The following is a 217,389-nucleotide window of genomic DNA, read 5'->3' as shown; positions in this document are numbered from 1 at the left end:
ACGCCATCCTTGACGTCCACTTGATCCATAACGGTCATCTCAGCACCTCGCTCACGCGGCCAACCGCGCCTTTTGTCCTTTGGCAATCCACGTCTCCGCGAACTGCACGATATCCTCTTGCCGGGTTTCCAACCCCAAAGAGACGCGCACAGCGCACCCCGCATCGGCCGCCTCAACCCCCAGCGCCGGCAAAACGCCACTGGCTTTGACCTTGCCCGATGAACAGGCCGATCCAGCCGAGACGGCAAAGCCCGCCAGATCCATCGCCATCACCTGCGTCTCACCCTTCCAGCTGGGCGCAATGATGCAGGCCGTGTTGGGCAAACGGTCAAACCCCTTGCCAACCGAAGTAGTTTCAAACGGCGCGGCCTCAATGGCCTTTTCTAGAATATTTCTAAGTTCTGCAACCCGATCCCACCGCCCATCCGCCAGATCACGTTGCGCCGCCGTCGCAGCCGCCGCCATTCCCGCAATCCCAATGATGTTTTCGGTCCCCGACCGGCGGCCCATTTCCTGCCCGCCACCCTTGATCTGTACCGCCAGATCATGCCCGCGCGGGATGATCAGCGCACCCACACCCTTGGGGCCACCAAACTTATGGGCAGACAGAAACACCATCTCAACCCCTGACCAGGCATAGGAAAACGGCACCCGGCCAAAGCCTTGCGTGATATCGCTGACGGCCAGCCCCTCGGGCAAGCTTTGCACCAGGCCGGTCTCGGAATTGGCCAGTTGCACCACTGATGTTGCCGGATCAGCCACCTGCACCGCACCATCCACCACCGGCAAAACAGGATCGACCCAGGCCGCAACCGCTGCATGCTCCAACCCGCTGGCCTTCAGGCCACGCCCCGACAACGCCAAAGCCGCCGCTTCAGTCGCGCCTGACACAAACACAACATCCGCCTCACCGGCCCCCGTGGCCTCAGCCAAAGCCTGCCGCGCCTCTTCCACAACCCGCTTGGCTCCGCGCCCCTCGGCATGCACCGACGATGGATTGCCCACCACATCCATCGCCGCCAACATCGCTGTGCGCGCCTCAGCACGCAGCGGCGTCGTGGCGTTATGATCCAGATAGACCCGGCTCACCGCACAGCTCTTTCTTTTGAACAGAAATATGCCAGGGGGTTTGGGGGACAGCGTCCCCCATTCTCTAAATCAAATGTCGTGCGGCGCAGCCGCGCCTTTGGATCAGTCATCGACAACCTCGAACAGCGCAGGGACCGCAGGACACGGCGCCATTTCATTGCCCACCACATCCGACAGACGGGTCTGGTGCAGAAACACATAGACATGGGCACTCAGCCCCTCCCACAACCGGTTGGTCAGCGACTGCGCCCGGCTGCCCGATGCCGCACCAGAGGCACCTGCCCCCTTGTGCATCGCACTGACCGTCTCATCCACCGCACCCAGAATATCCGCCACGCGGATGTCAGAGGCAGGCCGCGCCAGACGATACCCACCCCCCGGGCCGCGCACCGATTCCACCAGGGCTGCGCGCCGCAGCTTCACAAACAACTGCTCCAGATAGGGCAGCGATATATCCTGCCGCTTGGAAATCTCTGTCAGGTTGACCAAACGTCCATCCGGTTCCAGCGCCAGATCGGCAAGGGCGACCATCGCATAACGGCCTTTCGTGCTCAGTTTCATCGCGCTATCCCCCCATTCTCATTGACGATTGCCCCGTTGCTGATTAGGTCAAATCAACCCCGACGCCGCTGACCAGCGTCGATTTAGAACTCTTCTAAGGTGCCTGAGTTTTTCTGTCAAGAATGCGTGGCCCGCAACCAAAGTTGGAACGACATGCCCGAAGTCATCTTTCCCGGACCCGAAGGCCGCCTCGAAGGCCGCTATCATCCTCAAAAGGACCGGGACGCGCCGATCGCCATCATCCTGCACCCGCACCCGCAGTTTGGCGGCACGATGAACAACCGCGTGGTCTACAACCTGCACTACGCCTTCCTGAACATGGGCTTCACGGTGCTGCGCTTCAACTTCCGTGGCGTGGGCCGCAGCCAGGGCGAATATGATCAGGGCGTGGGTGAGCTTTCCGATGCGGCCTCGGCCCTCGACTACTTGCAATCCATGAACAACAACGCCAAACACTGCTGGGTCGCAGGCTTCTCCTTTGGCGCATGGATCGGAATGCAGCTTTTGATGCGGCGGCCAGAGATTACCGGCTTCATCTCGGTCAGCCCACCCGCCAATATGTACGACTTCAGCTTTCTGGCCCCCTGCCCCTCGTCGGGGCTGATTATCAACGGCAACAACGACCGCGTGGCCCCGCCTGCCGATACCGTCAGCCTTGTGAACAAGCTGCACGAGCAAAAGGGCATCACGATCACCCATACCGAAATGGACGGTGCCGGGCACTTCTTTGAAGACCCGCACATGGACCCGATGATCGACCACGTCAAAACCTACGTCCGGCGCCGCCTGACCGAAAACACACGCTAGGCCCGCCCATGTCCTACGTCGACGACACAGCCCTTGAACTTGCGCAAAAGGCGATGGCGGAATCGCGCGCCTCGGGTGATGAAAAGATCGTCGACCAGATCGGTGAGATTCTCGGCGCGTCGTCACAGTCCCTGCAAGAAAGCTATCTGACCTTCGTGCGCGTGCTGCGCGCCGAGGCGCGGGCGCGCAAACTGCTGGCGGATGCAGCGGCCAAGCGCGAAACGGAATGATCTACGCGCAGGCGGACTTCTTTCGCGTCCCGCTGCTCAGCGGGGCCTACGCCATCGGTCAGGTGTTCGAGGTCAAAGGCACCCCTGATGCCTCCGTCTTTTGCGGCCTCTCGAACCGGACCACAGACGATGTCGCCACTGTCCGGCCACTCGTGCCAGTTGATATCATCGCCTTTTGCCTTGTCGGTGATGCGCATCTGCGCGATCAGACTTGGCCGCTGGCCGGGTTCGACCAAATCCCCAACTTCGATCTGTTCTTTGACTTTGAACAACATCGCGCGCGCGATTTCCCCGACACGCCCGTGCATGACCCTGCCGTGATCGAGGCTTTCCTGAACGCCTGGCACGGCCACTATCCTTGGGACGCTTTTGGCGATCTCTTTAATCAAATCGCCGCCAATGGCGTCGACCGCTCGCGACCCGGCACCCCATGACGTCGCCCCGCGCGCAGCAACACATCGCCTTTCTCACGGCGGCGGATGCGCTCAAGGGTGTGACCCGCGCCAATGTGCTGATGGATGGCTCGCGGCACGAAAACACTGCCGAACACAGCTGGCACATCGCCCTTTGGGCGCTTGTGATGGCCGATACCCCCCCTGCGGGCTGTGATCTTGACCGCGCGCTGCGCATAGCATTGGTGCATGATCTGGTCGAGGTTTACGCCGGCGATCACCCGATCCACCTGCCGCAAGACGCCGACCTGATCGCCACCAAGGAAACCGCTGCCGCGGATCGGATATTTGGCCTGCTGCCCGCACCGCAAGGTGCTGAGCTGCGCGCCCTCTGGACAGATTTTTAGGCGGGCACATCGCCAGAGGCACAGTTCATCCGCCGCCTCGATATGACCCAGCCGCTGTTTCAGGAACTGGCAAACCCCAGCCAGTCGCAAACCGACCGCGACGTGGTGCGGGCCATCCTGACCACCGGACGCGCTGCAGCACTTGCCGATACATGGCCCGATATCTACCGCTATGCGGTGGGCCTGCTGGATCGGGCCCCGCCCGCATTGCCCGCCCCAATGGCGGCGCGCCTTCGGTTTCTGGCAGAGGCGGATCGCCTCAAATCCACCCTGCGCGCCACCCGGCTTTGCGACAACTCCCGGCCTGAGAATTCCGCCGAACACAGCTGGCACATCGCCCTTTATGCGCTGGTACTGGCCGAATACGCCGCAAAGCCTGTGCAAATCAATCGCGTCATCCAGATGCTGCTGATCCATGATCTGGTCGAGATCGATGCAGGCGACGTCCCGATCCACTCTGCTGCCGCACGCGATACCGCGGCACAGGCGCAGATCGAACAAAAGGCCGCTGATCGCCTCTTTGGGCTCTTGCCCGCCGACCAGTGCGCAAAGCTGCGCGCGCACTGGGACGAATTTGAAGCGTCTGAGACCGACGATGCGGTCTTTGCCAAATCCATCGACCGGGTGCAGCCGTTGATCAGCAATCTGGAAACCGGCGGCACCTCATGGGTCGACTACAACGTCACCCGCGCGCAGGTCGACACGCGCGTCGGTACCAAGGTCCGGCGCGGCGCGCCCGGCCTCTGGGATGCCATCGCCCCGCGCATTGACGCGTGGTTTGCCGCCCATACGTGATGCCGCTGCACCCACCTTTGTTGACAAGCCCGCCCGCATCGGCGCATCTCCGGCCATGACCCGCTTGCGCGCCCTTGCCAACGCCAGACCCCGCCTGACCGCGCTGATTGTGCTGGCACTCTTTGCTGCGATGTTCGCGCTTCCGGTGCTAATCCATGGGCCTGTCGACCTCAGCAATGCGCAGGGCCTGATTGATCTGCCGCTCCTTCTGGCGAACCTGCCCGCCCAAGCGCTGACCTGCCTGCTTGTACTGGCCATTGTCGCAGCCCTCGGCTGGTGGCGGCAAACCGGACTTAACGCACCCTTTGACCGGCGCGGATTGCGCCTGTCGATCTATATCACCGCCATCCCACTGGTGCTGTTTGCTGTGATCGCCGCACTGTTGCTGAGCGAAGAGGCCGGGCGCGGCCACCTGGCAATGTTGTTGGTCATCCTCCTCTTCAACCTGCTGGTGGGCCTTTTCGAGGAAACGCTGTTTCGCGGCATCGTCTTTCACGGGCTGCGACAGGCGCATGGGCTATGGTTCGCGATCCTCGCCAGCGCACTGCTCTTTGGGCTTTTTCATCTGGTCAACCTCGCCATCGGGCAGGACTGGCACATCACGCTTTTTCAGGTGGTCAATGCCACCGCCCTTGGCATGTTCTTCTGTGCCATCGTGCTGCAATCCGGCAATCTTTGGCCCGCGATCATTCTGCACGCGATATGGAACAGCTACGCAATGGCCGGGCAATTGGCCGTCACCGAACTGCCGCTGGGCGACCTGCAACCAGAGGCGCTGACGATCCGGCCCGCCAACTATATCCTTCCGCTGCTGATCGCGCTGGCCGCGGTTTGGATCGTGATACTCTGGCAACGACGCAAGCCCCCGCCCATCCCGCAAACCGGCGATTCCCCCTAGACACCACGGCGCAACAGGCATAGGCGGCACGCTTATCCCAAACGGACCAGACCCCATGATCACCACCCTTGCCGATGCCCTTGCCAAACAGGGCTATGACACCCTGACCCCCGTGCAAGAGGCGGTGACCAATCCCGATCTTGACGGCCGCGACCTGCTGGTCTCGGCGCAAACCGGATCGGGCAAGACCGTGGGCTTTGGCCTTGCAATCGGACCGACCATTCTGGCAGAGGACGGCACCTTTGGCCCCGCCACCACACCGCTGGCACTGGTCATCGCACCAACCCGCGAACTGGCCATGCAGGTCAAACGAGAGCTGTCGTGGCTCTACCGCCCCGCCGGTGTTGTCATGGCCTCCACCGTGGGCGGTATGGACATGCGCGACGAACGCCGCGCGCTTGATCGCGGCGCGCACATCGTGGTCGCCACACCGGGTCGCTTGAAGGATCACATCCTGCGCGGCTCCCTCGACCTGTCAGCCATCCGTGCCATTGTGCTGGATGAGGCGGACGAGATGCTTGATTTAGGCTTCCGCGAAGACCTCGAATTCATCCTTGGCGAAGCCCCCGCCGAACGCCGCACCCTGATGTTCTCGGCCACCGTGCCGCCGATGATCGCCAAACTCGCCAAAAGCTACCAGACCGACAGCCACCGCGTGACCACCGTCACCAAGGAAACCCAGCACAGCGACATCACCTATCGCGCCCTGCAAGTGGCCAATCATGACGTCGACAACGCGATCATCAACGCCTTGCGCTTCTATGATGCGCCCAACGCCATTGTTTTCGCCAACACCCGCGCGATGGTCACCCGCCTGACCACGCGTCTGTCTAACCGTGGCTTTGCCTGCGTCGCACTCTCGGGCGAGCTTTCTCAGCAAGAACGTAGCCACGCCCTGCAAGCCATGCGCGATGGCCGCGCCCGTGTCTGTGTCGCCACCGATGTGGCCGCACGTGGCATTGATCTGCCCAATCTGGAACTGGTGATTCACGCCGAACTGCCCACCAACGCCGAAATCCTGCTGCACCGCTCGGGCCGCACCGGCCGCGCAGGCCGCAAGGGCATCTCGGCAATGATCGTGCCGCCCAAGATGAAGCGCCGCGCGCAGAACCTGCTCAAGTGGGGCAAGCTGAACGCCGAATGGGCCGTGCCACCGACCGCCGACGAAATCCTTGCCGCCGACGAAGATCGGCTGATGAATGATCCGGTCTGGGCGGAAGACTTCACCGAAGCTGAAGCCGCCTTTGCCGCCCGTTTGCTGGAAAAGCACGACGCCACCAAAATCGCCGCTGCATACCTACGGCTCTATCAGAACCGCCAATCCGCGCCAGAGGATCTGTCGCCCTACGTCGATATGCCCGACCGCCACGACAAACCCAAGCGCGAGAAAGCCGCCTTTGGCCCATCCAAATGGTTCTCAGTCGATGTCGGCCGTGAAGGCAAGGCAGAGGCCCGGTGGCTGTTGCCAATGATCTGCAAGGCCGGTGGCATCACCAAGAATGAAATTGGCGCGATCCGCATCCAGCCCCATGAAACCTATGTGGAAATCAGCGAGCCGGCTGTGGCGGGCTTCCTGAAAACCATCGGCAGCGACATGCGCCTTGAAAATCAGGCCTCGCTGAAAGCACTCGACGGCGCGCCCCAGATCAGCGAACGCCGTGGCCCCCGACCTGACAAGCGCGACTATCAATCGCGCGACGACCGCGGCACGCGCCCCCCACGGGACGACCGTGGCCCGCGTCCCTCACGGGACGACCGTGGTCCGCGCAAACCGCGCGACACCACGCCACCACCGCCCTCTCGGCAGGACGACGTGCCCGCAATCATCCCCGGTGCCGCCGACGATAGCGCCCCCCGCAAGCCACGCAAACCGCGTGCTGAAAAGCGCGACCATGATGGCGCCGTCAGCGCCAAACGCGGCTTTGACAAGCCCAAGGGCGACAAAAAGCCTTTCAAGGGCAAATCAGACGGCAAACCCTATAAGGGCAAGGGCGATGACCGCCCCCGTGGCGAAGGCAAACCGTTCAAGGGCAAGCCCGGTGGCAAACCCGGTGGCAAGCCTTTCTCCAAGGGCAAGCCGGGTGACAAACCCGCCGGAAAGCCCCGCGCCAGCGCCGCTGACACCTCCAAACGGTTCACGCCGCCGGGCGGCAAACCGGGCGGGCGCAAGGGCCCGGGCAAGGGCGGCAGCGCGCCGCCAAAGCGTCAAAAGCGCTGAAAACCCGAACAGAGCGCCACATTTCCGCCACATTTCTGCCGCCGCAGCGGCAGATTTTCATGGTTCCTTAACCTTATCGCCCGGCAAGAGGCGTGGGGATGACCCCCATCAACAGGCAACCCAAGGACAAGATCATGGCCACTGCTCCGCAAGCCCCAAAACCCGCCCCGGCAGCGCCAAACCCCGCGCCTGCCCCGGTCAAGACCAGCGCGCCGAAGCCGCCCGTCTTCAGGGACTACGCCAGCATCTGATTGCTGGTGATGCACGCCCCCGGTGCGCTTCTCCCTGCGCGCCGGTCACGCTCGGCCAGCGGCGACAGCTGCGTATCAGCCCGCCGCCTGCTGGCCCTTTTTTCCCGTCGTTGTTAGGGTGCGCCCATGACGGCAATCTCCACTATCCGCAATCTCGGCCCTGCAATGGAACAGGCCTTTGAAAAGGTCGGAATTACCACGGCTGAAGAATTGCGCGCACTCGGCGCAGATGCCGCCTATGCCAAACTGCTGGCCGCCGGCACCAAACCCCATTTCATCGGCTATTACGTGCTGCACATGGCGCTGCAAGGGCGGCCCTGGAATGACTGCAAGGGTGATGAGAAGAAGGCCTTGCGCAAATCCTTCGACGCGCTCAAGGCGCAGTCCTTTGATCAGGATCGCTCCGAGCTCGAGGATTTTCTGAACCGCATCGGCGTTGTCCCCGCGCGCGACTAGGCGCGCGGGAAATGTATATTTTTCAGTAATTTAAGGCGCGATCTTTATGCGATCTGGTTCAGCGGATCACCCGACGGCCAAGTCCCCGTTAGATCATTGGGATCATTGATATCGTCAAAGATCGTGTCATATCCCATGTCTTCCAACGCGGCCAAAGTCATCTCTGACAGGAAGTTGCTGCCGTCGATGTAGCCGGTCATGATTTCGCCGTTGAACGCGTCCTCGTCCCAATGGCCGCCTGCAGTTCCGCTGCCGCCATGGGTTTCAATCGGAACACCAAAGACAAAACCGTCCGCCGCATCCACCGATGGGAACTCAGTCTCATAGACCGCATTGGCATTATCACCGGTAAAGCGCAGATCGCCGCCGTTGATCGACCCTTCGGTCAGACCCATATAGCTCCAAAGCGTGCCAAATCCCATCGCATGCAGCATCTCGTGGAACACGATATCGTCCCACAAACCGCGATCATTGTAGCGCTCTGCATCGGCAATATCGAAGTCCATGTCGCCTTTACTGGGCAAATACCCCGGGAACCGCACCGACCTCGGCCCGGCAGAGCCTAAGGTACCACCTGCCCCGTCGATGTCTTCCAGCGACGCTGAAATGGTGATGTCATCCACGCCATAGTGATCGGGCAGATCGCCCAGAATGATGCTGCTGAAATAGTCAGCCGCATCCACAAAGGCCTGTTGCAGCGCAATCGTCCACGTGCCGGTAAAGTCGATCGTGACGTTATAGGACGTGTCCGCCGGACCGCCACTTGTATAAGTCGTCAACAGCACAGGATCAGGGTCCGGTACGGGATCGGGGTCGGGATCCGGCACTGGATCAGGGTCCGGCACGGGGTCGGGATCGGGCTCAGGATCAGGGTCCGGCACGGGATCGGGGTCGGGATCGGGCACAGGATCAGGGTCCGGCACAGGATCGGGGTCGGGGTCCGGCACAGGATCAGGGTCCGGCACAGGATCGGGATCGGGCACAGGATCAGGGTCCGGCACGGGATCGGGTTCCGGTTCGGGGTCGGGTTGATCCTTCGGCTTGCCCTTTTCGGGCTTTGGATCAAAACACTTGTTCACGCCTTTCTTCGAAGGGTGTTCTGTGGATTTCCCGGCACTGTCCTGTGGCGTGAATTCAAATTCGTCCGGTGCGTCGCTTTCTTCACCGGCCGGTGTGCCGTCGGGCTCAATCAGGCCGGCCTGTAGTGCCGTATTGTAGTCAACAAACGTGACCCGGTCATGGGTCCAAGTCTCAATCACCAGCGAGTGATCCGCGTGCGGCAGATGTCCCGCCCCATGATCATGGTCATGGTCATGGTCGTGGTCATGGTCAACGCAGCACAACTCACAGCCTTCGCAGTCATCACTGTGGTTCTGCCAATCCACGCGACTGTGATCATGATTACCCATCATCTCAGACATCATCGCGGATTTCTCGCGGTGCATCGCCCAACGGTCTTGATCCTCTGGCGCCTGCGCACCCAGGATTTCAATTTCAAAGTTGTCACGTTCCAGCGTCATTTCTTGCTCCTGCAACTGACCAGATCAAAGTCAGAATGTGTCCGGCACCGCAGCAAACACGCGGCGCACGACCCAATACACGAGCCAAATGAACAATTACTTTGCGCCCCTTTACCGACGAAAACGTGGCAGATCGCGTTAAAAAAGTGGCAAGCGCGTGGCATTTGGCGAGATTTTGCCCCGCCCTCGGCAAAGATCTGCGCGAAAATGTGAAACTTCTTTACATTGGAACTGCTGACCGGTATGTTAATGCCATGAACATCGAACAGGATCTTGACTTCGAACTGGCCCGTCTGCGCAAGACCGCGCGGCGGATGGATGCGTTGTTCTATATCCCGCGCACCCGTATTTCGATTGGCTTTGACAACCTGCTGGGGCTGATCCCGGTGGTCGGTGACCTCATGGCTCTGATCCCGGGTTTGTGGATGGTCTGGAAGGCACGAAAACTTGGCGCCACCCCCGGCGCGCTGGCCTATATGCTGTCAAACCTCGCCGTCGACTTCTTCGTCGGGATGATCCCGATCTTCGGCGACATCTTTGACGTGCTCTACAACGCCAACATCCGCAACTACCGCGCGCTGGAACGTAACCTCAATCACCGCGCCGCCGGTGCCCGCATGGTCCATGACCCGGCCACCCTTGCGACCGAACCAAAAGGGCCGCCCCTGCATGGGACGGCCCTGATTGCGTAAGGGGGCAACCTGCCCACCACGTGGCGCTTAGCCGACCAGCTCAAGACCGGAAAAGAAGAACGCGATCTCTTCGGCAGCCGTCTCAGGTGCATCAGACCCGTGGACAGAGTTTTCGCCGATCGACAATGCAAACTCCTTGCGGATCGTGCCCTCTGCGGCATCAGCCGGGTTGGTGGCGCCCATCACTTCGCGGTTCTTCATGATCGCATCTTCGCCTTCCAGAACCTGCACGACAATCGGCTCCGAAATCATGAATTCACACAGCTCGTCAAAGAACGGGCGGTCCTTGTGAACACCGTAAAACTGCTGTGCCTGCGCCAGCGTCAGCTGGATGCGCTTGGATGCCACGATCCGCAGACCTGCTTCCTCGAACTTCGCGGCGATCTGGCCGGTCAGGTTGCGCTTGGTTGCGTCGGGTTTGATGATCGAAAAAGTGCGTTGGATAGCCATGATATGCCTCTGATAACAAAGGGGCCCGCGGCCCCGGGGAATTGAGATTGCCGCGCCCTACCATGCCGCCCGCCCCTTGAAAACCCCGTGAATGGGCTGTCAGCGCGGCATCCAAACGCCTCAGCCCGGACAGGTCGCGACCCTGCGCGTCGCGTGGCAGATTTCAGGACCGGGAATGCGCGGTAGCGCGCCTTTGTTTCACCGCTTCCCTCCCTGCCCGCGCTCTGCTAACCCGCGCCTATGCTCAAGATGACAGACATCACCTACGGCGTCGAAGGCCGTCACCTGATCGAACACGCATCCGTGACGATCCCCACCGGCCACAAGGTTGGCCTTGTGGGTCGCAACGGCACCGGCAAGACAACGCTCTTTCGGGTGATCCGGGGCGAGATGGTGCTGGATACCGGCACCATCGACCTGCCCCGCGGCTGGAAAATCGGTGGTGTCAGCCAAGAGGTGCCCGGTAATGAGGTCTCTCTGATCGACACCGTGCTGGCCGCTGACGTCGAACGCACTGCCCTGATGGCAGAGGCGGAAACCGCGACTGACCCGAACCGCATTGCCGAAGTCCAGACCCGGCTGACAGATATCGACGCATGGTCAGCAGAGGCGCGCGCCGCCACGATCCTGCGTGGTCTGGGTTTCACCAATGACGAACAAAAACAGCCCTGCTCGGCCTTCTCGGGGGGATGGCGTATGCGCGTGGCCTTGGCCGCGGTGCTGTTCTCCGAACCCGACCTGCTGCTTCTGGACGAACCCACCAACTACCTCGACCTCGAAGGCGCGCTTTGGCTTGAAAACTACCTGACCCGCTATCCGCATACGGTCATCATCGTCAGCCACGACCGCGAGCTTCTGAATCGCTCCGTGGGCGGCATTCTGCACCTCGAAGACAAGAACCTGACCTACTACACCGGCAACTACGACAGTTTCGTCAAGCAACGCATGGCCAAACGCGCGGTGCAGGCGGCTGCGGCCAAGAAACAGGCCGCTCAACGTGCGCACCTGCAAAGCTTCGTGGACCGCTTCAAGGCCAAGGCGTCGAAGGCCAAACAGGCCCAGTCCCGCGTCAAGATGCTGGAAAAGATGGAAACCATCCGCACGCCCGAAGACGCCGCGCGCACCGTTTTCACCTTTCCCAAGCCCGAAGAACTCAGCCCGCCGATCATCGCAACCGAAGGCGCCGCTGTCGGCTATGGCAACCACATCGTGCTGCACGATCTGAACCTGCGCATTGACCAGGATGATCGCATCGCTTTGCTGGGCCGCAACGGCGAAGGCAAATCAACCCTGTCCAAGATGCTGTCTAACCGGCTAGACATCGCACGCGGCCAGATGGTCACCTCCAACAAACTGCGTATCGGCTTCTTCGCCCAGCATCAGGTCGATGAACTCCGCGTGGATGAAACCCCGCTGGAACACCTGATCCGCGAACGCGCCGCCGAAGGCCAATCCAAACTGCGCGCCCGTCTGGCGGGATTCGGTCTTGGCCCCGATCAGGCAGATACCGAAGTGGGCCGTCTCTCTGGCGGGCAAAAGGCGCGCCTGTCGCTGTTGCTCGCCACCCTGCCCGCGCCGCACCTGCTGATCCTCGACGAACCCACCAACCACCTCGACATCGAAAGCCGCGAGGCGCTGGTCGAGGCGCTGACCGCCTATACAGGTGCGGTGATTCTTGTCAGCCATGACATGCACCTTTTGTCGATGGTCGCGGATCGTCTGTGGCTGGTCAAAGACGGCCACGTCAAACCCTACGAGGATGACCTGCCGTCCTACCGCAAGATGCTGCTGACCCCGGACAAACCCGCCCCCAAGGACAAGCCCAAACCGGTCAAGCCCAAGGCCACCCGCGATCAGATCCTTGCGCTGAAATCAGACGTCCGCAAAGCCGAAGAGCGGGTCACCAAAATCTCGGACATGCGCGACAAGCTGGCCAAGAAACTCGCCGATCCCGTGCTTTACGAAGACGCTCGCAAGGGCGAGCTTGCCACCTGGAACCAGAAATACGCCGAAATCATGAATGGACTGGACCGCGCCGAAGCCCTCTGGATGGCAGCACTGGAAAAACTGGAAAAAGCGCAAACCTAAGCCTGTGCTTCCAAGGTCGACTTCGCGCGACAAAGTGCCAGTTCGCTGCATTTGCGCCAAATCTGCTTGGGTGCAAGCAGGCAGGTCTTTGATTGATCGAGGTGTCACTCACACCTACATCTTAACGGCACTTAATCGATAATACGTCAGCGAAAAGAAGAAGCGCCCCTTTTCCGAGAGTTCCAGCTGTTCATCAAACCAAGCAGTTGCCTCTGCCTCAGGCATATGGCCATTTTCAGCCGCATAGCGCGACATCAGATGCATCAACATAAAAGCGATGCCATCACGCCGCAAAGTCACATCACAAAAAGTAAACGGTTCGACTTCCACAGCTGAAAATCCAGCATCTTTTGTCAATCTGGGCCAAAGTGCAGCCACGCGGGCTTCAGTGTAGTGGTGATCCCATGCTTCTTGGACACGCCGCATTCGGTCGGTGTCTTCCGAAAACCAGTCAAGTGTTTTGCAGCCCGTGTCCACAGCAATGAATCTGCCGCCAACGCGCAAAACGCGGTGAGCTTCGCGAATAGCCGAAGGAATATCTGGCAAATACTCGAGCACTTGCACAGCCACTGCCTTGTCGGCTTCACCGTCTCGCAAAGGAAGCTGGTCAGCAACACCATCCTTGATTTGAGCCGACGGAAATGAGGCACAGCGGCCTGATGCCAGTGCGCGCATATCTTCACTGGGATCAATACCAATGACCTGGCCTGTTGTGCCAACAGCGCGCGCAGTTTCTTCGGTCAGCAGTCCATTCCCACAGCCAATATCAATGACCGTATCACCCTCGGCAAGGTGGAGGGCATCATAGGCTTTGCGTCTTCGCCGCGTGACGTCACCTCCTTGATACGCGATTTCAAGCAGTTTTGCCGTCTCTTCATCAAACTTGAGCATGACCAACCTCTGATATGCGTACACGAGAGAATATATTGTGGATTGATATTAGCTGATTTTCACGCGCTTCGCAGCATCATGCACTTTGGTCTCTCTGCCGCCTCAGGCTCACACCCGCAATAATGCAAGGCCAGCCCAAGCCCGCGTACCAGATAAGGCAAATCCGCTCTGGCAATTGGCGGGCCGCTACAGCATCTTGCGCCCGACACCTCCGCCAAAGGCCCGGGCCATGACCGAACTCGCGACCCTTATCACCGTCTTTTCCACGCTCTTCATCATCATTGACCCGCCGGGTCTTGCGCCGATCTTTGTGGCCCTGACCCAAGGCATGTCTCCGGCAGAGCGTCGGACAATCGCACTGCGATCCTGCATCATCTCGGCCGTGCTGATGTTGATGTTCCTCTTTGTGGGCGAGGCTGTGCTGAATTTCATCGGCATCTCGATGCCCGCGTTTCGCATCGCAGGCGGTGTCCTTTTGTTCCTGACCGCGCTCGAGATGTTGTTCCAACGCCGTCAGGCACGGCGCGAGGACAACGCCGAAGAGGGTGCAGCCGAACATAACGACGACCCGTCCGTCTTTCCCCTAGCCCTGCCGCTGATTGTGGGACCGGGCGCGATCACGACGATCATCCTTTTTGCGGGTCAAACCCAGACTGCGCTGGACATGGCAACACTGGCGGCCGTGATGCTTTCGGTGCTGGTGATCGTGTTTCTGGCGTTTCTGTCGTCATCCGCGATCGAGCGGGCGCTGGGAAAAACCGGCCTGAATATCCTGACCCGCGTGCTAGGCATGTTGCTCGCGGCATTGGCAATTCAGTTTATTCTCGATGGCATCCGCCAGTCTTTTGGTCTTGGCGGCTGATGCCTATATCAATGCGATGAACAGTGACCAACTTCTGAATCTGACCTATCTGGGCCTGCTGGGCCTTGTAATTGGCGGCAGCTATCTGATCGCCAACCGGCACAACATGGGTCAAATGGCGCAATACGGGGCGATCTGGGGCCTGATCTTTGTGGGTGTCGTGGCCGCCTATGGTCTTTGGGGCGATGTCAGCCGTGATCTCAGCGGCGTGCAAAGCACCTCTGACGCCGGTGTCATCACCGTGCCACAGGCGCGTGACGGGCACTATTACCTGACGCTCGATATCAACGACACGCCGGTCAATTTCGTCGTGGATACAGGGGCTTCCATGATGGTCCTCACCCAACGGGATGCCGCCCGCATCGGCATTGATCCCACCGAACTGCGCTATCTGGGCAGCGCCAATACCGCCAACGGTGTCGTGCGCACAGCCGATGTTTGGCTGGACACCGTCGCCCTTGGCCCGATCATCGACACTGATTTCCGCGCCACCGTAAACCAGGGCCAGATGGAAGGCTCGCTTTTGGGCATGTCCTATCTTGACGGCTTTTCCGCGATCCAGTTCTCTGACGGCCAACTGACCCTTCGGAGATAGCCATGATCCGCGTTCTTCTACTTTGCCTGTCACTGGCCGCTTGCGCAGGCTCAAACGCGCTGCCAGAGGATTTCGACTCAAGCTTTGCGTTCTAGCAATCTGAATTTTCGACAAAAATTCATGAGCCAGCTTCGGCCTTCTTGATCCAGCGACCATCGTCCTGCGCCCAGTATTGTGCTGTGCAGCCCTCTGCTGTCAGCGCCTTCCATTGCCCCCTTGCGGTGTCCAGTGCCGCCCCGTCGGCCCCGTCAAAAATCACGCAAACCCGCTGCGACAGGCCTACCTCGCTGGCGGTCACGTCCGCACCGCCCACGCTCATCACGCAATCAAATCCATCCGCAGGCTCATTGCCCAGCAGAATCGGTTGATCCGCGTCATGCGGTCCCCCTGACAGCCCATGCGGTAAAAACCCATCCGGGTCGCCGCCCCACAGCACCTGATCCAAGCGTTCCAACAGCGGCGCAGGCCCGCGCACCAGCACCCGCCAACCCGCCTCGCGCGATTTGCCCAGCAGCATCGGCAATGTCGCCTCAAGCGGGCTTTCGGTCAGATGGTAAAAGAACGCAGCGCCCATGCTAGCCCTCGAACTGATCCGCGATCAACCTGTTCAGCGCCGCCACGCCCCAGCCCGTCGCCCCACCGGGGGCCAGCGCCGTGCCGCTTTTGATATGCGCCACACCGGCAATATCCAGATGACACCACGGCATGTCGTCATTCACGAATCGTTGCAGGAATTGTGCCGCCGTGATCGACCCCGCAGGCCGCCCACCTGTGTTCTTGATATCGGCAATCCTGCTCTTGATCAGCTTGTCATAGCCCGCGCCCAAAGGCAGCCGCCACGCGCCCTCACCCTCGGCCTCTGCGGCCTTCAGGAACTGACCCGCAAGCGCGTCATCGTTGCTGAAAACCCCTGCGTTTTCATGGCCCAGCGCGATGATGACTGCCCCCGTCAGCGTCGCAAGGTTGATCATGCCCTTGGGCTTGAACCGCTCTTGCGCGTACCACAGCACGTCCGCCAGCACCAAACGCCCCTCGGCGTCGGTGTTGATGATCTCGATCGTGGTGCCCGACATCGCAGTCACCACATCACCGGGACGTGTTGCGGTACCGCTTGGCATGTTCTCGACCAGCCCCACCAGCCCGACCACATTGGCGCGGGCTTTGCGCAGTGCCAGCGTGCGCATCACCCCTGCCACCACACCGGCCCCGCCCATATCCATCGTCATATCTTCCATGCCAGCGGCGGGCTTCAGGCTGATGCCACCGGTGTCAAAGACCACCCCCTTGCCGACAAGCGCGAACGGGTCCTCGTCCCCGCCACCATTCCACTGCATCACCACAACCTTTGACGGGCTGGCAGAGCCCTGCCCGACACTCAGCAGCGACCGCATCCCTAACTTTTGCAGGTCAGGCTCCTCAAGGATTTCGACCTCCAGCCCCAATTCCTGCATCGCGGCCAGCCGGGCAGCAAAGTCATCGGTGGTCAACACATTGGCTGGCTCGTTGGTCAGATCGCGGGTGAAAAACACACCCTCAGCGACGGCCATGCCGGTGCGCGCTGCCACGGCCACGCCTTCGGGTTTGGACACCATCAGCGTCACCCGCCCCTTTGGATCACTGTCTTTCGATTTGTGAACGTCAAAGTCATAAGCGCGTAACGCGATGCCCAGCGCCAACTCTTCGGCGCGGCCCAAGGCACCTGCAACAACACACAGCCCCGCCTGTCCCAGCGCTTTGCCCAAGGCCGCCCCGGCCTTGCGTGCTGCGGCCACATCCGGGCGCTTGGCCAGCTTGACCACCAGCACCGCCTCTGCCGCCATGCCCGCAGGAAAACCCATGCGCAGCACGTCACCTGTGCCTGCCTTCTCGAACCGCTCGCTTTCAACCAACCGGGCCAATGCCTTGCGGGTCAATGTGTTCACCTTGCGCGCACCGGCATCCAGCTTGCCGTCGGGGGTCACAAAGACCGCCACCAGCCCGGACAGATCGCCCAGCGCATCCAGATCAACGGCCTCAATGCGGATATCGACAGGTGTGGTCATGGATGCAGCCTCTTGATTGGTTCGGTCTGCCCCAATCCCTAGCGGTCCCCCGCCGCAATGACCAGTTTGCAGTTTTGTCCGGCACTCGCATGCGCTAGTTTGCGGGCAAAAGAATGGGGTGCGGGCGTTTGCCGCGATTTGACCGATACTTGCTGGCGCAACTGATGATGCTGTTTGGCTTCTTCAGCCTTGTGCTTGTGATGGTCTACTGGATCAATCAGGCGGTGCGGCTCTTTGACCAACTAATCGCTGATGGCCAGTCCTTTGGCGTGTTTCTGGAATTCTCCGCCCTGTCCCTACCCGGTGTGATCCGCCTTGCTCTGCCGCTCGCAGCCTTTGCCGCCTCCGTCTACGTCACCAACCGGATGAGCACCGAATCCGAGCTGGTTGTCGTGCAAGCCACCGGCTATTCACCGTGGCGCATGGCCCGTCCGGTTTTGGTCTTCGGGCTGATCGTGGCGGCGCTGATGTCGGTTCTGATGCATCTGCTGGTGCCGCTCTCCAGCGGGCAACTCAATGACCGCCGGGCCGAAATCGCCCAGAATGTGACGGCCCGCATCCTGACAGAGGGGCAGTTTCTTGAACCCGCCCCCGGCATCACCGTCTATATCCGCGAGATCACCCCGGCGGGCGAGCTGCGTGATGTGTTCCTGTCCGACCTGCGCGACCCCGCGGCAGAGGTGACCTATACCGCCGCACAGGCCTATCTGGTCCGCGCCGCCGATGACGCCCAGCTTGTGATGGTCGACGGGCTGACCCAAACCCTGCGCACTGGCACCGGTCGGCTCTTTACCACCTCGTTTGACGACTTTGCCTACAACATCGGCGAGATGATCGCCGTCACCCCCAATGACAACCGCACCGCGCGCGAGCTGATGACATGGGAACTGCTGTCCCCCACCCCCGCGCTTGAGGCGGAAACGGGCCGCACCGCAGCGCAGCTTGTGGCCGACGCCCATGACCGTATCTCTCAATCGCTCTTGGGCACCGTCGCGGCCCTTCTGGGATTTGCTTCACTCATCGTCGGCGGGTTCAGCCGCTTTGGGGTCTGGCGGCAGATCGTCGGTGCGATCTTTCTGATCATCGTCATCAAGGCGCTGGAAACCACGGGTCTGAACATCGCACGCACCAATCCATCGCTGTGGTTCGCCAGCTATCTCGCGGTGGCCGCCGGGGCTGCGATCATCGCCGTTCTGCTGTTCCTCGCCACGCGCCCGTTTCTGTTCAAACGCAAACCGGGGGCGGTCGCATGATCCTTGATCGCTACTTTGCCCGCCGCTTCCTGCTGATCTTTGCAGGCGTGTTCTTCATCTTTCTGCTGATCTCGGGCTTTGTCGGTCTTGTCGATCAACTGCGCCGCTTTTCGGGGGCTGATGCCACGTTCGGACAAATCTTCCGTTTGTCGCTTCTGGCCGTGCCACAATCCATCTACGGCATCCTGCCGCTGATTATGATCATCTCGGCGATCTCGCTCTTTCTGGGGCTGGCGCGCAGCTCTGAAATGGTGGTCACGCGGGCCGCCGGGCGCTCTGCCCTGCGCGCTCTTGTACCGCCGGCGACCATGGCGCTGATGATCGGCCTTGTGGCCGTGGCCGTGCTGAACCCCATCGTGGCCGCCACCTCGCGGCAATACGACATCCGCGCCAATCTGCTGCAAGGCGAAAGTCCGATCCTGTCCTTGGGCGAAACCGGGCTTTGGCTGCGGCAGGGCGATGACACCGGCCAGACCGTGATCCGCGCCGCTGGGGCCAATCTCGGCGGCACGGTGCTGCAGGACGCGAGCTTTATCACCTTTGCCCCCTCTGGCGGCCCAATCGCGCGGATCGACGCCGCAACTGCCACACTGGCTGATGGCGCTTGGCAATTGCGCGACGCCAAGCGCTGGCCACTTGCCCCCGACACCACGCCAGAGGCGCAGGCCACCACCGCCGCCACGCTCAGCATCCCTTCGACCCTGACCCCTGACCAGATCCGCAACAGCTTTGGCACGCCCTCGTCCATTTCGATCTGGGATCTGCCTGCGTTCATCGACCGTCTGCGCAGTGCGGGCTTTTCTGCCCAACGCCACACTGTCTGGTTCCAGATGGAGGCAGCACTGCCGCTCTTTCTGGTCTCGATGGTGATGATCGGCGCCGCATTTACCCTGCGCCACCAACGCGGCGGACGCACCGGGCTTGCCGTGCTTCTGGCGATCCTGCTCAGCTTCGCGCTCTACTTTCTGCGCAACTTCGCGCAGATCCTGGGTGAGAATGGCGATGTCCCCGTAACACTGGCCGCATGGGCCCCGCCACTGATTGCTATGGGCCTCGCCATGGGCCTCTTGCTGCACCGGGAAGAAGGCTGATGCGCTGGCGCTTTCTGACCCTGATCCTGTTCCTGCTTTTGCCGTTCGCAGCACAGGCGCAAGTCCCTGCGACCCTGATCGCGGACAGCGTCACGGTCGAAGGCGGCAACCGTCTGGTGGCCAGCGGCAATATTGAGGTTTTCGCAGATGGCACCCGGCTGACCGCCAGCCAGATCACCTATGACCGCGCCGCTGACCGCCTGATCATAGCAGGTCCGATCCTGATCACTGCCCCTGATGGCACCATCCTGACCGCCGACCGTGCAACGCTCGACCCACGGTTGGAAAACGGCATGCTGCTGGGCGCGCGTCTGGTGCTGAACCAACAGCTGCAACTGGCCGCAAACCAGATCGACCGGACCGAGGGGCGGTTCTCGCAGCTTTACAAAACCGCCGTCACCTCCTGCAACGTTTGCGAAGGCCGTGCCCCATTGTGGGAAATTCGGGCCGAGCGGATCGTGCACGACGAAGACGCAGGCCAGCTTTACTTTACCGGCGCGCAATTCCGCGTGGCCGGGGTGCCGCTGGTCTACCTGCCACGTGTGCGCCTGCCTGACCCCAGCGTCGACCGCGCCACCGGGCTTTTGATCCCCCGCATCCGGTCCACCGACCGGTTGGGTGTCGGGCTCAAGCTGCCGTACTTTGTGACACTGGGCGATCACCGCGACCTGCTGATCACCCCCTATCTCTCTGTCGAAACCCGCACGCTCGAAGCGCGCTATCGGCAGGCCTTTGCACGTGGCGACATCGCGGTCTCTGCCGCCATCAGTGACGACACCCTGCGCCCCGACGAACGGCGCGGCTATGTCTTTGCCGAAGGTCTTTTTGATCTGGGCCGCGGTTACCGGCTGGCCTTTGACGCCGAAGCGACAACCGACGATGCCTATCTGCTGGACTATGGCTATTCGTCCAAGGATCGGCTGGACACCGCCGTGTCCTTGACGCGGATCACCGATAACGCGCTGCTGGATGCCAGCTTTACCTACTACCAGACCCTCCGCGATGATGAGCTCAACCGTTCTCTGCCGCCGATCGTGGCGGATGTGCGCTATGACCAACGCTTTGCCGCCGCAGGCGGAACGCTGACCCTTGGGGCCTCGGGCAATGCGATTGTGCGCTACGGCGCGGGCACCGGGGATGACGGGCGCGACGTGACCCGTATCGGCGGTGCGGCCACATGGGACCGCACATGGGTTGCGGACGCCGGGCTATTGACAACGGCCACCGCTGATCTGCGCGCCGATTGGTTTCTGGTCAACGATGACCGCAGCTTTGACCAACACCTGCACCGGGTCGTGCCGACGCTGGGACTGACCTTGCGCTACCCGCTGTCCAAGCAAACCGCCAACGCCGCGCATCTGATTACACCTGCGCTGGCGCTGGCCTGGTCAGAGCATTATGGCGACACCCCACCGAACGAAAGCAGCACCCGGCCCGAATTTGACCCCGCCAACCTGCTGTCCCTCACCCGGTTCCCCGGTGATGACGCGGTCGAGGTGGGCGGACGCGGCGCGCTGGGGCTGACCTATACCCGCGTGGGACGCGGCGGCAGCCACACCGCCCTGACCTTTGGCCGCATCTTCCGGTCCGAGACTTCAGATGCCTTCACCATCACATCCGGCCAGCGTGATACCCGGTCTGACTGGCTGGTCGCGGGCCATGTCCTTTTGCCGCAAGGGCTGCGCGTCGCAGGCCGCAGCCTGTGGTCGGATGACTTTCGCCCCGTGCTGGCGCAGGCGCTGGTAGATTGGGACACCGAAACGTTGAACCTTGGGGCGGCCTACATCTATCAGATCGCCGATGGCGAGGTCGGGCGCTCTGCCACCGTGTCGGAATGGTCCGTCGATGGGGCGGTGCGCCTGTCGCCCAGCTGGGCCGTCAGCTTTGACGCCCGCTATGACATCATCGCCGACGCACCGGCCACCGCTGGCCTCGGTGTGGAATGGCGCAACGAATGCGTGACTGTCGATCTTTCGGTCTCGCGCCGCTATACGTCTTCCACTACGGTGGACCCATCTACGGATTACGGGTTATCGGTGACCCTGGCGGGCTTTTCCGCCGCCAGCATCACCGGCAGACCTGTCGCCCGCTGTACGCATAACTGACGACCCAAAGGACCTTGACGATGCGCCTTGTGACCCTCCTGCTCTCGCTGCTGCTGGCCCTGCCAGCTGCCTTGGCCTCTGCCCAGAATTTTGCGCCTGCCATCACGGTCGACGACAAGGTGATCACGGTCTTCGAACTGGAACAGCGCCGCAAACTGCTGGAACTCTTCCGCACCCCCGGTGATCTGGACAAACTGGCGCGCGAACAATTGATCGAGGACCGCCTCAAGCAAATCGCCTTCGACCGGCGCGGCCTTGCCATCACCCCCGAAGCCCTGGCAACCGAGGTCGAGGCCTTTGCCGGTCGTGCCAACCTCAGCACCGAACAATTCACCGCTATTCTGGCGCAAAACGGCGTGGCCTATGAAACGCTCGAGGAATTCGTGCGCATCGGTGCCAGCTGGCGGGACTACATCCGCTCGCGCTTTGGCAATGCGGTGAACATCACCGCCGCTGACATCGACCGCGCGCTGGGGCAATCCGGTGCCGGGGCCGACGGGATCGAAGTGCTCTTGTCCGAAATCATCATCCCCGCACCACCGCCACGGGCAGCGCAGGCCAACGCGCTGGCGCAACAAATCTCGCAGACCACGTCGCAAGCGCAGTTTTCCAGCTTTGCGCGCCAGTATTCAGCGCTGCCCTCGCGCAATAACGGTGGGCGTCTCGGCTGGCTGCCAATCTCGAACTACCCGCCACAACTGCAAAACCTGATTTTGGGCCTGTCCCCGGGCGAGGTCACAGCCCCCATTGGCATCACCAATGGCGTCGCACTCTTTCAGATGCGCGGCGTGCGCGAAGTGGCGTTTTCCGCACCGGCCCCCGCCAGCATCGAATATGCCGCCTACTACATGCCCGGTGCCGGCACCGACGCAGGCCGTGCGGCAGCGGCCCGGCTGGCGCTGAATGTGGACGTATGCGACGATCTTTACGGGGCCGCTCAAGGCCAGCCGTCCGAGGTGCTGGAACGCAATACCCTGACACCTGCCGAGATCCCGCAGGACATCGCGCTGGAACTGGCCCGGCTCGACCGGGGCGAGGTCAGCTATAACGTCACCCGTGGCGACAACATCGTCTTTGTGATGCTCTGCAACCGCTTGACCACCGGTGGTGGTGGCGACCGCGAGGCTGTGGCCAACCAATTGCGCAGCCAACGCCTTGCCGGTTTTGCAGCCGCCCTTCTGGAAGACCTGCGCGCCTCTGTTGTCATCAACGGCTGATGTCCCGGCCTCCCATCGTCATCAGTTGCGGTGAACCCGCTGGCATCGGGCCAGAGGTGGCTGTGGCCGCTTGGGCCGCGCTGAAATCAGAGATCCCGCTTGCATGGATCGGTGACCCGTCGCATCTGCCGCCTGGCACACCCAGTGATTTCCCGGTGATCGCGCGCGACTTTGGCGCACCGCGCACCCCCGGCGTCGCCAATCCCGCCCATGCGCAAGGGGTGATCGACGCCATCGCTGATGGGGTCGCAATGGTGCAATCCGGTCAGGCCCGTGCGATCTGTACCGCACCCATCCACAAGGCCGCCCTGCAGGACGGCGCGGGCTTTGCCTATCCCGGCCATACCGAATACCTTGCCGCCCTTGCAGGCGACGTGCCGGTTGTGATGATGCTGGCCTGTAACGCGCTGCGCGTTGTGCCTGCGACCATTCACATTCCCCTTGCCGCTGTCCCTGCGCAACTGACCGCCCGGCTGTTGACCGACACCGTGCTGATCACCGCGCGCGCCTTGCAGCGGGACTTTGGCATCGCAGCCCCCCGGATCGCCATCGCAGGCCTGAACCCGCATGCCGGTGAAGACGGCAAGATGGGGCTGGAAGAGATTGAGATGATCACCCCCGTCCTGACCGCCCTGCGTGCGCAGGGGCTTGATCTGCGCGGGCCAATGTCAGCCGATACGATGTTTCATACGGGCGCACGTGCGGGCTATGACGCGGCGATCTGCATGTACCATGATCAGGCCCTGATCCCGATCAAGACGCTGGATTTTGCAGGCGGGGTGAATGTGACCCTTGGCCTGCCCTTTATCCGCACATCCCCCGATCACGGCACCGCCTTTGACATTGCAGGCACCGGTCAGGCGGATGCGACGTCAATGATTGCCGCTTTGCGCATGGCCGCGCAAATGGCCGAAACGCAGGGGCGGTAGTGCGATTTTTCGTCGAAAAATCGGCGCCTCCGGCGGGCATATTTGTTTTCAAAAGAAAGACCACGCCCCGTGATTGATGACCTGCCTCCACTGCGCCACGTGATTGATGAACACGGGATCGCAGCCAAGAAATCGCTGGGTCAGAATTTTCTGCTGGACCTCAACCTCACAGCCAAAATCGCGCGGCTGGCCGGTGATCTGACCGGGACAGACGTGCTTGAAGTGGGGCCCGGTCCCGGTGGGCTGACACGTGGGTTGCTAGCCGAAGGCGCGCGCCGGGTGCTGGCGATTGAAAAGGACCCGCGCTGTCTGCCTGCGCTCGATCAGATCGCGCAGCGCTATCCGGGCCGGTTGCGCGTGATTGGTGGCGATGCGCTTGACGTGGATGTGGCGCAACACCTGACACCGCCTTACAAGATCGCCGCGAACCTGCCCTATAACGTCGGCACCGAATTGCTGGTGCGCTGGCTGTCGCCGCCTGATTGGCCGCCGCAATGGTCGTCACTGACGCTGATGTTCCAGCGCGAAGTGGCGCAGCGGATCACCGCACAACCGGGCAGCAAGGCCTACGGCCGCCTTGCGATCCTTGCACAATGGCGCAGCGATCCCCGGATCGTGCTTGATCTGCCGCCCGAGGCGTTCAGCCCGGCCCCCAAGGTATCATCAGCCGTGGTGCATTTGACCGCCCTGCCCGCACCGCGCTTTCCCGCAGATGCCGCTACCTTGTCACGGGTTGTGGCCGCGGCGTTCAACCAGCGCCGCAAGATGCTGCGCTCTGCGCTCAAATCCGTCTCTCCTCAGATCGAGGATCATTTGATCGCCGCAGGCATCAAACCGACCGAACGCGCCGAGCAGGTCGGGCTAGAGGCGTTCTGCGCCCTCGCCCGTAGCCTCGCCGGATGAGGGACGTGCGCGTGCGACAATCATGCAGTTCCGGCTGTGGCGCGGCACCATATCGCAACTGACAACTTCGAACCCGGCGGTGCGCACCATCCGTTCCAGCGCCGCGCTTGTCACCATCGACATATGCGGTTTGCGGCCCATCATCCGGCGCAAAAGATCGGGTAGCTTCAGCGCCTGCGTCGGGCCAGCCACCGTTACCGTCCGTGTGATCAACAGGCCACCGGGGCGCAGCAGCCAGTGCATCCGCTGCAAAGCGCGTGGCACGTCATCCAACAGGTGCAGCAGATCAATCCCCAGCACGATGTCCTGATTGCGCGGCAGGCTCGCGTCTTCGGTGCCAAGGCTGACACAGCGCACATTGCCAAGGCTGCGGGTCCGTGCGGCTGCCACGGACACCAGATCTTCGGCGGCATCGCTGCAGATATAGCTGTCCACATGCGGCGCGATGTCCATCGCCAGCCGCCCGTCGCCACCCCCCAGTTCAAGCACCTGATCGCCCGGTTTCACAAAACTCAGAATACGCTCTGCCGTCGCATGTTGTGTCGGACACACCGCATCATGCGTATCCGCCCGCTGGCCCAATTGGGCCAGTGAAACCTTGTCTGGCATTCAGTCTCTCTCCCTGTCGGCCACACACACGGCCAGTCTCCCACGTTTGACTTACCCAAGGGTAAGCCATGTGAAAACCTGACTTTCGGACAGGTCAAAGCAAAACCCCGCCAATTGGCGGGGCTTGCGGTTATTCTGCAGCTTCGGGGGTGTTGCCGGAATCCTGCGGCGGCGCACCGCCGTCATTCTTGGGCGGGCGCGGCTTGCGTTGGCGCGGTTTGCGCTGTGGCTTGCCGCCCTCCGGGTTCGGCTGATCCTCTGACCGCGCCTCGGGTGTCTCGACCAATCCGCTATCTGGTTGATCGCCGCCACCGGCTGCGGCCTCTTCCTGCGCGCGCAGACGTTCGTTGCGCTCGCGGTCACGCTCAGCCTGGCGCTGGCGGTTCTGTTCTTCCTGCTCTTCGCGCTTGGCCTCAACCTCGCGCTGCGCCTCTGCCAGCAGGCGAGTGTAATGCTCTGCGTGCTGGGCGTAGTTTTCCGCATCCACCCGGTCGCCTGACAAGACGGCATCCCGGTGCATCTGGTTGTATTTCTCGATGATCTGCTGCGGCGTGCCGCGCACCTTTCCATCAGGGCCCGAGCTATCGAAAACCCGGTTGATGATATTCCCGCCTGAGGGACGGTTGTTGCGGTTCTTGTTCCGCGACCGCGACTTCGAAGATCTCATGATGTGCTTTCGTCAAGCCTGTGGCAAATGTTGCGCTTTGAAGGGCGTGTCGCAGCAGTGCGATCCAAGGGCCCAAGCGTTTTTGGCGACTTGCCGCGGTGAGCCGATGCTCAACCTGCGACGCCCTTCAAAAAGCATGAAGTCTGACGCAACACAAGCCCAAATCCCTTAAGATGTCGCTAAAACACCCTGACTGCGCGGTTTTTCACCGCTTACGACCCGGTCACGCCCGTCTAGATCGGGTGTCACGGCGATGTTTGCGAATCCCGCATCCGCCAACATCTCGCGGACGGCATCGCCCTGCGTCGGGCCGATTTCCAGCAATAACCGCCCGCCTCGCGTCAAATGTGCCTGCGCCTGTGCGGTCAGAATACGGTAGGCCCCCAGCCCGTCACCCTCGTCGGTCAGCGCCATGCGCGGTTCAAAGTCGCGCACCTCGGGTGCCAACCCCGGCATTTCGTCGGCGGCGATGTAAGGCGGGTTGCTGACAATCAGGTCGAAATCCGCGCCCTCCGGCAGGGCGGCAAACCAGTCGCCTGCGTGAAACTGCACCCGGTCCGCCACGCCCAATCGCGCCGCGTTGCGCCCCGCAACCGCCAGTGCAGCGGGCGATGCATCGGTGCCAACACCAAAACTCGCCACACCAGATTCCGCCAGCAGCGTGGCCAGAATGGCACCCGATCCGGTGCCCAGATCCAGCACCCGCAGGAACGGACGTTTCAGCGCCTCGGCCACCAGAATTTCGGTTTCAGGCCTTGGGTCCAACACGTCGCCGTTGACCTCGAACTGGCGGCCGTAGAACGCGCGCAGGCCCGTCAGATGTGACACCGGCACACGACGCGCCCGCGCCGCCACCATGTCCATGAACGCCGCTTCCTGCGCCACACCCAAAGCGTCCGGCAACACCAGCGTCACCCGGCTGGCGTCGATGTCCAGCGCGTGGGCCAATATGCGGCGCGCATCGCGGGCGGCATCGTCAATGCCCGCATCCTTGAGCGTCGCAATCGCCGCGGCCAACGCCTCTTGTGCGGTCATGCCTCGCCCATCTCGGCCAGCAATTGCGCCTGCGCATCCGCCTGCAGCGCGTCAATCGTTTCATCCAGATCGCCCTGCATCACCTGCCCCAGCGAATAAAGCGTCAGGTTGATCCGGTGATCCGTCATGCGGCCTTGCGGGAAATTATAAGTCCTGATCCGCTCTGACCGGTCGCCCGACCCGACCTGAGACTTCCTGTCCGCCGACCGTTCCGCGTCCACCTTCTGGCGTTCGAGATCAAACAGTCGGGTTTTCAACACCTGCATCGCAATCTCGCGGTTGCGGTGCTGTGATTTTTCGGAACTGACCACAATGATCCCTGTGGGTTCGTGCAGGATACGGACGGCGGAATCGGTGGTGTTCACATGCTGCCCACCTGACCCGCTGGCGCGCATGGTATCAATCCGAATGTCGCCAGGGTTGATCTCGATATCCACGTCCTCGGCCTCGGGCAGCACGGCCACCGTCGCGGCAGAGGTATGGATACGCCCCCCGCTTTCGGTCTCAGGCACCCGCTGCACGCGGTGCACACCGCTTTCATACTTCAACCGGGCAAAGACCCCCTCGCCCGCGACCCGCGCCGTCACCTCTTTGACGCCGCCCAACTCGCTTAAGGATTGTTCGATGATCTCAAACGACCAGCCCTGCTTTTCGGCATAGCGCTGATACATGCGCAGCAGATCTGCTGCAAAAAGCCCCGCCTCATCCCCGCCCGTTCCGGGCCGGATTTCCAGCAGCGCAGGCCGCCCATCAGCGGCATCTTTCGGCAAAAGCGCCAGTTGCACGTCGCTTTCGGATTGCTCTAACGCAGCGCGCAGGTCCGGCAGCTCCATCTCTGCCAACTCTTTCATCTCGGGATCGTCCAGCATCGCCTCGGCATCCGCAATCTGGCTCACCAGCCCCTGATAATGCTGCACCGTCTCAACCACAGGCTTCAACTCGCTGTATTCCTTGGCGAGCGCTGCGATATCGCCCCCATCCACGCCGCCCGACATCTTCGCCTCCAGAAACTGGAAACGGTCGATGATCTGGTGCATGCGGTCGGTGGGTATCATCCCTTGCAGATGCCGCCTGCGCCCGGTTTCGTCAAGACGGCGTCACAACCAGCGGGCCAAGCTGGGACAGCCAACCAATGATCCGATTGCGGTTCACCGCCAAATCCGCAGCACCAAACTTTGACCGGCCATAGATGACCAACAGCCCATCCTGAAACGCCACCGTGGTAAAATCAGGAAAACCCCAGATCAGGCTGCGGGTCTGAAACACCAGCATATTCTGATCGACGCCGCCCGCGATCAACTGCGTCCGTGGCGCTGCAATTGCGGCGCTTTCCAACGCGCGCAACACGCCCTCTTGGGTGGTCTGCACCTCACGCGCCGCCAGATAGCTGCGCGGTCCGGTGATGCTTTGCACGCCATCAACAGGCGGGATGTCCACCCAATTTGCAGGATCAATCGGCGCAAACCGCACCCAAAACGCGGCGCAAATCAGAAAAACGCCGAGAAGCGCAAAGATCTTAGGAAACAAAGCCGTCCGCCCTTTTACTGCTGGCTACCGATATTGCACGCCGGGCAGGATCGACAAGAGTTCAAACATCAGGTTCGCCCCCGTCAGCGCGGTGTTCCCGCTGGTGTCGTAAGGCGGCGACACCTCCACCAGATCGCAGCCCACAATGTTCAATCCTTTCAACCCCCGGATTAGCTCCATCGCTTGAGGCGTGGTCAGCCCGCCGATCTCTGGTGTGCCAGTGCCGGGGGCATAGGCCGGATCAAGTGAATCGATGTCGTAAGTGATATACGTCGGGTGATTCCCGATCTGCGCGCGGATACTTTCCCCCAATGGCGTCAAAGACTTATGCCACAAGGTTGGTGCCAGATACTGATTGAACCCCCAGCCCGCAGCCTCGGTGAAATCATCCGCAGTGTAGCCCGTGCCGCGCAACCCAATCTGATGCACCTTGTCGGCCACGATAATCCCTTCTTCATAGGCGCGGCGGAAGACCGTGCCGTGGGTCTCGCGCTCGCCGAACATCTCGTCGTTGACATCCGCATGGGCATCCACATGCACCAGCGCGACAGGTCCGTGTTTCTTGGCAATCGACCGCAGGATCGGCAGCGTCATCGTGTGATCCCCGCCAAGGCCCATCGGAATCACATCATGAGTGAGGTGTGCATCGTAAGTCTCTGTAATAATGCGAATTGTGTCGCTCAGGCTAAACGTATTCACCGCCACATCACCCAGGTCCGCACAGTTCAGCGCATCAAAAGGCGCGGCCCCGGTCTGAATGTTATAGGGCCGGATCATCGCGCTTTCCTGCCGCAGCTGTTTCGGCCCGAACCGTGTGCCGGATCGCCAGCTTGTGCCAATATCCATCGGCACCCCGATAAACCCCACATCCAGCCCCTCAGCTGTCACCGCTTCTGGCAGCCGCATAAAGGTCTGCGGCCCGGAAAACCGCGCCAGATCGTTCCCCGAAATCGGCATCGCTGGCATCATTTTTTCCTTTTGTTCCAAAGGTTCAGGCAAATCAGTTCCATCGCCACATGCGCCCCTGCGATCGCCGTGGCCCCCGTGGTGTCATAGGGTGGAGAGACTTCAACCACGTCGCCCCCCACCATGTTGATCCCCGCCAGATCGCGCAGCATCGCCGCCGCCTGCCAACTGGCCAGCCCGCCCCAGACCGGCGTGCCCGTGCCGGGCGCAAAGGCCGGGTCCAGCGCATCAATGTCAAAGGTCAGATAGGTGGGGTGCTGACCGACAATTTCCTTAATCCGATCAACAACATACGCGCTGCCCTTCTCGTGACAGGTCCGCGCGTCAATATAGGGCATCCCGCAGTAATCCTCGCACTCGGTCCGGATGCCGACCTGCACCGACCGCGTCACATCCACCAGCCCCAGTTTCACGGCCTTGTACATGAACGTCCCGTGATCAATCCGTTCCATGTCGTCATCCGCCCACAGATCACTGTGCGCATCAAACTGGATCACCGACATCGGCCCGAATTTCGCCGCGTAAGCCTTAAGAATCGGGAGCGTTATGAAATGATCGCCCCCCAGCGTGATCGACCCGACCCCGGCCTCCAGAATGCCCGCGATATGCGCCTCCAGCAGGCCAGGAAAGCTGGGTGTATGGGCATAATCAAAGGCCACATCGCCGTAGTCCACGACAGCAAACTCGCTCAGCGGGTCAAATCCGTCCCAACCATAGGGCGGATCATAGGGTTGCAGGCATGATGCCTCTCGGATCGCGCGCGGGCCGAACCGCGTGCCGGTCCGGTGCGTCACCGCCTGATCAAACGGCACCCCGGTGATCGCCAGATCAGCCCCGCTCAGGTCTTTGGAATAGGTCCGCCGCAGGAACGACACCGCCCCGCCAAAAGCGTTTTCATACCCCAACCCCGAAAGCCCCTTGCGGGTGAAGGCCAGATCAATCTGCTTTTTTGCATTATCCAGCGTCACAAAGTTACCCCTTCACCGGCTGCGCCCGTTCAACCAATCGCGCAAAGAAGGACGCGCCATAAGCGGCTGTTTCATCGTCAAAATCATAACCCGGGTGATGTAGCCCGGCAGTATCCCCATTGCCCACGAACAAATAGGCTCCGGGCCGCGCGTTCAGCAGATAGGAAAAATCCTCGGCGCCCATCTCGGCAGCGGCGCCCGTCTCTACGCCCGCGTCGCCCGCAATCTCGCGCGCGACCTCTGCGGCAAAGGCCGCGCGGTCTGGGTCATTCACCGTCGCGGGATAACCGACCTCATAGGAGAATTCTGCCTCCACCCCATAGGACGCCGCCTGCCCGGCAATCACCTCTGGCAGGCGCTTTTGCACCATCTCTTGCGTCCCCTTATCAAAGGTTCGCACCGTGCCGTTGATATAGGCCGTCTCGGGGATCACGTTGTTGACCGTGCCCGCGTGAATTTGCGTCACCGAAATCACGATCTCCTTTCGGCCATCGTGGTTGCGGCTGACAATCGTCTGGATCGCCTGCACCATGCCCACCGCGGCAACAATCGGGTCAATGCATTCCTGCGGATAGGCGCCATGTCCGCCCTTGCCGGTGATGTGGACATCAAACGTGTCCACCGCCGCCATGATCGGCCCCAGCGTGGTATAAAACTGCCCCACCGGCGTGCCGGGCGCATTGTGCAGCGCATAAACCTCGCCCACGTCAAACCGGTCAAGAACCCCTTCCTGCACCATCACATTGCCACCGCCGCCCTCTTCCTCGGCTGGCTGAAAGATCAGCGCCACACGGCCACTGAAATTGCGCGTCTCTGCCAAATATTGCGCGGCCCCCAGCAGCATCGTGGTATGCCCGTCATGGCCGCAGGCATGCATCATGCCGTCCACTTGACTGGCGTAGTCCAGCCCGGTCTGTTCCGCCATCGGCAGCGCATCCATATCCGCGCGCAACCCAATGGTCGGCCCCTCACCCTGCCCGTTGATGATCGCCACAATCCCGCTTTCCGCGATACCTTCGTGGATTTCATCGACCCCAAAGGCGCGCAGCTTTTCGGCCACAAAACCCGCCGTCTTGTGACAGTCAAACATCAGCTCTGGCATGGTGTGCAGATGCCGCCGCCAGGTCTTCATCTCTTCGGCATATCCCGCAATCCGGTTCACAACTGGCATGGCCTTCACTCCCCTGGCTCGTTAGCCTCAGACAACACCAGCAAGGACGCTTTCGCAATGCCCGACAATGACCCCCTGATCCATGATCCCAACGGCGGGATGCCGCGCCTTTTGGAAATCATGCGCCGGCTGCGCGACCCTGACACCGGCTGCCCCTGGGATATTGAACAGGATTTCGACACCATCACCCCCTACACGATTGAAGAGGCTTACGAGGTCGCAGACGCCATCCAGCGCCGCGACTGGGCAGAGCTTGAAGGGGAGCTGGGCGATCTGCTTTTGCAATCCGTCTACCACACCCAAATGGGGGCCGAGGCCGGGCATTTCACCTTCGATACCGTTGTACGCAACATCTCTGACAAGATGGTCGCCCGTCACCCGCATGTCTTTGGCGACGAATCGCGCGACAAATCCGCCGATCAACAGACCGCCGACTGGGAGGCGATCAAAGCGCAAGAGCGCGCGGGCAAAAAGGAAACCCGCACGCTTGACGGCGTAGCCCTTGGCCTGCCTGCCCTGATGCGCGCCGTGAAACTGCAAAAACGCGCCGCCCGCGTCGGCTTTGACTGGCCCGATGTGCGGCACGTCGTCGACAAAATCACCGAAGAGGCCGCCGAACTGGTCGAAGCACGCGATACCCTTACCCATGAGGCTATGACCGAAGAATACGGCGATATGCTCTTTGTGATGGCCAACCTCGCCCGCCACCTCAAGATCGACCCAGAGGAAGCCCTGCGCGCCGCCAACGCCAAATTCACCCGTCGTTTCGAAGCCATCGAAGACGCGCTCGCCGCCCAGGGCCGGAAACCTGCCGACAGCGATCTGGCTGAAATGGACGCGCTCTGGGACGCCGCGAAAGCGGTAGAGAAACGCAACTGACGCAGGGGATCAGCACATGGACATCACAACGACCCGCGCCATCGTCACCGGCGGCGCCTCCGGCCTTGGGGCTGCCACCGCCAAGGCACTGATCGACGCCGGCGCACAGGTCACGATCTTTGATCTGGCCGCCCGTGGCGCCGATTATGCCGCCCAGATCGGCGCTTTCTTTGCCGCGGTGGACGTTACCGACGAAACCAGCGTTGCCAAAGGCTTGAACAACGCAATTGATGCCATGGGCGGGCTGAATGCAGCCGTCAATTGTGCAGGCATAGCCACCACCGAAAAGACCCTCGGCCGTGATGGCCCGCACGCGCAATCCAGCTTTGACCGCACGCTCAAGATTAATCTCTCTGGCACCTTCAACATCTGCCGTCTCGCTGCCGCGCGCATGGATCAAGGTGGTGTGCTGGTCAACACTGCCTCGGTCGCAGCCTTTGACGGGCAAAAGGGTCAGGCCGCCTATGCCGCCTCGAAATCCGGCATCGCGGGCCTGTCCCTGCCAATGGCCCGCGATCTGGCGCGGGGCGGCATCCGCGTGCTGGCCATCGCGCCGGGCATCTTCCGTACCCCGATGCTCGAAGGTCTGGGGCAAGAGGTCATGGATGGCCTCGCCGCTGACGTGATCTATCCGCCCCGCCTTGGCGACCCATCCGAATTTGCCGCCCTCGTGCGCCACATCATCGAAAACGACTACCTCAACGGCACCACCATCCGCCTCGATGGTGCGCTGCGGATGCCATAGGCGATGTCCTTCGTCGTCAGACCGCTTTCTGACCCCGGCGTTGCGCGAGCGCTTTGCGACAGCATCCTTGCTACCCTGCCCGACTGGTTCGGTCCCCGTGACATTTATCAGGACTACCTTGAAGACGTGCAGGACCGCCCGGCCTTTGCTGCATCGCTCGATGGCAGTGATCAAGGCATCATGGCCCTAACACAAACATCCGCCGCCGCGGTTGATATCCACCTGATGGCTGTCGCGCCTGCGGCCCACGGCAAAGGCCTAGGCCATGCGATGGTGGGGGAAGCCCAGACCTTTGCGCGCGACCGTGGTGCCGCATTCCTGACCGTCAAAACCCTCGGCCCCTCACGCGACAATGCGGCCTACGCGCTAACGCGGGCGTTCTACCGCCGTCAAGGGTTTGAACCGGTTGAAGAATTTATCGACTTCTGGGGCGAAGGCTATCCAATGCTGCTGCTCTGTCAGTCGACGCGCTGACCCTCAGCCTTCGCCTGCCGCTTTGTCTTCCAGCTCCAGCCACTCGTCTTCCGCCGCGGCAAGCGCCGCTTGCCGTTCCACCAATGCCTCTGTCGCCTTCTGGAATTTCACAGGGGCCTCTGCGAACAGCTTTGGATCAGCCAACAAGACCTCCAGCTTGCCAATTTCGGCGGTCAGCCGGTCGATCACATCCGGCAACTCCGCCAATCGGTGCTTTTCGGTGAACGACATCTTTGCCTTGGGCGCGGCCACCTCAACCTGCTTTTCCTTCTTGGCCAAGGGCTTGGTCGCCACCTTGGCCTCTGCAAAATCGCCGCCGCGCTGGCTGCGATAGTCGCTCCATCCGCCCGCATAAACCACCGCTTGCCCGCGTCCCTCCATCGCGACCGTGGTCGTGGCGACCCGGTCCAGAAAATCGCGGTCGTGGCTGACCAGCAGCACCGTGCCGTCGTAATCGCCCAGAATGTCCTGCAACAAATCCAGCGTTTCGATATCCAGATCGTTGGTCGGCTCGTCCAACACGATCAGATTGGCGCTTTGCGCCATCAACCGCGCCAGCAACAGCCGCGCCTTTTCGCCACCAGAAAGCGATTTCACCTGCGCGCGGGCCTGCGCGTCATCAAACAGAAAATCCTTGAGATAGCTAACCACATGGCGCGGCTTGCCCTGCACCATCACCTGATCGGACTTGCCAGCCCCCCCAAGGGCCGGATCATTGACCAGCGAATCCCAGAGCGTCGCCTCAGGATCCAACTGCGCGCGCGCCTGATCGAAAACCACCACATCCAGATTGGTGCCGTGCTTGACCGTGCCCGCATCCGGTTGAACGTCGCCCAGCAACATCTTGATCAACGTGGTTTTTCCAACGCCATTGGGTCCGACAAAGGCGACCCGGTCACCGCGCTGCACCGTCAGATCAAAGCCCGTCACGATGGATTTACCGTCAAAGGATTTCGCCAGCCCCTTGGCCTCGATCACCTTGCGACCCGATTGCTGGCCTGCCTCAAACGTCAACGCCGCATTGCCCTGCCGCTTGATCTGCGCGGCGCGCTCGGCGCGCAAATCCTGCAACGCCCGCACCCGCCCCATGTTGCGCTTGCGCCGGGCCGAGATACCCTCAACTGCCCAACGCGCCTCGGCCTTGATCTTGCGGTTCAGCTTGTGGCGCTGCTGATCCTCTTCATCCCACAGCTTGTCGCGCCAGGCCTCAAACCGGTCAAAGCCTTCTTCTGCCCGCCGCACCTGCCCGCGATCAATCCACAGTGTCGCGCGGGTCAGTGCGGACAGAAACGCGCGGTCGTGACTGATCAGCACGAAACCAGCCCGCGTCTGCGCCAGCTCCGCCTCCAGCCATTGCACCGCTTCGATGTCCAGATGATTGGTCGGCTCGTCCAGCAACATTAACCCCGGCGCTTCCGCCATCAACTTGGCCAGTGCGGCGCGCCGCCGCTCGCCACCCGATGCGGTGGCCACATCGCCTGCGGGGTCAAATTTCAGGCCCTCTGCCACCATTTCGACCTTGTAGGCGTCGGCTTCTTCCATGCCGCTGACCGCATAATCGCCCAAGGTCGCAAACCCTGCCATATCAGGGTCTTGCTCCATGTAGCCCACCGTCACACCGGGGGCTGCCACAACACTTCCGGTGTCGGCCTCTACCAACCCGGCCATCACCTTCATCAAGGTCGACTTGCCTGACCCGTTGCGCCCCACCAGCGCCACCCGGTCGCCCGGCTGCACAACCAATGACAGGTCTTCAAACACGGGATCGCCGCCAAAGGTCAGGGCGATGTCGGACAATTGCAAAAGCGGAGTACGGGCCATGCCGCCCAGCTAGAACGCGCGCAAGATCAGCGCAAGTCCTTCACGTCTTCTGGCTAAAATAATCCCCGTGCTGCAGGCCCAATTTTTCGTCGAAAAATTCCTATGCCAACATCGCACGCAGCGCCGCCGCCCGCCGCGCAGGCACTTTGGCCATCTCAAGCCCGGTGAACACATGCAGCGTCTGCATCTCCCGGTCGATCACCGCGTGATCGCTGACCCATCCGCCCATGCCCAGATAACTGCGCAACAGGGGCGGCATCGGCTCCCGATCAGGACCGCCAGTGACCGCATCCAGCCGCACAACCTCGCGCGCCCTGATCCCCGGCGCGATCTCTGGCGGGGCCAGATGCCGGTCTGCCAGCCGCTGAAACACCGCCCTGTAAGGCCCCGGATCGACCCCTTCAAAGCTCGCACAGCCAAAGATCAGGCCAATCCGCCGCGCATCCACCACCTGTGTCAGCACACCCCACAAAAGCCGCAGCACATCGCCGTCTTGCGCGCCCGGCGCGATACAGAACCGCCCCAGCTCCAGCATCGGCGCGCCAAAATCGGCCAAACGGCGCAGATCATAGCGCGCCCCGCCATAGGTCTGGGCCAAATCACCCCCTTCAACCACCCGGATGCGGCAGGTCGCCACCAACCGCCCGCCATCGGCGATCATCAGATGATCGCATGTCTGATCATAGCTTTCCGCATCCAGCCCTTCGCAACCAAAGAAGCACCGATAGCGCAATTGCTGGCAGGCCACGATATCCGCGTCACTTCCAGCCTGGCGGACCCCATATCGGCCCATGCGAAACGCAATCGTCATAGCAACTCACCTTGCGGGTTGATCCGCGCTGACTAGATTAAGGCCACGGGCTGAAAAAGGAATATGACAGTGGTTGAAAAAGTGACCAAAACAGATGCCGAATGGCGCGCGGACCTTTCGGACATGGCCTATAAGGTGCTGCGCAAACATGGCACCGAACGCGCCGGCACCCATGACAACTTTCCCAAAGACCCCGGCACATTTGCCTGCGCGGGCTGTGGGACGCCGCTTTTTGCGCAAGACACAAAATTCGAAAGCGGCACCGGTTGGCCGTCGTTCTACGCGCCCCTTGATGCTGAAATGGTTGGCGAAAAAGAGGATCGCAGCTTTTTCATGCGCCGCACAGAGGTGCATTGTAACCGCTGTGACGGACATCTGGGCCATGTCTTTCCCGACGGGCCACAACCCACCGGCCTGCGCTATTGCATCAATGGCGCGGCGCTGTCGTTTGAACCCGACAACACCGACTAAGCAACCCAGCACACCGGCCCCTTGGGCCGGGTGCACCTAGTTTTCACCGATGAAGTCAGCGGCGTTCACACGCCCGATGTTGCCCAAAAGCTGCCGGATGAACGTGGTATCGGCAATGTTATCGTCGGTGACGCGCCGCGACAGCACGATCACGCGCCCATCTTCCAGCCCGAACCGCTCGATATTGCGGACCACTCCGGCGCTATCAAAACGAATGGCCAGCACCTCGCGCGAAATCTCAACGGGGGCTACGGCACCGTAATGGCGGAATTTGCTGGCGACATAGTAATAGTCACCGCCCGCCGGCACACCACCCGCACTGGGCGGTCCCACCAGTTGCGCCACAGCCTCGCGGCTGTCCTGTCCGATCACGATCCGGTCCAGATCTTCCTGAAACGGGATAAAGCCGTGATTGCGGATGACCGGGTTGCAAGCCACCGCCAGGATCAGCACACCCAACGCCATCACAGACCGCATCCGCGCACTCAAGCCAAGTTTCATTCCGGTCTGCCCTCTTGCCTCGGCCGATATGGCCTTTTATCCCCCCTACAACATCGCAGTGCCCCAATTCAAGAATGGAACCATTCCCTTGGTGACCTTGCCCAGCACGATCCTGCGCCTCGCAGACCTCACAAACCGCCGCGCAACGACCTTTGCGCTGGTGCCTTCGGGTGATGAAATGCGCGCAATTGCGGCACATCTTGACCTGCGTGGCCTGCGCAAACTGCGTTTTGCCGGTGAAATTGCCCCGCTGGGTGACACCGACTGGACCCTGACCGCGCAACTGGGCGCCACCGTGACACAAGATTGTGTTGTGACACTTGATGCGGTGAACACCCGCATTGATACCCCCGTGACCCGGACCTATGCCGCCGATCTGGTGGAACCCGACGCAGCAGAGGTCGAAATGCCCGAAGACGACACGGTCGAACCTTTGCCCGCAACCGTGGATGTCGCCGCGGTGATGATCGAGGCGCTCTCGCTCGCCCTGCCCGATTTCCCCCGCGCCGAAGGTGCCAACCTTGGTCAGGCGCAGTTCACCGAACCGGGATCCACCGCGATGTCGGACGATGATGCCAAGCCTTTTGCGGGCCTTGCCGCCCTGCGTGACAGCCTTGCGGATGACGCCCCGAATGACGCCGGCGAAGAGGGTGAAAAATAGCCCCGAAAAAGGGTTGCGCTGAAAAGGAATCGCAGTATGTTCCGCCAACTTCTAACACCCCCACTCGACAGGGCCGCCCCAGTGGCATAAGACCCCGCAGAGTTCTTGAAAATCCGGGCCGCTATGGCCCCCCAGACGATAGGTGGCGATATGGCCGTCCAGCAGAATAAAGTCTCCAAGTCACGCCGCAACAATCGCCGCGCGCATGATGCATTGGTGGCTGCAAACCCCAACGAATGCGACAACTGTGGCGAGCTGAAGCGCCCGCACCACGTTTGCCCCTCTTGCGGTCACTACGCCACGCGCGAAGTTGTGGCACAGGCAAACGAGATTGATCTGGACGACGACGCAGCCTAAGGGCTGAGACAGGCAGCATCCCATGACCAACGGCCAGACGGACCACAATCCGACGCCTGCGTCAGCTGCCCACGTCCTCTCTGTTGACGCCATGGGTGGCGATTCCGGGCCTGCAACGGTGGTTGCGGGCCTTGCGCGTTTTCTGTCCAAGAACCCGCGCGCACAGGCGATTTTGCACGGGTCCGAAACCAAGCTGCAAAAGCACGTCACCAAACACCGGATCGCGGACCGGGTGACGATCCGCAACACCACCGATGTGGTCAAAATGACCGACAAGCCAAGCCAGGCGCTGCGCTCGGGCAAGCAGACCTCCATGTGGTCCGCGATCGAGGCGGTGCGCAATGGCGAAGCGGGCGTGGTGATCTCTTGCGGCAACACCGGCGCGCTGATGGCGATGTCGATGCTGCGCCTGCGCAAGGCCGAAGGCGTGAACCGCCCCGCCATCGCCTGTCTCTGGCCCAGCCGTAATGCCCAAGGCTACAACGTCATGCTTGACGCGGGTGCCGACATCCGCGCCGATCAGGACGACCTTTTGACCTATGCGCTGATGGGCGCATCCTATGCCCGCAACGCCTTTGATCTGGCCCGCCCGCGCATCGGCCTGCTGAACGTGGGCGTCGAAGAACATAAAGGCCGCGCCGAACTCAAAGTCGCACATGAAATGATCGGCTCTGCCGCGCCCAAGGGCGAATTTGAATATATCGGCTTTGTCGAAGGCGGCGATCTCCCGTCCGAGCGTGTAGACGTCATCGTCACCGATGGGTTCACCGGCAACGTGGCGCTGAAAACCGGCGAAGGCACCGCCAACCTGATCTCTGAATCGCTGCGCTCCGCGTTCAAGCGTAACCCCCTGTCGATGCTGGGGGCGCTGATGGCCCGTGGCTCGCTGAACTGGCTGCGCAAACGGATCGACCCGCGCCGTGTGAACGGCGGCGTGTTCCTGGGCCTCAACAAGACCGTGATCAAAAGCCACGGCTCTGCGGATGCCACTGGCGTTGCCGCCGCACTTGCCCTTGGCTACCGCCTCGCACAATCGGGCTTTTCGGACAAACTGGCCGCACGGGTTGCCACAGCCGCCGCCCTCGCCCAAGATACGATCCAAACAGGTGCACAAGACACCGCAAAGGATACAGGCAAATGACAAGACGCGCTGTGGTCAAAGGTGTCGGGCACTACCTGCCCGAACGCGTGGTGCCAAATGCCGAGTTTGAAAAATCGCTCGACACGTCCAATGAATGGATCATCAGCCGTTCCGGCATAGAACGCCGTCACTTCGCAGCCGAAGGCGAAACCACCTCAGACCTGGCCACCCACGCCGCCAAAGCGGCCCTTGCCGACGCTGGCATTGACGGCGCAGACATCGACGCCATCGTGTTGGCGACCTCCACCGCCGATATGACCTTTCCCTCTGCGGCCACGATGGTGCAGGCCAATATCGGCAACACCAAAGGGTTTGCCTTTGATGTGCAAGCCGTTTGCGCGGGCTTTGTCTTTGCGCTGACCAACGCCAATGCGCTGATCGCCTCCGGTCAGGCCGACCGCGTGCTGGTCATTGGCGCCGAAACCTTCAGCCGCATCATGGACTGGACAGACCGGTCCACCTGCGTGCTCTTTGGCGACGGCGCTGGCGCGCTGGTACTCGCGGCGGAAACCGGTGATGGCACCGCCGCCGACCGCGGCGTGCTGTCAACCGACCTCAATTCGGACGGACGCTTCCGCGACCTGCTCTATGTGGACGGCGGCGTTGCCACTCAAAACACCGGTGTCCTCCGCATGGAAGGCAAAGAGGTGTTCCGCCACGCCGTTGAAAAGCTTGCACAAACCGCACACACCGCCCTTGATAAAGTAGGCCTGGGTGCGGATGACGTCGACTGGGTCGTTCCGCATCAGGCCAATATCCGCATCATCCAATCCACCGCCAAAAAGCTGGGCGTCGGCATGGATCGCGTCGTTGTCACCGTGCAGGATCACGGCAATACCTCTGCCGCATCCATCCCCTTGGCCCTGTCCGTGGGCAAGGCCAACGGCCAGATCAAACCCGGTGATTTGATCGTGACAGAGGCGATCGGCGGCGGTCTGGCTTGGGGTGCCGTGGTTCTGCGCTGGTAAATTGAGCAAAAGCCCACCTTTAACGCCGCCATCCAAGCCCTTGTTATTGACTCTGAAAATCCCCTCCGCCTAAGGTCTTTCGAAACCGCAGGGGGAAATTATGGCCGATAAGACTTTGACACGTATGGATCTCGCAGATGCCGTCCACAGCCAGGTGGGCCTGTCGCGCAACGAAAGCGCTGATCTTGTTGAACGTGTGCTGACCCATGTCTCTGATGCGCTGGTGCGTGGCGAGCAGGTCAAAATCTCGTCCTTCGGCACCTTCTCGGTCCGTGAAAAAGCCGCCCGCGTGGGCCGCAACCCCAAGACCGGGGAAGAGGTGCCGATCCACCCCCGCCGCGTTCTGACCTTCCGTCCAAGCCACCTGATGAAAGATCGGGTTGCGGCAGGCAACAAGAAATAACGACAGGAGCCGCCCGTGGCCAAAGCCCGCGACGCCTTCCGCACCATCTCTGAAGTCTCTGACTGGCTGGATACGCCCGCCCATGTGCTGCGTTTCTGGGAAAGCAAGTTCGCACAGGTGAAACCCGTCAAACGCGCAGGTGGCCGCCGGTACTACCGGCCAGAGGATATGCAGCTTCTGGGTGGCATCAAGATCCTGCTGCACGAACAGGGCATGACGATCAAAGGCGCGCAGAAACTGCTGCGCGAACAGGGCGTCAAACATGTGGCGGCCCTGTCACCCGATCCCACCGCATCTGCGCCAGAGGTGAAGGCGGCGATGCCGCCACCGGCACAGGCCCCGGCGGCTGAACCGGCACCCGTCGTTCCGGCAGATGTTGAACCACCGGCCCCCGCCCCTGTCACCGCAGCACCTGCGGCAGCACCGGACCCAACGCCTGTGGCCGACAATGTCACACCGCTGACCGCCATGCCGCCGCCCACAGCCCCTGCAGAACCGGTCAATACGCCCGCAGCCCCTGCAGCAACGGCCCCTGAACCGGCCCTCCCGCGCGAGGCGAAAACGCCCGCAGAACCGCGCATTTTTGCAGCCCTCCGCGACGCCAGCGACGACCGCTTGCGCGCCAAGGCTGCCCAGATCGCACCGCTTGTCGCACGGCTTCAGGATGTGCGCGACCGGATGCGGCAAAGCTGACACTTCGGGCTTGCCCTGCCGCGATTTTCGGGTAAACACGCGCTCAGTCGGGCTATAGCGCAGCCTGGTAGCGCGTCCGTCTGGGGGACGGAAGGTCGCAGGTTCGAGTCCTGCTAGCCCGACCAATCAAACCGCCCGCGTCCGTCGCGGGCGTTTTGCTATCGTGGGGGACGACATGGATCAGGGCGTTTTAGCCGATCACCAGATCACAGACCTGATCACCGCAGGCGCGATCACTGCGACCGCCCCCATTGCCGATGGCCAGGTGCAACCCGCCTCGCTTGATCTGCGCCTTGGGCCCGTAGCCTACCGCGTTCGCGCCTCGTTTCTGGCGGGGCAAAGCCGCACAGTGACCGACCGGCTGGCCGACTTTCAGATGCACGAGATTCCGCTGACTGATGGCGCCGTGCTCGAAAAAGGCTGCGTCTATGTGGTGCCCCTGCTGGAATCGCTTGATCTGCCGCAGGCCATGACCGCCGCCGCCTCTGCCAAATCTTCTATCGGGCGGCTTGATCTTCTGACCCGGATCATCACCGACCACGGGACCGAATTTGACCGCGTGCCTGCGGGCTACTCCGGCCCACTTTATGTTGAGATTTGTCCGCGCAGTTTTTCTGTCGTCGCTCAAACCGGGCAGATGCTCAACCAGATCATCTTTCGCAACGGCGACACCCGCATGTCGGACGCCGCCCTGCGCGCCCTGCACGCCGATACCCCCATCGTGGACGGTGATCCGGTCATTTCCGACGGTCTTGGCTTTTCGGTCGACCTCAAACCCGACAGCGGCACGCTTGTCGGTTACCGTGCCAAACCGCACACCGGCGTTGTCGATCTGGGCAAACTCAACCACTACGACCCCGCCGATTATTGGGAACCGGTCCATGCGACCGACGGCTGGATCATCCTTGACCCCGGTGCCTTCTACATCCTCGTCAGCCGCGAAAGCATCGCGATCCCGCCGATGCAAGCGGCTGAAATGGCCCCCTATCTGGCCATGGTCGGAGAGTTCCGCGTGCACTACGCCGGGTTCTTTGATCCCGGCTTTGGCTGGGCTGGGGCCGGTGGCACCGGCTCACGCGGCGTGCTCGAAGTGCGCTGCCACGAAGCCCCCTTTGTGCTGGAACATGGTCAGGTTGTCGGGCGGTTGATCTACGAACAGATGGCCGCCCTGCCCGCCGCACTTTATGGTGTTGATATCAAATCGAATTATCAGGGTCAGGGGTTGAAGCTGTCAAAGCACTTCAAATCCCCCTGACCCGATCGGTGCACGCGCTGGGGGAGGATCAGCTGCGCACCAGATAAAGCCGCCGTGCCGGTTTAGGTGTCGGGACTGGCACATTGATCCACATCTGCCAGCACTGCGATTTGCCGCATAAGGCCGTGACAATCATGATGCCCTCCGCACCGGGCGCAGCCGGTCGTAAATCAGGAAAAAGCCATAGGCGTAGGCCACGTAGAACAGCGTCAGCCAAATGTTCAGCCCAATGGCCTGACCGAATGTCAGCCCGCCAATCGCCATCGCCAGCGGCAGCGTGACGCTGACGGCAGTCAACTCGTACAGAACCGCGTGCAGAACCCGCACCGCGTTGGGTCGGTCGCTTGCGACACGCCCGGTGCGGCGGCCCTCGATCCGGTCAAAGATGAACCCGTAAAGCGGGGCCCAGATCATCACCGCCAGTGATATGGCGATCATCAGCGCCAGGCTTTCGCTGGCGTGCCCGCCGTAGAACGCCATGAACAATGGGGTGACGCAGGCAATGCCAATCGCCTCAAAGGCGCAGGTCTGTAGAATGCGCTCGCGCAGGGTACGTGTGGCCAGCATGGTGAAAATCCCAATCTTTTCGGTATCTTGCAGCGCCGCTTGGGACTGCATCTCTTGGGATTTAACTTAACGCCCCCCTGCCTGCGCAACAGTGGGGGTTTCCATACTCTGGCCTGCTTCGGGGTCAGGAATACCCGACCAAACCCGTGCCACCTGCGCGATCAGGCGGCCGCTGTCAGTTTTTTGTGGTCCAGAAACGCTTGATTGCGACCGGCGTCCTTGGCCCGATACAGCGCCAGATCGGCGCGCTTGATCACCTGATTGGGGCTGTCGTCGCTGACCAGCATCGCGGCAACCCCAAAGGATGCTGTGACCGGTCCCAGATGCGTAGGGTAGCCCGCAGCGCCCGCGACTTTCGCCGCAATCGTGCTGCGCAACCGTTCGGCCAGCGTCGTGGCCTGCGCCTCGGTGTCAGCGCCGGTGACCACCAGAAACTCCTCTCCGCCCCAGCGGCCCACGGCGTCACCATTGCGTAACTGCGCCTTTGTCAGGCGGCCCACTGTCGCTAACACCCGGTCGCCCGCATCATGGCCCAACCTGTCGTTGATCTGCTTGAAATGGTCCAGATCAAACAGGATCACATGGCATGGCTTGTTCTCGGTTTGAAACCGGGTCCACTGGGCCTGCAAGGCGGCCTTGATCCCATTGCGGTTCAACACCCCTGTCAGTTGGTCCATCGTCGCCATGCGGTGCAACTCCGCGCTCAGCATCCGGCGTGCGCGTTCGGCGCGCTCTTGCTGAAACCCCGATGCCAGCGCCACTGTGCAAGTGCTTAGCAGGATCACCCCGATCACAAGGGCCTCAGCCGGGATCAGCCTGTCCGGCACACCGACCATCCGGTGCAGTACGATCCCCCCCAACAGCGGCACAAAAAACCCAACCACCAACATCACACGGGTCCGAAGCCCCACCGGCCCGGCCAGCAGCAGCACCCGCGCAAAAGGCCGATGCGCGTAAAGTGTCAACACCGCCAAGGCCGCCGGCACCAGGGCGATCAGCGTCGACACCGCCATCTGCCCTTCAAACAAATCCGCCCCAAAGCTCAGCGCCAGCACGTCGCAAACCAAAACCGCCACGCCCATCAGCGCCAACGCCAGCCCGGCGCGGCCCGCGTGGCGGCGGGTGATGGCAGAGGCAAAGAACAAGGCCAGAACCAATGCAGTGTCTGATCCCATGCCAGAGAATGACGCCAAGATCGGCGCAATAATGGCCCCCGCCTCGCCGCCTGACGCCACGAAAAGCCGCATGGCCAAAAGCACCACCAGCCCGCACAGCATCGTGCCAGACATCGCATAGCGCCACACCGGCGTCGGGCGTTGCGGGCGATAGCTTATCAACCCACCGGCCAGAAAAAGCAGGCCCACAGCGGTGGCCGGATGGGTCACCGCGTCGCCCATGATCGCGCGCACAACATCTTCTGGCGCCACAAAGGGCAACAGCAACCCGGCCAACCCCAGCAAGACTGACATCGCCGCCAACGGCCGCCGCAGCCGTTGCGCTAACAGAATGAACCGATAGCGACTGTGAAAATCGCCCGCGGGGTCAACATACATATCCAACACACTTCCCGTTTTGGCAGGAGTGCTAGGTCGTTATGAATGACGAAACGTTAAGATCAGGCAATCGACTAAAATGCGATCTTTAATCTTCTTCGAACATATCCACCTGATCGGTGTCGTCCTCGGATGCCTCTTCGGGGTCCGGTAAGGCACCGGGTGGCGGGCGGTTTTCCAACAATCCCGCAGAGCGTAGTTCCTTCAGCCCCGGCAGGTCGCGGGCGTTTTCCAGCCCAAAGTGATCAAGGAACCCTTGGGTCACCACAAAGGTCACAGGTCGGCCCGGCGTCATCCGTCTGCGGCCAAAGCGGATCCACTCCAGCTCGATCAATTGATCAATCGTACCGCGGCTGACGCTCACGCCGCGAATTTCCTCGATCTCGGCCCGTGTCACAGGCTGATGATAGGCCACAATCGCCAGCGTTTCGATCGCCGCGCGGCTCAGCTTGCGGGTCTCAACCGTTTCCTTTTGCATCAGGAACCCAAGGTCAGATGCCGTGCGAATAGCCCAGGCATCCCCGACCTTGACCACGTTCACCCCGCGCCCCTCATAGCGTTTGCGCAGATGCGCCAGCGCCTCTGCCGGGTCCGACCCATGCGGCATCCGCCCGGTCAGTTCCGTCACCGTCACCGGATCAGCCGTGGCAAACAGGATCGCCTCGACCATGCGTTCCTGTTCGCCCATGGGCGGGGCCTCGAACAGGCTGTCGTTTTGGGGGGCGTCAGTCATCTTGAGGCGCTCTTTTTCGAATTTGAATGGGGGCAAAAGTGTCGGACTGGCGGATGTCGATCTTGCCTTCTTTCGCCAGTTCCAGACTGGCGGCAAAGGTGGCGGCGGTCGATGACCGGCGCTTGGCGGGGTCCATTTCCCACCCTTCGGGCAGATAGCTGGAAATGTCGGTCCATTCGCCCGCAAAACCGATCAACTGGCGCATCCGGTCCAGCGCCTGTTCCATCGTCATCACCGCCTCGCGGTCCAACACGAAGGGGCGGAATTCATCCTTGGTGCGAATGCGTGCATAGCCCTGCATCAGGTCCAGCAACGTTGCGGTATAGGTCACGCGCCGCACGCGTTGCACGTCTTCGGTGATACCTCGGGCAAAGAAATCACGCCCCAATTGATCCCGCGCCATCAGCTTGGCCGCCGCCCCGCGCATCGCCTCAAGCCGTTCCAGCTGGAACGCAAGGTGCGCGGCAAGTTCCTCGCCTGATGGTCCCTCTTCAGTCGGGTCAGGCGGCAACAACAGGCGCGATTTGAGGAACGCCAGCCAGGCGGCCATCACCAGATAATCGGCGGCCAGTTCCAGCCGCAATTCCTTGGCCTGTTCGACAAAGGCCAGATATTGCTCGGCCAGCGCCAGAATCGAAATTTCGCGCAGGTCCACCTTTTGCGTGCGGCTCAGCGTCAGCAGCAGGTCCAGCGGGCCCTCAAACGCGCCCACGTCCACGATCAGCGCCTCGGCGGCAAGCCGTTCGGTCACGCTGACTGCGTCTTCCTGAAACTCCGATGGCACTGCCCGATACCCTTACGCCAAAAGCGCTTCAAGTTCGGCAATGGCGGCGGGAATGTCAATCGGAACCGGGGGTTTGCGCTGCGCTAATGCCCGCTCTGCGCGGGCCATCGCCGCATCACTCATCTGCCCCGCTGTGGCGGCAACCGCTTCCACCTCGGTCCGGTCGCCATTGCAGTGCAACACAAGATCACACCCCGCGGCCAGTGACGCCTGCGCGCGGTCTGGCACTGTGCCGCGCAGCGCGTCCATCCCAATATCATCGGTCATAATCAACCCGTCAAAGCCGATGTCAGCCCGGATAACTTGCATCATCTTGGTACTTGTGGTCGCCGGCTGGCCCGGATCAATCGCGTCAAAGACGATATGCGCGGTCATCCCCATCGCCATGTCATTCAGCGCCACAAATGGCGCAAAATCCCGTTCTTCCAGCGCCTTACGCGATACTCTTACAGTGGGCAATTCCTTGTGGCTGTCGACCGTCGCGCGACCATAGCCCGGAATATGCTTCAGGATCGGCAGCACCCCACCGGCCAGATGCGCCTCTGCACAGGTGCGCGCGGCCTGCACCACCGTGTCCACGTCGCGCCCATACAGCCGGTTGCGCATCACCGGGTGTGCTGCGTCTTCCAGCAGGTCGGCAAGTGGCGCGCAATTGGCGTCAATGCCCACGTCATGCAGTTCCGCAGCGATCAGCCGGTTGCGCAGCCACATCGCCCGGATCGGGTCGCGCGCGCGCTCCATCTGATCCAATGCAGGCAGATATTCGCGCCAATGAGGCGCGCGCATTCGCTGCACCCGCCCGCCCTCTTGGTCGATCATGATCGGGGCGTCACGCCCCACGGCCTCGCGCAGATCGCCGGTCAGGCGGCGCAGCTGGTCAGGCTCAACCACATTGCGCGCAAACAGGATGAACCCCCAAGGGTCCGCATCGCGGAAATGCGCCTTTTCCCAATCGGCAATCTCGGGCGCTTGCGGCCCGACGATAACAGCGCCATGCGCCACTTAGCGCACGACCACAGGGATACAATCGGCATTGCCAGCCTCGAGGGCGGCACAGAACCGGCGCGCGTCGCTGAGGTCAGCAAAACCCTTGGCCCGCAGGCGATAGAACGCCTTGCCGTTGCGTTCGGCCTCTTGGATTAATTGTTCCTTGCCGCCCAGATAGGCGCTGAAGCGGCCTTCCAGCCCAACCCAGGCTTGTGCGGCGGCTTCAGGTGTCGGGAAAGCGCCCAATTGCACCAGCTTGGTGCCCGTGGGCAAGGCGGCGGTGGTCACTTCGGCCTGCGGTGCAACGGCCTCTGCCACGGCGGCGGCCACGGCACTTTCCGGGGTCACAGCCAAGGCGGCCGGGCGCAATGGCGGCCGCAAAGAGGTCGTGACACCGGGAATGCTGCGGTCGATGATCGTCACCACCGGCGCACCATCCAGCGTCACCGTGGGTTCCACAACTGCGGCGTCATCCAGCGGGGCCATCGGCTCAACCCCTGCGGCCAGCTGATCCACAAGGGCCAGAATGTCGTCCGTCTCAAGCGGGTCCGCAGGCGCATCAGGCTCCGCATCGGTCAGCGCGGCGGGCACCTCAGCGACTTCAACGGCGGGATCAGTTGGGACCACCTCGTCAGCTTCGGCCATCGGCTGCACGGTCAGGTCTTCCTCGGCCAGATCGGTGACCGCAGGGGCCAGCACCAGCCGATCCTCGGGCGCTGCAGCCGCCCCTTCGGCGGCCACCGCGTTTACGGCCAACCCGGTGTGCAATGCGACTTCTCCACCGGGGTTCTCCGGGGCCACACGCATGGCACCCTCCATTGCGCGCACCACCGGGATGCCGGTCACGTCGCGCATGATCAACTGATAGCCCCAGACGCCGATCCCGGCCATCAGGCCAAGCGACACTGCCGCGCCTGCATAATTCGCGAAAACACCCGCCTTGCGGGTCAGGGGCACGTGTTCTGCGCCCTCTTCATAAACTGCCATGTCCGCCTCACTGCACGGGGCGTTTGCCGCCCTCGATTGGTTACCTCAGCTCACCCGGACACGTGCGCTTTAGCGCATCTCTTCCGCCGGGGTCACACCAAGAATACCAAGGCCGGAGGCCAAAACAACCTGAACCGCGCGGATCAGGGCGATTTTCGCCTGTGTTGTGGCAATGTCACCCTCCTGCAGGAACCGCAGGCTGGTGTCGTCATTGCCCCGGTTCCACAGCCCGTGGAAATCCGACGCCAGATCATACAGGTAAAAGGCGATCCTGTGCGGCTCATGCCCCTTTGCGGCAATCTCAACCAGCCTTGGCCATTCCGCCACCCGCTTGGCGACCTTCAGCTCGGCCTCATGCGCGGCGCGCGTCATATCAGCGCCCGCCAAAGTCGCGTCATCCACGTCCACCTCTGCCTTGCGCAACACCGAATTGATCCGCGCATGGGCGTATTGCACGTAGAACACCGGGTTGTCCTTGGACTGCTCGGTCACCTTGTCGAAATCGAAATCCAGCGGCGCGTCGTTCTTGCGCGTCAGCATGTGGAACCGGGTTACATCCGACCCCACCTGATCGACCACATCGCGCAGGGTCACGAACGTCCCTGCCCGCTTGGACATCTTGAACGGCTCCCCGTTCTTGTACAGCTTCACCAGCTGGGTCAGCTTGATATCGAAATCGACCTTTTCATCCGACAGCGCCGCGACAGCCGCCTTCATCCGCTTCACGTAACCGCCGTGATCGGCACCGAAGACATCAATCATCGCGTCAAAGCCGCGCACAACCTTGTCATAGTGATAGGCAATGTCGGGCGCGAAATAGGTCCAGGCCCCGTCCGATTTCTTCACCGGCCGGTCCACATCATCCCCGTAAGCGGTTGACTTGAACAAGGTCTGCTCGCGCGGTTCCCAATCCTCTGGCAGCTTGCCCTTGGGCGGCTCAAGCGTGCCGCGATAGATCAGACCCTTGTGGTCCAGCGACTGGATCGCATCCTCAATCCGACCGGTGCCATAAAGCCCCTTCTCGGAAAAGAAGTTGTCCATCTTGATGCCAAGCGACGCCAGATCGCTGCGGATCAGATCCATCATCGCCTCTGTGGCATAGGCCCGCACGTCTTCCAGCCAGAACTGCTCGCCCTTGCCAACATAGGCGTCACCCACCTTGGCCTTCAGCGCCTCGCCCACCGGGATCAGATAGTCGCCGGGGTAAGTGCCATCCTCAAACGCGACCTCTTGGCCATGCGCCTCAAGATACCGCAGGTACACCGACCGGGCGAGCACATCGACCTGCGCGCCACCGTCGTTGATGTAGTATTCGCGGGTGACGTCAAAACCTGCGTAATCCAGCAGGCTCGCCAATGCGTCACCAAAGACCGCACCCCGTGTGTGACCCACATGCAGCGGGCCGGTGGGGTTGGCACTGACATATTCCACCATCATCTTCTTGCCCTGACCCATCTCGGACCGGCCGTAACCAGCCGAAGAGGTCAGAACATGACCGATGAGGCCACCCCAGACGCCCGGCTCCAACCGCATGTTCAGAAACCCCGGCCCGGCAACCTCTGCCACGGTGATCCGGTCATCCTTGGACAATTCACCGGCCAGCGCCTCTGCAATGGCGCGCGGGTTCATCTTGGCAGGCTTGGCCAGCACCATCGCCGCATTGGTCGCCATATCGCCGTGGGCGGCATCGCGCGGCGGCTCAACCGTTATGGCGGCGCGGTTCAACCCGGCAGGCAATACGCCCGCGCCCTCCAGCGTATCAAGGCAGGTCATCACAAGCGCACGGATATCGGCAAAGACGTTCATCAGGGTGGTTCCTTGGGGATTGAAGGGCCGGTTTACCACGCGCGGCACACGCGTCAATCAGCGCGGCACCGGAATCAGGTGGAAAAGTGGGCCAAACTGTGTTAAGAATAAGGCATTGATTAACCTTTGTTCGGTGACAGTAATGTACAAAACGATTGCGTCCGGCCTTTTGGCGGGCATGTTTCTAGCAACTTCCGCAGCACAAGCAGCAGATGTGAACCTCAACGATTGGGTGGCAGAGAATTACCCCCCAGTCAGCGGATTCTCGGGTGCCAACTGGATGGTGAATGGGCCGGGCGGTGAATCCGTCACCCAAACCATCAACGGCCAACCCACAATTTTTTATGCGGATACGCAGGCGCAAGGGACGCAAGTCACCGGCAAGGCCAGCGTGATCACCAACAGCGACAACGACTTCTTTGGCTTCGTGCTGGGCTTCAATCCCGGCGACACCATGAACAGCGCCGCGGATTATCTTCTGGTGGATTGGAAACAAGCCGACCAGAATTTCAACTTTACGGGCGGTACAGCCAATCTGACCCCCGGTTCGACCGCAACAGCTGGCCTTGCGGTGTCGCGCGTGTCCGGCATTCCAACAGCGGATGAACTTTGGGGCCACTTCGACGGCGCAGGCAATGCGAATGGCGGGGTTCAGGAACTGGCCCGCGCCTCGACCTCTTTGGGCAGCACCGGCTGGAACAACTTTGAAGAATACGAATTCTCATTCGACTTCGGCCCGAACAATCTGGTCATCAAGGTCAACGGGGTGGAGCAATTCAATCTGGCTGGCAGTTTCTCGAATGGCCGGATTGGCTTTTACAACTTCAGTCAGGACACAGTGAAGTATTCCGCTTTCACCACCGATCCCGGCTCTTTTGCTGTGCCACTACCCGCCTCTGCATGGCTGCTCATCGCGGCCTTTGGCGGGCTTGGTCTGGCGAAACGACGCAAGGCCTGACGGTCTTCGATCCCGCCTGCTCACGGGCACTTTAATGGAACGTTAAAAACGCCCCGGTTTCTTACCGGGGCGTTCATCATTTTATCCAACTGATTCAACGCGACAGCCTAGGTGTTAACGTAAATTCAGGGTTAGAGGCTGCATGGTTTGTGCATGGGATGTGCATACTATGTGCATCACCCAAAATCACCGTGCGGTGGGGTCAACCGTCCAGCGTGATGCCCTGTCGGCCTGCCAGATCGGTGAAATATTGCCAGGCCACTCGGCCCGACCGTGACCCACGTGTGGCCTGCCATTCGATCGCTTCGGCGCGCATTGTCTCGGCGTCGATCTTGACCCCGTGCGCCGCGCAATACCCTGAAATCATGTCCAAATATTCATCCTGGGTACAAGGATGAAAGCCCAGCCAAAGCCCAAACCGATCACTGAGCGACACCTTCTCTTCCACCGCTTCCGATGGGTTAATGCCTGATTGACGTTCATTCTCTATCATATCGCGTGGCATCAGATGCCGCCGGTTCGACGTGGCATACAGCACCACATTCTCTGGCCGCCCCTCAATCCCGCCGTCCAGAACCGCCTTCAGCGATTTGTAGTGGGCATCGTCATGCGAAAACGAAAGATCGTCACAGAACAGAATGAACCGCTCCTGCGCGTGGCGCAGCAAGCCTAACAAACGGTTAATGCTGGGCAGGTCTTCGCGTTGGATCTCGATGATCTTGAGGTCTTTGAAATCCGCCTGAACCGCGCCATGTATCGCCTTGACAAGGCTCGATTTTCCCATGCCACGCGCGCCCCACAGCAGGGCGTTGTTTGCAGGCATGCCACCGGCAAATTGGCGGGTATTGGCAAGCAGCGTGTCGCGTGACCGATCAATACCCACCAGAAGGTCCACATCGACGCGATTCACCTTTGGCACCGGCACCAGCATGTCAGGATCGGCCTGCCAGACAAAGGCCGTCGCCATCCCGAACTCAGGTGCCTTCGCCGGTGGCGGCCTCAGCCGTTCCAGCGCCGCTGCGATCCGCTCCATCGGATCACTCACGCCTTGGGCTCCTCGTCCTCGATGTCGCCATAAAGGTCTTCATCTTCGTCCAAAATCCCCTCTGCGCGCATCTTGGCAACCTTCTGCCGTTCAACCCTTGCAACCAGTTGGATCGAGACCTCATAGAGGCCATAAACCACAACGAAAAGAATGACTTGGCTGATCATATCGGGCGGTGTGGCAAGGGCGGCAAGCATCAGAATACCGACCACTGCGTACTTGCGTGTGTTGCGCAATCCCCGCGCCGACACCAAACCGGCCTTGCCCATCAGGGTCAGCAAAACCGGCAGTTGAAAGCATAAACCAAATGCCACGATGAATTTGATCGTCAGGCTCAGATAGGCCTGCGCTGATCCTTGAAACACGGTGCCCGCCGCCTGGGTATCAGACGGAACACCATCAATCAGGCTCTCAGTGCTTTGAAAACCAAGGAAAAAGTCAAAGGCCAACGGGGTGATGACGTAGAACGCGAAGGACGCGCCCAACAGGAACATGAAGGGCGAGGCAATCAGAAATGGCAGAAACGCGCCCTTTTCCGATTTGTACAGGCCCGGCGCGATGAACCGCCACAACTGGAAAGAAATGATCGGAAATGACAGCACCAATCCCCCCAGCAAAGAGATTGATATTGCTGTGAAAAATCCCTCTTCGAGCTTGATGAAGATCAACGCGCAATTGGCCCCGTCACGCTCCAGCGCGTCGCACAGGGGCCGCGTCAGAAACTCGAAAATCGGACGCCAGACCGTAAAACAGATCACCATGCCAACGATAAACGCCAGCACCGACCGGATCAGCCGGGTCCGCAACTCGGCCAGGTGTTCGATCAGTGGTGCTGCGCTGTCATCCATGTCTTCGCTGGAACTCATTGCGCATCACCTTTTTCTGGCGTCGCAGCAGGGATTTCAGCCGGTTTTGCGGGTCGATCGACCGTCACCTCGGGTGCCGCAGCAGCAGCCTCTTTGGCCTTGCGCGCCTCAACTGCCTTGGCGCTGGCGTCCAGCATCCGGTCCTTGGCAGCTTGGCGTTCTTCCGACAGCTTCGCCGTTTCGCTGCCGGGCTTAAAGGCTGACCCGGTGGCCTCGCGCACTTTATCCAAACCGAATTTCTGTGGGTTTGCAGCGGCTTGCACTGTCTTGCTTATGTCCTTCACGCCACTTTCATCAGCGGCGGCTTCCATCGCGCGGGAAAACTCGCGCGCCATGCCCTTTGCCTTGCCCGTGAACTGTCCAAGCGCACGGAACATGTTGGGCAAGTCCTTTGGACCAATCACAATCAGGGCGACGATGCTCAACAGCACCATCTCGCTCCAGCCAAGGCCGAACATCGCAGTTCCCTCCGGGGCTGTGGCTTAGGCTTTGTCTTTTTCGCTCTCGGGCGTCACGTCGCGTGCTTCAGCCATGCTGTCTTCCAGCTCGGCCTTGCCATCGTCGACACCTTTCTTGAAGGCGGTGATCCCTTTGCCGACTTCTCCCATCAGCGACGAGATCTTGCCGCGACCAAAAAGCACCAGCACCACAACAGCGATCAGCAGAAGGCCGGGCAATCCAATGTTATTGAGCATGATATTCTCCTCAAGCAGGCCACACAGCCCGCATTTGCATCAATCCTTGGGTTCTAAATAGGGATGCAACATCCAGTTGGAAAGCCGGAAAACCGGGAAATCACCCCTCACAACCCCCTTTTTTTCTTGGCTTTTCGCAATTTTGCGCCAATAAACTGTCAACTGACAAAAATATGTCACAAGACGAAGGAATCGCAATGCGACGTGCCGACCGGCTGATGCAGATTGTGCAGCTTCTGCGCGATGGTGACCTGCACAAGGCCGGTGACATCGCCGCTGCGACCGGTGCATCGCTCCGCACAATATATCGGGATATGGAAACGCTCGCGGCCTCTGGCGTCCCGATCGAAGGCGCGCGCGGGATCGGCTACCGGGTCACTGCCGCCGTTACCCTGCCCCCGTTGAACCTGACAATCACAGAGGTGGAGGCCCTGCATCTTGGCCTCGCCTCTGTCGGGCAATCAAACGACGGAGAGTTGGCGGCAGCGGCCCAGACCCTGAGCGCCAAGATCGACGCGGTGATGCCAGAAGACCGCAGTCGCGCGCCCGCCACGACCAACTTTGCCATCTACCCTTTTGCCGATGCTGCAAAGGGTTTCCAGCACCTTCCGACGATCCGCGCCGCGATCCGGGCGCGGCAAAAGCTGCAACTGACGCTTGCAGATCGCCACCGGACCGTGCGGCCATTGCAGCTGGACTATTGGGGGCGGCTATGGACCTGCGTGGTTTGGTGTGAAACGACACGCGGCTTTGATGAATTGCGCGTTGATCAGATCACAGCGCTGCGCACCTTGCCGGGATTGTTTGTGGATGAGCAAGGTAAATCCCTCAAGGATTTCAACCAGATCAAGTCTGCGCGTTAAGGGTCAAAGCCAATCTTGCGGCGCAATCAACGGTCGGAAATAGGCAATCGGTCGCGGTGCTGCGCCATCCCCCCAAGGGGCCACGCCGTGGATCAGATGCCGGTGCAGCAGCGTCGCTTCGCCCATACGGGCGGGCAGCGCGACCCGCGCGCAGGTTTTAAAAACTTCGCGCCGCGCGTCTTGATAGATCTCGGTCACATCCACGTCGCCCCAGCTCGCCGGGTCAATCCCGTCAAAGGCGCGGGCGAAAGCCGCTTGCATGATCTTGTGCGACCCGCGCCAGACCACCAGCGGGCTATCCGCCGTGTCAGCCAGCGGTAGCCCAAGGATAAACCCATGCGGCTCTCGCAGATGTCTGCGACGCGCTGATCCCTCGGGCAGTAACCCATCCATGTGTGCAGCGTCGCGATTGCGTCGGAACCGGTGCGCGGTCTCGCTTTCATCAGTGTCTTTCTGCGGGTAGCCCGGATAGACGATGGACAGTTGGGCGCGGTGCCATTCGGCCGGCGGGGTGACCAAAGAGGACCATGGCCCGTCCAATGGCACACCGTCTATTGCGCCATCCTTGGTGTTGGGCAGCGCGTCAACGCCGACAAACCACGTCCCTCCGTGGCGCTTCTCGCTTCGATCAACCCGGTGCGCAGCCTTGGCAGCAGCCCTTGCCCACTGGTCGACGCGCGGGTCTTGCCCGAAGTGAACACACCCGTCCGCCGCCCAATCTACCACCCTACTGCCTTGCGCAGCATATTCAGCGCGACAAAGATCAGGAACACACCAAACACCCGCTTGAGCGGCCCCGCGTCCAAGCGGTGCGCCAATGCCGCCCCCCACGGCGCTGTGACCAGAGTCATCGCGATCACCAACACGAATGCCACAAGGTTGACTGATCCAAATGTCAGCGGCGGGGCCACGGCGATCGGCGTCATCAGAAACCCGATGACTGCAGGCACAGCGATGATCACACCAAACCCTGCTGCTGTTGCCACAGCACGGTGAATCGGCACGCTGTAAAGGCTCATCACCGGCACTCCAAAGGACCCGCCGCCTATGCCCATCAGCACTGACAGAAACCCCAGGACGGGCGACAGGACCAACCGCATGACCCCTTGCGGCATGGCCGCGCCCAAGCGCCAGCCCGCTTTGCCGAAAGTCATATACAGCCCAACGATCACAGCGAGCATCCCAAAAATCGCCTGAAGCGCGCCAGACCGAAGCGCCGCCGCCGTCACCACCCCCAAAACAGCGCCGACCACAATCCCCGGTGCCCAGCTTTTCAGGATGTCCCAGTCCACCGCGCCCTTTTTGTTGTGCGACAGGACCGAACGGATTGAGGTGACGATGATCGTCGCCAGCGAGGTGGCAAGGCAAAGCTGCATCAGTTGCGGGCTGTCAAAGCCCAGCACACTAAAGGCATAGAAAAACGCAGGCACCAACACGATACCGCCACCGACACCCAAAAGCCCTGCCAGCACGCCCGCAAAGGCCCCAATCAGCAGGATCAGCGCGGCCATGCCGGCCAGCAAGCCAAGGTCTTCCATCAAGCGGCCTTTTCTGTGACGTGACCCAGTGCTTGCAGCACAACATCCGTTCCTGCACCGTCACGATGCGATTCCTCTGACAGCGTCCGCCGCCATCCACGCGCTCCGGGACGGCCTTGAAAAAGACCCAGCATGTGACGGGTGACATGATGCAAGCGGCCGCCGCTGGCGATATGGTCCGCGATATAGGGCAGCATCAGGTGCACCACGTCTTCCGCGGACCGGTCCAGACCGCCGCCAAAGATACGACGATCTGCGTCCAGCAACACGCTGGCCGGGTTGTGATAAGCCGCGCGCCCGATCATCACGCCATCGAGGCCGCCGTCCAAGAATTCTTCTGCAACCTCAAGAGTTTCGACACCGCCGTTAATGCTGATATGCAGGTGTGGAAAGGTCGCCTTCATCTGTCGCACAAGGTCATAATCCAAGGGCGGGATATCGCGGTTTTCCTTGGGGCTAAGGCCCTGAAGCCAGGCCTTGCGCGCATGGATCGCAAAGCGATCAACCCCAGCGGCACTGACCCGCGCGATAAAGTCCGGCAGCACGTCTTGCGGATTCTGATCGTCCACACCGATCCGGCATTTGACCGTCACGGGCACCGAAACTGCCGCGCGTATCGCCGCGACACAATCTGCCACCAGCACCGGGCTTTCCAACAAGACCGCACCAAAGGACCCCGATTGCACCCGATCAGATGGACAGCCGCAGTTGAGATTGACCTCATCATAGCCGAACCCTTCGCAAATCCGCGCAGCCTCGGCCAGTTGTGCCGGGTTTGATCCGCCCAGCTGTACAGCAACGGGGTGTTCGGTGGCATCAAAGCCCAGCAACCTGTCGCGGTCGCCGTGGATCACTGCAGGTGCGGTGACCATTTCGGTATAAAGCAACGCGTGCCGGGTCATGGACCGATGCAGCACCCGGCAGTGCCGGTCTGTCCAATCCATCATCGGGGCCACCGAAAGGCGCGCGTTATGTGCCACAGCATCGTTCATGCGCAGCGATATAGGCGATGCATAGCGCCCTGACCAGCCACGCAAGCGTCTGAGCTTGCGATCAAGACCTAAAGCAACACCGCCTGCCCCGTCGCCGCGCTTTCTTGCGCCGCAAGGCCCATCGCTACCGCGCGCGCACCGTCGTCCACCGTCACTTCCACGGTACCCTCCCCCCGGATCACAGCGTTAAAGCGCTGATGCTGGTAAAAGGTCGACCCGTTGTGATCGCCAGCTTCCAAAAGGGCGGGATCAACCGGGACTTCGCTGACAATCGGCCCTTTGGGTGCACGCGGGCTGATCACCAATTGCGGCACAGGTGCGGGGCCAAGCAATTGCGGCCAGAACCTGCCCGGCCCCGGCACTAACGCCTCAATCTTACCCTTTGGACCCACGGCGCTGATTTCTTCCTGATACTTTGAGCCTTCCGCAAACATGCACAATTCCAGCATTGCGCGTTTGCCGCCTTCGAAATCCAGAATGACATAGCCATTGTCCCAGATATCCGGTACCCGACCGCCATAATCCTCGTCCTTGTGGTTCAGTGTCTGCCCCGCACTGGCCATGACCCGCACAGGCTCTGCCTTGAGGATCAGCCGCATCAGATCAAAGAAATGGCAGCACTTTTCCACCAGCGTCCCGCCGGTATTGGCGTTAAACCGGTTCCAGTCGCCAATCTTGGGCAGAAACGGAAAGCGATGCTCGCGCACTGTCAGCATCGAAATGCCGCCTGTTGCCGCCTCGACCTGATTGATCAGCGCCTGGATCGGCGGCATATAGCGGTATTCCATCGCGACCCAGACCGGCGCGTCATAGCTATTGGCAAAATCCGCCACCTTCGCGGCATCCGCCGGATCGGTATAAAGAGGCTTTTCGCATAAGATTGGCAATGTTCTTTTGGCGGCAATCTGGTGCAATTGGCCCACATGCAGAAAATTGGGGCTGACGATGACAACTGCGTCCAGCTCGGGGTGATCCATCAACGCATCGACGCTTTCGGCCACGGTGGCGTTCTGCGCCAGCACCGCCGCTGATTGCGCCAGTTCATCCACCGGATCATAGACAACGCTGACCCGCCCCTGCGGCAACAGGTTGATATTCTGGATGTGCTCGCGGCCCATCATACCACAGCCGATCAGGCCATAGTTCACCATCTTCATCGGTCGTTACCCTTTTCCCATGCGCGACACATAGCGCGCCTTCGTGTTGTCAAACCATGTGCGCGAAAATTCAACTGGCGTGCCATCTGCTGTCCAGCCAATCCGCTCGATATATCCGACGGCAAAGCCTGCGCGTAAGTGAAAGCTGTCAGGTGTCCAGCGCGGCAGTTGCGCGACACCAATCCGATCCTCAACGCTGGCGATCACAACACCCAGTTCATCGCGGTAAAATTCGTACAGGGAATCGGATAAATCTCCAACCGTGACCGCCGCACGTTGCGCACCGTCCAGCCAGATTTCTTCCAGTGCAATCAGGTCGCCATCGAGGCGTCGCAAGCGACGTATGCGGTGCCCTTCGCTGTCCGGCCCAAAGGCCGGTGCATCCTTGGGCTTGGGCATCCGTTCGACCGACAAGACGTCTGCGGTCGGCAAACCACCACCGCGCACCTTTTCGAGCCGGAAAAACGCATAGACGCTTTTGACATCCGGTTTATGCCTGACATAGTTGCCTGAACCTTGCACCCGATCCAAAAGCCCCTTGGATTCGAGATCAGCAAGGGATTTGCGCAGCGTTCCAACAGAGATGCCAAGCTCTGCCGCCATCTCGCGCTCGGGCGGCAATCGCGCGCCGTCGGCAAGATGCCCAGCTGCGATTTCACGGATCAGCATCTCGCTGACGGCGACGTATTTGGGCAGCGCCGAAGCCGTTGCCATCCCGCTGACCTCCCTGACTGCGGAAAATTGATACACTATTGTTTCACTCAAAAACCCGTGCTAGGCAAGTCCCAAGTTGAGATTCTTTTGGGGGAAGCCGACACCATGGATCAAGTGGTCCCAGTCACAAGCGCAGACCTAGACGCCGCAGAGGTATCATGGTTTTCCGCTTTGTGCTCAGATGATTACCAGTTCCTCGGCGTGCCAGACGGCGCGCTGCGATCATCCTGGGAGCACTGCCGCGACATCGCACTTGAGGCCGAAAGGCAAGGCTTTCGCAATATCCTTGCGCCGTCTTCTTATCAGGTTGGTCAGGACACCTTGTCCTTTGTGGCCGGCATGGCCCCACTGACCGAAAGGATGAATTTTCTGGCGGCAATTCGCTGCGGCGAAGTGCAACCAATCATGCTCGCGCGGACCATCGCCACGCTTGACCACATGCTCAAGGGGCGGCTGACGCTGAACGTGATCTCGTCAGATTTTCCGGGCGAGGTGGCAGACAGCGCCTACCGCTACAAGCGCAGCCATGAGGTGGTCGAGATCCTGCGCAAGTGCTGGACTCAGGATGAGGTCAGCTATGACGGCGAGATCTACCAGATCTCCAAGCTCAGCACCGATCCTGCACGCCCCTATCAGCAAAACGGTGGCCCGCTACTGTACTTTGGTGGCTACTCACCCGCCGCGATGGAGCTTTGCGGGGCGCAATGTGACGTCTATCTGATGTGGCCCGAGACGCAGGAGCAGCTGGCCCAGCGCATGAAGGACGTGCACGCATGCGCGGCCGCGCATGGCCGAACGCTGGATTACGGTCTGCGGGTGCACATGATCGTGCGCGACACGGAACAAGAAGCCAAGGAATACGCCGATTACATCGCCTCCAAGCTGGATGATGAATACGGCAAGCTGATCCGCGACCGCGCCCATGACAGCATCAGCCTTGGCGTGGCCCATCAGGCCCGCGCGCGCGAGCTGGCGGACAAATACGGCTACACCGAACCCGGCCTGTGGACCGGTGTCGGGCGCGCCCGCTCTGGCTGTGGTGCCGCACTTGTCGGGTCGACCGATCAGATCCTGTCGAAAATTGAGGCTTACAAAAAGATGGGCATCCGTGCTTTCATCTTCTCAGGCTACCCGCACATCGACGAGGCCAAGCATTTTGGCCAACGCGTCATGCCCGAACTGAAAACCTGTTCTTTGCCGCACGCTCATGGGCGTGTCCCGGCAGAAACACCCGCTACGCCTTTGGGCACAGGAGAGCGTCGCTAAATGGATCGCGTCCAGATTACACCAAACCTTGATTTCAGCCGCATCGTCTATGGCATGTGGCGACTGGCAGAGGCAGATGACACGTCAGCCGCCCACGTGCAGGCCAAGGTCGAGGCCTGCCTAGCCCAAGGCATCACGACGATGGATCAAGCCGACATCTATGGCGGCTATGAAGCGGAAGAAGTGTTTGGGGCAGCCCTGAAAGCCGCCCCTGCCCTGCGCGACCAAATCGAGATCGTGACAAAATGCGATATCGTGGCCCCTGCAGGTCGCTATGCTGATGCGCGGGTCAAATACTACGACACGTCTGCGGCACACATCCGTGCCTCGGTCGATCATTCGCTGCGGCTGATGAACATCGACCACATCGACATGCTGCTGGTGCACCGCCCCGATCCTTTCATGGATCATCTCGAAACCGGCGCTGTTCTGGACGAAGTTGTGGCCGCGGGCAAGGTCCGCGCCGTTGGCGTGTCGAATTTCAAATTACACGATTGGACCCTGTTGCAATCGGGTATGAAAACACAGCTTGCGACCAACCAGATCGAACTCAGCGTCACCGCGCATCAGGGCTTTACGAACGGTGATGTGGCCTACTTGCAGGAACGCGCCAAGCCGATCATGGCGTGGTCACCCTTGGGGGGCGGCAGCCTTGTCACCGGTGAAGGCGATGCCGCAGTGCGCACCACCATGACCAAGGTTGCACAAGACAACGGCGTCGATCTTGGTGCGGTGGCAGTTGCGTGGCTGCTGGCGCACCCAGCCAATATCATGCCAGTGATGGGGACCAATAACCTCAAGCGCATCAATGCCTTGTCAGACGCAATGAAGGTCCGAATGGATCGCCAGACCTGGTACGAAATCTACACCGCAGCGCTCGGTCAGGAGGTCCCATAATGGACGCAGGCACAATCGCCACATTTGACCCATCAACCGATGCAAGTAGTTTTCGCGGCGCGCTCGGGACTTTTGTGACCGGCGTCACCGTGGTCACAACGGACAGTCCCGAAGGCCCCGTGGCGATTGTCGCCAACAGCTTTGCCTCAGTCTCGCTTGATCCGCCGCTGGTGCTTTGGTCGCCTGCGAAGTCGTCCAAACGGTTCGAACATTTCGCAGGCTCGCGCCGCTTTGCAATCCATGTCCTTTCTGCTGATCAGCGCGACATTTGCGCCGCCATCGTCAAATCCAAGACAGCGATCTCAGAGGTGCCAACACAGCTTAGCCACTGTGGCATGCCGCTGATCGACGGCGCGCTTGCTACGTTTGAATGCAATTTGCACACGACGCACGACGCAGGCGATCATGTCATCATCGTGGGCCTCGTCACCAAGGCCCATCACACCGACGGGGAGCCGCTCGTGTTCCATGCCGGCAAATACGGAACGTTCAACACCACTCCCTAAGCCTTTCTTTTGAATAGAAATATGCCCGGGGGTTTTGGGGGCTGGCCCCCAAGATAAAACGGAGCGTTTGGGGGCTAGCCCCCACCAAAAAATGAAGCGACCGCGCTAGCGGTCACCATATAACAGGGGAGGAGCCGCAATGTCGGTCCTGTTTGGGGTCCTTTGGCCCTTAGAGCGGTTCAATACCGCAATACTCGCCATTGGGCGGTTCATCTCGGTTGCGGCCCTCGCGATCATGGTCTGCTTTATTCTGGGGCAGGTTTTCTTCCGTTACGTGCTCAACGACGCGCCCAACTGGACCGAAGAAGGGGCGCGCTTTGGGATGCTGTGGATGACCGGGCTGATGGCACCTGTTGCCTACCGCATGGGCGGCTTTGTTGCGATCGACATGCTTGAACGCGCCCTGCCCCGCCTGCTGGCGGGCATCCTGTCGCTTGTCCTGATGGCGATCACCATGTGGGTGCTCTTCATTTTTTGGGAACGCGGGTTGAACAACCACCTCGACACGCTCTCGGGCCGTGGTTGTTCGTCCACACTGCGCTGGCCCTTCGGGATCGAGATCGGCAAATGCGGCGAGAAATTTCAGAACCGGTTCCAATACGCATCGCTTTGGGTGGGTGTGAACCTGCTGATCCTGGTCAATCTCGAGCTCATCATCCGACAACTCATTACGCTGGGGGGCCGTGGCGATGGCCTGACCTCCTTTACCTCTGACGAAGAAATTGCGGGGTCGTCCTGATGCTTCTTTGGTTCCTTCCGCTTTTCCTTGTCTTGATCATGGTCGGCCTGCCGGTGGTCTTTGCGCTGCTGGCATCCCCAATCGCACTGATCCTGATGGAAGGCGACACACGTAATGTTGTCGCCGGGCTTTATCGCAACCTTTACAACGGCATGGACAGCTTTCCGCTGATGGCCTTGCCGTTCTTCATGCTCGCAGGCGAAGTCATGAACCGGGGCGGCATCACTGTCCGCCTCGTTGAATTCTCCCAAGCCTTCATGGGCCACCTGAGGGGGGGATTGGCGCACGTCAACATCCTCTCCTCCATTCTCTTTGCGGGGCTTTCGGGTTCTGCCGTAGCGGACACCTCCGCGCTGGGATCAACCCTGATCCCCGCGATGGAAAAGAACGGCTACACACGCCGGTTTGCCGCCGCGATTACCGCCGCATCATCCGTCATCGGCCCGATCATCCCGCCCTCGGGCATCATGATCATTTACGCTTATGTTATGGGCGAAAGCGTCGCGGCCCTGTTCCTTGCGGGCATCGTCCCCGGCATCATGGTCGGCGTCGGCCTAATGGTCATGGTCCGGTTGTTGGCGGACCGCTATGACCTGCCCAAAGCCGAACGGATCGTCACCAAGAACCAGTCAATCACACCGGTGGAATACTGGGTCAGCTTTGCGCTCTTGCGCCTGAACCTGGCGTTCATCCTTTATGCGCTGGGTGCACTGGTAATCCGGCTGACCGGGGCAGAGACCTCCCTGCCCGCTGGCTGGACCACCTTGATCATGCTGATACCCGCGCACTTTATCCTGATGGGATATCGCAAACGGTGCAGCCATGATTTCCGCATGGTGGCGAAAAAGGCCGTGGCCCCACTGCAGACGCCCATCATCATTCTGGGCGGTATCCTCGTGGGCATCATGACCCCGACAGAGGCCTCGGCCATGGCGGTGTTCTACGCGCTGATCGTGTCTTTCTTTGTGTTGCGCTCGATGAATGGCCGTGACCTGTGGCAGGTGCTGACCAAATCTGCACTTTCCACCTCTGCGGTCCTGCTGCTGGTGGGGGCCGCCGTCAGCTTCAAAACCGTGGTCTCGCTGTCCTATGCGCCGCAGATCATGTCGGACTACATCCTGTCGCTTTCCGAGAACCCGCTGATCCTGTTGTTCCTGATCAACATCCTGCTCTTCATTGTGGGCATGTTCTTGGATGCAGGGCCTGCGATCATCATTCTGGGGCCAATCCTGGGGCCGATCTTTGTCGACCTTGGCGTGCACCCCGTCCACTTTGCCATCATCATGTCGGTCAACCTGACCGTCGGTCTGGCAACCCCGCCCATGGGCTTGGTCTTATTCGTGGCGAGTACCGTCTCGGGCGAAAAGGTCGAAACGATTGCCAAGGCGATCCTGCCCTTCCTTGCGGTCGAGATTTTCGTGATCTTCCTGATTACCTACGTCCCGGCCATCTCAATGACGATTCCGCGCTTGACGGGGTTCGTTCAATAAAGGGACAGTCGTCCCCATAACCGACCAATGAACAGGGAGAGAATAATGCTCAAAGGTCTACTGAAAGGCGCGCTTGCCGCCACGCTGTTTGCCGGGGCCTCTGCGGCCTATGCCGATGGCCATCAAGAGTTCACGATCCGCGCGACCGCGAACTCGAACGAAAACGACGAGGACTATGACGGTCTGGTCGTCTTCAAGAACTACGTCGAAGCTGCCTCAAACGGCCGCATCGGTGTGGAGCTTTTCATCGGCACGCAACTGTGCGCCACAGGTGCGGAATGCATCGAAGGTGTCTCTGAGGGTTCGATCGACGTTTACGTGTCCACCTCTGGTGGTGCGGCTGGCATCTTCCCTTATGTGCAGGTGCTTGACCTGCCCTACCTGATGGCTGACGACCGGATCGCCGAAGAAGTGCTGACCAGCGACTTTGTCCGCACCATGCGCGACATGGCCCTGGCTGACAGTGGCGATTCCGTACGCCTGATGACCATCGGTAACACCGGTGGCTGGCGTAACTTTGCCAACACGCAGCGTCGTGTGGCGATGCCATCCGATATGGAAGGCCTGAAGATCCGGACTGTTGTGGCAGACCTGCCGCAGGAATTGGTGCGCGCATTGGGTGCCTCTCCGACTCCAATCCCGTGGCCCGAACTGTTCACATCGTTCCAGACCGGCGTTGTTGAAGGGTCCAAGAACGGCATCACCGACATCATGGGCATGAAATTCCCGGATGCGGGCCTGCAGTACGTGACCCTCGACGGTCACGCCTACATGGGTGCGCTTTGGTGGATGAGCAACGAAAACTTCATGGCGATGCCAGAGGACCTGCGCCGCGTTGTGGTCGACGGTTTCTCTCAGCTGCAGCAGGCCACTTTCGCCTCGCCCAAGCGCAAGTCGATTGAAGCCTATGAGGCCTTCGTCGCGGGTGGTGGTGACCTTTACGTCCCAACCCCCGAAGAGAAAGCCGCATTCGCAGAAGCCGCTGCCCCTGTGCAGGACTGGTTCCGCGCAAATGTTGACGGTGGTGACGCGATCCTTGACGCGCTGATCGCCGCTGTGGCCGATGCCGAAGCCGCACTGGCTGATGACTACGCCAAAGACCTAAACTAAGGATCATCTGATCCTCAAGACAGGGCCGTCCTTCGGGGCGGCCCTTTTTTGTGCAAGGGGTGGCCTTGCGCACCATGTTTTTGCTCAAGCATCCCCTTGTTCGCCGCCATCGCCTTGCGTCACGCTCTGCGTGTGCTAGCTCTTTGTCACCACACAACAGGAGAGCCGCCATGACCACCTATACCCCGCCCAAAGTCTGGACATGGGATGCCGAGAATGGCGGCGAATGGGCCAAGCTGAACCGCCCAATCGCAGGTGCAACACACGACAAAGATTTGCCCGTTGGTGACCACCCGCTGCAGCTCCATTCCCTGGCGACCCCCAATGGCGTCAAAGTCACGCTGATGCTGGAAGAGTTGTTGGCCGCAGGCCATGCCGCCGAATATGACGCTTGGATTATCAAGATCACCGAAGGCGATCAGTTCGGATCGGGTTTTGTCGACATCAACCCCAATTCCAAGATCCCCGCCCTACTGGATCGGGACACCGGCCAGCGCGTGTTTGAAAGCGGTGCGATCCTGCTTTATCTGGCCGAGAAGTTTGACGCGTTCCTGCCCGCAAGTGGTGCGGCCCGGACCGAGGCGCTGAACTGGCTCTTTTGGCTGCAAGGCTCTGCCCCCTATCTGGGTGGCGGCTTTGGTCACTTCTACGCTTATGCACCCGAGAAATTCGAATACCCGATCAACCGCTTCGCAATGGAGGCCAAGCGCCAGTTGGATGTGCTGGACAGGCATCTGGCCGACAACCGCTATCTGGCTGGTGACGACTATACCATCGCCGACATGGCAACCGCCCCTTGGTATGGGCGCACGGTCATGGGTGCCAGCTATGACGCCGGTGACTTCCTGTCTGTGCATGAATACACCCACGTGATCCGCTGGATGGATGAGATCTATAACCGCCCGGCCTATCAGCGTGGCATGATCGTCAATCGGTCCTGGGGTGAAGATTGGGAACAATGCCCCAATCGCCACGCGGCCGCTGACATCGACGCGGTGCTGGCGAAAAAGCCCGACTAACGCGGGACCAAATAGTCGGCGGCAGCGTATCCTGTGACACCGGATGCGCCCGCAAGCGAGACTTTGCACCAGCGCTGACCTTCTTCAGTTACGCAATCAAAGCGCTGCAAGCTTGTTCCATCCGGCAAGCCCAGCAAGACCCTGAACCCCAGTCCGGGGCCAGCGCGTAGCTTTAGCATGTCCACGCCTGTGCCGCTGACCTCCACCTCGTCACCCGTCACAGCAGCGCAAGCGCCAAGCCACAAAACGACGCCCAGAACTGTTAAGCTGCGCACCTGCATCACCTCTTCCGTGTTTTTCTTCATGCTCACCCTGACAGATACACCGTCATTAGGCACGTGTTGGTTGGGGCAAGGGTTAAGAAAAGAACGGCCAGCGAAAATGGATACGATCACCGTTGAACTCACGGCCGCCATTGCAAGAACAACTGCCAATACGGTCACTGTTGATGTGAAAACAATAAATGATCCTGCAAATGGCATGATCCCGCAACCAATGGTGATAAAGCCACCCCGGCATAGTTACGACAATGGAAAGCGCGAGATCGCGATACCACTGAGAAAGAAGCGCCCCCTCGCACCCCGACCAACGGATAGAAGTATACCGCAAAATCACCCTCTGAAAGAAAGTTGCGAAAAATCGCCCCTTGGCGACATTTTCTCCACGCGGGCAGTTGACCCCTGCCGCACTGCCGCATAGGGTCCGCTCCATGATACAGATTGTACTAGTCGTAGGAAGTATGCGCATGGGCCGGTAACGGTTGACCCATTCAGGTTCCCATGCGCCCCCGAAACTTCGGGGGCTTTTTTATGACTGGCGCTCAAAAGGACAAAGAAGATGAGCAAACAGATGACCGGCGCGAAAATGGTGGTGCAGGCCCTGATCGACCAAGGTGTCGACACGGTCTTTGGATACCCCGGTGGCGCAGTCCTGCCGATCTATGATGAGATCTTTCAGCAGAACCACATCCAGCACATCCTTGTCCGCCACGAACAAGGGGCCGTCCATGCCGCTGAAGGCTATGCGCGGTCGACCGGCAAACCGGGCGTGGCGCTTGTGACCTCTGGCCCCGGTGCTACCAATGCGGTGACCGGCCTGACGGACGCGCTGATGGACAGCATCCCGATCATCGTGCTCACCGGTCAGGTGCCGACGTTCATGATCGGCTCTGACGCATTCCAAGAGGCCGATACCGTGGGCATCACCCGCCCTTGTACGAAACACAACTGGCTGGTGAAAGAGACCGACAACTTGGCCGGTGTCTTGCACGAAGCGTTCCACGTCGCCACCTCTGGCCGTCCCGGCCCTGTCCTGATCGACATCCCCAAGGACGTGCAGTTTGCCAGCGGGACCTACACCGAAAAGGCCAAACGCAAATCGCACTACGCCCCGCAGGTGAAGGGCGATATCGATATGATCACCGAACTTGCCAAAGCGATGGAGAAAGCAAAACGCCCAGTGTTCTACACAGGCGGCGGTGTCATCAACTCCGGCCCCGCCGCGACGCAGCTTTTGCGTGAACTCGTGGCGGCCACAAACTTTCCGATCACGTCAACCCTGATGGGGCTGGGCTGTTACCCGGCCTCTGGCGACAATTGGATCGGAATGCTGGGCATGCATGGCCTCTACGAGGCCAATATGGCAATGCACGACTGTGATCTGATGATCAACATCGGTGCGCGCTTTGACGACCGCATCACTGGCCGGATCGACGCCTTCAGCCCGGGTTCGAAGAAAGCGCACATCGACATTGACGCATCGTCCATCAACAAGGTGATCCACGTTGATATGCCGATCCTTGGCGACTGCGCCCATGTGTTGGAGGATCTGCTGAACGTTTGGAAATCCCGCGGTCGTAAAACAGAAAAGGAAGGGCTCGCCAAATGGTGGGGCCAGATCAACGAATGGCGCAGGGTCGATTGTCTGGCCTTTAAACAGGAAGGCAAAGTCATCAAGCCGCAGTACGCGCTCGCCCGGCTCGAAGCGCTGACCAAGGACCACGACCGCTACATCACCACCGAAGTCGGTCAGCATCAGATGTGGGCCGCACAGTATCTGGGGTTCGAAGACCCCAACCGCTGGATGACCTCCGGGGGTTTGGGCACGATGGGCTACGGTTTTCCCGCGTCAATCGGTGTGCAACTGGCCCACCGCGACAGCCTTGTGATCAATGTCGCGGGTGAGGCTTCTTGGCTGATGAACATGCAGGAACTCGGCACCGCAGCCCAGTATCAGCTGCCCGTGAAACAATTCATCCTCAACAACGAACGCCTTGGCATGGTGCGCCAATGGCAGGAACTCTTGCACGGCGAACGCTATAGCCAGTCCTGGTCAGAGGCCCTGCCCGATTTTGTGAAACTCGCGGATGCCTTCGGTGCCAAGGGCATTCTGTGTTCGGACCCTGACGATCTCGACGATGCGATCATGGAGATGATCAACCACAACGGCCCGGTTGTGTTCGACTGTCTGGTGGAAAAGCACGAAAACTGCTTCCCGATGATCCCATCAGGCAAGCCGCATAATGAGATGCTTTTGGGCGAGAACGCTGATACGGCGAATGCGATTCAGGGTGCTGGGCAGGCGTTGGTGTAAATCCGTGGAACTCAATAGAGAAGACTACTTGAGAATCTTCAACCCGATCCTCGCGGAAAGATATCAAACGCTGGCAAATGAAAAATTCGATCTGGTGCACTATACAAGCGCGTCGAATGCTCTGCGCATTTTGAACGACCAACGGGTTTCATTGCGAAATGCTAGCTTGATGAATGATTTCTCAGAAATCGACCACGGGGAAAAATGTATTGTTGAAGCATGGAAGAGTGTGCATGGGCGCGGCAACGGTCAGATTCCTAACGGTGAGCTTTTTAATCTATTGCACGATATTTCCCCAGTCATTTTCCCGGCTGTTGAGCAAACATTCGACAAGGTCTTGCACCAACGGCGGATTGACTCCTTCCTCTTGAGCCTCGCTGAACATGATGAAAAATCGGAAGGGACACTTGGACGATTGTCAATGTGGAGGGCGTATGGCGGACGGACGAATGTGGCTCTCGTCCTGAACAACTTCTCCGAAACGCCCGATGAAGCTTCAGGGGCTTTCACCGTTCCCGTTACTTATTCAAATTTTGAACAGTTCTCAACTGATCACTTTCCAAAATTGGTGGCTGCTCTGAGAGACAACATCGAGACGCTAAAATGTATGTCTCCAGACCAGATCGCCAGGGCGGTCTCTTGGACCCTCCACACACTTTCAATTTCAATCAAGCATCCTGGTTTCTCTGAAGAACGTGAATGGAGAATACTCTATGCTCCGTGGCTAATTTCCGATGACGAGATCGAAAGTCGAGTTGTCGATATTGGCGGCATACCCCAAAAAGTATTTGACCTAGACCTATCACCTAATAGGAACACAGATCGTCCGTGGCGCCAGATTCCAAACCTACTAAAAAAGGTAATCATTGGCCCGACCGAGCATCCGTGGGTTCTCTATGAAGCTTTCGTAATTGAGCTGGAAAACCTAGGGATCTCCGATGCAGGATCGAAAGTCATCGTGTCAGAGATACCGATCAGGAGAAGATGATTGAACAATTCGCAAACAGCTACCCCCACCGCACGGTTAACGCCGGTTAGGACTTTCATGCATACGGTTTGTGCATGTTTTGTGCATCGGTTGTGGTTACCGGTTTAGGACAAGAAAAGGGACGAAATAGATGTCACCGCTCAAGATCAAAAAAGGCTCCACCAGCCACTCCGCCTATGACCTCCGCTCGACCTTCGGGGACGAGGTTGAGCGTCACACATTGGCGGTCATCGTCGAAAACGAACCGGGGGTTCTAGCAAGGGTCATCGGGTTATTCTCGGGCCGTGGCTACAATATCGAAAGCCTGACCGTGGCCGAGATCGATCACACAGGTCATCTCTCACGCATCACGATTGTCACCTCTGGCACGCCGCAGGTGATCAACCAGATCAAGGCGCAGCTTGGCCGGATTGTGCCGGTGCACGAGGTGCATGATCTGACCGTTGAAGGCGCTTCGGTGGAACGTGAACTGGCGCTGTTCAAAGTCGCAGGCAAAGGCGATCACCGGATCGAGGCGATCCGTCTGGCCGATATCTTCCGCGCCAATGTGGTCGATAGCACATTGGAATCATTCGTCTTTGAGATTACGGGCACACCTGAAAAGATTGACGCTTTTGCAGACCTGATGCGCCCTCTGGGCCTGCAAGAGGTCGCGCGCACTGGCGTTGCCGCCTTGTCGCGTGGTGTGGAGTAGCACCCCCATAAACGCGCAACTGCCCGGCAGGGAGGCTCCGGGCAGTTGGCAGTTTTGACGGCCCTAAACGTGCGATTGGGGCGACACGTAAAGGGCCTGGGCCGATCAGCTACATAGGCCCGATCAGCCGTCCATTGCAGGCAGGATGCCCGCTTCTGTGGCCGCGGCAATTTCGTCCGCGTCCAGCAGGCCATCGCCCGAGACATCAAGTGTTGTGAAGTCTTCTTCGGTCATCTCAGGCATGGCCGCCTGAAGCTCTGGGAAACTGTACATACCGTCGGCATCCACGTCGATCGCCGCATCCTGCGCAATGGCAGGCAGAGCCATAAGAACAAGGGCTACGGGGAGTGTCAGGATTGTCTTGGCAGTCATGTTGGATTTCTCCTTTGGACATCGCACCAGACGTCATGTCGGTGCTGCAGCGAACATGGATATGGCATCGGTCGGGTGCCAGATGATGGCCCCCAATGCCCTTAGAACCGGCAGCACTGCGCCAAATCTTAGCCCAACACTCGGCATCCTCGTGCCGGGTGTGGAGCGGGATTTGCCAACCGGCAATTCTTGACCGACGCATTGGGTCTGCATGGGCATCTCCTCGCGCAAGAGGTCGCTGTGAAGAAAGTGAAAGTCGCCTACAAACATCTCAAACAAGGGGTGATCTGCTATTGTGATTCCACGCAATCTGCATTGAAGGACCCTCAAGATGGCCAAAGACCTGCCTCTGTCCGACCTGTCAGCTGTTCGCCGCGATGTGGCGACCGCCCAAGGGTTGCCCAACGCGCATTACGTCGATCCAACTGTTTTTGAAGAAGAAAAACACGCCGTCCTGTTTGCAAACTGGACAGGATTGGCGGTGACATCTGACGTACCAGAGAATGGCGATGCCAAGCCGATCGAGTTTCTGGGCATCCCGCTGTTGTTGATCCGCGACAAGACTGGCCAGGTCCGTGTCTTTCAAAACATCTGTCGCCACCGGGGCATGGTCTTGGTGTCAGAGCCGCGCAAGATCGAAGGGGCAATCCGCTGCCCCTATCATTCTTGGTGCTACTCGACCGAGGGCAAATTGGTCAGCACGCCGCACGTCGGCGGCCCCGGTTACAACACGCACGAGGCCATCGTCAAAGACGACCTTGGTCTGATCGAAGTGCGCAGCCACATCTGGTTCAACACCGTTTTTGTCAACATCGACGGCAACGCAGCCGCGTTTGAAACCGTACACGCCGACCTCTTGGACCGCTGGGCCGAATTTGACGTCCCGATGCATGCAGGTGGTGCCGAAAGCAGCATTGATCTTGAGGTTCAGACCAACTGGAAGCTCGCGGTTGAAAACTATTGTGAAAGCTATCACTTGCCTTGGGTTCATCCCGGCCTGAACAGCTATTCGCGCCTTGAGGACCATTATAATATCGTTGAATCGGGGCGTTACGCTGGTCAGGGCACGTTGGTCTATCGCCAGCTCAAAGGCCCTGACGACGCCGTATTTCCCGACTTTGAAGGCTTGGCCGAGAAGTGGGATGAGGGTGCGGAATACATCAGCGTCTTTCCCAATGTCCTGTTGGGCGCGCAACGCGACCATACCTTTGTCATCATCCTCCAGCCCAATGATCTGAACAGCACAACAGAACATGTTCATTTGTTCTATGCAAAAGATCAGGTGAACGAGGATATGCGGCACCGCAACGCCCATCTTTGGAAAACCGTGTTCGAAGAAGACATTTTTGTTGTTGAAGGCATGCAGAAAGGCCGCCGGGCGCCAGGGTTTGACGGCGGGCGATTCAGCCCGGCGATGGACAGCCCCACCCATACGTTCCACGATTGGGTCGCAGGCCAATTGCAGGTGCACCGCGCCAACGCGGGCTGATGACGTCACTGGATGACAGCCTGCTCGCCGCGCATGCGTCGGGCGATCATTGGGCGTTGGTCAATCTATATCTGCAGGCCGCGGATCAGGCCAATGATCTGGACGCCTCATGCTTCTATCTGACCCACGCATATGTTTTTGCACTGGAACAAAACCATCCGGCACAAAATGACATTCGCGCCCGGTTGCGGCGTCATGGACGCATCTGACCCCTTGCCCCCGACAGCGCCAGACGACACACTGCGCCCCTGAAGACAAGGAAGACCCATGGCGCCCCGCAAGATTATTATCGACACAGACCCCGGACAGGACGATGCAGTCGCGATCCTGTTGGCGCTGGCGTCTCCAGAAGACATCACAGTGCTGGGCATAACCGCCGTGGCCGGAAACGTCCCCCTGCCCTTGACCGAAAGGAATGCCCGGATCGTTTGCGAACTTGCTGGCAAGACCGACACCAAGGTGTTTGCTGGCTGTGATCGACCACTGGTGCGCACTCTGGTTACGGCAGAGCATGTGCATGGCAAGACCGGCCTTGACGGTCCACAGATGGATGATCCAACCATGCCGCTGCAGGATCAGCACGCTGTCGACTTCATCATCGAGACGTTGCGCACCGAACCGGCTGGCAGTGTCACGCTTTGCCCGCTTGGCCCCCTTACGAATATTGCGACAGCCTTTGAGCGTGCGCCGGATATCATCAAAAAGGTGCAGGAAATCGTGCTGATGGGGGGCGCCTATTTTGAGGTGGGCAACATTACACCGGCAGCCGAATTCAACATCTACGTGGACCCCGAAGCTGCCAAAGCGGTATTTGCGTCAGGCGTGCCAATTGTGGTGATGCCGCTCGATGTGACCCATAAGGCGCTGACAACCCGCGAACGCGTTGATGCCTTTCGCGCAATGGGAACCCGCGTCGGTGACATGGTGGCAGCCTGGACCGACTTTTTCGAACGGTTCGACAAGGAAAAGTACGGCTCTGAAGGTGCGCCGCTGCATGACCCTTGCGTGATCGCCTATCTGATCGCACCTGCGCTGTTCTCTGGCCGCACCGTGAATGTCGAGATTGAAACGTCATCGGATCTGACCCTAGGCATGACCGTTGCCGACTGGTGGCGCGTCACGGACCGCCCGGCCAATGCGCTGTTCATGGGGGATATGGATGCCGCCGGGTTCTTTGATTTGCTGACCGAACGGTTGGCGCGGCTATGACCACGGCATTGATCCTTGCGGGTCCACAGGACGCGCCGCGCGCTTTGGACCTGATGGCGCGGCATCATGAAGAGACGCAGCAACCCTATGATGATGCCCATCGCGAGGCTGTCGTTACCCCAATCCTCGAAGGTTCTCCTCTTGGAGCGATCTGGCTGATCGGGCCACAACGCGCCCCGCTGGGCTATGTGATGGTGACATTCGGTTGGTCTGTGCCCTTGGGCGGGATGATCGGTTGGCTGACAGAGGTTTATATCCGACCGTCCGTCAGGCGGCGCGGGATTGGGACTGAGGTGGTTCATTCTGTTGCTGTCTCGCTGCGCGAGGCCGGCATGAAGGCGCTTCACGCCCACGCCGCCGGACCTGACGACATCGCCAGCCGCTTTTGCCGCAGAGTTGGATTTACGGGATCAGAGACGGTCATCTTGATGACCGACCGGTTGTGATCGCGATCCCTTTTGACAATTCATTTGCGCGCTTGCCTGCGCAGATGTTCACAACATTGCCACCAACCCCTGTCAAAGCGCCTGCCTGGATTGCGCGGAATGATGATCTGGCGGCCCTTCTTGGCATTGACGGTGCTTGGTTCGGCGCTGATGCAGCGCGGGATGTCTTTGCAGGCAATGCAGTCGCAGACGGCAGCACCCCGCTTGCACAGCTTTATGCGGCGCATCAGTTCGGCCAGTGGAACCCGCAGCTGGGTGACGGCCGCGCGATCCTGTTGGGGGAAGTTGTCGGCACCGATGGGGTGCGGCGCGATATTCAATTGAAAGGGTCTGGTCGCACGCCCTATTCGCGCAGCGGTGATGGCCGATCATGGCTGGGGCCGGTGCTGCGCGAATATCTGGTGTCAGAGGCGATGCACGCCCTTGGTGTGCCCACGACGCGCGCGCTTGCAGCTGTTACGACAGGCGAGGACGTCTATCGCGAAACCCGCCTGCCCGGCGCGATCCTGACCCGCGTTGCGCAAAGCCATATCCGTGTCGGCACATTTCAGGTGCATGCAGCGCGTGGTGATCTGGAAGCGCTCGAAGCGCTTTATCAACACACCACCGCGCGACATTATCCTGACGCCACATCACCCGATGCGTTTCTGCGCGCAGTCGTCGCCCGGCAAGCCACGCTTGTCGCGCAATGGATGGGGCTGGGGTTCATTCATGGGGTGATGAACACCGACAATTGCAGTGTCGCAGGCGAGACCATTGATTATGGTCCCTGCGCCTTTGTGGATGCCTATCACCCCAGTAAGGTCTTTAGCTCTATCGACCAGATGGGCCGCTATGCCTATGGTAACCAGCCGGGCATTGCCGCGTGGAATTGCGCGCAATTGGCAACGGCGCTGATCCCGCTTATGCCGGATAAGGATGAGGCGATTGAGGTGTTTACCGCCAGCGTGAACACTTTTCCCGACCTTTACGAGGCGGCCCACCTTGAGGTTTTCGCTGGTAAGTTGGGGCTGACCAATCCGACGCCCGACGACAAAACACTGATCGAAGATCTGCTGGCGCTGATGGCCACAGATGGCTCGGATTTCACCAATACCTTTGCCGGGCTGGCCGGGGCGAATGCACAAGATCAATTTGCCGATCGCGATGCCTTCGCAGACTGGCAGGCCCGCTGGTCAGCCCGGCGCGCACCGGATTACGCGGCAATCATGGCGCGTTGCAATCCGCAGGTTATCCCTCGCAATCACCAGATAGAGGCGGTGATCGCCGCTGGCGTCGCAGGCGGCTTTGATCCCTTCCACGAAATGTTGGCTGTCATCACACAACCATTCGCCCTGCTTGATGGCACCCGCCAACCTTATGCTGTCCCACCGACAGAGACCGAGGTCGTCACGCGCACCTTTTGCGGCACCTAAGCAGCGCTACCGCACGATCAAACGGGCTCAGATCACCGAAGCACCATGATGTCGTGCGGGCTTTGCCCGCTCAATTTGGCAACATCCACGTGCCGTCCGGCCAGAAAGCGTGAAAGGCAAAGGCAAACATTACGTCGTGGGCCACGTCAGCACCACTGGCATCGCGCACCCGTACATTGCCAACATCGCGACCTGCCGCAATCCGCTGGCTGTCAAGCGCCGATGCCTGTCCGGCAGTCCAGCTGAGTGTGACACCCGCCTCTTCGACTTTGCCCTCTTCGGCCAACCGGGTCATCGGCCAAGCGCGATTACCGACGCGGACCACGCGCGCCAAGGCGGGGATGTCGTGCGGCGGCATCTCTCCGGAATATAGGAACGGCCGTTGCGAGCTGTCATATTGCACATATGGATTGGCCCCATACCGACGCGGAAAATTGGGTTCCTGCATTACCAGACCATCTGGGTTGCGGGCGGCAAAAAGCTCCCAACTTTCCATCCAACTGGGCAGCGTGTCCAATTCGACACCAGTCAATTCACCGACGATGCCGGTGCCAACAGCCTGCTGCCACCAGCTTTCGGTTTGGCGGTCATACATGACCATATCGGAATTGCGGAGTTTGCCAGAGACGCCAAATTCCAGCACCTGCCCTTGCACCCGGCGATCAAAGGTGATGCCAGAGTTGCACAAAGGGCAGAACGTCACCGCGACCGGCAGGCCACCCACACTATCGTTCACGATTTCATGCCATGTCAGGTAGCGGATCGGATAGGCGCGCGGTACTTCGCCCTCAATCTCGAGCGTGATGACCGGCTCCAGCGGTTGCAGACGGTTTTCCTCTGCCACGGCAATAAAATCCGGCCCGGTCAGTGCCGGGATGCCATCCTTGGGCGGGCCGCCAGATAGGATTTCGACCCAGTTTTCAACGGTGGTTTTTTCGAAGTCCGTGTTCGGCCATTCATGCACCCAGAAATCGGGATTGGCATGGGCCGGTGTCATCCACAGCAGCGTGGCGGTCATCAGGGAAATCAAGCGCATCAAAGGTCTCCGGGTCGTGGTTGTCTTACCCTGACCTTTCAAGCGCTTGCGGCATAGCCCCCTCGCGCGAACGTGAGGGGGCTATGAATAAGAAGTGTTAGTCCGTGACCCGGACTGCAGACATCATGTCGGGCTCGCCGATCACAGCCCCGTTTGGACCGTCGCCGCGTTTGATTGCGTCAACCACATCCATGCCCGACGTCACCTCGCCCACGATCGTGTACTGACCGTTCAAGAAGAGACCCGGTTCAAACATGATGAAGAATTGGCTGTTGGCCGAATTCGGATTTTGCGCCCGCGCCATGCCCACTACACCACGCTCAAAGCTAAGTTCAGAGAATTCGGCCGGAATGTCAGGCAGGCTGGACCCGCCGGTGCCAGCACGCCGCATGTCGCCGCCGGCCTTGCCAAACTCAACATCGCCGGTCTGGGCCATGAAGCCATCAATAACCCGGTGAAAGACCACACCATCATATGCCCCATCCGCGGCGATCGCGGTGATCTGGGCCACGTGCAAAGGTGCAACATCTTCGAACAGATCAACGACGATTGTGCCGTTCGCCTCGCCCGCGATGTCGATCTCAAGCCCGGTTGCCTGCGCTGTCCCGGCGCACAGCGCCAGTGGGATGATCCACTTAAACATCGGCGGCAACCTTGACGCTGACCATCCGGTCAGGGTTCGCAGGCGGCTCGCCCTTGGCGATGGCGTCAACGTGTTCCATGCCTGAAATCACCTGCCCATAGACCGTGTATTGACCGTTCAAGAAGTCATTGTCTTTGAAGTTGATAAAGAACTGGCTGTTGGCAGAATTCGGGTTGGCCGAACGTGCCGCACCCAGCGAACCGCGTGCGTGCGGGATTTTAGAGAATTCAGCGGGCAGATCAGGCATGTCCGACCCGCCGGTTCCGGCACGGCCCGGGTTATAGTTGTTTTCCATATTGGCATGTTCGACATCGCCCGTCTGGGCCATGAACCCATCAATAACCCGGTGAAAGGCCACGTTGTCATATTTGCCAGCGCGGGCCAGTTCCTTCATCCGTTCAACGTGCTTGGGCGCCACATCGGGCAGCAGTTGAATGGTCACATCACCATCCTTGAGGGTCATGATGATTGTGTTTTCGGGGTCTTTGATGTCGGCCATGCCGTTCTCCTACACTTGTTTGTTGGGGCCAGACATATGGCCCAACGGCGCAATTGCCAAGCACACGCTGTTGACGTTCACGCATCCTTGCCGCATCTGAGCGTCACGTTGACCCAAAGGAGCGTGAAATGGCTTGGAAAACCCTTGATGAGATGGATCTGAACAAGAAACGGGTCCTTGTGCGGGTCGATATCAATGTTCCGATGGAAAACGGCGAAGTGACGGATGCCACACGGATCGAGCGCATTGTGCCGACGGTGGACCATATCCAGCACGCTGGTGGCACAGTGATCCTGATGGCGCATTTTGGTCGCCCCAAGGGCAAGGTCGTGCCAGAGATGTCGCTAGAGCATATTGCGGGAACAGTTGCTGAGGTGCTTGGCTGGCCTGTGGTTTGGGCGAATGCGGATTACCGCGATGCGGTCAAAGAACTGGAAGGTGACGAGGTTTTGCTGCTGGAAAACCTGCGATTCAATCCCGGCGAAGAAGCCAATGACCCGGCCTTTACCAAGCGCCTTGCCTCACTCGCCGATATCTACGTCAATGACGCCTTTTCAGCGGCACACCGCGCCCATGCCAGCACAGAGGCGATTGCCCACCTGTTGCCCGCCTGCGCTGGCAGACTGATGGAAGAGGAGTTGCGCGCGCTGGAAAACGCGCTGGAGACACCAAAGCGCCCTGTCACGGCAGTGGTTGGCGGCGCAAAGGTGTCAACCAAGCTGGATCTGCTAGGCAATCTGGTCGCCAAGGTCGACAACCTTGTGATCGGTGGCGGCATGGCCAACACCTTTCTTGCCGCGCAAGGCATCGACGTTGGCAAGTCGCTCTGCGAACACGATCTGGCAGAGACCGCCCGCGACATCCTTGCCAAGGCAGAGGCAGCCGGATGCAAGATCATGTTGCCCGAAGACGTTGTTGTCGCCCGTGAATTCAAGGCTGGAGCCGCCCATGAAACGGTCAACGCGGATGCTTGTCCTGCAGATGCAATGATCCTGGATGCGGGTCCCAACGCCGTTGGCGCGATTGCAGCCGCTTTGGAGGCAAGCGAAACGCTTGTCTGGAACGGCCCACTTGGTGCGTTCGAGATCGAGCCGTTCGATGCGGCCACCAATGCTGCCGCGAAAAAGGCGGCGGAACTGTCGAAAGCAGGCAAGCTGACCTCTGTTGCCGGTGGTGGTGACACGGTGGCTGCGCTGAACAAGGCCGGTGCGGCGGACGACTTCACCTACATCTCGACTGCTGGTGGTGCCTTTCTGGAGTGGCTGGAAGGCAAAGAGCTGCCCGGTGTTGCCGCCCTGCAAGGCTAATCGCACCTGATAGCGCCAGCGTTAGCGCCACCAGAATTGTAAGCCTGCCAGCCCTGCCCTAAGCACAAGCCAAGGGACATCACCCTTGGAAATTGAAGGCGGAGATTGAAAGTGCATCAGGACATGGCAGCGCAAGTGCGCAACGGGAACGGGTTTATTGCGGCACTGGATCAAAGCGGCGGCTCAACCCCCAAGGCGTTGCGGCTTTATGGCGTTAATGAAAATGCCTATGCCAACGATGCCGAAATGTTCGATCAGATCCATGCGATGCGCGCGCGCATTGCCGACGCCCCCGCTTTTACTGGTGCCAAGGTAGTTGGTGCCATTTTGTTTGAGATGACGATGGACCGCGAATTTGGCGGCCAACCCGCGGCCAAATACCTGTGGAACGAACGTCGCGTGGTGCCTTTCTTGAAGATCGACAAGGGGTTAGAGGCTGACGATAACGGCGTTCAATTGCTCAAGCCGATGCCGGGGCTTGATGCCCTTTTGGCGCGCGCCAAGGACAAGGGCATTTTTGGCACCAAGGAACGGTCTGTCATCAATGCAGCATCCGAAAGCGGGATCGAAGCCATCGTCACGCAGCAGTTCGATGTGGGGTTTCGCGTGCTGGAGCGTGGGCTGATGCCAATCCTTGAGCCTGAAATCAATATCAACATGGCCGACAAAGAGACGGCAGAAAAGATGTTGTGCGACGCGATCCTGCGGCATCTGGCACGGATTCCCGACGGGCAAGAGATCATGTTGAAGCTGACTTTGCCGGAACAGGCTAACGTCTATCAGCCGCTGGTGAACCACCCCAAGGTGATGCGGGTCGTGGCCTTGTCAGGTGGCTATGATCGGGCCGAGGCCAATGCTCGTTTGTCACAGAACAAAGGTGTCATTGCCAGCTTTTCGCGCGCGCTGACCGAAGGCTTATCAGCACAGCAAAGCGACGCAGATTTCAACCAAATGCTGAGCGAAACGATTGAGGACATCTTTGCCGCCTCTGTCGCCGGATAAAATCTGCGCATCGCACCATTAAAGGGATTCACAAGGCGATTCGTTTGTGCGATTCTACCGAAACGCAGCCAACAAGAGCTGCAGGAGAGGCAGATGAACCGGCGTACCTTGCCCCCGATGGGCCCCCTTTTGTATTTTCTTGGTGCGCTGATGTTGTGCCTCTATTTCACCTTTGCCGCCGTGCAAGGTGACTACGGCGTGTTCAAGCGCGCCGAAGTGAATGCAGAAGCGCGCGATTTGCAGGCAGAGCTTGTAACACTGCGCGCCGAGGTCTCGCGGATGGAAAACCTGACGACCCGTCTGTCGGACACTTTTCTGGACCTCGATCTGCTGGATGAGCAGGCCCGCGACGTGCTGGGCCTGATCCGCGCAGACGAGCTTGTTATCCGCTAAACGCAACACGGGGTTGTCCTGAGGTGTTGACCTAGGGGCGCATTGCGTCTCGCTTTGGTCCCGGCTATGCTGTAGCGATAGTTTAACGCTAAACTATTCTGTCGCCACCAGGGAGGACACCTATGCCACCGAAGAAAGCGGCCAAGAAGCCGAATGTTTCTGCCGAGGAATTGCTGGGCCATTATCGTGAAATGTTGTTGATCCGCCGGTTCGAGGAAAAGGCCGGTCAGCTCTACGGAATGGGCCTGATTGGTGGCTTCTGCCACCTCTACATCGGACAAGAGGCCGTTGTTGTTGGCCTGGAGGCTGCTGCAGAAGACGGCGACAAGCGCATTACATCGTACCGCGACCACGGCCATATGCTGGCCTGCGGCATGGACCCCAAAGGTGTCATGGCAGAGCTGACCGGACGTGAGGGCGGCTATTCCAAAGGCAAGGGCGGCTCTATGCATATGTTCAGCAAAGAGAAGCATTTCTACGGCGGTCACGGAATTGTCGCCGCACAGGTGCCACTGGGTGCCGGTCTGGCCTTTGCTGACAAATATCTCGACAACGGCCGGGTGACCTTCACCTATTTCGGTGACGGGGCTGCAAACCAGGGCCAAGTCTATGAAACTTACAACATGGCCGAGCTGTGGGATCTGCCGGTCGTATTCGTTATCGAAAATAACCAATACGCCATGGGCACAAGCGTCCAGCGCTCAACCAAGTCGCCCAGCCTGTGGGAGCGTGGTGCCGCCTACGGCATCCCCGGCGAAGAGGTGGACGGCATGAGCGTTCTGGCCGTCAAAGAGGCCGGTGAACGTGCCGTTGCCCACTGCCGCGCGGGCAAAGGCCCCTACATTCTGGAAGTGAAGACCTACCGGTATCGTGGACATTCCATGTCGGACCCCGCGAAATACCGGACCCGCGAAGAAGTGCAAAAGATGCGCGACGAGCGTGACCCGATTGAGCAGGTCCGTGACATGCTGCTGACCGGCAAGCACGCCACAGAGGATGATCTCAAGGCCATCGACAAAGAGATCAAAGGCATCGTCAACGACGCTGCTGAATTCTCCAAGGAAAGCCCAGAGCCTGCATTGGAAGAACTTTGGACCGACATTTACGCGAAAGAAGAGGTGTAAATCATGGCAACCGAGATCCTGATGCCCGCCCTGTCGCCGACAATGGAAGAAGGTACGCTGGCCAAATGGTTGGTCAAAGAAGGTGACACCGTATCAAGCGGTGACATCATGGCCGAGATTGAAACCGACAAGGCCACGATGGAGTTCGAAGCCGTCGATGAAGGCATTGTCGGCAAAATCCTGATCGCCGAAGGCACCGAAGGCGTCAAAGTGAACACTGCGATTGCGATCCTTGTCGAAGAAGGCGAAGACGTACCTGCCGAAGGTGCCGCCCCTGCCCCCGCAGCGGCAGCAGCCCCAGCCGAGGCCGCACCGGCACCGGCTGAAGCAGCGGCGCCAGTCGCCGCACCGGCAGATCAATCGCCTGATTGGCCTGAAGGGACAGACGTCAAATCGACAACTGTGCGTGAAGCATTGCGTGACGCCATGGCCGAAGAGATGCGCCGTGACGACCACGTTTTCCTGATGGGTGAAGAGGTTGCAGAGTACCAAGGTGCCTACAAAATCTCTCAGGGTCTGCTGGACGAATTCGGCGCGAAACGCGTCATCGACACGCCGATCACAGAGCATGGTTTTGCAGGGATTGGGGTCGGTGCGGCCTTTGGTGGCCTGCGCCCGATTGTCGAGTTCATGACGTTTAACTTCGCCATGCAAGCCATTGACCATATTATAAACTCCGCCGCCAAGACACTGTATATGTCGGGCGGTCAGATGGGCGCGCCGATGGTGTTTCGCGGGCCAAATGGTGCGGCTGCACGGGTTGGCGCACAGCACAGCCAGGACTATGCCGCATGGTACATGCAGATCCCGGGACTGAAAGTTGTGATGCCTTATTCGGCCTCAGATGCCAAAGGCCTGATGAAGACGGCGATCCGCGACAACAATCCCGTCATTTTCCTTGAGAATGAGATTCTGTACGGGCGGTCGTTTGATGTGCCGGTCATGGATGACTTCACGATCCCATTCGGCAAGGCCAAGATTGAACGCGCCGGTGATGACGTCACGATCGTATCGTTCGGGATCGGTATGACATATGCACTCGAGGCCGCAGAAAAGCTGGCAGAAGAGGGTGTGAATGCGGAAGTGATCAACTTGCGCAGCCTGCGCCCGATGGACATGCCCGCCATTCTGGAATCGGTGCGCAAGACAAACCGGCTGGTCACCGTCGAAGAAGGCTGGCCGCAAGGCAGCGTTGGCGGCTATATCGCCAGCACCGTGATGCAAGAGGCGTTCGACTATCTAGATGCCCCGGTCATCACCTGCACCGGCAAGGACGTGCCTATGCCTTATGCTGCCAATCTTGAAAAGCACGCGCTTGTAACGACCGCAGAGGTCATCGAAGCCGTCAAAAAAGTCACCTACCGTTAAGGAGAACGCGCGATGCCGACAGAAATTCTGATGCCCGCACTGTCCCCGACAATGGAAGAAGGGACCTTGGCGAAATGGCTGGTCAAAGAAGGTGACACCGTATCCAGCGGTGACGTCATGGCCGAGATTGAAACCGACAAAGCCACGATGGAATTTGAAGCCGTCGATGAAGGCGTGATTGGCAAGATCGTCGTGGCTGAGGGCACCGAAGGTGTGAAGGTCAACGATGTGATCGCCTTGCTTCTTGAAGACGGTGAAAGTGCTGACGACATCGAAGACACGACCGCAGCAGCAGCAGCGGCCCCTGCCCCTGCAGCCGCACCAGAAGCGGCACCCGCTGCGCCATCGTCCGCGCCTGCGCCTGCAGCATCTGCAAAAGATGGCAACCGGGTCTTCGCATCTCCGCTTGCGCGGCGTATCGCGGCTGACAAAGGTTTGGACCTTACTGCGATCAAGGGCTCTGGCCCGCATGGCCGCATCGTCAAAGCCGACGTCGAAAACGCGCAACCCGGTACCAAACCTGCAGCGGCACCTGCGGCCAAAGCGGACGCCGCACCGGCGGCACTTGCGGCTGGTCCATCGACCGATGTCGTAATCAAGACCTACGAAGGTCGCCCGTTTGAAGAGGTCAAACTGGATGGCATGCGCAAGACCATCGCAGCCCGTCTGACAGAGGCTAAGCAGTCGGTGCCGCATTTCTACCTGCGGCGTGACATTCAGCTTGATGCGCTGATGAAGTTCCGCAGCCAGCTGAACAAACAGCTTGAACCACGCGGCGTGAAATTGTCGGTCAACGACTTCATCATCAAGGCCTGCGCGCTTGCTTTGCAGCAAGTCCCAGAGGCGAATGCTGTCTGGGCCGGTGATCGGACGCTGAAATTCGAAAAGTCGGATGTGGCCGTTGCCGTTGCCATCGAAGGTGGGTTGTTTACTCCGGTGTTGAAGGACGCCGAGATGAAGTCTCTGTCCGCCCTGTCCGCTGAGATGAAGGACCTTGCAGGCCGCGCCCGTGACCGCAAATTGGCGCCGCATGAGTATCAAGGCGGCAGCTTTGCGATTTCCAACCTTGGGATGTTCGGGATCGACAACTTTGATGCCATCATCAATCCGCCCCATGCTGCCATTCTGGCCGTTGGTGCGGGCGTCAAAAAGCCGATTGTCGGGACCGATGGCGAATTGACAGTAGGGATTGTGATGTCTGTCACGTTGTCCGTCGATCACCGTGTGATCGACGGGGCTTTGGGTGCAAATCTGCTGCAGGTAATCAAGGACAACCTTGAAAATCCTATGACGATGCTCGCCTGATACCTCTTTGAAAACAAAAGATAACGCCGGGCGATGCCCGGCGTTTCTGATTCTTAAGCTTAGTCCAGAATGCCGAGACCCTGATCCATCGTAATCGATGGTTGGGCGCATCCCGCCTCTCCCACGATCTTGGCTGGAACACCTGCCACGGTCTTCATCGGTGGCACGTCCTGCAATACCACAGACCCAGCCGCGATCCGGCTGCAGTGGCCCACCGAGATATTGCCAAGCACTTTTGCACCAGCCCCGATCAGAACGCCGTCACCAATGGTCGGATGACGAATCTCTTCTTCTTTGCCGGTCCCGCCCAATGTCACCGAATGCAGCATTGAGACATTGTCGCCTACGACAGCCGTTTCGCCGATCACGATGGAATGGGCATGGTCAATCATGATGCCTTTGCCGATGCGCGCGGCGGGGTGAATATCGACGCCAAACACCTCTGACACGCGCATTTGCACGAAATAGGCCAGATCGTGTTGCCCGTTTATGAACAGATGGTGCCCAAGGCGATATGCCTGCACAGCCTGATACCCTTTGAAGAACATCAGCGGCTGCATCAGCCGGTGGCAGGCAGGATCACGATCATAAGTCGCCACCAGATCAGCGCGCGCGTCCTGCACGATGTCTTCGTTTGCGGTATAGGCCATACGCGCAATTTCGCTGATTGTCTGCGCTGACATCTCGGTCGAAGCGAGTTTCATCGCGAGCCGATAGCCCAATGCAACCTTGAATTCGGAATGCTGCAAGATGCCATCATGCACCAAGGACCCGACCAAAGGTTCGCGTGTAACGCTATCCTGCGCGTCCTGACAGATGCGTTGCCAAACAGGATCAATTTCGCGCAGATGTGTACGAGCTTCGGCCATAACGCCACTCCTTTGTTCAGCTTTTGCTTATCCCAGATAGGCAACGTTCGCAAAGAACAAAGGTTTGATGGGCGAAATCACGTGGTGTGATGTGGGGATTTGACCAATTGCGCCTCCAGTACAATCGACAGGCAGTGCAGGTAGTCTGCATCACAATGTCGAGGCAATTTTCCACGTGGAAAACTGCGCGCCGCATCACCCAGCGACCCTTGTCCATATTCGGGGTGAGGTCGGTGATGGTGCTTGCTATAGCGGTCCGCGATATCTGCGCGCCAGAGTATGGCGCGCGCAAGTTGTCGTCGTTCGGCATCGGGCGCGGGCATCAAGGCCCTTGCTGTGTCCTGCAAGTCACTTGGATAGACTGGGCGCATCAGGGTTGCTCGATCAAGACGCTGCGGAATGGTCCCGGCCCGTACCTGTCTGATACCTGGGCAACATGAATGGTAAAATCATTGCCGTTTGTATCGGACGTCATGTTGGCGGTGCTATAGCTCCAATTGGGGGCCAACCGTGTCACTTCGCGCAAGATCGCGTTACCCTGTCGCACCTGCACCACATAGGCCTCACTGTTCTCGCCGAGTGGCACGTCCCCCGCACCCCACATATCGCCGTCAATCCGGGTCCGCCTGATCCAGTTCACATCCAGACCGCTGCCGACTGGCAATGCCTGAAGGTGGGAGACTGGATAGGGTCGATAGCCATTGCCTTTGAACGTCAGCTCAAGATGGCGATAGCTGCGGTCACTGACGGGCCGTTTTACCGGTCCATAGCGGTAGTGACGGGGATTGCCGCGTGACGCGGTCGGGATCGTGATTTGTTCAGGCCGCCCGTTCAGCAGCACAACCTTGGAACCAACAGGCCAGACGTTGGGCATTATGCCATCTGACCCGGATTGGCCGCGCAGAAGGCCTGTCAATTCGTAGGTCCTGGGCTCGACAAGGGTGGCATCTGAAAACTGCAGGACTTCCCAGTTGTCGGTCGTGCCATCGCCTATTGCAAGGGTATTGGCGCCCGAGAACAGCACCTCAGGCGTGACGGATTGCAGCGAACCGCTGACCAATTTCACCCGAAACCTGCGACGATCCCAGATCCCCAACGGGCCGTCATGCAGGGCTGTCTGCGTGATCCCTACGGTACTGCGATACCGCATGATATCTTGCAGGATATAGTTGCTGTCCTGCGGTGACGAATAAAGCGCCACCCCGCCCGACCAGGGGCTCGCTGTCAGCGCCAGATGCGGCTCGTGCGGCACCTCATTTCCTGTCAAAAGTGGGAGATCAAGAAAGATCGCCTCGACCGGGGTAGGCGCGACAAAGGGTTTCAGTCGTGCGCCCTCTTCGATCTGCGGCTGCGGGAGATAGACCTCATGGTCCACGCGTGTCGCCTCTGCCAGCACCATTCCGGCGTCATCGGTGCGGTCGATACGGTAGTGCCCTTGATGGCCGGTATCGCGTAGGTCGACGATGTCACCCGCACCCAAGCCGGACTGCGACAGGGGTAAAGCAAAGGTTACGCTATCTTTTGCCACCCGCGCCTCGTGGGTCCAGCGCGCTGCAATTCGCGCGCCTTCGGCCCGCGTCAGGACCAGCGGGAATTCTGACCGCGCGATCGTTGTGGTCTGTTCGTCTGGATGGATCGTTTCGCTCACGGCAACGTCGTAGTCGGCTTCGGCATCCAGAAACCCGATCTGAACCCGTCCAGCGACTTCAACCGACGGCGCCCGTGTATGAACGGCTGCGGCGTCTTTTTCAGGATCAAGTGCCAGATCATCCTGCGTCAGCACCGCATCGGAAAGACCATCGCGGTTGAAGAAGACCAGCATGCCTTCGCGTTCCACTGCATCAAACCCATACGCCAGCATCAAAGGTTGCAGGGCGGCCCGCGCACTTCCCACATCCGACACCGCATAGCCCCGCACCAGTCCGTAAAGCTTGCTGACATCGTAGTCCGCCAGCCCAGCCCGTTCACAGATTTCCGCAACAACGCTTGCCAAAGTCCGAGATGAGCTTCGGCCATTCAACCAATGCCCGCGCGCGTAGTTGTCGCCGTCCGACCAAAGCGCGGCGTTTGACGGAAAGAACGGAAATGGCCGCGCGTCCCAGGCCCAAACATGGGCGCGGGACATGTCCAGCATGCGACCGGTATATTCCACGTCCGTATAAGGGTTGTTGGCACCATTGGCATAGTGACCATAAAACGCACGCAGATATTGCATCTGCATGAAGTCGTCCCGCATCCCGTTCGAGAAATACGGCAACAGGGATTCCGACGATTTCGGATCAAGAAACTTGTTGGGCTGGTTTGTGCCCTTATCAATTGCTGCACATCCAAATTCGGTGAACCAAAACGGTTTAGACTTGGGGACCCAGCATGTCGGCGTCGCCTGCCGCTGCCCGTTTATCCGATTGTGGTGGGTGTGCGACCACCACCCCGGCAAATCCTTGTAGCGCCAGACCCAGGGTTCACCATCACCGTCGGTGATGGGTGTTCTGATCTGCGCCGCCCGTGCCTCGGGAGAGTGATAGAACCAGTCATACCCTTCCCCGCCGGTGACATTAGACTGCAAGTAGGACAGATTGTAGATTGATCCCCAATCAGCGTCCGAATGGTCAGAGCCATCCCGCCAATCTGACAGCGGCATATAATTGTCGATACCAATGAAGTCGATATTCGGATCAGACCACAACGGATCAAGGTGGAACAGCTTGTCGCTTGTCCCGACCGGTTGATAGCCATGGTACTCCGACCAATCGGCGGCATAGCTGATTTTGCAATCCGGACCCAAAATCGCGCGACATTCAGATGCCAACTGGCACAGCGCCGCGACGGCCGGAAATTGACCCCCGGTGGCACGGATCTGGGTGAGCGCCACCATTTCCGAGCCGATACAGAACGCGGATACGCCACCAGCCGCTGCACACAGATGCGCATAATGCAGAATGAAACGGCGATATTTCCATTCCTCAGGCCCGGTATATCGCACTACCTCACCATCTATCTGAAAGTCAGACGGTTGCGCGGTCCCGAAGAAGTCTGCGACCTCCGCAGCAGCGCCTGCGGTTTGGTCAGGAGTGCCTTGCTGATCCGGCGCTTTTGAGGTCGTGATACGCCCACGCCACGGCAGTTTGGGTTGACCGACCTCACCCGTCCACGGGTCGGGCAGCGTATTTCCCCCCATCTGCTCCATCAAGATGAACGGATAAAACATTGGGCGCTGGCTGCGTGCCCGCAACGCCTTGATCGCATCTACAACAGAGGCATCGGACGGTGTGCCACCATAGACGGGCCGCCCATCCAATTGGGGAACGACACCCGCACTTGACCGCGTCGCGCCTGCAACGCCCCAGACCATCGGTTCGCCTTCGGCAGTCTTCTGCTCGACTTTAGGGGCCACTTCGCAGTCTGCACAGCGCAAATCAGACCCGAACCACGAGACGACAAGCGACACCGACCGACAGGCAGGCAATTCTTCAGTCAGTGCAGTGGTCGATGTGATGAAATCGCTTTGCCCCGAAGGCGTGTTTTCGTTGATCGCAACTTGCTCACCAAAATCACCGCTCAAATAGACCGGGTCTTTGGCCAACGAAAACTCCCCGGTGCCGGGGATCATCGCGACCCCTTTGACTTGCCGCGCTATGTCCGCGCGCGGACGTGGCTCATCTGGTTCTGACGGGCGCATGACTTCAAACGTAAGCTGCGGCACGCGGTTGCCAAACTGGTCCAACTGCAAGTCTTCAAGCACCACATACGCGACACCGCGATATGCCGGCGCATTTCCGTTCCCCTCAACCGCGACAATTTTAGGATCAGGTTGCTGTAGTCGGTCGCCCTTGTAGACCCGCATGTTCAGCGCCTGCGGCGAAATCTCTGTTCCATCCGCCCAGATACGGCCAACACGGGTAATCTCGCCCTCGCACAACGCGATGGCAAGGCTCACCGAATAGCTGAATTCTGTGACGGTGGGCTGCGGGCCTGCGCCCTTTCCCCCACCAGAGGTGGTTTCTGTTTCGACAAACTGCGTGGCCCAGATGACCTGACCGGGCACGCGCATGCGGCCAAACACTGACTGAACAGCCATGCCCTCGCTTGCGCCGGTCAGGCGAAAACGATCAACACGACCGACCTCGACCGGTTCAGATCCTGCGCCCAGGATGCGTTGGTCGATCGCACGGCCAAGAACAGCGCCCGCCGCGCGCCCAATCGTTGCCATCGACAACCCAAGTACTGAACCGCCAATAGATCCGCCGAGTGCCATTCCGGCTGCAGATAGGACAATCGTTGCCATGTGCGGTTACCTCTTCTGAAATTCAAAACGCGCCGCGATACGGCGGCGCCATGGGTCTGTCAGCGGGCTTTCAACCACACCATGTCGCGCATAGGCGTGCACAAAACATGGGTCGGGTTCAGCTTGACTGAGAATGCCCAGATGCTTGGCAATACTGCCTTCGCGCATCCGAAACAGCAGGATCTGGCCTGGGGTCCAATCGTCTACATCGGCACATTGCGCCATATGTCGCGACGCGGCTTGCAACAGTAGCTCTTCGCCCTGCGGCTCGCCCCAATCGGGGGAATAATGCGGCGCCTGTTCAGGCTCGGCACCGTGAACTTGCCGCCAGACACCCCGGATCAGGCCAAGGCAATCGCACCCTGCCCCCCGGACAGAGGCCTGATGCACATAGGGCGTTCCAATCCAACGATAGGCTTCGGCGACGATCTCGCTCAACGAACAAGGCTCCCGCCATCGCTGTCATCAGAAGACCGCGGCACCGACATCAGCCAGTCTTCACCGGGCATGTCCGGAAAGCCCTGAAAGTTGATAAAATTGTCGAATTTGACCCTACAAGTCTCTGCGCGCTTGTCGCATCCGGCGTCGATCCGCAGTGTATCCCCGACCGCAACCTCTGCGCGGATTGGATGCCACAGTGTGATCCTGTGGCGGTTCCCCTCCTTGCGGTCGTGCTTGATGGCACCGGTCAGGTCGGATGCCTCGCCCGTCATCACTGTCAAGATGCCTTGCTCAAACCAACGGTCCACATAAGGTCCGGCGTTCACAAGGAATGTGCGATTTTCCACTACGTCAAGAACATCAGCCGTCAACCGATAAGTGGCAGAGTTGAGGTTAAAACCACAGGCCGCATCACCCAACACCGCCGAACAGCTGCGTAGATAAGACCGCCCTTGTGGCTGGTTTAGCGCCTCGGTCAGCCCGCGCAGCTCTGCTTCGAATTGGCCTGATTTGCGTGTGATCTCGCCAATCGTGCCTGCAAAGCGAATCTGCCGGTTGTCCACCGCATCCCATTGCACAAGCCACGTCTTGACAGCCGCCCCATCGAAACGACCCGCGACAATATCGGCCTCTTTGATGACATCCGACTGCAAAAGCCCCATCGCGTCCGTGTTGTTCACAGACAATCCGGTGCTGGCAGCAAGCGCCTTGGCGCTCATACCGCTGTCGGCCAGAAAGGTGATGCCATCAAACTTCAGCGGATTATCATGGTCGGTGAAGCCAAACGTCACACCGTCCTTACGGGTGATGGCCCAACACTGACACACATGGGTCTGCCCGGTTTTGAGATGATCCAGAAGCCCCTGCACGCTCATATCCGCACCTCGACAACTGGAACGGATGGCGCCTGGCCGGCCTGAAAACTGGCAACCGCAGTGGCGATCCGATCGGAATCAAATCGGACGGGTACGTCAAATTCATAACCTGCACGCACTATTGCCCCTAGATCAGGCGGATGCGTGAATGTCACAATCCCGGTTTTGACATCTACTGTGTAGTCAATTCCGTCCTGCTTCTCGTCACCGCCGACCGAAATTCGTACAGTGCCTTCCACCGGCTTGCGAATGGGGCGTTCATAGCTTTGACTGCCCGACACATAGGTCTTGATCAGCTGCACCTTTCGGGTCGTCTCATCGCCGGTAAAGATGATCTGATCCTGTGAAGACGCGTCCTCTGACGGGCATGACGATTTGTAGTCGCCCCAGTCTTTCCAGCGAAATGCAAAAAGCTGACCTTGGCGAGCTTCAAAGAACGACACCAACTGCTCTACATCATCTAGCGACCGCAAACCCATTCCGGCGTCATAGCGCCTGCGGGAATGGGCCCAAGGTGTGTTGCGCTCTTCAAAGCCATTGGCAAGGGTGACAACCTCGGTCCGGCGCTCAGGCCCGCCAATCGCGCCAAAGCTGAGGTTTGCCGGAAATCGGACTTCGTGGAATGACATGTTTGTCCCCTTCAGCGGTTACGTTGACCACGTCCGAGGACGCGCGCCATTTGTGCAGCGATTTGCCCCTGTGAACGCTGAAACGATTGCGCATCCGGGGTTGAGATGTTCATGGTGACATTGACCGAGCCGCCCGCGCCGCCACGTACACCCAGCTTTCCGTCAGAGCCGCGTGCGAGCGGCATGATTGCCTCTGGCCCGGCTTCACCCATCAGCCCGGTGCCGCCACGCATTGGAAACGTCGTGGCGCTGGACACCACACCACCATTGGCAAAGGGCATCACCCTGCCCTGACTGAATGGCGCACCGTTCGCATAAGGCATCAGCCCCGAAACAGCGGAATTGATACCGTCAGATAGCATGCCGCCCAAATGATCCGTGATCGGGGAAATCGCCGCCGAATAGGCCGTATCAATCATCGATTGCGCGACCGAGTTCAGGGCGTCCGTCAACTTCATGCCATCAAACACCAAACCATCAAAGGCCTTGCGCAACCCGCCGGCGAACCCGCGCTCCAGGTTTCCCAGATCGCGCGTTGTTTCGCCCAACGTCACCTGAACAGCGCGCAGTTCACTATCAAAGCTCGCCGTCAAGGCAGAAGCATCGCCTAACGTTTGCTCAAGTGCGCTCACATTGGCCTCTAGGTCGTCGAACCGTTCGAAATCATCCATGTGTTTCATCCTTCTTGCCCGGCGTGTCGGGATAGCTTTGCAACAGCGCGTTCAGGCGTTCCCGGTTCAACGGTTGGTGACGCGCACCACCGCCCAGCATCATCGACAGTTCAGCCGGGCTTAGCCGCCAGAACGCATCGGGATGCAGGTGCAAATGGTGCAGGCCTGCGTGCATCAAGGCTTGCCAATCCATCCGTCATCCCATCGGCGCAAATGCACGCGCGAGAAGCGTCGCTGCCAAGCGCGCGGCTTCAATCGGCCCACCGCCAATATCTGCTGACAACAAATCCTCGGACCGGCCAGACCAGCCACCACCACGCAGCCCAGCCACGATCAGCGCCATGACATCCCGGCTTGCATAGCGCTGCTGCTCAAACCGTTGGACAAGCGCTACGAGGCTCTCTTCGTCCAACGCGTCCTCAAGTTCAGCCAGTGCGCCCAATGTCAGCTTTGCGACATGAGGCACACCATCAATGGTGATCGACACCTCCCCTGCCAATGGGTTCACCATCAGACCAGCGCAACAAACGTTAGTTCGCCGGCAGACGCCAATGACATCTCAAACGTGGCCTCTCCGTCATGCGTTCCCGCATACTCGAGGGATGAGATCTGGAACGCCCCCTCGACCGTGCCAAAGTCCGGGATGACGACCTGAAAGTCTGGCGTCTCGCCATCAAAAAAGACCTGACGCACCCGCTCATCCGTCGTGGCGTCCTTGAAAATTCCGGACCCGGAAATTGATGCCGTCTTGACACCGGCACCTGCCAAAAGCTCGCGCCAGCCGCCCGCGCTTTCCAGACTGGTCACGTCCACGCTCTCTGCGTTGAAACTGATGCGCGATGCCCGCAACCCCGCGGCGCTTTCAAACAGGCCGTCACCCGTCATATCAATCTTGATCAAAAGGTCTTTGCCGTTTTGCGCAGCCATAATGTCACTCCTTGACTGTAAGAATTGGCGCTACGTGTCGGAAACACGAGCGCGGAAAACCATATCGATACGGCGCATGTCGCCTGTTCCTACCCGCGCAGCCGTAGCGCGGCGAAAGCGCAACCCGATCAGCGTGCCGCGTGTCAGCACCAGGTCGGCATCCACGAGGGCGTCGGAAATAATACCCGCAGCCTCTTTCGCTTGCGCAAAACCGGGGCTTTCGCTCACGACAGAGATGGTAAACTCATGCCATGCGCCATGGGCCAGATTGTCGGATGCATCCCGCACCTTCTCTGGCCCAAGGGCCACATAGATGGCTGGGACCGACCCACTTGGGATCGCATCAAAGATGTTGCCGCTGACAAGGGCCACCAACGCAGCATCATTCGAAAGGCGCTGAAACACCGCCGCCTGCAACGCCGAAGAAATCGCATAGCTCATACTGCCACCTCTTCCTGCGCCTGACACAGCAGGTACCGGCCTTCGCTGTCTTGTTCCGTGACTGCATTGATTGAGAAGATGCGCGAACCTTCGCGAAACCGCTGCCCCGCATGGGGCCGCGAGGGCGCACCAACGGGTGCTGCACGCACGGTCACCTTGTATGGTACACGTGACAAGGGCAATGCGTTCACTGCCTGCTCGCGACCGGTACCTGCAATGACTTGTGCCCAAAGCTGCCCCAGCGGCTGCCATTCGGTGGTAAAACCACCAGCGTTATCTGGCACGCGGTAACTGTCTTCCAGCGTCAGCTGGCGATTTAGAACCGGGGCTTTCATTGGCCGCTTCCCATGAACAGCCGCACCGTGCGGTACCGATCAATCAGGGCAGATACGCCAAACGGCATTGTTCCTCCGTGCAGCGCCGCCTCATGCCGATATTCGTAGAAGTGCGCTGCCAACATCATCACAGCCTGCCGCAGATCAATCGGCAGATCCGTCCAATCAGCGCCATAGCCTGCAACAACCTCGACCTTCAGGCTTCCGCCCGTGGGGATACTCGGCAAACAGCTTGACGTTGCCAGAACAGAGGGGCGCTGGTCGTCCTTTTCCAATTGATACCGGTGGTCGGGGATCAGGATCTCGCTCCCGTCGCGCGCAATCAGCACCATTCGGATGATCGCGTGCACCGGTGCCAGCGGCAGCGGCTGGCGTTGTTCGTCGCGCCAACCTGTGATGGTCCAGGAAAAGTCGCGCGTCACCAAAATCTTGCCGGTCCGGGCTTCAATAGCCGCGAGCGCTGCGCGCAGGAAACCTTCAAGCATCTCGTCCTGCAGCCCATCGTCAGAAAAGCCAGAGCCCAAGCGCAGGTGGTTCTTGAATTGGGACACCGGCAACACAGTTGGTGGCACGGTCGTCAGCTCGGTTAACATCATCGAAACGTCTCCGCAGGGTGCTATTTCATCGGACGGTGGTCCCGAAGGCGCGGCGACTCCCGACGTTGCTCGGACGGATCAGAGCAGTGGGACAACGCCGGGTGATACAACGCCTCCGGGGTAAGTCGCGGACAGCTCTGCCCGCGACTTATGCTTGCGGTTTAGCTGGTGCCAAACTTCAACAACTTGATGGCCGCGTAGTCGCTCACGGCTCCACCAACGCGCTTGGTGGCATAAAACAGCACATGTGGCTTGGCCGAGAACGGATCGCGTAGAACGCGCAGGTCCGGACGCTCTGCAACGGTGTAGCCGGCGGCAAAGTCACCAAAGGCGATAGGTGTGGCATCAGACCCTGCATCAGGCATGTCTTCCGCAATCAGCACCGGATAGCCCAGCAATCGCGCAGGTTCACCCGCAGCAAGACCGTCAGACCACAAGAACCGCCCATCCGCGTCTTTCAACTTGCGAACCAGACCAGCAGTGCGGCTGTTCATCACAAAAGCAGCCCCGGCGCGATATTCGGCACCCAATGCATAGACCAGATCAATAACCGCATCCGCATCGCCAATGCCACCGTCAACGCCAGTTGGCACATAGCCAAGATTGCCCCAGGCCCAGACGCCATTGTCGACAGTTGGATAAGTCATGATGCCCATTGGCTTGTCGACACCGTCACCGTTCACGAATGCATCGGCTTCGGACCGGGCAAACTTGTCTGCAATCCGACCGGCCAGCCATCCCTCAATATCAAAGGCGCTGTCATCAAGCAGGCGCTGGCTCGCCTTTGGCAAAGCGGACAATTCATGCAGTGGAATTGTGATCCGGTCGATCTGCGGGCTGTCTGTCTCAGCCGTCGGGTCGGTCTCGGTGGCCCAACCTGCACCCAGTTCGGTGTGATCAATCAGCACATCGTAAGATGTCGCATCAACGTTCACGACGCTGGCGATGGACCGGATCGACGCCGTACTGCTCAGCGTGCTTTGAATGGCGTCTGCTGTCTGCGGATCAACCAGATAACCGCCGTCTGCTGCCACGGCAGAGCTCATCGCCTTGCCTTCTAGGCTTAGCCCGCGCAGGCCTTCGTCGTCGCCGGACCGCAAGTAGGCTGCAAAAGCCTTCTGGTGCGGTGCTTCCTCTGCAGCAGCCATCGCCAAAGCGGGGCGGCCTGCCATCATCGTCTTACGGTCAAGCTTGTTCATGCGGTCTTCCTGTTTTTGCATCTTGGCGTCAATGCCGGTTGAGAATGTCTTGAATTCGCTGACAAACCCGCTGATCGCGGTACGCAGCTCCTCGGCCGGAGACAGATCTTCCCCGGTCCGAGACTTGGTCTCGGTCTGTGTCATCTTGGTCCTCTTGTCGTGGGTGGCGCTAATCAGGTGTCGGTGCTGATCAGCTCGGATCGGGCGGCACTAAAAACGGCCGCCAATTCGCGCAATGTGGCATCAGCGGGATCATCCGCCTTGGCCGCCACCCGCGCATCGGGCAACATGGGAAACGTCACAAGTGAGACCTCCCACAATTCAAGCTCTGACAGCACGCGGCCGCCATTGGTGTCTTTGGTGGCGCGCACCGTGCGGTATCCGATGGACAATCCGTCAATTGCGCCTGCCGTGATAAGTGCTGCAGCCTCTCGTCCTTTCGCCACATCCTGCAGGATGCGTCCTTTGACCCACAGCCCCTTGCCGTCCTCGCGGATTTCGTCCCAAACGCCGATGGGTTGCGCCGGGTCGTGCTGCCACAGCATTTTGACCGTGCGGCCCTTGTCCTTCAGCGCCTTGAGCGCTGCGACATAGGCCCCTTTGCTCACGACATCACCACCTTGGTCTGTTTTTCCAAACAGCGAGGCGTAACCCGAAATTTCGGCACCATCGGTGACAGTCAGGCCGGCATCCATCTGACAGAACTTGTGCTCAAGTGTCATGTCGTCTCCTTTTTCGCGTTAGCTCTGCGGTGAAAATGTTTGAATGATTTCAAAAAGAAGCAGCGCAGCGGTGCCGCAAACCAGCATCAAGATCTGCCATTCCAGCTTCTGAATGATGCTCTCGATCCGCGTCAGACGTGCATCAACCTGGGCGAACCAGAAGTCTGTAACAGGCAGCGGTGTAGACCTGCGGCCTTTGGCTGAAATCTCGACAATATTATCCTTCATTGCCCACCTCCTGCACCGGCAGCCCAAGAAGTGCGCGCTTCTCCGATGCGGTCAGAAAACTCGCCTCTGCAATGCGCCGCCATTGCGCATCGCGCTCAATCGACAGGGCTGGAATTTGGTCCAGATCAGGGCGTAGCTCGACGACCTCTGCAGTATAATCCGAAAGCCAGTCAGCAATCGCACCACTGACCCGCGTCACCAGCGGCAAGACCGTCAGACGATAGAATGCCCGGTTGGCTTCCTGGTAGTTGGCGTAGGTGGCGTCGCCCGTAATCCCCAGCAGCATCGGTGGCACACCAAAGGCAACAGCAATCTCGCGGGCGGCCGCCTCTTTGGTCTTTTGGAACTCCATGTCCGAAGGCGAAAAGCCCATCGGCTTCCAGTCCAACCCACCTTCAAGCAACATCGGTCGACCAGCATTGCGCGCGCCCTGATGGTGGCTCTCCATCTCGCTCAGCAAGCGGTCATATTGATCAGATGATAGCTGTGCCTGCCCTTCGGCCCCTTTGTAGACAATCGCACCGGATGGTCGCGCGGCATTGTCCAAAAGGGCTTTGGACCAGCTGGAAGCCGCATTGTGGACGTCAATCGCGCCCGCAGCGGCCTGCATGGCTGACAAGCCGTAGTGGTCGTCTTGTGGATGGAACGATTTGATATGACACACCGGGCTCGCACCACCTTGCAAGGTAAAGCGATGCTTACGACCGTTGACGTTGTATTCATATGCAACCGGCCAGCCATCCGCACCAGGGACAAGGCTCATCCGGTCAGAGCGCAGCACATGCAACTCACCGGGCAAACCTTCATCACCAACGGCCTCGATATAGGCGTTGCCAGTCAAAAGGAGCTGCCCAAACAGGTTCTCCAGCAATTCGGCGCGCCCTTGCCCCGCATTCGGACGCGAAAGAAGCTCTAGAATGGGGTGAACATCATAGCGCTGTTTTTGATCTTGCAGGACCAACGGTACTGCGGCGGCAGCTTCTGCAATCAGCTTCACGGCGCGGAACCCAATCGGGTTGGACGCAAAACCGGTCTTGGTCAGTGACCCGGTGTCGCGTGCCGACCAAGCAACGCGGCCTTGCGTCGACCATGCGATCACACGGCCCGCAGCCGAGGCTTTTGTTTCCGCAACCGCCGCAGCCGTCGCGTCGCCCTTGCCAAAAAACTGGAACATCCACTTCTCCTTGCTGGCACCACATCCTGGCGCGCCGTCTTGTTCGTTCGAGCAATCTGCCCGTAAAGTATTGAAAGTTTCGATGAGCACCGCACGGTGCCCGGCACTCCAGAGAATCCAGCTACAATCCACGCACTTGCGGTGCCGCCCATGACTTGGCGGGGATCAGCATCAGCTCTGTTAACGCCCAGACAAGCGCGTCAACACGGTCGGGCGATCCTTTTCCCTCAAATCCCAGCAGCGTCATCTGGCCCATCTCAGCCTCAAGGTCTTGCAGCCCTCTGACATGGGCTACCCTGCCCTGCGCGTACAGCGCCGCCACAGGTTCTGCGCGTGCGGCTTTCCCGCGCGAGGCGTGCAAGCCTTTCACAGGTACCAATGGATCAACGCTGCGGATGACTGTCTCAACCAAATCACCGCCTTGGTTCACCTCTGCGACCAAGCGGTCTGCCTGGTGCCGGTGCAAGGCGGCTACGGCCGCTTTGGCCCAAGTCAGCGGCGCTGCCGCCGCAACACTTGCGTCCTCCAGCACATAAGCTCGCCATTCATATGGCGGCCCTTTCATCACGACACCCGCTACAATGATTCCGCAGGCATCCGACCGGGCATGTCCGCTGACCGGCGGATCAACTGCCACGACAATGCGATCCATCTCAGGTGCTGTGCTGACAACCTGCCGCGCGACATCATCCATGTCCCACAGGCCCCCTTGCACATCCGTCAACAAAGCACCGTCCAGTTCTTGCCGACCCAGCCGTGTCCCAGCATAGCGGCCCTGCACTTCCTTTAGAAAACTGGGCGCAAGGTTCGCGGCATTGTCGAATGTCGTCGCACGTGTCATCCGCGTGCTGTCAGTTTCCAACAACCTCCGCAACAACGGAACGTTGCGCGGCGTCGTCGTGACCGTCGCGCGCGGCGCCTCACCCAACCGCAACCCAAATTGCAACATATCCCAGGCTTCGTCGGGATGCGGCCATTTTGCCAATTCATCCACCCATGCCCCATCAAACTGCGGTCCGCGCAGGCTTTCTGGATCAAAAGCAGAGAATAACTGCGCTGTTGCCCCGTTCTCCCATTGCAGCATTTTGCGGCCGGCGACCCAATCAGGACGAAATGCAGGTGGCGACATCGCAAGAATCCCGCTTTCACCAAAGATCATGACCTCGCGGGCCTGCTCAATCGTCTCGCCCACCAGTGCGATGCGCTGTGCCTGTCCTTGCAAGGTCTGCGTTGGCCCTTCGACCATCGTGCGCACCCATTCGGCCCCGGCGCGGGTCTTACCCGCGCCGCGCCCACCCAAGATGACCCAGGTCCGCCAATCCCCCTCCGGTGCCAGTTGATGCGGCATCGCCCAAAAGGCAAAGAGGTAGGGCAGCATTTCCAGTTCAGCTGGCGTCAGGGTCTTCAGAAACCGCCTTTGCACCGAGCGTGGCGCGGAGGCGATCAAGCCTGCGCCCAATTTGATCCCGGATTGTTTCAAGATCGATGGGCTCATCAGTTTCTGCGTTTTTGATTTGGTCATAAAGGGCCTCTTCGGCTTTGAGCAGAAGAGCCTGCAACCTTTGCAGCTCATTCAACTTGCGTTTGACAACCTGCCCGGTCAGCACTTCTTTGCGACTGGTATGGGTGCCGTAAAAGGCCATCATCCGCCTAATTTCGCGGAACATCTCGCGATATTCCGCAAAGCGTCTGTGCACCTGCGCGTGCTTAACGCGCGGTGGGTCTGTCGTTGATGTCATTGGTCGCGCCTGTACTGGTTCCCGTCCGATACAGTCCGCAAAACGATGCCTTCCCCGCACCTTTTTGCAATCCCGACGCTACAGCAATCGCAGTCACATGGCAAAAAGGCGGGCAACACTACCGTGCGCCCGCCTCAGCATTTCGTTTACCAAGATTGCAATTTAGCCGTCGTTGTTGGCAGCCCGATCAGCCTCAATCTCACGCCACCGCGCGACATTGCGGTTGTGGTCTTCCAGATTGGTTGCAAAGGCATGACCTCCGGTTCCGTCGGCCACAAAGAAGATGAAATCTGTCGTATCAGGATCAAGTGCGGCCAGAATGCTCTCGCGGCCCGGGTTTGCGATCGGCGTCGGCGGAAGCGCTGGAATAACATAGGTATTCCAAGGGGTTTCGCGCCGCAACTCAGACTGCCGCAAGCCACGCCCCAACACACCTTCACCCTTGGTAACACCATAAATGACTGTCGGGTCAGTCTGTAGTTTCATCCCTTGGTTCAAACGGTTCACAAACACGCTCGCAACCTGCCGTCGTTCTTCCGGTACGCCCGTTTCTTTCTCAACGATGCTGGCAAGGATCAATGCTTCTTCAGGTGATTGCAGCGGCAACCCATCCGTCCGGCCTGCCCATGCCTCGGCCAAGAACGCCGTCTGCGCAGCGGTCATTTGCGCAATCAGGTCATTGGGGTTGTCGCCCGGCCGAAACTCATAGCTGTCGGGAGCCAAGCTTCCCTCAGGCGGAATGTCGTCAATCGTACCTTCCAGCACATTCAGATTATTCAGCGCCTCGCGTACCTGCCAACTTGTGACGCCTTCGGCCAAAACCACGTTATAGCTGGTGTCGCTATCCTCGCGCGCGGCCTGATACGCCTCAGGCTCTGCCTCACTTGGATCAAAGCGCGCCAGATCAACAAACCGATTGCTGGCCGGGTCAAGCTCTCGAACCTGCACCTGCTGCGAATTCACACCGACACGGTAAATGATCTCTGTCCCGCAGGTGTTTTGCCCACCACGCGTGATGATATCGGCGATCTCTTCCATCGAGGCACCCTCGGCCACGCGGAAACTCCCTGCTTTCAGATCACCGGACTTGCCTGCATAATCCACACCCATCCGAAAAATGGCGGGCGAAGAGACAGCACCTTGCGCCTCAAGCGTCTCAGCGACGCGGCGCATGTTGCTCCCGCTTTCAACCCGCAGACACATCGCTTGTGCCAAAGGTCCCGGTGCCGTGTACTGACTGCTACCCCAAGCAATCACGCCACCCGCAAGGAACAGCGCAACCACAAAGAACGTCAGTGCATTAGACGCGATATGTCGCCACATCAGGTGACTTTCCCCAAGACAAGGCTTGCGTTGGTGCCGCCAAATCCAAAGGAGTTTGACAGAGCCACATCAATCCGGCGCGGACGCTTTTCGTTTGCACAAAGATCAACTTTGGTATCCGCCGCAATCGTATCGAGGTTGATGGTCGGCGGGGCGACTTGATCGCGGATTGCCAACATTGAGAAAATCGCCTCAATCGCTCCTGCTGCACCTAACAAGTGACCCGTCATCGACTTGGTTGATGACATTGTCAACTTTGCCGCTGCAGCCTCTCCAACCAAACGTTCAACAGCGCCAAGTTCAATGGTATCGGCCATGGTCGACGTCCCATGAGCGTTTACGTAGTCGATCTTCTCTGGTGCAATGCCCGCATTGCGGCAAGCCGCGCGCATAGCGCGTTCCGCGCCCTCGTGATCTGGCGGCGGGGCGGTAATGTGATGGGCATCGCCTGACAGGCCATAGCCCAAAATCTCGGCATAAATCTTGGCGCCGCGGGCTTTGGCGTGCTCGTAGTCTTCCAGCACAACAATCCCCGCACCTTCACCCATCACAAACCCATCGCGGTCTGCGTCCCATGGACGGCTGGCCTTGGTTGGATCTTCAGCATGCGCTGTGCTCAATGCCTTACAAGCGTTGAAACCCGCGATGCCCAAACGGCAGATTGCTGCCTCTGCACCACCGGCAATCATCACATCGGCATCGCCATGCTGGATCAAACGGCTTGCATCGCCGATTGCATGAGCACCGGTCGAACAAGCCGTTACCACCGAATGGTTCGGCCCCTTGAACCCATACCGGATCGAGACTTGACCAGAGATCAGGTTGATCAACGCGCCCGGTACAAAGAACGGCGACACACGACGTGGACCTTTTTCTTCCATCATCACAGCGGTGTCCGCGATAGAGTTCAGACCACCTATGCCTGACCCGATCAGAACGCCGGTCCGCTCAAGGCTTTCAGAGTCGTCTGGCATCCAGCCCGCATCTTCAATGGCTTGCTGGGCGGCAGCCATCCCGAACAGAATAAAGGTATCGACCTTTCTCTGTTCCTTGGGCTCCATGTATTTGGCAGCGTCGAATGTACCATCTGTACCGTCACCAAACGGGACTTCGCAGGCATAGGTCGTGGTCAGACCCGTGGTATCAAAACGGCTGATCGCTCCAGCTCCGGACTGACCGTCCAAGATCCTGCTCCAGCTGGCCTCGACCCCGTCAGCCAATGGCGTGACCAGACCCAGTCCCGTGACAACTACGCGGCGCATGTTTTGCCCTCACCTCTGATTTATTGGCCCCTGATACCGCAGCCCTTTGGGCGGGGGCAAGGGCCGAGGATATAAACCGCAACTTCATGCTTAAACGCCCTTTAACCATACTCGAGTTAACACAGCACATGTTCAACAAAACGCCATTCAAATCTTCTGTCCTTGCCCTCGTTGCAGCACTGGCCATGCCACATGCCGCAAAAGCCGCGGTGGACTGTGACGCAATCAACGCGTTGTCCCGTATTTCGGACACGGTGACGTCCCATAACAACTGGCCCGTAGATCAGGTGCTTCCAAACGGATTGCGTCGCGATTTTGCGCGCTTCAACCAATCCAACATCCGGCATCTGTTTGAAGAATATCCGGATGCGCAGGCCATTCAAACCCTTGAAAATTTTGGACAAACAGCGCAAAGGATCGCGCAGCTTGCGCGCAGCAATCGTGGTGCGGACATCCATCTTTTGCTGCAATCACCTGCGATTGTTACGCTTTTTGATGACGCCAAAGATGTGCTTGATCAACTGGGCTGCAATGGCCCTCGGGCCGCGGCAAAAACGCAGCCAGAAACCGTGTCAAATGCCTCGGCCCAAGGGGGCGCATCAGATGGTTTGACAGAAGTCTCAACAGGCTTGGGGCTCGTGGTTTCGTCACGACCGATTCTGCTGATAATTTGCTTTTTGGTACTGGTCGCCGTCTGTTTTGCCAGCATTCTGATACGTCAGCGCAGCGTGGCAGTGCGGCGCAAAAGACGCCGCTTTGTGCTGAACCAATCGGTGGAGTTTTGCTGTGACGGGCCGCCGTTGAATGGCAGGATTTTGGATATCAGTTGCTTTGGCACCAAACTGCACCATTACGGCCAATTGCCGACCGACGACCAGTTCGCGATTCAAATCCTGCTCAACAACAAATGGCGGGATGGAACGGTCAAATGGGCCAACGATCACTATGCGGGGCTGGCATTTGACACGCCACTTTCCCGGGCCAGTGTGTTCCAAATTCTTAAGTCAAAACAAAAGGATAAAGCTCCACCCGCAAAAAAAACGACGCCCGCTCGGGCGCCGTCTTTAGAAAGCACTGATCTTTGACTTACTTGGAGTCAGAGATGAACTTCACCGCGTCACCAAACGATTGAATCGTTTCGGCGGCGTCATCAGGAATTTCGATGCCAAATTCTTCTTCGAACGCCATCACCAGTTCGACCGTATCAAGGCTGTCTGCGCCCAGATCATCAATAAAAGATGCACCCTCGACAACTTTGTCTTCTTCCACACCAAGATGCTCTACAACAATCTTGCGTACGCGGTCTGCGACGTCGCTCATGGCTATTCCTCACGTTCTGCTGGGCATTTGCCCGGTTTTTGGGGCCCTTGGCGGGTCGCCCGTCTCAATCTTCGTGGCCTATAGCAGAGATTTTGTTTAGCGCAAACGCTTTCCGGCATCCCCGCCACAGCATCGTCAGAACATGGCCATTCCGCCGTTCACATGCAAGGTGGCCCCGGTGACATAGCCTGCTTCGGCACTGGACAGGTAGGCGACCGCCCCCGCAATCTCGGCCGCGCTGCCCATCCGACCTGCAGGGATTTGTCCAAGGATTCCAGACTTTTGATCGTCGTTCAGCTTGTCCGTCATCGCGGTTTCAATAAAGCCAGGCGCGACACAGTTCACGGTAATGCCACGGCTTGCAACCTCGTAGGCGATCGACTTTGACAGGCCGACCATCCCTGCCTTGGAGGCAGCATAATTCGCCTGCCCGGGATTGCCGGTGGCGCCTACCACACTGGAAATATTGATAATTCTGCCCCAACGGCTTTTCATCATCCCACGAATGACGCCCTTGCAAAGCCGCATGGTCGAGGTCAGGTTCACCTCAAGCACGCTGGCCCATTCCTCATCTGACATGCGCATAAAGATGTTGTCGCGGGTGATACCGGCGTTGTTGACCAGAATGTCGACGCTTCCCATCGCCTCAACCGCTTGTTTTGGCAGGTTATTTACAGCATCTGCATCTGACAGATTGCAGGGCAGCACATGCACCCGATCCCCCATCTCTGCGGCCAAAGCCGTCAAAGGATCGACCCGGGTGCCAGAGATACCAACGGTGGCGCCTGCGGCATGCAATGCCTTTGCAATCTCGCCGCCGATACCGCCGGACGCGCCGGTGACCAGCGCATTTTTTCCTGTCAGATCAAACATCTGTGCTTCCTTCCTCAAGTATTTATTCTGTGCTGTTCATCACGGCATTGACGTCATCAGGCGTGCCAATATTGCGGGTCGCGACGTCGCGATTGATCCGCCGGATCATGCCCGACAAGGCCTTGCCAGAGCCGATTTCCCACATTTCGGTCACACCTTGCGCAGCCATCCAGTCAACGGAAGCCCGCCAACGCACGCGACCTGTGACCTGTTTGACCAGTAAGTCCCTGATTTCATTGGGGTCTGACACACTTTGCGCGGTGACGTTCGCCACCAGCGGGACGGCAGGTACGGTGATGTCGACCGCAGCCAGCGCCTCTTGCATGCGGGTGGCTGCGGGCGACATGAGGGAACAATGGAATGGGGCTGAGACCGGCAGCATCACCGCACGTTTTGCGCCGGCTTCCTTGGCCAGGTCCACCGCCCGTTCGACGGCGTTTTTATCACCAGAAACAACGGTTTGCGCAGGATCGTTTTCATTCGCGACCTCGCAGACATCGCCCTGTGCGGCAGCCTCGGCCACGGCGGCTACGGCCTCAATATCCAAGCCCAGAATGGCGGCCATGGCACCCTGACCTGCAGGGACGGCGGCTTGCATGGCGTCGCCACGGATGCGCAAGAGCCGCGCGGTGTCGGCGATGCTGATGGACCCAGCGGCGGCGAGGGCGGCATATTCGCCCAACGAATGGCCCGCGACGAACCCGGCGTCGGTGATGCTAAGCCCTTCTGATTGCAAGGCTTTCATGGCTGCAAGCGATGTTGCCATCAGGGCGGGCTGCGCATTGGCCGTCAGCGTCAGCGTCTCAATCTCGCCTTCCCAGATCAGGGTTGAAAGCGCCTGCCCGAGGGCATCGTCGACTTCTTGAAAAACTGCTTTCGCATCAGGGTATTGGGCGGCGAGCGCCTGTCCCATTCCGATGGTTTGTGCCCCCTGCCCGGGAAAAATGAATGCCCGCATTGTGCCGTCCTTTTCTTGATCGCGTTTTTACGACTAGCCGTTCATCCGCTTATGCACAATCCATACACATCGCGGCAACAACCCATGTGTATCGCGCACAGAATCTGAGCGCTGGTGCTGAATTGCGCCGCCAAGGCTGCGTGTTAGTGTGCCCTTGCACAGAACTGGAGCGCCACATGACTGCCACCCCCCCTGCTGTTTATGGATCTTTAACCAAGGTTTTTCACTGGCTGACGACCGCACTGATTTTGGCGATTATTCCGCTAGGTTTGGTTGCCAATAAGTTACCGTTTGAGACGAGCGCAGAGCTGGCGTTCAAGGCCCAGGTCTTTTCCTGGCACAAGACTTTGGGGGTGGCGGTTTTCCTTGTCGCGCTGCTGCGAATCCTTTGGGCGATCACGCAAGCCAAGCCCGGTCCCCTGCATCCGGAACGCAAGGCGGAGACGTTCCTGGCCGAGACCGTGCATTGGCTGCTTTATGGGTCGCTGGTGATCGCGCCGCTGACGGGGTGGATTCACCATGCGGCGACCGCGGGGTTTGCGCCGATCTGGTGGCCGTTCGGGCAGAACCTGCCGCTGGTGCCCAAGGATGAGGGGATCGCACATGTGTTTGGCAGCCTGCATTGGGTGCTGACCAAGGTGATGGCGGCTTCGATCCTTTTGCATATTGCGGGCGCCCTGAAGCATCAGTTTGTAGACCGCGATGCAACGCTGGGCCGGATGTGGTTCGGTCGCCGTGATATTGCCGCCGTTCCTGCCCACCGCGCCCCGGCGGCCGCACCTTTGGCAGCCATTGTGATTTTTGCGGCGGCAAGTGCGGGTGCTGTGGCGATGTCAGGCGGTGACCATGACGGCCCGGAAGCTGCGGCATTGGCAGAGGTGCAATCCGGTTGGGTCGTGCAGGACGGTGGCACAATGGCGATCACCATCACCCAACTTGGCAGTGAGGTGACAGGCACATTTGCGGACTGGACGGCGGATATCACCTTTGACGCCGATGCAGGCCCCGACTTTGGCGATGTCACCGCGCAGATTGCGATTGGGTCGCTGACGCTGGGGTCGGTCACAGATCAGGCGATGGGGCCGGACTACTTTGATGCCACGGCCTTTCCCACAGCCACGTTTGCCGGGCCAATCACATCAGATGGTGGGGCGACCTATCGTGTGGATGGGGAATTGGAGCTGAAGGGGGTGACAGCACCCGTGACACTGCTGTTTGATCTGCAGGATCAGGGGGATGGCAGTGGGCTGATACAGGGGTCAGCGGTGATTGATCGGATGACGTTTGATATTGGCGCGGGCCAGAATGATGAAGGCACGCTGGGGTTTGAAGTGATCCTGAACCTCGACTTTGTCGCCAGACCTGCGGAATAGAAAAAGGGCCGCAGGTTGCCCCTGCGGCCCGATCTTCATGACTGTTGGACGGGTTATTCGGCTTTCATCGCCTCGACCGAGATCATCACTTCGACTTCGTCGCTGACGAAGGGCGCGAAGTTGCCGACGTTGAAGTCAGACCGCAGCAGGGTCGTGGTGGCGTCAAACCCGGCCCAAGGCTTTTCGGCCATCGGGTGGTCGCCAACCTGGTTCAGTGTGGCATCGAGCACGACGGATTTGGTGACATCGTTCAACGTCAGATCGCCCGTGATCAACGCGGTGTTGTCGCCTGTCACTTCGATTGCGGTTGAGGTGAATGTCACCATCTCATCGTCGGAGGCATCGAAGAAGTCGCCGGACATGAAATGTTCAAAGCGTGCTTCCCAACCGGTCATCATGGACCGGACAGGGAAGGAAACAGAAACGGAAGAGGCGGCAGGATCTTCCTGATCAAAGCTGATTTCGCCTTCAAAGCCCGAGAACATGCCAAAGTTTGTAGAATAGCCAAGGTGGTCGTAGCTGAACACGATCTGGCTGTGGCTTGAGTCGAGGACATAGACCTCTGGTGCTGCGACGGCGGGTGCGGCCAGCAGGGCCAGAAGGGCTGTGGTGGTGGCAAGTTTCATTGATCTCTCCAATGGTGTGTGAATCTGTCGGGACAATGTGATGGCGCACCGGTGCGAGGCAATTACGCAAATCTGAACATATTGTGTTCGCGCAAAAAAGCGCCCCGGACGGGACGCTTTTGGCAGCATTACGCTGATGCGTTTGGATCAGAGTGCGGTTGGCACAATCGTCTTTTCGGCGCGCCGTGGGACGGCGTCCATCATCATGTCGCGGCCCAACCGGTCACGCAGTGGTTCCAACGCGTCAATGCGGCCACCCACCACGGGCAGCGTCTGGGCAGTGTTGCGGTAGCGCAGGACCAGCACCGCCTGATTGCGCGGCGCATTGGCGCGGTCGAGGAAGACGCCACCGATACTGTCAAAGCCGTAGCGACCAATCAGCGTCGAGCGGCCAGCGCGGTTGCGCACAACTTCGCGGACTTCGCCCAGCGAGGTATCAATTTGCAGTTCGGATTCGGTGCCACGGCTGGCGAACCAAAGCAGGTAAGCGGCCAAACCGAAGAAGATGACAGCGGCCATCGCACGGATCGTGAGATCAACCGCCCCTGCCAGCACCTCTGGCAGCAACAGCAGGCCAAGGCCCGCGGCCACAAACGCGGCGCCAAAGAACATTGAGGCGGCCTGCAGCACGACCGTCCCGATCTTGGGGCCTTCGGTGTTGCGGATGATATAGCCCCAGTAGGTTTCGTCCACGGCGAAGGATTTCTTACGGGGCGCCAACTCGGCATCAATCGTAATCGGACGCACAACGTTTGACACATCTGACATTGCTGCATTCTCCAATAGGTATCGATCAAAATCTGATCCTAAACTGGGGCAAGAAATGGGCAGGCACGTGACGCTGTTAAGGTTTTGTTAACTTACGTTAAGGAAACCCGAGACATGCAAATGGGCTTGCGTGGACAGGCGATCGCTGTATAAGCCCGCTACCTTCCGCGAGCTTTTATGAACTGCGCAGTCTCTCGTGGGTTGGGTGCGGAAGCGACAACGCCCATCCCTATGAAATGCGCCGAGAAATGAATGGAGCCCACATGCCGCTTTATGAGCATGTTATGATTGCGCGTCAGGACCTGTCCAACACGCAAGCCGAAAGCCTGATCGAACACTTCAGCACCGTCCTTGCGGACAACGGCGGAAAAGTCGTTGAAAACGAGTACTGGGGCGTGAAGACGATGGCCTACAAGATCAACAAGAACCGCAAGGGCCATTATGCCTATCTGCGTTCCGATGCACCGGCACCTGCCGTGCAGGAAATGGAACGTCTGATGCGTTTGCATGATGATGTGATGCGTGTGCTGACCATCAAGGTGGATGCACACGAAGAAGGCCCCAGCGTTCAGATGCAGAAACGTGATGAGCGCGACAGCCGTCGCGAGCGTCGCTAATCGTTGATCAGGAAAGGACCATAACTCATGGCTACTAAACCGTTTTTCCGTCGTCGTAAGTCTGATCCGTTTGAGGGCGACAACGCCCCGAAGATCGACTACAAGGACACACGTCTGCTGCAGCGCTACATCTCTGAGCGCGGCAAGATCGTCCCTGCCCGTATCACCGCTGTTGGTGCCAAGAACCAGCGTAAGCTTGCCCAGGCAATCAAGCGCGCGCGTTTCCTGGCCCTGCTGCCCTACGCTGTGAAGTAAGGAGACACCGCTATGGAAATCATCCTGCTTGAACGCGTCGCCAAGCTTGGCCAGATGGGCGAAGTTGTGTCGGTCAAAGAAGGTTACGCCCGTAACTTCCTGTTGCCACAGGGCAAGGCGCTGCGCGTCAATGCCGCCAACATGGCCCGGTTCGAGGCCGAGAAGGCCCAGTTGGAAGCGCGCAACCTTGAGACCAAGAAAGAAGCTGAAAGCCTCGCTGAAAAGCTGGACGGTCAGCAGTTCATCGTGATTCGCTCTGCCTCTGACGCGGGTTCGCTTTACGGGTCTGTCACGCCCCGTGACGCCGCTGATGCAGCCACTGCCGAAGGGTTCACCGTGGACAAGAAGCAGATCGTGCTGACCGGCCCGATCAAAGAGCTTGGCCTGCACGACATGGACGTGAACCTGCACCCCGAAGTTGCAGCCAAGATTACGCTGAACGTCGCACGTTCCGCGGAAGAGGCTGAACTGCAGGCGGCTGGCAAGTCGATTCAGGAACTGGCCGCGGAAGAAGAAGCTGCTGCAGAGTTCGAGATTCAGGAACTCTTTGACGATATCGGTGCTGCGGCATCCGAAGACGAAGAGTTGGCTGAAACCGCTGGTGTTGAGGTGGCCGAAGAGGCAGCCGACGACGCGGGCGACGACGACAACAGCTAAGGCGTCCTGCCAAAATCGCAAAGGGCCGTGTCAGGTATGACGCGGCCCTTTTGCATGGGCGGCACGAAAACTGCCTGCCACGGTCGCAACCCTGCCATTTTTGAATGGTGCAAGGGCTGCCATGACGGTGATGCAAGACATTCAGGCCGACCCACGCGCGTTGCAGATCCTGTATCAGGGGCGCGACCTAGAGGTGCTGTATCTGCCAGGGCGCGCAGCCTATGCGCTGGTCAGCTTTGACATCATGCATGCCCGTGCCAATGGTCGCACGGGGTTCGCGCTGAAGCTGGCGCGCAAGAATGACATTCCGCTGTTTGCTGTCGTACCGCGCCGCCCCCACTGGTACCCCCGAGCCGAAGCCGAAGTGGCGGCCAAGCTGATTGCTGCCGCCAAGGACCGTCCCACGATTGGCTATGGTGCCTCGATGGGCGGATATGGTGTGTTGAAATACGGGCGGCTGTTGAACACGGATGCAACGCTGGCCTTTTCGCCGCAGATCAGCATCGACCCTGGCGTTACCGGCGCGCAGGACCGGCGCTATGGCCGGTTTTATGATGCGGCCGCCAACGGTGAGATGGCCGTAACACCCAGCGACGTGGCACCAAACAGTCGGATCATCTATGATCCGATCTTTGCGCCGGACCGCTATCAGCAAGGGCTGCTTGCCCCGGATGTCGCAACCCGGATCGGTCTGCCGCACATGGGGCATCGGGCAATTGCGACGATGACGGGGTCCGACAATGCGATGGCGGTTTTTGCAGCGGCCCTTGCCGGTGACGACGCCACGATCCGCAATGTGCTGCGTGGCAACCGCAGCCAGACGCGCGACTATTACCAAGGGCTTGCTGGCGCAGTTCTGGCCCGTGGACGGCCCCAGCTGGCGCTGTCGATCCTGCAAAAGGGCGCGGCCCTGGCCGACATGGCGCAAGACACGCGTCTGATGCGGGCCCGGATTTACAGCCAATTGGGACAGGCTGAACGGGCCATTGCGCTGGTTGAACCCCTGATCGCCGAACAGCCCCATCAGGTGATGTTCAAGCGGGTGCTGGTTGATGTGTTGGAACAGGCCGGGCAGACCAAACAGGCCATCGCGGTGCTGCAAGAGGCGCTGGCACAGTCACCTAACGCGGTGTTAGCGATCCGGTTGTCACGGCTGCTGCACCAGACCAACCCGCGCAAGGCCAAGGCATTTGACGTCACGGCCCGTGCCACATGGCCCGCGCATGCCGACCATTTTGCCGGACAGGTCGCGCGCGCACCCCTTGCCTGACCCCGGTCCAAGACAAGAATTGCGCGGTGGGCCCGATCCACGCTAGGCTGAACCTGTCCGGCGCTGTCGCCTTGCATATCCCTGTTACAAGTTCCTGCCAGACAGACGTCTGCCAACACCTTTGCCAAGGGGGATTACCTATGACTTTTCGCTTGAACCGCCGCCATTTCCTTGCCGGCTCTGCCGGGATGATCGCGATGCATCCATTTTCGGTGAATGCCGCGGGCAATCAGGCGCATTTGCGTCTGATTGAGACCACAGATTTGCATGTGCATGTTTTTCCCTACGATTATTACGGCGACCGGCCGGTGGACACCGTAGGGCTGGCCCGCACTGCCAGCCTGATCGAAGAAGTCCGCGCGGAAAGCACCAATGCGCTGTTGTTGGACAACGGGGATTTCCTGCAAGGCAATCCGATGGGGGATTACATCGCCTATGAGCGCGGCATGAAAGAGGGTGACATGCACCCGGTGATCACCGCGATGAATACGCTTGGGTTTGATGCCTCGACCTTGGGCAATCACGAATTCAACTATGGTATTTCGTTCCTGATGAAGTCGGTGTCGGGTGCTGCTTTCCCGGTGGTGAGCGCCAATGTGGTCAAGGAAATGGGGGCCACCCCGCGCGAGGACACCACGCTGGTGCCGCCTTATGCGATCCTTGACCGGATGCTGACCGACGGCAACGGCGCGGAGCATCCGATCAAGATCGGGCTGATCGGCTTTGTGCCGCCGCAGATCATGAATTGGGACCGCAAGCATTTGGAAGGCAGTGTGCAGGCGCGCGATATCGTGGCCGCAGCACAGGCATATGTGCCGCAGATGAAGGAACAGGGCTGCGATCTGATTGTGGCGCTGTGTCATTCGGGGATCGGGGCGGCCACGGCCGAAGACGGGATGGAAAATGCCGCCATTCCGCTGGCGGCTGTCGACGGAATTGATGCCATCCTGACCGGGCACAGCCACCTTGTCTTCCCCTCGTCCACCTATGACGATTGGGCGGGCGTGGATACAGGTGCCGGCACCATTGGCGGCAAGCCCGGTGTGATGGGCGGGTTCTGGGGCAGCCATATGGGGCTGCTTGATCTGATGCTGGAGCGTGACGGCAATGGCTGGCGCGTGCTGAGCCATACCGCCGAAGCCCGGCCGATTTCGCAGCGCGAAGAGGATCGCAGCATCACGCCGTTGGTCGAAAGCTTCCAGCCGGTGCTGGATGCGGTGCAGGCCGATCACGATGCCACGCTGGCCTATGTGCGCACGGCGGTGGGCAAGACAGATGCGCCGCTGCACAGCTATTTCGCGCTGGTGGCGGATGATCCATCGGTGCAAATCGTGTCGAATGCACAAGTATGGTACATCAAGGATCAGCTTGTCGGGACCGAGCATGAAGGCTTGCCGATCCTGTCAGCCGCCGCCCCGTTCAAGGCCGGTGGTCGTGGCGGGCCAGAGTATTTCACCGATGTGCCCGCCGGCGATGTGGCGATCAAGAACGTGGCGGATCTGTACCTTTATCCCAATACCGTGCGTGCGGTGCGGGTGAATGGGGCCACGGTGAAAGAGTGGCTGGAACGGAGCGCGGGCATGTTCAATCAGGTTGAGAGCGGGTCCGAGGATGCAGTGCTGCTGAACCCTGATTTCCCCAGCTACAACTTTGATGTGATCGACGGGGTGACCTATCAGATCGACCTGACCCAGCCGATGAAGTTCAACCGCGATGGTGAAGTGATCAACCCCGATACCAATCGGATCGTGAACCTGATGTATAACGGGGCGCCGATTGATCCCGATCAGGAGTTTATCATTGCCACCAACAATTATCGCGCATCAGGTGGCGGCAGCTTCCCCGGTGCGGATGGATCCACGGTGATCTTTGAAGGCCCCGATACCAACCGCGACGTGATCGTGCGGTACATTGTTGAGCAAGGCACGGTCAGCCCCAAGGCGGACAGCAACTGGTCCTTCGTACCAATGGACAAAACATCGGTGTTGTTTGAAACCGGCCCAGCGGCAGAGGCTTATGCGAATGATGTCTCGGGCGTCAAACTGGCCCCGGCAGGCACCAACGACGAAGGCTTTGTCCAGTTCCGCATGGCTTGGTGATTTGAGATGGGGGCCGCCTGTTTGCGGCCCCCATCTGCCTGAGCGGGGCAAAATCCTTGGAAAGGATTTTGGCAAGACCTTTTGAAAAGGTCTTGTTCCGTCCCTAGTAGGTTTGAAGCGTCAGCACTGCATCACAGACGTCACCGTCATAGGTGCCGACCCAGACATCCAGATAACCATCAGAGGGGCGTGTGAGCGTGATTTTTGGATCGTAGTTGCCGTTATCATCGTCGTCATAATACCAGTTGGCGGCTGAGGTATTGATCAGCAGGGCCGCGTCACATTGGCTCACGACGCTGACTGCGAGGCGACTGCCGCCCATGCCGGACAGAAGAAACGTGAAATCAGGGCGCGAGGTGAAATACCCTGCCCCGCGATCTGTTCCGGGCTGCACATTGGGGCAGTTCCACACAAGGCTGTTGCCGCCTGCCTGTACGCCATAGGATACGCCTTTGCGCATCTGGGCTGCACTGAGTTCCGCGCCGGGGCCGCTTTGATTGAAATCGGGACAGGCGACTGCCCCTCCGGCGAGACCAGCAAGAACGACTGCCAAACCAAAAATACGTTTCATAAAAAACTCCTTTTACCTTCCAAAACCAGATTAGGGTGACAGGTGCGGTTTTGCCAAGCTGGCCTTTTGGCTTTTTTTGGAAAGGTGCGTCTTAGCGGAATATACTGTCCCAGGTTTCATTCAGCACCTCGCCCGGGGACAAGGGACAGCCCGGACCGGGGCAGTCGCCGCCGATGCCAACGGTACGTGGTTGACCGACGCGCGGGGTCCGGGGGCCTTGCGACGGGGTCGCGGGATCACGCGGGGTCGGTGCCGCGGTACGCACCTGGCAGCGCAGCCCGCTGGTTTCCACGGCGCTGCGGTTTTCGGGGGTTGGCTGCAGCGCATCTGCCGCCAGCGTTTGGCCCGATTGCCGCTCTAGGATCAGCGCCAGCGCGCCGCGCGAGGCCGGCCCCCAGATGCCATCCACACGGGCCCTGTAGCAGCCCTTGTCCGCGAGTATCTGTTGCAGGGCCACGGCATCCGCGCGGGTTTGGGCCTGAGCCGGGGTGATCAGGATCAGCGCCCCGGCGATTGCAAGACCCGCGAGACGCGGGCACGCAAACGATCTTCCCATTCTCGCCACTCCTTTATGTCTGGCAGCTGTTCCAGCCGCTTTTGGCTTTGCGATTCATCCCAGGCGATGAAGGCGTCGATCTGGGTCCGGTCGGCGCTGCGGCAATAGAGCATGAACCGGCTGAGTGCGGCCATCAACGCATCACGGGCGGTGCTGCGTTTGGCGGCCAGCGTTCTGATTTGATCCTCTTGCGCGGCTTTGTCATCCGGTTCCGCCTTATCTTTGGCGGCCAGATAGGCGGCGGCTTCGATCAGGCGGCGCCAACTGACCACATAAGCGTTCATCAGGGCCACGATGTCTTCGCCAAGTGCCGAGCGGCGTTCGGTCAGCGCCTTGCGTCGCAGGAAGCTGTCCTGCCAGCGCGGATAAAGGATGTGGGCCGTGACCCCACCCACCAGCAAAAGCACGAGAGGAAACAGCAGATACCGCAGGATCGTATAAGCCCCGCCGCTGTCGTCAGCAAAGGCTGCCAGAAAGTCATCCATGATAAGGCTCGCCGCAAAATTCGACGGGTAACAGTGCAACTTGAAATGTGGCCATGATGCCCAAAACAGCCTTTCAAGTCGAGTGTCGGGGCGGGTCAGCCTTTCCTGACTTGAGCCGCACAGGGGCGTCGTGCGTTGATAGCGGCATTTCGATAGATCATTTCAAGGAGGCCCCGATGCCACTGACAGCATTTTTGAAGATTGACGATATCCCTGGTGAATCGCACAGCACCGGGCACGAGGAAGAGATTGACGTCCACGCCCTGCGCTGGGGTGTCGAGCACACGGTGCGCGCGCAGGTCGGGCGCGGCCGGGCGCGTGCGCGGGCGGATGTGGATCAGCTGGCGCTACACAAATTCTATGATGCCGCGTCGCCCTATCTGTTTCTGGCCTGTGCACAGGGCAAATCCTTTGCCGAGATGACGCTGGCGGTACGCAAGGATTCAGGAGAGGCACATCTGGATTACCTGATCATCACGATGGAAAACGTCATCATTGCCGATGTCGAGATGTCCAACACCGACGATTCCGAGACCGAAGAGATCCATGAAGTGGTCAAACTGGCATTTGAGAACGTCACAGTAAAATACATCACGCTATCGGATGACCATTCCGCAGGGGATGAGCACGAAATCACTTACGACATCGCTGCTGGTGTCTGAATGCAAAAAGGGCGCCGCAACGGGCGCCCTTTTCGACCGGTCCGGTGGACAGGCTTATTCGTCTTCGAGCGCTTCGACCGCCTTTTGCAGGTCTTCCTTGCTGACCTCTTTGTCCTTCACAGTGGCCGCTTCGAAGATGTGGTCAACGACCTTGTCTTCGAACAGTGGTGCCTGAAGCTGCTGACGGAACTGGGCGTTCTGCTGCACAAATTCAAAGAACTCACGTTCCTGACCCGGATATTGACGCGCCTGGTTCATGATGGCTTGAGTCATTTCCTGATCTGAGACTTTCACTTCGGCCTTTTCACCGATGTCAGCCAGAAGCAGACCCAGCTTTACACGACGCTCTGCCAGTTTGGTGTGCTCTTTGGTCGGCTCGATCTCGGGGTGATCATGGCCTTCGACGTCGGGGTTTTCTTCGTGCCACAGCTGATGGGCGATTTGACCCGCTTCGGCCGATACAAGGCTTTCGGGCAGATCAAACTTGATCTGCTTGTCGAGCGCATCCAGCAGCGCACGTTTCGCAACCGCGCGCGATGCACCGGTGTATTCGGCTTCCAGACGTTCAGTGATCTGGGCCTTCAGACCGGCAAGGTCTTCGGCACCGAACTTCTTGGCCAGCTCATCGTCGATTTTCGGCGCTTTGGGGGCGCGGACTTCTTTGACGGTGACGCTGAACACAGCCTCTTTGCCGGCCAGATGTTCGGCCTGATAGTCGGCGGGGAAGTTGACGGTCACGTCTTTTTCGTCGCCCGCTTTGACCTTGAGCAGGCCATCTTCAAAACCGGGGATGAAAGAGTTGGAGCCCAGTACCAGCGGGTAGTCTTCGGCTGAGCCGCCTTCAAAGGCCTCGCCGTCGATCTTGCCGACAAAGTCGATCAGGACCTGATCGTCGTTCTTTGCCTGGGTCTTCTTGGCCTCGTAGTTCACAGCCTGGGGGCTTGCAGCGAGGTTATCAAGCGCCTCTTGCACGGCGGCGTCGTCGGCTTTGACGACCATGCGTTCAAGCTTGATCTTCTTGAAATCGGCTTCGGGCACGGGCGGCAGGTTTTCGTAGTCGACGTCGACGACGACATCATCGCCTTCTTTCCAGTCTTCGTTGGTCATCTTCATGCCGGGCTGACCGGCAGGACGGTCACCGGACTTTTCCAGATGTTCTTTCATGGCGTTGTCGATGCTTTCCTGCATCGCTTCGCCCATCAGGCGCTGGCCGAACTGTTTGCGCAACAGCGCCATCGGCACCTTGCCCTTGCGAAAGCCCTTCATCTCGACTTCGGGCTGGGCTTCTTTCAGCTTGCCTTCGACGGTCGCATCCAGCTCTGCCGCGGTGACGGTGATCTGATAGCCGCGCTTGAGGCCTTCGTTCAGGGTCTCTTTGACCTGCATGAGATGTCCTTCTTCTCAACTAATCTGGTGCGGGTGAAGGGACTTGAACCCCCACGCCTTGCGGCGCCAGAACCTAAATCTGGTGCGTCTACCAATTCCGCCACACCCGCATGTAAAAAGGGGGTAGTGTAACCACCCCCCGACTTGGGCCGCTCAATAGCAAAGGTTATGCGGGGATGCGAGTAGAAAAAGCAGGGGTTCCGGGGTCAATCCATGCGGATTTGTGGCCTGCGCGCCGCAAGTGGCAGGAAAATCCGCAGAATCAGCAAAAGCCGCAACATGGTCACGCCAGTTTCTTTGAATGAGCACGACTTAGGCCACATTTCGCCACATTTGGGTCCGAAGCATGGTGGCATCAAACAAAGCAAGAGCGGGATACACGCCATGCAACTGGGAATGAAAGAATTTGAAGCCGATGTGCGCGTCGCAGATACGCAGACAGCCGGCATCTGTGCGGGGACCACGATCATGACGCTGGACGGTGAAATGCCGGTCGAGCATCTGAACGCCGGGGACCGCGTGATCACACGTGACAGCGGCATGGCCATCCTGCGCGACATCAAGGTCACAACCGTCAAGGCACATGCCATTCGCATCAAGGCCGGGTCTTTGGGTCACACACGCCCTGACCGCGACATGATGGTGATGCCGGGCACACAATTGCACATCCGCGACTGGCGCGCCGAAGCGCTGTTCGGTCAGCCCGCCGCATTGGTCGCCGCAAGCCGGTTGGTGGACGGTGAATATCTGGCCGAAACCAACCTGCGCGAAGTCAACGTTTACGAACTGATCTTTGACCGCCAGCACATCCTTTATGCAGACGGCATGGAAGTTGCATCCGCAGCAGTCTAACGACCGGGCACACCCTCACACACACACACCATGCCCCAAAAGGTGCGCGATCTGCTCGCGCACCTTTTTGCGTTGTCAAAGGACGGCGTCAGAGACCCAGCGCACGAAAGACTTTTGGGAGTTCCTCTGGCAGGTCTTCGGCAATCAGGCCGGGGCCAAAGCTGCGCGCGGCTTCAGTATGCAGCCAAGCGCCAGTTTCAGCCGCCTGCTGCGGGGCAAAGCCACGCGCAAGCAGCCCGGTGATGAAGCCTGCCAGCACATCGCCCGACCCCGCCGTGGCCAGCCACGGGGCCGCGCGGTCATAGGCTGAGGCGTTGATGGCGCAACGGCCATCGGGATGTGCGATCACCGTGTCGGCCCCTTTGAACAGCACTACGCAGCCTGCGCGCTTGGCGGCGTCGCGTGTGGCATCGACCTTGGAATAGGCGGGTCCTGTGGTGGCGAGTGCGGCCAGTTTGGCGGCAATATCGGGGAAGAGCCGCGCGAATTCGCCGCCGTGTGGTGTCAGAACGCACCGGTCATGCAGCAGGCCGAAGAGGGTCGTGTCACGACCGATGAGGGTCAGCGCGTCGGCATCCAGCACCAGCGCGCGACCGCTTTTCAATGCGACTGCGACGAGGTCTCGTTTATCATCGCTGACACCCAGCCCCGGCCCGACGCACAAGGCGTTGATCCGGTCGTCTTCCAGCACTTCCGCCAGGTCCGTGACCTTGCGCGCCATGATCGCATCCAGCGCGGAGGCATGTTCCAGCAAAGCGGCAGGTGGACAACCAACCGTCACCAGCCCTGCCCCAATCCGGAGTGCCCCGCGTGCGGCCAGACGCGCCGCCCCACCCCTGCCGACACCGCCCGAGAGGATCAGGGCGTGGCCGTGGGAGAATTTGTGGCCAGCTCTCTTGGCCAGATCAAAGGAGCACGCATTGCGGTCTAGGTGCCTAGTCACGTTGTCGGAAACCAATTCAGAGCCTGCACCCGTCATTTCAAGGCCCGGAACAGCCTCGGCCAGAGCCTGTCGATTTGCAGCGCTAGACGTCGAACCCAAACCAATATCGACGACCACAACCCTGCCACAGTGATAGGGGCCGCGCGCCAACACATGACCGGGTTTGGCGCTGTGAAATGTCACGGTCAAATCCGCAGCCGCATTTATCGCGCAGGCCCCGGAAGAGATTGTGTCCTTGTCAGTGGACGCGTCTTGAAGAGCACGGCCGCTATCGGCACAGATACCGCTGGGGTTGTCGATGGCCACGACCGGCGGAAAGTGCGGCCAGCGTTCAGCCAGGGATTGTCCTCTTCCCCCGTCACAACAGTCGCATATGTCACGCAAGACGCGCCGTAAGTCGATGAGCGGACGTCGCAGTCCGATTCCAAACAAGGCGTCAACGACAAGGTCAGCGTGTTCGAGAGCAGCAAGACCATCACGTGGGAGCGGGTTGGCCGCCCCCCACCGCTCATAATTCACCCACGCATCGGGTGGCAGTTTGTCGGGGTCGCCATAGAGGAACACCTCCACCGTCCAGCCCTTTTCGGCCAAGAGCCGTGCGACGACGAAGCCGTCGCCGCCGTTGTTGCCCGGACCGCAGAGCACGACGGCCCGCCCACCGGCGCGATCAAGCTCAGGCCATTCCGCGAAAATGGCCTGCACCACGCCCTGGCCTGCACGTTCCATCAGGTCCAGGCCAGTCACCTCGCCACTGGCAATGGCGGCCTTTTCAACAGCGCGCATTTGGGCAGAGGTCAGCAGTTCGGTCATTGGGTCTTGTCCTTACGATTCAATTCTGCGCAATTTGAATGCGCACCGCCTAATTTTTAAGCAAACGCATTCAATTCGCCGAAGCGGGCCACCGGCAATGTCGCGCGCGAATTGTCCCTGTGCAACGAAGATGGTCTGACCCCCCTAGTAACACCAAGGGGGGAGTCGTCCCGTGAAAAAGATTGAGGCGATTATCAAGCCATTCAAACTTGATGAAGTGAAAGAAGCGCTGCAAGAGGTTGGCGTGCAGGGTCTGTCTGTGGTCGAGGTCAAGGGATTTGGCCGTCAGAAAGGCCATACAGAACTTTATCGCGGTGCCGAATATGTCGTCGACTTTTTGCCAAAGGTGAAGGTCGAAGTCGTGCTGGCAGACGATCAGGTAGACGCTGCCATTTCTGCGATTGTTGATGCCGCCAAGACCGACAAGATCGGCGACGGCAAGATCTTTGTGTCGACCATCGAACAGGCGATCCGCATCCGTACCGGTGAGTCCGGCGAAGACGCGCTTTGACCGCATAGACACCACACATCCAAATACCTGCTAAAAAAGGACCATCCTGATGAGCAACAAAGACGTTCTGAAACTGATGAAGGACGAGGAAGTCGAATATGTCGACATCCGTTTCACCGACCCGCGCGGCAAGCTGCAGCACGTGACAGTCGTGGCCGATCTGGTCGACGAGGACTTTCTGGAAGAAGGTTTCATGTTCGACGGCTCATCCATTGCTGGCTGGAAGTCCATCGACCAGTCCGACATGAAGCTGATGCCACAGGCCGACAGCGCCTATGTTGACCCTTTCTATGCCGAAAAGACAATTTGCCTGCACTGCAACGTGGTCGAGCCCGACACCGGGGAAGCCTATGACCGCGACCCGCGCGGCACGGCAGTGAAAGCAGAGGCTTATCTGAAGTCTTCTGGCATTGGTGATGCGGCCTATTTCGGCCCTGAGGCTGAATTCTTCATCTTTGACGATGTGCGGTTCGCCGTGTCGATGAACAAAGTGTCCTACGAAGTCGACGCAATTGACGGCGCGTGGAACTCTGACACCGAATACGAGATGGGCAACACTGGCCATCGTCCGGGCATCAAGGGCGGCTATTTCCCCGTCAACCCGATTGACGACGCACAGGACATGCGCGGCGAGATGCTGAGCACCATGAAGCGCATGGGCATGAAAGTGGACAAGCACCACCACGAGGTTGCGTCTTGCCAGCACGAATTGGGCCTGATCTTTGGTTCGCTGACGCATCAGGCGGATGAGATCCAGAAGTACAAGTATGTGATCCACAACGTCGCCCAATCCTATGGCAAGTCGGCGACCTTCATGCCCAAGCCGATCGCAGGCGACAACGGCACAGGCATGCACGTGAACATGTCTGTCTGGAAAGACGGCAAGCCGCTGTTTGCGGGCGACAAATACGCCGATCTGAGCCAGGAAGCGCTTTATTTCATCGGTGGCATCCTGAAGCACGCCAAGGCGCTGAACGCGATCACCAACCCGTCGACCAACAGCTACAAGCGTCTGATCCCGGGCTTTGAAGCGCCTGTGCTGCGCGCCTACTCCGCCCGCAACCGGTCGGGATGCGTGCGTATTCCATGGGCCGAAAGCCCCAAGGCCAAGCGCGTCGAGGCCCGTTTCCCCGATCCAAGCGCCAACCCCTATCTGTGCTTTGCAGCACTGCTGATGGCTGGTCTTGACGGGATCAAGAACAAGATTGATCCGGGCCCCTCGTCGGACAAGGACCTGTACGATCTGCCGCCGGAAGAGCTGGCTGCGATCCCAACGGTCTGCGGGTCCTTGCGCGAAGCGCTGGAAGCACTGGAAGCCGATCACGACTTCCTGCTGGCCGGTGACGTGTTCACCAAAGACCAGCTGGAAGGCTACATGGAGCTGAAGTGGGAAGAGGTTTACGCCTACGAGCACACGCCGCACCCGATGGAATACAAGCTGTACTACAGCTGCTAAATCTGGCGGGCAAATTGCCTACCTACAAGATCAGGGCGTCCCGCATCGGGGCGCCCTTTTCGCTGTCAGGGCCTTGCCCCAGCCTTGCCTTGACCCTGCCAGATTGACCTGATCAATCTGGGACATGGCGAAAAAACTTCATCCCCTCGACGTACGCTACAAGGGCCCGTCAACCGCGTTTACCGGGAAATCCCGTGCCACCCGAACTGGCCCGGCTGATCCTGTTGCGCGATCCGATGAGCGGCTCGTCCCAGCGACACCACCGCCACCGCCGTTGCCGAACACCAGCCCGACGGCACCTGTCGCCAGCCCATGGGGGACGTTGGACCCGCCACCGCCACATCCCGCTTTGCCGCCCTTGCCGGTGCCAAAGCGCAAGCCAAAGTCCCGGCGCAGCGTGATCCGCGTGCTGATCGGGTTGGCCATCATGGGACTGATCGTGGGCGGCAACATCATCGCCACACGCGGCTACAACGGTGCCTTGTTTGACTTGCAGACCGAAATCAACGCCGTCGACCTTTAGCGCCGCGTCACCGTGGTGTGGATCGTAAAGGCCACAGCATCCGAAACCGGCAGGCGTAGAAGCGTTTGGCGCTCACTGCGCAGATAACGGCTTTGGCCATCACCGACAGGGCGCGTTTCAGCCTCTGTCCTTGGCTGGAACAGATCAGGGTCTTCATAGGCCAGAAGATTGGCGCGCCACAGCGGTTGACCGGGGCGCAGGTGATCGAAAAGCCGGGTCACACGCGCTGTCATCTCTGCCCCGAATCCGGGCACGGGGGCATGGATCAGGCCAAGCGGTTTGCCGATCTTCTCGGCCAGCGTCCAACTTGCCGGAAAGCACAAAAGGGCGGCTGTCAGCACATATGAACCGCCGTGTTTCTGCAGAATGCAAATGTCTTCCTGCAGCAGTTGCGCAAGGGTCAGGAGAGGATCCGTGCTGTCGCGCGTCACACTGCGGCCATCGGGACAGGTCACGGCGTCATCATTGACCGTAAAGCCCGGCAACTGGCTGAGGTCTTTGGCGGTCACCTCTAACATTTCTGCGCAGGCATCCTGTGCCCGGGGCAGCACGGCGAGAACCGCTGCCCGCCGGGTCTGCAAGAGATCTCGTTTGGTTGCGATCTGGGCGGCATAGGCATCATCCACCGTGATCCAGCCGCCCTGCACCGGTTGCATCCCCGGCAAGCGCCGCGCCGCAAGCGCCTGCTGCGCGGGGTCAAGGGCAGATTGCAAGACTGGCCCGGATCCTCGAATTTTGCCTGTTTGCACCGATTTGCCCCATGCGCGATGTCGGAAATGGGCGATCTTTGCCCCCTTCCCCGCGCCATGCTGCGCTTAATGGCGGCGGAGGACAAGATGAACACCCACTATCGCGACACCCGCAAGATTGACCCCACGCGCGGGGCAACGCTGGGCGACGGCACCCCAAATGATCAGGACCGGGTCGAGATCGGGCCAACGCAATTGGCCTTTGCCGAATGGGCCGCCGCTGGCCTGCAATTGCCCGATCTTCCGGGAATGCGGGCCTATCGCCATCAGCGGCTGGTGGATGCCGTCAATCAGCGCGAATGGGGTGGTATTTTGATGACCGATCCGCTGAACATTCGCTACGCGACCGACAGCACCAACATGCAGCTGTGGAATACCCACAATCCGTTCCGGGCGCTTTTGGTGTGTGCGGACGGTTATATGGTGATGTGGGACTACAAAAACGGTATGTTCCTGTCCAAGTTCAACCCCTTGGTGCGCGAGCAGCGCACTGGTGCGGACCTGTTCTATTTTGATCGCGGGGATCAGATCAAACCCGCAGCCGACGATCTGACCGCGCAAATCCGGGATCTGTTGGTGGAACATGCGGGCGGTAATCTGACGCTGGGTGTCGACAAGATCATGATCCACGGGCTGCGCAGTCTGGAAGAGCGCGGAATGACCGTGATGCCGGGCGAAGAGCTGACGGAACATGCCCGATCGATCAAGGGGCCGGACGAGATTTTGGCGATGCGCTGTGCGTCACATGCCTGCGAGGCCGCATGTTACGCGATGGAGGACGCCGCCCGTGACGGTGTACCGGGCGGCACGATGTCTGAGGATGATATCTGGGCCGTGCTGCACGCGGAAAACATCCGGCGCGGCGGTGAATGGATCGAAACCCGGCTGCTGTCGTCAGGGCCTCGCACGAACCCGTGGTTTCAGGAATGCGGGGGCCGGATTGTGCAGAACAATGAGATCGTGGCCTTTGATACCGATCTGGTGGGCGCTTATGGGATCTGCGTCGATATCAGTCGCACTTGGTGGATCGGCGATCAAAAGCCCCGCCCTGACATGATTGAAGCGATGAAATGTGGTGTCGAGCATATCCAGACCAATATGGAGATGCTGCGCCCCGGCGTGACCATCCCTGAACTGACCGCCAATTGCCATCAACTGCCAGACAAATACTGGAAACAGAAATACGGCTGCCTGATGCATGGCGTGGGCCTTTGCGATGAATGGCCGCTGGTGGCCTATTCCGACAAGGCCGTCGAGGGCGCATTTGACTATGCGCTGCAACCGGGCATGACGTTGTGTGTTGAGGCGCTGATCTCACCCGAGGGGGGAGATTTCTCAATCAAGCTGGAAGATCAGGTGCTGATCACTGAGGACGGGTATGAGAACCTGACGCAATACCCCTTTGACCCACGCCTTACCGGCGAGGCTTAAGGAGTAGGTGCGCGCGCCTCTGCCGCCGAATAGATCAGCAGGTCCCGCTTGAGCTGCGTGCGGAAGGCTGAAAAGGCGTCGCGCAGTGTGGCTTCGGTGACAGGTTTGCCTGCGTTTCTGCGGCGAAGCAGATCCTTGGCCTTCGACAGTTTCTTCATCGCGTCAAAGCTAAGATACATCGCACCACCTTGGGCGAAATAGACCGTGTTCAGCTTTGCAAGTGCCGCTGATGCGGCATCTGGCGTCAACTCTGGCGGCTCTGTCTTGCGGAAGGGCTCGCTCGCCGCCCAAAAGCAGGCGTAAGCCTCTGCGCGTTTGGTCGCGATTTCCTGCACCAGATCGGCGCGCGCCTTGCTGCGTTGTAGCAAGTAATTCAGGCCCGCCACCGCAATGACAATCACAAGGGCCAGCGCGCCCTTGTCCAACAGGATGAGTTTGATTTCGTCCGAAAAATGCATCTTTGGCCCCTCTCCGAAAACCTCTAACATAGCGGCAACCCACCGGATCAGGCAAACCCGCGCCAGACTTCAATCTGTCACCACCCCGTGAACCCCCTTTCAGGACGCGCGCCCAATGCCTACCCTTGGGCAACCCAATTCAAAGGACGCGCCCTATGCCAACCGAACGCTTCACTTTTCCCGGTCATGCCGGTCACCAATTGGCCGCACGGCTGGATCTGCCGGACGGACCGCATCTGGCGACAGCCCTTTTTGCCCATTGCTTTACCTGTTCCAAGGATATCACTGCCGCACGACGTATTGCCGCGCGCCTTTCAGCGATGGGCATTGCTGTGCTGCGGTTCGACTTCACTGGTCTGGGCCATTCCGAGGGTGAATTTGCAAATACCTCGTTCACTTCAAACGTGGATGACCTGCATGCCGCCTGTCGGGCGCTGGATGCCCGCGGGATGCCACCTGCACTGCTGGTGGGGCATTCGCTGGGCGGGGCCGCGGTGCTGCGCGCGGCTTCTGAAATGGACCAGATCAAGGCGGTCGTGACCATCGGCGCGCCCGCTGACCCCGGCCATGTGACCCACAACTTTGCCGAGGCCTTGCCTACCATTCTGGCCAATGGCCAGGCAGAGGTCACGCTGGGCGGACGGCCATTTACCATCGGCAAGGACTTTGTCGAGGACGTCGAGATGGCCAATCTGACCAAATCACTTGGCAAGCTGAACGCGGCGCTGCTGGTCATGCATGCCCCGCGTGACACGACAGTGGGCATTGAAAACGCCGCAGAGATTTTCACCGCAGCGCGCCACCCCAAAAGCTTTGTCACCCTTGATAACGCAGACCATCTGATGACCGACGCCGCTGACGCGGAATACGCCGCTGACACCATCGCCACATGGGCGGGGCGCTACATTGACCTGACCGCGCCAGCGACGCCGTCCGATCTGCCCGAAGGCGTGCTGCGCGTGACAGAGGCGGACGCTGCTGGCTTCCTGCAAGACATTCAATCGGGTCCGCATCACATTGCCGCCGATGAACCCGCCAGCTATGGCGGCACCAACAAAGGGCTGACACCCTACGGGCTGGTGTCCGCGGGTCTGGGCGCCTGCACAAGCATGACGATCCGCATGTATGCCCGGCGCAAGAAATGGCCCCTAACGGGCGTGCATGTGGACATCAGCCACAACAAATCGCATGCCACCGATGCCGGCAGCGACACGCCCACGAAAATCGACACCTTCACCCGCACCATCACGTTGCAAGGCGATCTGGATGCGGACCAACGCCTGCGCTTGTTGGAAATTGCGGACAAATGCCCGGTGCACCGCACACTGGAACAAAGCAGCCACATCACCACCGCGCTGGCCTGATCTTTCTTTTGAAAGAAAATATGCCCGCCGGAGGCTCCCGCCCCGCGCACCCCGGCGGACCATCTGTCAAAAAGGCGGGCCCGCATAACCAGGCGCCAGAATGAAGAAAGGCGCAGCCAACGGCTGCGCCTTGCAATTTAACAGGTGGCGGTTGGGTCAGGCGCGAGCGTTGCCCAAAAGCTTCCACAGGCCCGGCACCAGAAGTGCTGCCAGCACCAGCTTTATGCCATCACCGATCAGGAACGGCCACAGGCCCCATGCCAGGATCGGCTGGTCCCAGCCATATAGCACACCCAGCCAGGCCACACCCGGCAGGTAGATCAGCGCGTTGCCGATCAGCATCGCAGCCCCCATCAACAGGATCGAGCGATCCCAGCCCGCGCGCGCAGCAAATCCCAGCGCCAGCGTGGCAATCACATACCCTACCAGATAGCCGCCGGTGCCGCCCATCATGTATTCAAGGCCAAACTTTTCCGCCGAAGACCCGGCAAAGACGTCAAAACCCAGCGCGCCGACGATCATGTAGCCCAGGATCGTCGCCAGACCCAAACGCGGGCCATAGGCCGCACCGATGGTCAGGACCGCAAAGGTGCCCATGGTCACCGGAACGGGCCACATTGGCACCTTGATCTTGGCAAAAATCGCCAGTGCCACGATCCCCAGAACCACCATCGCCGCTTGCTTGACCCGGAGTGCTGTGCCTTCAGTTGGGCCAAAGGCTTCGGTCAGAACTTTATCGTTGAGTGCGAGTGCCATCGGCGCTCCCCCTTTATTTCGTTGCTTTGCCCTTCTTTACGTACCTGCGGCGTAACCGCAAGACTGCTTGCGCAATCAGTCGCGGTTGTAGCGGGCAAAAGACACATAGTCCTTGCGCGGGCCAGTGACGGTCCAGCGGACCGTCCAGACCGGCCACCCGCCAAAGTCATAGCGCACGTCATAGGTGTCAGCGCCGCACAGATGGCGGATATCATCGCTTTGGCCCGCTGGCACAAAGTCATGAAAGGCGCGACCATCATCAAACAGCATCTGCACGCCGTCCTCACCAAAGACCCAAAGATACCGACGCTCTGCCTGTAATCTGGTGCCGGTGTGCAAAAGAAACGTGCCGGTCTCATGATAGTTCAACCGCCCTGCCCCGGCATCGGTCAGGGTGGCCGTGCCCTCAAACTGGCCGCTTTGCTGGCCCAGATGATCGATGATCTGCCGCTGCAATTGCCAGACACCGGCAAACGCCGCAGGGCCAAGCGTCATTTCAGGATGGTTCCCTGACTGACGCTGCGGTCGGAGCCGATGAACTGCACCAGATCGCCAGCGAGATAAAAGTCATAGCAGGTCCAGGTGTCAGAGGGCGGCCAGACAGAGCAATACTGCCCAGCCCGCGCGGCCCAGCGACCGTCCGCGGCGCGTTCGGTGATATATTGGGTGTCGCCTGCTTTGCTGAAGTGCTGGATCGTATAGGCGTCATAGCGCACGGTTTTGCCGCCAAGGGCCGCCATAATGCCCGCGTCATCCTGCCGGACCCAGTCTTGTGCCGCGGCCATGCCCGGCAAACACATCAAAACAACTGCCAATGCGCGCATCTGGCCGCCTCCTGTCTTGTGACCCTACGCCGCACACCTTATGACGCCCGCGACGGCTCTGCCATTCACAAAAAGGCCAAATCCATGATCCCACGCTATGCCCGCCCCGAGATGACTGCCATTTGGGACCCTGCCACCAAATTCCGCATTTGGTACGAAATCGAGGCGCACGCCTGTGACGCCATGGCCGATCTGGGCGTGATCCCGCCCGAAAACGCGGACGCGGTGTGGAAAGCCAAGGACGTGGAGTTCGACGTGGCTCGCATTGATGAGATCGAGGCGGTCACCAAGCACGATGTCATCGCCTTTTTGACCCATCTGGCGGAACATGTGGGCAGTGACGAGGCACGGTTTGTGCATCAGGGCATGACCAGCTCTGACGTGCTGGACACCTGTCTGAACGTGCAGTTGGTCCGGGCGGCCGACATTCTGATTGCCGATCTTGATGCGTTGCTGGCGGCACTGAAAAAGCGGGCGATGGAACACAAGATGGATGTGCGCGTCGGCCGCAGCCATGGTATCCACGCAGAGCCTACCACGATGGGACTGACCTTTGCCCGCTTCTATGCCGAGATGGACCGCAACCGCGCCCGCATGGTCGCCGCGCGCGACGAGATCGCGACCGGGGCCATTTCAGGCGCTGTGGGCACATTTGCCAACATCGACCCTGCGGTCGAAGAACATGTCTGCGCCAAGCTGGGCCTGTCGCCAGAGCCGATCAGCACGCAGGTGATCCCACGCGACCGCCACGCGATGTTTTTCGCAGTGCTTGGGGTGATCGCCTCTTCCATTGAAAATGTCGCCATTGAAATCCGCCATATGCAGCGCACCGAGGTGCTGGAGGGGGCCGAATTTTTCTCGATGGGACAAAAGGGGTCTTCGGCGATGCCGCACAAGAAAAACCCTGTGCTGACCGAAAACCTGACCGGTCTGGCGCGTCTGGTGCGCATGACCGTGATCCCGGCGATGGAAAACGTGGCCCTGTGGCATGAACGCGATATTTCGCATTCCTCTGTCGAGCGTGGCATCGGGCCGGACGCGACGATCACGCTTGATTTTGCGCTGAACCGGCTGACGGGTGTGATCGACAAGATGCTGATCTTCCCCGATAACATGCTGGACAACATGAATAAATTCCCCGGGCTGGTGATGTCGCAACGGGTGTTGCTGGCGCTGACGCAAGCCGGTGTCAGCCGCGAAGATGCTTATGCGATGGTGCAGCGCAACGCGCTGAAGGTCTGGGAACAGCGGACAGATTTCCGCGAAGAACTGTTGGCCGACAACGATGTGGTCGCGGCATTGGGCGAAGAGGCGATCAACGCAAACTTCAACCTCGACTATCACACCAAGCACGTCGACACGATCTTTGCCCGGGTGTTTGGAGACAGCTAAGAGGTGCTGACAGAAACGTGAGGCATGACTTTTGCCGCGTCTGTGCTAGCTTTTGGTCACGAAACCAAACGGAGGCCAAGATGAAGATCAAGACCACGTTTGCTGCATTGATCCTGACTGTAATGCCCGGGCTTGCATTTGCCCAAGGGTGCCACGGCGGGACCATGCACGAAAACACAACGGCCATGTCCTGCGCAGAAGGGTCGATGATCGACCCCGAAACCGGGACTTGCGTGCCGCTTGTAACCGGCTAAGGCCGCGTAGGGTGGGCAGTTTGCCCACCCTCACCCGACATCAGACCGACGGCGCGTGAACGACCGCAGGCTGTGGACGGTGCGTGGCTGCAGGCGGGATCGGAGTGCTGCGTGCCACCGGCATGGCCAGCACGGCATAGCGCCGCCCGTCACCTTCGTTAAGGTATGGGTCGCCAATGCGCTCTGCCCCGAACCCAAGTTGACGCAGCGCGCGCATCAGCGCCAGCGGCGAAAGTGACATCAACCTGTTGGCCCCTTCGTCGGCGGCCACGTCGATCAGCCCCTGCACAATCAACGAAAGGCAGGTGCTGCGCGCGGCGTGGGTGTTGACATCATCCGACATGACAAGGCGTGTGCATTCCCAGACATCCGGCGTGCAGACATCGGCCTGCATCACGCTGGGCGGGATGTCGATCAGCTTCCCCTTAAGTGCGTCCCGCAGCATATAGCTGTGGCTGCCCCAGGTGGTTGTGGTGGCCATGGCACGCGCGCCGCCCACAACTTCACCGTTCTTCAGGACCAACGAATACCACGCCCTAGGGTTGTCATACTGGTCCATTTCGACGTCGTCATCATGCGGGATGTCCCACCCCAGCGTGTCGACAAAGAATCGTTTCCGCAGTGCGAGGAAATCGAAGAAGGCAGACCCGTGAATGTGCATTTGTGCCAGATTGAATGTGATGTTTTCCATGTACCCTACTCCTTTTAAGTGCTTTTGAGAGTATCACCACAACGTCTGGTTGCGCCATAGAGTCAGCAACAAACCCACCAAAAAAGGGGAATTGACCAAAGATCGGAAACAGTGGAACGGCGTCAGATGATACCGTATTGCGCGGCCATCGTCGCGGCCTGCGTACTGGTCTTGGCGCCCAGCTTGCCCTTGGCATTTTTCAGCCGTTGTTTGACCGCACCTTCGGTCACGTCGAGTTCGAATGCGATCTGTTTCAGGCGCATCCCTTCCTTGACCATCCGCAGGGCCGAAAGCTCTGCCTCGGTCAGGTTGGTGGGCGGGGCCATTTCGCGGTGACGTCGATGAACAAAGGCCTCTAACAATTTGATTTCCATATCAATAAATGGCCTGTCACTACGGGAAAACGACCCAAAGGATCGCTGGCCTTCGGCATTGCCATCAAAGACGGAAATCGTAATTCCGTGGTGCAGCCCGTGTTCACGGGCACGGTCCAAAATACCCTTGGGGTCATCCCCGGACAGGTCATTCCAATGCACGACACCGGTATGGGCGTAGGCCCAGCGCACGACCGGATCAAACAGCATGTAACGCTGGCGGGTGTAGTGTTCGACCCAAGCCGGAGGGAGCGCGTTCACCTCTTCCATGGGGAAGGCGAATCCAATGCGCAACGCAATGAAGTAACCCGCCGGAGCCAACTGTCCGACATCTTCAAGGCTAAGCACTGTCGACATGAACGTCCCTTTTCACGGGTGACACGACTTTCGCCGTCAGAACGATCCAGATAGGATTTGCCTAGAACCGAACGCCCATAGACTATTTCCTGGCGTGTCACATTGGCAACCTCAAAGCGAGTAGCAGGACAGAATGACGATAGACGACAACATCAGCCAAACCTTGTCCGCGCTGAAAGAAAAGGCCCCGGTTGGATATGCGCTGGCGTTTCACATTCGCTTTACGACGCCCACGTTCCTGTTTCAAAGCTATCCTAAGGCGTGGACGGATTATTACTCGCAAAACGGGCTGGTCATGTCCGACCCAACCGTGGCCTGGGGATTTGAAAACCTTGGGACAAAGCGTTGGTCGGAACTGGCGGAAAACGATCCAGCTGATGTGATGGGCAAGGCGGCAGAGCATGGGCTTGCCTATGGTGTCACGATCGCGGTTGAGGCGGACGAGAGCCGGTCGCTGTCCAGTTTCGCGCGCGGTGACCGCGAATTTGACGCGGTTGAAACCGCAGCACTTGAGGCTGACGTGCGGCGCTTGCACGAGATGACAGCGCAAATCAGTGCGCTGTCCCCCGATCTGGCGCAAGAGCTGCGGAAAATGTCTGTCATCGTCGCAGCGGGCGGCGAGGCGTAACGGTTCTTTAGGGATGTGTCGCGTAGAGATGCGCCATGTCAGTCAGTCCCGCGCCCGTCCCCGCAGCGCCTTCGCCGCTTGCCCATCTGACCCGCCGCCGCAAGGCCGCGCTGGTGGTGCAATTGCTGATCAGCGATGGCAATAAATTGGCCCTGTCGTCCTTGCCAGAGGCTGTGCAAGCCGAATTGGCGCAAGAGCTGGGCAAGATCAGGTTGGTCGACCGCGACACGGTCAACGCAGTGGCAGAGGAGTTTGCAGGTATCCTTGCCTCAATCGGGTTGTCGGCACCGGGCGGTGCCAGTGCGGCGCTTGCGGCCCTGTCCGAACATATCTCACCCGCTTTGGCGCGCAAATTGCAAGCGGAGCTGGACGCCCAGAAAGGCAGCGATCCCTGGCCGCGCATCGCCAGTCTTGAGCTGGACCAACTTTTGCCGATTTTTCAGGCCGAAAGTGTTGAGGTGGGGGCGATTGTGCTGTCGAAACTGACAGTTGAACGCGCAGCAGAGGTGTTGGGCGGATTGCCCGGTGATCAGGCGCGGCGGATTACTTTTGCGGTCAGTCAGACTGAAACAGCGACCCCCAGCGCCATCGCCCGGATCGGAGAGGCGCTGGTGCAGGACTATTGCCAGACGAAAGAAGTGGCGTTTGAAAAGCCGCCTGTTGACCGGATTGGCGCGATCCTCAATTCCAGCCCTGCGTCAACGCGCGACGATCTGCTGGACGGGCTCGAAGGCAGCGATGCGGATCTTGCCAAATCGGTGCGCAAAGCGATCTTTACATTTGCCGATATCCCGGCGCGGATGCAGCCCACGGATATACCGGCGGCCCTGCGCAGTGTTGACCCTGATGACCTGAATACTGCGATTGCCTTTGCGCTCGCCTCTGACGGACCGTTGAACGATTCCGCGGAACATGTGTTGGCCAATATCTCGCAACGGATGGCCGGGCAGATGCGTGAAGATGCAGAAGAGATGGGCAAGGTCAGCACCAAAGTCGGGGAGGCCGCGATGAACAAGGTCACCGCGGCTATCCGTGCCCTTGCAGATGCAGGCACGATCAAACTGATGTCCCCCGACGAAGAAGGCGACGAGGCAGAGGCGGCCTAGGGCCGGTTTGATACCTTGGGCGGTGCCGTTCTGCGAAAGCAGAGCGGATTGAGGCGCGTTGGCGTGGGCGTTCCTCCATCAACCGTGACACCGCAGGGTCTGGACCGTGATGCCGAGAGGCTGGATCGTCGCGCAGGAAGGTTTGGATCGTGATCACATGTGGTTTGAACCGCGTTGCCGCAGTGTCTGGACCGTGATGCCGGAGGGTCTGGACCCTGACGGGCAGAGCGCCTAGCTTGCGGGCATGGCAGAGACATCTTTCACAGGCCGCCGCTGGCACGACATGGGCGGCGATGCGGCGGGTCCGGTTCCATCGGATCAACATGATTTTTCCCTGTGGGAAAAACGCGTGGATGCGCTGATGGTGCTGTGTTCCGGCAAAGGGCTGTTCACCGTCGACGGGCTGCGCCGCGTGCTGGAAGACATGGGGCCGGACAGCTTTGAAACGATGAGCTATTATGAGCGTTGGATCGCTTCGGTGAACCAGAACCTGATCGAAGCGAGGGCCTATTCGACAGCAGAGCTGGCCGCCAAGATGGCCGAGGTGCAGGCGCGCGGCACAACCTATGGCGAGGCCGCGGATGCAACGCGTTAGAGTCCGCGCCGATATGCCCCCCGGTCATGTCCGCACCCCCGCCTATCTGCGCGGCAAGACAGGCGTGACAGAGCGGATTCTGGGCCCCTTCCCCAACCCCGAAGACCTGGCCTATCGCCACGCAGGCACGCCGCTTGATCTGCATCGGGTGCGGTTTCGAATGGGTGATCTGTGGGGTGCTGGCGCAGAGCGGCCTGAAGACACGCTTGAGGCCGAAATTTATGCCCATTGGCTGGAGCCCGCAGATGCCCCATGACCACCACGATCATTTGTCACCGTCAGGCCATCCCTATCGGCCGGATGACGACCATCCGCTGACCTATTGGCAAACGCTGGAAATCGCTGTGCGCGAATTGCTGGTGGAAAAAGGCGTCACCACAGCGACCGAGATTGCAGGCCAAATTGATGCGATGGATGCGCGCAACCCGGCGATGGGGGCCGCAGTTGTTGCCCGCTTCTGGACGGACCCGAATTTTGCAAAGGCGCTGCTTGCCGATGGGTCAAAGGCCACGGCAGAGATGGGTTATGACATTGGTCCGATGAAGCTGATCGCGCTGCCCAACACGCCCAAACTGCACAATGTGGTCGTGTGTACCTTGTGTTCGTGCTACCCGCGCAACCTGCTGGGGTTACCGCCTGATTGGTATAAATCGCGCGCCTACCGGTCCCGCACGGTGCGTGAACCGCGCCGGGTGCTCGCCGAATTTGGCGTCACCTTGCCCGACACGGTCGAAGTGCGGGTGCACGACAGCACCGCCGATATGCGCTATATCGTGATCCCAAACCGGCCAGCAGGCACCGAGGGTTGGGGAACAGATGATCTGGCAGCACTGGTCACGCGCGACAGCATGATCGGCACCGGGCTTGCCCGCACGCCATGACGGACCGCACCGATTGGCTGGCTGATCGCGCGCTGCGCGGGCTGATCGGCAGCGTGATGCGCCTGCCCTACGCCAGCCGCGTGCCGATGATGGGCAGCACATTGCGCCGCGCGATTGGCCCGCTGGCGGGCTATCGGCGTCGGGCGATGCGCAATCTGGCGCTGATCTATCCCGACATGCCAGACGTCAAACGCCGCCAGATTGCCGGGGCGGTTTGCGACAATTTTGGTCGGACGCTGATCGAAAACTATTCCCATCAGGACTTTGCCCGGCATTTGCGAGGGACCGAAGCCACCGGTGAAGGCATGCTTGCCCTCGCGGAGGCAGCTGCAAAGGCGCGGCCCGTGATTTTTGTGACGGGGCATTTTGGCAATCACGAAGCGCCCCGGCAGGTGTTGACCCGGTTGGGGCACACCATTGGCGGGCTTTATCGTCCGATGGCGAATGCCTATTTCAACGCACATTACGCCAAGACCATGACATCCTGGGGCGGTCCGGTGTTTGCACAGGGGTCAAAGGGCACGATCGGCTTTGCGCGGCACCTTAAATCAGGTGGGATGGGCACGCTGCTGTTTGATGTCAACAGTGATGCAGGTGAACCGATTGATTTCATGGGACGGACCGCGATGACGGCGACCTCGGCGGCGGATATGGCGCTGAAATTCGATGCGCTGGTGCTGCCCTATTTTGGCACGCGCAAAGCGGACGGATTGCACTTTGACATCGTGGTTGAAGCACCGATTGCCCTAAGTGACCCGATCACCATGACAGCCGAAATGAACGCCCGGCTGGCCGCACGCGTGCATCAGACGCCCGAACAATGGTTCTGGGTGCATCGCCGTTGGAAAAACAAGCAGGGCCGGATTTAGCGCAGGCGCGCGGCCCCGAGGATCGGGCCAGAGGTGCCGTCCTGGATGATCACCACAACCGGTTCTGCACCTGTGACCTGCGCCTGCATGGACAGCGGCTGTTGCGGGTTCCAGCGGCCCGCGACCTGCCAAGAGGTTACAGTATTTGTGTATGTGATTGTCTTGCCGGCGTTCTCACCGCGCTTAATGTCGCGGGTAACGGCAGGCACATAGCGCACGACCTGTACAACAGCCTCGCGCGGCAGTGCGCCGCGACCGGTCGCGTTGATTTGCAGACGGTCGCCCGACCGTGACAGGGTGACGGACACCCGATCAGCGGCGGCATTATGAGCCTGGATTGCATCCATCACCTGCATCGGACGCGAGCCGATCACATGGTCCACCCCGCCGATCACCATTTGCGGCGTGTAGACTGTGGCAGAGCCTGCAGCCTCGGCAAAGCCCTTTTGGCGGCGGGTGAACGCAGGGCTGGCAAGGTCATCCTTCCACCCCAGATAGTCCCAGTAATCGACATGCAGCGCCAGTGGAATGACGTCCCCCCGCGTCGCAAGCTGCGCCAGCATCGCGTCAGCAGGCGGACAGCTGGAACAGCCTTGCGAGGTATAAAGCTCGATCACCGTGTCCGCAGACGCGGCACCACCGGTCAGGGTGGTTGTCAGGGCAAGGGCAGCAAGCAGTCGGCGCATATCGAATCCCGTTCATTTTCGTGTACAAGATCGGTCTATCGGCCAAGGACTGTAATGACCAATCAACCAATTGCGACGTATTGGTGAGGGATGTTTCAAGGCCACAATAGAAATGTATGCAATTGTATGCCGAAAATGCTTGAACCTGTCCGCGCCTTGGGGCAAAAGCGCCTCAACAGCCAAAATTCCATAGCCAAAAGGGGAAAATCATGACCGTCACAGTCGGCATTGATACCGCAAAGACCCGTAAAACCCTGACTGTAGGCGATCAGTCGGTTGCCTATTATTCCATTGCTGCGGCAGAGGCCGCAGGCCTGGGCGATTTTTCCAAGCTGCCTGCCGCGCTGAAAGTGGTGTTGGAAAACATGCTGCGGTTTGAGGACGGCAAGACTGTCACCACCGACGACATCAAGGCGTTTTCGGACTGGGCCACCAAGGGCGGTCAAAACCCACGCGAGATTGCGTACCGCCCTGCCCGCGTGCTGATGCAGGACTTCACCGGCGTGCCTGCCGTGGTCGACCTTGCCGCGATGCGTGACGGGATTGTGGCCCTTGGCGGTGACGCCCAGCAGATCAACCCGCTGAACCCGGTGGATCTGGTCATCGACCACTCGGTCATGATTGACGAGTTCGGCAACCCGCGTGCGTTCCAGATGAACGTGGACCGCGAGTATGAGCGCAACATGGAACGCTATCAGTTCCTGAAATGGGGCCAATCGGCGTTCAATAACTTCCGCGTGGTGCCGCCGGGCACAGGCATTTGCCATCAGGTGAACCTGGAGTATTTGGCGCAGACCGTCTGGACCGACACTGACCAGAACGGTGAGGAGGTCGCTTATCCCGATACGCTGGTTGGCACCGACAGCCACACCACGATGGTCAACGGTCTGGCCGTCCTTGGATGGGGTGTTGGCGGGATCGAGGCAGAGGCCGCGATGCTGGGTCAGCCGATTTCCATGCTGATCCCCGAAGTTGTGGGCTTTGAGCTGACGGGCGAGATGATGGAAGGCACGACCGGTACGGACCTTGTGCTGAAAGTGGTCGAGATGCTGCGCGAACACGGTGTTGTGTCGAAGTTCGTGGAATTCTTTGGCGACGGTCTGGACCGCCTGCCACTCGCCGACCGGGCGACAATCGCCAACATGGCACCGGAATATGGTGCGACTTGCGGTTTCTTCCCGATTGACGGCGAAACTCTGCGCTACCTGCGCAACACGGGCCGGGACGAAGACCGGATCGCGCTGGTCGAGGCTTATGCCAAGGAAAACGGGTTCTGGCGTGATGCCGATTATGCGCCCGTTTATTCCTCGAGGCTGAAGCTGGACATGGGCACGATTGTCCCCGCGATTTCCGGGCCGAAGCGGCCGCAGGACTATGTGGCCCTGACGGACGCCAAGTCAGCTTTCGCCAAGGAAATGGAAGAGACCTTCAAGCGCCCGATGGGCAAGGAAGTTGCCGTCGCGGGCGAGGACTACACGCTTGAAAGCGGCAAGGTGGTGATCGCCTCGATCACGTCCTGCACCAATACCTCGAACCCATATGTGATGATCGGCGCAGGCCTTGTGGCCCGCAAGGCGGCGGCCTTAGGTCTGGACCGCAAGCCGTGGGTCAAGACATCGCTGGCGCCGGGTAGCCAGGTTGTGAGCGAATATCTGGAGGCTGCGGGCCTGCAAGAGGATCTGGACAAGATCGGGTTCAACCTTGTGGGCTATGGCTGCACGACCTGCATCGGCAACTCTGGTCCGATCCAGAAAGAGCTGTCAGAGGCCATCGCAGAAGGCGATTTGGTGGCCACGTCAGTTCTGTCAGGCAACCGGAACTTTGAAGGCCGGATTTCGCCTGATGTGCGGGCCAACTACCTCGCCTCTCCGCCCTTGGTGGTGGCCTATGCGCTGGCCGGGACGATGGACATTAATCTGGCAACCGATCCCATTGCACAGGACAAGGACGGCAATGACGTCTATCTGAAAGACATCTGGCCAACCTCTGCAGAGATCAACGCGCTTGTTGAAAAGACAGTCACCCGCGAAGCGTTCCAGAAGAAATACGCGGACGTCTTCAAGGGCGATGAAAAGTGGCAGTCGGTTGAGGTGACGGATTCCGAGACTTACGACTGGCCCGCAACCTCGACCTATGTACAGAACCCGCCATACTTTCAGGGCATGGCCAAGGAACCCGGCACGATCAGCAACCTGAAGGATGCCAAGGTGCTCGCGATCCTGGGCGATATGATTACAACCGACCACATCAGCCCGGCCGGTGCCTTCAAGGACACGACGCCCGCAGGCAAGTATCTGATCGAACGGCAGGTGCCGGTGCGCGAGTTCAACTCTTACGGGTCGCGCCGCGGCAATCACGAGGTGATGATGCGCGGGACATTCGCCAACATCCGTATCAAGAATGAGATGCTGGATGGTGTTGAAGGCGGCTATACCAAGGGGCCCGATGGCGCGCAGACCTCGATCTTTGAGGCCGCGATGGCGCATCAGGCCAATGGCACACCGCTGGTGATCTTTGGCGGCGAGCAGTATGGGGCTGGATCGTCGCGCGACTGGGCAGCGAAGGGCACGAACCTGCTGGGCGTGAAGGCCGTGATCGCGGAGAGCTTTGAGCGGATTCACCGCTCCAACCTTGTTGGCATGGGCGTGATCCCGTTCGAGTTTACCGGTGGTGACACCCGCAAGACGCTGGGCCTGACCGGCGACGAGGTGGTCAGCATTGACGGATTGGACAGCGTGCAGCCCCTGCAGGTGGTGGATGCGCATATCACGATGGCGGATGGCGCGACGAAGTCGATCAAGGTCAAATGCCGCATCGATACCGCGATCGAGGTTGAGTACATCGAACATGGTGGTGTGCTGCACTATGTGCTGCGGAACTTGGCTGCGGCGGCTTAAGCAGCCTACTGTCTGACAAACAAAGCCCCGCTTTTGCGGGGCTTTTTTGTTTGGATGGCTGAATTGCGTCCTGAGCGACATCATGCCAAGTCCGGGCACTGCCCGACCTGGAGGGCATCCGCAACCGTCCTGTGGCGCGTGGCAACGCCACATGTCCGACGTCATTCGGCTTGAGAGGTTGCAAAACTGCCCTCCTGGGGGAGGTCGGGCAGTGCCCGGACTTGCGCCGGGCGGTTGCGCTTGGATGGTTCTGTCTCGCGTTAGGTGGACGGTGGTTTGGTCCGCATTTTGCCCCTACCCATCCTGCATGTCGCACCACGCCTTTACCACGCCCACCAGTTGGTCCCGTTTGGCTGCGAGGTCGTCGGCATCGGCGAACTTCATCGAGCGGCCCTCAGCGGCGTCGCCTTCCAAGGCTGGCCAGTTGCCGGGGATGGTCGCGCCCTTGTGGAACATCAGTGAGGCGTGTTTTTTGGCCTTGGGAAAGAACGACGCGATGTTGCCCTTGTAGACGAAGGTGGGCGCCTGCCATTTGATACATTCGGTCACGCGGTCATCGGCGGCCAGAATGGCCTCTCGGACGGCGGCAACAAGGTCTTTCTGTGGGTTGTCGTAGGCGGCGAGCCATGCATCGACTTCGGGAGATGTGTTCATGGTTTCGGTCCTTCCAATGTTGTCACCAGTTCCGCGATCAAGCCGTCGCGCATCACATAGCGGTTGTGACCGCGCCCCTGCCCGCCGGGGATGGCGGGTGAAAAACAGGTCCAGTCGAGGTCGATCACGGCACCATTCGTTTCAACCCGGTCCACATTGATACGCATGTCGGGCATCGGGTTGTCCCAACCCAGCGCCATCGCCTGCATGACCGCGTCGCGGCCGGTGTGGCGGCGGGTTTCACCGGTAAAGGGTTCTTCATAGACCGCATCTTCGGCAAAATGGGCGGCCAGAGCCTCTGCCCCGGCCTTCCCGGCTTGCATGGCCAGAAAGAAGTTCGCAATCTGGGTGGGTAGCATCAAAGGGGTCCTTTATGTTGACGGAAGACGAAAAGGCGCATCTGGGCCGGGCGCTTGCGGCGCTGGGGCAGGATGATGCGCCGTGGCAATCGGTGGCCGCTTTGGCGCAGTTGGCGCAGGCAGGCACGGATGTCAGTGTGGATTTCAGCACAACCGAAACGCTGGGCGCACCGGTCATCATCGCGCAGCGCAGTGCGCCGCCCCTGCCCGAGGGGCTGACGCCGCGCCAGCAAGAGGTCTGCGCCCTTGTGGCCCAAGGCCTGTCGAACAAGGCGATTGCGCGGGCGTTGGACATCAGCCCGGCCACGGTCAAGGACCATGTCCACGCGATCCTGACTGCGCTGAACCTGCGGAGCCGTAGCGAAGTGGTATCGTATCTGCATCACGGCAAAGTCTAGGCCAGCCCGGCCACTCTGCCTATCCATCCAAAGATGGATGTCAGCGCGCCAATGCTTTTTCCAGTTCGGGCAGGAACCGCTGTTCATAGTCCGAGGCGACAAGCGGCCCAATGTAACGGAAGAGCACGGTGCCGTCGCCATCGACGATAAAGGTCTCTGGCGGTGCGGTCACACCCCAGTCAATTGCGATGCGCCCGCGCGGATCAAAGCCGGTGGCGAAGAACGGGTTTTCGTCCTCGATCAGATAGGCGCTGGCATCATCGGCGGCATCCCGGAAATTCACGCCTGCGATGCGCACCCCATCCGCCTGCAAGGCCAGCAAGTTGGGGTGTTCGGCGCGGCACGGCGGACACCATGAGGCCCAGAAGTTGACCAGCGTGACCTCGCCACTGCGCAAATCTGCATCCGTCAATTGGGTGGTGCCCGGCACAGCCTCTGCCGGGACACCGGGGGCTTGTTGGCCCACCAGGGTCGAGGGGATCTCTCCTGCGTTGTCGCGCATCAAGCCAGCAAAGAAGAGCCCGGCAAGGGCTGCAAAGACCACCGGGGGGATTACAAGAAGTGGCGAGACCTTAGCCATGTTCCACCTTTTCCAATGCCGCTTTGACAGCGCGCGACCGACGCACGGACAACCAAACGATCAGGACCAAAAGGGTCAGGCTGACACCGTAGGCGGCCAGCACTTCGACGGCGTATTTTCCCAGATCAGGCACGCGCGGCCCTCGCCATCAGGGCCTTGATCCGGCGGGCGCGGATTTCAGTGCGTGTGCGCAGCAAGACAAGGGCGATGAACAACAGAACGAAGCCTGCGATGCAGACCAGCAGCGGGATCCAGAAGACGTCAGCCACGTTTTCCTCGGCGTCGAGCGACAGGGATGCGCCTTGGTGCAGGCCCTGGTTCCAGAAGTTCACCGCATACCGCGACAGGATCGCAAAGACAGAGCCGACGAGACACAGAATTGACGTCAGGTCTGCGGCGGTATCTGCATCCTCGATCGCAGCCCAAAGGGCGACGTAGCCCAGATAGAACAGGAACAGGATCAAAAAAGAGGTCAGGCGCGGATCCCACGCCCAATAGGTGCCCCACATCGGCTGGCCCCAGATGGCGCCGGTGAACAGCGCCATAAGCGTCATGACAATGCCGACCGGGGCCGCCGCTTTGGCCGCAAGGGCCGAGACGTGGTGCCGCCGGATCAACCAGATCAGTGAAGCGACCAGCATCATGAACCACGTGTTGATCGCCATCAGCGCCGAGGGCACGTGCAGGTAGATGATTTTGACGGTTGAGCCCTGCCGGAAGTCGTCTGGCGTGAAGAAAAAACCCCAGATTAGCCCAATGCCAAGGCAGAGTGCCGCACCACCAAAGGCCCACGGCAAAACCGGGGCTGTCCAGCCCATGAAACGTTTCGGATTTGCGAGTTCCCACAATGACATGACGCCTAACTAGTCCTCTGGTTCCACAGGCTCAATCCCCCATCACCGCAGGTTGATGCGCAACACGGTCGCAGCCGCAAACGGAAGCAGCGCAACCGAGGCCGCAGTGATCGCGGCAAGCAGCATCAGGGGCGCGGTAGTGGACAGCCCGTCGATGCCACGGCGCACCGCCTCTGCCCCGAAGATCAAGGTCGGGACATAGAGCGGCAGCACCAGCAGTGACAGCAACAGCCCGCCGCGGCGCAGGCCGACGGTCAGGGCCGCCCCAAAGGTGCCGATCATCGACAGCGCAGGCGTGCCCAGCAGCAGGGACAGCAGCAAGATGCCGTAGCCCTGTGGCGGCAGGTGCAGCAAAAAGCCCAACACGGGTGCGGCAAGGGTCAGCGGCAGGCCAGTGGTGATCCAATGCGCGACGGCCTTGGCCAGTACCACGCCCTCGGCCGGGATCGGCGAAGTCGCGAGAAGTGCCAGCGACCCATCCTCAAAATCAAGCGCAAAAATCCGATCGAGCGACAGGAGTGCCGCCAAAAGGGACGCTACCCAGAGGATGCCGGGGGCGATGCGGGCCAGAACCTCGCGCTCTGGTCCCACACCGAAGGGGACCAGCACCACAACGATCAGAAAGAAGGCAAGACCAAGTCCAAAGCCGCCCCCTGCCCGCACGGCTAGGCGCAGATCGCGCAGGATCAGCGCCTTCATAGAAACGCCTCATCACTGCCGCCGCCTGCATCGGGGGCCGCGACAAAGGGGGTCAGGTCCAGTTCGGGCGCGTCAAGGCCAAGGTCGATGTGGGTGGCGATCACAGCGCAGCCGCCAGCGGCAAGGTGGTGGTCGCGCATCCAATCGGCAAACAGTTTCACACTGAACCGGTCGAGCGACACGGTGGGTTCGTCCAGAAACAACACGTCGCGGCCGATCACGCCCAAACGCGCAAGGCCCAGCCTGCGCTTTTGACCCGCGCTGAGCGTGCCAGCCATGCGGTCACGCAAATCATCCAAATCGAAGGCCGTAAGAATGCCATCGGGCATGGGGCGGTCGTGGACATCGGCCCAAAATGTCAGATTCTCTGTCACGGTCAGCGCGGTCTTGACCCCGTCTGCATGGCTGGCATAGGCACCTGCACCATCGGGGTAATCAATCGTGCCACGCAGCGCCGGTTGCAGGCCCGCGAGCGTGCGCAACAGGGTGGTTTTGCCGACACCGTTGGGGCCGCGCAGCACAAGCGCCTGACCGGCGGCGACGTCAAAGGACAGGTTTTCAAGGACCGGGACACCGCCGCGCGCGCAGGCCAAATCCTTGACCGCGAGCATCGCGCCTAGACCGGGATCAGGGCCAGCGCCACGCGCCGCCCTTCGCTGAGCAGCACGTTGTAGGTGCGGCAGGCGGCGGGAGAGGCCATCGCCTCAACCCCCAGCCCCGCCTCTTCCAGCGTGGTGCGGAAATCGGCAGGCACATGGGCGACATCTGCACCGGTGCCGACGAAGACCACGTCAATGTCGGCCTTCGACAGGGTGTCGGTGTCGGTATAGCCGCCCCATGAGCTGACACCAGTTGGCAGCACAAGCACAGGCCCTTCGAAGACTTGACCGCCAATGCGGAAAAAGCCGGGGCCATAGCCATCCACGGGCTTGGCATCGGTATATGTCACCTCATTGAGGCGCATCAGGCGTCGATATCCGCATAGCGGTTGCCTTTGTCGAGGTTCTGCTTGGACCAGTCCCGCTTGACGCCCAGCACCAGCAGGATCGCGGTGGCCACGAAGATCGAGGAATATGTGCCGATCACCACGCCCCACATCATCGCAAAGACAAAGCCACGGATCACATCACCGCCCAGCACAAAGAGCGCCAGAAGCGCCAGCAGTGTCGTGCCGGAGGTCATCAAGGTCCGGCTGAGGGTTTCGTTGATCGAGACGTTCAACACCTCTTTGAGGTCGCGTTTCTTGTATTTGCGCAGGTTTTCACGGACGCGGTCAAAGACGATCACCGTGTCGTTGATCGAATAACCGACGATGGTCAGAAGGGCCGCGACAATGGCAAGGTCAAAGCGGATTTGCAGTTCTGAGAAGATACCAACGGTCAGGGCCACGTCGTGGACCAGTGCCAACACCGCGCCCACGGCAAACTGCCATTCAAAGCGCAGCCAGATGTAGAACAGGATCGCCACAACCGCGAGGGCGACGGCGATGAATGCTGTACGGATCAATTCGCCCGAGACCTTGGGGCCGACGGATTCAACGGATGTCTGGTCAATCGTGGGGTCGACTGATTGGAGCGCGGCCATCACTGCGGCGACTGTGTCCGAAGATACGGCCTCATCGCCTTCTTGTGCAGAAATACGGATCATTGCGACGTTTTGGTCAGCCTCGAACGTGGGGTCGAACACCTCTGTGATCGAGACATCGCCCAATTCGAGCGGCTCAAGGGCTGCGCGATAGGCGCCGACGTCGACGGCGACCTCGCCATCGGTGCGTATCGAAGTCCCGCCCTGAAAGTCGATGCCGTAGTTCAGGCCCTGGATCGCAAATGAGATCAACGCCACTACGATCAACGCCATCGAGATGCCAAGCCAAAGCCGCGCGCGGCTGAAGAAGTCGAAATTGGTGGTTTCCTTGACCAGTCTCAGGCGCATCTTCAGACCTCGATTGTTTTGGGGCGACGACGGGCGAACCAAATCGCGATCAGCGCACGTGTGACGAAGATGGCCGTGAAGACCGATGTGATGATCCCAAGGCCCAGCGTGATGGCAAAGCCGCGCACAGGGCCAGAGCCCATGACATAAAGGATCAGCGCGGTGATAAAGGTTGTGGTGTTGGCATCGATGATCGACGACAGCGCCTTTTCATAGCCCAGTTCGATCGCGCGTGCCGGTCCTTTGGCGGTTTTGAGTTCTTCGCGGATTCGCTCAAAGACGATCACGTTGGCGTCCACCGCCATACCGATGGTCAAGACGATGCCCGCGATACCCGGCAATGTTAACGTAGCCCCGATCAGGGACAGAAGGCCAAAGATCAGACCGACGTTGACCACAAGGGCCACGTTGGCAAAGACCCCAAAGAGGCCGTAGCTCGCAAACATGTAAAGCAGCACGGCAAGGCCCGCGACGAGGCAAGCGACCTTGCCCGCATCAATGCTGTCTTGTCCAAGTTCCGGTCCGATAGTGCGTTCTTCGAGAAAGGTGAGTTCTGCGGGCAAGGCCCCTGCCCTGAGCAGGATCGCAAGTTCGGTCGATTCCTCGACTGAGAAGTTGCCGGTGATGATGCCGGACCCGCCGGGAATATGGCTTTGGATAACGGGGGCGCTGATCACCTGATCATCCAGCACGATGGCAAAAGGTGAGCCGATGTTGTCCAGCGTATAGTCGCCGAATTTACGTGCGCCCGAGACGTTGAAGCGGAAGTTGACGGCGGGCCGCCCGTTTTGGTCAAAGGCGGGCTGGGCATCGACCAATTCCTCGCCCGTCACAACGGGTTGCTGTTCGAGGATGTAGAACACGCCTTCTTCGTCGATGGATGGCAGGGTTTCATTGCCAGCGCCTGCGGGTTGGTCAGCTGAAGATGCGCGGTTCACAACAGGCTGAAACGTCAGCTGCGCTGTCTGGCCGATCAAATCCTTGACCTCTTGCGCAGAGCCGACGCCGGGCACCTGCACAAGTACGCGATCAACGCCCTGGCGCTGGATGGTGGGTTCGCGTGTGCCCGCCTCATCAATGCGGCGGCGGATAATTTCCAGCGACTGCTGCATGGTGCGTTCGTCGATGGCGGCCTGTTCCGCTTCGGAAAGTTCAATCGTGATCAGCGGGCCCTGATTGCTGACGACGATGTCGGTGGTGCCGACCCCGGTGATCGACTGCACGGGCCGCGCAAGGCCACGCACGATTTCAAGCGCGCGGTCGATGCCGGTGGGTTCGGAAATGCGCACCCGCAGGATATTGGGTGCGGCCGATTCATCGCGTTCGACAAAGCCGACGGTGTCACGCTCTGCGGCCAGCGCATCGCGGACTTCTGGCCATGTGGCCAGCATAATTGCCTCGTGCACGTCTGTCACATGCACCTCTGCCAGCAGATGCGCACCGCCGCGCAGATCAAGGCCAAGGTTCACGAGGCCAGAAGGCAGGAAAGACGGCCAGCTGCTGTCCTCTGCCCCGGTGGCGATGGCGTCATTGTGGGCCTCTACCCGCGGGTAAAACCCATTGGGCATCGCCAGCAATAGGCCAACGGCCACCGTCAGCCAGATCATGACCTGCCGGAACGGAGAGATATTCAGCATCAGGTGCGCCCTTCAGGCTTATTTTGCAGGCTCGGTCTTGTTCAGAACGGTAGCGATGGTCGAGCGCACAACGCGGACGTTGACGCCGCTTGCGATCTCGACCTCGATCTCGTTGTCGTCTTCCTTGACCTTGGTCACTTTGCCGACGATGCCCCCTTGGGTGATCACGCGGTCACCGCGGCGCAGGGCCGCCACCATGGCCTGATGTTCCTTCAGCTTTTTCTGCTGTGGCCGGATCAACAGGAAATACATGATCCCGAAGATCAACAAGAGCGGAATGATTTGGCCAATACCCTGCATGGTCGTCCCTTTTACTGGTCATGCGCTACGGGATTGCCCCATGCGCGAAAGTCGCGGCACATTATGTGCCGCACCCCTGATTGGCAACCGTCGTTGCGCCCATTTGGGGCGCGCGGATGCACTGCTTTGACAGGCCATATATGAATGGCAGCGCGCTGCACCAGTCCCAAAGGGCGCTGACGCGACCGAAGGGCGCAGTTTTATGCAATCACGCGGCCTGCGCCCCCTTTTCGGGCGGGTCCTAATCAGGCATATGACCCGCACCCTATCAACCAAAGGAATGATCCGATGCATGACATCAAAACCATCCGTGAGAACCCCGGCGCATTTGATGCCGCCCTTTCTCGTCGCGGGATGGATGCGATGTCATCCCGCGTGCTGGACATCGACAGCGCCCGGCGTGCGGCTATTCAAAAGGCCGAGGATGCACAGGCGGAGGCCAATAAGGCCGCCAAGGAAGTTGGCGCAGCCAAGGGGCGTGGGGACGAAGCAGAGTTTGAACGCCTGCGCGCGCTGGTCGCTGAAAAGAAGGGCGAAATTGCCAGCCTGCAAGAGGCCGCCAAGGCGCATGACACAGAGCTGCACGATCTGCTGCTGGCGATCCCGAACCTGCCCTATGACGATGTGCCTGACGGCGAAGACGAGGACGACAACGTCGAAATTCGCCGCGCAGGCAGCCCGCGCAATTTCAGCTTTGATCCCAAAGAGCACTATGAAATCCCCGCCGTGCAGGACGGCATGGATTTTGAAACTGCCGCGAAGCTATCTGGAAGCCGCTTTGTCCTGCTGTCGGGCGCGGTTGCGCGGCTGCACCGGGCGCTGGCGCAGTTCATGCTCGATGTGCATGTGGAAGAACACGGGTTGACCGAAACCATCACGCCCGTGCTTGTCCGTGAAGAGATGATGATCGGCACCGGGCAACTGCCAAAGTTTGGCGAGGACAGCTATCAAACCACAAACGGCTGGTGGCTGATCCCCACCGCCGAAGTGACGCTGACCAATATCGTGAATGGTGTGACGGTGGATGAGGATTATCTGCCGCGCCGCTATGTGGCCCATACCCAGTGTTTCCGGTCCGAGGCAGGGAGTGCCGGGCGCGATACGTCGGGCATGTTGCGCCAGCACCAGTTCGAAAAGGTCGAAATGGTGTCGATCTGCCATCCCGACCATTCGGATGCAGAACATCAGCGGATGACCGGGTGTGCCGAGAAAATCCTTGAAAAACTGGGGCTTGCCTATCGCACCGTGGTGCTTTGCACGGGCGATCTGGGTGCGGGCATGCGCAAGACCCATGACATCGAGGTTTGGCTGCCCGGGCAGAATACCTATCGCGAGATCAGCTCTGTCTCGGTCGCGGGGGATTATCAGGCGCGGCGCATGAACGCGCGGTTCAAGCCCGCAGGCGGCGGCAAGCCGCAGTTCGTGCATACGCTGAACGGGTCCGGTCTGGCCGTGGGGCGCGCGCTGATTGCGGTGCTGGAAAACGGCCAGCAAGAGGATGGATCAGTTGATCTGCCTGCGGCCTTGCATCCCTATCTGCGCGGCAAGACGCGGATCACGGCAGACGGCGCGCTGACCTAACTCAAAAGGGCTTGCAGGCGCGCGATCACCCAGCGCAATGCGCCGGGTTGGTATGCGCCTGCAGTCTTTGCAAAGCGTTCACGCGCGGCATCCGCCACGCAGCACAGATCATGTGGGCCGTCACGGTCTTTACTGCTGAGCGCCAGCAACTTGTTGGGCAGTCTGGGTCGCGTCGTGGCGTTCAGCGGGCCAAGGATATTGCGTTGCTTTTCAATGCGCGCGCGGACCTCTGGCCGCAGATCAAGGCCAGCGGCTTGCGCACCCTCGGCCACCCAATCAAAGCTATAGGCGGCCAGCCCGCGTTGATCGCCCCCGCCGCCGATGGACCCGTGATCGCCGGGAAACCATTCTTCGCGGTAGTCCCAATTGGGTGCGGTGTCGGGATCAAGCGGCAGGTCGGTGGGCAGGCCAAGGCGCTTGGCGTTGAGGAATTCCAGATTGCTCCATTGCGTTGGCGGAAAGGTTTTGCGCCGCTCATCCAGCGCCACGGCATGGCGCGCGGATTTCACGGTTTCCGACAGTTCGGTGTCGTGAAATTGATGCCTGCTGTTCAGCAAGGGTGCGGCCATCCAATAGCCCGGCACACCCATTGCGCCCACCGTGTCCCAAACCCCCAGAAACTTGATGTCCAGCAACACCGGATTGCCAGGGCGGGATTTCTGACGCCATGCCAGTTCTTCCGGGGTGGTGGCGGTGTCAGGCGCAAATTCGGCCCGCCACAGAAATTTGGACGGGTGATTAGCGTCGCGTATGTCATGTTTGGGGCGGCGGTATTCCTCGATCGCTTCGGGGATGCGATGCGCGTTTTCGCGCGGGCAGATGCCGACGGCGCGTAGCAGGCCCGCAAGGGACCGCGCGGTATAGGCCCCGCGCGAGAAGCCAAATATATAGATTTCGTCGCCCGGTTCATAGGAAAACACAAGGCTGCGGTAGGCGTCTTCAATGTTCTGGATCAGGCCCCAGCCAAGCGCGCCGCCCATCGCACGGTCCGTGAAGCGCGCCAGCGCATTGGACCCACGCCCAGAGCCCACACCCATGAAATAAAAGATCTGCTGAGATATCTTGTCATCTGCCGTCTGTTTGACGGCGCGCGCCATGCGCACGACGTTGGTTTGCGACTTTGAGTCGTGTCTGTTCCACGTCCCGTCGCAGAAAATTGCAATGCGTTTCATGCCAATCGTCCCGATTGAAATGACGTTATCCTTGCCAAAAGTGCAATGTGCCACAAGTCAGGTGTTCCCGACCTTCCTTGAACCTGACAGAGACCCGATGACCGCTTTTCTTACCTTTGCACTCGCCCTGGCCTTTGCAGTCGCCCCGGCGCTGACCTCGCCCTTTATGGGATTTACTGAAGACCAACTGCCCAATCCTCAAATTGATCCGCCGATCCAGCCAGCGGGTTATGCCTTCGCGATCTGGGGGTTGATCTATGGTTGGCTGCTGGTGTCGGCGGGCTATGGCTTGTTGCGGCGACGTCATGCAGCGGACTGGAAGGCCGCGCGCCAGCCGTTGATCGTCAGTCTGGCGGTTGGTGTGCCGTGGTTGTCGATTGCCAACGCCAGCGCGATTTGGGCCACGGTCACCATCTTCATTATGGCGGGTTTCGCCATCCTTGCGTTGCTGCGCGCACCGGATGCGGATCGCTGGTGGCTGCAAGCGCCCATCGGCATTTATGCCGGTTGGTTGACGGCCGCGTCATTCGTGTCGCTTGGCAGTACCGCGGCGGGGTATGCAATACTGACCGATAGCTTTGGCTGGGCTTTGATCGGCATTGCCTGTGCGCTTGTCGTCACGGTGGGCGTCATGCGCCGCAAACCCGGTGCGCCAGAATACGGATTAACGGTCGTTTGGGCACTGATCGGTATCATTGTCAGCAATCAGACGCAGGTGATTGCCGTGTCAGCGGCGGCCGCAATTGGCGCGGCCTTGCTGATTGCTATGACACTGAGAAACAGCAGCGTTTCAGAGGCTTAGCTACCCTTCTTGAGGTGCTTTGACAGGCGCGAGGGCTGGGACGACTTCTTGCCCTTGTAGGGGTTCTTGTCGCCCTGATCCCGCAAGGTCAGCCGGATCGGCGTACCGGGCATGTCGAAATCCTCGCGCAGGCCATTGACCAGATAGCGGGTGTAGGATGCTGGCACTTGATCGGGGAATGAGGTCATCACCACAAAGCCCGGCGGACGGGTTTTGACTTGCGTCATGTAGCGCATCTTGATCCGCTTGCCGCCCGGTGCGGGCGGCGGGTGCTGTTCAAGCATGCCGGTCAACCAGCGGTTCAACTGAGCGGTGGTGACGCGGCGGTTCCAGACGTCATGGGCGCGCATGATCGCCTCTTGCAGACGATCTAGGCCCCGACCCGTCTTGGCCGACACGGTGATCAGCGGCGCGCCCTTGAGCTGCGGCAACATGCGCGCAAATTCTTGTTTCAGCTTTTTCAGCTTGTCCTGTTTTTCGTCTTCGACGTCCCATTTGTTGACCGCAATGATCACGGCGCGGCCTTCACGCTCTGCCAGATCAGCGATGCGCAGGTCCTGCTGTTCAAAGGGGATTTCGACGTCGAGAAGGACAACAACGACTTCAGCAAACTTGACGGCACGCAACCCGTCGCTGACCGAGAGCTTTTCGAGCTTTTCCTGCACCTTGGCCTTTTTGCGCATGCCAGCGGTGTCAAAGATGCGCATGGGCACACCGCCCCAGTCGGTTTGCACGGAAATTGCATCACGGGTGATGCCCGCTTCTGGCCCGGTCAGCAGGCGTTCTTCGCCGAGGATCTTGTTCACAAGCGTGGACTTACCCGCATTGGGGCGGCCAACCACAGCGATTTGCAGCGGTTTGTTCTGTGTCGGCACGCGGGCTACGTCTTCGTCATCTTCGCCGACGTCCACATCGGTTTCGGGCGCATCGGCCGCGGCGCGTTCGGCGAACTGATCGGCCAGTGGCAGCAGCATGTGATAAAGTTCATCCAGCCCTTCGCCATGTTCGGCAGACAGGCGGATCGGTTCGGTCAAGCCAAGGCCATAAGCCTCAAGGAACCCGGCTTCGCCCGCTTTGCCTTCGGACTTGTTGGCCGCGAGGATCACGTTGGCGTTTTTCTTGCGCAGGATGTCGGCGAAAATTTCGTCCGTGGGCAGCACACCGGCACGGGCGTCGATCATGAAGAGGCAGACATCGGCCATTTCAACGGCACGTTCGGTCAGGCGACGCATACGGCCCTGCAGGCTGTCGTCGGTGGCGTCTTCCAGACCGGCGCTGTCAATCACTGTGAACCGCAGATCACCGAGCCGTGCTTCGCCTTCGCGCAAATCGCGCGTCACGCCGGGCTGGTCATCGACCAGGGCGAGTTTCTTGCCAACCAGACGGTTGAACAGCGTGGATTTGCCCACATTGGGACGCCCCACAATGGCAAGGGTAAAGGTCATCTTTGCGACTCCGGCCTATCAGAGCCGGGGCGATACACCATCCGTGCGCTAACGGAAAGCCACCAACTGCCCGGCCTTGGTCACCACATAAAGCGTACCACCGGCAACGGCGGGGTGCGATGCGGCCCCACCGGGCAAGGCGGCATTGCCGACGAGCGCGCCAGAGCGGGGATCAAAGGCCCGCACCTGACCGTCAGAGGAGGCAACGATCAGGCGGCCACCTGCCAGCACCGGGCCGTAATGGGCATAGACCGAACGGCGCTGGCGAAAGACGCCGCCCTCTTCGAATTGCGGCAATTGGGTGCGCCAGACGGCGGTGCCAGTTGCCGCATCAAGGCGCACGAGTTCGTTGATGTCGTTGACCAAAAAGACCGCGTTGCCCACGGGCCAGACCGGGCTGACAGCACCATCATTGGCGGTCCAGATCCGTTCGCCTGAAAAGGCGTCGATGGCGGCTGTGCGCCCGGCGACGTTGCCAACGTAAACGCGGTCGCCGTCAATGACCGGATCGCCCCCGATATCGGACACCAGTGCGCCCGCTGTCCCTGTCCGGGCACCGGACACGGCTGTGGACCAGCGGCGCAGGCCGCCTTGCGGGAAGGTCGCGACCACTTCGCCGCTGTCAAAGGGGAAGATCGCCAGATCGCCCGCAACCGCAGGCCCTGCCCCGCCCGCAAAGGCCGAGACAGAGGGTGTGCCGGATTGCTGCCAGCGCACGCGGCCATTGCTGACCTCAATCGCCCAAGCGGTGCTATCGCGACCGACCACATACAGCAGATCGCCGGATACGGTGGGTGCTGATGTGCCCGGCGCATCAAGGTCTTGCGTCCAAAGCGTGCCACCGCTGGCGGCATCAAGGGCTGTCACCTCGCCAAAGCCAGAAGTTACAAAAAGGCGGCCATTGCCATAGGCCAGACCACCGCCAGAGGCATCGGTGCGGTTGTCGTTGCCCGGCTGCACATCCGCGACCCAAACCGGCGCGCCGGATGTGGCGGTGGCTGTGACACGGGCGCGGGAATCGAGGGTGTAGATGACACCATTGGCCACGACCGGATCAGCGGTGATGCGCGCCTTGCGGCTGTCGCCTTCGCCGATGTTGACGGCGAAAATCTGGTTCAGCCCCGACAAGGCCGGGTGCGTGATCGTGTGATCCGCCTCGCCGTTGCGATGGGTCCAATTGGCATTGAGCCGGGTGGCGGGCAAGGCGATGGGTGCTGTGGTATTCACGCCGTCGCCTGGGCGGATTGCTTCGCGCGTGCCGGGCAGGATCACATCCGGCTCACCACAGGCAATCAAAAACGACAGGCTGAAACAGGCGGCAAACTTGGTCTTGGCAATCACGAAATCAGCCCCTTTGGCGTCTTATTGCAAGGTCGCGAGGCCGGGAAGCTCCGCGCCCAGCGCCACCATTAAGGTTTGCGCCCGCACAAGCAAGCCCCGCGGGACACCGGCGTCTTCGACAATGGCGGTAAGTCGCGTGATCGCGGCGTCAGGATCGCCTGCGGCCAGATCAGCCAGCGCAAGCTGTTCCTGCGCCAAAAGCGCAAAGGGCAAACCGGGCTGCGCCATCGCTTCGAGGCTGGTGCGCCGTGTCGCTGGATCGGGCTCAAGCAAGGCGGCCTTAAACGCCGCAAGCTCGTTATAAATGACCGGCACATCGGTGTTCACGGTAAGGTCTTGCAGCGTTGCAACCGCCGCGGCGGTATCGCCCGCCTCTTGCTGGCTGGCCGCTGTAATCAGCGCGGTCACTGCAACGGCGGATCCTTCTGCCTCGACCTCGGCCACGGCGGCCATGCGGAATTCAGGGTCATTCTGCGACAGGGCATTCATCAGCGCATCACCTGTGGCCTGCGCCTTGGCGGTCGCTTGTGCCTTGTTGTATTCGTTCCAGGCAGCCCCGCCCACAAGCACAACAATCAGCACTACAGCGATCCAGCCATAGCGCCGCAGATAGCCATAGAGCTGGTCGCGGCGGACCTCTTCGGTCACTTCATTGATGAAACTGTCACTGTCGCTCAACGGCTTGTCCTTTGTGTCGCGCGGTGGGCGCGTTTGATCGTCTTGCGGGGGCGTGTTTTGGGTGCCTTTGGTGGGCGCGCGCCGCTGCTTTGCAGCTTCATATCGTGAAGCATCACGGAATGCCAAGACCTGCGGCAGACACGCTCTTGCGATCCGTGGCGAAGCCATCTAAACTGAACCGAACAGTTCAGCTTGGATTCCTTGTGATCCAAGCATATGTCCGAGCGTACAAACAATAACAAAGCCCGTCCTTATTCTGCGCGGGTTGGAAGCCCAACAAAGGCGATGTCATGCGATTGGTGTCAATAATTACCGCAATTCTGGTCACCGGTGGCCTGTATCTTCTGGTATTTGAGCGTGAGCTTTTGTTGCAATTTGCCAGCGATACGCCGCTGGCAGCCCCGGCAGAGGCCAGCGAAGGCGATGCGCCAGAGGCCGAGGTCGCGATGGCAGAGGCGGAACCCGACATCGACACGTCCGACGCTGACCCCGACCTGGTGCGCGTCGTGGCCCTAGCATCTGAGGCACGCACGATCGAAAGCGCGGTTATCCTGCGTGGCAGGACGGAAGCCGCGCGTCAGGTGACAGTTGCTTCCGAAACCTCTGGTCAGGTGATTTCAGAGCCGCTGCGCAAGGGCGCCTTTGTTAACGCTGGCGACATGATGTGCCGCCTTGACCCCGGCACCCGCGAGGCATCGTTGGCCGAAACACGCGCCCGGCTGACCGAAGCCCGGGGCCGCGTGCCAGAGGCGGAAGCCGCCTTGGCAGAGGCAAACGCCCGTGTGCGCGAGGCTGAAATCAACGTCAACGCCGCCCGCAAGCTCAGTGAAGATGGCTTTGCTTCTGAGACCCGGTTGGTCAGTGCCGAGGCTGTGGCCGAAGCTGCTGCCGCAGGCATCCAACGCGCCAATTCCTCGCTTGCCTCTGCCGAGGCGGGTATTGAAGCCGCCGCCGCCGCAGTGGCCGCGGCCGAGCGTGAGATTACCCGCCTGACGATCACCGCGCCGTTTGCGGGTCTGTTGGAAACGGACACCGCAGAGTTGGGGTCGTTGATGCAGCCCGGCAGCCCCTGCGCGACGATCATCCAGCTTGATCCGATCAAGTTGGTGGGTTTTGTGCCAGAGGCCAATGTGAACAAGGTTGTGGTTGGTGCCTCTGCGCAGGCGCGGATCAATAGCGATGATGTGGTCACGGGACGGGTGACGTTCCTGTCACGCTCTGCTGATGACACAACGCGTACCTTCCGTGTCGAAATTGAGGTGCCAAACGCCGATCTGGCGATCCGCGATGGACAGACGGTGGAAATCGTCGTGGCCGCTGATGGCCGCACTGCGCATCTGATCCCGCAAAGCGCATTGACGCTGAACGATGATGGTGTGCTGGGCGTGCGGACGGTGGATGCGGGCAATGTGGCCCGATTCATGCCAGTCATAATGATCCGCGACACCGCCGAAGGGGTTTGGGTCGCGGACCTGCCGGATCAAGTGAACATCATCACCATCGGTCAGGAGTTTGTCATAGATGGTGTGACTGTTGCCCCCACATTTAGCGAGGCAGGCGGATGACCGGATTAGTTGATTGGGCCGCATCACGCGCCCGCATGGTGTTGGCGTTTATCGCCCTGTCCTTGTTGGCGGGCGGTTTCGCCTATGTGGGCCTGCCCAAAGAGGGTGAGCCGGACATCGAAATCCCGGCGATCTTTGTGTCGGTCCCCTTCCCCGGCATCTCAGCCAGCGACAGCGAAAGCCTGCTGGTCAAGCCGATGGAAACAGAGCTGTCGGACCTTGATGGGTTGAAAACCATGTCGTCGACCGCCGCCGAGGGCTATGCCGGTGTCGCGCTGGAGTTCGAATTTGGCTGGGACAAAACCAAGATCCTGGCTGATATCCGCGATGCCATGAACAAGGCGCAAGGCTCGTTTCCACAAGGGGCCGAAAATTACTCGATCAACGAAATCAACTTTTCCGAATTCCCGATTCTGATCGTGAACTTGACGGGCGACGTGCCCGAGCGGACGCTGTTGCAGGTCGCCAAGGATTTGCAGGATCGGATCGAGAGTCTGGATGCAGTGCTGGAGGCCGGTCTGGCCGGTCAGCGCGACGAGATGCTGGAAGTGCTGATCGATCCGCTGAAGCTGGAAAGCTATAACGTCACCGCCGGTGATCTGATCGGCGTGGTGACCAACAACAACCTGCTGATCGCAGCCGGTGAAGTGGACAGCGCGCAGGGGAGCTTTGCGGTCAAGATCCCGTCGTCCTTTAACGAAGCACAAGATGTTTACGAACTGCCGGTGAAGATGAACGGCGACCGCGTCGTGACGCTGGGCGATATCGCCACGATCAAGCTGACGTTTGAGGACCGGATCGGCACGGCCCGCTTTAACGGGGTCAACACGGTGGCGCTGCAGGTGGTCAAGCGCAAAGGGTTCAATCTGATCGACACCGCAGAGCTGGTCCGGCAGGAGGTTGCGGCTGAACAAGCCTCTTGGCCGCCAGAGTTGCGTGCCGCGATTGATGTAGGCACCTCGAACGACCAATCGACCAACGTCAAATCCATGGTCAGCCAGTTGGAAGGCTCTGTCCTGACGGCGGTGGCACTGGTGATGATCGTGGTGCTGGCAGCCCTTGGCACGCGGCCTGCCCTGTTGGTGGGCTTTGCTATTCCGACGTCGTTCCTGCTGTGCTTTGCCTTTCTGGCCGTCATGGGGATCACGATTTCCAATATCGTGATGTTCGGCCTGATCCTGGCTGTGGGGATGCTGGTGGACGGCGCGATTGTGGTGGTGGAATACGCCGACAAGCGCATTTCCGAAGGGTCTGGCCCGATGCAGGCCTATACAGAGGCCGCCAAGCGGATGTTCTGGCCGATCATTTCGTCAACTGCCACAACGCTATGCGCGTTCCTGCCAATGCTCTTCTGGCCCGGTGTTCCGGGGCAATTCATGGGCATGTTGCCGGTCACACTGATCTTTGTGCTGGCCGCATCGCTTGTCGTCGCGCTGATATACCTGCCCGTCATGGGGGGCGTCACGGGCCGGTTCAGCCGCCTGATCGGTCAGATGTCTGACGGTTTGCGCAGCCGGTTGCCTTGGGTGATCCGCGCCGCGCTGGTCCCCGTCGCCCTGATGATGGTGTTCGTCGGCGCGATGATGACGCTGAACCCCGGCTATCTGGCGGGTGAGGCTGTGCAATCGGGCGGCTTTGGCGACAGCCTGCCAGGGATTGCGCTATTCCTCTTTGGCGCGGTTTTCGCATCTGTCGTGATGGGGGCTGCGCAAATCCAACGCCGGGCGAAGAAGGTTCGTGTCGGCAAGCGCCGCACACCTTTCGGCTATTTCATGAGCTTTGTGACCGGCAATCCGATCATGCCGCTGGTGACGATTGCCGGTGTGATCGCCTTTGTGATGTATACGTTCAGCTACTTTGGTGCCAACAACAACGGCGTCGAATTCTTCGTCGAGACAGAGCCTGAGCAGGCGATTGTCTATGTGCAGGCCCGGGGCAACCTGTCGATCACCGAAAAGGACCGGCTGGTCAAACAGGTCGAAGACGTGGTGAACCGCCATCCCGGCGTTGAAAGTGCCTTTGCCTTTGCCGGTGACGGCGGCTTGAATTCGAACACCGGCGGGGCCGAAGGGCCTGCTGATGCCATCGGACAGGTGCAGCTAGAGCTGACCCGCTGGGAGGACCGCAAGGATAACCCCGATCTGGACGGCAACCGTGTGATCGCGGACCTCGAAGAAGACCTGCGCGACATTCCCGGCATCCGTTATGAGGTGCTGAACCTCGCGATGGGCCCCGCCTCTGCCAAGCCGGTGCATCTGCGGCTGAAGTCGGACAATTGGGAAGAATTGCTGGAAGGCATGGCCATTGCGCGCGCGCAGTTTGACGCCACCACGGGCCTGACCCAGGTTGAGGATACCCTGCCCCTGCCCGGTATCGACTGGCAGATTGACGTGGATGTCGAGAAGGCCGGGCGGTTTGGCGCGGATGTGGCGACCGTGGGCGGCATGGTGCAACTGGTGACCCGTGGTATCCTGCTGGACACGATGCGCGTCGATAGCTCTGACGAGGAAATCGACATTCGCGCCCGCCTGCCCGCGCAGGACCGGGTGCTGTCCACGCTGGACACATTGCGGGTGCGCACGAATGCGGGCCTTGTGCCACTGTCGAATTTCATCACTCGCACGCCGGTCCCGAAGCTCGCGCAGATCAACCGGGTTGATCAAAAGCGTTATTTTGACGTCAAAGCGGGTGTTGCAGGTGAATTGGTCAAGCTGACCGATACCGAGACAGAGGAATACCGGATCATCCCGGCCGCCGACTATGATGCCGACAGCAGCCTGAAGGATCAGGTCACTGGCGGCGATCTGCGGATGGAAGTCGTGACCCCCAATGAGCGGATCGCGGTGCTGACCGAATGGTTGGAAACCGGTCCCCTGCCACCCTCGATCAGCTATGAATGGACCGGCGATCAGGCCGATCAGGCCGAAAGTCAGGCGTTCCTGCAAACAGCCTTTGCCGGTGCGCTGGGGTTGATGTTCATCATCCTGCTGGCGCAGTTCAATTCGTTCTACAATGCGATGCTGGTGCTCATGGCGGTGGTGCTGTCCACGGCTGGCGTGCTCTGGGGCATGATCATCATGGATCAGCCGTTTTCGATCATCATGACCGGGACGGGCATTGTGGCGCTCGCCGGGATCGTGGTGAACAACAACATCATCCTGATTGATACCTATCAGGAATACAGCCAATACATGCCCCGCAAAGAGGCGATCGTGCGCACAGCGCAGGCCCGTATCCGGCCCGTGTTGCTGACCACGATCACCACGATGGCGGGTCTGGCACCGATGATGTTCGGCCTCAGCCTTGATTTCTTTGGTGGCGGCTATTCCATCGACAGCCCGACGGCCCTTTGGTGGAAGCAGTTGGCGACCGCCGTGGTCTTTGGCCTTGGGATTGCCACCATGCTGACGCTGGTCTTCACCCCGTCGATGCTGGCTGTGCGGGTCTGGGTGTCGACCTATGCGATCTGGATTGCGCGGCTTCTGGCGCGCTTGTCGATGGGTCGGTCCAGCCGCGCGGCACAGGACTGGGCGTTGCGGCGGCAGGCCAAGAAGGTCAAAGCGCCAGAATTCATCTGGACCGAAGACCCGTTCCCCGTGCCTGACCCGGTGGCCACACCGCTGCGCGCGGCTGAATAGGCGCGCGGCGGGATCAGCCCGCCGCGGCCATCCGCCGGAACGTCACAAGCGCCAGACAGAGCGCAAGCACCGCACAAAGGGCGATGGCGGCCACCATTGGAGTGGCTGTGCCGTCGAAGAACGGGCCCGTGGCCGCGACCATCAGCCCACCGGCCAACATCTGGAACGTGCCGCCAAGGGAAGAAGCCAGGCCCGCGATCCGGCCATGACCGTCCAGCGCCATGACCATCGTCGTCGGGATAATCAGCCCAAGGCAGGCATTGGCACAGAAAAGCCCCGCCACGATCACCACAAGGCTGCCACCGCCCGCCAGTGTGACAGACAACAGGATCATCGTTGCTGAGGCAAACCCGATCACGGCCCAGCGCATGACCGGCAGGATACCAAGGCGTTCGCCAAGTGGACCCGCCGCCTGAGACGCGCCGAAAAAGCCGATGGCGTTGATCGCAAAGGCGATGCTGAACCCCGTCGGCGTCAGCCCGAACTGGTCGGTGTAGACGAAGGATGCGCTGGCGATGAAAACCATGAAGCTGGCAAAGCCAAAGCCACCGATGAAGGTCAGCCCCATGAAGATCGGGTCGCGGATCAGCACTTTGCAGCCCGCTATCAGGGACCGCAGGTTGACCGGGATGCGGTCCTGTGCCGCCAGTGTTTCTGGCAGTGCTTGCGATGTGATCAGGAGGCTGAGCGCGGCCGCACCGCAGAGCACCCAGAAGATCAGCCGCCAATCGCCCAGCGTGATCAGCCCGGCGCCCGCAAGCGGCGCAAGCATGGGAGAGACGGAGATCACCAACATCACCATCGCCATCAGCCGCGTGGCCTGTGTGCCGGTATGCAAGTCGCGGATGATCGCGCGCGGCACCACCATCAGGACCGCACCGCCAACACCCTGCAGCGCGCGAAAGGCGATCAGGGTCGCAATGTTGGGGGCCAGCGCGCAGCCAATGCTGCCTGCGATAAAGATCACCAAACCAACATAAAGTGGGGTCTTGCGACCCACCTGATCGGCCCATGGGCCATAGAAAAGCTGCGACAGGCCAAAGGCAATGAAATAGGCCGTCAGCGTCCACTGCACGGCCGAAATCTCGGCCCCAAGGCTTTCTGCGATGGCCGGCAAAGCGGGCAGATACATGTCGATGGCAAAGGGGCCAACAGCCGACAACAGGCCCAGCACAAGGGCGGCGCGAAACAAGGTCATGGGATCACCGTGTGGTTTGTGGCCTGCCCCAGCGGCAGCCTGAGACTGCACGCTATGGCGGTGGGTGCGAATTGGCAATCTTGTGCGGACTGCGACGCGCGTACGTGCTGACAGGGGGTGTCAGCAGAGCGCAGATCAGGCTGGCACGTCTTCGTCGGCCTGCCGGTTCCACAGGTGCGCATAACGACCATCCGAGGCGAGCAGCGCATCGTGTTTGCCCTGTTCCACCACGACACCATCTTCGAGCACGACAATCCGGTCGGCGTCCGCAATCGTCGACAGCCGGTGCGCGATGGTGATCACGGTCCGCCCCTCGCCCATCGCTTTCAGCTCTGCCTGGATTTCCATTTCGGTTTCGGTGTCGAGCGCGCTTGTCGCTTCGTCTAACAGCAGGATCGGGGGGTTCTTCAGCAAGGTCCGGGCAATGCCGACCCGTTGCTTTTCACCGCCAGACAGTTTCAACCCGCGCTCGCCGACGGTTGTGTCGTACCCATCGGGCAGCGACATGATGAAGTCGTGGATTTTTGCCGCGCGGGCGGCTTCGCGGATTTCGCCTTCTGTAGCAGAGGGCCGACCATAGGCGATGTTGTAGTGCACCGTGTCGTTGAACAGCACCGTGTCCTGCGGCACCACGCCGATTTGGGCGTGCAGGCTTTCCTGAGTGACGTCGCGCACGTCTTGTCCGTCAACCGTGAGCGACCCGCTGCCGACATCATAGAACCGGAAGAGCAGCCGTCCTATGGTAGACTTGCCAGAGCCGGAGGAGCCGACAATCGCCACCGTCTCGCCCGGTTCGACTGAAATGTTGATGCCTTTCAGGATGGGGCGTTCCGCGTCATAGCCAAAGACCACATCATTCAGACGCACCGCACCGCCTTGCACTTTTAGAACCTTGGCACCTTGTTTGTCCTGCACTTCGGGCGGTTGCTCCAACAAATCGAACATGTCGCCCATGTCGATCAAGGCCTGCCGGATCTCGCGATAGACGGTGCCCAGAAAGTTCAGTGGCATGGTGATCTGGATCATATAGGCGTTGACCATCACGAAATCGCCCACTGTCAGGTCACCCCGCTGCACGCCCATCGCAGCCATCACCATTACGGCCACAAGCCCCCCGGTGATCAGCAGAGATTGACCAAAGTTCAGGAAGGCGAGCGAGTAATTGGTGCGGATTGCTGCACCTTCATAAGCCTCCATTGCGCGGTCATAGCGGTCGGCTTCCCATTTCTCGGCCCCGAAATATTTGACCGTCTCAAAGTTCAGCAAACTGTCGATCGCCTTTTGGTTGGCGTCGGTGTCCTGATCGTTCATCACCTTGCGGATTTTCACGCGCCATTCGGTCACGGCAAAGGTGAACCAGACATAAAGTGCGATGGTCAGAACAACGACCGCCAGATACCAGACGTCGAACAGGAAAAAAAGGATGACCGAAATCATCAGCAGTTCCAGCACCAGCGGCCCTATGCTGAACAAAAGGAACCGCAACAGGAAATCCACACCTTTCACGCCGCGTTCGATTACCCGGCTTAGGCCGCCCGTCTTGCGGGTGATGTGATAGCGCATCGAGAGGCGATGAATATGGGTAAAGGTTTCGCGCGCCAGCGTCCGCAAGGCGCGCTGGCCGACGCGTGTAAAGATGACGTCACGCAGCTGTTGAAAGCCCACCGTCATCAGCCGCGCAAAGCCATAGGCCAGCGTCAGTCCAACCGCCCCAAGTGCCAGAAAGGTGGCCGGGTCGGCACCTTCAGGGGCCAGCGCGTCCACCGCTTGCTTGTAAAGCACAGGGGTGGTGACCGCGATCACCTTGGACAGTAACAGGACCAGAATGGCCGCAACGACGCGACGTTTGACCCACGTCTGACCCTCGGGCCAGAGATAGGGCACGACCCGGCGCAGCACCATCCAGCCTTGCACACGGGCGGTATCTTCCAGATTGGCATTGGTTTTGGTGAGGCGACGCATGAAGTTCTCCGGTCAGGCGGGTTTAGGTAATGCGCCTTTGACCCGAGCGCCAGCCCCGGCGGTCATTCATCAAGTTGTGGGATGCGAAAGACCTGACCGGGAAAGATCAGATCGGGGTCGCGGATCAGGTCGCGGTTCGCCTCATAAACAGCGACATACATGATCCCCTCTCCCATCTCTTCCTGCGCGATGGCCCAGAGCGTGGCCCCCGGCTGCACCGTGCGCACGGCCACGTCAAACCCGTCCTGGGCGGTGTCCTCTGCCATGACGGCAGCAACGGCTTCCGGCTCTTCGCGTTTGAACGGCGTTTCGATCCGCGACACCACGGTGCCATCAGCATCAACCTCGTCAATGCGCAGCGTGTAGATGCCGGTATCCACATCCGGCAGATCGGTCCGCCACGCGCCTTCGGCGATGCGCGAGGTCGTGACCGGTCGATTGTCGACATAGACGCGGACAAAGCCCGCCCCTACAGCGCGCCCGGCGAGTGTGACATCGCCAGCGGGGTCATAAGTGATCGTATCAAGCGCAATCGCTGACATGACATCAGGCGCGCGGTCGTCCTGCACCACCCTGACCCCGTCTTGATCGGCCACGATGATGGTCGGTGTTTCTGGTGTGGCGTTGGGTTGTGGTTCGGCGGCCTGCGTATCCTGCGGCGCAGCAGCGGCAACGTCTGTGACTTGCGTATCGGGTTCCGGTGCGGGTTCGGCCACCGCATCGGGTGCCGGAGCGGGGGTCGGCACTGTCGTCGTCTCTGCCACTGCGACGGTCGTGTCTTCTGTGTCGGGCGTGGGCGGATCATCCTGGGTGACGTCAATGGCGACGTCCTCAGTCGGTGCCGCTGCGGTGTTTTCGGTCGCCTGAGGGTCTACGGTCGCGTCATCCGCCATTGCGGCGACGCTGTCCGCCTCGGGTTCAGGCGCAGTCACCGCGCCGACAACAACGGGGGTATCTTGCGAATCTTCCTCGGCGGGCGCGGCCAGCGGATCAGCGATGGCCTGAACGAAGAACTGGCCCGTCGAGGGGAGGCGTGCGCCGTCAGGGTCCCCCATCAATGACAGGCGGCGCGGCTGGGGTGAGGGATCAAGGGCCAGGGCGGTGGCAAACTTGCCATTGGCATCTGCGGTAACCCGCTCCACCGCATCGCCGGACACCAGCACGTCAATCACCTGACCCGGCTCTGCCACACCGGAAACACTGCCAAAGCCGTCGGGGGCCATGCGCAACTGTTCAATTCGCGGAGGTTCTGCCTCAGCCGTTTCTGTTGTGGTCTCGGATTCTGCGGGAGGTGTGGCCCGTTCGACTTGGGCGGCGGCGTCCTCGGTCGCGGGTGCTCCCTCCTCCGCAGGGGTTGCGATGACAGGGGTCGTCGCATCGTCCGGCGTCGGCCGATCCGGCCCCGGCACAAGCAGGACAAACACGACGCCAACCGCCGCAGCCGCCAAAGCGCCCAGCCCAAGCTGAAGCCCGTTCGATGCCATGTCCAAATTCCTGTTGCCGTTTGTCCCCAGGGCCGCACAATACCTTGTGGCATCGCGGTTGAGCGACCATAGCAACAGGGGTATCAGCGGTCAAAGGGTCCGCATCACAATGAAACGAGGTCACATGTCCGATTTCCAACACTCTGTCTGTGTTTACTGCGGATCACGCGATGGCACGGACCCGGCCTATGCTGAAGCAGCGGATGCCGTCGGCCAGATGCTGGCCAAAGATCACCTGCGGCTGGTCTATGGCGCGGGTGATGTAGGGCTGATGGGGCGCGTGGCACGGGCCACGCAGGCCGCAGGTGGCGTGACCTTTGGCGTGATCCCGACCCATCTTCTGGATTGGGAGGTCGGCAAGCGCGATCTGGACAGTTTTGTGATCACCGAAACGATGCACGAACGCAAAAAGGTGATGATTATGAACGCGGATGCGGTTGTCGTTCTGCCCGGCGGCGCCGGGTCACTGGATGAATTCTTTGAAGCCGTCACCTGGCGGCAGTTGGGTCTGCACAAGAAGCCGATCTATTTGTTGAATATCAACGGTTTCTGGGACCCGCTGATCGGTCTGCTTGATCACATCGTGCAACAGGGGTTCGCAGGTGAGGATGTGCTGGCTTCTGTGCAGGTGCAACCGGATGTCCCTGCCCTGCAAGCCGCATTGACGCGGGATCTGGCGGCCTAACTGAGCAGCGCCTGATAGCGCGCCATGCCGATGTTGGATCCGCAGGCGATGATCCCCACGTTTCGTCCCTTTAGATCGTCGCCCAAGGGGCCCTTGATCGCGGCCAGTGACGCGGCACAAGCGGGTTCGGCAATGATGCGCAGCACATCGGCATAGTCGCGCATGGCTTCGCGCATCGCATTGTCGTCAATCTGCACCATGCGGTCGACGTGGTCCGCGGCGACACCAAAGGAGAGCGGCAGCGCCTTGGGTGACCCGAGGCTGTCGGCGATGGTGTCGACTTTGTCGAGCACCACCGGGTGCCCAGCCAGAAGGCTGCGTGTCGTACTGTCCGCGCCGTTTGGCTCCACGCCAATCACCTGACCCGAAGGCCGCAAAAGTTTGAACGCCAACGCCATGCCCGCGATCAGCCCTCCGCCGCCAACGGGCACCACAAGCGTGTCAATCTGGGGGGCCTGGGCCAGAAATTCGGCGCCGCAGGTGGTCGCCCCCAGAATCATGTGCTGTGCTTCGAATGGGTGCATGAGGGTCGCACCAGTTGCCGCGATCCGCTCCATCTCGGCAAAGGCGGCGGCCATGTCGTCATGCAGGGTAACGGTCGCGCCCATCGCTTGACACAGGCGAATGCGCTCTGGATCGGTGGCGCGGGGCATGGTGATCTGTGCAGCAATCCCTGCCGCACGCGCAGCCCAGCTGACCGCCAGTGCGTGATTACCACCACTGGCCGCGACCACGCCCGCTGCGCGCTCTGCTGGGGTCAGCGCCTGAATGCCCAGATATGCCCCGCGCGCCTTGAACGACCCGGCCTGCTGGAACAACTCCAACTTCAGCGTAACGTTAGCCTTTGGCAGCCCCTGCCAGCGATCAGACGCAAGCGGCAGCACGGGCGTTTCCAGCGCGACGCCTTGCAGACGCGCCGACGCGGCAGAAATCTTGTCCAAGTCAAACATCACATCCCCCAAAGAAAAGGCCCGCAGGAGTGATCCCACGGGCCTGTTCGCATGTCGCGTGCAAGCCGATTAGAGGCGGCCTGCGACGTTTTCCCAGTTGACCAGATTGTCGAGGAAGTTGGTCAGGTAGGCGGGACGCTTGTTGCGGAAATCGATGTAGTAGGAATGTTCCCACACATCGCAGCCAAGCAAGGCCGTCTGACCAAAGCAAAGCGGATTCACGCCATTTTCGGTCTTGGTGACTGCCAATGAACCGTCAGCGTTTTTGACCAGCCAGCACCAGCCGGAACCGAACTGGCCCGCGCCTGCAGCAGAGAACTGCGACTTGAATTCATCGACAGAGCCGAAGCTTTCGGTCAACGCTTTTTCCAGCTCGCCCGGCATCCCGGCATCGCCCGGACCCATCATTTCCCAGAACTGGTTGTGGTTCCACAACTGGCTGATGTTGTTGAAGATACCGTTCTGGGCGACCGCCGATTTATCGTAGGTGCCGACGATGATCTCTTCCAGAGACTTGCCAGCCCATTCGGTGCCTTCGATCGCCTTGTTGCCATTGGTGACATAGGCGTTGTGGTGCAGGTCGTGGTGGTATTCCAGCGTCTCTGCGGACATGCCTTTGGATGCCAGCGCGTCGTGCGCATAGGGAAGATCGGGAAGTTCAAAAGCCATATTATGGACCCCTTTTGATGCGAAGTTGCTTTGCCGCTTAACAAAGCGTGATTGGCCCGCGCGTCAACCCCGAAACGCCCCGCTTAGCCGGTGGGGAAGTGTCCGACGGGGCCGCCTTTGGCCGCAGCGGCCAGCAGGTCAAAGGCATAGTCAGCCACAGAACGGAAGCAGACAACCTCGACACATTGGTCATCGCGCATCCAGAACGCGGCAGCCACCTGCCCCAGACGCGAGCGGCGGAAGTCGCCGGGGCCAAAGCTGTCAGGGTGCAAGTCAACAGGTGCCAGTTTGGCAAAGACATCACGGACAAAGGGGCCTTCGACCACCATAACGGCACGCGCGTCCGAAACGTTGACCGCCAGGTGGTGCTGGCCCTTCAGCGCCTTTGCGATCCGCGCCAGCGCGTCTGCCACCAGGTCATGGGGCACCATCACCAGCACCTCATCCGGGGACATCCACGCAAGGCCCGTGGTGCCCGCACCCTGCGCGCGCCCCTGTGTGGGAAACGCGACACCGGTCAATTCGGCACAGACCGACTTGAGTTTGCTGTTCGACATATCGCCCCGCAGGCTGATCATGCCGCGCAGACCATCCTCGCGGATTGTCACGTCACCTTGGGCGACTTTGCCGTTTAATGCGCTGACAGCATTAGACATTCTGCTTCTCCCCCTCAGGATCATAGAAAACCTGATCTACGATTTTCGCCTTGATCGGTTCGCCCCCGATATTGGTGAAAGAGATCACCTCGCCCATCCGGTCAGGGCCATTGAGAACGAGCCCCATCGCGATGCCCTTTTTCAGGGTCGGTGAAAAATAGGTCGAAGTCACCCGTCCTTGGGTGTTGCCCTGACCATTGGCGTTGACACCGTTGGCAATGGCATACGCCCCGTCAGGCAGAACCGAGCCATCCAGCGTCTCAAGGCCCACCAGCTTCCAACGGTTCGGATCTGCCATGTGGCTGCGCGCATGTGCGCGTTTGCCCAGATAATCCTCTTTCTTTTTGGACAGCGCCCAGTTGAGGTTCAGATCCTGCGGGATAATCGTACCATCGGTTTCGTCCCCGATCATGATAAAGCCTTTTTCGGCGCGCATGATATGCAGCGCCTCGGTGCCGTAGGGCATGATCCCGAATTCCTCGCCCGCCTCCAGCAGCGCGTCCCAGAAGGCGCGGCCCTGACTGGCCGGCACAGCAATTTCATAGGACAGCTCACCCGAGAAACTGATCCGGTAGACCCGCGCGTCAAACCCGCCAAGGGTGCCGTCGGCCCAGTGCATAAACGGCAGCATGTCCTTGCTGACATCCATGCCGCCCAGCTTTTCCAACAGCTTGCGGGCATTGGGGCCAACCACGGCGACCTGCGCCAGTTGTTCGGTCACATTGGCGACATAGACCTGCCAGTCCCACCATTCGCATTGCAGCCAGTCTTCCATCCAACCATGGATCCGCTCTGCCCCGCCGGTGGTGGTGTGGCACAGCCACGTGTCGTCATTTATCCGGGCCACGACGCCGTCATCACTGAGGAAGCCGTTTTCGGTACACATCAAGCCATAGCGGCATTTGCCGATGGGCAGCGTGGACATCATGTTGGTGTACATCATGTCCAGAAACTTGCCCGCGTCCGGCCCGCTGACCACCAGCTTGCCAAGGGTAGAAGCGTCCAGAAGCCCGGTGTTGGTGCGGGCGTTCACCACCTCGCGGTTGACCGCGTCGTGCACCGTTTCGGACCCACGCAGATAGGCGTAGGGCCTGCGCCATTGGCCGACCGGTTCATAGAACGCGCCGTTTGCGGTGTGCCAGTCCGACATCGGCGTTTTGCGCACCGGCTGGAACAGGTCGCGCTGCGCGGGACCGGCGATCGCGGCCATTGAGATCGGCGTGTAAGGCGGGCGGAACGTAGTTGTCCCAACGTCCGGAATATCCGCACCGAGTTGATCTGCCAAGATCGCCAGGCCGTTGATGTTGCTGATCTTTCCCTGATCCGTTGCCATACCCAGCGTCGTGTAGCGCTTGGCGTGTTCGACACTTTCAAAGCCTTCTTTGGCGGCCAGTTGCACGTCAGAGACTTTGACGTCGTTCTGGAAATCCAGCCAGGCCTTGGACCGCAGCGCATAGGATGCGCCCTGTGGCATCAGCCAGACGGGCGACAGCGCGCCTTCGGCCGCATCTTCGCCCATTGGCGCTTGTCCGGGTTTTTTGCTGTGTCCGGCCGCATTGGCTGCAGCACGTCCCGCGCAGAACCCGTCAGCGACACCTTCAGCCGTGAAGAGATGACCGTTCGCTACGCCTGCGACTGTCACGAAGGCTTGCCCGTTTGCACCCGTTGGCGCGCGCGCGGCATCGGGGCGGAACATGGCCTGATCGGCGTCCCACGACAGTTTGCCACCGCAGTGGGACCAGAGGTGCACCACGGGTGACCAGCCGCCCGACATCGCCACGCAATCGCAAGCGATCTCTTCCAGAATCGCGCCCTCACCCGCCTGCGCGCAGATCGCGACACCTGTGACGCGCTTGCCACCCTTGACCTTGGCGATGCCTTTGCCCGTCTCAACCCGGATGCCGAGTGCGCGGGCTTGTTCGGGCAGATCGCCTGTGACCGCAGGGCGCGCGTCGATGATGGCAGGCACGTCCAGCCCCGCTTCTTTGAGCGTGATCGCGGTGCGATAGGCGTCATCGTTGTTGGTCACGATCACGGTGCGGTCGCCCAGCGAAACACCAAAGTTCACCACGTAGTCGCGCGCAGCACTTGCAAGAACAACACCTGGCAAGTCATTGGCTGCAAATGATAATGGCCGCTCAATCGCGCCGGTTGCCGTCACCACTTGCTGTGCGCGGACGCGCCACAGGCGATGCTTGACCGCGCCAGGTCGCGGCGCATGGTCTGTCAGGCGTTCATAGCCCAGCACATAGCCGTGGTCGTAGACACCTGCCCCCATGCAGCGGGTGCGCAGGGTGACGTTGTCCATCTGCGAAAGCGCAGCGACGGTCTCATCGACCCACTCTTGCGCAGGCATCCCGTCGATCACCGCGCCATCCACAGGCGCCCTCCCGCCCCAATGGGCGGTCTGTTCCATCAGCACGACCCGCGCGCCGGATTGACCCGCGGCCAAGGCCGCGGCCAGACCGGCAATGCCGCCGCCGATGACCAGCACATCCGCATGGATGTGAAAGTGTTCATAAGTGTTGTCGTCCCGCGTCTTGGGCGCTTTGCCCAGACCGGCGGATTTGCGGATGAAGGGTTCATAGATATGTTTCCAGAACGGACGCGGAAACATGAACATCTTGTAGTAGAATCCCGCAGGCAGGAACCGTGACAGGTGGGAGTTGATGGCGCCCACGTCAAATTCGAGGCTGGGCCAGTGGTTCTGGCTGGTGGCATGCAGACCGTCAAAGACCTCGGTCGTAGTCACTCGGGCGTTCGGTTCAAAGCTGTCGCCTTTGCCCAGATTGACCAGCCCGTTGGGTTCCTCTGCGCCGGACGCGATCACGCCGCGCGGGCGGTGATACTTGAACGACCGCCCTATGAGCATCTGATCATTTGCCAACAAGGCCGAGGCGAGCGTGTCGCCTTCGAGGCCTCGCAGGTTCTTGCCGTTAAAGGTAAAGGCTACAGGCTTGCTTTTGTTGACAAAACGCCCTTCGCGGGCCAAGCGCGTGCTCATGATTTTGCCCCCTTGGTCCAATCGGGTCTGCGTTCTGCGATGCGCTCCATGATCTCTTTGGGGGGTTCCGGCGTCTGCGCGGAATAGGTGCCAAACACCTCAAGCGTGTTGGTGCAGCGCGCGGCGTGAAACCACTTGCCGCAGCCATAGGTGTGATGCCAGCGTTCAAAATGCACACCTTTGGGATTTTCGCGCATGAACAGGTAATCCTCGAACTCCTGATCGGTTGATCCGGGGCCAAACCGGGTCAAATGCGCTTCTCCGCCGCTGTGCAGATCGGTTTCGTCGACATCGCGACCGCAATTGGGACAATGCAGGATCAGCATGGGGTCACCTCAACTTCGATGGGCATCCCCACGCCACGCCATGCGGACACACCAAAGGCGGACGCATCTCTGCGCCCGCCTAAGGTGTGTGAGTGGTGGTGGGGGTTATTCGGTAACGGCAGGTGCCGCGGCGTCGGGTTCAACCGCGATGGCCGCACCGGGGTCTTCAGACAGTGTTGCGGGGTCAAGTGTCGTTGTACTGCCGCCGCCCGCGAAGAGGGCGTAAAGCAACACAAGAACAACCACGCCTGCGGCAAGGTACAATCCGATGCCGCTGCCGCCTGTCTTTCCAGTTGTGTAGTCAACCATGAGTATGCCTCCTTTTCAGGTGACACCATCATGGGGGAGGCCGACGGGGATTCCAGATCGGCAAGAATCCCCGGACGTTTTGGGCTGTGCTTGGCCGGAATGGCCTTGTCAGAGTGGCAATTCGCCGCCGCATGCCCCATATCAAGGTCATGGAGATCGTATATCTGATCATCGGCGGCATGGTCCTTGCCGCTGTTGTCGTCATGTTGATCGAACGCAAGCGCGGCCGCGCATTTCGCGCAGACCTGGACCGTACCGGTCAGGGCAACAGCCACGCCGACCGGGAGTTGACCCGTATCGACAGCGAGATCAGCGACCGCACGATGGGACATCGCGATCCGCATTAGTGCGCCACCCCGGCGGCCACGCTTTCGTCGATAAACTTGCCTTCGCGAAACCGGAACATGTTGAATTCTTCGGTCAGCGGCGATTGGCCCTTTGCCATCAGCTCTGCCATCGCCCAGCCAGACCCCGGAATGGCCTTGAACCCACCGGTGCCCCAGCCGCAGTTCACAAAGATGCCCTCAACAGGTGTCTTGGACAGAATGGGAGAACGATCGCCGGTCACGTCAACGATCCCGCCCCACTGGCGCAGCATCTTGAGGTTGGCGATCATCGGAAAAGTCTCGACCAATGCGCGTACGGTTTCTTCGATGTGATGAAAGCTGCCGCGCTGGGTATAGGCGTTGTGCCCGTCTGTACCGCCGCCGATCACCATTTCTCCTTTGTCGGACTGCGACATGTAGCCATGCACGGTGTTGGCCATCACCACAATGTCCATGCAAGGCTTGATCGGCTCTGACACCAGCGCCTGCAATGGCACCGATTCGATGGGCAGTTGGAACCCGGCCTTTGCGGCCAGCACAGAGGCGTGACCGGCCACAACCATGCCCAGTTTGTCGCAGGCGATGTCACCTTTGGTGGTGTTCACGCCGGTGACTTTCCCACCAGATGTCATCACGCCGGTGACTTCGCATTTCTGGATGATGTCCATGCCCATGTCGGAACAGGCCCGGGCATAGCCCCAGGCCACCGCATCATGGCGTGCCGTGCCGCCACGGGCCTGCCACAGACCGCCCAGAACCGGATAGCGCGGTCCGTCGATGTTCATGATCGGGCAGATTTCCTTGACCCGTTTGGGGTCGATCCACTCTGTCGTGACCCCTTGCAGGCTGTTGGCATGTGCTGTGCGCTTGTAGCCGCGCACCTCGTGTTCGGTCTGGGCCAGCATCAGCACGCCGCGGGGGCTGAACATGACGTTATAGTTCAGATCCTGGCTCATCGTTTCATATAAGCTGCGGGCTTTTTCGTAGATCGCAGCAGAGGGGTCTTGCAGATAGTTGGAACGGATGATCGTCGTATTTCGCCCGGTGTTGCCACCGCCCAACCAGCCCTTTTCGATCACGGCGACATTGGTGATGCCAAAATTCTTGCCAAGGTAATACGCCGTCGCCAGTCCGTGCCCACCTGCGCCCACAATGATCACATCGTATTTTTTCTTGGGCTCTGGCGAACGCCATGCGCGTTCCCAGCCGGTGTGCTGGCGAAACGCCTCGCGGGCAATGGCAAAGGCCGAATAGCGCTTCATGTGCGATTCCTCTGGTGGACAGACCGGACGTTAGCGACTTACTGGCCTGTCTTTGCGTTGCGAAGGATACTGCCAGCGGCAAGCAGCAGTGGATTTGCGACATGGTGTCTCGTCACAGGCAATTTGCAAGGGCCAAGCGCTTTCCACGCCGCGATGAAGCCCCTAAGTAAGGGGCTCAATCGTAGGGGAAGCCATGTTGTTTTGGATCATCGCCGGTGTTCTTGCCGCTGTCGTTCTTGCGACGTTGGTCAAACCCTTGCTGCGCGACGCGGCAGCACCGGAAGGGGCCGGGTCGGATGTGGCGATCTACACCGCGCAACTGGCCGAGATTGAGCGTGATCTGGCCCGCGATGTGCTGGACCCGACAGAGGCAGAGCGCGCCCGCACCGAAGTGGCGCGCCGCTTGCTGGCCGCCAACGCAGCACCGCGCGTAGCCGGTGTTTTGCGCAGCAGCCCGGTGACGGCGGTTTTGACAGCGATCGTGGTCATGGCGGTTTCTGCGCTGACCTATTGGCAGTTGGGTTCACCAGCGGTGCCCGATCAGCCGCTGGCGCAACGGCTTGCGGCCTCTGACGCGATGCGCGCCAACCGCCCGGATCAGGCCGCATTGGAGGCAGCCGCGCCAACGCCACCGCCGGTCGACGCGCCCGCCACCTACCTCGACAGCGTAGACGCCTTGCGCGACGCGATGGCAACGCGGCCCGACGATCTGCAAGGGTGGGAGCTGCTGGCCTATCACGAGGCAGAGCTGCGCAATTACAGTGCTGCGGCCAAGGCACAAGAGCGGGTTGTGACGCTGAAAGGGGATGCCGCTAGCGACGAGGACCTGCGGCGGCAGCTTGACCTGATGACGCTGGCCACCGATGGCTTTGTGTCGCCGCAAGCCGAAGGATTGATCCGTCAATTGCTAGACCGGAACCCGCAGAATGTCGCCGCACGCTATCATCTTGGCGCGCTTTACGATCAGACCGACCGGGGCGATATTGCGTTTCGCCTGTGGCGTCCGCTGGTCGAGGATGAACCGGACGGCTACCACGTCTCGCTTGCCCGATTGCAGATCGAAGGTGCGGCAGCGCGCGCCGGGATCGACTACACCGCACCGGCAATGCGCGGCCCATCTGCGGCTGATATCGCAAATGCCGAGAATTTGGCGCCAGAGGATCGGGCTGCGATGATCGGCAATATGGTCGCCGGGCTGTCTGACCGCTTGGCGACAGAGGGCGGGACCGCGGCCGACTGGGCGCGTCTGATCACTGCGCACGGCGTTTTGGGCGACGCCGAACAGGCTGGGCGGATTTGGGCCGAAGCGCGTCAGGTTTTTGCCGCCGACGATGCCGCAATTGCCATGCTGGCAGAGGCGGCCAGGAATGCAGGACTGACCGAATGATCATGGATGACCCCGCTGCCTTTGCAGCCGCCCTGCCCGCTTTTGGCCCGGTGGCGGGTCTGGACCTTGGGACCGTCACGCTGGGCGTGGCGGTGTCGGACCGGATGCGCGGCGTCGCCACGCCGGTTGAGACAATCAAGCGCAAGAAATTTGGCGTCGATGCTGCCGCCCTGCTGGCGCTTTGCGAAAAGCGAGAGGTCACCGGCCTTGTCCTTGGTTTGCCAATGAACATGGATGGCAGCGAGGGGCCGCGCTGTCAGGCAACCCGCGCCTTTGCCCGCAATTTGAACAAACTGACGCCGCTGCCGATCACGTTCTGGGATGAACGCCTGTCCACCGTTGCCGCCGAACGCGCCATGCTCGAGGCGGATATGTCCCGAAAGCGTCGCGGAGAGTTGATCGACCACGTGGCCGCTGCCTATATCCTGCAAGGGTTGCTGGACCGGCTGGCACATTTGGGAACCACATCATGACCGATGAGATTTGGAAACGCGCCGAGGTCGAAAGCCCCTGCATCAAGATCTGCGTGATCCAGCCGGAAACGCGGCTTTGCACAGGCTGCATGCGAACGATTGACGAAATCGGGGCGTGGTCGCGCATGACGCCAGAAGAACGCCGGTCTGTCATGACAGAGCTGGAAGGGCGTCGCGGGAAACTGACGCGCAGGCGTGGCGGGCGGGCGGCGAGGCTCGCCTAAGCCGCGCGCGGAAAAACGAAACAGCGGTCGCGGCGGATCATCAGCCACAGGGCCGTGCCCCTTTGAGGCAGAAACACCGACGGCACGAGCGCGCGCAGCACAGAGCCGTCATAGTCCATCTTAAATTCGACAAGGCTTTCCTTGCCCATATAGCGCGCGCGCAGCACAACACCGCGCGCCGGCGTGCCTTCGACAGGGGTCGGGCTTGGGCCGCGCCCCGCGCGGTCAAAGTCGATTTTCAGGTGCTGTGGGCGAATGCAAATATCAACTTCGGTTCCGTCAGGCACGCCCGGAGCCAGAAATTGACCAAACGGCGTTTCCGTCAAAGCACCTTGAACTTTACCGTGGATCACGTTGATATCGCTAAAGAAAGACGCAGCCAACAGATCAACGGGGGCGTTGTAGATGTTATAGGGCGCGCCGCGCTGCACGATGCGTCCATTGCGCATCAACGCGATTTCATCGGCCATACGCATCGCCTCTGCCGGTTCATGGGTCACCAGCAAAACGGCTGTGCCTTCTTCTTTCAGCACGTCCAGCGTTTCATCGCGGATATCATCGCGCAACCGGTCGTCGAGGCCCGAAAAGGGTTCGTCCATCAACATGATGCCCGGCTTCGGGGCCAGCGCACGGGCCAGAGCAACCCGCTGTTGTTCGCCCCCGGACAGCTCATGCGGGAAGCGGTCAATGTGCCGTGACATGCCGACCTTGGCCAACAGGTCTTTGATCCGCGCGGCCCTCTCTGATTTGGGCAGGCCAAAGCCGACGTTCTGCGCAACGGTCAGGTGCGGGAACAGGGCAAAGTCCTGAAACATCAGGCCTATGCCCCGAGCCTCGGGCGGAATGCGGTGTACGGTGTCGCAGATCAGTTCGCCATCGACGTGGATCGTGCCGCTGTCCTGCATTTCGACCCCGGCAATCATTCGCAGGGTCGTGGATTTGCCGCAGCCTGACGGTCCCAACAGACAAGTCACCTGCCCCGGCATCACTGTCAGGTCGATGTCATCGACAATCCGCCGCCCGTTAAAGGCTTTGGTCAACTGCGTGATCTGCAGCCTCGGCGTTTTCATCAGCGCAAACTCTTGAGCAATTCAGTCAGGAAAGCACCTAACAACGATCCCCCATCAGGACAAGGCAAAGTCAGCAGCCGCAACTTGCCGTCCATTGACCTGCAGATGCACCCGGTGCGCGCCCGGATAATGGGTGAAAGTCGTGGCACCTTTCTTGAAAAGATGCTTCTTCTTCAACACGACTGGCTCGCCCGCCTTGGCCTGCAACACCTTCATTTTGAAGACTTTTGGCGCGCTTGATCCATTGGCTTTCACAAAATCGATCACATAATCCACAATCAATGGCGCATCAGTCTTGGTGGTCAGCGTCACAGACACCTCTGCTGCGTCGCCAATTGCCAGCGCGGCTGGAGCCATCGTCACCTCGGCATTGGTCAGGGCCACGTCAGGCGTATAGCCCAATTGCGCCATTGCACCGGGATGCCCCGCTTTGACCAATCCACGCAGGGCATGGCGCGTCATCCAATCAAGCTCTTTCGGGGTCTGGTGATCCAACTTTGCCCACTGCGCCAAGCGTTCCAAGGCAAGCTCTGGTTGCTTTTTGGTGATGTCATTGAGGTGGTTCGCGACTGAGCGGGTGACAAAACGCGTTCTGTCGCCGTGTAGGGTGTCCAGAAGCGGCAGCGTCTGGTCGGCGCCAATCCCGATGCTTTGCCCCCATGGCAGCTTGGGCCGTGTGCCTTCGCTGACCAGCCGGCGCACATGATAGCTGTCGTGGCGCACCCAATCCTGCATCCGCGCCAAGGTTGGATCCGGCCACCGGTTCAGGAAAGCACGGATCGAATACTCCATCGAAAACCGCTGCGTCAACTCTGCCAAGAGGTCCAGCGCAGTTGAAAGATGGCCCTCAATCCCATGATTTTCAACATAAACGCCCAAAGGCGCAAAGATGAAATGACCAAAGTCATCGTCCGTCAGCGTTGGATCCAACTGCGGGGGCAGCGCGCTTTGGATTGCGGTGGCTGCTGCGGGAAAGTCAGCTGGCAGAAAATCTGTCAGCACATCCGCGATCATGTTGATGCGCGCCTTCAGCTCGAGCGGGGGCATTTGCGCCATGACCGCCGCCTCGAATGGGGCGGCCTTGAACACGCCCGCCGCTTCGAACCCCTGGGCCAATCGTGCGACCGTGGTTGCGTTGAACAGATCGTCCTTCAGACTGAAACCCTGCGCCATTGTCAGAGCGTTGTGTTGGTGGCGCCACCGTCCAGCAGAATGTTCTGCCCCACGATGTATCCGGCGTGCTGCGAACACAGAAACGCGCAGGTCGCGCCAAACTCTTCCGGTGTGCCGTAGCGACCTGCGGGGATGGTGGCGGTGCGCTGTGCCGTGGCCTCGTCCATGCTGATGCCCTGCGCCTTGCTGACAGTACGATCAAGGCTGATGGCGCGGTCGGTGGCGTGTATGCCGGGCAGCAGGTTGTTGATGATCACACCCCGCTGAGCCACTTGCCGTGAGGTGCCAGCCACATAACCGGTCAGCCCGGCGCGCGCAGAATTGGACAGGCCAAGCTGAGGAACCGGGGACTTGACCGAGACAGAGGTAATATTGACCACCCGGCCCCAGCCTGCATCCATCATCGCTGGTATCAACGCCTTGATCAGCGCAATCGGGGCCAACATATTTGCATCAAGCGCGGCGATGAAATCATCGCGGTCCCAGTCGGACCACAGGCCCGGCGGTGGGCCACCTGCGTTGTTAACCAGGATATCAACGCCCTGTGAGGCCTCAATCAGTGCCGCGCGACCTGCATCGGTGCTGACGTCAGCCGCCACGGTGGTCACGTTGACGCCAAAACCGCGCAGCTCTGCAGCGGTCGCTTCAAGCGCCTCTGCCCCGCGGGCGTTCAGCACAAGATCAACACCTGCCTCGGCCAAGGCTGTCGCACAGCCCTTGCCCAACCCCTTGGAGCCTGCGCAGACCAATGCGCGCTTTCCTTTGATCCCCAGATCCATGATGCTTCCTTTCGTTATGTTGTCTTAGACCTAACACGCCGGGACCGGGATGACAGGGGGTGTGCGGCGTTGACCTGCGCGGCACATGACCGTAGTTTGCGCCCACTCACACTCCATTGGTTTTCAGCATATGACATCTACCGAAACCTCGCGCAGTCTGCAGGCTGTTCCGGTCCTGAATGCAGCTGATTTCAGCGTGACCGACGGGGTGGCACTGGGGGATGGTATGTCCTTTGCGGACGAGTTGGTGATGGACGATGTCTATCAACTGCAAAGTGGCGCAAACCGCCAGCGCCTGACGCTGGCGTTGTCAGATGAGCAATTGTTCTTTGAGATCGACGACAGCAGCGAAGTTGGCAAACCCGGCAATGCAGTGGTGCTGGACTGCTGCCTGACACTGATGGCCCGTGACGGCAGCACGTTCGAGGCGCTGGTGATGGTCGAGATCGAGCAGGACGGGGTCGAGGCGGTCTATCTTTTGCCGCTGGCAACACTGGCCCCGAAAACCGACTATCGGCTTGTGGGTGTTGACCGCGAAGCGGCCGCAACCCGGTTTGCCGAAGTCGCCTGTGTATCGTTCACGCGTGGCACGCATATCACGATGGCCTCTGGCCAGCAGGTCCCGATTGAAGACCTGTCTGTCGGAGACAAGGTGCTGACGCGCGACGACGGCCCGCAGCAGATTCGCTGGATTGGGCAGACCACTCTGCGCGCAGTGGGTGAATTCGCGCCCGTGGTGATCAAGGCCGATGCGCTGCACAACATCAACGATCTGGTCGTCAGCCCGGACCACCGCCTTTTTGTCTATCAGCGGCAGGATCGGCTGGGCGCTGGCCGCAGCGAAGTGCTGGTCAAGGTGCGGCATCTGATCAATGACGATACGGTCTATCAGCAAGATGGCGGGTTTGTGGACTACTTCCAGCTGCTTTTTGACAACCATCAGATCATCTATGCCGAAGGGATTGCTGCGGAATCGCTGCTGGTCGATCCGCGCACCCGCGCCGCCTTGCCCGGTCATAGCACCCATAGCCATCGGCATCATCTGGACTATGAGGTCAACAGCAGCTTGTTGTCGACGCCTGACGCCGTGGCCCTGCTGCGTAAAGCATCCAGCAGCTAAGGTGTGGCGGCAAAGAAAGTGCCGTCAAAAATGTCCTGACCGGCAGGGCCTGTGACGTCGCCAAACAGCAAGCCGCTGACGCCTTCCTGATCGCGGCCTCTGAATTCTCCTGCGATTTCAGCATCAATCACAAAGGCCGAGACACCTTGTTTCAGCGTGCCATTCACGTCGCCGGTGAAGGTGAAGTTCTGGCTGGTGTTGGTATTGCGAAACAGATCGCCCTGCCGGATGATCAGCACCCCGGTAAGCTGGTCGTTTCCAGCCGCAAAATTGCGCGCGGTGCCGGTGACTTGATCGCGCGAGGCGGCGAAATCGACATTCATCGTCAGATCACCCAGATATTCCGTGCGCGCACCCCCTGCCCCTGTCGGGAGGCCAGCCGTCATGAAACCTTGATATGTTGTGCTGCCGGTCGTCGGCAGCGTCGCCGGGTTGGTGATATTGGTGGCAGACAGAGTTTCTTCCAGGTCTGCGGCTTGCGCGCTGCGGCTGAGCGTGCCGCTGTTGCTGCCGCCTGTGCTACAGCCCGCAAGTGCCAGCACGGTCAGCACATAAGTTGTAAATCGCATCCTGACCCCAGTTCTGATGATCCGGGGTCAGGGTTTCACAATGCTGGTTAATGGCCGGTTAACCGGCCTTCGCCATCGCTGTCTTAACGTTCAAGCACCAGACCGCCGAAAAAGGACCCGCGCGTGCCATCCACCGTAAGGTCACCGCCAATCAGGCCGCCGATCACCTCATAATTCGGATTGCCAAAACCAAGGACGGACCCACCGTCCACGACGATCCGCTCTCCGGCGGGGCCCGTCAGGCGACCGGTCACATCCGTTTCCATCACAACTTCGCCTGGAAACAATGAGTTGCCGCCACTCCGATCAATGGTCCCATTCGTCATATTCAAACGCCCCGGGTAGCGCTGGTTTGCATCATTCACGATGTTGGTGATCGAACCGGACAGGGTATTTGAACCAAAGCCGACACGCATATTGGCGAGCCCGGCCAAGGCAGTCACCTCACCACCAACGTCAGCTTCTGCTGCCATGATGCCGCTATAGTTTGCTGAACCGGAGGTCGGCACATTACGAATGGGTGTCGACGACACATTCTCAAATCGGGTGATTAAGGGATCTGCGCGATTGCCAATCTGTTGAAAGCTAAGCGCCCCGCTGCCCGTCGATCCGCCACCGCATGCGGCAAGGCCCGCCAACGCTGTCGCCGCGACTGCCAACTTTACCATTCTGATCATCAACTTCACCCTTCCAAGAATCGCTATCCATTTTCCTGGCAACCATGTCGGAAATCCGACGATGGACCAGAGGATGTGTCTGCCGACGAATGCAACGTTGCCAAATAGTTACAGGAAGGATCACGTCACCGCTTTAACGCTCCAATTGCGTCCGCAGGTCCAGATCGCCGCGCACCCCATCAACGTAGATATCACCAGTGATATCGCCGCCGATGAATTGGACATCATTCCCTTTGAACCCACTGTTACGCAGACGCGCATCGACGGTGATGAATTCGCCTGCGGCACTGCGCAGATTACCGTCAACATCGGCAAATATGGCGACCTGCTGGCTGTTGCTTTGGCGGTTCAGGACCCCGTTGTTTAAGCTCAGCGTGCCGTCAATTGGATCCCCGGCACGGGTCACGAAATTCCCCAAAAGACCGCCCACCCGGTCGCGGGAAAAGTCGACGTCCATCGCCATCACACCGGCGACATCCGTCACGTTCCCTTGCACAGCCACCGTGCCACCAACGGCCCCTTGATACGTCGCGCCACCGCTGATCGGGACCTGCGCCTTGGGTGTGATGCCAACAGCATTGTAGCCTCGGTTCACGTCGTCGGCGATGTCGGCAATCTCAGCAAAGCTGAGAGCGGCGCTTGGCACCGGATTGGTGGTGGTCACAGGTGTGCCGGTGCCACCGCAGGCGCAAAGCCCCAGCAGGGCCAGCGCGGAAAGTTTCGTATTGATCATGGTGATCCCCTCTGATGCAGATATCTCTGCCAAGAGTTAAGGACCTCGACCGTGCCGCTAAGCAATAATGCCACCGCGCTATCCGATAGCAGGGCGGCATTTGGCCGGATGCTGCGTGGCCGCTGCGCGGGTTCTGGCCGCGCAACATAGGTTTCAGCTGCAATCGCCCGGTTTGAAGCTCATCAACAGATGTGAACCACATCAGGAAATCGCCCTGACCCCGCTGATTGCCCTTTGCAGCCCGCCGCGATAGAGGGTGGCCATGACAAATCGCCCTGACCTTCCTGCCGAAATCGCCCGCCGCCGCACCTTTGCAATTATCTCGCATCCGGATGCGGGCAAGACCACACTGACCGAGAAATTCTTGCTGTATGGTGGCGCAATTCAGATGGCCGGACAGGTCCGTGCCAAAGGCGAAGCGCGCCGCACGCGGTCGGACTTTATGCAGATGGAAAAAGACCGCGGCATCTCTGTCAGCGCGTCGGCAATGTCATTTGATTTTGCCAATGCGGACAACAATTTTCGCTTTAATTTGGTCGACACGCCCGGCCACTCTGACTTTTCCGAAGACACCTATCGCACGCTGACGGCCGTGGATGCTGCTGTGATGGTGATCGACGGGGCCAAAGGGGTCGAGAGCCAAACGCAAAAACTGTTTGAAGTCTGCCGCTTACGCGACCTTCCTATTCTGACGTTTTGTAACAAGATGGACCGCGAGAGCCGCGATACGTTCGAAATTATCGACGAGATTCAGGAGAATCTGGCGATTGATGTTACCCCCGCAGCCTGGCCTATCGGTGTTGGGCGCGATTTCATGGGCACCTATGACATCCTGCGCGACCGATTGGAATTGATGGACCGCGCCGACCGCAACAAGGTCGCGGAAAGCATTGAAATCAAAGGACTTGATGATCCCAAATTGGCCGAACATATCCCGGCCCGTCTGCTGGACAAGTTCCTTGAAGAGATCGAGATGGCAAAAGAGCTGCTGCCCCCACTAGACCAAGAAAGCGTATTGAACGGGTCGATGACGCCGATCTGGTTTGGTTCTGCGATCAATTCCTTTGGCGTGAAAGAGCTGATGGACGGCATCGGCACCTATGGCCCCGAACCACAGGTGCAAAAGGCTGAACCCCGGTCAATCGCGCCCGAGGAAAAGAACGTCGCGGGTTTCGTGTTCAAGGTGCAGGCGAATATGGACCCCAAGCATCGCGACCGCGTGGCCTTTGTTCGGCTCGCCTCTGGTCACTTTCAGCGCGGCATGAAGCTGACGCATGTGCGCAGCAAAAAGGTGATGGCCGTCGCTAACCCGGTCATGTTCCTCGCCGCTGATCGCGAATTGGCCGAAGAAGGCTGGGCGGGTGACATCATCGGTATCCCGAACCACGGGCAACTGCGCATTGGTGATACGCTGACCGAGGGCGAAGCGATCCGGGTGACTGGCATCCCCTCTTTCGCTCCGGAGTTGCTGCAGGCGTGTCGCGCTGGTGATCCAATGAAGGCAAAGCACCTTGAAAAGGCCCTGATGCAATTCGCCGAGGAAGGGGCCGCCAAGGTGTTTAAGCCGACGTTCGGGTCGGGCTTTATCGTAGGTGTCGTCGGTGCCTTGCAATTCGAAGTGCTCGCCAGCCGGATTGAGATGGAATACGGGCTGCCCGTTCGCTTTGAGGGTTCTCAGTTCACATCGGCACGTTGGGTTCATGGTGCCAAAGACGCTGTCGACGCCTTTGCCGCTGCCAACAAACAGCACATTGCCCTTGATAACGACGGCGACACGGTGTTCCTGACCCGTTTGCAATGGGACATCGACCGTGTCGGCCGTGATTATCCGGATGTGACCCTGTCAAACACAAAAGAGATGATGGTCTGACCTACCCCCGGGCCAATTGTGTTGAAAAACAGGCGGAAATCCGCTAAAATCTTGACCAGTGTTTTGTTTACGAGGGTTAAGGTTATGAAATTCAGGGCAATAGTTGCGGCTACGATTCTTGCTGCGACGGCACCGTTCACTGCATCAGCTGCACAATTGACAGACGGGATCTATGCCGCGTCTGACTACAACGGAAACCGAACCGTCTGGGGTTTTGGGATTTCCTCGCAGTTGAGCCATCTTTGGTCGTTCAAGAATGATGCTGCGCTCATCGTTGGCAACGGTGGTACGCAGGCGTCTCTTGTCGGGACGATCAAGAACATCGCGAATTCGGCCATCGAAATGGCGGTGAATATTCAATTGACGCAGACCACCCCATCAGCCGGGTACTGCCAGTTTGTTGGTGGTCCAGACGGCGGATGCGCAAGCCAGGCACATCAGCAGATGATTGCAAATGGCGACATTGATCCGTCGCTTTGGAATTACTTTGATATCGATGGCACATCGACAATCTCTGGCCTCGGCACGTTGGCGGGTCTGAGCTACAGCATTGCCGACATGACCAATAGCAATCACCCTGCGCAGGTCGGGATTGATGCCAATGCCTTGGTCGACAACAACAAGAACGGGATGTCGTTCTGGTTCAACGCCACGAAGACAAGCGATGCGGCCGATCAAACTGTTGCACAGCACTTTGACTTTGTTGGGTTCGATTCTCATGGTGACTTCAACCTGAATCTTGCTGACTTGCCAGACGGCAACCTCAACGACGTGCCCCTTCCCGCAGCCGGCTGGTTGTTGATTGCGGCATTTGGTGGTCTGGCCGCAGCAAAGCGCCGCAAGGCCTAAGAATCGTCGACAGATTGCAAAGGGGGCGCCTTACTTAGGCGCCCTTTTTCGTTGTTGGTCTTTGGGTTTTGTTAACCAATCTGCGAACACTGTGCGGGCATGTGGCGCATACCCCTTCTGTTCCTGCTTCTCGCGGGATGTATCCGCGACCAAGTCTTGGTCACCAGAGATGCATGGACCGGACATCAGACAATCACTGTTCAGGAACGCGAGATTTATCGCGATGATGATGCAATCCTGGTGGCGCGCCCCACGATCATCGTCAAAGACGGGCAAACGGGATATGCGGTACTGACCAATCTGCGGCGGCGCGACGCAAATGGACCGCGGATCGAACGGGTCACCTCTTTAGGGCATGACATGGTCTACGTCCGCCATGACCGACTGCGCACCCATTGCATCGACGGATGTCAGGCAGCAGAGGTCGGCGCTGTTCATCTGTCCGAAGCGACCTTTCGCGCCGCTGCCCGTAGTGGGCTGCCTTTGCGGGTTTGGGGTTTGCGCGGACGTGCCGAAGGCATCGTTCCGGCAGAGGCTTTCGTCCGCGTACTGGCGCAACTGCGTCAGACCCCCTAACCTGCCGGTATGCCTTTGCAAAACCGTGTCCTGCCTGACGGCCAGATCGTCGCCCTGTCCGCACGCGGAACGATGACCGGCAACCGGGGCATCCTCCATAATCCCGATCGCACCCTTGGAACCGCACGCTGGCGGCACAAGGCCTGGATTTGCTGCGTCTTGCACTGGCAAGGCCGCAAACGGCAGGTCATGACCGGACGCAACTGGACTGAGTTGTTCTTTTTGGACGAGGCCGTGGCAATTGCAGCCGGGCACCGCCCTTGTGCCTATTGCAGGCGCGCGGCCTACCTGCGGTATCGCGAGGCTTGGACCGATGCCACAGGGTCCGTCCCGAGTGCACCAGACATGGATGACGCCTTGCATCGAACCCGCGTCGTCCCGCGCCAGCATCGGCAGATCACCCATCGTGCACCGGCGGCCGATCTGCCGAATGGCTGTTTTGCGCTGGTGGCTGATCGCCCGCACCTGATCCGGTCCGACCATATGCGCGCCTACTCACCTGATGGATATGGCCCAAAACGGCCGCGCCCCAGAACCGGTGACATGACAGTTATGACGCCGGCACCGTCGATCGCCGTTCTACGCGCCGGATATTGCCCTGATTTGCACCCTTCGGCCGAATAAGCCCCTGAACCGGCAGGTTTCCTTGACCTTTCTGAAAGAAGGGCGTAGGGGCTTTTTTGTCGAACGCTTGGACAATCCGGTCCAGCGGGCCGCGCAATCTTGCGGCCAATAAAGCCGCAAGACTTGAAAGGGCTACATGACAAAATTCTCTGATCTGAACCTCGACAAAAAGGTTCTGAAAGCCATCGACGAAACGGGCTATGACACGCCGACCCCGATTCAGGGCGGTGCCATTCCACCCGCTCTCGAAGGCAAAGACGTGTTGGGCATCGCACAGACCGGCACCGGAAAGACGGCGGCCTTTACCCTGCCGATGATCACATTGTTGGGCCGGGGCCGCGCCCGCGCACGGATGCCGCGCAGCCTTGTGCTGGCCCCCACCCGCGAGCTGGCCGCACAAGTTGCTGAAAACTTTGATACATATGCCAAGTACACCAAGCTGACCAAGGCGCTGCTGATCGGTGGCACCTCGTTCAAGGAACAGGACCTGCTGATCGACAAAGGCGTCGATGTGCTGATCGCCACACCGGGCCGACTGCTGGACCATTTTGAACGTGGCAAGCTGATCCTGTCAGACGTCAAGGTCATGGTGGTGGACGAAGCCGACCGGATGCTTGATATGGGTTTTATTCCGGATATCGAAGAGATCTTCAAAAAGACGCCCTTCACCCGCCAGACCCTGTTCTTCTCGGCCACCATGGCGCCCGAGATTGAGCGGATCACCAATACCTTCCTTTCTGCCCCGGTCAAGATTGAGGTCGCCCGCGCGGCAACCACGAACGAGAACATCAAACAGGGCGTTGTGATGTTCAAAGGCTCGCGCCGTGACCGTGCCGACAGCGAAAAGCGCAAGCTGTTGCGTGCGCTGATTGATGCCGAGGGCGAGGCGTGTTCAAACGCGATCATCTTCTGCAACCGCAAGTCGGATGTGGATATCGTTTCGAAATCATTGAAGAAATACGGCTACGATGCCGGTGCGATCCACGGTGATCTGGACCAAAGCGTGCGGACGCGGACACTGGATGGTTTCCGCGAAAATCGCCTGCGTTTTCTTGTGGCCTCTGACGTGGCGGCGCGGGGTCTGGATATTCCGGCCGTGAGCCACGTGTTCAACTTTGATGTGCCCAGCCACGCTGAGGACTACGTGCACCGCATTGGTCGCACGGGCCGCGCTGGCCGCTCTGGCGTTGCGATCATGATCTGCAATCCGCGCGACGAAAAGAACCTTGCTGACGTTGAACGGCTGGTGAACCACGAAATTCCCCGGCTGGACGATCCTATGCCCAGCAAAGGTGGTGCCAAGCCCGAAGAAGATGCCCCTGTGCGTGAAGACAAGCCACGCCGCACCCGCTCGCGCAAGCCGCGTGAAGAGGTTGACGCAGCACCCGTAGCAGAGGCCCCGCAAACGGACGAGCCCAAATCTGCCGAGACTACGGATACGTCCAAGGATAAACCGCAGCGCGAACCGCGCCAGCGCGGTGGCCGTAATCGCGGCGGCAAGAAGGGTGACGGTGGCGGCAAACAGCACGAAAAGATCGTGGGCATGGGCGATGATACCCCAGCCTTCATCGCGCTCAGCTTTGATGAACGGGCCAAAGCATAAGGCGATTGCGGCGGTGCTGGCCATTTGCGCCAGCACACCGGCATTGGCTGACGATTGCACCGTGCGCGTCAACGCGATGGACGTTGTGGTCAACACTGATCTTTATGGCGACGGTGCTACGATCCGCGAGAATATGCTGTCATGGCCGCGTCGCAGCCTGAATGCGTTGACCGGCACCCTGCCCACCTGCACCAGCGATGTCACACTTGATTTCATGGCTGGCATCGAAGGCCTGCCCAATACCGACGGCTATTGTCTGGCAGAGGGTGATGCACAGACCGGCTGGCTTTTGGTGCCAGGGCAGCGCAACTTTCGCGGGCGCTGTGCGGTGTCAACTTGCCAGCAAATCAACGGCGCGGCAGATGACATCGTTGGGCTGACCAATCGCATGGCTCTGATGCTTTATGCCGAACCCGATCCCGACAGCGCGGTTATGGCGCATGCGTCTGGCGTGATGATCATGACGCTGGGCCGCGACGTCTTGCAAGACAAGGCCGAGGAATTGGGATCAGCCGCGCTCGCCGCTGCGGTGACCACCCCCATGGGGCTGTCAGCCACTGCGCTGAGCGTGGTCGCCGTGGGCGGTGGCCTTTGGATGTGCAACGGCTAGGCAGCGGGACCACGATTATTCGACGAATAGTCGGGCGCTAGCTGAGACGGCTGACGATCACGGTGACCTCCGGCTTCTTGCCGATCTCGCCCTGGGCGCTGCGCCGGGTGATCGACTTCAGCTCTTTTTCAAGCTTCACGTCATCACGCAGCGTTTTGGCATTGGCGCGGTTCACAAACTGGCTGAGGTCTTCTTCGATCACCTCGACCAAGGCCGCATTTGACGTCCCCGTCTCGGCCAGACCGGCCAGTTCGACCCACGGATCACCAAGCGGTTCATCGTTTTCGTCAATGATCAGCGTCACCACAATATGGCCGTTCAGCGCCATCTTGATGCGTTCGCGCACGATCCCGTCCATTGCACCGATTTGCACCGAACCATCCAGATAGGTGCGGCCCGTGTCGATGTATTCGGCGACGGTGGGCTGATTGCCTGACAGGTCAACCATCATCCCGTTGACGGCCACGATACCTGACAACCCGTTTGCCGCACCCACCTTGACATGTTCGCGCAAGTGCCGGTGTTCGCCATGCATCGGGATCAGTATCTGTGGTTTCACGATGCGGTGCATCTCTTCCAGATCGGGCCGGTTGGCATGACCAGACACGTGGTATTTGCCACCCGCGTCGTCCACCACATCCACGCCCAGTTCGGAAAACTGGTTCATAATCCGGATCACGCCGCGTTCATTGCCGGGGATCGTCTTGGACGAGAACAGGAAGGTGTCACCTTCCTTCATTTTCAGCCCCAGATAGGACCCATTCGCCAATTGGGCAGAGGCCGCGCGTCGTTCACCCTGCGATCCTGTGACCAGAAGCATCAAGTTTTCGCGCGGAATGCTTTGCGCATCCTCTGGCCCAACCGTCGGTGGAAAGCCGGTCAACAAACCGGTTTCTACCGCCGCTTCGGTCATCCGTCGCATCGCACGGCCCAAAAGGCAAACGGTACGACCCGCCTCGTGGGCTGCCGTGGCCAGTGTCTTCAGTCGTGCAATGTTCGACGCAAAGGTGGTCGCCACCACCATGCCCGGTGCATCGCGCATCAGGCCTTCGACCTCATCCGCGATTGAGGCTTCGGACCGGCCTGCGTGTGGGGAAAAGATATTGGTGCTGTCACAGATCAGCGCCTTGACCCCATCCTTGGAAACATCTGCCCAGAGGTCCCGGTCAAAGGGGTCCCCCACCACCGGCGTGGTGTCGATCTTGAAGTCGCCCGTATGCAGTAACCGCCCTTCTGGACTGTCGATCACAAGGCCCGCGCTTTCGGGGATTGAGTGGCTGATCGGCAGATACCCCACCTTGAACGGGCCGCAATCAATTACCTGCGGCCAGACGTCCACAACGCTGACGACACTGTCAGGATGTCCGTGTTCGGACAGTTTGCGTCGGGCGATATTGGCGGTGAACTTGCGCGCATAGACAGGCGCGCCAAGGTCTTCCCAATAATGTCCGATGGCGCCGACGTGGTCTTCGTGCGCGTGGGTGATGAAGATGCCCTCGATCTGGGCCTTGCGTTCCTTCAACCAAGCAATATCGGGCAGGATCAGATCAACCCCCGGTGTGCCGTCCATATCAGGAAAGGTCACGCCCAGATCGACCACGATCAACCGTTCTTTGCCGGGTTTGCCATAGCCATAAACATAGGCGTTCATGCCAATTTCACCCGCCCCACCAAGGGGCAGATAAATCAGGCGGTCATTGGCTTTCGCAGCACTCATGCGATGTCCTTGTTATAGCGGTGGATGACGGTCAGACCGTGCATCGTCAGATCGTCCTCAAAGGCATCAAACAAGGCCTCGGACTGTTGAAAAAGTGGCGCCAACCCACCGGTCGAGATCACCTTCATCTCGCGCCCGCGTTCGGCTTTGATCCGTGCGCATATCTCGCGCACCAGTCCGATGTAACCCCAAAAGACACCTGACTGCATACAAGCCACTGTGTTGGTGCCAATCACCGACTGCGGCTTGCTGATATCGACATGCGGCAGGGCGGCGGCGGCATTGTGCAGCGCCTCAAGCGACAGGTTCACACCGGGCGCAATGACGCCGCCGATATAGGCTCCGTCATCGTCCACCACATCAAAGGTCGTCGCAGTGCCAAAATCGACCACGATCAAGTTGCCACCGTGGCGGTCAAAGGCACCGGCAGTATTGACCAGACGATCCGGGCCAACGGCAGTGCCTGCATCCACCCGAGGTTCAACCGGCAGCGCGCATTCAGGCTTGCCCACAACAATGGGGCGGCAATTGAAATAGCGGTCGGACAGGACCCGCAGGTTGAAGACCACACGCGGCACGGTGGAACTGACGATCACCTCGTCAATCATGATGCCTTCAAGCTTTTGAAACCGCATCAGCGACGACAGCCAGACATAGTATTGGTCCGCCGTGCGCTGCCACTCGGTACTGGTGCGCCAGGTCGCAATCTCTGTGTCGCCATCCAGGATGGAAAAGACCGTGTTGGTGTTGCCGCAGTCAATCGCCAGAAGCATCCCCTGCCCCCCTTAGAAATGGATATCGGCCGCTGCAATCTTGCGCGGGCCTTTTGCGGTGATCAGCACTAAATTGCCATCCGCATCAATGGTATCGAAAATGCCCTGGATCATCTCTGCGCCTTGCAAAGCGGTGATCGTCTCGCCCAGCTTGGCCGCGTGTTTCAGCCAGTCGGTGCGGATCTTGTCAAAGCCGAAGCGATCCAGCTTGCCCTCTTGCGTGGCGATGTTGCAGGCCAGATAGACAAGAAATTCATCTGCATCGACGGTAGCTCCGCCTTCGCTTGCCAGACTGACGGGCGGGAACTTTGCGTCTGCGACGCCTTCTGGCACCTCTGTCAGGTTCACGCCAATTCCCACCGACAGCCAATCCACAAAGGGACCACGCCCGCTGGTTTCCAGCAGGATGCCCGCGACCTTGCCGCCGTTCAGCAGCACATCGTTGGGCCATTTCGTCGCCAGTTTGCCGCGATCGACATAAAGCGCCAGCGTTTCCAAAAGGGCATTGGCTGCCACAAACGACCGCTGTGCTGCGACCTGCGGCGTGCAAAGCGGATGAAACACCAGCGTTGCGGCAAGATTGCCCGCTGGGTTCTTCCATACCCGGCCGCGCCGCCCGCGTGCGGCGGTCTGCGCGCGCGCGGTGATCCATGTGGGGCCATCAATACCGGGGGCGAGGCGCGCGGCCTCGGCCATTGTGCTGTCCAGCGTATCATAGGCCAGACAGCGATAGCCTTGCGGCCAGTCGTGATGCTTGTCGGGTCTAGTTGACAAGGGTCGCGGCTGCTGCGGCGGCGACAGGCTCAATCCCGAAAAGGTTGATCCCGGGCAGCCAGGCGACGGCGACGATCACGCCACTGACCACGGCGGCCGTCCATAGAACCGGTGTCGGGCGACCGTCGGTACCTTCGCTCTCTGCGCCAAAATAGACGTAGTAGACGATGCGCAGGTAATAGAACGCGCCAATCACCGATGCGATCACGCCCGCCACTGCCAGCCAGCCAAGGCCCGCGTCGTAGGCGGCACGCAGCACGTAGAATTTGCCGAAAAAGCCGAGCATCGGCGGGACGCCCGCAAGGCTGAACATCATCACAAGCATCACGAGCGCCATCAGCGGATCACGTTTGGAGTAGCTTTGCAGCGCCTGAATGTCAGTGACCGGACGACCATCTTTTTCCATGCTCAGGATCAAGGCGAAGGTGCCGATATTCATTGTCACATAAATCGCCATGTAGATCAGCATCGCCTGCACACCCAAAGCCGTGCCAGCCGCGAGCCCCATCAGGGCAAAGCCCATATGCGCGATCGAGGAATAGGCCATCAGGCGCTTGATGTCGCGCTGACCGATGGCAGCGATTGCACCAAGGAACATGGAAACGACCGCAAGGAAGGCCACGATCTGCTGCCAGTCGCCGACGATCCCGCCAAAGGCGTCATGTACCACGCGGGCAAAAAGCGCCATCGCAGCCACCTTGGGCGCCGTCGCGAAAAACGCGGTGACAGGTGTTGGCGAACCTTCGTAAACATCCGGCGTCCACATGTGGAACGGGGCCGCGCTGACCTTGAAGGCAAAGCCCGTGACAAGGAATACAAGGCCAAACAGCAGTCCCAGCGAGGCACCATCTTCGACCGCCGCAATGATCCCGGAGAACAGCGTCGTGCCCGCGTAGCCATAGGTCAGCGATGCGCCATAAAGCAGCAGACCGGACGACAGCGCGCCAAGCACAAAGTACTTCAAGCCCGCCTCGGTCGACTTCACGCTATCGCGGCGCAGCGATGCAACCACGTAAAGCGACAGCGACTGCAGTTCCAGCCCCATGTAAAGCGCCATCAGGTCGCCTGCGCTGACCATCACCATCATGCCAACGACGGCCAGGGCCACCAACAGCGGGTATTCAAACCGCAACAAATCGCGGCGGGCCATATAGCCCTCGCTCATCAGCAAGACAATCGCGGCAGAGATCAGGATGACGATCTTTGCAAAGCGCGCAAAGGCATCCTCGACGAACATGCCGCCAAAGGCCGTTGTGGTCCCTTCGCCGTTGATGCCGATCCAGACCGCCATCAACACAAAGACGCCTGCGGTGACCCATGTCAGCAGCGCCGCGGCCCCATCCTTGATCGTGTAAACAGCCGCCATCAGCGCCGCCATCGCATAAAGCGACAGCACGATTTCCGGCAGAACAGTTTGGATATCAGCAGAGATCATAGCCCGGCGTCCTTAGTTCGATGCAACTTGGTTCGCGGCCTCAAAGGTCGCGGTTGCGATGTCATATTGCCCGATCAGCGCCTGCACGCTTGGCCCGATGGTGTCCAGCACAGGTGCCGGGTAAACGCCCAGCAGCAGCGTCATGAAGACCAGCGGCGCAAAGATCGCGCGTTCGCGCGTGGTCATATCGGAAATGGTTTTCAGGCTTTCCTTGATCAGATCACCCATCACCACGCGGCGGTAAAGCCAAAGCGCATAGGCCGCCGACAGGATCACACCCGAGGTCGCGATCACCGCGATCCAGGTGTTGACCTGGAAAATCCCCATCAGGGTCAGGAATTCACCGATAAAGCCGGACGTTCCCGGCAGGCCGACGTTCGCCATCGTGAAGAACATGAAGATCAGCGCATAGGCCGGCATCCGGTTCACCAACCCGCCATAGGCGTCAATCTCGCGCGTGTGCATCCGGTCGTAGATCACACCGACACACAAGAACAGCGCGCCCGAGATAAAGCCGTGGCTGATCATCTGGAAAATCGCACCGTCGATGCCCTGTTGGTTCACCGCAAAGATGCCCATGGTCACATAACCCATGTGCGCAACCGACGAATAAGCAATCAGCTTTTTCATGTCCTGCTGCACCAGCGCGACCAGCGAGGTGTAGACGATGGCAATGGCGGATAGCGACAAGACCAGTGGCCCCATCACCTCAGACCCAACGGGGAACATCGGCAGGCTGAACCGCAAGAAGCCGTAGCCGCCCATTTTCAACAGAATTGCTGCCAGCACGACCGAACCTGCGGTGGGCGCCTGAACGTGTGCATCGGGCAGCCAAGTATGCACTGGCCACATCGGCATCTTGACGGCGAAGCTTGCGAAGAACGCAATCCACATCAGCGTCTGTGCGCCACCAATGATCTGGATACCCAGCAGGCTGAAGCTTTCAGAGCCAAAGGAATGCGTCATCAGCGTCGGGATATCAGTGGTGCCCGCGTCCACGAACATCGCCACCATCGCCACCAGCATCAGCACAGAGCCAAGGAAGGTATAAAGGAAGAACTTGAAGGACGCATAGATGCGGTCCTTTCCGCCCCAGATTCCAATAATCAGGAACATCGGGATCAGCCCGGCCTCGAAGAACAGGTAGAACAGCACCAGATCCAGCGCCATGAAGACGCCCAGCATCAGCGTCTCAAGGATCAGGAAGGCAATCATGTATTCCTTGACCCGTGTTTTCACGTCCCAACAGGCGGCAATCACCAGCGGCATCAGGAATGTGGTCAGCAGTACAAACAGCACGCTGATCCCGTCAACGCCCATCTTGTATTTCAGGCCCAGCAGCCAGTCGCGTTCTTCCACGAACTGGAACCCGGTGTTCTGCGGATCAAATCCGAACCAGATGAACAGCGACACAAGGAACGTGGCCCCCGTGACGACCAGCGCCACCCATTTGGCGTTGCGTTGTGCGGCCTCGTCATCGCCGCGCAGGAAGATGGCCAGAATGGCCGCCCCCAGCAGCGGAATGAAGGTTGTGAGCGAAAGGAGGTTGCCCATCAGTTATATCCCCCGGACAGAGAAACCCAGGTCAGCAGCACAGCAAGGCCCAGAACCATCGCGAATGCATAGGTGAAAAGATAGCCAGACTGCGCGCGCCCGGCGAGCTTGGTGAAGAACGGGATGATCCCCATTGCCACACCGTTGATGCCACCGTCGATCGTGCCCTGATCGCCGCGCTTCCACAGGAAGCTGCCGATCGCCTTGGCGGGCCGCACAAAGATCAGGTCGTAAAGCTCGTCAAAGTACCACTTATTGAGCAGGAAGTTATACAGCGGGCGCTGGTTTTCGGCCAGTTTCGCAGGCCAGTCGGGCCGCCGGATATACATCTGATAGGCCAGCAAGAACCCGGCCAACATCGCAATGAACGGGCTTAGCTTGACCCACTTGGGCACCAGATGCGCCTCGTGCAGGACATGGTTGTCGGGATGCTTGAAGATGGCGCCCTTGCCCGGCTCGGCAGGCCATTCCGCACCGTGTTCGTCGCCGTGCTCATCCGTCTCTTCACCCGCAGCAAAGGCCGGTGAAATCAACGTAAAGCCCAGCTCGGCATGTGCTTCTTCCTTGGCTTCGATCACGCCAAAGAATTTGCCCACACTCGCGTCCGAGCCAAAGTAAGGCTTGTAGAACACCATGCCGCTGAAAATCGCACCCACTGCCAGAACAGCGAGTGGAACCAGCATCACATTGGGGCTTTCGTGGGCATGTTCATGGGTATGCGCATCCCCTCGTGGTGTGCCATAGAAGGTCAGGAACATCAGACGCCAGCTGTAGAAACTGGTCATTGCGGCGGCCAGAACAAGGATCCAAAAGGCATAGCCCGCATGCGCTGCATAGGCGCTTTCGATGATCGCGTCCTTGGACACGAAGCCCGCAAAACCAACCGGGAAACCGATGTAAAGCAGCGGAATGCCGACCCCGGTGATCGCAAGCGTGCCGATCATCATGGCCCAGAACGTCTTGGGCATCTTGTCTTTCAGCCCGCCATAGTTCCGCATGTCCTGTTCGTGATGCATCCCGTGGATCACCGAACCGGCCCCAAGAAACAGCATCGCCTTGAAGAACGCGTGTGTCAGAAGGTGGAACATCGCGACCGAATAGACGCCGACACCTGCCGCCACGAACATGTATCCCAACTGCGAACAGGTGGAATAGGCGATCACGCGCTTGATGTCGTTCTGCACCAGACCCACGGTCGCGGCAAAGAACGCGGTTGTGGCCCCCAGATAGACGATGAATGTCTTGGTCTCTGGCGCGAATTCCATCAGCGGCGACATGCGGCAGACAAGGAACACACCTGCCGTCACCATGGTCGCGGCGTGGATCAGCGCGGACACCGGTGTCGGGCCTTCCATCGCGTCGGGCAACCATGTGTGCAGGAACAGCTGCGCCGATTTCCCCATGGCCCCCACGAACAGCAGGAAGGCCAGCAGGTTGGCGGCATTCCAGTCGGTCCACATGAAGGTCAGCGTGGTTTCCGCCAGCTCGGGGGCTGCGGCAAAGATGTCATCAAAGCGGATGCTGTCGGTCAGATAGAACAGGCCGAAAATCCCCAGCGCAAAGCCAAAGTCACCGACCCGGTTGACCACAAAGGCCTTGATCGCGGCGGCGTTGGCGCTGGGTTTCTTGTAGTAGAACCCGATCAGCAGGTATGACGCGACGCCCACCCCTTCCCAGCCAAAGAACATCTGCACAAGGTTGTCAGCTGTCACCAGCATCAGCATCGCAAAGGTAAAGAACGACAGGTACGCAAAGAACCGGGCCTTATATGCGACCCCTTCGCCAAAGTTCTCGTCATGGGCCATGTAGCCAAAGGAATAAAGGTGTACGAGCGCCGAAACGGTGGTGATCACAATCAGCATCGTGGCGGTCAATCGGTCCATCCGAATGGCCCAATCGGTGCTGAGTGTGCCGCTTTCGATCCAACGCAGGATCTGAATGCTCTCGGTTGTGCCGTCAAACGTCAGAAAGACGATCCACGACAAAAAAGCCGACAGGAACAACAGCGAGGTTGTCAGCCACTGGGCGGCTGTCTCGCCCATGATCTTCCAGCCAAAGCCTGCAATCAGCGCGCCCACCAGCGGGGCAAAGAGGATGATGGTTTCCATCCGTTCAGCCTTTCATCACGTTGACGTCTTCAACGTCGATGGTTCCGCGGTTGCGGAAGAAACAGACAAGGATCGCCAGCCCAATCGCGGCCTCGGCGGCCGCGACAGTCAGCACGAAAAGGGTGAACACCTGCCCGACCAGATCGTTGAGGAAGCTGGAGAAGGCCACAAAGTTGATATTCACCGCCAGCAGCATCAATTCGATGCTCATCAACAGGATGATCACGTTCTTGCGGTTCAGGAACAGGCCAAAGATGCCAATGACAAAGAGCGCCGCCGCGACCGTGAGGTAGTGTTCAAGTCCGATCATTGGTCTGTGTCCTTTGCAACCCGCGCAAAACTCTTCGAAGAGTTTTGGCAAATTTCTTCGAAGAAATTTGTCATAGCCCCTGCCCCGGTTTCACGTCTTTCAGCTCCATCGCGGTCGCCGGATCGCGGTGCATCTGGGCGATCACGTTCTGGCGCTTGATGTCCACACGGTGGCGCAGGGTCAGGACAATCGCCCCGATCATCGCGACCAGCAGGATCAGACCCGCAAGCTGGAATAGCATGATGTATTTGTCGTAAATCAACAGACCAAGTGCTGCTGTGTTTTCCGCGTCACCCACCGGTGCCGCAATGTTGGCAGCGGCGTTTTTGTCAAAGCCCCATGTGCCAAAGGCAATCGCCATCTGCATCAGGATCACCACGCCGATCAGCAAACCCAGCGGCAGATACTTCGACATTTCCGCCTTTAACTCGGCGAAATCCACGTCCAGCATCATCACGACAAAGAGGAACAGCACCGCGACTGCACCCACGTAGACGATGATCAGCAGCATCGCCACAAATTCGGCCCCCAAGGTCACGAACAACCCGGCGGACGATAGGAAAGCAAGGATGAGCCACAGCACCGAATGCACCGGGTTTCGGCTGATCACGGTCATCAAGCCGCCCAGGACGGTCGAGATCGCGAACAGATAAAAGGTAAAGGCAAACACGGTCATGCGTCGCTATCCTTGTCTAAGACTTCCGTGGCGAGCTCCATCGCCTTGGTCATGGCTGGCACGCCGCCAAACATCGCGGCCTGCGCGATGGTTTCGGCAATTTCCTGTTTCGTGGCCCCCGCTTCGACCGCGTGGCGCACGGTCAGGCGCACCTGCGCTTCGGCCTGCGCGCCCATGATGGTCAGCCCCATCAGCGTCAGCAGCAGACGGGTTTTGGCATCCAGCCCTTCGGGATTCATGCCTTTTCCAAGGAAGGTTTCCATCAGGTCCTTTGGCATGGTCGGGAACATGTCTTCGAACCCTTTGGGCGTGAACGCCTCCATCGCCGGGTTGAATTGCTTCACCCAGTCCTGACTCATCTTCATCATTGCATCAAATGGGTTCTGATCGGTCATGCGGCATCCTCCGCCTCAAAGACCTCAATCGCGGCGTTCAACCCGTTGATCATCGACGGAAAACCACCATACAGAGTCATCTGATAAATGATCTCACAGATCTCTTCTCGGCTGGCGCCAACGTTGCGGGCGCTGGCGATATTCACCTTCAATTGCGGTTTGGTTTGACCACCCTGGGCCGTCAGGGCCGCAATCGTTGCCAACAGCCGCGTTTTTTCATCCACTACGCCACGGGCATAGAATGTACCGTAAGGCACCTCGACAACCATCCGTGACAAGCCGGGCACAAGATCGTCGTAACGTGCCGCAAGCGCCGCCTCCATGCCGGGGTTGACCTTTTCCGAAAGAGCCTGACCTTGCTGATATGCCGTGGTGCTTTGTGTCATCGGTAGGGCGCATCCAGTTCGAGGTTGCGCGCGATCTCGGCTTCCCAGCGGTCACCGTTGGCCAGAAGCTTGTCTTTGTCGTAGTAAAGCTCTTCACGTGTTTCGGTTGAGAACTCGAAATTCGGGCCTTCGACGATGGCATCCACCGGGCAAGCCTCTTGGCAGAAACCGCAATAGATGCACTTGGTCATGTCGATGTCATAGCGCGTGGTGCGGCGGCTGCCGTCGTCACGCGGTTCGGCGTCGATGGTGATGGCTTGCGCGGGGCAGACGGCCTCGCACAGCTTACATGCGATGCAGCGTTCTTCACCGTTGGGATAACGACGCAGCGCGTGTTCACCCCGGAAACGCGGGGACAACGGCCCCTTTTCATGGGGATAATTGATCGTGACCTTGGGCCGAAAGAAGTGTTTGAACCCCAGTCGGAACCCCTGCCAGAAATCCATCAGCAGGAAATATTTGGCGGCGCGGTTGTAGTCCATCAGATCACGTCCTCCAGCGCGCCACAGGAAATATCAATCTCTTTCCAGTCTTCGAGATCACTTGATACTCCTAGGTCACGAAGCTTCTCGTTCTTCAAGTAAAGGGTCGAATGCCCATATCGAATACTCGTCAGAGCGTCATCCAAACTAAAGAACCATGATGTCGTGGTCCCAAGCCCGCGGTCAAACTTGGTTTTGGGGTGGGCCTGAACAATCCAATACCCATGCATGTCCTTTCCTGACGGCCGCAGTTCCCAACTTCCATTTTCGTTTTCGTAGACGTGAGCCTCCATTACTTCAGCCTCCGATCGCGTAGCGTGCCCAAAGGCCGCCAAACACTTCAAATTTCGCCATAAAGGCCACGAACACGACCCAGGCCAGTGACATCGGCAGGAAGACTTTCCAGCCAATGCGCATCAATTGGTCGTAGCGGTAGCGCGGGGTGATCGCCTTAACCATCGAGAAGGCGAAGAACACCAGCGCCATTTTCAGCACCATCCACAGCACGCCATCCGGCAGGCCGGGGATCGGCGACAACCAGCCGCCGAAGAACAGCAGCGACACCAGTGCGCACATCAGCACCACCGCCATCAGCTCGCCAATCATAAAGAGCAGGAATGGCGTTGAGGAATATTCGACCTGATATCCGGCAACGAGTTCCGATTCTGCCTCTGGCAGGTCGAACGGTGGGCGGTTTGTTTCCGCCAAGGCGCTGATAAAGAACAGGAACAGCATCGGGAAATGCGCGACCCAGTACCAGTTGAAGATCCCAGCGTTGCCATCTTGCGCCGCGACAATCGCGCCGAAGTTCATCGAGCCGGTCGAGATGATCACACCGATGATGATCAGGCCCAGTGAGACTTCGTAAGAAATCATCTGCGCGGCAGAGCGTAGTGAGCCAAGGAACGGATACTTTGAGTTCGACGCCCAACCGCCCATAATCACACCATAAACTTCGAGTGAGGACACCGCGAAAACATAGAGGATTGCGACATTGATGTCTGAGACGACCCAGCCATCGTTAAACGGGATCACCGCCCAGGCAATCACGGCCAGCACGAAAGAGATCATGGGCGCAAGGAAGAAGACCGCCTTGTCCGCACCCGCAGGCACGACGATTTCCTTGACGATGTATTTCAAGAAGTCCGCAAATGATTGCAGCAGACCAAAGGCACCCACAACGTTGGGGCCCTTGCGCATCATCACGGCGGCCCAGATTTTGCGGTCGGCGTACATCAGGAAGGCCAGCGCCAGCAGCAATGGCACAAGCACCAAAAGGCATTGCCCCAGGATCACAAGGCCCATGCCCAACGTGGTTTCTGTAAAGAATGCCATCATCGTCTTCGTCCCCTACGCTGTTGGTATGCCTGATGCGCCGCAATTGGCGACGATCACTTCAGCGTCTATCGTTTTGGCCCCGGCTGGCAGGTCCGGCGAGATTGTGTAAACAGCATCGGCACGCCAAGTGCCACCCTGCTTGTCCAGATTGGTACGCACGTGGCGTGCAAATCCATATCCGCGGATCAACGCATATTGCGCCGCCGCGCATTCAGCATAAGTCGTGACGGCCTCAGGCCCGTCCGCCCCGCGCAGCGCCACATCAAAACCAACCAGATCACCTTCCAGCAGCCGCGTCTGCACACCGTCATAAGACGGACGCGCACCACCTTGGCTGACCTGCGGGTCAGCACATGCCGCAAGGGCTGCGCAAGTTATGATGGGCCAGACCCGCACCGGTTATTCCGCAGCCACCGCAGGTGCGTTGCGGGCTTTGGCGTTGGCGCTCAGTTCCGCCATTAACTGACTCGCGCGGGCAATCGGATTGGTCAGGTAGTGATCCTTGATTGCCCCTTTGAAATCCGCATCGCCCATCTTCTTGGCGGGCAGCGGCTGCCACGCATTCTCGGCCACTTCGTCGATGTCGCCCAGATGCGGGTGCGCGGCCACAAGGGCGTTGCGCAGTTGCGCCAGTGAATCGAACGGCAATGCCGCGTCCAGTTCCGCGGACAGCGCCCGCAAAATAGCCCAGTTTTCCTTGGCCTCGCCGGGGGCAAAGCCCGCCCGCATCGCCAATTGGGGCCGCCCTTCGGTGTTCACAAACAGCGCGTTCTCTTCGGTATAGGCCGCCGCGGGCAGGATGATATCCGCACGGTGCGCACCCCGGTCGCCATGGCTCCCCTGATAGATCACCACTGGACCCGCCGCGATTTCAACCTCGTCAGCCCCAAGATTGAAGATCACTTCGGCGTCCTTCAACGCCTCCATGCCGCCCTCGGTCGTGGCATCAACGTCCATCGCGCCAACGCGGCCCGCAGCCGTATGCAGCACCATGAACTTCGACGATCCGGCCTCTGCCATGGTCATCGCGGTGCCAAGCACGGCCTCCCCATCAGCCTCGTTCAATGCGCCCTGACCGATTATCATCACACCATTGACGCCAGCCTTGTCGGAATGGTCCATCTTGGCGACCTCGGCCAGCGCCTTGCGACCTGTGCCAAGCTCCATCACCGGGAAGGTCAGATCATCCGGCGCGCCGATCCGTGCTATCTTGGCACCGCGCGACCAGGCCTTGCGCAGACGTGCGTTCAGCACCGGCGCTTCTTCACGCGGGTTGGTGCCGATCAGAATGATCATCTCGGCCTCATCAATGTCTTCAATGCATCCCGTGCCAACATAGCCAGACCGGTTCCCCGCAGGCAGCTTTGCGCCATCGGTGCGACACTCAACTGTGCCGCCCTGCCCTTCGATCAACTGCTTCAATGCGAACGCGGCCTCAACCGGGGCGAGGTCTCCGACCAGCCCGGCAACCTTCTTGCCTTGCATCGCCGCTGCCGCAGCGCTGAGCGCCTCTGGCCAGCTTGCGCTGCGCAGCTTGCCGTTTTCGCGGATGTAAGGGGTGTCGAGACGCTGTCGGCGCAGGCCGTCCCAGACAAAGCGTGTCTTGTCGGAAATCCATTCCTCGTTCACGCCGTCATGGTTGCGCGGCAAAAAGCGCATCACTTCGCGGCCCTTGGTATCCACGCGGATATTGGACCCAAGCGCATCCATCACGTCGATGGATTCGGTCTTGGTCAGCTCCCACGGGCGGGCGGTAAAGGCATAGGGCTTGCTGACCAGCGCGCCCACGGGGCACAGATCAATGATGTTGCCCTGCAAGTTCGAATTCAGTGTCTCGCCCAGATAACTGGTGATCTCTGCGTCCTCACCACGACCGGTCTGGCCCATCTGATGGATGCCCGCGACCTCTGTCGTGAATCGCACGCAGCGCGTGCAGGAAATGCAGCGGGTCATATGGGTTTCAACAAGCGGCCCCAGATCAAGGTCATCTGTTGCACGCTTCGGTTCGCGGAAACGACTAAAGTCGACGCCATAGGCCATCGCCTGATCCTGCAAATCACATTCGCCACCCTGATCGCAAATCGGGCAATCCAGCGGGTGGTTGATCAGCAGGAACTCCATCACGCCCTCGCGGGCTTTCTTCACCATCGGAGAGTTCGTCTTGACCTGCGGCGGCTGTCCTTCGGGACCGGGGCGCAAATCCTTGACCTGCATCGCACAAGACGCAGCTGGCTTAGGCGGACCGCCCACAACTTCGACCAGACACATCCGGCAATTCCCGGCAATCGACAGACGTTCGTGATAGCAAAAGCGCGGGATCTCGATCCCGGCTTCTTCACAGGCCTGAATGAGGGTCATTGCCCCATCCACTTCGACCTCGTTTCCATCGATGACAAGCTTGCGCAGATCGGACATCACGTGCCTTCCGTTCCCTGGTCGCGGCGAGGCGGCTATGCCGCGCGCGCGTTTGGAACGGGTTCTAACGCTATCGGTGGCGCGATGCCAGCGCCAACAGTGATTTTTTGAAGCTCTGAGGCGACTTAACGCAACAGCCGTCCAATCGCGCTGCCCTTGGCAATCTCGGCTCGCCCGACTGTGCAATGGCTTTGCGCATTTCCGGGCACGGCGCCAAGGTCCGCCAGCCGCGCGCGCGCAATCCCTTCAAGGCGATTTTTCTCTGCCTTATCATCTATGTAGGCGTCGATTTCTGCCTCGGTATAGCCAAGATCGCGGGCATGGCTTTTGAGCCCGTTCAAAAAGCTGAGCCCACGGAAAAGCCGGGCCGAGATATCGCCGCATTCTTCGCTGATTTCATAGGCGATGCCGGCGGCAATGATGCCCTCGCGCACATAAGCCACATCTTTCAGCGCGGGCTTGGCCGAACTGGCCCCGGCGACAGTCACAATGGCCAGCGTCGATGCGGCAAATAGGGTTCGTTTCAACATGCTCTTCCTTTGTCCGGGCTTGAGGCCGGTTTCAGGTGTCATGTCGGGGATTTGTCGCTGCTATTCAATATCAGCGTTGGGTGTCGCGCGAAAACCCGCGCGTCAGGTGATCAACGTGTGGTGATAACCCACCTGAACTGCAACAAGCAGCACAAAGAAGTAATAAGCCTTGCGCATGTCATTCTTTCTTTTGAATGACTTAACGTTAATGTCCATCGGGCAAACCACCAACTCACTATTCTGACAGGGTTAACACTACCCGCCAGATCTTAACAAATCCCAACCAAAGGCGTCTTCCGTATCGCCTTTTGTGCGGCGCATGTCGAGTCGTTCCAGTGCTTCGTTTAGCGTTGGCCGATGTCCTTTCGGCACCCACCACATCACGAAATGCTGCTCACCCAGAACTTCGAACCATTCCTTGCGGCGGGCGAAAAACTGTTTGTGGATTGTGCCCCAGACGAACTTTTCAAGGCTGGCTGCGTCTTCCCACACGGTCAGATTGGCAACAAACTGCGGGTCACCGTCAATCTTGGCCTCTGTATTTCCGGTGCCCGGTTCGCCCGAGCCTTCCATCATCCAGACAAACCCCGGCATCCGCTTACCCAGCCCGTTCACCCGGTCGAGGTTATCCATGAACTCCTTGACCCTTGGATCATCAGTGGGTGCAAGCAAGCGCCCAACATTCAGTTCTGCCAAATGCATCATCTATCCAATTATCATGATCACAACGGGGATAACCGCACAAAGGATGATGAAAGCCGAAAGGATAAGCAACCACCGCCCGTGCCGCGCGCGGAAACCCTGATAGTGATCCCACTCTTCACCAACAAACCCGCAAGACGTGCAGGCCTCGCCGCGCGGATAAGGCTTTGTGTTGCACGACGGACAGACATCAGGATGCAGAAACATCGGACCGCCTCCGAAGCTCTGCCCCACCAAAAATTGGCTTACTTGGCCCATCTCGCATCAAATCTTCCCAACGCGCCATCCCTTCCGCGACTGTCGGGCGATGCCCTTCGACGACCTCCCAGATGACCAGATGGCTGCGATCATCGGCCCGGAACCACTCGCTCCCGCGCTTCATGAACCGCCCATGCAGCGTATTTTCGACGAACTGCCAAAGGCTCTGCGCATCACGCCAAACCGACAACGTGCTCGCCGTATTGGGCCGATCCTTCAACGGCCCCTGCGGATCGTTCTGCACCGCATCCATTCCGTCTTCATCCAGCATCCAGATGAACCCATCGGACCGCTGCGCCAGCGCATTCACCCGGTCGAGATTATCCTGAAAATCCTTCAACCGCGGATCATCCCACGGGTATTTCAGCGTACCAAAGTTGAATTCAGCCAGCGGCATCAAGCGCCGCCAAAGAGCCACTGGTAACCGATCACGCCCGCAACGGCGACAACGATCAACAACCCCAAAATGACCCAGAACGAGAAGATCGCCCCGAAGAACCCACCAACTGCCGCCCCGCCAAGCGCGTAGACAAGCGAAGGTGCCGCTGCCGAGGCACTGACCGTGCTGTAGAAATATCCCAGCAGCCCGCCCAAAAGCGCCCCAACCAAACCCGTTACAATCCGCGTCCATTTGGTGCCTTCGGTGCCTGTGACCAGATCAAAATCGTCCAACATCGCAATTCTCACTCAACTGAAACACGCGGTGTTGCCAACAGCTCGTCTGACGCATCACCATCATGCGGCAGTTTCGCAAAGGTCCCATTCAATTCACCTTCAATTGGCTTCAGAAACGACCCGGCCATTGTCCCTTGGGCAATCTCACGCTCGGCATCCTTGCAATCATCCACCAGCCCCCTGCGACCGACCATCCCAATTGCCCGCGTTCCGATATCGACCGTCACACCTGCGTTCCGTATCAGGAAACCGGTATCAACGTCAGGCGCTGACAGCCCATCGTAGCCGTTTGCAACAACTTGCTCTGCGGTCACATCAATTCCCAAGCGCTGGTGAATACCTTCAAGTGTCGCTGGATCGTCAACCGCCAACCGTTCCATTTCATCTTCAAAGAACCGCATTTGACCGTCTCGCGCAGCCTCATCAAACGAATATGCGGGACAGCCCTCCGCGGCACGTCGGGCTGTACTGCTCGCGATAATGGTGTCCACAAAGAGTTGATACCCCACGGCAGGGGTCTCGACAAAACCACGTTCAAGCTCAACAGGGCGTGGGGCGACGTCACAGGCCGTAAGGGCCAAAAGTGCGATGGCCCCGCGTCGCATCACTCCGCCGCGACGCCCACCCGCTTGTGGGCGATCCGGTCTTCGATCTCGTCGCGGAAGTTCTTGATCAGCCCCTGAATAGGCCACGCCGCCGCGTCGCCAAGCGCACAGATCGTATGACCCTCAACCTGCTTGGTCACGTCAAACAGCATGTCGATCTCTTCGGGGCGCGCGTCGCCTTCGACCAGTCGCTTCATCACCCGCATCATCCAGCCGGTGCCTTCGCGGCAGGGCGTGCACTGACCACATGACTCGTGCTTGTAGAACTTTGACAGCCGCCAGATCGCCTTGATCATGTCGACTGAGTTATCCATCACGATCACCGCTGCTGTACCAAGGCCTGACCCCAGCTCGCCGCGCAGGTAATCGAAATCCATGATCGCGTCCTTCATGTGCTCACCGCGCACACAAGGGACCGAGGACCCACCGGGGATGACAGCCTTGAGGTTATCCCACCCACCGCGAATACCGCCGCAGTGTTTCTCGATCAGTTCTTCAAACGGGATCGACATCTCTTCTTCAACCACACAAGGGTTGTTGACGTGGCCCGAGATCGCAAAGAGCTTGGTGCCCGCATTGTTCGGACGGCCCATGCCCGCAAACCATGCACCGCCCCGGCGCAGGATCGTTGGCACCACGGCAATCGATTCCACGTTGTTCACCGTGGTCGGGCAACCATATAGCCCCGCACCCGCCGGGAACGGCGGCTTCATCCGGGGCATGCCCTTTTTGCCTTCAAGGCTTTCGAGCAGTGCTGTCTCTTCACCGCAGATATAGGCACCTGCCCCGTGGGCCAGATAGATGTCGAAATCCCAGCCCGACTTGGCGGCGTTCTTGCCCACCAGCCCTGCGGCATAAGCCTCATCAATGGCGTTTTGCAGCGCCTCTTTCTCGCGGATGTACTCGCCACGAATGTAAATGTAGCAAGCATTCGCATTCATCGCGAAGCTCGCGATCAGGCAACCTTCGATCAGCGTATGCGGGTCATGGCGCATGATCTCGCGGTCTTTACATGTGCCGGGTTCAGATTCGTCAGCGTTCACAACCAGATAGGCTGGACGACCGTCGCTTTCCTTCGGCATGAAAGACCATTTCAAACCTGTTGGGAAACCAGCACCGCCGCGCCCGCGCAGACCGCTGGCCTTCATCTCGTCAATGATCCAGTCCCGGCCCTTTTTGATGATGCCTGCCGTGCCATCCCAATGGCCCCGCGCCTGCGCGCCTTTCAGCGTGCGGTCGTGCATCCCGTAAAGGTTTGTGAAAATGCGGTCCTGATCTTTGAGCATCAGATACGTTCCCTTGCTAGCTACGGGTCTTTTGCCACAGCTTCCACGTGACGACCAGTGACCAAATGAACGCAGCCAAGGATATCAGGTAGAACAGAATTTCAAACTTCGGGGCAAGGCCCAACGCGGTGGTCAACCAAGGTGCCGCAATCGCCAGCACACCGGCAATGGCGATGGTGATCGCAATGATCCGCCCCTGCCGCGCCGTGTCGTCGTTGTGCCCGTCCATCGCCGTCTCCACGTTCCTGACGCTGATGTAGCCGCGCAGCACTGCCCTGTCGAGCGGCCAGCCCCTTCTTCTGGCCAAAAATATCCCGGGGGGCCAGCTTGCTGGCGGGGGCAGCGCCCCCTCCCCGGTTTGTAACGCAAAGCCCCGCCTGCGGTCACAAGCGGGGCCTCTCATCACGTTGGCATCGTCCTAGTAAACGTCGCCCTTTTTCACTTTCTTCGAAAACGCGGTGGTGCCGCCCTTGGCCAATACCTTGGCCTGCTTGACCCATTCGTCGCGGCTGACCCGGCCTTTGAAGCCTTCCAGGTTTTCATCCACCCAAGCGACCTCTTTGGCGCGCCATCCGGCGACCTGATCAAAGTGCCAGACGCCCATCGAATTCAGCAACTTTTCCAGCTTTGGCCCAACACCCTTGATCTGCTTAAGGTCGTCACCTGCACCACCGCGCGGGGCGCTCAACATCTCGGGCTTGCCATCTGCGGCAACCGGTTTGGCCTTTGGTTTGGCTTTGGCGCCAGGTGCTGCTTCGGCCTTTTCCACTGGCTTTGCAGCAGGTGCAGGCGCGGGTTCCGGGGCAGATGTCGCTGCGACGGGCGCAGACGCCGCCGCCGCGGGTGCCGCTGGGGCAGCCTTTGTCACCGGTGTATCGCTTTCGCCCGCGCGCGGGGCCGGTTCACGCCAGCCAAGCATCAGCAAGATTGCCACGATCACAGCAATAATCGCGCCGATGAACAGCGCGCCAATCGCGCCAAAGTCCCACATGACAAAGGCGACACCGGCCGCGATCAGGCCGAATACGACCGCCACGGCGATGATCCCTGAACTGATTGGTGCAGTATCTTTCATCAGAATGTCTCTCCCTCAGGGCCGCTTTGGACGCGTCCCGTACTTTCCCGTTATCGCAATGAATATGCGGCCATATCCAAGTCTCCCCGCAGTATTAGCGGTTTTTTGCACGGAAATATAAGAGAATTTGCTCGGACCGTTCCCCGCAAGCGGAACGACCCGGACATCTGCCTACTTTTTGGCCAGCTCTGCGGCTTGTGCCATCCAGTTGTCGCGTTCGATGCGGCCCTTGAATTTCAACCGGCTATCAACCCATGCAACCTCGGCCTCGGTCCATTTGGCAATCTGGTCAAAGTGCCAGAAGCCCAATTCATTCAACACGCCTTCCAGCTTGGGCCCGACGCCACTGATCAGCTTCAGGTTATCCGCCCCGGACTTGCGCGGCGCGCTCAGCGTGCGCGGCTTTTTCTCACCCGCCGCTGCTGCTGCAGGCTTGGCCGGAGCTGTTGCCTTCGGCTCTGCCTTTGGTTTTGGGGTCGCCTTGGCCTTGGGTGCGGCCTTTGCTTTGGTCGCTGCTTTGGCTTTGGCCGCTGGCTTGGTCTTTGTCGCCACACCTGCCCCGCCATCAACCCACGGCGTCAAAATTGGCACCTCAGTGCCGTCGATCCGCTTCACCGTGTCTCCGATGTCGGTCGCAAGCTGCACACTGGCGTTATACTTGGTCTTGCCGCTGTCGTATTCTTCAAGGCTTGTCAGCCCTTTCAGCGGCTCTGCGGCAAAGCGGCCGTTCTGCGGACCAGGCACCGGCACACCACCGGCGGCGAGTTCGTCGATGATCTCGCCCATGCGGGTCGCGGTAAGATCTTCGTAGTAGTCCTTGCCGATTTGCGCCATCGGCGCATTGGCGCAGGACCCAAGGCACTCGACCTCTTCCCAGGAAAACTTGCCATCTGCGGACAGCGCATGCGGCTCCGCAGCAATCTTTTCTTTGCACACGGCAATCAGATCTTCAGCGCCGCAAATCATACAGGACAACGTACCGCACACCTGAATATGCGCGACCGACCCCACCGGCTGCAGTTGGAACATGAAGTAGAATGTCGCGACCTCAAGCGCGCGAATGTATTCCAGTCCCAGCATCCGGGCGACATATTCAATCGCCGGACGGCTTAGCCAGCCTTCCTGTTCCTGTGCCCGCCACAAAAGCGGAATGATCGCGCTTGCTTGACGGCCTTCGGGGAACTTGGTCATCTGTCCTTCGGCCCAGCGCTGGTTTTCTGGGGTAAAGGCGAAACTGTCGGGTTGGTCAGGGTGCAAACGGCGCAGCATATCAGTTCATTCCGGTCAAAAGGACGCCAGCGGTCAGGCTCGCGAAAGTCAGCGTGGGAATGGCAGTGGTGCCAAACCCTGTCAACAGCAGGACCGTGCCAATGCCCGAGCCCACCAAAATCATCAGGCGCAGGTGCTCGTGGTCACGCGGATTGCACCGTCACCTGCCACTTCAGCGCGGCCTTCGGCGCTCAATTCTGCGGTCAGCGACTTGAGCTCTTCTGTGCCGATGGTCGCCTCACTTAGGATTGCGCCCACGTTGGATGCATTCAACTGGCAACCATTCGCCTCAATCGCGCCAACCAACCGTTCTTTGGCGGTCAGCATCACAGGGGCCGGTGTTGGTGCCGGGGCAACAGCGGGGACCGGGGCCGGGTTAGATCCACGAAAATCGGGAATCTGGATCCCGTTTGCACAAGCAGATAGGGCTACGAAAGCTGTCAGCGGCAAAAAGCGTTTCATCGGTCAATCTCCCCAAAAACAACGTCCATTGTTCCAATGATGGCGGCCACGTCGGCCAGCTGGTGGCCAGTTGCCACGTGGTCCATCGCCTGCAAATGCAGGAACCCCGGCGCGCGCAGCTTGGCGCGGTAGGGTTTGTTGCTGCCGTCTGCGACCAGATAGACACCAAATTCACCCTTAGGCGCCTCGACCGCGGCATAAACTTCGCCAGCCGGGACGTGGAACCCTTCGGTATAAAGCTTGAAGTGGTGGATCAGGCTTTCCATGTCGGTCTTCATCGCGGCGCGCGTGGGCGGCGTCATCTTGCCGCGGGCCATGATGTCACCCTTTTCGTGGCGCAGCTTTTCGCAGGCCTGACGGATGATGCTGGTCGATTGCCGCATCTCTTCCATGCGGCACAGGTAGCGATCATAACAATCGCCGTTCTTGCCCACGGGAATCTGAAAGTCAAACTCGTCGTAGCATTCATAAGGCTGCGCACGGCGCAGGTCCCAGGCAAAGCCCGATCCGCGCACCATGACACCGGAAAAGCCGTAATTCTGAATGTCTTCTTCGGTGACAATGCCAATATCTGCATTGCGCTGCTTGAAAATACGGTTCTCGGTCAGCAGCCCGTCGATATCGTTCAACAGTTCGGGGAAGGCCACCGCCCAAGCATCAATATCCTCGATCAACTGATCGGGCAGGTCCTGATGCACGCCACCAGGCCGGAAGTAAGCAGCATGAAGCCGCGCACCACAGGCCCGTTCGTAAAAGATCATCAGCTTTTCACGCTCTTCAAAGCCCCAAAGCGGCGGGGTCAGCGCGCCCACATCCAGGGCCTGCGTGGTCACGTTCAGAAGGTGGTTCAACACCCGGCCAATCTCGGAGTAAAGCACCCGGATCAGGCTCGCGCGGCGCGGCACTTCGGTCTTGGTCAGCTTTTCGATGGCCAGACACCAGGCATGTTCCTGGTTCATCGGCGCCACATAATCCAGCCGGTCGAAATACGGCAGGTTCTGCAAATAGGTCCGGCTTTCCATCAGCTTTTCGGTGCCACGGTGCAGCAGCCCGATATGCGGATCGCAGCGTTCAACAATCTCGCCGTCAAGTTCCAGCACAAGACGCAAAACACCATGTGCCGCAGGGTGTTGCGGGCCAAAGTTGATGTTGAAATTGCGGATCTTCTGCTCACCCGTGCGCGCGTCGGTGGACCCGTCATCATAGGTGTTGGTGCGAATATCGCCGTCCATCATGCGCTCACCCTCTCAAGGTTGTTCTGCCACGCCTGCGGCAAGGGGCCAAAGGTCGCCCTGGCCCAGTCGTATTGATCTTTCAGGAAACTCATCGCCATCTCGCGCAGGCCCGGTTCCATCTGAACCTTGACGCCTGCATGTACCGGCTTTTGCGTATCAGCCGCTGCCTTGCGAATGCCCAGAAATCCGCAGACCTGTTCAAACCCGCCGGGGGCGAACATTTCTTCTGTGAACATCAATGACAGGCGGCTTTCGGGCACGACCGCGGTCAGGCGGTCAACGGCTGCCGCATAGTCGCTGCGCAGGCTGATCTGCGTATGAGATTCACCATTCAGTACACGGCGCAGGATGTAATTCGCGCGGCCTTCCAGCGCGTCCCCCTCGCCCACCTTGCGACGTGCGGCCATGCGTACATGGCTCCACAGCCGGGCCAGCGGATCGCGCATCAGATAGATCACGCGGGTCTTGGGGCTGACCCTAACCATCCGCTCGAGCGCGGGGCCTTCGAGCAACGCATAGCTGGGTGAGAAATCGGCGACCACGGCTTCGTCCACACGCTCGCGCGTTAGCCAATCCAGATAGGCCGCGTTGCCCTGTCGGTCAGCACATAGCATGTCGATCTGTTCGGTCAGCGCTGCGATCTGACGATCCACATTGGCCGCCTCCCAACCACGATTGCCCAGATTGGCCCGGTGACGGCTTAACCGCAACTTGTGAAGCTGCTTTTCCAGCGTTTCCAGATAGGCCAGCCGGTCCGCACCATTCACCGTATCCCAGTAATGCGCTTCCTTGACATCGCGCAGCGCGCAATCCGCATGACCCTTCAACGCGTCATGCAGCCATGACGTGCCCGCCTTGGTTGCTCCGACACAATAAAGGATCGTGGGGTCAGACATCTGGACACACCACCCCGTTCCACGAACTCAGGAGCTCTTCGCTTCTTCGAATTAAATTGTTGGTTTCCAACAGCATATCGATTTCTTGAACCTACGAACGCTTCGCAACGACGGCAGGTTTTTTTTTGAGATCAGGCAAAAGCAAAGTCATTCCCGTTCCAATCAAGACAAGAGAAAGTTGAAGGAGATAGTCAATCATTTGCTTGCCTCTTCCTTGGCCTTGTCGTCACCGGGCAGGATGTATTCCGCACCCTCCCAAGGCGACATAAAGTCGAATTGGCGGTATTCCTGCACGAGGCTCACAGGTTCATAGACCACCCGTTTCTGCACCTCATCATAGCGGACTTCGGTATAGCCAGTCGTCGGAAAATCCTTGCGCAGCGGGAATCCGCGAAAGCCATAATCGGTCAAGATGCGGCGCAGGTCTGGGTGGCCACTGAACAGAATGCCGAACATGTCAAAAATCTCGCGTTCAAACCAGTTGGCACTGGGGTGAACACTGATAATCGAGGGCAGCATATCTTCTTCGCGGATCTGCACCCGCAGCCGGATGCGGTGGTTCTGATACATGCTCAGAAAATGATAAACGACGTCAAACCGCTTGGACCGCGTCGGGTAATCCACCGCCGTGATGTCGACCAGGGTACTGAACTGGCAGGCCTGATCTTCGCGCAGGAACTCCACGAAGCCCACAAGGTTCGACGGGGCCACTGTCACTGTCAGCTCATCAAGGGTGATATCCCAGGACAAAACGCAATCCTTGCGCTTCAACTCCAGATGGGTGCCCAGTTCCTGCAAAGCTTCGGTCATTGTCTTGTCCTTTCTGCGCCCGTATCCCGCGCAGTTGCGCGCTTAGCGCTTGATCGTCCCGGTGCGGCGAATTTTGCGCTGCAATTGCAAAATGCCATAAAGCAACGCCTCTGCCGTTGGCGGACAGCCCGGCACATAGACGTCAACCGGCACGATCCGGTCACAGCCGCGCACCACCGAATAGCTGTAGTGGTAGTAACCACCACCATTGGCGCAGGACCCCATCGAGATCACGTAGCGCGGCTCTGGCATCTGGTCGTAGACCTTGCGCAGTGCTGGCGCCATCTTGTTGGTCAGCGTGCCGGCCACGATCATCAGATCGGACTGACGCGGGGATGCGCGCGGGGCTGTACCAAAACGTTCAAGGTCATAGCGCGGCATGGATGTATGCATCATCTCGACCGCGCAACAGGCCAGCCCAAAGGTCATCCAATGCAGCGACCCGGTACGCGCCCAGTTCACGATGTCCGCGGTAGAGGTCACAAGGAATCCCTTGTCCTGCAACTCGCGGTTCAGAACCTGCGTGGCAGCCTCTTTATCAGCCCCGACCTGCGTTCCGGTCATCACTCCCATTCGAGCGCCCCCTTCTTCCATTCATAAGCAAAGCCAATGGTCAGCACCGCCAGAAACACCATCATCGACCAGAAACCGACCATGCTGATGTCCTGAAAGGCCACGGCCCAAGGGAACAGGAACGCCACTTCGAGGTCGAAGATGATGAACAGGATCGACACAAGATAGAACCGCACGTCAAACTTCATCCGGGCATCATCAAATGCGTTGAACCCGCATTCATAGGCACTGACTTTTTCGGGGTCCGGGTTCCGCACCGCGACAACAGCGGCGGCCAGGATCAGGATCAGGCCCATACCAATGGCAAGGCCCAGAAAAATCAAGATTGGCAGGTATTGCGTGGCAAGCTCTTGCACGGGGGTATCCTTTCCCAAAGCGGTGCGGTGGCGAACCAGCACCATCTTAGCGCCGACACTTACCTGCCGTGCTTGGGGGGGTCAACGGCTGGCGGGCATTCTGCGACTGTTTTCCGCAGCTTGCCGCAGCTTCAGATCATCCAGCGGGCTTTGCGCTTTTCAAAAAAGGCCGCAATGCCTTCGGGCGCTTCGTCACCCTCCCATTGCGCGATCAGCGCATTGATCGAATGGGCCACCGCATCCGCGTCGATGCCCGCCCCCAGTCTTTGCGCCAAAGCCTTGGCAGCAGCCACAGCACCCGGTGCGCACTCCAGATAGGGCGCGACCTCAGCCTCGACCGCTGGATCAAGGTCGTCCGCCGCCACAACACGCGCCACGATGCCAAGCGATTGCGCCTCTGCCGCACCAAACCGCCGCGAAGACATGAAGACCTGCCGCGCCCGCGCCTCGCCCATGCGTGCAATGACATATGGCCCGATCGTCGCCGGGATCAGCCCCAACCGGGTTTCGGTCAGACCAAACATCGCGCCATCTACCGTCAGCGCCACATCGCACACGCAGGCAAGCCCGACGCCGCCACCAAAGGCATTGCCCTGAACGCGGCCAATCACGGGCTTGGGCAGGCTGTTGAGCGCGCCCAGCATGGCCGCAATCGCCTCTGCTCCGGCGCGCCGCGTCGCGGCATCTGCTGCCATCTGGCCCCGCATCCACCCCAAATCGCCGCCAGCACAAAAGGTTGGCCCATCGGCCGCCAGAACGACCACCCGCACCTGCGGATCATCGCCCAGCGCCAGCGCGGCGGCATGCAGGTCAGCAATCAAATCTGCCGACAGCGCATTGTGTTTGTCGGCGCGCGCCAGCGTCAATGTCGCCACCCCGCGCGCATCTGTCTCAACCCTGACCAGCATCATCGCATCCTCGCATCGCGCGCGCCATCCCGGCCGCGTCACCCAGCTTCCCAGCATCTACGCCAGTTTCAAAGCCTGCGTCATGCAGCATCGCCACCACGGCCTCGGTCGCAACATTGCCCGGCGCGCCCGGCGCATAGGGGCAACCGCCCAAGCCCCCGGCAGCTGCATCAAAACTGCGCAAGCCCTTCTCAAGTGACACCACGATATTCTGCAGTGCCTGCCCGCCGGTGTCATGGAAATGCCCGGCCAGCTCTGCCGCTGGCACCTCGCCCAACGCCGCATCCAGCATCTGCCCGACCCGCTCTGGCGTGCCCTTGCCAATGGTATCCCCCAATGACACCTCGCCTACGCCTAGCGCACGCAAGCCGTGCAAAACTTGGGCCACCTGCCCCGGCGGCACCTGCCCTTCATATGGGCAATCGGTCACGCAAGAGACATAGCCCCGCACCGCAACCCCCTCCTCTTGTGCCGCCGCAATCACTGGTGCGGCCCGCTCCAAACTCTCTGCGACTGAACAATTCAGATTGGCCCGGCTGAACCCTTCGGTGGCTGCCACAAACACCGCAATTGCATATTCTCCATGCCGCTTTGCCGCTTGAAACCCCTGCCAGCCGCGCATGTTGGGCACCAGCACCTCATAGACCGGCCCCGGCGACAGCGCGGCCATCACCGCATCTGTCCCAGCCATCTGCGGCACCCACTTCGGGCTGACAAAGGACCCCACCTCGATCCTTGGCAACCCGGCCCCGGCCAACGCCTCGATCAAAGCGACCTTTTCGGCCACCGGGATCACACGCGCCTCGTTCTGCAACCCATCCCGTGGGCCCACCTCGTGCAACGTCACAAAGTCCACAGCGTTCCCCGCTTCTTCTGGCCAAAATAATCCCGGGGGAGTCGCCTTGGCGACGGGGGCAGCGCCCCCAAACCCGGCGTCATTCTACCGGCCACGGTGCATAAAAGTCCCGATCATATAGCATGTCGCCGTCCGGCAATGCCGCCTGAAACGCCTCGCGTTCGGCTAGCCGCGCGTACCATGCCGCGAGCCTGGGCGTCGCGTCCAGATGCACGAAGTGTTTGGCCATAAAAACCGCCTGCCCCACCGCCACATCCGCCGCCGAAAACCCCGATCCCAAAAGATAATCGCCCGCCAGCCGCGCCTCGGTCGCCTCCAATGTCTTGCCCAGACGTGCGGCCTCCAACTTCATGATGATGGGTGAGCGCATGTAATCCTCGCGCAGCATCAGATGCTGCTGGGTCAGGTTCGCGCAATGGGCGCTGATCGTCTCGGCGAAGTGAATCCAATCCAGCCAGGCCACGTGGTCCTTGTGCCCCAAAGGCCGCCCCAGCCCGCGCGGGTCAAACCGTTCGCACAAGACCTGTAGGATTGCCCCACTTTCGCGGATGATGTGACCGTCCAGTTCCAGCGCTGGCACCCGGCCGGCGGGGTTCAGCTTCAGATAGGCCTCTGACCGCAGCGTTTTGTCGAATGGATAGACCTCAAGATCAAAGTCCACCGCCAATTCATAAAGCAACCACAGCACCCGCATGGATCGGGTGCCGGGGCAATGATGCAACCGGATCATGACGTCACCTCCAAAGTCACCAGCGGAGCGCCCGCCGCAACCTGCCCGCCCGTTATAGCGTTGACCTCTGCCACAGTTCCGTCGCGCGGACTGCGCAGCACGTGTTCCATCTTCATTGCTTCGAGAACCACCAGCCGCTGCCCTTCTGTCACCACATCACCGGGCGCGACTGCTACCGCCTGCACCAGCCCCGGCATCGGGGCCAGCACCGCATCTCCCCCTGCTGACCCGCCACCGCGCGCCAATGGATCGGGAATGTCGTAGGTGAGCGGATCTGCCCCAAAGACAGTAACCTGTGCCCCATGGGCTTGCGCGGGCGGGCAACGGCGCGTGCCAACAAACCAGTCTGCGCCGCGCCGCGTGAAATCATGCGCTTCACCGTCCAGCGTGACCCTGATCCCATCGCCTGAGACCTGCAAAACCGGGTTCAGTTCCAGATCACCAACCCGCAACGTCACACTCCGTGCCATGGGCTGCCACAGGGTAAAACCCGCATGCGCCCCCGGCTGATCACAGCCCGCTGCGACAATGGCCGCAAAACATGCCCGCCAGCCGCCTGCATCAGGTGCCGCTGCCATTTCCGGGTGGCGGGCGATCAAGCCGGTGTCCACCTCACCGCGGCCAAAGCCCGGATGTGCTGCCAACCGCTGCAGATAGCCGATGTTGGTGACCAACCCGGCCACTTCCGTATCTGCCAAGGCCCGTTGTAGCTGGCGCAAAGCCGCAGCGCGATCCGCGCCATGGGTTGTAACCTTGGCAATCATCGGGTCGTACCACGGCGAAATCTCATCCCCTGCCACCACACCGCTATCGATCCGCGACGATGCCGGAAACGCCAGATGCGCAATCCGCCCGGTCGCAGGCAGGAAACCCGCGGGCACATCCTCGGCATAAAGCCGCGCCTCGAACGCATGACCGTTGATTGCCAGATCTTCCTGGCGCGCGGGCAATCCGCCACCAGCGGCCACCTGCAATTGCCAGGCCACAAGATCCACACCGGTGATGGCTTCCGTGACCGGGTGTTCAACCTGAAGCCGCGTGTTCATTTCCATGAACCAGAACCCATCCGTGCGCAGCCCGTCTGACCCGTCCACAATGAACTCAACCGTCCCTGCCCCGGCATAACCAATCGCCTTCGCTGCCTTGACCGCCGCCGCCCCCATCGCTGCGCGCACCGCGTCAGTCATGCCCGGTGCGGGCGCCTCTTCAATCACTTTCTGATGACGCCGCTGGAGCGAGCAATCACGCTCGAACAAATGCACTGCGTCGGTGCCGTCGCCAAAGACCTGCACCTCAATATGACGCGGACTTTGGACAAACTTCTCAATCAGGACCCGGTCATTGCCAAAGGCCGTGCGCGCTTCGGTCTGGGCGCTGGTCAGATTTTCCTCAAAATCTGGGGCCGCGTTGACCAGACGCATGCCCTTACCGCCGCCGCCCGCCACAGCCTTGATGAGCACCGGATAGCCGATATCGGCGGCCGCAGCGGCCAAGCCCGCTGGTGACTGATCGTCGCCCTGATACCCCGGCACCACCGGCACGCCAGCCTGCGCCATCACATCTTTGGCGGCGTCCTTGAGCCCCATCGCCCGGATCGCGCTGGCAGATGGGCCAATGAACACCAGCCCGGCCGCCTCTACGGCCTCTACAAAGTCGGGATTCTCGGACAGAAAACCATAACCGGGATGGATCGCCTCTGCCCCGGTGTCCAACGCCGCTGCGATGATCAAATCACCGCGCAGATAACTGTCAGCCACTGGCGCAGGCCCGATGCGGACCGCATAATCCGCTTGAACCACATGCTGCGCAGTTGCATCGGCATCCGAATAGATGGCCACCGTCTCGACACCCAATTTCCGCGCAGAGCGGATCACGCGGCAAGCAATCTCGCCCCTGTTGGCGATCAAGATACGGTTAAACATCCGCGCAATCCTTGACCACAGCACGGTTAACGTGGCTTAGGGTTTGAGGATGCCCGCAATGTGTATGGTTTGTGCATGTCATGTGCATCCCCCGATCACATCCGGAACACGCCGAAACGGGTGTCCTCAATTTCGCGGTTCATCGCCGCCGCAAGCGACAACGCCAGCACTTCGCGCGATTTGCGCGGGTCAATCACGCCGTCATCCCAAAGCCGCGCGCTGGCATAAAGCGGATGCGATTGTTCCGCGAACATATCAATTGTGGGCTGTTTGAAGGCTGCTTCATCGGCCTCTGACCAGTCTTTGCCTGCGCGCTCCATTGCGTCGCGTTTGACCGTTGCCAAAACGCCTGCGGCCTGTTCTCCGCCCATCACAGCGGTGCGTGAGGTCGGCCATGACCACATGAACTCCGGGCTGTAAGCCCTGCCAGCCATGCCATAATTTCCCGCACCGTAGGATCCACCAACGACCATCGTGATCTTTGGGACCTGCGTTGTTGCGACGGCCGTGACCATCTTGGCTCCGTGCCGCGCGATACCTTCATTTTCGTACTTCTGTCCGACCATGAAGCCGGTGATGTTCTGCAGAAAGACCAGCGGGATTTTTCGTTGTGAGCAGAGTTCAACAAAATGCGCGCCCTTCTGCGCGGCCTCTGAAAACAGGACCCCGTTGTTGGCGACAATTCCGCAGGGCCAACCGTCGATCCGGGCAAACCCGGTGACCAGCGTTTCCCCGAACCGCGCCTTGAATTCATCAAACCTGGACCCGTCCACGATGCGCTTGATCACCTCGCGGATGTCATATGGTGTGCGCAAATCAGCCGGAATCACGTCGAACAATGTGTCGATGTCCATGACAGGAGGTTCGGACGGCAGTCTGTTGTTTTCAGGCGACTTTATGCTGCAACTGGCGACCGCCTGCCGCGCCAGCGCCAAGGCGTGAGCGTCATCTTCGGCCAGATAATCGGCCACGCCAGACAATCGCGTGTGAACGTCTCCACCGCCCAAATCCTCTGCGCTGACCACTTCGCCGGTGGCGGCTTTGACCAGCGGTGGCCCGGCCAGAAAGATTGTGCCCTGATCCTTCACGATGATCGAGACATCGGCCATCGCGGGCACATAGGCCCCGCCTGCCGTGCAAGAGCCCATGACCACCGCAATCTGCGGAATGCCCTTGGCGGACATCTGCGCTTGGTTATAGAAAATCCGGCCAAAGTGGTCGCGGTCGGGGAAAACCTCGTCCTGATTTGGCAAGTTTGCGCCGCCAGAATCGACCAGATAAACACATGGCAAACAACACTTTTCTGCGATCTCTTGCGCGCGGAGGTGCTTCTTGACGGTCATCGGATAATAGGTGCCGCCTTTGACGGTGGCATCATTGCACACAACCATGACCTGCTGCCCGGCCACCCGGCCGACGCCCGCAATCACGCCCGCGCAAGGGGCCGCCCCATCATACATCTCATGCGCCGCCGTCGCCCCGATTTCCAGAAAGGCGCTGCCCGGATCCAGCAAGCTCGCCACCCTGTCCCGGGGCAACATCTTGCCCCGACTGACATGTCGCGCGCGCGATTTTTCTCCGCCGCCAGCGGCTGCCGCGTCTGCAGCTTTCCGAACGATTTCAAGAGCTTCCAGATGTGCGGCTTTACTCATGCCTCTGGCCCTCCTGCCATATCAAGCAACTGCCCCTTCGCGCCTGCCGGATAGACCGCCTGCCGCCCGTCGGAATGCTGGCACCGCACCACAAGCCGAACATCGCCGTGCCCTGCGGTCGCGACACAATCTGTCAATCGCGCCCCAGCCCCGAAAGTCGCAACATATTTTGCGGCATAACGGTCAATGATCTCTGTCTCAGTCACCGGTTGCCCTGTGCGCCAGCCCAGAACAGCGGCCAGACAAATCAGTCCGGCGAACGGCAGATGCAGCCACCTCATCCCATCGCCCCCATCATCTCGCGACCCACCAGCATGCGGCGGATTTCAGAGGTGCCGGCCCCAATTTCCATCAGCTTGGCGTCGCGGAACAGGCGGGCGACGGGGGCGTCGTTCAGGAATCCGGCACCCCCCATCGCCTGCACCGCCTGATGCGCCTGTTTCATCGCTTCCTCGCTGGCATAAAGGCAGCAAGCGGCGGCGTCCTGACGGGTAACGGTGCCGCGGTCACAGGCCTTGGCGACCTCGTAAACGTAAGCCCGGGCAGAGTTCATCGCGGTATACATATCCGCGATCTTGCCCTGCATGAGCTGAAAGCTCCCAATGGGTTGGCCGAACTGTTTTCGGCTCGCCAGATAGGGCATCACTTCGTCCAGGCAGGCCGCCATGATGCCAAGGCCGATCCCCGCAAGCACAACGCGTTCGTAATCAAGCCCTGACATCAGCACAGCGACCCCGCGCCCTTCTTCGCCCAGCACGTTGTCGAACGGCACTTCGACGTCTTCAAACACCAGCTCTGCCGTGTTCGACCCGCGCATTCCCAGCTTGTCGAAATGAGGGCTGGTGCTGAAACCGGTCATTTCCTTTTCGATCAGAAAGGCCGTGATCCCGCGCGACCCCGCACCCGGATCGGTCTTGGCATAGACCACCAAGGTGTCAGCGTCCGGTCCATTTGTGATCCAGTATTTGTTGCCATTTAACCTATAGTGATCGTTGCGCTTTTCGGCCTTCAGCGACATCGACACAACGTCAGAACCGGCTCCTGCCTCTGACATCGCCAATGCGCCGATGTGTTCGCCCGACACCAGTCGCGGCAGATAGGTCTGCTTTTGCGCTTCCGTCCCATTTAGCTTGATCTGATTCACGCACAGGTTGGAATGTGCGCCGTAAGACAAGCTGACAGAGGCGCTTGCGCGCGCGATTTCTTCGACGGCGACCGTGTGAGCCAGATAGGACATGCCTGCCCCGCCGTAAGCCTCGTCCACGGTCACGCCCAACAGGCCCAATTCGCCCATTTCCGGCCAAAGTTCAGGGGGAAAGACATTGCCCGCGTCAATCTGGGCTGCCATCGGTTTGACACGGGACTGCGCCCAATTGTGGACCATATCTCGCAGGGCGTTCACCTCTTCGCCAAGGTCGAAAGTCATCGAGGACAGGAACATATGGCGGCTCCACTTAATTGAACGCTTGTTCATTTTAAGGAGATGCCTTGCCCCTGTCGAGTCATTTCTCTTACCGGATTTGCACGGGCCGGAATACCGCGTATCAAAACCGGCATGGAGATTCCTGCGGATGTCGCGCGCCTTTACCACCTGACGCCACTGCGCCATGTCGCCAAGACAGGAATCGCGGATATCTGGCACGTCAGGCTGCCTGATGGCCGCGACGCCGCACTCAAGGTTTATGAAGCGCGCGATCCGCGTGATGAGGCACCCGGTTTTGACGTCATGCGCACCGCTGATGGCAGCGGGGCCGCACAGGTTTTTGCCTACGGTGACGGGGTTGCATTGCTGGAATGGTTGGATG

At 59.8% G+C, this 217,389-nt stretch carries 243 protein-coding genes and 2 tRNA genes (2 of these 245 cut by a window edge); 95 read left to right on the top strand and 150 right to left on the bottom strand.

Translation table 11 applies throughout. From position 1 onward, the window contains the following. The 3 genes from sufB to iscR all read right to left on the bottom strand — a co-directional run. On the bottom strand, window positions 1–38 hold the 5' portion of the coding sequence (sufB, locus tag AB3Y40_RS06550) for a Fe-S cluster assembly protein SufB (protein WP_369437989.1). Its footprint begins 1,486 nt before the window's first position; the window shows 38 of its 1,524 coding nt (coding positions 1–38); the start codon lies at window positions 36–38; its stop codon lies off the left edge, out of view. A gap of 13 nt (window positions 39–51) precedes the next feature. Continuing rightward, complete coding sequence (locus AB3Y40_RS06545) at window positions 52–1,089, bottom strand: cysteine desulfurase family protein (protein WP_369437988.1); 1,038 nt, start codon at window positions 1,087–1,089, stop codon at window positions 52–54. 102 nt (window positions 1,090–1,191) lie between these two features. Next, window positions 1,192–1,650, bottom strand: coding sequence for a Fe-S cluster assembly transcriptional regulator IscR (gene iscR / locus AB3Y40_RS06540; RefSeq protein WP_369437987.1), 459 nt, complete (start codon window positions 1,648–1,650; stop codon window positions 1,192–1,194). Between the two features lie 153 nt (window positions 1,651–1,803). Between iscR and AB3Y40_RS06535 the strand changes: the two genes are divergently transcribed. From AB3Y40_RS06535 to AB3Y40_RS06500, 8 genes are all read left to right on the top strand, one after another. Next, window positions 1,804–2,457, top strand: coding sequence for an alpha/beta hydrolase (locus tag AB3Y40_RS06535; protein WP_369439617.1), 654 nt, complete (start codon window positions 1,804–1,806; stop codon window positions 2,455–2,457). Between the two features lie 8 nt (window positions 2,458–2,465). Further along, window positions 2,466–2,687, top strand: a complete 222-nt coding sequence (locus AB3Y40_RS06530) for a hypothetical protein (protein ID WP_369437986.1) — start codon at window positions 2,466–2,468, stop codon at window positions 2,685–2,687. Next, a complete protein-coding gene (locus tag AB3Y40_RS06525; protein ID WP_369437985.1) occupies window positions 2,684–3,121 on the top strand; it encodes a hypothetical protein in 438 nt (145 codons plus the stop codon). Before AB3Y40_RS06530 ends, AB3Y40_RS06525 begins: the two co-directional genes overlap by 4 nt. After that, window positions 3,118–3,486, top strand: coding sequence for an HD domain-containing protein (locus AB3Y40_RS06520; RefSeq protein ID WP_369437984.1), 369 nt, complete (start codon window positions 3,118–3,120; stop codon window positions 3,484–3,486). The genes AB3Y40_RS06525 and AB3Y40_RS06520 overlap by 4 nt, the downstream gene beginning before the upstream one ends. A gap of 42 nt (window positions 3,487–3,528) precedes the next feature. Then, window positions 3,529–4,281: an HD domain-containing protein gene (locus AB3Y40_RS06515; RefSeq protein WP_369437983.1), complete on the top strand. Its 753-nt coding sequence runs from the start codon at window positions 3,529–3,531 to the stop codon at window positions 4,279–4,281. A 55-nt stretch (window positions 4,282–4,336) separates the two neighbouring features. Further along, window positions 4,337–5,179 carry a CPBP family intramembrane glutamic endopeptidase gene (locus AB3Y40_RS06510; protein ID WP_369437982.1) on the top strand — a complete coding sequence of 281 codons (843 nt, stop codon included), beginning with the start codon at window positions 4,337–4,339 and terminating at the stop codon, window positions 5,177–5,179. Window positions 5,180–5,234: 55 nt separating this feature from the next. Beyond that, the gene (locus AB3Y40_RS06505; protein WP_369437981.1) at window positions 5,235–7,397 is read left to right on the top strand and encodes a DEAD/DEAH box helicase; all 2,163 of its coding nucleotides are present in this window, start codon (window positions 5,235–5,237) and stop codon (window positions 7,395–7,397) included. Window positions 7,398–7,774: 377 nt separating this feature from the next. Further along, entirely contained in the window at window positions 7,775–8,104 is a 330-nt protein-coding gene (locus tag AB3Y40_RS06500) for a TfoX/Sxy family protein (protein WP_369437980.1), read from the top strand. 44 nt (window positions 8,105–8,148) lie between these two features. On the opposite strand, the gene AB3Y40_RS06495 is transcribed toward AB3Y40_RS06500, so the two are convergent. Continuing rightward, window positions 8,149–9,624: a leishmanolysin-related zinc metalloendopeptidase gene (locus AB3Y40_RS06495; RefSeq protein ID WP_369437979.1), complete on the bottom strand. Its 1,476-nt coding sequence runs from the start codon at window positions 9,622–9,624 to the stop codon at window positions 8,149–8,151. Between the two features lie 254 nt (window positions 9,625–9,878). Here AB3Y40_RS06495 and AB3Y40_RS06490 point away from each other — a divergent pair, with 254 nt between their 5' ends. Continuing rightward, window positions 9,879–10,316: a DUF4112 domain-containing protein gene (locus tag AB3Y40_RS06490; protein WP_369437978.1), complete on the top strand. Its 438-nt coding sequence runs from the start codon at window positions 9,879–9,881 to the stop codon at window positions 10,314–10,316. A 27-nt stretch (window positions 10,317–10,343) separates the two neighbouring features. Here the strand turns inward: AB3Y40_RS06490 and ndk are convergent, their stop codons facing one another. Further along, window positions 10,344–10,766: a nucleoside-diphosphate kinase gene (ndk, locus tag AB3Y40_RS06485; RefSeq protein WP_369437977.1), complete on the bottom strand. Its 423-nt coding sequence runs from the start codon at window positions 10,764–10,766 to the stop codon at window positions 10,344–10,346. Window positions 10,767–11,006: 240 nt separating this feature from the next. Here ndk and AB3Y40_RS06480 point away from each other — a divergent pair, with 240 nt between their 5' ends. After that, window positions 11,007–12,854, top strand: coding sequence for an ABC-F family ATP-binding cassette domain-containing protein (locus AB3Y40_RS06480; protein WP_369437976.1), 1,848 nt, complete (start codon window positions 11,007–11,009; stop codon window positions 12,852–12,854). 114 nt (window positions 12,855–12,968) lie between these two features. Here AB3Y40_RS06480 and AB3Y40_RS06475 read toward each other — a convergent pair whose 3' ends face one another. Continuing rightward, window positions 12,969–13,745, bottom strand: a complete 777-nt coding sequence (locus AB3Y40_RS06475) for a methyltransferase domain-containing protein (protein WP_369437975.1) — start codon at window positions 13,743–13,745, stop codon at window positions 12,969–12,971. A gap of 229 nt (window positions 13,746–13,974) precedes the next feature. Between AB3Y40_RS06475 and AB3Y40_RS06470 the strand changes: the two genes are divergently transcribed. Genes AB3Y40_RS06470 through AB3Y40_RS06460 form a run of 3 tightly spaced genes read left to right on the top strand, consistent with a single transcriptional unit; the run spans window position 13,975 to window position 15,297 of the window. Then, window positions 13,975–14,607, top strand: coding sequence for a MarC family protein (locus AB3Y40_RS06470; protein WP_369437974.1), 633 nt, complete (start codon window positions 13,975–13,977; stop codon window positions 14,605–14,607). Next, entirely contained in the window at window positions 14,573–15,202 is a 630-nt protein-coding gene (locus tag AB3Y40_RS06465) for a retropepsin-like aspartic protease family protein (protein ID WP_369437973.1), read from the top strand. The genes AB3Y40_RS06470 and AB3Y40_RS06465 overlap by 35 nt, the downstream gene beginning before the upstream one ends. A 2-nt stretch (window positions 15,203–15,204) precedes the next feature. After that, window positions 15,205–15,297 (top strand): DNA polymerase III subunit chi, encoded by a 93-nt coding sequence (locus AB3Y40_RS06460; RefSeq protein ID WP_369437972.1) that lies wholly within the window; start codon window positions 15,205–15,207, stop codon window positions 15,295–15,297. A 23-nt stretch (window positions 15,298–15,320) separates the two neighbouring features. Here the strand turns inward: AB3Y40_RS06460 and AB3Y40_RS06455 are convergent, their stop codons facing one another. Continuing rightward, complete coding sequence (locus AB3Y40_RS06455; RefSeq protein ID WP_369437971.1) at window positions 15,321–15,776, bottom strand: DNA polymerase III subunit chi; 456 nt, start codon at window positions 15,774–15,776, stop codon at window positions 15,321–15,323. 1 nt (window position 15,777) lies between these two features. After that, entirely contained in the window at window positions 15,778–17,244 is a 1,467-nt protein-coding gene (locus tag AB3Y40_RS06450) for a leucyl aminopeptidase (protein WP_369437970.1), read from the bottom strand. A 149-nt stretch (window positions 17,245–17,393) separates the two neighbouring features. Here AB3Y40_RS06450 and lptF point away from each other — a divergent pair, with 149 nt between their 5' ends. From lptF to rsmA, 6 genes are all read left to right on the top strand, one after another. Continuing rightward, window positions 17,394–18,497, top strand: a complete 1,104-nt coding sequence (gene lptF, locus AB3Y40_RS06445; RefSeq protein WP_369437969.1) for an LPS export ABC transporter permease LptF — start codon at window positions 17,394–17,396, stop codon at window positions 18,495–18,497. After that, a complete protein-coding gene (lptG, locus tag AB3Y40_RS06440) occupies window positions 18,494–19,588 on the top strand; it encodes an LPS export ABC transporter permease LptG (RefSeq protein ID WP_369437968.1) in 1,095 nt (364 codons plus the stop codon). Before lptF ends, lptG begins: the two co-directional genes overlap by 4 nt. Continuing rightward, window positions 19,588–21,693: an LPS-assembly protein LptD gene (locus AB3Y40_RS06435; protein WP_369437967.1), complete on the top strand. Its 2,106-nt coding sequence runs from the start codon at window positions 19,588–19,590 to the stop codon at window positions 21,691–21,693. Before lptG ends, AB3Y40_RS06435 begins: the two co-directional genes overlap by 1 nt. A 20-nt stretch (window positions 21,694–21,713) precedes the next feature. After that, window positions 21,714–22,910 (top strand): peptidylprolyl isomerase, encoded by a 1,197-nt coding sequence (locus tag AB3Y40_RS06430; RefSeq protein WP_369437966.1) that lies wholly within the window; start codon window positions 21,714–21,716, stop codon window positions 22,908–22,910. After that, window positions 22,910–23,839, top strand: a complete 930-nt coding sequence (gene pdxA, locus AB3Y40_RS06425) for a 4-hydroxythreonine-4-phosphate dehydrogenase PdxA (protein ID WP_369437965.1) — start codon at window positions 22,910–22,912, stop codon at window positions 23,837–23,839. Before AB3Y40_RS06430 ends, pdxA begins: the two co-directional genes overlap by 1 nt. A 69-nt stretch (window positions 23,840–23,908) precedes the next feature. Further along, window positions 23,909–24,742, top strand: coding sequence for a 16S rRNA (adenine(1518)-N(6)/adenine(1519)-N(6))-dimethyltransferase RsmA (rsmA, locus tag AB3Y40_RS06420; RefSeq protein ID WP_369437964.1), 834 nt, complete (start codon window positions 23,909–23,911; stop codon window positions 24,740–24,742). On the opposite strand, the gene AB3Y40_RS06415 is transcribed toward rsmA, so the two are convergent. The 8 genes from AB3Y40_RS06415 to AB3Y40_RS06380 form a co-directional block, all read right to left on the bottom strand. After that, window positions 24,701–25,351: a class I SAM-dependent methyltransferase gene (locus tag AB3Y40_RS06415; RefSeq protein WP_369437963.1), complete on the bottom strand. Its 651-nt coding sequence runs from the start codon at window positions 25,349–25,351 to the stop codon at window positions 24,701–24,703. The two genes, rsmA and AB3Y40_RS06415, sit on opposite strands and share 42 nt — an antisense overlap. 130 nt (window positions 25,352–25,481) lie before the next feature. Further along, window positions 25,482–26,018: a DUF4167 domain-containing protein gene (locus AB3Y40_RS06410; protein WP_369437962.1), complete on the bottom strand. Its 537-nt coding sequence runs from the start codon at window positions 26,016–26,018 to the stop codon at window positions 25,482–25,484. A gap of 168 nt (window positions 26,019–26,186) precedes the next feature. Then, window positions 26,187–27,053, bottom strand: coding sequence for a peptide chain release factor N(5)-glutamine methyltransferase (gene prmC, locus AB3Y40_RS06405; RefSeq protein ID WP_369437961.1), 867 nt, complete (start codon window positions 27,051–27,053; stop codon window positions 26,187–26,189). Beyond that, the gene (gene prfA, locus AB3Y40_RS06400; RefSeq protein ID WP_369437960.1) at window positions 27,050–28,108 is read right to left on the bottom strand and encodes a peptide chain release factor 1; all 1,059 of its coding nucleotides are present in this window, start codon (window positions 28,106–28,108) and stop codon (window positions 27,050–27,052) included. Before prfA ends, prmC begins: the two co-directional genes overlap by 4 nt. Before the next feature lie 31 nt (window positions 28,109–28,139). Continuing rightward, window positions 28,140–28,580: a DUF1499 domain-containing protein gene (locus AB3Y40_RS06395; RefSeq protein WP_369437959.1), complete on the bottom strand. Its 441-nt coding sequence runs from the start codon at window positions 28,578–28,580 to the stop codon at window positions 28,140–28,142. A gap of 24 nt (window positions 28,581–28,604) precedes the next feature. Beyond that, on the bottom strand, window positions 28,605–29,546 hold the full coding sequence (speB, locus tag AB3Y40_RS06390; RefSeq protein ID WP_369437958.1) for an agmatinase: 942 nt from the start codon (window positions 29,544–29,546) through the stop codon (window positions 28,605–28,607). Further along, window positions 29,546–30,514, bottom strand: a complete 969-nt coding sequence (speB, locus tag AB3Y40_RS06385) for an agmatinase (protein ID WP_369437957.1) — start codon at window positions 30,512–30,514, stop codon at window positions 29,546–29,548. The genes speB (AB3Y40_RS06390) and speB (AB3Y40_RS06385) overlap by 1 nt, the downstream gene beginning before the upstream one ends. A gap of 4 nt (window positions 30,515–30,518) precedes the next feature. Continuing rightward, the gene (locus tag AB3Y40_RS06380; protein ID WP_369437956.1) at window positions 30,519–31,685 is read right to left on the bottom strand and encodes a M20 aminoacylase family protein; all 1,167 of its coding nucleotides are present in this window, start codon (window positions 31,683–31,685) and stop codon (window positions 30,519–30,521) included. Window positions 31,686–31,742: 57 nt separating this feature from the next. Here AB3Y40_RS06380 and mazG point away from each other — a divergent pair, with 57 nt between their 5' ends. Genes mazG through AB3Y40_RS06365 form a run of 3 tightly spaced genes read left to right on the top strand, consistent with a single transcriptional unit; the run spans window position 31,743 to window position 33,783 of the window. Then, window positions 31,743–32,564 carry a nucleoside triphosphate pyrophosphohydrolase gene (mazG, locus tag AB3Y40_RS06375; protein ID WP_369437955.1) on the top strand — a complete coding sequence of 274 codons (822 nt, stop codon included), beginning with the start codon at window positions 31,743–31,745 and terminating at the stop codon, window positions 32,562–32,564. A gap of 16 nt (window positions 32,565–32,580) precedes the next feature. After that, a complete protein-coding gene (locus tag AB3Y40_RS06370) occupies window positions 32,581–33,309 on the top strand; it encodes an SDR family NAD(P)-dependent oxidoreductase (protein ID WP_369437954.1) in 729 nt (242 codons plus the stop codon). Between the two features lie 3 nt (window positions 33,310–33,312). Then, window positions 33,313–33,783 (top strand): GNAT family N-acetyltransferase, encoded by a 471-nt coding sequence (locus AB3Y40_RS06365; protein ID WP_369437953.1) that lies wholly within the window; start codon window positions 33,313–33,315, stop codon window positions 33,781–33,783. Window positions 33,784–33,786: 3 nt separating this feature from the next. On the opposite strand, the gene AB3Y40_RS06360 is transcribed toward AB3Y40_RS06365, so the two are convergent. Further along, complete coding sequence (locus AB3Y40_RS06360; protein ID WP_369437952.1) at window positions 33,787–35,604, bottom strand: ABC-F family ATP-binding cassette domain-containing protein; 1,818 nt, start codon at window positions 35,602–35,604, stop codon at window positions 33,787–33,789. Between the two features lie 100 nt (window positions 35,605–35,704). Continuing rightward, a complete protein-coding gene (locus AB3Y40_RS06355) occupies window positions 35,705–36,415 on the bottom strand; it encodes a GNAT family N-acetyltransferase (RefSeq protein WP_369437951.1) in 711 nt (236 codons plus the stop codon). Window positions 36,416–36,478: 63 nt separating this feature from the next. Here AB3Y40_RS06355 and msrB point away from each other — a divergent pair, with 63 nt between their 5' ends. Then, window positions 36,479–36,886 carry a peptide-methionine (R)-S-oxide reductase MsrB gene (msrB, locus tag AB3Y40_RS06350; RefSeq protein WP_369437950.1) on the top strand — a complete coding sequence of 136 codons (408 nt, stop codon included), beginning with the start codon at window positions 36,479–36,481 and terminating at the stop codon, window positions 36,884–36,886. Between the two features lie 36 nt (window positions 36,887–36,922). On the opposite strand, the gene AB3Y40_RS06345 is transcribed toward msrB, so the two are convergent. Beyond that, complete coding sequence (locus AB3Y40_RS06345; protein WP_369437949.1) at window positions 36,923–37,387, bottom strand: outer membrane protein assembly factor BamE; 465 nt, start codon at window positions 37,385–37,387, stop codon at window positions 36,923–36,925. Window positions 37,388–37,415: 28 nt separating this feature from the next. Here AB3Y40_RS06345 and AB3Y40_RS06340 point away from each other — a divergent pair, with 28 nt between their 5' ends. From AB3Y40_RS06340 to AB3Y40_RS06305, 8 genes are all read left to right on the top strand, one after another. Beyond that, window positions 37,416–38,048, top strand: a complete 633-nt coding sequence (locus tag AB3Y40_RS06340; RefSeq protein ID WP_369437948.1) for a YceD family protein — start codon at window positions 37,416–37,418, stop codon at window positions 38,046–38,048. Between the two features lie 150 nt (window positions 38,049–38,198). Continuing rightward, on the top strand, window positions 38,199–38,405 hold the full coding sequence (rpmF, locus tag AB3Y40_RS06335) for a 50S ribosomal protein L32 (protein WP_369439616.1): 207 nt from the start codon (window positions 38,199–38,201) through the stop codon (window positions 38,403–38,405). A gap of 22 nt (window positions 38,406–38,427) precedes the next feature. After that, on the top strand, window positions 38,428–39,546 hold the full coding sequence (plsX, locus tag AB3Y40_RS06330; protein WP_369437947.1) for a phosphate acyltransferase PlsX: 1,119 nt from the start codon (window positions 38,428–38,430) through the stop codon (window positions 39,544–39,546). Then, the gene (locus tag AB3Y40_RS06325; RefSeq protein ID WP_369437946.1) at window positions 39,543–40,514 is read left to right on the top strand and encodes a beta-ketoacyl-ACP synthase III; all 972 of its coding nucleotides are present in this window, start codon (window positions 39,543–39,545) and stop codon (window positions 40,512–40,514) included. Before plsX ends, AB3Y40_RS06325 begins: the two co-directional genes overlap by 4 nt. Window positions 40,515–40,614: 100 nt before the next feature. After that, on the top strand, window positions 40,615–40,917 hold the full coding sequence (gene ihfA / locus AB3Y40_RS06320) for an integration host factor subunit alpha (RefSeq protein WP_369437945.1): 303 nt from the start codon (window positions 40,615–40,617) through the stop codon (window positions 40,915–40,917). Window positions 40,918–40,932: 15 nt separating this feature from the next. Further along, window positions 40,933–41,610 (top strand): MerR family transcriptional regulator, encoded by a 678-nt coding sequence (locus AB3Y40_RS06315; RefSeq protein ID WP_369437944.1) that lies wholly within the window; start codon window positions 40,933–40,935, stop codon window positions 41,608–41,610. A 48-nt stretch (window positions 41,611–41,658) separates the two neighbouring features. Further along, window positions 41,659–41,735: transfer RNA gene (locus tag AB3Y40_RS06310), tRNA-Pro, on the top strand. A gap of 50 nt (window positions 41,736–41,785) precedes the next feature. After that, a complete protein-coding gene (locus AB3Y40_RS06305) occupies window positions 41,786–42,865 on the top strand; it encodes a 2'-deoxycytidine 5'-triphosphate deaminase (RefSeq protein WP_369437943.1) in 1,080 nt (359 codons plus the stop codon). Between the two features lie 132 nt (window positions 42,866–42,997). Here the strand turns inward: AB3Y40_RS06305 and AB3Y40_RS06300 are convergent, their stop codons facing one another. From AB3Y40_RS06300 to argS, 7 genes are all read right to left on the bottom strand, one after another. Then, a complete protein-coding gene (locus tag AB3Y40_RS06300; protein WP_369437942.1) occupies window positions 42,998–43,432 on the bottom strand; it encodes a PACE efflux transporter in 435 nt (144 codons plus the stop codon). Window positions 43,433–43,593: 161 nt separating this feature from the next. After that, window positions 43,594–44,985, bottom strand: coding sequence for a GGDEF domain-containing protein (locus tag AB3Y40_RS06295; protein WP_369437941.1), 1,392 nt, complete (start codon window positions 44,983–44,985; stop codon window positions 43,594–43,596). Window positions 44,986–45,073: 88 nt separating this feature from the next. Continuing rightward, window positions 45,074–45,718, bottom strand: coding sequence for an SMC-Scp complex subunit ScpB (gene scpB / locus AB3Y40_RS06290; RefSeq protein ID WP_369437940.1), 645 nt, complete (start codon window positions 45,716–45,718; stop codon window positions 45,074–45,076). Next, a complete protein-coding gene (locus AB3Y40_RS06285) occupies window positions 45,711–46,502 on the bottom strand; it encodes a segregation and condensation protein A (RefSeq protein WP_369437939.1) in 792 nt (263 codons plus the stop codon). The genes scpB and AB3Y40_RS06285 overlap by 8 nt, the downstream gene beginning before the upstream one ends. Window positions 46,503–46,514: 12 nt before the next feature. After that, a complete protein-coding gene (locus tag AB3Y40_RS06280; RefSeq protein WP_369437938.1) occupies window positions 46,515–47,504 on the bottom strand; it encodes a glycoside hydrolase family 3 N-terminal domain-containing protein in 990 nt (329 codons plus the stop codon). Beyond that, the gene (locus tag AB3Y40_RS06275) at window positions 47,505–48,476 is read right to left on the bottom strand and encodes an SPOR domain-containing protein (RefSeq protein WP_369437937.1); all 972 of its coding nucleotides are present in this window, start codon (window positions 48,474–48,476) and stop codon (window positions 47,505–47,507) included. Between the two features lie 69 nt (window positions 48,477–48,545). Continuing rightward, window positions 48,546–50,282, bottom strand: coding sequence for an arginine--tRNA ligase (gene argS / locus AB3Y40_RS06270; protein ID WP_369437936.1), 1,737 nt, complete (start codon window positions 50,280–50,282; stop codon window positions 48,546–48,548). A gap of 178 nt (window positions 50,283–50,460) precedes the next feature. Here argS and AB3Y40_RS06265 point away from each other — a divergent pair, with 178 nt between their 5' ends. After that, window positions 50,461–51,240, top strand: a complete 780-nt coding sequence (locus AB3Y40_RS06265) for a VPLPA-CTERM sorting domain-containing protein (protein WP_369437935.1) — start codon at window positions 50,461–50,463, stop codon at window positions 51,238–51,240. 202 nt (window positions 51,241–51,442) lie between these two features. Here the strand turns inward: AB3Y40_RS06265 and AB3Y40_RS06260 are convergent, their stop codons facing one another. Genes AB3Y40_RS06260 through AB3Y40_RS06245 form a run of 4 tightly spaced genes read right to left on the bottom strand, consistent with a single transcriptional unit; the run spans window position 51,443 to window position 53,846 of the window. Beyond that, window positions 51,443–52,273, bottom strand: a complete 831-nt coding sequence (locus AB3Y40_RS06260; protein WP_459553988.1) for an ATP-binding protein — start codon at window positions 52,271–52,273, stop codon at window positions 51,443–51,445. An 8-nt stretch (window positions 52,274–52,281) separates the two neighbouring features. Then, window positions 52,282–53,151 (bottom strand): twin-arginine translocase subunit TatC, encoded by an 870-nt coding sequence (tatC, locus tag AB3Y40_RS06255; RefSeq protein ID WP_369437933.1) that lies wholly within the window; start codon window positions 53,149–53,151, stop codon window positions 52,282–52,284. Next, on the bottom strand, window positions 53,148–53,609 hold the full coding sequence (gene tatB / locus AB3Y40_RS06250) for a Sec-independent protein translocase protein TatB (RefSeq protein ID WP_369437932.1): 462 nt from the start codon (window positions 53,607–53,609) through the stop codon (window positions 53,148–53,150). The genes tatC and tatB overlap by 4 nt, the downstream gene beginning before the upstream one ends. Before the next feature lie 24 nt (window positions 53,610–53,633). Then, the gene (locus tag AB3Y40_RS06245; protein WP_369437931.1) at window positions 53,634–53,846 is read right to left on the bottom strand and encodes a twin-arginine translocase TatA/TatE family subunit; all 213 of its coding nucleotides are present in this window, start codon (window positions 53,844–53,846) and stop codon (window positions 53,634–53,636) included. A gap of 197 nt (window positions 53,847–54,043) precedes the next feature. Here AB3Y40_RS06245 and AB3Y40_RS06240 point away from each other — a divergent pair, with 197 nt between their 5' ends. After that, complete coding sequence (locus AB3Y40_RS06240; protein ID WP_369437930.1) at window positions 54,044–54,709, top strand: helix-turn-helix transcriptional regulator; 666 nt, start codon at window positions 54,044–54,046, stop codon at window positions 54,707–54,709. Between the two features lie 3 nt (window positions 54,710–54,712). Here the strand turns inward: AB3Y40_RS06240 and AB3Y40_RS06235 are convergent, their stop codons facing one another. The 5 genes from AB3Y40_RS06235 to AB3Y40_RS06215 form a co-directional block, all read right to left on the bottom strand. Then, window positions 54,713–55,435, bottom strand: a complete 723-nt coding sequence (locus AB3Y40_RS06235; protein ID WP_369437929.1) for a hypothetical protein — start codon at window positions 55,433–55,435, stop codon at window positions 54,713–54,715. Beyond that, window positions 55,429–56,247, bottom strand: a complete 819-nt coding sequence (locus AB3Y40_RS06230) for a sulfite exporter TauE/SafE family protein (RefSeq protein ID WP_369437928.1) — start codon at window positions 56,245–56,247, stop codon at window positions 55,429–55,431. The genes AB3Y40_RS06235 and AB3Y40_RS06230 overlap by 7 nt, the downstream gene beginning before the upstream one ends. Beyond that, a complete protein-coding gene (gene dusA / locus AB3Y40_RS06225) occupies window positions 56,247–57,239 on the bottom strand; it encodes a tRNA dihydrouridine(20/20a) synthase DusA (protein WP_369437927.1) in 993 nt (330 codons plus the stop codon). Before dusA ends, AB3Y40_RS06230 begins: the two co-directional genes overlap by 1 nt. A gap of 68 nt (window positions 57,240–57,307) precedes the next feature. Next, on the bottom strand, window positions 57,308–58,396 hold the full coding sequence (locus AB3Y40_RS06220; RefSeq protein ID WP_369437926.1) for a Gfo/Idh/MocA family protein: 1,089 nt from the start codon (window positions 58,394–58,396) through the stop codon (window positions 57,308–57,310). A gap of 6 nt (window positions 58,397–58,402) precedes the next feature. Beyond that, window positions 58,403–59,110 carry a GntR family transcriptional regulator gene (locus tag AB3Y40_RS06215; RefSeq protein WP_369437925.1) on the bottom strand — a complete coding sequence of 236 codons (708 nt, stop codon included), beginning with the start codon at window positions 59,108–59,110 and terminating at the stop codon, window positions 58,403–58,405. Between the two features lie 105 nt (window positions 59,111–59,215). On the opposite strand from AB3Y40_RS06215, the gene AB3Y40_RS06210 reads away from it, so the two are divergent. From AB3Y40_RS06210 to yghU, 7 genes are all read left to right on the top strand, one after another. Further along, on the top strand, window positions 59,216–60,376 hold the full coding sequence (locus tag AB3Y40_RS06210; protein WP_369437924.1) for an LLM class flavin-dependent oxidoreductase: 1,161 nt from the start codon (window positions 59,216–59,218) through the stop codon (window positions 60,374–60,376). Further along, window positions 60,377–61,273 carry an aldo/keto reductase gene (locus AB3Y40_RS06205; protein ID WP_369437923.1) on the top strand — a complete coding sequence of 299 codons (897 nt, stop codon included), beginning with the start codon at window positions 60,377–60,379 and terminating at the stop codon, window positions 61,271–61,273. Next, complete coding sequence (locus AB3Y40_RS06200) at window positions 61,273–61,779, top strand: flavin reductase family protein (protein ID WP_369437922.1); 507 nt, start codon at window positions 61,273–61,275, stop codon at window positions 61,777–61,779. Before AB3Y40_RS06205 ends, AB3Y40_RS06200 begins: the two co-directional genes overlap by 1 nt. Before the next feature lie 139 nt (window positions 61,780–61,918). Then, entirely contained in the window at window positions 61,919–62,518 is a 600-nt protein-coding gene (locus AB3Y40_RS06195; RefSeq protein ID WP_369437921.1) for a TRAP transporter small permease, read from the top strand. Continuing rightward, the gene (locus AB3Y40_RS06190) at window positions 62,518–64,008 is read left to right on the top strand and encodes a TRAP transporter large permease (protein ID WP_369437920.1); all 1,491 of its coding nucleotides are present in this window, start codon (window positions 62,518–62,520) and stop codon (window positions 64,006–64,008) included. Before AB3Y40_RS06195 ends, AB3Y40_RS06190 begins: the two co-directional genes overlap by 1 nt. A gap of 45 nt (window positions 64,009–64,053) precedes the next feature. Further along, on the top strand, window positions 64,054–65,118 hold the full coding sequence (gene dctP / locus AB3Y40_RS06185) for a TRAP transporter substrate-binding protein DctP (RefSeq protein ID WP_369437919.1): 1,065 nt from the start codon (window positions 64,054–64,056) through the stop codon (window positions 65,116–65,118). Between the two features lie 170 nt (window positions 65,119–65,288). Next, the gene (gene yghU / locus AB3Y40_RS06180) at window positions 65,289–66,137 is read left to right on the top strand and encodes a glutathione-dependent disulfide-bond oxidoreductase (protein ID WP_369437918.1); all 849 of its coding nucleotides are present in this window, start codon (window positions 65,289–65,291) and stop codon (window positions 66,135–66,137) included. Here yghU and AB3Y40_RS06175 read toward each other — a convergent pair. Next, window positions 66,134–66,442, bottom strand: a complete 309-nt coding sequence (locus AB3Y40_RS06175) for an SH3 domain-containing protein (RefSeq protein ID WP_369437917.1) — start codon at window positions 66,440–66,442, stop codon at window positions 66,134–66,136. The genes yghU and AB3Y40_RS06175 overlap by 4 nt on opposite strands. Before the next feature lie 76 nt (window positions 66,443–66,518). Here AB3Y40_RS06175 and AB3Y40_RS06170 point away from each other — a divergent pair, with 76 nt between their 5' ends. The 4 genes from AB3Y40_RS06170 to ilvN all read left to right on the top strand — a co-directional run bounded on the left by AB3Y40_RS06170 (window position 66,519) and on the right by ilvN (window position 70,411). Then, a complete protein-coding gene (locus tag AB3Y40_RS06170; RefSeq protein ID WP_369437916.1) occupies window positions 66,519–66,836 on the top strand; it encodes a hypothetical protein in 318 nt (105 codons plus the stop codon). A 138-nt stretch (window positions 66,837–66,974) separates the two neighbouring features. Next, window positions 66,975–68,729, top strand: coding sequence for an acetolactate synthase 3 large subunit (locus AB3Y40_RS06165; protein WP_369437915.1), 1,755 nt, complete (start codon window positions 66,975–66,977; stop codon window positions 68,727–68,729). A 4-nt stretch (window positions 68,730–68,733) separates the two neighbouring features. Then, window positions 68,734–69,717 carry a DUF2971 domain-containing protein gene (locus tag AB3Y40_RS06160; RefSeq protein ID WP_369437914.1) on the top strand — a complete coding sequence of 328 codons (984 nt, stop codon included), beginning with the start codon at window positions 68,734–68,736 and terminating at the stop codon, window positions 69,715–69,717. Window positions 69,718–69,847: 130 nt separating this feature from the next. Continuing rightward, window positions 69,848–70,411: an acetolactate synthase small subunit gene (ilvN, locus tag AB3Y40_RS06155; RefSeq protein ID WP_369437913.1), complete on the top strand. Its 564-nt coding sequence runs from the start codon at window positions 69,848–69,850 to the stop codon at window positions 70,409–70,411. Window positions 70,412–70,534: 123 nt separating this feature from the next. Here the strand turns inward: ilvN and AB3Y40_RS06150 are convergent, their stop codons facing one another. After that, window positions 70,535–70,783, bottom strand: a complete 249-nt coding sequence (locus tag AB3Y40_RS06150; RefSeq protein ID WP_369437912.1) for a hypothetical protein — start codon at window positions 70,781–70,783, stop codon at window positions 70,535–70,537. Window positions 70,784–71,114: 331 nt separating this feature from the next. On the opposite strand from AB3Y40_RS06150, the gene AB3Y40_RS06145 reads away from it, so the two are divergent. Genes AB3Y40_RS06145 through AB3Y40_RS06125 form a run of 5 tightly spaced genes read left to right on the top strand, consistent with a single transcriptional unit; the run spans window position 71,115 to window position 75,342 of the window. Then, window positions 71,115–72,272, top strand: a complete 1,158-nt coding sequence (locus AB3Y40_RS06145; protein WP_369437911.1) for an aromatic ring-hydroxylating oxygenase subunit alpha — start codon at window positions 71,115–71,117, stop codon at window positions 72,270–72,272. Continuing rightward, a complete protein-coding gene (locus tag AB3Y40_RS06140; RefSeq protein ID WP_369437910.1) occupies window positions 72,272–72,481 on the top strand; it encodes a hypothetical protein in 210 nt (69 codons plus the stop codon). Before AB3Y40_RS06145 ends, AB3Y40_RS06140 begins: the two co-directional genes overlap by 1 nt. Window positions 72,482–72,539: 58 nt before the next feature. After that, window positions 72,540–73,481 carry a nucleoside hydrolase gene (locus tag AB3Y40_RS06135; protein WP_369437909.1) on the top strand — a complete coding sequence of 314 codons (942 nt, stop codon included), beginning with the start codon at window positions 72,540–72,542 and terminating at the stop codon, window positions 73,479–73,481. After that, window positions 73,478–73,927: a GNAT family N-acetyltransferase gene (locus AB3Y40_RS06130; RefSeq protein ID WP_369437908.1), complete on the top strand. Its 450-nt coding sequence runs from the start codon at window positions 73,478–73,480 to the stop codon at window positions 73,925–73,927. Before AB3Y40_RS06135 ends, AB3Y40_RS06130 begins: the two co-directional genes overlap by 4 nt. Continuing rightward, complete coding sequence (locus AB3Y40_RS06125) at window positions 73,927–75,342, top strand: protein adenylyltransferase SelO (RefSeq protein WP_369439615.1); 1,416 nt, start codon at window positions 73,927–73,929, stop codon at window positions 75,340–75,342. Before AB3Y40_RS06130 ends, AB3Y40_RS06125 begins: the two co-directional genes overlap by 1 nt. Before the next feature lie 70 nt (window positions 75,343–75,412). Here AB3Y40_RS06125 and AB3Y40_RS06120 read toward each other — a convergent pair whose 3' ends face one another. From AB3Y40_RS06120 to AB3Y40_RS06110, 3 genes are all read right to left on the bottom strand, one after another. After that, window positions 75,413–76,378, bottom strand: a complete 966-nt coding sequence (locus AB3Y40_RS06120; RefSeq protein ID WP_369437907.1) for a DUF3179 domain-containing protein — start codon at window positions 76,376–76,378, stop codon at window positions 75,413–75,415. A 97-nt stretch (window positions 76,379–76,475) separates the two neighbouring features. After that, a complete protein-coding gene (locus AB3Y40_RS06115; protein ID WP_369437906.1) occupies window positions 76,476–77,021 on the bottom strand; it encodes a peptidylprolyl isomerase in 546 nt (181 codons plus the stop codon). After that, window positions 77,014–77,520, bottom strand: a complete 507-nt coding sequence (locus AB3Y40_RS06110) for a peptidylprolyl isomerase (protein WP_369437905.1) — start codon at window positions 77,518–77,520, stop codon at window positions 77,014–77,016. Before AB3Y40_RS06110 ends, AB3Y40_RS06115 begins: the two co-directional genes overlap by 8 nt. Window positions 77,521–77,648: 128 nt before the next feature. Here AB3Y40_RS06110 and AB3Y40_RS06105 point away from each other — a divergent pair, with 128 nt between their 5' ends. From AB3Y40_RS06105 to AB3Y40_RS06080, 6 genes are all read left to right on the top strand, one after another. After that, window positions 77,649–78,827 carry a phosphoglycerate kinase gene (locus tag AB3Y40_RS06105; protein ID WP_369437904.1) on the top strand — a complete coding sequence of 393 codons (1,179 nt, stop codon included), beginning with the start codon at window positions 77,649–77,651 and terminating at the stop codon, window positions 78,825–78,827. A gap of 123 nt (window positions 78,828–78,950) precedes the next feature. Continuing rightward, window positions 78,951–79,829, top strand: a complete 879-nt coding sequence (locus AB3Y40_RS06100) for a fructose bisphosphate aldolase (RefSeq protein ID WP_369437903.1) — start codon at window positions 78,951–78,953, stop codon at window positions 79,827–79,829. A 93-nt stretch (window positions 79,830–79,922) separates the two neighbouring features. Continuing rightward, window positions 79,923–80,222, top strand: a complete 300-nt coding sequence (locus AB3Y40_RS06095; RefSeq protein ID WP_369437902.1) for an FtsB family cell division protein — start codon at window positions 79,923–79,925, stop codon at window positions 80,220–80,222. 122 nt (window positions 80,223–80,344) lie between these two features. After that, window positions 80,345–81,346: a pyruvate dehydrogenase (acetyl-transferring) E1 component subunit alpha gene (pdhA, locus tag AB3Y40_RS06090; protein WP_369437901.1), complete on the top strand. Its 1,002-nt coding sequence runs from the start codon at window positions 80,345–80,347 to the stop codon at window positions 81,344–81,346. A 3-nt stretch (window positions 81,347–81,349) separates the two neighbouring features. Further along, window positions 81,350–82,714 (top strand): pyruvate dehydrogenase complex E1 component subunit beta, encoded by a 1,365-nt coding sequence (locus tag AB3Y40_RS06085; RefSeq protein WP_369437900.1) that lies wholly within the window; start codon window positions 81,350–81,352, stop codon window positions 82,712–82,714. A gap of 12 nt (window positions 82,715–82,726) precedes the next feature. After that, the gene (locus AB3Y40_RS06080) at window positions 82,727–84,019 is read left to right on the top strand and encodes a pyruvate dehydrogenase complex dihydrolipoamide acetyltransferase (RefSeq protein WP_369437899.1); all 1,293 of its coding nucleotides are present in this window, start codon (window positions 82,727–82,729) and stop codon (window positions 84,017–84,019) included. 59 nt (window positions 84,020–84,078) lie between these two features. On the opposite strand, the gene cysE is transcribed toward AB3Y40_RS06080, so the two are convergent. From cysE to fabF, 21 genes are all read right to left on the bottom strand, one after another. Then, a complete protein-coding gene (gene cysE, locus AB3Y40_RS06075) occupies window positions 84,079–84,888 on the bottom strand; it encodes a serine O-acetyltransferase (protein ID WP_369437898.1) in 810 nt (269 codons plus the stop codon). Window positions 84,889–84,965: 77 nt separating this feature from the next. Beyond that, window positions 84,966–85,259: a DUF7742 family protein gene (locus AB3Y40_RS20405; protein WP_459553969.1), complete on the bottom strand. Its 294-nt coding sequence runs from the start codon at window positions 85,257–85,259 to the stop codon at window positions 84,966–84,968. Then, window positions 85,259–89,173, bottom strand: coding sequence for a baseplate multidomain protein megatron (locus tag AB3Y40_RS06070; protein WP_369437897.1), 3,915 nt, complete (start codon window positions 89,171–89,173; stop codon window positions 85,259–85,261). Before AB3Y40_RS06070 ends, AB3Y40_RS20405 begins: the two co-directional genes overlap by 1 nt. Before the next feature lie 6 nt (window positions 89,174–89,179). Next, window positions 89,180–89,611, bottom strand: a complete 432-nt coding sequence (locus tag AB3Y40_RS06065; RefSeq protein ID WP_369437896.1) for an NlpC/P60 family protein — start codon at window positions 89,609–89,611, stop codon at window positions 89,180–89,182. Continuing rightward, a complete protein-coding gene (locus tag AB3Y40_RS06060) occupies window positions 89,608–90,489 on the bottom strand; it encodes a DUF2163 domain-containing protein (RefSeq protein ID WP_369437895.1) in 882 nt (293 codons plus the stop codon). Before AB3Y40_RS06060 ends, AB3Y40_RS06065 begins: the two co-directional genes overlap by 4 nt. Further along, window positions 90,486–91,118, bottom strand: a complete 633-nt coding sequence (locus AB3Y40_RS06055) for a phage distal tail protein, Rcc01695 family (RefSeq protein ID WP_369437894.1) — start codon at window positions 91,116–91,118, stop codon at window positions 90,486–90,488. The genes AB3Y40_RS06060 and AB3Y40_RS06055 overlap by 4 nt, the downstream gene beginning before the upstream one ends. Before the next feature lie 11 nt (window positions 91,119–91,129). Further along, a complete protein-coding gene (locus AB3Y40_RS06050; RefSeq protein ID WP_369437893.1) occupies window positions 91,130–91,789 on the bottom strand; it encodes a phage tail tape measure protein in 660 nt (219 codons plus the stop codon). After that, a complete protein-coding gene (locus tag AB3Y40_RS06045) occupies window positions 91,782–91,982 on the bottom strand; it encodes a rcc01693 family protein (protein WP_369437892.1) in 201 nt (66 codons plus the stop codon). The genes AB3Y40_RS06050 and AB3Y40_RS06045 overlap by 8 nt, the downstream gene beginning before the upstream one ends. A gap of 3 nt (window positions 91,983–91,985) precedes the next feature. Beyond that, window positions 91,986–92,300 carry a gene transfer agent family protein gene (locus tag AB3Y40_RS06040; RefSeq protein ID WP_369437891.1) on the bottom strand — a complete coding sequence of 105 codons (315 nt, stop codon included), beginning with the start codon at window positions 92,298–92,300 and terminating at the stop codon, window positions 91,986–91,988. Continuing rightward, window positions 92,300–92,716, bottom strand: a complete 417-nt coding sequence (locus AB3Y40_RS06035) for a phage major tail protein, TP901-1 family (protein WP_369437890.1) — start codon at window positions 92,714–92,716, stop codon at window positions 92,300–92,302. The genes AB3Y40_RS06040 and AB3Y40_RS06035 overlap by 1 nt, the downstream gene beginning before the upstream one ends. A 30-nt stretch (window positions 92,717–92,746) precedes the next feature. Continuing rightward, window positions 92,747–93,157 carry a DUF3168 domain-containing protein gene (locus tag AB3Y40_RS06030; RefSeq protein ID WP_369437889.1) on the bottom strand — a complete coding sequence of 137 codons (411 nt, stop codon included), beginning with the start codon at window positions 93,155–93,157 and terminating at the stop codon, window positions 92,747–92,749. Continuing rightward, a complete protein-coding gene (locus AB3Y40_RS06025) occupies window positions 93,154–93,492 on the bottom strand; it encodes a head-tail adaptor protein (protein WP_369437888.1) in 339 nt (112 codons plus the stop codon). The genes AB3Y40_RS06030 and AB3Y40_RS06025 overlap by 4 nt, the downstream gene beginning before the upstream one ends. Continuing rightward, complete coding sequence (locus AB3Y40_RS06020) at window positions 93,489–94,088, bottom strand: head-tail connector protein (protein WP_369437887.1); 600 nt, start codon at window positions 94,086–94,088, stop codon at window positions 93,489–93,491. Before AB3Y40_RS06020 ends, AB3Y40_RS06025 begins: the two co-directional genes overlap by 4 nt. A 161-nt stretch (window positions 94,089–94,249) precedes the next feature. Beyond that, window positions 94,250–95,431, bottom strand: a complete 1,182-nt coding sequence (locus AB3Y40_RS06015; RefSeq protein ID WP_369437886.1) for a phage major capsid protein — start codon at window positions 95,429–95,431, stop codon at window positions 94,250–94,252. A gap of 29 nt (window positions 95,432–95,460) precedes the next feature. Continuing rightward, a complete protein-coding gene (locus AB3Y40_RS06010; RefSeq protein ID WP_369437885.1) occupies window positions 95,461–96,009 on the bottom strand; it encodes an HK97 family phage prohead protease in 549 nt (182 codons plus the stop codon). A gap of 18 nt (window positions 96,010–96,027) precedes the next feature. Beyond that, window positions 96,028–96,237 carry a hypothetical protein gene (locus tag AB3Y40_RS06005; RefSeq protein WP_369437884.1) on the bottom strand — a complete coding sequence of 70 codons (210 nt, stop codon included), beginning with the start codon at window positions 96,235–96,237 and terminating at the stop codon, window positions 96,028–96,030. Beyond that, window positions 96,227–97,411: a phage portal protein gene (locus AB3Y40_RS06000; protein ID WP_369437883.1), complete on the bottom strand. Its 1,185-nt coding sequence runs from the start codon at window positions 97,409–97,411 to the stop codon at window positions 96,227–96,229. Before AB3Y40_RS06000 ends, AB3Y40_RS06005 begins: the two co-directional genes overlap by 11 nt. Window positions 97,412–97,532: 121 nt before the next feature. Then, entirely contained in the window at window positions 97,533–98,789 is a 1,257-nt protein-coding gene (locus AB3Y40_RS05995) for a DNA-packaging protein (RefSeq protein WP_369437882.1), read from the bottom strand. Window positions 98,790–98,796: 7 nt separating this feature from the next. Next, complete coding sequence (locus tag AB3Y40_RS05990) at window positions 98,797–99,150, bottom strand: hypothetical protein (protein ID WP_369437881.1); 354 nt, start codon at window positions 99,148–99,150, stop codon at window positions 98,797–98,799. A gap of 162 nt (window positions 99,151–99,312) precedes the next feature. After that, window positions 99,313–100,473: an endolytic transglycosylase MltG gene (gene mltG, locus AB3Y40_RS05985; protein WP_369437880.1), complete on the bottom strand. Its 1,161-nt coding sequence runs from the start codon at window positions 100,471–100,473 to the stop codon at window positions 99,313–99,315. Next, on the bottom strand, window positions 100,473–101,735 hold the full coding sequence (gene fabF, locus AB3Y40_RS05980; protein WP_369437879.1) for a beta-ketoacyl-ACP synthase II: 1,263 nt from the start codon (window positions 101,733–101,735) through the stop codon (window positions 100,473–100,475). Before fabF ends, mltG begins: the two co-directional genes overlap by 1 nt. Window positions 101,736–101,758: 23 nt before the next feature. On the opposite strand from fabF, the gene AB3Y40_RS05975 reads away from it, so the two are divergent. Then, complete coding sequence (locus tag AB3Y40_RS05975) at window positions 101,759–102,820, top strand: hypothetical protein (RefSeq protein ID WP_369437878.1); 1,062 nt, start codon at window positions 101,759–101,761, stop codon at window positions 102,818–102,820. A 1-nt stretch (window position 102,821) separates the two neighbouring features. Here AB3Y40_RS05975 and AB3Y40_RS05970 read toward each other — a convergent pair whose 3' ends face one another. The 3 genes from AB3Y40_RS05970 to fabD form a co-directional block, all read right to left on the bottom strand. Then, window positions 102,822–103,055, bottom strand: a complete 234-nt coding sequence (locus AB3Y40_RS05970; protein WP_369437877.1) for an acyl carrier protein — start codon at window positions 103,053–103,055, stop codon at window positions 102,822–102,824. Between the two features lie 135 nt (window positions 103,056–103,190). Beyond that, the gene (gene fabG, locus AB3Y40_RS05965) at window positions 103,191–103,928 is read right to left on the bottom strand and encodes a 3-oxoacyl-[acyl-carrier-protein] reductase (RefSeq protein WP_369437876.1); all 738 of its coding nucleotides are present in this window, start codon (window positions 103,926–103,928) and stop codon (window positions 103,191–103,193) included. A 22-nt stretch (window positions 103,929–103,950) separates the two neighbouring features. Beyond that, a complete protein-coding gene (gene fabD / locus AB3Y40_RS05960) occupies window positions 103,951–104,886 on the bottom strand; it encodes an ACP S-malonyltransferase (RefSeq protein ID WP_369437875.1) in 936 nt (311 codons plus the stop codon). A 176-nt stretch (window positions 104,887–105,062) separates the two neighbouring features. Here fabD and AB3Y40_RS05955 point away from each other — a divergent pair, with 176 nt between their 5' ends. Further along, window positions 105,063–106,259 (top strand): cytochrome b/b6 domain-containing protein, encoded by a 1,197-nt coding sequence (locus AB3Y40_RS05955; RefSeq protein ID WP_369437874.1) that lies wholly within the window; start codon window positions 105,063–105,065, stop codon window positions 106,257–106,259. A 53-nt stretch (window positions 106,260–106,312) separates the two neighbouring features. Here AB3Y40_RS05955 and AB3Y40_RS05950 read toward each other — a convergent pair whose 3' ends face one another. Next, window positions 106,313–106,885, bottom strand: a complete 573-nt coding sequence (locus tag AB3Y40_RS05950) for a YceI family protein (RefSeq protein WP_369437873.1) — start codon at window positions 106,883–106,885, stop codon at window positions 106,313–106,315. A 147-nt stretch (window positions 106,886–107,032) separates the two neighbouring features. Beyond that, window positions 107,033–107,653, bottom strand: coding sequence for a hypothetical protein (locus AB3Y40_RS05945; RefSeq protein WP_369437872.1), 621 nt, complete (start codon window positions 107,651–107,653; stop codon window positions 107,033–107,035). A 263-nt stretch (window positions 107,654–107,916) separates the two neighbouring features. Between AB3Y40_RS05945 and rpsF the strand changes: the two genes are divergently transcribed. From rpsF to AB3Y40_RS05920, 5 genes are all read left to right on the top strand, one after another. Beyond that, complete coding sequence (gene rpsF, locus AB3Y40_RS05940; protein WP_369437871.1) at window positions 107,917–108,270, top strand: 30S ribosomal protein S6; 354 nt, start codon at window positions 107,917–107,919, stop codon at window positions 108,268–108,270. Window positions 108,271–108,297: 27 nt separating this feature from the next. Beyond that, window positions 108,298–108,525: a 30S ribosomal protein S18 gene (gene rpsR / locus AB3Y40_RS05935; RefSeq protein WP_106353804.1), complete on the top strand. Its 228-nt coding sequence runs from the start codon at window positions 108,298–108,300 to the stop codon at window positions 108,523–108,525. A gap of 12 nt (window positions 108,526–108,537) precedes the next feature. Continuing rightward, on the top strand, window positions 108,538–109,182 hold the full coding sequence (gene rplI / locus AB3Y40_RS05930; RefSeq protein ID WP_369437870.1) for a 50S ribosomal protein L9: 645 nt from the start codon (window positions 108,538–108,540) through the stop codon (window positions 109,180–109,182). A gap of 121 nt (window positions 109,183–109,303) precedes the next feature. Further along, window positions 109,304–110,452 carry a tetratricopeptide repeat protein gene (locus tag AB3Y40_RS05925; RefSeq protein ID WP_369437869.1) on the top strand — a complete coding sequence of 383 codons (1,149 nt, stop codon included), beginning with the start codon at window positions 109,304–109,306 and terminating at the stop codon, window positions 110,450–110,452. A gap of 140 nt (window positions 110,453–110,592) precedes the next feature. After that, entirely contained in the window at window positions 110,593–112,551 is a 1,959-nt protein-coding gene (locus tag AB3Y40_RS05920; protein ID WP_369437868.1) for a bifunctional 2',3'-cyclic-nucleotide 2'-phosphodiesterase/3'-nucleotidase, read from the top strand. 103 nt (window positions 112,552–112,654) lie between these two features. Here AB3Y40_RS05920 and AB3Y40_RS05915 read toward each other — a convergent pair whose 3' ends face one another. From AB3Y40_RS05915 to AB3Y40_RS05905, 3 genes are all read right to left on the bottom strand, one after another. Further along, entirely contained in the window at window positions 112,655–113,122 is a 468-nt protein-coding gene (locus tag AB3Y40_RS05915) for a hypothetical protein (RefSeq protein ID WP_369437867.1), read from the bottom strand. Window positions 113,123–113,213: 91 nt separating this feature from the next. Then, the gene (locus AB3Y40_RS05910; RefSeq protein WP_369437866.1) at window positions 113,214–113,678 is read right to left on the bottom strand and encodes a peptidoglycan-binding domain-containing protein; all 465 of its coding nucleotides are present in this window, start codon (window positions 113,676–113,678) and stop codon (window positions 113,214–113,216) included. Further along, complete coding sequence (locus AB3Y40_RS05905; RefSeq protein ID WP_369437865.1) at window positions 113,621–114,163, bottom strand: hypothetical protein; 543 nt, start codon at window positions 114,161–114,163, stop codon at window positions 113,621–113,623. Before AB3Y40_RS05905 ends, AB3Y40_RS05910 begins: the two co-directional genes overlap by 58 nt. A 176-nt stretch (window positions 114,164–114,339) precedes the next feature. Here AB3Y40_RS05905 and AB3Y40_RS05900 point away from each other — a divergent pair, with 176 nt between their 5' ends. Next, window positions 114,340–114,825 (top strand): Hcp family type VI secretion system effector, encoded by a 486-nt coding sequence (locus tag AB3Y40_RS05900; RefSeq protein WP_369437864.1) that lies wholly within the window; start codon window positions 114,340–114,342, stop codon window positions 114,823–114,825. Between the two features lie 54 nt (window positions 114,826–114,879). Here the strand turns inward: AB3Y40_RS05900 and tig are convergent, their stop codons facing one another. After that, window positions 114,880–116,211 (bottom strand): trigger factor, encoded by a 1,332-nt coding sequence (gene tig / locus AB3Y40_RS05895; protein WP_369437863.1) that lies wholly within the window; start codon window positions 116,209–116,211, stop codon window positions 114,880–114,882. Window positions 116,212–116,236: 25 nt separating this feature from the next. Then, window positions 116,237–116,321: transfer RNA gene (locus tag AB3Y40_RS05890), tRNA-Leu, on the bottom strand. Window positions 116,322–116,595: 274 nt separating this feature from the next. Here AB3Y40_RS05890 and AB3Y40_RS05885 point away from each other — a divergent pair. Further along, the gene (locus AB3Y40_RS05885) at window positions 116,596–117,063 is read left to right on the top strand and encodes a Hint domain-containing protein (protein ID WP_369437862.1); all 468 of its coding nucleotides are present in this window, start codon (window positions 116,596–116,598) and stop codon (window positions 117,061–117,063) included. Window positions 117,064–117,151: 88 nt separating this feature from the next. Here AB3Y40_RS05885 and AB3Y40_RS05880 read toward each other — a convergent pair whose 3' ends face one another. Beyond that, window positions 117,152–118,816, bottom strand: a complete 1,665-nt coding sequence (locus AB3Y40_RS05880; protein ID WP_369437861.1) for an NAD(P)H-hydrate dehydratase — start codon at window positions 118,814–118,816, stop codon at window positions 117,152–117,154. Window positions 118,817–118,988: 172 nt separating this feature from the next. Here AB3Y40_RS05880 and AB3Y40_RS05875 point away from each other — a divergent pair, with 172 nt between their 5' ends. Both AB3Y40_RS05875 and glnA read left to right on the top strand, forming a co-directional pair. Further along, window positions 118,989–119,327, top strand: a complete 339-nt coding sequence (locus tag AB3Y40_RS05875) for a P-II family nitrogen regulator (RefSeq protein WP_369437860.1) — start codon at window positions 118,989–118,991, stop codon at window positions 119,325–119,327. Window positions 119,328–119,376: 49 nt separating this feature from the next. Next, entirely contained in the window at window positions 119,377–120,783 is a 1,407-nt protein-coding gene (gene glnA, locus AB3Y40_RS05870) for a type I glutamate--ammonia ligase (protein ID WP_369437859.1), read from the top strand. 156 nt (window positions 120,784–120,939) lie between these two features. Here the strand turns inward: glnA and AB3Y40_RS05865 are convergent, their stop codons facing one another. Both AB3Y40_RS05865 and AB3Y40_RS05860 read right to left on the bottom strand, forming a co-directional pair. Next, window positions 120,940–121,209 (bottom strand): hypothetical protein, encoded by a 270-nt coding sequence (locus AB3Y40_RS05865; RefSeq protein WP_369437858.1) that lies wholly within the window; start codon window positions 121,207–121,209, stop codon window positions 120,940–120,942. Window positions 121,210–121,302: 93 nt separating this feature from the next. Further along, window positions 121,303–122,019: a heme-dependent oxidative N-demethylase family protein gene (locus AB3Y40_RS05860; RefSeq protein ID WP_369437857.1), complete on the bottom strand. Its 717-nt coding sequence runs from the start codon at window positions 122,017–122,019 to the stop codon at window positions 121,303–121,305. 123 nt (window positions 122,020–122,142) lie between these two features. Between AB3Y40_RS05860 and dddP the strand changes: the two genes are divergently transcribed. Then, a complete protein-coding gene (gene dddP, locus AB3Y40_RS05855) occupies window positions 122,143–123,486 on the top strand; it encodes a dimethylsulfonioproprionate lyase DddP (protein WP_369439614.1) in 1,344 nt (447 codons plus the stop codon). On the opposite strand, the gene AB3Y40_RS05850 is transcribed toward dddP, so the two are convergent. After that, window positions 123,483–123,944: a hypothetical protein gene (locus AB3Y40_RS05850; protein ID WP_369437856.1), complete on the bottom strand. Its 462-nt coding sequence runs from the start codon at window positions 123,942–123,944 to the stop codon at window positions 123,483–123,485. The genes dddP and AB3Y40_RS05850 overlap by 4 nt on opposite strands. A gap of 155 nt (window positions 123,945–124,099) precedes the next feature. Here AB3Y40_RS05850 and AB3Y40_RS05845 point away from each other — a divergent pair, with 155 nt between their 5' ends. Beyond that, entirely contained in the window at window positions 124,100–125,308 is a 1,209-nt protein-coding gene (locus AB3Y40_RS05845; RefSeq protein WP_369437855.1) for a bifunctional alpha/beta hydrolase/OsmC family protein, read from the top strand. Window positions 125,309–125,464: 156 nt separating this feature from the next. On the opposite strand, the gene AB3Y40_RS05840 is transcribed toward AB3Y40_RS05845, so the two are convergent. From AB3Y40_RS05840 to AB3Y40_RS05830, 3 genes are all read right to left on the bottom strand, one after another. Beyond that, window positions 125,465–126,064 carry a biotin transporter BioY gene (locus AB3Y40_RS05840; RefSeq protein ID WP_369437854.1) on the bottom strand — a complete coding sequence of 200 codons (600 nt, stop codon included), beginning with the start codon at window positions 126,062–126,064 and terminating at the stop codon, window positions 125,465–125,467. 75 nt (window positions 126,065–126,139) lie between these two features. Then, a complete protein-coding gene (locus AB3Y40_RS05835) occupies window positions 126,140–126,559 on the bottom strand; it encodes a DUF6314 family protein (protein ID WP_369437853.1) in 420 nt (139 codons plus the stop codon). Beyond that, entirely contained in the window at window positions 126,556–126,888 is a 333-nt protein-coding gene (locus tag AB3Y40_RS05830) for a hypothetical protein (RefSeq protein WP_369437852.1), read from the bottom strand. The genes AB3Y40_RS05835 and AB3Y40_RS05830 overlap by 4 nt, the downstream gene beginning before the upstream one ends. 84 nt (window positions 126,889–126,972) lie before the next feature. Between AB3Y40_RS05830 and purB the strand changes: the two genes are divergently transcribed. Together purB and AB3Y40_RS05820 are read left to right on the top strand one after the other, a co-directional pair. Continuing rightward, a complete protein-coding gene (gene purB / locus AB3Y40_RS05825; RefSeq protein ID WP_369439613.1) occupies window positions 126,973–128,280 on the top strand; it encodes an adenylosuccinate lyase in 1,308 nt (435 codons plus the stop codon). 80 nt (window positions 128,281–128,360) lie between these two features. Then, window positions 128,361–128,534, top strand: coding sequence for a hypothetical protein (locus AB3Y40_RS05820; protein WP_369437851.1), 174 nt, complete (start codon window positions 128,361–128,363; stop codon window positions 128,532–128,534). Window positions 128,535–128,574: 40 nt separating this feature from the next. Here the strand turns inward: AB3Y40_RS05820 and AB3Y40_RS05815 are convergent, their stop codons facing one another. After that, window positions 128,575–129,225, bottom strand: a complete 651-nt coding sequence (locus AB3Y40_RS05815; protein WP_369437850.1) for an acyl-homoserine-lactone synthase — start codon at window positions 129,223–129,225, stop codon at window positions 128,575–128,577. A gap of 122 nt (window positions 129,226–129,347) precedes the next feature. Next, window positions 129,348–129,956 carry an autoinducer binding domain-containing protein gene (locus AB3Y40_RS05810; RefSeq protein WP_369437849.1) on the bottom strand — a complete coding sequence of 203 codons (609 nt, stop codon included), beginning with the start codon at window positions 129,954–129,956 and terminating at the stop codon, window positions 129,348–129,350. A 133-nt stretch (window positions 129,957–130,089) separates the two neighbouring features. Between AB3Y40_RS05810 and AB3Y40_RS05805 the strand changes: the two genes are divergently transcribed. The 6 genes from AB3Y40_RS05805 to AB3Y40_RS05780 all read left to right on the top strand — a co-directional run bounded on the left by AB3Y40_RS05805 (window position 130,090) and on the right by AB3Y40_RS05780 (window position 134,035). After that, a complete protein-coding gene (locus AB3Y40_RS05805; protein ID WP_369437848.1) occupies window positions 130,090–130,584 on the top strand; it encodes an autoinducer binding domain-containing protein in 495 nt (164 codons plus the stop codon). Window positions 130,585–130,619: 35 nt separating this feature from the next. Continuing rightward, a complete protein-coding gene (locus tag AB3Y40_RS05800; protein ID WP_369437847.1) occupies window positions 130,620–131,690 on the top strand; it encodes a FliG C-terminal domain-containing protein in 1,071 nt (356 codons plus the stop codon). Between the two features lie 244 nt (window positions 131,691–131,934). Continuing rightward, entirely contained in the window at window positions 131,935–132,285 is a 351-nt protein-coding gene (locus tag AB3Y40_RS05795) for a ScnB-like protein (RefSeq protein WP_369437846.1), read from the top strand. Then, complete coding sequence (locus tag AB3Y40_RS05790; RefSeq protein ID WP_369437845.1) at window positions 132,272–132,541, top strand: SH3-like domain-containing protein; 270 nt, start codon at window positions 132,272–132,274, stop codon at window positions 132,539–132,541. Before AB3Y40_RS05795 ends, AB3Y40_RS05790 begins: the two co-directional genes overlap by 14 nt. After that, window positions 132,531–133,166, top strand: a complete 636-nt coding sequence (locus AB3Y40_RS05785; protein WP_369437844.1) for a nitrile hydratase subunit alpha — start codon at window positions 132,531–132,533, stop codon at window positions 133,164–133,166. Before AB3Y40_RS05790 ends, AB3Y40_RS05785 begins: the two co-directional genes overlap by 11 nt. After that, window positions 133,163–134,035: a lysophospholipid acyltransferase family protein gene (locus AB3Y40_RS05780; protein ID WP_369437843.1), complete on the top strand. Its 873-nt coding sequence runs from the start codon at window positions 133,163–133,165 to the stop codon at window positions 134,033–134,035. Before AB3Y40_RS05785 ends, AB3Y40_RS05780 begins: the two co-directional genes overlap by 4 nt. Here AB3Y40_RS05780 and AB3Y40_RS05775 read toward each other — a convergent pair. Continuing rightward, the gene (locus AB3Y40_RS05775) at window positions 134,032–134,721 is read right to left on the bottom strand and encodes a DUF1223 domain-containing protein (RefSeq protein WP_369437842.1); all 690 of its coding nucleotides are present in this window, start codon (window positions 134,719–134,721) and stop codon (window positions 134,032–134,034) included. The genes AB3Y40_RS05780 and AB3Y40_RS05775 overlap by 4 nt on opposite strands. 209 nt (window positions 134,722–134,930) lie before the next feature. Here AB3Y40_RS05775 and acnA point away from each other — a divergent pair, with 209 nt between their 5' ends. Next, window positions 134,931–137,618, top strand: a complete 2,688-nt coding sequence (gene acnA / locus AB3Y40_RS05770; protein ID WP_369437841.1) for an aconitate hydratase AcnA — start codon at window positions 134,931–134,933, stop codon at window positions 137,616–137,618. A gap of 294 nt (window positions 137,619–137,912) precedes the next feature. Here the strand turns inward: acnA and AB3Y40_RS05765 are convergent, their stop codons facing one another. Together AB3Y40_RS05765 and AB3Y40_RS05760 are read right to left on the bottom strand one after the other, a co-directional pair. Further along, complete coding sequence (locus AB3Y40_RS05765) at window positions 137,913–138,272, bottom strand: DUF1801 domain-containing protein (protein WP_369437840.1); 360 nt, start codon at window positions 138,270–138,272, stop codon at window positions 137,913–137,915. Next, entirely contained in the window at window positions 138,269–138,631 is a 363-nt protein-coding gene (locus tag AB3Y40_RS05760) for a nuclear transport factor 2 family protein (RefSeq protein ID WP_369437839.1), read from the bottom strand. Before AB3Y40_RS05760 ends, AB3Y40_RS05765 begins: the two co-directional genes overlap by 4 nt. A 14-nt stretch (window positions 138,632–138,645) precedes the next feature. Between AB3Y40_RS05760 and AB3Y40_RS05755 the strand changes: the two genes are divergently transcribed. Continuing rightward, a complete protein-coding gene (locus AB3Y40_RS05755) occupies window positions 138,646–139,029 on the top strand; it encodes a helix-turn-helix domain-containing protein (RefSeq protein ID WP_369437838.1) in 384 nt (127 codons plus the stop codon). A gap of 40 nt (window positions 139,030–139,069) precedes the next feature. Here AB3Y40_RS05755 and AB3Y40_RS05750 read toward each other — a convergent pair whose 3' ends face one another. The 9 genes from AB3Y40_RS05750 to yajC are packed head-to-tail and all read right to left on the bottom strand — an operon-like array spanning window position 139,070 to window position 145,031. Then, window positions 139,070–139,609 (bottom strand): DsbE family thiol:disulfide interchange protein, encoded by a 540-nt coding sequence (locus AB3Y40_RS05750; RefSeq protein ID WP_369437837.1) that lies wholly within the window; start codon window positions 139,607–139,609, stop codon window positions 139,070–139,072. After that, the gene (gene ccmD, locus AB3Y40_RS05745) at window positions 139,602–139,742 is read right to left on the bottom strand and encodes a heme exporter protein CcmD (protein WP_369437836.1); all 141 of its coding nucleotides are present in this window, start codon (window positions 139,740–139,742) and stop codon (window positions 139,602–139,604) included. The genes AB3Y40_RS05750 and ccmD overlap by 8 nt, the downstream gene beginning before the upstream one ends. Continuing rightward, complete coding sequence (locus tag AB3Y40_RS05740) at window positions 139,735–140,463, bottom strand: heme ABC transporter permease (RefSeq protein ID WP_369437835.1); 729 nt, start codon at window positions 140,461–140,463, stop codon at window positions 139,735–139,737. Before AB3Y40_RS05740 ends, ccmD begins: the two co-directional genes overlap by 8 nt. A 42-nt stretch (window positions 140,464–140,505) precedes the next feature. After that, window positions 140,506–141,162 (bottom strand): heme exporter protein CcmB, encoded by a 657-nt coding sequence (gene ccmB, locus AB3Y40_RS05735; RefSeq protein WP_369437834.1) that lies wholly within the window; start codon window positions 141,160–141,162, stop codon window positions 140,506–140,508. Further along, the gene (gene ccmA, locus AB3Y40_RS05730; protein ID WP_369437833.1) at window positions 141,159–141,773 is read right to left on the bottom strand and encodes a heme ABC exporter ATP-binding protein CcmA; all 615 of its coding nucleotides are present in this window, start codon (window positions 141,771–141,773) and stop codon (window positions 141,159–141,161) included. The genes ccmB and ccmA overlap by 4 nt, the downstream gene beginning before the upstream one ends. Window positions 141,774–141,778: 5 nt before the next feature. After that, window positions 141,779–142,126 carry an Mth938-like domain-containing protein gene (locus AB3Y40_RS05725; protein ID WP_369437832.1) on the bottom strand — a complete coding sequence of 116 codons (348 nt, stop codon included), beginning with the start codon at window positions 142,124–142,126 and terminating at the stop codon, window positions 141,779–141,781. Next, window positions 142,126–143,094, bottom strand: coding sequence for a protein translocase subunit SecF (gene secF / locus AB3Y40_RS05720; RefSeq protein WP_369437831.1), 969 nt, complete (start codon window positions 143,092–143,094; stop codon window positions 142,126–142,128). The genes AB3Y40_RS05725 and secF overlap by 1 nt, the downstream gene beginning before the upstream one ends. Window positions 143,095–143,096: 2 nt before the next feature. Next, window positions 143,097–144,731 (bottom strand): protein translocase subunit SecD, encoded by a 1,635-nt coding sequence (gene secD, locus AB3Y40_RS05715; RefSeq protein WP_369437830.1) that lies wholly within the window; start codon window positions 144,729–144,731, stop codon window positions 143,097–143,099. Between the two features lie 18 nt (window positions 144,732–144,749). Next, window positions 144,750–145,031: a preprotein translocase subunit YajC gene (gene yajC / locus AB3Y40_RS05710; protein ID WP_369437829.1), complete on the bottom strand. Its 282-nt coding sequence runs from the start codon at window positions 145,029–145,031 to the stop codon at window positions 144,750–144,752. A 288-nt stretch (window positions 145,032–145,319) separates the two neighbouring features. On the opposite strand from yajC, the gene serS reads away from it, so the two are divergent. Continuing rightward, complete coding sequence (gene serS / locus AB3Y40_RS05705) at window positions 145,320–146,612, top strand: serine--tRNA ligase (RefSeq protein WP_369437828.1); 1,293 nt, start codon at window positions 145,320–145,322, stop codon at window positions 146,610–146,612. Here serS and AB3Y40_RS05700 read toward each other — a convergent pair. Further along, window positions 146,609–147,784 carry a DUF2235 domain-containing protein gene (locus AB3Y40_RS05700; protein WP_369437827.1) on the bottom strand — a complete coding sequence of 392 codons (1,176 nt, stop codon included), beginning with the start codon at window positions 147,782–147,784 and terminating at the stop codon, window positions 146,609–146,611. The two genes, serS and AB3Y40_RS05700, sit on opposite strands and share 4 nt — an antisense overlap. 97 nt (window positions 147,785–147,881) lie before the next feature. Here AB3Y40_RS05700 and AB3Y40_RS05695 point away from each other — a divergent pair, with 97 nt between their 5' ends. Beyond that, on the top strand, window positions 147,882–148,586 hold the full coding sequence (locus AB3Y40_RS05695; protein ID WP_369437826.1) for a V-type ATP synthase subunit I: 705 nt from the start codon (window positions 147,882–147,884) through the stop codon (window positions 148,584–148,586). Here the strand turns inward: AB3Y40_RS05695 and der are convergent. From der to AB3Y40_RS05680, 3 genes are read right to left on the bottom strand one after another with little or no spacing between them, the layout of a single operon-like run. Then, window positions 148,583–150,031, bottom strand: a complete 1,449-nt coding sequence (gene der, locus AB3Y40_RS05690) for a ribosome biogenesis GTPase Der (RefSeq protein WP_369437825.1) — start codon at window positions 150,029–150,031, stop codon at window positions 148,583–148,585. The genes AB3Y40_RS05695 and der overlap by 4 nt on opposite strands. A gap of 48 nt (window positions 150,032–150,079) precedes the next feature. Beyond that, window positions 150,080–151,372 carry a PQQ-like beta-propeller repeat protein gene (locus AB3Y40_RS05685; protein ID WP_369437824.1) on the bottom strand — a complete coding sequence of 431 codons (1,293 nt, stop codon included), beginning with the start codon at window positions 151,370–151,372 and terminating at the stop codon, window positions 150,080–150,082. A gap of 21 nt (window positions 151,373–151,393) precedes the next feature. Further along, the gene (locus AB3Y40_RS05680) at window positions 151,394–152,050 is read right to left on the bottom strand and encodes a tetratricopeptide repeat protein (protein ID WP_369437823.1); all 657 of its coding nucleotides are present in this window, start codon (window positions 152,048–152,050) and stop codon (window positions 151,394–151,396) included. A 290-nt stretch (window positions 152,051–152,340) separates the two neighbouring features. Between AB3Y40_RS05680 and AB3Y40_RS05675 the strand changes: the two genes are divergently transcribed. Together AB3Y40_RS05675 and AB3Y40_RS05670 are read left to right on the top strand one after the other, a co-directional pair. Next, the gene (locus AB3Y40_RS05675; protein ID WP_369437822.1) at window positions 152,341–153,615 is read left to right on the top strand and encodes an efflux RND transporter periplasmic adaptor subunit; all 1,275 of its coding nucleotides are present in this window, start codon (window positions 152,341–152,343) and stop codon (window positions 153,613–153,615) included. Beyond that, window positions 153,612–157,253 (top strand): efflux RND transporter permease subunit, encoded by a 3,642-nt coding sequence (locus tag AB3Y40_RS05670; RefSeq protein WP_369437821.1) that lies wholly within the window; start codon window positions 153,612–153,614, stop codon window positions 157,251–157,253. Before AB3Y40_RS05675 ends, AB3Y40_RS05670 begins: the two co-directional genes overlap by 4 nt. A 13-nt stretch (window positions 157,254–157,266) precedes the next feature. Here the strand turns inward: AB3Y40_RS05670 and AB3Y40_RS05665 are convergent, their stop codons facing one another. The 3 genes from AB3Y40_RS05665 to AB3Y40_RS05655 all read right to left on the bottom strand — a co-directional run bounded on the left by AB3Y40_RS05665 (window position 157,267) and on the right by AB3Y40_RS05655 (window position 161,897). Then, window positions 157,267–158,451, bottom strand: coding sequence for a multidrug effflux MFS transporter (locus AB3Y40_RS05665; RefSeq protein ID WP_369437820.1), 1,185 nt, complete (start codon window positions 158,449–158,451; stop codon window positions 157,267–157,269). 135 nt (window positions 158,452–158,586) lie between these two features. Beyond that, window positions 158,587–160,413 carry an ABCB family ABC transporter ATP-binding protein/permease gene (locus AB3Y40_RS05660; RefSeq protein ID WP_369437819.1) on the bottom strand — a complete coding sequence of 609 codons (1,827 nt, stop codon included), beginning with the start codon at window positions 160,411–160,413 and terminating at the stop codon, window positions 158,587–158,589. 62 nt (window positions 160,414–160,475) lie between these two features. After that, window positions 160,476–161,897, bottom strand: coding sequence for a LysM peptidoglycan-binding domain-containing protein (locus tag AB3Y40_RS05655; RefSeq protein ID WP_369437818.1), 1,422 nt, complete (start codon window positions 161,895–161,897; stop codon window positions 160,476–160,478). Between the two features lie 124 nt (window positions 161,898–162,021). Here AB3Y40_RS05655 and AB3Y40_RS05650 point away from each other — a divergent pair, with 124 nt between their 5' ends. Continuing rightward, complete coding sequence (locus tag AB3Y40_RS05650; RefSeq protein WP_369437817.1) at window positions 162,022–162,582, top strand: LOG family protein; 561 nt, start codon at window positions 162,022–162,024, stop codon at window positions 162,580–162,582. Here the strand turns inward: AB3Y40_RS05650 and AB3Y40_RS05645 are convergent. The 6 genes from AB3Y40_RS05645 to AB3Y40_RS05620 form a co-directional block, all read right to left on the bottom strand. Continuing rightward, entirely contained in the window at window positions 162,579–163,532 is a 954-nt protein-coding gene (locus AB3Y40_RS05645) for a threonine ammonia-lyase (protein WP_369437816.1), read from the bottom strand. The two genes, AB3Y40_RS05650 and AB3Y40_RS05645, sit on opposite strands and share 4 nt — an antisense overlap. Before the next feature lie 69 nt (window positions 163,533–163,601). Continuing rightward, the gene (locus tag AB3Y40_RS05640) at window positions 163,602–164,201 is read right to left on the bottom strand and encodes a superoxide dismutase (RefSeq protein ID WP_369437815.1); all 600 of its coding nucleotides are present in this window, start codon (window positions 164,199–164,201) and stop codon (window positions 163,602–163,604) included. An 83-nt stretch (window positions 164,202–164,284) separates the two neighbouring features. Next, complete coding sequence (locus AB3Y40_RS05635; protein ID WP_369437814.1) at window positions 164,285–164,857, bottom strand: sarcosine oxidase subunit gamma; 573 nt, start codon at window positions 164,855–164,857, stop codon at window positions 164,285–164,287. Beyond that, a complete protein-coding gene (locus AB3Y40_RS05630; protein ID WP_369437813.1) occupies window positions 164,850–167,861 on the bottom strand; it encodes a sarcosine oxidase subunit alpha family protein in 3,012 nt (1,003 codons plus the stop codon). The genes AB3Y40_RS05635 and AB3Y40_RS05630 overlap by 8 nt, the downstream gene beginning before the upstream one ends. Continuing rightward, window positions 167,858–168,187: a sarcosine oxidase subunit delta gene (locus AB3Y40_RS05625; RefSeq protein ID WP_369437812.1), complete on the bottom strand. Its 330-nt coding sequence runs from the start codon at window positions 168,185–168,187 to the stop codon at window positions 167,858–167,860. The genes AB3Y40_RS05630 and AB3Y40_RS05625 overlap by 4 nt, the downstream gene beginning before the upstream one ends. 105 nt (window positions 168,188–168,292) lie before the next feature. Then, window positions 168,293–168,496: a hypothetical protein gene (locus AB3Y40_RS05620; protein WP_369437811.1), complete on the bottom strand. Its 204-nt coding sequence runs from the start codon at window positions 168,494–168,496 to the stop codon at window positions 168,293–168,295. A gap of 149 nt (window positions 168,497–168,645) precedes the next feature. On the opposite strand from AB3Y40_RS05620, the gene AB3Y40_RS05615 reads away from it, so the two are divergent. Next, window positions 168,646–168,843 carry a hypothetical protein gene (locus AB3Y40_RS05615; protein ID WP_369437810.1) on the top strand — a complete coding sequence of 66 codons (198 nt, stop codon included), beginning with the start codon at window positions 168,646–168,648 and terminating at the stop codon, window positions 168,841–168,843. On the opposite strand, the gene AB3Y40_RS05610 is transcribed toward AB3Y40_RS05615, so the two are convergent. Then, window positions 168,840–170,084: a sarcosine oxidase subunit beta family protein gene (locus AB3Y40_RS05610; RefSeq protein ID WP_369437809.1), complete on the bottom strand. Its 1,245-nt coding sequence runs from the start codon at window positions 170,082–170,084 to the stop codon at window positions 168,840–168,842. The two genes, AB3Y40_RS05615 and AB3Y40_RS05610, sit on opposite strands and share 4 nt — an antisense overlap. A gap of 193 nt (window positions 170,085–170,277) precedes the next feature. On the opposite strand from AB3Y40_RS05610, the gene ccmI reads away from it, so the two are divergent. Genes ccmI through AB3Y40_RS05595 form a run of 3 tightly spaced genes read left to right on the top strand, consistent with a single transcriptional unit; the run spans window position 170,278 to window position 172,168 of the window. After that, window positions 170,278–171,471: a c-type cytochrome biogenesis protein CcmI gene (gene ccmI, locus AB3Y40_RS05605; protein ID WP_369437808.1), complete on the top strand. Its 1,194-nt coding sequence runs from the start codon at window positions 170,278–170,280 to the stop codon at window positions 171,469–171,471. Further along, a complete protein-coding gene (gene ruvX, locus AB3Y40_RS05600; protein ID WP_369437807.1) occupies window positions 171,468–171,944 on the top strand; it encodes a Holliday junction resolvase RuvX in 477 nt (158 codons plus the stop codon). The genes ccmI and ruvX overlap by 4 nt, the downstream gene beginning before the upstream one ends. Then, on the top strand, window positions 171,941–172,168 hold the full coding sequence (locus AB3Y40_RS05595; RefSeq protein WP_369437806.1) for a DUF1289 domain-containing protein: 228 nt from the start codon (window positions 171,941–171,943) through the stop codon (window positions 172,166–172,168). The genes ruvX and AB3Y40_RS05595 overlap by 4 nt, the downstream gene beginning before the upstream one ends. On the opposite strand, the gene AB3Y40_RS05590 is transcribed toward AB3Y40_RS05595, so the two are convergent. From AB3Y40_RS05590 to AB3Y40_RS05580, 3 genes are read right to left on the bottom strand one after another with little or no spacing between them, the layout of a single operon-like run. Next, the gene (locus AB3Y40_RS05590) at window positions 172,165–173,238 is read right to left on the bottom strand and encodes an ABC transporter ATP-binding protein (protein ID WP_369437805.1); all 1,074 of its coding nucleotides are present in this window, start codon (window positions 173,236–173,238) and stop codon (window positions 172,165–172,167) included. The genes AB3Y40_RS05595 and AB3Y40_RS05590 overlap by 4 nt on opposite strands. A gap of 54 nt (window positions 173,239–173,292) precedes the next feature. After that, the gene (locus AB3Y40_RS05585; RefSeq protein WP_369437804.1) at window positions 173,293–174,411 is read right to left on the bottom strand and encodes a hypothetical protein; all 1,119 of its coding nucleotides are present in this window, start codon (window positions 174,409–174,411) and stop codon (window positions 173,293–173,295) included. A gap of 2 nt (window positions 174,412–174,413) precedes the next feature. Further along, window positions 174,414–175,190, bottom strand: coding sequence for an SDR family oxidoreductase (locus tag AB3Y40_RS05580; protein WP_369437803.1), 777 nt, complete (start codon window positions 175,188–175,190; stop codon window positions 174,414–174,416). A 130-nt stretch (window positions 175,191–175,320) separates the two neighbouring features. On the opposite strand from AB3Y40_RS05580, the gene AB3Y40_RS05575 reads away from it, so the two are divergent. Then, window positions 175,321–176,310 carry a Hint domain-containing protein gene (locus tag AB3Y40_RS05575; RefSeq protein WP_369437802.1) on the top strand — a complete coding sequence of 330 codons (990 nt, stop codon included), beginning with the start codon at window positions 175,321–175,323 and terminating at the stop codon, window positions 176,308–176,310. Here AB3Y40_RS05575 and AB3Y40_RS05570 read toward each other — a convergent pair. The 3 genes from AB3Y40_RS05570 to AB3Y40_RS05560 all read right to left on the bottom strand — a co-directional run bounded on the left by AB3Y40_RS05570 (window position 176,307) and on the right by AB3Y40_RS05560 (window position 178,289). Continuing rightward, window positions 176,307–176,879: a hypothetical protein gene (locus tag AB3Y40_RS05570; RefSeq protein WP_369437801.1), complete on the bottom strand. Its 573-nt coding sequence runs from the start codon at window positions 176,877–176,879 to the stop codon at window positions 176,307–176,309. The two genes, AB3Y40_RS05575 and AB3Y40_RS05570, sit on opposite strands and share 4 nt — an antisense overlap. Window positions 176,880–176,962: 83 nt before the next feature. Continuing rightward, window positions 176,963–177,556 carry a HupA family protein gene (locus AB3Y40_RS05565; protein ID WP_369437800.1) on the bottom strand — a complete coding sequence of 198 codons (594 nt, stop codon included), beginning with the start codon at window positions 177,554–177,556 and terminating at the stop codon, window positions 176,963–176,965. 133 nt (window positions 177,557–177,689) lie between these two features. Then, on the bottom strand, window positions 177,690–178,289 hold the full coding sequence (locus AB3Y40_RS05560; protein ID WP_369437799.1) for a hypothetical protein: 600 nt from the start codon (window positions 178,287–178,289) through the stop codon (window positions 177,690–177,692). A 262-nt stretch (window positions 178,290–178,551) separates the two neighbouring features. On the opposite strand from AB3Y40_RS05560, the gene AB3Y40_RS05555 reads away from it, so the two are divergent. The 6 genes from AB3Y40_RS05555 to AB3Y40_RS05530 all read left to right on the top strand — a co-directional run bounded on the left by AB3Y40_RS05555 (window position 178,552) and on the right by AB3Y40_RS05530 (window position 184,421). Further along, a complete protein-coding gene (locus AB3Y40_RS05555; RefSeq protein ID WP_369437798.1) occupies window positions 178,552–180,159 on the top strand; it encodes a peptide chain release factor 3 in 1,608 nt (535 codons plus the stop codon). Between the two features lie 84 nt (window positions 180,160–180,243). Continuing rightward, window positions 180,244–181,008, top strand: coding sequence for a VPLPA-CTERM sorting domain-containing protein (locus AB3Y40_RS05550; protein WP_369437797.1), 765 nt, complete (start codon window positions 180,244–180,246; stop codon window positions 181,006–181,008). A gap of 99 nt (window positions 181,009–181,107) precedes the next feature. Then, a complete protein-coding gene (locus tag AB3Y40_RS05545) occupies window positions 181,108–181,584 on the top strand; it encodes a hypothetical protein (RefSeq protein ID WP_369437796.1) in 477 nt (158 codons plus the stop codon). Between the two features lie 9 nt (window positions 181,585–181,593). Next, window positions 181,594–182,208, top strand: a complete 615-nt coding sequence (locus AB3Y40_RS05540; RefSeq protein ID WP_369437795.1) for a hypothetical protein — start codon at window positions 181,594–181,596, stop codon at window positions 182,206–182,208. Window positions 182,209–182,344: 136 nt separating this feature from the next. Next, window positions 182,345–183,811 carry a DEAD/DEAH box helicase gene (locus AB3Y40_RS05535; protein WP_369437794.1) on the top strand — a complete coding sequence of 489 codons (1,467 nt, stop codon included), beginning with the start codon at window positions 182,345–182,347 and terminating at the stop codon, window positions 183,809–183,811. Further along, on the top strand, window positions 183,792–184,421 hold the full coding sequence (locus AB3Y40_RS05530) for a hypothetical protein (RefSeq protein ID WP_369437793.1): 630 nt from the start codon (window positions 183,792–183,794) through the stop codon (window positions 184,419–184,421). The genes AB3Y40_RS05535 and AB3Y40_RS05530 overlap by 20 nt, the downstream gene beginning before the upstream one ends. A gap of 37 nt (window positions 184,422–184,458) precedes the next feature. Here the strand turns inward: AB3Y40_RS05530 and AB3Y40_RS05525 are convergent, their stop codons facing one another. The 38 genes from AB3Y40_RS05525 to AB3Y40_RS05340 form a co-directional block, all read right to left on the bottom strand. Further along, window positions 184,459–186,138 (bottom strand): ribonuclease J, encoded by a 1,680-nt coding sequence (locus AB3Y40_RS05525; protein ID WP_369437792.1) that lies wholly within the window; start codon window positions 186,136–186,138, stop codon window positions 184,459–184,461. After that, window positions 186,135–186,911, bottom strand: a complete 777-nt coding sequence (locus AB3Y40_RS05520) for a type III pantothenate kinase (protein ID WP_369437791.1) — start codon at window positions 186,909–186,911, stop codon at window positions 186,135–186,137. The genes AB3Y40_RS05525 and AB3Y40_RS05520 overlap by 4 nt, the downstream gene beginning before the upstream one ends. A gap of 12 nt (window positions 186,912–186,923) precedes the next feature. Next, on the bottom strand, window positions 186,924–187,685 hold the full coding sequence (locus AB3Y40_RS05515; protein WP_369437790.1) for a biotin--[acetyl-CoA-carboxylase] ligase: 762 nt from the start codon (window positions 187,683–187,685) through the stop codon (window positions 186,924–186,926). After that, window positions 187,675–189,120, bottom strand: coding sequence for an NADH-quinone oxidoreductase subunit NuoN (gene nuoN / locus AB3Y40_RS05510; RefSeq protein WP_369437789.1), 1,446 nt, complete (start codon window positions 189,118–189,120; stop codon window positions 187,675–187,677). The genes AB3Y40_RS05515 and nuoN overlap by 11 nt, the downstream gene beginning before the upstream one ends. 12 nt (window positions 189,121–189,132) lie before the next feature. Next, window positions 189,133–190,674: an NADH-quinone oxidoreductase subunit M gene (locus AB3Y40_RS05505; RefSeq protein ID WP_369437788.1), complete on the bottom strand. Its 1,542-nt coding sequence runs from the start codon at window positions 190,672–190,674 to the stop codon at window positions 189,133–189,135. Then, complete coding sequence (gene nuoL, locus AB3Y40_RS05500) at window positions 190,674–192,782, bottom strand: NADH-quinone oxidoreductase subunit L (RefSeq protein ID WP_369437787.1); 2,109 nt, start codon at window positions 192,780–192,782, stop codon at window positions 190,674–190,676. The genes AB3Y40_RS05505 and nuoL overlap by 1 nt, the downstream gene beginning before the upstream one ends. 4 nt (window positions 192,783–192,786) lie before the next feature. Continuing rightward, window positions 192,787–193,092 (bottom strand): NADH-quinone oxidoreductase subunit NuoK, encoded by a 306-nt coding sequence (gene nuoK / locus AB3Y40_RS05495; RefSeq protein ID WP_129763037.1) that lies wholly within the window; start codon window positions 193,090–193,092, stop codon window positions 192,787–192,789. Between the two features lie 70 nt (window positions 193,093–193,162). After that, window positions 193,163–193,768: an NADH-quinone oxidoreductase subunit J gene (locus AB3Y40_RS05490; RefSeq protein WP_369437786.1), complete on the bottom strand. Its 606-nt coding sequence runs from the start codon at window positions 193,766–193,768 to the stop codon at window positions 193,163–193,165. Then, window positions 193,765–194,163, bottom strand: a complete 399-nt coding sequence (locus AB3Y40_RS05485) for a carboxymuconolactone decarboxylase family protein (protein ID WP_369437785.1) — start codon at window positions 194,161–194,163, stop codon at window positions 193,765–193,767. Before AB3Y40_RS05485 ends, AB3Y40_RS05490 begins: the two co-directional genes overlap by 4 nt. Then, a complete protein-coding gene (locus tag AB3Y40_RS05480; protein ID WP_369437784.1) occupies window positions 194,160–194,549 on the bottom strand; it encodes a carboxymuconolactone decarboxylase family protein in 390 nt (129 codons plus the stop codon). Before AB3Y40_RS05480 ends, AB3Y40_RS05485 begins: the two co-directional genes overlap by 4 nt. Beyond that, window positions 194,546–195,031: an NADH-quinone oxidoreductase subunit NuoI gene (gene nuoI / locus AB3Y40_RS05475; RefSeq protein WP_369437783.1), complete on the bottom strand. Its 486-nt coding sequence runs from the start codon at window positions 195,029–195,031 to the stop codon at window positions 194,546–194,548. The genes AB3Y40_RS05480 and nuoI overlap by 4 nt, the downstream gene beginning before the upstream one ends. Continuing rightward, window positions 195,031–195,261: a hypothetical protein gene (locus AB3Y40_RS05470; protein ID WP_369437782.1), complete on the bottom strand. Its 231-nt coding sequence runs from the start codon at window positions 195,259–195,261 to the stop codon at window positions 195,031–195,033. The genes nuoI and AB3Y40_RS05470 overlap by 1 nt, the downstream gene beginning before the upstream one ends. Before the next feature lie 67 nt (window positions 195,262–195,328). Further along, entirely contained in the window at window positions 195,329–196,369 is a 1,041-nt protein-coding gene (nuoH, locus tag AB3Y40_RS05465) for an NADH-quinone oxidoreductase subunit NuoH (RefSeq protein ID WP_369437781.1), read from the bottom strand. 12 nt (window positions 196,370–196,381) lie between these two features. Then, complete coding sequence (locus tag AB3Y40_RS05460; RefSeq protein WP_459553968.1) at window positions 196,382–196,765, bottom strand: hypothetical protein; 384 nt, start codon at window positions 196,763–196,765, stop codon at window positions 196,382–196,384. Window positions 196,766–196,768: 3 nt separating this feature from the next. Next, window positions 196,769–198,784 (bottom strand): NADH-quinone oxidoreductase subunit NuoG, encoded by a 2,016-nt coding sequence (nuoG, locus tag AB3Y40_RS05455; protein ID WP_369437780.1) that lies wholly within the window; start codon window positions 198,782–198,784, stop codon window positions 196,769–196,771. A gap of 125 nt (window positions 198,785–198,909) precedes the next feature. After that, on the bottom strand, window positions 198,910–199,314 hold the full coding sequence (locus AB3Y40_RS05450; RefSeq protein ID WP_369437779.1) for a DUF5333 domain-containing protein: 405 nt from the start codon (window positions 199,312–199,314) through the stop codon (window positions 198,910–198,912). A 255-nt stretch (window positions 199,315–199,569) separates the two neighbouring features. Then, the gene (locus tag AB3Y40_RS05445; protein WP_369439611.1) at window positions 199,570–200,016 is read right to left on the bottom strand and encodes a DUF3291 domain-containing protein; all 447 of its coding nucleotides are present in this window, start codon (window positions 200,014–200,016) and stop codon (window positions 199,570–199,572) included. A 190-nt stretch (window positions 200,017–200,206) separates the two neighbouring features. Further along, on the bottom strand, window positions 200,207–200,671 hold the full coding sequence (locus AB3Y40_RS05440; protein ID WP_369437778.1) for a DUF3291 domain-containing protein: 465 nt from the start codon (window positions 200,669–200,671) through the stop codon (window positions 200,207–200,209). After that, window positions 200,671–200,949: a hypothetical protein gene (locus tag AB3Y40_RS05435; protein ID WP_369437777.1), complete on the bottom strand. Its 279-nt coding sequence runs from the start codon at window positions 200,947–200,949 to the stop codon at window positions 200,671–200,673. Before AB3Y40_RS05435 ends, AB3Y40_RS05440 begins: the two co-directional genes overlap by 1 nt. An 8-nt stretch (window positions 200,950–200,957) precedes the next feature. Beyond that, entirely contained in the window at window positions 200,958–201,554 is a 597-nt protein-coding gene (locus tag AB3Y40_RS05430) for a hypothetical protein (RefSeq protein ID WP_369437776.1), read from the bottom strand. Then, the gene (gene nuoF, locus AB3Y40_RS05425) at window positions 201,554–202,840 is read right to left on the bottom strand and encodes an NADH-quinone oxidoreductase subunit NuoF (protein ID WP_369437775.1); all 1,287 of its coding nucleotides are present in this window, start codon (window positions 202,838–202,840) and stop codon (window positions 201,554–201,556) included. The genes AB3Y40_RS05430 and nuoF overlap by 1 nt, the downstream gene beginning before the upstream one ends. Before the next feature lie 16 nt (window positions 202,841–202,856). Continuing rightward, the gene (locus AB3Y40_RS05420; RefSeq protein WP_369437774.1) at window positions 202,857–203,111 is read right to left on the bottom strand and encodes a DUF5337 family protein; all 255 of its coding nucleotides are present in this window, start codon (window positions 203,109–203,111) and stop codon (window positions 202,857–202,859) included. 147 nt (window positions 203,112–203,258) lie between these two features. Beyond that, window positions 203,259–203,915, bottom strand: a complete 657-nt coding sequence (locus AB3Y40_RS05415) for an NADH:ubiquinone oxidoreductase (protein ID WP_369437773.1) — start codon at window positions 203,913–203,915, stop codon at window positions 203,259–203,261. A gap of 171 nt (window positions 203,916–204,086) precedes the next feature. Next, entirely contained in the window at window positions 204,087–205,184 is a 1,098-nt protein-coding gene (locus AB3Y40_RS05410; protein ID WP_369437772.1) for an NADH-quinone oxidoreductase subunit E, read from the bottom strand. Window position 205,185: 1 nt separating this feature from the next. Continuing rightward, entirely contained in the window at window positions 205,186–205,308 is a 123-nt protein-coding gene (locus tag AB3Y40_RS05405; RefSeq protein ID WP_369437771.1) for a hypothetical protein, read from the bottom strand. Beyond that, window positions 205,308–205,646: a hypothetical protein gene (locus AB3Y40_RS05400; RefSeq protein ID WP_369437770.1), complete on the bottom strand. Its 339-nt coding sequence runs from the start codon at window positions 205,644–205,646 to the stop codon at window positions 205,308–205,310. Before AB3Y40_RS05400 ends, AB3Y40_RS05405 begins: the two co-directional genes overlap by 1 nt. Next, on the bottom strand, window positions 205,643–206,881 hold the full coding sequence (locus AB3Y40_RS05395) for an NADH-quinone oxidoreductase subunit D (protein ID WP_369437769.1): 1,239 nt from the start codon (window positions 206,879–206,881) through the stop codon (window positions 205,643–205,645). Before AB3Y40_RS05395 ends, AB3Y40_RS05400 begins: the two co-directional genes overlap by 4 nt. Further along, entirely contained in the window at window positions 206,878–207,777 is a 900-nt protein-coding gene (locus AB3Y40_RS05390) for a sulfotransferase (RefSeq protein WP_369437768.1), read from the bottom strand. Before AB3Y40_RS05390 ends, AB3Y40_RS05395 begins: the two co-directional genes overlap by 4 nt. Window positions 207,778–207,972: 195 nt before the next feature. After that, entirely contained in the window at window positions 207,973–208,587 is a 615-nt protein-coding gene (locus AB3Y40_RS05385; RefSeq protein ID WP_369437767.1) for an NADH-quinone oxidoreductase subunit C, read from the bottom strand. 42 nt (window positions 208,588–208,629) lie between these two features. Beyond that, complete coding sequence (locus tag AB3Y40_RS05380; RefSeq protein ID WP_459553967.1) at window positions 208,630–209,151, bottom strand: NuoB/complex I 20 kDa subunit family protein; 522 nt, start codon at window positions 209,149–209,151, stop codon at window positions 208,630–208,632. Next, window positions 209,151–209,456, bottom strand: coding sequence for an NADH-quinone oxidoreductase subunit A (locus AB3Y40_RS05375; RefSeq protein ID WP_459553987.1), 306 nt, complete (start codon window positions 209,454–209,456; stop codon window positions 209,151–209,153). Before AB3Y40_RS05375 ends, AB3Y40_RS05380 begins: the two co-directional genes overlap by 1 nt. Window positions 209,457–209,647: 191 nt before the next feature. Then, a complete protein-coding gene (locus AB3Y40_RS05370) occupies window positions 209,648–210,427 on the bottom strand; it encodes a crotonase/enoyl-CoA hydratase family protein (RefSeq protein ID WP_369439610.1) in 780 nt (259 codons plus the stop codon). After that, entirely contained in the window at window positions 210,408–211,280 is an 873-nt protein-coding gene (locus AB3Y40_RS05365; RefSeq protein ID WP_369437764.1) for a hydroxymethylglutaryl-CoA lyase, read from the bottom strand. Before AB3Y40_RS05365 ends, AB3Y40_RS05370 begins: the two co-directional genes overlap by 20 nt. Before the next feature lie 79 nt (window positions 211,281–211,359). Then, window positions 211,360–212,010 carry a glutathione S-transferase family protein gene (locus AB3Y40_RS05360; protein WP_369437763.1) on the bottom strand — a complete coding sequence of 217 codons (651 nt, stop codon included), beginning with the start codon at window positions 212,008–212,010 and terminating at the stop codon, window positions 211,360–211,362. Then, entirely contained in the window at window positions 212,007–213,932 is a 1,926-nt protein-coding gene (locus AB3Y40_RS05355; RefSeq protein ID WP_369437762.1) for an ATP-binding protein, read from the bottom strand. Before AB3Y40_RS05355 ends, AB3Y40_RS05360 begins: the two co-directional genes overlap by 4 nt. Window positions 213,933–214,027: 95 nt before the next feature. Beyond that, the gene (locus AB3Y40_RS05350; protein WP_369437761.1) at window positions 214,028–215,584 is read right to left on the bottom strand and encodes a carboxyl transferase domain-containing protein; all 1,557 of its coding nucleotides are present in this window, start codon (window positions 215,582–215,584) and stop codon (window positions 214,028–214,030) included. Continuing rightward, complete coding sequence (locus AB3Y40_RS05345) at window positions 215,581–215,865, bottom strand: hypothetical protein (protein WP_369437760.1); 285 nt, start codon at window positions 215,863–215,865, stop codon at window positions 215,581–215,583. Before AB3Y40_RS05345 ends, AB3Y40_RS05350 begins: the two co-directional genes overlap by 4 nt. Beyond that, window positions 215,862–217,025, bottom strand: a complete 1,164-nt coding sequence (locus tag AB3Y40_RS05340; protein WP_369439609.1) for an isovaleryl-CoA dehydrogenase — start codon at window positions 217,023–217,025, stop codon at window positions 215,862–215,864. The genes AB3Y40_RS05345 and AB3Y40_RS05340 overlap by 4 nt, the downstream gene beginning before the upstream one ends. Window positions 217,026–217,139: 114 nt before the next feature. Between AB3Y40_RS05340 and AB3Y40_RS05335 the strand changes: the two genes are divergently transcribed. Continuing rightward, on the top strand, window positions 217,140–217,389 hold the 5' end (the start) of the coding sequence (locus tag AB3Y40_RS05335; RefSeq protein WP_369437759.1) for an aminoglycoside phosphotransferase family protein. Its footprint extends 605 nt past the window's final position; 250 of the gene's 855 nt are visible here — the first part of the coding sequence; its start codon is at window positions 217,140–217,142; its stop codon lies beyond the right edge, outside the window.

This window comes from Yoonia sp. R2331, from assembly GCF_041103235.1.
Lineage (GTDB): Bacteria > Pseudomonadota > Alphaproteobacteria > Rhodobacterales > Rhodobacteraceae > CANMYO01.
Note: the sequence above shows the minus strand (reverse complement) of the source record. Positions and strands in the feature narration are given on the sequence as shown.

Excerpts from the sequence above, each read along its gene's own strand:
- AB3Y40_RS06145 (WP_369437911.1), top strand. The coding sequence starts at position 71,115 with ATGGCCAAAGACCTGCCTCTGTCCGACCTGTCAGCTGTTCGCCGCGAT.
- AB3Y40_RS05700 (WP_369437827.1), bottom strand. The coding sequence starts at position 147,784 with ATGAAACGCATTGCAATTTTCTGCGACGGGACGTGGAACAGACACGAC.
- AB3Y40_RS05430 (WP_369437776.1), bottom strand. The coding sequence starts at position 201,554 with ATGCGACGCGGGGCCATCGCACTTTTGGCCCTTACGGCCTGTGACGTC.
- AB3Y40_RS06120 (WP_369437907.1), bottom strand. The coding sequence starts at position 76,378 with ATGCGCTTGATTTCCCTGATGACCGCCACGCTGCTGTGGATGACACCG.
- AB3Y40_RS05415 (WP_369437773.1), bottom strand. The coding sequence starts at position 203,915 with ATGAAAGATACTGCACCAATCAGTTCAGGGATCATCGCCGTGGCGGTC.
- argS (WP_369437936.1), bottom strand. The coding sequence starts at position 50,282 with ATGAACGTCTTTGCCGATATCCGTGCGCTTGTGATGACCTGCCTTGAT.
- AB3Y40_RS05520 (WP_369437791.1), bottom strand. The coding sequence starts at position 186,911 with ATGCTTCTGGCGATTGACTGCGGCAACACCAACACGGTCTTTTCCATC.
- AB3Y40_RS05865 (WP_369437858.1), bottom strand. The coding sequence starts at position 121,209 with ATGGCCAACCCGATCAGCACGCGGATCACGCTGCGCCGGGACTTTGGC.
- AB3Y40_RS06195 (WP_369437921.1), top strand. The coding sequence starts at position 61,919 with ATGTCGGTCCTGTTTGGGGTCCTTTGGCCCTTAGAGCGGTTCAATACC.
- AB3Y40_RS06085 (WP_369437900.1), top strand. The coding sequence starts at position 81,350 with ATGGCAACCGAGATCCTGATGCCCGCCCTGTCGCCGACAATGGAAGAA.
- AB3Y40_RS06430 (WP_369437966.1), top strand. The coding sequence starts at position 21,714 with ATGCGCCTTGTGACCCTCCTGCTCTCGCTGCTGCTGGCCCTGCCAGCT.
- dusA (WP_369437927.1), bottom strand. The coding sequence starts at position 57,239 with ATGAACGATGCTGTGGCACATAACGCGCGCCTTTCGGTGGCCCCGATG.
- AB3Y40_RS05810 (WP_369437849.1), bottom strand. The coding sequence starts at position 129,956 with ATGTCGACAGTGCTTAGCCTTGAAGATGTCGGACAGTTGGCTCCGGCG.
- AB3Y40_RS05445 (WP_369439611.1), bottom strand. The coding sequence starts at position 200,016 with ATGCATTTGGCAGAACTGAATGTTGGGCGCTTGCTTGCACCCACTGAT.
- AB3Y40_RS05435 (WP_369437777.1), bottom strand. The coding sequence starts at position 200,949 with ATGTTGGACGATTTTGATCTGGTCACAGGCACCGAAGGCACCAAATGG.
- AB3Y40_RS05815 (WP_369437850.1), bottom strand. The coding sequence starts at position 129,225 with ATGGAAAACATCACATTCAATCTGGCACAAATGCACATTCACGGGTCT.
- ruvX (WP_369437807.1), top strand. The coding sequence starts at position 171,468 with ATGATCATGGATGACCCCGCTGCCTTTGCAGCCGCCCTGCCCGCTTTT.
- AB3Y40_RS06015 (WP_369437886.1), bottom strand. The coding sequence starts at position 95,431 with ATGACACAGACCGAGACCAAGTCTCGGACCGGGGAAGATCTGTCTCCG.
- AB3Y40_RS05525 (WP_369437792.1), bottom strand. The coding sequence starts at position 186,138 with ATGAGTGCTGCGAAAGCCAATGACCGCCTGATTTATCTGCCCCTTGGT.
- rpmF (WP_369439616.1), top strand. The coding sequence starts at position 38,199 with ATGGCCGTCCAGCAGAATAAAGTCTCCAAGTCACGCCGCAACAATCGC.
- AB3Y40_RS06210 (WP_369437924.1), top strand. The coding sequence starts at position 59,216 with ATGGATCAAGTGGTCCCAGTCACAAGCGCAGACCTAGACGCCGCAGAG.
- AB3Y40_RS05840 (WP_369437854.1), bottom strand. The coding sequence starts at position 126,064 with ATGGCACTCGCACTCAACGATAAAGTTCTGACCGAAGCCTTTGGCCCA.
- AB3Y40_RS06505 (WP_369437981.1), top strand. The coding sequence starts at position 5,235 with ATGATCACCACCCTTGCCGATGCCCTTGCCAAACAGGGCTATGACACC.
- nuoL (WP_369437787.1), bottom strand. The coding sequence starts at position 192,782 with ATGGAAACCATCATCCTCTTTGCCCCGCTGGTGGGCGCGCTGATTGCA.
- AB3Y40_RS05670 (WP_369437821.1), top strand. The coding sequence starts at position 153,612 with ATGACCGGATTAGTTGATTGGGCCGCATCACGCGCCCGCATGGTGTTG.
- nuoG (WP_369437780.1), bottom strand. The coding sequence starts at position 198,784 with ATGTCCGATCTGCGCAAGCTTGTCATCGATGGAAACGAGGTCGAAGTG.
- prfA (WP_369437960.1), bottom strand. The coding sequence starts at position 28,108 with ATGATACCCACCGACCGCATGCACCAGATCATCGACCGTTTCCAGTTT.
- AB3Y40_RS05725 (WP_369437832.1), bottom strand. The coding sequence starts at position 142,126 with ATGCGCCTCAATGAGGTGACATATACCGATGCCAAGCCCGTGGATGGC.
- AB3Y40_RS06205 (WP_369437923.1), top strand. The coding sequence starts at position 60,377 with ATGGATCGCGTCCAGATTACACCAAACCTTGATTTCAGCCGCATCGTC.
- AB3Y40_RS06340 (WP_369437948.1), top strand. The coding sequence starts at position 37,416 with ATGGCCTTTTATCCCCCCTACAACATCGCAGTGCCCCAATTCAAGAAT.
- cysE (WP_369437898.1), bottom strand. The coding sequence starts at position 84,888 with ATGGCCGAAGCTCGTACACATCTGCGCGAAATTGATCCTGTTTGGCAA.
- AB3Y40_RS06200 (WP_369437922.1), top strand. The coding sequence starts at position 61,273 with ATGGACGCAGGCACAATCGCCACATTTGACCCATCAACCGATGCAAGT.
- AB3Y40_RS06010 (WP_369437885.1), bottom strand. The coding sequence starts at position 96,009 with ATGACACTTGAGCACAAGTTCTGTCAGATGGATGCCGGCCTGACTGTC.
- AB3Y40_RS06305 (WP_369437943.1), top strand. The coding sequence starts at position 41,786 with ATGGATCAGGGCGTTTTAGCCGATCACCAGATCACAGACCTGATCACC.
- plsX (WP_369437947.1), top strand. The coding sequence starts at position 38,428 with ATGACCAACGGCCAGACGGACCACAATCCGACGCCTGCGTCAGCTGCC.
- AB3Y40_RS06275 (WP_369437937.1), bottom strand. The coding sequence starts at position 48,476 with ATGGCAGTTTATGAAGAGGGCGCAGAACACGTGCCCCTGACCCGCAAG.
- mltG (WP_369437880.1), bottom strand. The coding sequence starts at position 100,473 with ATGTGGCGACATATCGCGTCTAATGCACTGACGTTCTTTGTGGTTGCG.
- AB3Y40_RS06165 (WP_369437915.1), top strand. The coding sequence starts at position 66,975 with ATGAGCAAACAGATGACCGGCGCGAAAATGGTGGTGCAGGCCCTGATC.
- AB3Y40_RS05800 (WP_369437847.1), top strand. The coding sequence starts at position 130,620 with ATGTCAGTCAGTCCCGCGCCCGTCCCCGCAGCGCCTTCGCCGCTTGCC.
- AB3Y40_RS06535 (WP_369439617.1), top strand. The coding sequence starts at position 1,804 with ATGCCCGAAGTCATCTTTCCCGGACCCGAAGGCCGCCTCGAAGGCCGC.
- tig (WP_369437863.1), bottom strand. The coding sequence starts at position 116,211 with ATGCAGGTCAAAGAGACCCTGAACGAAGGCCTCAAGCGCGGCTATCAG.
- AB3Y40_RS05400 (WP_369437770.1), bottom strand. The coding sequence starts at position 205,646 with ATGAAACGCTTTTTGCCGCTGACAGCTTTCGTAGCCCTATCTGCTTGT.
- AB3Y40_RS05650 (WP_369437817.1), top strand. The coding sequence starts at position 162,022 with ATGTCCGATTTCCAACACTCTGTCTGTGTTTACTGCGGATCACGCGAT.
- AB3Y40_RS05405 (WP_369437771.1), bottom strand. The coding sequence starts at position 205,308 with ATGATTTTGGTGGGCTCGGGCATTGGCACGGTCCTGCTGTTGACAGGG.
- speB (WP_369437958.1), bottom strand. The coding sequence starts at position 29,546 with ATGCCAGCGATGCCGATTTCGGGGAACGATCTGGCGCGGTTTTCCGGG.
- prmC (WP_369437961.1), bottom strand. The coding sequence starts at position 27,053 with ATGACCGCACAAGAGGCGTTGGCCGCGGCGATTGCGACGCTCAAGGAT.
- AB3Y40_RS06355 (WP_369437951.1), bottom strand. The coding sequence starts at position 36,415 with ATGACGATTGCGTTTCGCATGGGCCGATATGGGGTCCGCCAGGCTGGA.
- AB3Y40_RS05440 (WP_369437778.1), bottom strand. The coding sequence starts at position 200,671 with ATGCCGCTGGCTGAATTCAACTTTGGTACGCTGAAATACCCGTGGGAT.
- yajC (WP_369437829.1), bottom strand. The coding sequence starts at position 145,031 with ATGCAGGGTATTGGCCAAATCATTCCGCTCTTGTTGATCTTCGGGATC.
- ccmI (WP_369437808.1), top strand. The coding sequence starts at position 170,278 with ATGTTGTTTTGGATCATCGCCGGTGTTCTTGCCGCTGTCGTTCTTGCG.
- AB3Y40_RS05345 (WP_369437760.1), bottom strand. The coding sequence starts at position 215,865 with ATGAGGTGGCTGCATCTGCCGTTCGCCGGACTGATTTGTCTGGCCGCT.
- AB3Y40_RS05835 (WP_369437853.1), bottom strand. The coding sequence starts at position 126,559 with ATGACGCTTGGCCCTGCGGCGTTTGCCGGTGTCTGGCAATTGCAGCGG.
- AB3Y40_RS05765 (WP_369437840.1), bottom strand. The coding sequence starts at position 138,272 with ATGAACACATCTCCCGAAGTCGATGCATGGCTCGCCGCCTACGACAAC.
- AB3Y40_RS05995 (WP_369437882.1), bottom strand. The coding sequence starts at position 98,789 with ATGCTGCCCTACCTCTTTGCCTTTTGGGCGATGCCGCATCAACTGGCA.
- AB3Y40_RS06240 (WP_369437930.1), top strand. The coding sequence starts at position 54,044 with ATGCGACGTGCCGACCGGCTGATGCAGATTGTGCAGCTTCTGCGCGAT.
- AB3Y40_RS06245 (WP_369437931.1), bottom strand. The coding sequence starts at position 53,846 with ATGCTCAATAACATTGGATTGCCCGGCCTTCTGCTGATCGCTGTTGTG.
- AB3Y40_RS06530 (WP_369437986.1), top strand. The coding sequence starts at position 2,466 with ATGTCCTACGTCGACGACACAGCCCTTGAACTTGCGCAAAAGGCGATG.
- AB3Y40_RS05780 (WP_369437843.1), top strand. The coding sequence starts at position 133,163 with ATGACGGACCGCACCGATTGGCTGGCTGATCGCGCGCTGCGCGGGCTG.
- AB3Y40_RS05845 (WP_369437855.1), top strand. The coding sequence starts at position 124,100 with ATGCCAACCGAACGCTTCACTTTTCCCGGTCATGCCGGTCACCAATTG.
- nuoF (WP_369437775.1), bottom strand. The coding sequence starts at position 202,840 with ATGCTCAAAGATCAGGACCGCATTTTCACAAACCTTTACGGGATGCAC.
- AB3Y40_RS05750 (WP_369437837.1), bottom strand. The coding sequence starts at position 139,609 with ATGGCTAAGGTCTCGCCACTTCTTGTAATCCCCCCGGTGGTCTTTGCA.
- AB3Y40_RS06510 (WP_369437982.1), top strand. The coding sequence starts at position 4,337 with ATGACCCGCTTGCGCGCCCTTGCCAACGCCAGACCCCGCCTGACCGCG.
- AB3Y40_RS06370 (WP_369437954.1), top strand. The coding sequence starts at position 32,581 with ATGGACATCACAACGACCCGCGCCATCGTCACCGGCGGCGCCTCCGGC.
- AB3Y40_RS06495 (WP_369437979.1), bottom strand. The coding sequence starts at position 9,624 with ATGACGCTGGAACGTGACAACTTTGAAATTGAAATCCTGGGTGCGCAG.
- AB3Y40_RS06170 (WP_369437916.1), top strand. The coding sequence starts at position 66,519 with ATGGATACGATCACCGTTGAACTCACGGCCGCCATTGCAAGAACAACT.
- AB3Y40_RS06020 (WP_369437887.1), bottom strand. The coding sequence starts at position 94,088 with ATGATGTTAACCGAGCTGACGACCGTGCCACCAACTGTGTTGCCGGTG.
- AB3Y40_RS05795 (WP_369437846.1), top strand. The coding sequence starts at position 131,935 with ATGGCAGAGACATCTTTCACAGGCCGCCGCTGGCACGACATGGGCGGC.
- AB3Y40_RS05740 (WP_369437835.1), bottom strand. The coding sequence starts at position 140,463 with ATGTCATTGTGGGAACTCGCAAATCCGAAACGTTTCATGGGCTGGACA.
- AB3Y40_RS05655 (WP_369437818.1), bottom strand. The coding sequence starts at position 161,897 with ATGGCATCGAACGGGCTTCAGCTTGGGCTGGGCGCTTTGGCGGCTGCG.
- AB3Y40_RS05640 (WP_369437815.1), bottom strand. The coding sequence starts at position 164,201 with ATGGCTTTTGAACTTCCCGATCTTCCCTATGCGCACGACGCGCTGGCA.
- AB3Y40_RS06260 (WP_459553988.1), bottom strand. The coding sequence starts at position 52,273 with ATGGAGCGGATCGCAGCGGCGCTGGAACGGCTGAGGCCGCCACCGGCG.
- mazG (WP_369437955.1), top strand. The coding sequence starts at position 31,743 with ATGCCCGACAATGACCCCCTGATCCATGATCCCAACGGCGGGATGCCG.
- AB3Y40_RS06365 (WP_369437953.1), top strand. The coding sequence starts at position 33,313 with ATGTCCTTCGTCGTCAGACCGCTTTCTGACCCCGGCGTTGCGCGAGCG.
- AB3Y40_RS05945 (WP_369437872.1), bottom strand. The coding sequence starts at position 107,653 with ATGTCAGATGTGTCAAACGTTGTGCGTCCGATTACGATTGATGCCGAG.
- AB3Y40_RS06435 (WP_369437967.1), top strand. The coding sequence starts at position 19,588 with ATGCGCTGGCGCTTTCTGACCCTGATCCTGTTCCTGCTTTTGCCGTTC.
- AB3Y40_RS06460 (WP_369437972.1), top strand. The coding sequence starts at position 15,205 with ATGATCCGCGTTCTTCTACTTTGCCTGTCACTGGCCGCTTGCGCAGGC.
- AB3Y40_RS06060 (WP_369437895.1), bottom strand. The coding sequence starts at position 90,489 with ATGAGCGTGCAGGGGCTTCTGGATCATCTCAAAACCGGGCAGACCCAT.
- AB3Y40_RS05360 (WP_369437763.1), bottom strand. The coding sequence starts at position 212,010 with ATGATCCGGTTGCATCATTGCCCCGGCACCCGATCCATGCGGGTGCTG.
- tatB (WP_369437932.1), bottom strand. The coding sequence starts at position 53,609 with ATGTTCGGCCTTGGCTGGAGCGAGATGGTGCTGTTGAGCATCGTCGCC.
- AB3Y40_RS06345 (WP_369437949.1), bottom strand. The coding sequence starts at position 37,387 with ATGAAACTTGGCTTGAGTGCGCGGATGCGGTCTGTGATGGCGTTGGGT.
- AB3Y40_RS06475 (WP_369437975.1), bottom strand. The coding sequence starts at position 13,745 with ATGCTCAAGTTTGATGAAGAGACGGCAAAACTGCTTGAAATCGCGTAT.
- AB3Y40_RS05990 (WP_369437881.1), bottom strand. The coding sequence starts at position 99,150 with ATGACATCAACGACAGACCCACCGCGCGTTAAGCACGCGCAGGTGCAC.
- AB3Y40_RS05490 (WP_369437786.1), bottom strand. The coding sequence starts at position 193,768 with ATGACCGTGTTTGCCTTTACCTTTTATCTGTTCGCGATCTCGACCGTC.
- AB3Y40_RS06500 (WP_369437980.1), top strand. The coding sequence starts at position 7,775 with ATGACGGCAATCTCCACTATCCGCAATCTCGGCCCTGCAATGGAACAG.
- AB3Y40_RS06025 (WP_369437888.1), bottom strand. The coding sequence starts at position 93,492 with ATGAAAGCCCCGGTTCTAAATCGCCAGCTGACGCTGGAAGACAGTTAC.
- AB3Y40_RS06300 (WP_369437942.1), bottom strand. The coding sequence starts at position 43,432 with ATGCTGGCCACACGTACCCTGCGCGAGCGCATTCTACAGACCTGCGCC.
- AB3Y40_RS06175 (WP_369437917.1), bottom strand. The coding sequence starts at position 66,442 with ATGAAGAAAAACACGGAAGAGGTGATGCAGGTGCGCAGCTTAACAGTT.
- AB3Y40_RS06030 (WP_369437889.1), bottom strand. The coding sequence starts at position 93,157 with ATGAGCTATGCGATTTCTTCGGCGTTGCAGGCGGCGGTGTTTCAGCGC.
- AB3Y40_RS05755 (WP_369437838.1), top strand. The coding sequence starts at position 138,646 with ATGTTGACGGAAGACGAAAAGGCGCATCTGGGCCGGGCGCTTGCGGCG.
- AB3Y40_RS06380 (WP_369437956.1), bottom strand. The coding sequence starts at position 31,685 with ATGCCAGTTGTGAACCGGATTGCGGGATATGCCGAAGAGATGAAGACC.
- AB3Y40_RS05570 (WP_369437801.1), bottom strand. The coding sequence starts at position 176,879 with ATGCGATTTACAACTTATGTGCTGACCGTGCTGGCACTTGCGGGCTGT.
- AB3Y40_RS05530 (WP_369437793.1), top strand. The coding sequence starts at position 183,792 with ATGAACGGGCCAAAGCATAAGGCGATTGCGGCGGTGCTGGCCATTTGC.
- AB3Y40_RS06105 (WP_369437904.1), top strand. The coding sequence starts at position 77,649 with ATGGCTTGGAAAACCCTTGATGAGATGGATCTGAACAAGAAACGGGTC.
- AB3Y40_RS05885 (WP_369437862.1), top strand. The coding sequence starts at position 116,596 with ATGCAACTGGGAATGAAAGAATTTGAAGCCGATGTGCGCGTCGCAGAT.
- AB3Y40_RS06480 (WP_369437976.1), top strand. The coding sequence starts at position 11,007 with ATGCTCAAGATGACAGACATCACCTACGGCGTCGAAGGCCGTCACCTG.
- AB3Y40_RS06035 (WP_369437890.1), bottom strand. The coding sequence starts at position 92,716 with ATGGCTGCGCAAAACGGCAAAGACCTTTTGATCAAGATTGATATGACG.
- rpsF (WP_369437871.1), top strand. The coding sequence starts at position 107,917 with ATGCCGCTTTATGAGCATGTTATGATTGCGCGTCAGGACCTGTCCAAC.
- fabD (WP_369437875.1), bottom strand. The coding sequence starts at position 104,886 with ATGCGGGCATTCATTTTTCCCGGGCAGGGGGCACAAACCATCGGAATG.
- AB3Y40_RS06130 (WP_369437908.1), top strand. The coding sequence starts at position 73,478 with ATGACCACGGCATTGATCCTTGCGGGTCCACAGGACGCGCCGCGCGCT.
- nuoI (WP_369437783.1), bottom strand. The coding sequence starts at position 195,031 with ATGGACTACAACCGCGCCGCCAAATATTTCCTGCTGATGGATTTCTGG.
- ndk (WP_369437977.1), bottom strand. The coding sequence starts at position 10,766 with ATGGCTATCCAACGCACTTTTTCGATCATCAAACCCGACGCAACCAAG.
- AB3Y40_RS05675 (WP_369437822.1), top strand. The coding sequence starts at position 152,341 with ATGCGATTGGTGTCAATAATTACCGCAATTCTGGTCACCGGTGGCCTG.
- AB3Y40_RS06150 (WP_369437912.1), bottom strand. The coding sequence starts at position 70,783 with ATGACTGCCAAGACAATCCTGACACTCCCCGTAGCCCTTGTTCTTATG.
- AB3Y40_RS06360 (WP_369437952.1), bottom strand. The coding sequence starts at position 35,604 with ATGGCCCGTACTCCGCTTTTGCAATTGTCCGACATCGCCCTGACCTTT.
- AB3Y40_RS06520 (WP_369437984.1), top strand. The coding sequence starts at position 3,118 with ATGACGTCGCCCCGCGCGCAGCAACACATCGCCTTTCTCACGGCGGCG.
- AB3Y40_RS05625 (WP_369437812.1), bottom strand. The coding sequence starts at position 168,187 with ATGCTGATCCTGCATTGTCCCAATTGCGGTCGCGATGTCGACGAAACC.
- lptG (WP_369437968.1), top strand. The coding sequence starts at position 18,494 with ATGATCCTTGATCGCTACTTTGCCCGCCGCTTCCTGCTGATCTTTGCA.
- AB3Y40_RS05580 (WP_369437803.1), bottom strand. The coding sequence starts at position 175,190 with ATGGATCTGGGGATCAAAGGAAAGCGCGCATTGGTCTGCGCAGGCTCC.
- acnA (WP_369437841.1), top strand. The coding sequence starts at position 134,931 with ATGACCGTCACAGTCGGCATTGATACCGCAAAGACCCGTAAAACCCTG.
- AB3Y40_RS05775 (WP_369437842.1), bottom strand. The coding sequence starts at position 134,721 with ATGCGCCGACTGCTTGCTGCCCTTGCCCTGACAACCACCCTGACCGGT.
- AB3Y40_RS06100 (WP_369437903.1), top strand. The coding sequence starts at position 78,951 with ATGGCAGCGCAAGTGCGCAACGGGAACGGGTTTATTGCGGCACTGGAT.
- rpsR (WP_106353804.1), top strand. The coding sequence starts at position 108,298 with ATGGCTACTAAACCGTTTTTCCGTCGTCGTAAGTCTGATCCGTTTGAG.
- AB3Y40_RS05805 (WP_369437848.1), top strand. The coding sequence starts at position 130,090 with ATGACGATAGACGACAACATCAGCCAAACCTTGTCCGCGCTGAAAGAA.
- AB3Y40_RS05560 (WP_369437799.1), bottom strand. The coding sequence starts at position 178,289 with ATGATCAATACGAAACTTTCCGCGCTGGCCCTGCTGGGGCTTTGCGCC.
- AB3Y40_RS06450 (WP_369437970.1), bottom strand. The coding sequence starts at position 17,244 with ATGACCACACCTGTCGATATCCGCATTGAGGCCGTTGATCTGGATGCG.
- AB3Y40_RS05645 (WP_369437816.1), bottom strand. The coding sequence starts at position 163,532 with ATGTTTGACTTGGACAAGATTTCTGCCGCGTCGGCGCGTCTGCAAGGC.
- AB3Y40_RS05550 (WP_369437797.1), top strand. The coding sequence starts at position 180,244 with ATGAAATTCAGGGCAATAGTTGCGGCTACGATTCTTGCTGCGACGGCA.
- nuoK (WP_129763037.1), bottom strand. The coding sequence starts at position 193,092 with ATGATCGGACTTGAACACTACCTCACGGTCGCGGCGGCGCTCTTTGTC.
- AB3Y40_RS05905 (WP_369437865.1), bottom strand. The coding sequence starts at position 114,163 with ATGGATGACTTTCTGGCAGCCTTTGCTGACGACAGCGGCGGGGCTTAT.
- AB3Y40_RS05380 (WP_459553967.1), bottom strand. The coding sequence starts at position 209,151 with ATGACCGGAACGCAGGTCGGGGCTGATAAAGAGGCTGCCACGCAGGTT.
- serS (WP_369437828.1), top strand. The coding sequence starts at position 145,320 with ATGCATGACATCAAAACCATCCGTGAGAACCCCGGCGCATTTGATGCC.
- AB3Y40_RS05355 (WP_369437762.1), bottom strand. The coding sequence starts at position 213,932 with ATGTTTAACCGTATCTTGATCGCCAACAGGGGCGAGATTGCTTGCCGC.
- AB3Y40_RS05575 (WP_369437802.1), top strand. The coding sequence starts at position 175,321 with ATGACATCTACCGAAACCTCGCGCAGTCTGCAGGCTGTTCCGGTCCTG.
- AB3Y40_RS06140 (WP_369437910.1), top strand. The coding sequence starts at position 72,272 with ATGACGTCACTGGATGACAGCCTGCTCGCCGCGCATGCGTCGGGCGAT.
- iscR (WP_369437987.1), bottom strand. The coding sequence starts at position 1,650 with ATGAAACTGAGCACGAAAGGCCGTTATGCGATGGTCGCCCTTGCCGAT.
- AB3Y40_RS06525 (WP_369437985.1), top strand. The coding sequence starts at position 2,684 with ATGATCTACGCGCAGGCGGACTTCTTTCGCGTCCCGCTGCTCAGCGGG.
- rplI (WP_369437870.1), top strand. The coding sequence starts at position 108,538 with ATGGAAATCATCCTGCTTGAACGCGTCGCCAAGCTTGGCCAGATGGGC.
- dddP (WP_369439614.1), top strand. The coding sequence starts at position 122,143 with ATGAACACCCACTATCGCGACACCCGCAAGATTGACCCCACGCGCGGG.
- AB3Y40_RS06470 (WP_369437974.1), top strand. The coding sequence starts at position 13,975 with ATGACCGAACTCGCGACCCTTATCACCGTCTTTTCCACGCTCTTCATC.
- AB3Y40_RS05910 (WP_369437866.1), bottom strand. The coding sequence starts at position 113,678 with ATGGGAAGATCGTTTGCGTGCCCGCGTCTCGCGGGTCTTGCAATCGCC.
- AB3Y40_RS06465 (WP_369437973.1), top strand. The coding sequence starts at position 14,573 with ATGGCATCCGCCAGTCTTTTGGTCTTGGCGGCTGATGCCTATATCAAT.
- msrB (WP_369437950.1), top strand. The coding sequence starts at position 36,479 with ATGACAGTGGTTGAAAAAGTGACCAAAACAGATGCCGAATGGCGCGCG.
- AB3Y40_RS06000 (WP_369437883.1), bottom strand. The coding sequence starts at position 97,411 with ATGTTCCAGTTTTTTGGCAAGGGCGACGCGACGGCTGCGGCGGTTGCG.
- AB3Y40_RS05970 (WP_369437877.1), bottom strand. The coding sequence starts at position 103,055 with ATGAGCGACGTCGCAGACCGCGTACGCAAGATTGTTGTAGAGCATCTT.
- purB (WP_369439613.1), top strand. The coding sequence starts at position 126,973 with ATGATCCCACGCTATGCCCGCCCCGAGATGACTGCCATTTGGGACCCT.
- AB3Y40_RS05485 (WP_369437785.1), bottom strand. The coding sequence starts at position 194,163 with ATGACCGATCAGAACCCATTTGATGCAATGATGAAGATGAGTCAGGAC.
- AB3Y40_RS05340 (WP_369439609.1), bottom strand. The coding sequence starts at position 217,025 with ATGTTCCTGTCCTCGATGACTTTCGACCTTGGCGAAGAGGTGAACGCC.
- AB3Y40_RS05545 (WP_369437796.1), top strand. The coding sequence starts at position 181,108 with ATGTGGCGCATACCCCTTCTGTTCCTGCTTCTCGCGGGATGTATCCGC.
- AB3Y40_RS06115 (WP_369437906.1), bottom strand. The coding sequence starts at position 77,021 with ATGTTTAAGTGGATCATCCCACTGGCGCTGTGCGCCGGGACAGCGCAG.
- AB3Y40_RS05820 (WP_369437851.1), top strand. The coding sequence starts at position 128,361 with ATGAAGATCAAGACCACGTTTGCTGCATTGATCCTGACTGTAATGCCC.
- AB3Y40_RS05620 (WP_369437811.1), bottom strand. The coding sequence starts at position 168,496 with ATGGTTGACTACACAACTGGAAAGACAGGCGGCAGCGGCATCGGATTG.
- AB3Y40_RS06070 (WP_369437897.1), bottom strand. The coding sequence starts at position 89,173 with ATGGCAACGATTGTCCTATCTGCAGCCGGAATGGCACTCGGCGGATCT.
- AB3Y40_RS05850 (WP_369437856.1), bottom strand. The coding sequence starts at position 123,944 with ATGCATTTTTCGGACGAAATCAAACTCATCCTGTTGGACAAGGGCGCG.
- AB3Y40_RS05480 (WP_369437784.1), bottom strand. The coding sequence starts at position 194,549 with ATGACACAAAGCACCACGGCATATCAGCAAGGTCAGGCTCTTTCGGAA.
- AB3Y40_RS05635 (WP_369437814.1), bottom strand. The coding sequence starts at position 164,857 with ATGTCTAATGCTGTCAGCGCATTAAACGGCAAAGTCGCCCAAGGTGAC.
- pdhA (WP_369437901.1), top strand. The coding sequence starts at position 80,345 with ATGCCACCGAAGAAAGCGGCCAAGAAGCCGAATGTTTCTGCCGAGGAA.
- AB3Y40_RS05615 (WP_369437810.1), top strand. The coding sequence starts at position 168,646 with ATGGAGATCGTATATCTGATCATCGGCGGCATGGTCCTTGCCGCTGTT.
- fabF (WP_369437879.1), bottom strand. The coding sequence starts at position 101,735 with ATGCGCCGCGTAGTTGTCACGGGACTGGGTCTGGTCACGCCATTGGCT.
- yghU (WP_369437918.1), top strand. The coding sequence starts at position 65,289 with ATGACCACCTATACCCCGCCCAAAGTCTGGACATGGGATGCCGAGAAT.
- AB3Y40_RS05375 (WP_459553987.1), bottom strand. The coding sequence starts at position 209,456 with ATGGGCCTGATCCTGATCCTGGCCGCCGCTGTTGTCGCGGTGCGGAAC.
- AB3Y40_RS06415 (WP_369437963.1), bottom strand. The coding sequence starts at position 25,351 with ATGCCAGACAAGGTTTCACTGGCCCAATTGGGCCAGCGGGCGGATACG.
- AB3Y40_RS06110 (WP_369437905.1), bottom strand. The coding sequence starts at position 77,520 with ATGGCCGACATCAAAGACCCCGAAAACACAATCATCATGACCCTCAAG.
- AB3Y40_RS06045 (WP_369437892.1), bottom strand. The coding sequence starts at position 91,982 with ATGGATTGGCAAGCCTTGATGCACGCAGGCCTGCACCATTTGCACCTG.
- AB3Y40_RS06190 (WP_369437920.1), top strand. The coding sequence starts at position 62,518 with ATGCTTCTTTGGTTCCTTCCGCTTTTCCTTGTCTTGATCATGGTCGGC.
- AB3Y40_RS20405 (WP_459553969.1), bottom strand. The coding sequence starts at position 85,259 with ATGCGCCCAGTCTATCCAAGTGACTTGCAGGACACAGCAAGGGCCTTG.
- AB3Y40_RS06410 (WP_369437962.1), bottom strand. The coding sequence starts at position 26,018 with ATGAGATCTTCGAAGTCGCGGTCGCGGAACAAGAACCGCAACAACCGT.
- glnA (WP_369437859.1), top strand. The coding sequence starts at position 119,377 with ATGAGCAACAAAGACGTTCTGAAACTGATGAAGGACGAGGAAGTCGAA.
- AB3Y40_RS05410 (WP_369437772.1), bottom strand. The coding sequence starts at position 205,184 with ATGCTGCGCCGTTTGCACCCTGACCAACCCGACAGTTTCGCCTTTACC.
- scpB (WP_369437940.1), bottom strand. The coding sequence starts at position 45,718 with ATGACTGACGCCCCCCAAAACGACAGCCTGTTCGAGGCCCCGCCCATG.
- AB3Y40_RS06455 (WP_369437971.1), bottom strand. The coding sequence starts at position 15,776 with ATGGGCGCTGCGTTCTTTTACCATCTGACCGAAAGCCCGCTTGAGGCG.
- nuoN (WP_369437789.1), bottom strand. The coding sequence starts at position 189,120 with ATGATCTCTGCTGATATCCAAACTGTTCTGCCGGAAATCGTGCTGTCG.
- AB3Y40_RS06055 (WP_369437894.1), bottom strand. The coding sequence starts at position 91,118 with ATGTCATTCCACGAAGTCCGATTTCCGGCAAACCTCAGCTTTGGCGCG.
- AB3Y40_RS06215 (WP_369437925.1), bottom strand. The coding sequence starts at position 59,110 with ATGGCAACGGCTTCGGCGCTGCCCAAATACGTCGCCGTCAGCGAGATG.
- AB3Y40_RS05565 (WP_369437800.1), bottom strand. The coding sequence starts at position 177,556 with ATGATCAGAATGGTAAAGTTGGCAGTCGCGGCGACAGCGTTGGCGGGC.
- AB3Y40_RS06265 (WP_369437935.1), top strand. The coding sequence starts at position 50,461 with ATGTTTCTAGCAACTTCCGCAGCACAAGCAGCAGATGTGAACCTCAAC.
- nuoH (WP_369437781.1), bottom strand. The coding sequence starts at position 196,369 with ATGATGGCATTCTTTACAGAAACCACGTTGGGCATGGGCCTTGTGATC.
- AB3Y40_RS05695 (WP_369437826.1), top strand. The coding sequence starts at position 147,882 with ATGACCGCTTTTCTTACCTTTGCACTCGCCCTGGCCTTTGCAGTCGCC.
- AB3Y40_RS05880 (WP_369437861.1), bottom strand. The coding sequence starts at position 118,816 with ATGACCGAACTGCTGACCTCTGCCCAAATGCGCGCTGTTGAAAAGGCC.
- AB3Y40_RS05390 (WP_369437768.1), bottom strand. The coding sequence starts at position 207,777 with ATGTCTGACCCCACGATCCTTTATTGTGTCGGAGCAACCAAGGCGGGC.
- AB3Y40_RS05900 (WP_369437864.1), top strand. The coding sequence starts at position 114,340 with ATGCCACTGACAGCATTTTTGAAGATTGACGATATCCCTGGTGAATCG.
- AB3Y40_RS05610 (WP_369437809.1), bottom strand. The coding sequence starts at position 170,084 with ATGAAGCGCTATTCGGCCTTTGCCATTGCCCGCGAGGCGTTTCGCCAG.
- AB3Y40_RS06515 (WP_369437983.1), top strand. The coding sequence starts at position 3,529 with ATGACCCAGCCGCTGTTTCAGGAACTGGCAAACCCCAGCCAGTCGCAA.
- ccmA (WP_369437833.1), bottom strand. The coding sequence starts at position 141,773 with ATGCTCGCGGTCAAGGATTTGGCCTGCGCGCGCGGCGGTGTCCCGGTC.
- AB3Y40_RS05555 (WP_369437798.1), top strand. The coding sequence starts at position 178,552 with ATGACAAATCGCCCTGACCTTCCTGCCGAAATCGCCCGCCGCCGCACC.
- AB3Y40_RS05790 (WP_369437845.1), top strand. The coding sequence starts at position 132,272 with ATGCAACGCGTTAGAGTCCGCGCCGATATGCCCCCCGGTCATGTCCGC.
- dctP (WP_369437919.1), top strand. The coding sequence starts at position 64,054 with ATGCTCAAAGGTCTACTGAAAGGCGCGCTTGCCGCCACGCTGTTTGCC.
- AB3Y40_RS05370 (WP_369439610.1), bottom strand. The coding sequence starts at position 210,427 with ATGATGCTGGTCAGGGTTGAGACAGATGCGCGCGGGGTGGCGACATTG.
- AB3Y40_RS06490 (WP_369437978.1), top strand. The coding sequence starts at position 9,879 with ATGAACATCGAACAGGATCTTGACTTCGAACTGGCCCGTCTGCGCAAG.
- AB3Y40_RS06040 (WP_369437891.1), bottom strand. The coding sequence starts at position 92,300 with ATGGTGAACCCATTGGCAGGGGAGGTGTCGATCACCATTGATGGTGTG.
- tatC (WP_369437933.1), bottom strand. The coding sequence starts at position 53,151 with ATGAGTTCCAGCGAAGACATGGATGACAGCGCAGCACCACTGATCGAA.
- AB3Y40_RS05660 (WP_369437819.1), bottom strand. The coding sequence starts at position 160,413 with ATGCGTCGCCTCACCAAAACCAATGCCAATCTGGAAGATACCGCCCGT.
- AB3Y40_RS05540 (WP_369437795.1), top strand. The coding sequence starts at position 181,594 with ATGCCTTTGCAAAACCGTGTCCTGCCTGACGGCCAGATCGTCGCCCTG.
- AB3Y40_RS06295 (WP_369437941.1), bottom strand. The coding sequence starts at position 44,985 with ATGTATGTTGACCCCGCGGGCGATTTTCACAGTCGCTATCGGTTCATT.
- pdxA (WP_369437965.1), top strand. The coding sequence starts at position 22,910 with ATGTCCCGGCCTCCCATCGTCATCAGTTGCGGTGAACCCGCTGGCATC.
- fabG (WP_369437876.1), bottom strand. The coding sequence starts at position 103,928 with ATGTTTGATCTGACAGGAAAAAATGCGCTGGTCACCGGCGCGTCCGGC.
- ilvN (WP_369437913.1), top strand. The coding sequence starts at position 69,848 with ATGTCACCGCTCAAGATCAAAAAAGGCTCCACCAGCCACTCCGCCTAT.
- AB3Y40_RS05585 (WP_369437804.1), bottom strand. The coding sequence starts at position 174,411 with ATGGCGCAGGGTTTCAGTCTGAAGGACGATCTGTTCAACGCAACCACG.
- AB3Y40_RS06230 (WP_369437928.1), bottom strand. The coding sequence starts at position 56,247 with ATGGAAGACCTTGGCTTGCTGGCCGGCATGGCCGCGCTGATCCTGCTG.
- AB3Y40_RS05350 (WP_369437761.1), bottom strand. The coding sequence starts at position 215,584 with ATGAGTAAAGCCGCACATCTGGAAGCTCTTGAAATCGTTCGGAAAGCT.
- AB3Y40_RS06095 (WP_369437902.1), top strand. The coding sequence starts at position 79,923 with ATGAACCGGCGTACCTTGCCCCCGATGGGCCCCCTTTTGTATTTTCTT.
- AB3Y40_RS05785 (WP_369437844.1), top strand. The coding sequence starts at position 132,531 with ATGCCCCATGACCACCACGATCATTTGTCACCGTCAGGCCATCCCTAT.
- AB3Y40_RS05450 (WP_369437779.1), bottom strand. The coding sequence starts at position 199,314 with ATGTTGAAACGAACCCTATTTGCCGCATCGACGCTGGCCATTGTGACT.
- AB3Y40_RS05915 (WP_369437867.1), bottom strand. The coding sequence starts at position 113,122 with ATGAAACGTATTTTTGGTTTGGCAGTCGTTCTTGCTGGTCTCGCCGGA.
- AB3Y40_RS05920 (WP_369437868.1), top strand. The coding sequence starts at position 110,593 with ATGACTTTTCGCTTGAACCGCCGCCATTTCCTTGCCGGCTCTGCCGGG.
- AB3Y40_RS05505 (WP_369437788.1), bottom strand. The coding sequence starts at position 190,674 with ATGGGCAACCTCCTTTCGCTCACAACCTTCATTCCGCTGCTGGGGGCG.
- AB3Y40_RS06135 (WP_369437909.1), top strand. The coding sequence starts at position 72,540 with ATGGCGCCCCGCAAGATTATTATCGACACAGACCCCGGACAGGACGAT.
- AB3Y40_RS06325 (WP_369437946.1), top strand. The coding sequence starts at position 39,543 with ATGACAAGACGCGCTGTGGTCAAAGGTGTCGGGCACTACCTGCCCGAA.
- AB3Y40_RS05950 (WP_369437873.1), bottom strand. The coding sequence starts at position 106,885 with ATGAAACTTGCCACCACCACAGCCCTTCTGGCCCTGCTGGCCGCACCC.
- AB3Y40_RS05535 (WP_369437794.1), top strand. The coding sequence starts at position 182,345 with ATGACAAAATTCTCTGATCTGAACCTCGACAAAAAGGTTCTGAAAGCC.
- secF (WP_369437831.1), bottom strand. The coding sequence starts at position 143,094 with ATGCGCCTGAGACTGGTCAAGGAAACCACCAATTTCGACTTCTTCAGC.
- AB3Y40_RS05760 (WP_369437839.1), bottom strand. The coding sequence starts at position 138,631 with ATGCTACCCACCCAGATTGCGAACTTCTTTCTGGCCATGCAAGCCGGG.
- AB3Y40_RS06050 (WP_369437893.1), bottom strand. The coding sequence starts at position 91,789 with ATGGATGATTTCGAACGGTTCGACGACCTAGAGGCCAATGTGAGCGCA.
- AB3Y40_RS05630 (WP_369437813.1), bottom strand. The coding sequence starts at position 167,861 with ATGAGCACGCGCTTGGCCCGCGAAGGGCGTTTTGTCAACAAAAGCAAG.
- AB3Y40_RS05395 (WP_369437769.1), bottom strand. The coding sequence starts at position 206,881 with ATGATGGACGGCGATATTCGCACCAACACCTATGATGACGGGTCCACC.
- AB3Y40_RS05925 (WP_369437869.1), top strand. The coding sequence starts at position 109,304 with ATGACGGTGATGCAAGACATTCAGGCCGACCCACGCGCGTTGCAGATC.
- AB3Y40_RS05470 (WP_369437782.1), bottom strand. The coding sequence starts at position 195,261 with ATGCATGGGTATTGGATTGTTCAGGCCCACCCCAAAACCAAGTTTGAC.
- AB3Y40_RS06005 (WP_369437884.1), bottom strand. The coding sequence starts at position 96,237 with ATGAAGGATAATATTGTCGAGATTTCAGCCAAAGGCCGCAGGTCTACA.
- AB3Y40_RS05595 (WP_369437806.1), top strand. The coding sequence starts at position 171,941 with ATGACCGATGAGATTTGGAAACGCGCCGAGGTCGAAAGCCCCTGCATC.
- AB3Y40_RS05385 (WP_369437767.1), bottom strand. The coding sequence starts at position 208,587 with ATGACCGAAGCTTTGCAGGAACTGGGCACCCATCTGGAGTTGAAGCGC.
- secD (WP_369437830.1), bottom strand. The coding sequence starts at position 144,731 with ATGCTGAATATCTCTCCGTTCCGGCAGGTCATGATCTGGCTGACGGTG.
- AB3Y40_RS05665 (WP_369437820.1), bottom strand. The coding sequence starts at position 158,451 with ATGACCTTGTTTCGCGCCGCCCTTGTGCTGGGCCTGTTGTCGGCTGTT.
- AB3Y40_RS06220 (WP_369437926.1), bottom strand. The coding sequence starts at position 58,396 with ATGAAGATGGTGAACTATGGCCTGATCGGCTGTGGTATGATGGGCCGC.
- der (WP_369437825.1), bottom strand. The coding sequence starts at position 150,031 with ATGACCTTTACCCTTGCCATTGTGGGGCGTCCCAATGTGGGCAAATCC.
- AB3Y40_RS05590 (WP_369437805.1), bottom strand. The coding sequence starts at position 173,238 with ATGAAAACGCCGAGGCTGCAGATCACGCAGTTGACCAAAGCCTTTAAC.
- ihfA (WP_369437945.1), top strand. The coding sequence starts at position 40,615 with ATGGCCGATAAGACTTTGACACGTATGGATCTCGCAGATGCCGTCCAC.
- ccmB (WP_369437834.1), bottom strand. The coding sequence starts at position 141,162 with ATGAAGGCGCTGATCCTGCGCGATCTGCGCCTAGCCGTGCGGGCAGGG.
- AB3Y40_RS05955 (WP_369437874.1), top strand. The coding sequence starts at position 105,063 with ATGACTGCCACCCCCCCTGCTGTTTATGGATCTTTAACCAAGGTTTTT.
- AB3Y40_RS05830 (WP_369437852.1), bottom strand. The coding sequence starts at position 126,888 with ATGCGCGCATTGGCAGTTGTTTTGATGTGTTTGCCGGGCATGGCCGCG.
- AB3Y40_RS06080 (WP_369437899.1), top strand. The coding sequence starts at position 82,727 with ATGCCGACAGAAATTCTGATGCCCGCACTGTCCCCGACAATGGAAGAA.